Annotated in this window: 207 protein-coding genes and 4 pseudogenes (2 of these 211 cut by a window edge); 97 read left to right on the top strand and 114 right to left on the bottom strand. The window is 66.1% G+C overall.

Going from position 1 to position 230,686, the window contains the following annotated elements; translation table 11 throughout:
• Window positions 1-193 carry the beginning of a transposase gene (locus tag ACQP1G_RS19770; RefSeq protein ID WP_433206371.1) on the bottom strand. 248 nt of this gene lie to the left of the window's left edge, so only the first 193 of its 441 coding nucleotides appear in the window; it begins with the start codon at window positions 191-193; its stop codon lies off the left edge, out of view.
• Window positions 194-218: 25 nt separating this feature from the next.
• Window positions 219-1,079: a hypothetical protein gene (locus tag ACQP1G_RS19765; protein ID WP_433206368.1), complete on the bottom strand. Its 861-nt coding sequence runs from the start codon at window positions 1,077-1,079 to the stop codon at window positions 219-221.
• 903 nt (window positions 1,080-1,982) lie between these two features.
• On the opposite strand from ACQP1G_RS19765, the gene ACQP1G_RS19760 reads away from it, so the two are divergent.
• Window positions 1,983-3,584 carry a hypothetical protein gene (locus ACQP1G_RS19760; RefSeq protein ID WP_433206365.1) on the top strand — a complete coding sequence of 534 codons (1,602 nt, stop codon included), beginning with the start codon at window positions 1,983-1,985 and terminating at the stop codon, window positions 3,582-3,584.
• Window positions 3,550-4,674, top strand: a complete 1,125-nt coding sequence (locus ACQP1G_RS19755) for a hypothetical protein (protein WP_433206362.1) — start codon at window positions 3,550-3,552, stop codon at window positions 4,672-4,674. The genes ACQP1G_RS19760 and ACQP1G_RS19755 overlap by 35 nt, the downstream gene beginning before the upstream one ends.
• A 1,058-nt stretch (window positions 4,675-5,732) precedes the next feature.
• On the opposite strand, the gene ACQP1G_RS19750 is transcribed toward ACQP1G_RS19755, so the two are convergent.
• The 4 genes from ACQP1G_RS19750 to ACQP1G_RS19735 all read right to left on the bottom strand — a co-directional run bounded on the left by ACQP1G_RS19750 (window position 5,733) and on the right by ACQP1G_RS19735 (window position 8,022).
• On the bottom strand, window positions 5,733-6,077 hold the full coding sequence (locus ACQP1G_RS19750; protein WP_433206359.1) for an ESX secretion-associated protein EspG: 345 nt from the start codon (window positions 6,075-6,077) through the stop codon (window positions 5,733-5,735).
• 108 nt (window positions 6,078-6,185) lie between these two features.
• Window positions 6,186-7,178: a TIGR03560 family F420-dependent LLM class oxidoreductase gene (locus ACQP1G_RS19745; RefSeq protein ID WP_433206356.1), complete on the bottom strand. Its 993-nt coding sequence runs from the start codon at window positions 7,176-7,178 to the stop codon at window positions 6,186-6,188.
• Between the two features lie 377 nt (window positions 7,179-7,555).
• Window positions 7,556-7,765, bottom strand: a complete 210-nt coding sequence (locus ACQP1G_RS19740) for a hypothetical protein (protein ID WP_433206353.1) — start codon at window positions 7,763-7,765, stop codon at window positions 7,556-7,558.
• Complete coding sequence (locus ACQP1G_RS19735) at window positions 7,762-8,022, bottom strand: hypothetical protein (protein ID WP_433206350.1); 261 nt, start codon at window positions 8,020-8,022, stop codon at window positions 7,762-7,764. Before ACQP1G_RS19735 ends, ACQP1G_RS19740 begins: the two co-directional genes overlap by 4 nt.
• A 671-nt stretch (window positions 8,023-8,693) precedes the next feature.
• Between ACQP1G_RS19735 and ACQP1G_RS19730 the strand changes: the two genes are divergently transcribed.
• A complete protein-coding gene (locus ACQP1G_RS19730; RefSeq protein WP_433206347.1) occupies window positions 8,694-10,073 on the top strand; it encodes a DEAD/DEAH box helicase in 1,380 nt (459 codons plus the stop codon).
• 619 nt (window positions 10,074-10,692) lie between these two features.
• On the opposite strand, the gene ACQP1G_RS19725 is transcribed toward ACQP1G_RS19730, so the two are convergent.
• From ACQP1G_RS19725 to ACQP1G_RS19715, 3 genes are all read right to left on the bottom strand, one after another.
• Window positions 10,693-10,956: a tetratricopeptide repeat protein gene (locus ACQP1G_RS19725; RefSeq protein WP_433206344.1), complete on the bottom strand. Its 264-nt coding sequence runs from the start codon at window positions 10,954-10,956 to the stop codon at window positions 10,693-10,695.
• Window positions 10,938-11,390 (bottom strand): tetratricopeptide repeat protein, encoded by a 453-nt coding sequence (locus ACQP1G_RS19720; RefSeq protein WP_433206341.1) that lies wholly within the window; start codon window positions 11,388-11,390, stop codon window positions 10,938-10,940. Before ACQP1G_RS19720 ends, ACQP1G_RS19725 begins: the two co-directional genes overlap by 19 nt.
• Before the next feature lie 350 nt (window positions 11,391-11,740).
• Window positions 11,741-12,403 carry an MBL fold metallo-hydrolase gene (locus ACQP1G_RS19715; protein WP_433206338.1) on the bottom strand — a complete coding sequence of 221 codons (663 nt, stop codon included), beginning with the start codon at window positions 12,401-12,403 and terminating at the stop codon, window positions 11,741-11,743.
• 89 nt (window positions 12,404-12,492) lie between these two features.
• Here ACQP1G_RS19715 and ACQP1G_RS19710 point away from each other — a divergent pair, with 89 nt between their 5' ends.
• The 4 genes from ACQP1G_RS19710 to ACQP1G_RS19695 all read left to right on the top strand — a co-directional run bounded on the left by ACQP1G_RS19710 (window position 12,493) and on the right by ACQP1G_RS19695 (window position 14,786).
• Window positions 12,493-12,975: a MarR family winged helix-turn-helix transcriptional regulator gene (locus ACQP1G_RS19710; protein WP_433206335.1), complete on the top strand. Its 483-nt coding sequence runs from the start codon at window positions 12,493-12,495 to the stop codon at window positions 12,973-12,975.
• A 296-nt stretch (window positions 12,976-13,271) separates the two neighbouring features.
• Window positions 13,272-13,697, top strand: a complete 426-nt coding sequence (locus tag ACQP1G_RS19705) for a DUF4870 domain-containing protein (protein ID WP_433206332.1) — start codon at window positions 13,272-13,274, stop codon at window positions 13,695-13,697.
• 399 nt (window positions 13,698-14,096) lie between these two features.
• Entirely contained in the window at window positions 14,097-14,282 is a 186-nt protein-coding gene (locus ACQP1G_RS19700; protein WP_433206329.1) for a hypothetical protein, read from the top strand.
• Between the two features lie 39 nt (window positions 14,283-14,321).
• Complete coding sequence (locus ACQP1G_RS19695) at window positions 14,322-14,786, top strand: tyrosine-type recombinase/integrase (RefSeq protein ID WP_433206326.1); 465 nt, start codon at window positions 14,322-14,324, stop codon at window positions 14,784-14,786.
• Here ACQP1G_RS19695 and ACQP1G_RS19690 read toward each other — a convergent pair.
• Entirely contained in the window at window positions 14,732-16,057 is a 1,326-nt protein-coding gene (locus tag ACQP1G_RS19690; RefSeq protein ID WP_433206323.1) for an acyltransferase family protein, read from the bottom strand. The genes ACQP1G_RS19695 and ACQP1G_RS19690 overlap by 55 nt on opposite strands.
• A 318-nt stretch (window positions 16,058-16,375) precedes the next feature.
• Window positions 16,376-17,854 carry an alpha/beta fold hydrolase gene (locus tag ACQP1G_RS19685; protein ID WP_433206320.1) on the bottom strand — a complete coding sequence of 493 codons (1,479 nt, stop codon included), beginning with the start codon at window positions 17,852-17,854 and terminating at the stop codon, window positions 16,376-16,378.
• 98 nt (window positions 17,855-17,952) lie between these two features.
• On the opposite strand from ACQP1G_RS19685, the gene ACQP1G_RS19680 reads away from it, so the two are divergent.
• Both ACQP1G_RS19680 and ACQP1G_RS19675 read left to right on the top strand, forming a co-directional pair.
• The gene (locus tag ACQP1G_RS19680; protein WP_433208666.1) at window positions 17,953-18,552 is read left to right on the top strand and encodes a TetR family transcriptional regulator; all 600 of its coding nucleotides are present in this window, start codon (window positions 17,953-17,955) and stop codon (window positions 18,550-18,552) included.
• Between the two features lie 38 nt (window positions 18,553-18,590).
• The gene (locus ACQP1G_RS19675) at window positions 18,591-19,238 is read left to right on the top strand and encodes a response regulator (protein WP_433206317.1); all 648 of its coding nucleotides are present in this window, start codon (window positions 18,591-18,593) and stop codon (window positions 19,236-19,238) included.
• 15 nt (window positions 19,239-19,253) lie between these two features.
• On the opposite strand, the gene ACQP1G_RS19670 is transcribed toward ACQP1G_RS19675, so the two are convergent.
• Window positions 19,254-20,399 carry a serine hydrolase domain-containing protein gene (locus tag ACQP1G_RS19670; protein WP_433206314.1) on the bottom strand — a complete coding sequence of 382 codons (1,146 nt, stop codon included), beginning with the start codon at window positions 20,397-20,399 and terminating at the stop codon, window positions 19,254-19,256.
• Between the two features lie 167 nt (window positions 20,400-20,566).
• Here ACQP1G_RS19670 and ACQP1G_RS19665 point away from each other — a divergent pair, with 167 nt between their 5' ends.
• Entirely contained in the window at window positions 20,567-20,851 is a 285-nt protein-coding gene (locus ACQP1G_RS19665) for a hypothetical protein (protein ID WP_433206311.1), read from the top strand.
• Between the two features lie 103 nt (window positions 20,852-20,954).
• Window positions 20,955-21,869: a D-alanyl-D-alanine carboxypeptidase family protein gene (locus ACQP1G_RS19660; protein WP_433206308.1), complete on the top strand. Its 915-nt coding sequence runs from the start codon at window positions 20,955-20,957 to the stop codon at window positions 21,867-21,869.
• Between the two features lie 323 nt (window positions 21,870-22,192).
• On the opposite strand, the gene ACQP1G_RS19655 is transcribed toward ACQP1G_RS19660, so the two are convergent.
• Window positions 22,193-23,245: a YeiH family protein gene (locus ACQP1G_RS19655; RefSeq protein WP_433206305.1), complete on the bottom strand. Its 1,053-nt coding sequence runs from the start codon at window positions 23,243-23,245 to the stop codon at window positions 22,193-22,195.
• Window positions 23,246-23,305: 60 nt separating this feature from the next.
• Between ACQP1G_RS19655 and ACQP1G_RS19650 the strand changes: the two genes are divergently transcribed.
• From ACQP1G_RS19650 to ACQP1G_RS19605, 10 genes and pseudogenes are all read left to right on the top strand, one after another.
• A complete protein-coding gene (locus tag ACQP1G_RS19650; protein ID WP_433206302.1) occupies window positions 23,306-24,235 on the top strand; it encodes a LysR family transcriptional regulator in 930 nt (309 codons plus the stop codon).
• A 122-nt stretch (window positions 24,236-24,357) separates the two neighbouring features.
• Window positions 24,358-25,176 (top strand): GntR family transcriptional regulator, encoded by an 819-nt coding sequence (locus ACQP1G_RS19645; protein WP_433206299.1) that lies wholly within the window; start codon window positions 24,358-24,360, stop codon window positions 25,174-25,176.
• 11 nt (window positions 25,177-25,187) lie between these two features.
• Window positions 25,188-27,853: pseudogene (locus tag ACQP1G_RS19640) on the top strand (fumarate reductase/succinate dehydrogenase flavoprotein subunit).
• Window positions 27,853-28,080 (top strand): 4Fe-4S dicluster domain-containing protein, encoded by a 228-nt coding sequence (locus ACQP1G_RS19635; RefSeq protein WP_433206296.1) that lies wholly within the window; start codon window positions 27,853-27,855, stop codon window positions 28,078-28,080. Before ACQP1G_RS19640 ends, ACQP1G_RS19635 begins: the two are co-directional and overlap by 1 nt.
• Before the next feature lie 23 nt (window positions 28,081-28,103).
• The gene (locus ACQP1G_RS19630; protein WP_433206293.1) at window positions 28,104-29,525 is read left to right on the top strand and encodes an ABC transporter substrate-binding protein; all 1,422 of its coding nucleotides are present in this window, start codon (window positions 28,104-28,106) and stop codon (window positions 29,523-29,525) included.
• 42 nt (window positions 29,526-29,567) lie between these two features.
• Window positions 29,568-30,434 (top strand): ABC transporter permease, encoded by an 867-nt coding sequence (locus ACQP1G_RS19625; protein WP_433206290.1) that lies wholly within the window; start codon window positions 29,568-29,570, stop codon window positions 30,432-30,434.
• Window positions 30,431-31,198: an ABC transporter ATP-binding protein gene (locus ACQP1G_RS19620; protein ID WP_433206287.1), complete on the top strand. Its 768-nt coding sequence runs from the start codon at window positions 30,431-30,433 to the stop codon at window positions 31,196-31,198. The genes ACQP1G_RS19625 and ACQP1G_RS19620 overlap by 4 nt, the downstream gene beginning before the upstream one ends.
• Window positions 31,195-31,530 (top strand): ferredoxin, encoded by a 336-nt coding sequence (gene fdxA, locus ACQP1G_RS19615; protein ID WP_433206284.1) that lies wholly within the window; start codon window positions 31,195-31,197, stop codon window positions 31,528-31,530. Before ACQP1G_RS19620 ends, fdxA begins: the two co-directional genes overlap by 4 nt.
• The gene (locus tag ACQP1G_RS19610) at window positions 31,527-32,891 is read left to right on the top strand and encodes an FAD-dependent oxidoreductase (protein WP_433206281.1); all 1,365 of its coding nucleotides are present in this window, start codon (window positions 31,527-31,529) and stop codon (window positions 32,889-32,891) included. The genes fdxA and ACQP1G_RS19610 overlap by 4 nt, the downstream gene beginning before the upstream one ends.
• A gap of 26 nt (window positions 32,892-32,917) precedes the next feature.
• A complete protein-coding gene (locus ACQP1G_RS19605; RefSeq protein WP_433206278.1) occupies window positions 32,918-34,051 on the top strand; it encodes an Mrp/NBP35 family ATP-binding protein in 1,134 nt (377 codons plus the stop codon).
• Between the two features lie 166 nt (window positions 34,052-34,217).
• Here ACQP1G_RS19605 and ACQP1G_RS19600 read toward each other — a convergent pair whose 3' ends face one another.
• Window positions 34,218-36,431 carry a protein kinase domain-containing protein gene (locus tag ACQP1G_RS19600; RefSeq protein WP_433206275.1) on the bottom strand — a complete coding sequence of 738 codons (2,214 nt, stop codon included), beginning with the start codon at window positions 36,429-36,431 and terminating at the stop codon, window positions 34,218-34,220.
• Window positions 36,432-36,947: 516 nt separating this feature from the next.
• Here ACQP1G_RS19600 and mdlC point away from each other — a divergent pair.
• Window positions 36,948-38,558, top strand: coding sequence for a benzoylformate decarboxylase (gene mdlC / locus ACQP1G_RS19595; RefSeq protein ID WP_433206272.1), 1,611 nt, complete (start codon window positions 36,948-36,950; stop codon window positions 38,556-38,558).
• 29 nt (window positions 38,559-38,587) lie between these two features.
• Here mdlC and ACQP1G_RS19590 read toward each other — a convergent pair whose 3' ends face one another.
• The 4 genes from ACQP1G_RS19590 to ACQP1G_RS19575 all read right to left on the bottom strand — a co-directional run bounded on the left by ACQP1G_RS19590 (window position 38,588) and on the right by ACQP1G_RS19575 (window position 44,143).
• Entirely contained in the window at window positions 38,588-38,827 is a 240-nt protein-coding gene (locus ACQP1G_RS19590) for a hypothetical protein (RefSeq protein WP_433206269.1), read from the bottom strand.
• Between the two features lie 232 nt (window positions 38,828-39,059).
• Window positions 39,060-39,590: a hypothetical protein gene (locus tag ACQP1G_RS19585; protein WP_433206266.1), complete on the bottom strand. Its 531-nt coding sequence runs from the start codon at window positions 39,588-39,590 to the stop codon at window positions 39,060-39,062.
• A gap of 171 nt (window positions 39,591-39,761) precedes the next feature.
• Complete coding sequence (gene cobN / locus ACQP1G_RS19580; RefSeq protein ID WP_433206264.1) at window positions 39,762-43,481, bottom strand: cobaltochelatase subunit CobN; 3,720 nt, start codon at window positions 43,479-43,481, stop codon at window positions 39,762-39,764.
• 221 nt (window positions 43,482-43,702) lie between these two features.
• On the bottom strand, window positions 43,703-44,143 hold the full coding sequence (locus ACQP1G_RS19575; RefSeq protein ID WP_433206262.1) for a nuclear transport factor 2 family protein: 441 nt from the start codon (window positions 44,141-44,143) through the stop codon (window positions 43,703-43,705).
• Between the two features lie 222 nt (window positions 44,144-44,365).
• Here ACQP1G_RS19575 and ACQP1G_RS19570 point away from each other — a divergent pair, with 222 nt between their 5' ends.
• Together ACQP1G_RS19570 and ACQP1G_RS19565 are read left to right on the top strand one after the other, a co-directional pair.
• Window positions 44,366-45,643 carry a precorrin-3B synthase gene (locus ACQP1G_RS19570; protein WP_433206260.1) on the top strand — a complete coding sequence of 426 codons (1,278 nt, stop codon included), beginning with the start codon at window positions 44,366-44,368 and terminating at the stop codon, window positions 45,641-45,643.
• Between the two features lie 187 nt (window positions 45,644-45,830).
• Window positions 45,831-46,382: a hypothetical protein gene (locus ACQP1G_RS19565; RefSeq protein WP_433206257.1), complete on the top strand. Its 552-nt coding sequence runs from the start codon at window positions 45,831-45,833 to the stop codon at window positions 46,380-46,382.
• Between the two features lie 84 nt (window positions 46,383-46,466).
• On the opposite strand, the gene ddaH is transcribed toward ACQP1G_RS19565, so the two are convergent.
• The gene (gene ddaH, locus ACQP1G_RS19560) at window positions 46,467-47,342 is read right to left on the bottom strand and encodes a dimethylargininase (RefSeq protein ID WP_433206254.1); all 876 of its coding nucleotides are present in this window, start codon (window positions 47,340-47,342) and stop codon (window positions 46,467-46,469) included.
• Between the two features lie 138 nt (window positions 47,343-47,480).
• Here ddaH and ACQP1G_RS19555 point away from each other — a divergent pair, with 138 nt between their 5' ends.
• The 4 genes from ACQP1G_RS19555 to ACQP1G_RS19540 all read left to right on the top strand — a co-directional run bounded on the left by ACQP1G_RS19555 (window position 47,481) and on the right by ACQP1G_RS19540 (window position 51,117).
• Complete coding sequence (locus ACQP1G_RS19555) at window positions 47,481-47,918, top strand: Lrp/AsnC family transcriptional regulator (protein ID WP_420773727.1); 438 nt, start codon at window positions 47,481-47,483, stop codon at window positions 47,916-47,918.
• 120 nt (window positions 47,919-48,038) lie between these two features.
• On the top strand, window positions 48,039-48,674 hold the full coding sequence (locus ACQP1G_RS19550; RefSeq protein WP_433206251.1) for a precorrin-8X methylmutase: 636 nt from the start codon (window positions 48,039-48,041) through the stop codon (window positions 48,672-48,674).
• On the top strand, window positions 48,671-50,233 hold the full coding sequence (locus ACQP1G_RS19545; RefSeq protein ID WP_433206248.1) for a precorrin-2 C(20)-methyltransferase: 1,563 nt from the start codon (window positions 48,671-48,673) through the stop codon (window positions 50,231-50,233). Before ACQP1G_RS19550 ends, ACQP1G_RS19545 begins: the two co-directional genes overlap by 4 nt.
• Window positions 50,234-50,586: 353 nt before the next feature.
• Window positions 50,587-51,117: a PadR family transcriptional regulator gene (locus ACQP1G_RS19540; RefSeq protein ID WP_433206245.1), complete on the top strand. Its 531-nt coding sequence runs from the start codon at window positions 50,587-50,589 to the stop codon at window positions 51,115-51,117.
• 14 nt (window positions 51,118-51,131) lie between these two features.
• On the opposite strand, the gene ACQP1G_RS19535 is transcribed toward ACQP1G_RS19540, so the two are convergent.
• The 4 genes from ACQP1G_RS19535 to ACQP1G_RS19520 all read right to left on the bottom strand — a co-directional run bounded on the left by ACQP1G_RS19535 (window position 51,132) and on the right by ACQP1G_RS19520 (window position 54,764).
• Window positions 51,132-51,881 (bottom strand): cobalt-precorrin-6A reductase, encoded by a 750-nt coding sequence (locus tag ACQP1G_RS19535; RefSeq protein WP_433208663.1) that lies wholly within the window; start codon window positions 51,879-51,881, stop codon window positions 51,132-51,134.
• On the bottom strand, window positions 51,878-52,468 hold the full coding sequence (locus ACQP1G_RS19530) for a hypothetical protein (protein ID WP_433206242.1): 591 nt from the start codon (window positions 52,466-52,468) through the stop codon (window positions 51,878-51,880). Before ACQP1G_RS19530 ends, ACQP1G_RS19535 begins: the two co-directional genes overlap by 4 nt.
• A gap of 99 nt (window positions 52,469-52,567) precedes the next feature.
• Window positions 52,568-53,806, bottom strand: a complete 1,239-nt coding sequence (gene cbiE / locus ACQP1G_RS19525; protein ID WP_433206239.1) for a precorrin-6y C5,15-methyltransferase (decarboxylating) subunit CbiE — start codon at window positions 53,804-53,806, stop codon at window positions 52,568-52,570.
• Window positions 53,807-54,008: 202 nt separating this feature from the next.
• Window positions 54,009-54,764, bottom strand: coding sequence for an SDR family NAD(P)-dependent oxidoreductase (locus ACQP1G_RS19520; RefSeq protein ID WP_433206236.1), 756 nt, complete (start codon window positions 54,762-54,764; stop codon window positions 54,009-54,011).
• A gap of 186 nt (window positions 54,765-54,950) precedes the next feature.
• Here ACQP1G_RS19520 and ACQP1G_RS19515 point away from each other — a divergent pair, with 186 nt between their 5' ends.
• Window positions 54,951-55,361, top strand: a complete 411-nt coding sequence (locus ACQP1G_RS19515; RefSeq protein ID WP_433206233.1) for a PPOX class F420-dependent oxidoreductase — start codon at window positions 54,951-54,953, stop codon at window positions 55,359-55,361.
• 105 nt (window positions 55,362-55,466) lie between these two features.
• Here ACQP1G_RS19515 and ACQP1G_RS19510 read toward each other — a convergent pair whose 3' ends face one another.
• Entirely contained in the window at window positions 55,467-56,594 is a 1,128-nt protein-coding gene (locus tag ACQP1G_RS19510) for a M24 family metallopeptidase (RefSeq protein ID WP_433206230.1), read from the bottom strand.
• Window positions 56,595-56,682: 88 nt separating this feature from the next.
• Here ACQP1G_RS19510 and ACQP1G_RS19505 point away from each other — a divergent pair, with 88 nt between their 5' ends.
• Together ACQP1G_RS19505 and ACQP1G_RS19500 are read left to right on the top strand one after the other, a co-directional pair.
• On the top strand, window positions 56,683-57,651 hold the full coding sequence (locus ACQP1G_RS19505) for a 5'-3' exonuclease (protein ID WP_433206228.1): 969 nt from the start codon (window positions 56,683-56,685) through the stop codon (window positions 57,649-57,651).
• Window positions 57,647-57,784 (top strand): annotated as a pseudogene (locus ACQP1G_RS19500) (hypothetical protein); the annotation flags it as partial. The gene ACQP1G_RS19505 and the pseudogene ACQP1G_RS19500, both read left to right, overlap by 5 nt.
• On the opposite strand, the gene ACQP1G_RS19495 reads toward ACQP1G_RS19500, so the two are convergent.
• The 7 genes from ACQP1G_RS19495 to ACQP1G_RS19465 form a co-directional block, all read right to left on the bottom strand.
• A complete protein-coding gene (locus ACQP1G_RS19495) occupies window positions 57,781-58,518 on the bottom strand; it encodes a DUF4333 domain-containing protein (protein ID WP_433206225.1) in 738 nt (245 codons plus the stop codon). The pseudogene ACQP1G_RS19500 and the gene ACQP1G_RS19495 overlap by 4 nt on opposite strands.
• 150 nt (window positions 58,519-58,668) lie before the next feature.
• Window positions 58,669-61,368, bottom strand: coding sequence for a DEAD/DEAH box helicase (locus ACQP1G_RS19490; RefSeq protein ID WP_433206222.1), 2,700 nt, complete (start codon window positions 61,366-61,368; stop codon window positions 58,669-58,671).
• 2 nt (window positions 61,369-61,370) lie between these two features.
• Window positions 61,371-62,324, bottom strand: a complete 954-nt coding sequence (tatC, locus tag ACQP1G_RS19485; RefSeq protein WP_433206219.1) for a twin-arginine translocase subunit TatC — start codon at window positions 62,322-62,324, stop codon at window positions 61,371-61,373.
• Between the two features lie 103 nt (window positions 62,325-62,427).
• The gene (tatA, locus tag ACQP1G_RS19480; RefSeq protein WP_433206216.1) at window positions 62,428-62,700 is read right to left on the bottom strand and encodes a Sec-independent protein translocase subunit TatA; all 273 of its coding nucleotides are present in this window, start codon (window positions 62,698-62,700) and stop codon (window positions 62,428-62,430) included.
• Between the two features lie 146 nt (window positions 62,701-62,846).
• Window positions 62,847-63,908 carry a 2-dehydropantoate 2-reductase gene (locus ACQP1G_RS19475; protein ID WP_433206213.1) on the bottom strand — a complete coding sequence of 354 codons (1,062 nt, stop codon included), beginning with the start codon at window positions 63,906-63,908 and terminating at the stop codon, window positions 62,847-62,849.
• 21 nt (window positions 63,909-63,929) lie between these two features.
• Entirely contained in the window at window positions 63,930-64,868 is a 939-nt protein-coding gene (locus ACQP1G_RS19470; RefSeq protein WP_433208661.1) for a helix-turn-helix transcriptional regulator, read from the bottom strand.
• Window positions 64,869-64,912: 44 nt separating this feature from the next.
• Entirely contained in the window at window positions 64,913-65,908 is a 996-nt protein-coding gene (locus ACQP1G_RS19465) for a helix-turn-helix transcriptional regulator (protein ID WP_433206210.1), read from the bottom strand.
• An 88-nt stretch (window positions 65,909-65,996) separates the two neighbouring features.
• Here ACQP1G_RS19465 and ACQP1G_RS19460 point away from each other — a divergent pair, with 88 nt between their 5' ends.
• Window positions 65,997-66,293 (top strand): thiamine-binding protein, encoded by a 297-nt coding sequence (locus ACQP1G_RS19460; RefSeq protein ID WP_433206207.1) that lies wholly within the window; start codon window positions 65,997-65,999, stop codon window positions 66,291-66,293.
• A gap of 85 nt (window positions 66,294-66,378) precedes the next feature.
• On the opposite strand, the gene pafA is transcribed toward ACQP1G_RS19460, so the two are convergent.
• From pafA to dop, 5 genes are all read right to left on the bottom strand, one after another.
• Window positions 66,379-67,737, bottom strand: a complete 1,359-nt coding sequence (gene pafA / locus ACQP1G_RS19455; protein ID WP_433206204.1) for a Pup--protein ligase — start codon at window positions 67,735-67,737, stop codon at window positions 66,379-66,381.
• Window positions 67,738-68,062: 325 nt separating this feature from the next.
• Window positions 68,063-68,857, bottom strand: coding sequence for a proteasome subunit alpha (gene prcA, locus ACQP1G_RS19450; protein WP_433206201.1), 795 nt, complete (start codon window positions 68,855-68,857; stop codon window positions 68,063-68,065).
• Window positions 68,854-69,720 carry a proteasome subunit beta gene (gene prcB, locus ACQP1G_RS19445; RefSeq protein ID WP_433206198.1) on the bottom strand — a complete coding sequence of 289 codons (867 nt, stop codon included), beginning with the start codon at window positions 69,718-69,720 and terminating at the stop codon, window positions 68,854-68,856. Before prcB ends, prcA begins: the two co-directional genes overlap by 4 nt.
• A complete protein-coding gene (locus tag ACQP1G_RS19440) occupies window positions 69,717-69,911 on the bottom strand; it encodes a ubiquitin-like protein Pup (RefSeq protein WP_014351559.1) in 195 nt (64 codons plus the stop codon). The genes prcB and ACQP1G_RS19440 overlap by 4 nt, the downstream gene beginning before the upstream one ends.
• 564 nt (window positions 69,912-70,475) lie before the next feature.
• Window positions 70,476-71,975 (bottom strand): depupylase/deamidase Dop, encoded by a 1,500-nt coding sequence (dop, locus tag ACQP1G_RS19435; RefSeq protein ID WP_433206195.1) that lies wholly within the window; start codon window positions 71,973-71,975, stop codon window positions 70,476-70,478.
• A gap of 138 nt (window positions 71,976-72,113) precedes the next feature.
• Between dop and ACQP1G_RS19430 the strand changes: the two genes are divergently transcribed.
• From ACQP1G_RS19430 to ACQP1G_RS19420, 3 genes are all read left to right on the top strand, one after another.
• Entirely contained in the window at window positions 72,114-73,352 is a 1,239-nt protein-coding gene (locus tag ACQP1G_RS19430) for a DUF418 domain-containing protein (RefSeq protein WP_433206192.1), read from the top strand.
• A gap of 203 nt (window positions 73,353-73,555) precedes the next feature.
• Window positions 73,556-74,272, top strand: coding sequence for a hypothetical protein (locus ACQP1G_RS19425; RefSeq protein WP_433206189.1), 717 nt, complete (start codon window positions 73,556-73,558; stop codon window positions 74,270-74,272).
• Window positions 74,273-74,291: 19 nt separating this feature from the next.
• Window positions 74,292-74,819, top strand: a complete 528-nt coding sequence (locus tag ACQP1G_RS19420) for an NUDIX hydrolase (protein WP_433206186.1) — start codon at window positions 74,292-74,294, stop codon at window positions 74,817-74,819.
• On the opposite strand, the gene ACQP1G_RS19415 is transcribed toward ACQP1G_RS19420, so the two are convergent.
• Window positions 74,820-75,434 (bottom strand): TetR/AcrR family transcriptional regulator, encoded by a 615-nt coding sequence (locus ACQP1G_RS19415; RefSeq protein ID WP_433206183.1) that lies wholly within the window; start codon window positions 75,432-75,434, stop codon window positions 74,820-74,822.
• 62 nt (window positions 75,435-75,496) lie between these two features.
• Between ACQP1G_RS19415 and ACQP1G_RS19410 the strand changes: the two genes are divergently transcribed.
• Window positions 75,497-76,084 carry an alpha/beta fold hydrolase gene (locus ACQP1G_RS19410; protein ID WP_433206180.1) on the top strand — a complete coding sequence of 196 codons (588 nt, stop codon included), beginning with the start codon at window positions 75,497-75,499 and terminating at the stop codon, window positions 76,082-76,084.
• Complete coding sequence (locus tag ACQP1G_RS19405) at window positions 76,081-76,338, top strand: hypothetical protein (protein ID WP_433206177.1); 258 nt, start codon at window positions 76,081-76,083, stop codon at window positions 76,336-76,338. Before ACQP1G_RS19410 ends, ACQP1G_RS19405 begins: the two co-directional genes overlap by 4 nt.
• 87 nt (window positions 76,339-76,425) lie before the next feature.
• On the opposite strand, the gene ACQP1G_RS19400 is transcribed toward ACQP1G_RS19405, so the two are convergent.
• Window positions 76,426-77,778 carry an NAD(P)/FAD-dependent oxidoreductase gene (locus ACQP1G_RS19400; RefSeq protein WP_433206174.1) on the bottom strand — a complete coding sequence of 451 codons (1,353 nt, stop codon included), beginning with the start codon at window positions 77,776-77,778 and terminating at the stop codon, window positions 76,426-76,428.
• A 139-nt stretch (window positions 77,779-77,917) separates the two neighbouring features.
• The gene (locus tag ACQP1G_RS19395) at window positions 77,918-78,634 is read right to left on the bottom strand and encodes a TetR/AcrR family transcriptional regulator (protein ID WP_433206171.1); all 717 of its coding nucleotides are present in this window, start codon (window positions 78,632-78,634) and stop codon (window positions 77,918-77,920) included.
• A 96-nt stretch (window positions 78,635-78,730) separates the two neighbouring features.
• Here ACQP1G_RS19395 and ACQP1G_RS19390 point away from each other — a divergent pair, with 96 nt between their 5' ends.
• On the top strand, window positions 78,731-79,630 hold the full coding sequence (locus tag ACQP1G_RS19390; RefSeq protein WP_433206168.1) for an AurF N-oxygenase family protein: 900 nt from the start codon (window positions 78,731-78,733) through the stop codon (window positions 79,628-79,630).
• Window positions 79,627-80,658 (top strand): DUF4873 domain-containing protein, encoded by a 1,032-nt coding sequence (locus ACQP1G_RS19385; RefSeq protein ID WP_433206165.1) that lies wholly within the window; start codon window positions 79,627-79,629, stop codon window positions 80,656-80,658. The genes ACQP1G_RS19390 and ACQP1G_RS19385 overlap by 4 nt, the downstream gene beginning before the upstream one ends.
• Here ACQP1G_RS19385 and ACQP1G_RS19380 read toward each other — a convergent pair.
• A complete protein-coding gene (locus ACQP1G_RS19380; RefSeq protein ID WP_433206162.1) occupies window positions 80,651-81,517 on the bottom strand; it encodes an alpha/beta fold hydrolase in 867 nt (288 codons plus the stop codon). The genes ACQP1G_RS19385 and ACQP1G_RS19380 overlap by 8 nt on opposite strands.
• Before the next feature lie 45 nt (window positions 81,518-81,562).
• Between ACQP1G_RS19380 and ACQP1G_RS19375 the strand changes: the two genes are divergently transcribed.
• Window positions 81,563-82,339 carry a helix-turn-helix domain-containing protein gene (locus tag ACQP1G_RS19375; RefSeq protein WP_433206159.1) on the top strand — a complete coding sequence of 259 codons (777 nt, stop codon included), beginning with the start codon at window positions 81,563-81,565 and terminating at the stop codon, window positions 82,337-82,339.
• 104 nt (window positions 82,340-82,443) lie between these two features.
• Here ACQP1G_RS19375 and glnA read toward each other — a convergent pair whose 3' ends face one another.
• Window positions 82,444-83,877 carry a type I glutamate--ammonia ligase gene (gene glnA, locus ACQP1G_RS19370; RefSeq protein WP_433208658.1) on the bottom strand — a complete coding sequence of 478 codons (1,434 nt, stop codon included), beginning with the start codon at window positions 83,875-83,877 and terminating at the stop codon, window positions 82,444-82,446.
• Window positions 83,878-84,460: 583 nt separating this feature from the next.
• Here glnA and ACQP1G_RS19365 point away from each other — a divergent pair.
• From ACQP1G_RS19365 to ACQP1G_RS19350, 4 genes and pseudogenes are all read left to right on the top strand, one after another.
• Window positions 84,461-86,269: an AMP-dependent synthetase/ligase gene (locus ACQP1G_RS19365; protein WP_433206156.1), complete on the top strand. Its 1,809-nt coding sequence runs from the start codon at window positions 84,461-84,463 to the stop codon at window positions 86,267-86,269.
• 20 nt (window positions 86,270-86,289) lie between these two features.
• Entirely contained in the window at window positions 86,290-87,462 is a 1,173-nt protein-coding gene (locus tag ACQP1G_RS19360) for a PucR family transcriptional regulator (protein WP_433206154.1), read from the top strand.
• Window positions 87,463-87,714: 252 nt separating this feature from the next.
• Entirely contained in the window at window positions 87,715-88,536 is an 822-nt protein-coding gene (locus ACQP1G_RS19355) for a helix-turn-helix domain-containing protein (RefSeq protein ID WP_433206151.1), read from the top strand.
• Window positions 88,499-89,002, top strand: a pseudogene (locus ACQP1G_RS19350) (sterol desaturase family protein); the annotation flags it as partial. The gene ACQP1G_RS19355 and the pseudogene ACQP1G_RS19350, both read left to right, overlap by 38 nt.
• Here the strand turns inward: ACQP1G_RS19350 and ACQP1G_RS19345 are convergent.
• The gene (locus ACQP1G_RS19345; RefSeq protein WP_433206148.1) at window positions 88,984-89,436 is read right to left on the bottom strand and encodes a hypothetical protein; all 453 of its coding nucleotides are present in this window, start codon (window positions 89,434-89,436) and stop codon (window positions 88,984-88,986) included. The pseudogene ACQP1G_RS19350 and the gene ACQP1G_RS19345 overlap by 19 nt on opposite strands.
• Window positions 89,437-89,532: 96 nt before the next feature.
• Between ACQP1G_RS19345 and ACQP1G_RS19340 the strand changes: the two genes are divergently transcribed.
• The 3 genes from ACQP1G_RS19340 (at window position 89,533) to ACQP1G_RS19330 (ending at window position 91,775) form a co-directional block, all read left to right on the top strand.
• Window positions 89,533-89,832 carry a DUF6412 domain-containing protein gene (locus tag ACQP1G_RS19340; RefSeq protein WP_433206145.1) on the top strand — a complete coding sequence of 100 codons (300 nt, stop codon included), beginning with the start codon at window positions 89,533-89,535 and terminating at the stop codon, window positions 89,830-89,832.
• Window positions 89,833-89,934: 102 nt separating this feature from the next.
• A complete protein-coding gene (yidC, locus tag ACQP1G_RS19335) occupies window positions 89,935-90,819 on the top strand; it encodes a membrane protein insertase YidC (protein ID WP_433206142.1) in 885 nt (294 codons plus the stop codon).
• Between the two features lie 305 nt (window positions 90,820-91,124).
• Window positions 91,125-91,775 (top strand): slipin family protein, encoded by a 651-nt coding sequence (locus ACQP1G_RS19330; protein ID WP_433206139.1) that lies wholly within the window; start codon window positions 91,125-91,127, stop codon window positions 91,773-91,775.
• 220 nt (window positions 91,776-91,995) lie between these two features.
• Here the strand turns inward: ACQP1G_RS19330 and ACQP1G_RS19325 are convergent, their stop codons facing one another.
• Genes ACQP1G_RS19325 through ACQP1G_RS19305 form a run of 5 tightly spaced genes read right to left on the bottom strand, consistent with a single transcriptional unit; the run spans window position 91,996 to window position 98,836 of the window.
• Entirely contained in the window at window positions 91,996-92,607 is a 612-nt protein-coding gene (locus ACQP1G_RS19325; RefSeq protein ID WP_433206136.1) for a glycerol-3-phosphate responsive antiterminator, read from the bottom strand.
• Window positions 92,608-92,624: 17 nt separating this feature from the next.
• Complete coding sequence (locus ACQP1G_RS19320) at window positions 92,625-94,193, bottom strand: FAD-binding oxidoreductase (RefSeq protein WP_433206133.1); 1,569 nt, start codon at window positions 94,191-94,193, stop codon at window positions 92,625-92,627.
• On the bottom strand, window positions 94,190-95,863 hold the full coding sequence (locus ACQP1G_RS19315) for a glycerol-3-phosphate dehydrogenase/oxidase (RefSeq protein ID WP_433206130.1): 1,674 nt from the start codon (window positions 95,861-95,863) through the stop codon (window positions 94,190-94,192). The genes ACQP1G_RS19320 and ACQP1G_RS19315 overlap by 4 nt, the downstream gene beginning before the upstream one ends.
• Window positions 95,860-97,443, bottom strand: a complete 1,584-nt coding sequence (locus ACQP1G_RS19310) for an FGGY family carbohydrate kinase (RefSeq protein ID WP_433206127.1) — start codon at window positions 97,441-97,443, stop codon at window positions 95,860-95,862. Before ACQP1G_RS19310 ends, ACQP1G_RS19315 begins: the two co-directional genes overlap by 4 nt.
• A 40-nt stretch (window positions 97,444-97,483) precedes the next feature.
• Window positions 97,484-98,836: an MFS transporter gene (locus ACQP1G_RS19305; protein ID WP_433208655.1), complete on the bottom strand. Its 1,353-nt coding sequence runs from the start codon at window positions 98,834-98,836 to the stop codon at window positions 97,484-97,486.
• A gap of 275 nt (window positions 98,837-99,111) precedes the next feature.
• On the opposite strand from ACQP1G_RS19305, the gene ACQP1G_RS19300 reads away from it, so the two are divergent.
• Both ACQP1G_RS19300 and ACQP1G_RS19295 read left to right on the top strand, forming a co-directional pair.
• Window positions 99,112-99,405, top strand: coding sequence for a putative quinol monooxygenase (locus tag ACQP1G_RS19300; RefSeq protein ID WP_433206124.1), 294 nt, complete (start codon window positions 99,112-99,114; stop codon window positions 99,403-99,405).
• Window positions 99,406-99,633: 228 nt separating this feature from the next.
• Window positions 99,634-99,876: a transposase gene (locus ACQP1G_RS19295; RefSeq protein WP_433208652.1), complete on the top strand. Its 243-nt coding sequence runs from the start codon at window positions 99,634-99,636 to the stop codon at window positions 99,874-99,876.
• Here the strand turns inward: ACQP1G_RS19295 and ACQP1G_RS19290 are convergent.
• Together ACQP1G_RS19290 and ACQP1G_RS19285 are read right to left on the bottom strand one after the other, a co-directional pair.
• A pseudogene (locus ACQP1G_RS19290) lies at window positions 99,854-99,949 on the bottom strand (hypothetical protein); the annotation flags it as partial. The gene ACQP1G_RS19295 and the pseudogene ACQP1G_RS19290 overlap by 23 nt on opposite strands.
• Window positions 99,950-100,106: 157 nt before the next feature.
• Complete coding sequence (locus ACQP1G_RS19285; RefSeq protein WP_433206121.1) at window positions 100,107-100,484, bottom strand: nitroreductase family deazaflavin-dependent oxidoreductase; 378 nt, start codon at window positions 100,482-100,484, stop codon at window positions 100,107-100,109.
• A 77-nt stretch (window positions 100,485-100,561) separates the two neighbouring features.
• On the opposite strand from ACQP1G_RS19285, the gene ACQP1G_RS19280 reads away from it, so the two are divergent.
• A complete protein-coding gene (locus ACQP1G_RS19280; RefSeq protein ID WP_433208649.1) occupies window positions 100,562-101,071 on the top strand; it encodes an NUDIX hydrolase in 510 nt (169 codons plus the stop codon).
• 213 nt (window positions 101,072-101,284) lie between these two features.
• On the opposite strand, the gene ACQP1G_RS19275 is transcribed toward ACQP1G_RS19280, so the two are convergent.
• The 3 genes from ACQP1G_RS19275 to ACQP1G_RS19265 form a co-directional block, all read right to left on the bottom strand.
• A complete protein-coding gene (locus ACQP1G_RS19275) occupies window positions 101,285-101,965 on the bottom strand; it encodes a TIGR00266 family protein (protein ID WP_433206118.1) in 681 nt (226 codons plus the stop codon).
• A gap of 69 nt (window positions 101,966-102,034) precedes the next feature.
• Window positions 102,035-102,403: an arsenate reductase family protein gene (locus tag ACQP1G_RS19270; RefSeq protein ID WP_433206115.1), complete on the bottom strand. Its 369-nt coding sequence runs from the start codon at window positions 102,401-102,403 to the stop codon at window positions 102,035-102,037.
• A gap of 283 nt (window positions 102,404-102,686) precedes the next feature.
• On the bottom strand, window positions 102,687-103,778 hold the full coding sequence (locus ACQP1G_RS19265) for a saccharopine dehydrogenase family protein (protein ID WP_433206112.1): 1,092 nt from the start codon (window positions 103,776-103,778) through the stop codon (window positions 102,687-102,689).
• A 141-nt stretch (window positions 103,779-103,919) separates the two neighbouring features.
• On the opposite strand from ACQP1G_RS19265, the gene ACQP1G_RS19260 reads away from it, so the two are divergent.
• A complete protein-coding gene (locus ACQP1G_RS19260; protein WP_433206109.1) occupies window positions 103,920-104,888 on the top strand; it encodes an AraC family transcriptional regulator in 969 nt (322 codons plus the stop codon).
• Between the two features lie 60 nt (window positions 104,889-104,948).
• On the opposite strand, the gene ACQP1G_RS19255 is transcribed toward ACQP1G_RS19260, so the two are convergent.
• The 9 genes from ACQP1G_RS19255 to ACQP1G_RS19215 all read right to left on the bottom strand — a co-directional run bounded on the left by ACQP1G_RS19255 (window position 104,949) and on the right by ACQP1G_RS19215 (window position 115,001).
• On the bottom strand, window positions 104,949-106,484 hold the full coding sequence (locus ACQP1G_RS19255; RefSeq protein ID WP_433206106.1) for a glycosyltransferase family 39 protein: 1,536 nt from the start codon (window positions 106,482-106,484) through the stop codon (window positions 104,949-104,951).
• A 98-nt stretch (window positions 106,485-106,582) separates the two neighbouring features.
• Window positions 106,583-107,890, bottom strand: a complete 1,308-nt coding sequence (locus ACQP1G_RS19250; protein WP_433206103.1) for an aspartate aminotransferase family protein — start codon at window positions 107,888-107,890, stop codon at window positions 106,583-106,585.
• Window positions 107,891-109,033, bottom strand: coding sequence for an ABC transporter substrate-binding protein (locus ACQP1G_RS19245; RefSeq protein ID WP_433206100.1), 1,143 nt, complete (start codon window positions 109,031-109,033; stop codon window positions 107,891-107,893).
• Complete coding sequence (locus tag ACQP1G_RS19240) at window positions 109,030-109,806, bottom strand: ABC transporter permease (RefSeq protein WP_433206097.1); 777 nt, start codon at window positions 109,804-109,806, stop codon at window positions 109,030-109,032. The genes ACQP1G_RS19245 and ACQP1G_RS19240 overlap by 4 nt, the downstream gene beginning before the upstream one ends.
• On the bottom strand, window positions 109,803-110,708 hold the full coding sequence (locus tag ACQP1G_RS19235) for an ABC transporter ATP-binding protein (protein ID WP_433206094.1): 906 nt from the start codon (window positions 110,706-110,708) through the stop codon (window positions 109,803-109,805). The genes ACQP1G_RS19240 and ACQP1G_RS19235 overlap by 4 nt, the downstream gene beginning before the upstream one ends.
• Window positions 110,705-111,592: an ABC transporter permease gene (locus ACQP1G_RS19230; RefSeq protein ID WP_433206091.1), complete on the bottom strand. Its 888-nt coding sequence runs from the start codon at window positions 111,590-111,592 to the stop codon at window positions 110,705-110,707. The genes ACQP1G_RS19235 and ACQP1G_RS19230 overlap by 4 nt, the downstream gene beginning before the upstream one ends.
• A gap of 46 nt (window positions 111,593-111,638) precedes the next feature.
• Window positions 111,639-112,676, bottom strand: coding sequence for a TIGR03842 family LLM class F420-dependent oxidoreductase (locus tag ACQP1G_RS19225; protein WP_433206088.1), 1,038 nt, complete (start codon window positions 112,674-112,676; stop codon window positions 111,639-111,641).
• Window positions 112,677-112,726: 50 nt separating this feature from the next.
• A complete protein-coding gene (gene hydA / locus ACQP1G_RS19220; protein WP_433206085.1) occupies window positions 112,727-114,148 on the bottom strand; it encodes a dihydropyrimidinase in 1,422 nt (473 codons plus the stop codon).
• A gap of 16 nt (window positions 114,149-114,164) precedes the next feature.
• Window positions 114,165-115,001 (bottom strand): nitrilase-related carbon-nitrogen hydrolase, encoded by an 837-nt coding sequence (locus ACQP1G_RS19215; RefSeq protein WP_433206083.1) that lies wholly within the window; start codon window positions 114,999-115,001, stop codon window positions 114,165-114,167.
• Window positions 115,002-115,123: 122 nt separating this feature from the next.
• On the opposite strand from ACQP1G_RS19215, the gene ACQP1G_RS19210 reads away from it, so the two are divergent.
• Entirely contained in the window at window positions 115,124-116,584 is a 1,461-nt protein-coding gene (locus ACQP1G_RS19210) for a PLP-dependent aminotransferase family protein (RefSeq protein WP_433206080.1), read from the top strand.
• On the opposite strand, the gene ACQP1G_RS19205 is transcribed toward ACQP1G_RS19210, so the two are convergent.
• On the bottom strand, window positions 116,581-118,326 hold the full coding sequence (locus ACQP1G_RS19205; RefSeq protein ID WP_433206077.1) for a CocE/NonD family hydrolase: 1,746 nt from the start codon (window positions 118,324-118,326) through the stop codon (window positions 116,581-116,583). The genes ACQP1G_RS19210 and ACQP1G_RS19205 overlap by 4 nt on opposite strands.
• Before the next feature lie 463 nt (window positions 118,327-118,789).
• Between ACQP1G_RS19205 and ACQP1G_RS19200 the strand changes: the two genes are divergently transcribed.
• Complete coding sequence (locus ACQP1G_RS19200) at window positions 118,790-119,518, top strand: peptidylprolyl isomerase (RefSeq protein WP_433206074.1); 729 nt, start codon at window positions 118,790-118,792, stop codon at window positions 119,516-119,518.
• Between the two features lie 220 nt (window positions 119,519-119,738).
• Window positions 119,739-120,611: an LLM class F420-dependent oxidoreductase gene (locus ACQP1G_RS19195; protein WP_433206071.1), complete on the top strand. Its 873-nt coding sequence runs from the start codon at window positions 119,739-119,741 to the stop codon at window positions 120,609-120,611.
• 157 nt (window positions 120,612-120,768) lie between these two features.
• On the opposite strand, the gene ACQP1G_RS19190 is transcribed toward ACQP1G_RS19195, so the two are convergent.
• The 4 genes from ACQP1G_RS19190 to arc all read right to left on the bottom strand — a co-directional run bounded on the left by ACQP1G_RS19190 (window position 120,769) and on the right by arc (window position 125,362).
• Entirely contained in the window at window positions 120,769-121,206 is a 438-nt protein-coding gene (locus ACQP1G_RS19190) for a VOC family protein (protein WP_433206068.1), read from the bottom strand.
• Between the two features lie 114 nt (window positions 121,207-121,320).
• Entirely contained in the window at window positions 121,321-122,841 is a 1,521-nt protein-coding gene (locus ACQP1G_RS19185) for an ArnT family glycosyltransferase (protein ID WP_433206065.1), read from the bottom strand.
• Window positions 122,834-123,469, bottom strand: a complete 636-nt coding sequence (locus tag ACQP1G_RS19180; protein WP_433206062.1) for a TetR/AcrR family transcriptional regulator — start codon at window positions 123,467-123,469, stop codon at window positions 122,834-122,836. The genes ACQP1G_RS19185 and ACQP1G_RS19180 overlap by 8 nt, the downstream gene beginning before the upstream one ends.
• 132 nt (window positions 123,470-123,601) lie before the next feature.
• Window positions 123,602-125,362, bottom strand: a complete 1,761-nt coding sequence (gene arc / locus ACQP1G_RS19175) for a proteasome ATPase (protein ID WP_433206059.1) — start codon at window positions 125,360-125,362, stop codon at window positions 123,602-123,604.
• 206 nt (window positions 125,363-125,568) lie between these two features.
• On the opposite strand from arc, the gene ACQP1G_RS19170 reads away from it, so the two are divergent.
• Window positions 125,569-126,063 carry a hypothetical protein gene (locus ACQP1G_RS19170; protein WP_433206056.1) on the top strand — a complete coding sequence of 165 codons (495 nt, stop codon included), beginning with the start codon at window positions 125,569-125,571 and terminating at the stop codon, window positions 126,061-126,063.
• Here ACQP1G_RS19170 and ACQP1G_RS19165 read toward each other — a convergent pair.
• Window positions 126,060-126,893 carry a tRNA (adenine-N1)-methyltransferase gene (locus ACQP1G_RS19165; protein WP_433206053.1) on the bottom strand — a complete coding sequence of 278 codons (834 nt, stop codon included), beginning with the start codon at window positions 126,891-126,893 and terminating at the stop codon, window positions 126,060-126,062. The genes ACQP1G_RS19170 and ACQP1G_RS19165 overlap by 4 nt on opposite strands.
• Window positions 126,894-126,973: 80 nt before the next feature.
• Here ACQP1G_RS19165 and ACQP1G_RS19160 point away from each other — a divergent pair, with 80 nt between their 5' ends.
• Window positions 126,974-127,873 carry a RecB family exonuclease gene (locus tag ACQP1G_RS19160; RefSeq protein WP_433206050.1) on the top strand — a complete coding sequence of 300 codons (900 nt, stop codon included), beginning with the start codon at window positions 126,974-126,976 and terminating at the stop codon, window positions 127,871-127,873.
• Between the two features lie 12 nt (window positions 127,874-127,885).
• On the opposite strand, the gene ACQP1G_RS19155 is transcribed toward ACQP1G_RS19160, so the two are convergent.
• From ACQP1G_RS19155 to metH, 11 genes are all read right to left on the bottom strand, one after another.
• On the bottom strand, window positions 127,886-128,035 hold the full coding sequence (locus ACQP1G_RS19155) for a hypothetical protein (RefSeq protein ID WP_433206047.1): 150 nt from the start codon (window positions 128,033-128,035) through the stop codon (window positions 127,886-127,888).
• 214 nt (window positions 128,036-128,249) lie between these two features.
• A complete protein-coding gene (locus ACQP1G_RS19150; RefSeq protein ID WP_433206044.1) occupies window positions 128,250-129,467 on the bottom strand; it encodes a YeiH family protein in 1,218 nt (405 codons plus the stop codon).
• Window positions 129,467-129,601: a hypothetical protein gene (locus ACQP1G_RS19145; protein ID WP_433206041.1), complete on the bottom strand. Its 135-nt coding sequence runs from the start codon at window positions 129,599-129,601 to the stop codon at window positions 129,467-129,469. Before ACQP1G_RS19145 ends, ACQP1G_RS19150 begins: the two co-directional genes overlap by 1 nt.
• 146 nt (window positions 129,602-129,747) lie before the next feature.
• Window positions 129,748-130,599: an ATP phosphoribosyltransferase gene (gene hisG / locus ACQP1G_RS19140; protein ID WP_433206038.1), complete on the bottom strand. Its 852-nt coding sequence runs from the start codon at window positions 130,597-130,599 to the stop codon at window positions 129,748-129,750.
• Between the two features lie 45 nt (window positions 130,600-130,644).
• Window positions 130,645-130,926: a phosphoribosyl-ATP diphosphatase gene (locus ACQP1G_RS19135; protein WP_433208646.1), complete on the bottom strand. Its 282-nt coding sequence runs from the start codon at window positions 130,924-130,926 to the stop codon at window positions 130,645-130,647.
• 92 nt (window positions 130,927-131,018) lie between these two features.
• Window positions 131,019-132,830 (bottom strand): choline/carnitine O-acyltransferase, encoded by a 1,812-nt coding sequence (locus ACQP1G_RS19130; protein WP_433206035.1) that lies wholly within the window; start codon window positions 132,828-132,830, stop codon window positions 131,019-131,021.
• Entirely contained in the window at window positions 132,827-133,663 is an 837-nt protein-coding gene (locus ACQP1G_RS19125; protein WP_433206032.1) for a class I SAM-dependent methyltransferase, read from the bottom strand. Before ACQP1G_RS19125 ends, ACQP1G_RS19130 begins: the two co-directional genes overlap by 4 nt.
• Before the next feature lie 10 nt (window positions 133,664-133,673).
• Entirely contained in the window at window positions 133,674-134,537 is an 864-nt protein-coding gene (locus tag ACQP1G_RS19120) for a HalD/BesD family halogenase (RefSeq protein ID WP_433206029.1), read from the bottom strand.
• Between the two features lie 206 nt (window positions 134,538-134,743).
• Window positions 134,744-135,415, bottom strand: a complete 672-nt coding sequence (locus ACQP1G_RS19115; RefSeq protein WP_433206026.1) for an HAD family hydrolase — start codon at window positions 135,413-135,415, stop codon at window positions 134,744-134,746.
• A 20-nt stretch (window positions 135,416-135,435) separates the two neighbouring features.
• A complete protein-coding gene (locus ACQP1G_RS19110) occupies window positions 135,436-137,148 on the bottom strand; it encodes a protein kinase domain-containing protein (RefSeq protein WP_433206023.1) in 1,713 nt (570 codons plus the stop codon).
• A 517-nt stretch (window positions 137,149-137,665) separates the two neighbouring features.
• Entirely contained in the window at window positions 137,666-141,262 is a 3,597-nt protein-coding gene (gene metH, locus ACQP1G_RS19105; RefSeq protein ID WP_433206020.1) for a methionine synthase, read from the bottom strand.
• Between the two features lie 148 nt (window positions 141,263-141,410).
• On the opposite strand from metH, the gene ACQP1G_RS19100 reads away from it, so the two are divergent.
• The 9 genes from ACQP1G_RS19100 (at window position 141,411) to ACQP1G_RS19060 (ending at window position 159,486) form a co-directional block, all read left to right on the top strand.
• Window positions 141,411-142,304 carry a PAC2 family protein gene (locus ACQP1G_RS19100; protein WP_433206017.1) on the top strand — a complete coding sequence of 298 codons (894 nt, stop codon included), beginning with the start codon at window positions 141,411-141,413 and terminating at the stop codon, window positions 142,302-142,304.
• Between the two features lie 99 nt (window positions 142,305-142,403).
• Complete coding sequence (locus ACQP1G_RS19095) at window positions 142,404-145,007, top strand: AMP-binding protein (protein ID WP_433206014.1); 2,604 nt, start codon at window positions 142,404-142,406, stop codon at window positions 145,005-145,007.
• 532 nt (window positions 145,008-145,539) lie between these two features.
• The gene (locus tag ACQP1G_RS19090; RefSeq protein WP_433206011.1) at window positions 145,540-146,679 is read left to right on the top strand and encodes an XRE family transcriptional regulator; all 1,140 of its coding nucleotides are present in this window, start codon (window positions 145,540-145,542) and stop codon (window positions 146,677-146,679) included.
• A gap of 67 nt (window positions 146,680-146,746) precedes the next feature.
• Window positions 146,747-150,688 (top strand): CHAT domain-containing protein, encoded by a 3,942-nt coding sequence (locus ACQP1G_RS19085; RefSeq protein WP_433206008.1) that lies wholly within the window; start codon window positions 146,747-146,749, stop codon window positions 150,686-150,688.
• 33 nt (window positions 150,689-150,721) lie between these two features.
• A complete protein-coding gene (locus tag ACQP1G_RS19080; RefSeq protein ID WP_433206005.1) occupies window positions 150,722-150,877 on the top strand; it encodes a hypothetical protein in 156 nt (51 codons plus the stop codon).
• A 154-nt stretch (window positions 150,878-151,031) separates the two neighbouring features.
• The gene (locus tag ACQP1G_RS19075; protein ID WP_433208643.1) at window positions 151,032-152,519 is read left to right on the top strand and encodes a TIGR02677 family protein; all 1,488 of its coding nucleotides are present in this window, start codon (window positions 151,032-151,034) and stop codon (window positions 152,517-152,519) included.
• A complete protein-coding gene (locus ACQP1G_RS19070; RefSeq protein WP_433208640.1) occupies window positions 152,519-153,934 on the top strand; it encodes a TIGR02678 family protein in 1,416 nt (471 codons plus the stop codon). Before ACQP1G_RS19075 ends, ACQP1G_RS19070 begins: the two co-directional genes overlap by 1 nt.
• A gap of 3 nt (window positions 153,935-153,937) precedes the next feature.
• On the top strand, window positions 153,938-158,149 hold the full coding sequence (locus tag ACQP1G_RS19065; protein WP_433206003.1) for a TIGR02680 family protein: 4,212 nt from the start codon (window positions 153,938-153,940) through the stop codon (window positions 158,147-158,149).
• 17 nt (window positions 158,150-158,166) lie between these two features.
• Window positions 158,167-159,486: an MFS transporter gene (locus ACQP1G_RS19060; protein WP_433206000.1), complete on the top strand. Its 1,320-nt coding sequence runs from the start codon at window positions 158,167-158,169 to the stop codon at window positions 159,484-159,486.
• Window positions 159,487-159,637: 151 nt separating this feature from the next.
• On the opposite strand, the gene ACQP1G_RS19055 is transcribed toward ACQP1G_RS19060, so the two are convergent.
• The 5 genes from ACQP1G_RS19055 to ACQP1G_RS19035 form a co-directional block, all read right to left on the bottom strand.
• The gene (locus ACQP1G_RS19055) at window positions 159,638-160,303 is read right to left on the bottom strand and encodes an SDR family NAD(P)-dependent oxidoreductase (RefSeq protein ID WP_433205997.1); all 666 of its coding nucleotides are present in this window, start codon (window positions 160,301-160,303) and stop codon (window positions 159,638-159,640) included.
• Window positions 160,304-160,385: 82 nt separating this feature from the next.
• Entirely contained in the window at window positions 160,386-160,907 is a 522-nt protein-coding gene (locus tag ACQP1G_RS19050; protein WP_433205994.1) for a MarR family winged helix-turn-helix transcriptional regulator, read from the bottom strand.
• A 172-nt stretch (window positions 160,908-161,079) separates the two neighbouring features.
• Complete coding sequence (locus ACQP1G_RS19045) at window positions 161,080-161,694, bottom strand: M15 family metallopeptidase (RefSeq protein WP_433205991.1); 615 nt, start codon at window positions 161,692-161,694, stop codon at window positions 161,080-161,082.
• A 530-nt stretch (window positions 161,695-162,224) separates the two neighbouring features.
• Entirely contained in the window at window positions 162,225-162,587 is a 363-nt protein-coding gene (locus ACQP1G_RS19040) for a hypothetical protein (RefSeq protein WP_433205988.1), read from the bottom strand.
• 193 nt (window positions 162,588-162,780) lie between these two features.
• Entirely contained in the window at window positions 162,781-164,457 is a 1,677-nt protein-coding gene (locus tag ACQP1G_RS19035; protein ID WP_433205985.1) for a fumarate hydratase, read from the bottom strand.
• Between the two features lie 232 nt (window positions 164,458-164,689).
• Here ACQP1G_RS19035 and ACQP1G_RS19030 point away from each other — a divergent pair, with 232 nt between their 5' ends.
• Window positions 164,690-165,160 carry a MarR family winged helix-turn-helix transcriptional regulator gene (locus ACQP1G_RS19030; RefSeq protein ID WP_433205982.1) on the top strand — a complete coding sequence of 157 codons (471 nt, stop codon included), beginning with the start codon at window positions 164,690-164,692 and terminating at the stop codon, window positions 165,158-165,160.
• A gap of 4 nt (window positions 165,161-165,164) precedes the next feature.
• Here ACQP1G_RS19030 and mftD read toward each other — a convergent pair whose 3' ends face one another.
• On the bottom strand, window positions 165,165-166,358 hold the full coding sequence (gene mftD / locus ACQP1G_RS19025) for a pre-mycofactocin synthase MftD (RefSeq protein ID WP_433205979.1): 1,194 nt from the start codon (window positions 166,356-166,358) through the stop codon (window positions 165,165-165,167).
• Window positions 166,355-167,083: a mycofactocin biosynthesis peptidyl-dipeptidase MftE gene (mftE, locus tag ACQP1G_RS19020; protein WP_433205976.1), complete on the bottom strand. Its 729-nt coding sequence runs from the start codon at window positions 167,081-167,083 to the stop codon at window positions 166,355-166,357. Before mftE ends, mftD begins: the two co-directional genes overlap by 4 nt.
• Before the next feature lie 56 nt (window positions 167,084-167,139).
• Between mftE and mftR the strand changes: the two genes are divergently transcribed.
• The 7 genes from mftR to ACQP1G_RS18985 all read left to right on the top strand — a co-directional run bounded on the left by mftR (window position 167,140) and on the right by ACQP1G_RS18985 (window position 172,990).
• Window positions 167,140-167,757 carry a mycofactocin system transcriptional regulator gene (gene mftR / locus ACQP1G_RS19015; RefSeq protein WP_433205973.1) on the top strand — a complete coding sequence of 206 codons (618 nt, stop codon included), beginning with the start codon at window positions 167,140-167,142 and terminating at the stop codon, window positions 167,755-167,757.
• A 108-nt stretch (window positions 167,758-167,865) separates the two neighbouring features.
• A complete protein-coding gene (locus tag ACQP1G_RS19010; RefSeq protein ID WP_364381271.1) occupies window positions 167,866-168,774 on the top strand; it encodes an STAS domain-containing protein in 909 nt (302 codons plus the stop codon).
• A gap of 12 nt (window positions 168,775-168,786) precedes the next feature.
• Window positions 168,787-169,176, top strand: a complete 390-nt coding sequence (locus ACQP1G_RS19005; RefSeq protein ID WP_330254751.1) for an STAS domain-containing protein — start codon at window positions 168,787-168,789, stop codon at window positions 169,174-169,176.
• Window positions 169,154-169,579, top strand: a complete 426-nt coding sequence (locus tag ACQP1G_RS19000; RefSeq protein ID WP_433205970.1) for an ATP-binding protein — start codon at window positions 169,154-169,156, stop codon at window positions 169,577-169,579. Before ACQP1G_RS19005 ends, ACQP1G_RS19000 begins: the two co-directional genes overlap by 23 nt.
• Entirely contained in the window at window positions 169,572-170,210 is a 639-nt protein-coding gene (locus ACQP1G_RS18995) for a SpoIIE family protein phosphatase (RefSeq protein WP_433205967.1), read from the top strand. Before ACQP1G_RS19000 ends, ACQP1G_RS18995 begins: the two co-directional genes overlap by 8 nt.
• A 13-nt stretch (window positions 170,211-170,223) precedes the next feature.
• Window positions 170,224-172,566, top strand: coding sequence for a SpoIIE family protein phosphatase (locus ACQP1G_RS18990; protein WP_433205964.1), 2,343 nt, complete (start codon window positions 170,224-170,226; stop codon window positions 172,564-172,566).
• 85 nt (window positions 172,567-172,651) lie between these two features.
• Window positions 172,652-172,990 (top strand): STAS domain-containing protein, encoded by a 339-nt coding sequence (locus tag ACQP1G_RS18985; RefSeq protein WP_433208637.1) that lies wholly within the window; start codon window positions 172,652-172,654, stop codon window positions 172,988-172,990.
• A gap of 180 nt (window positions 172,991-173,170) precedes the next feature.
• On the opposite strand, the gene ACQP1G_RS18980 is transcribed toward ACQP1G_RS18985, so the two are convergent.
• Window positions 173,171-174,208: an LLM class F420-dependent oxidoreductase gene (locus ACQP1G_RS18980; RefSeq protein WP_433205961.1), complete on the bottom strand. Its 1,038-nt coding sequence runs from the start codon at window positions 174,206-174,208 to the stop codon at window positions 173,171-173,173.
• Between the two features lie 117 nt (window positions 174,209-174,325).
• Here ACQP1G_RS18980 and ACQP1G_RS18975 point away from each other — a divergent pair, with 117 nt between their 5' ends.
• The 3 genes from ACQP1G_RS18975 to ACQP1G_RS18965 all read left to right on the top strand — a co-directional run bounded on the left by ACQP1G_RS18975 (window position 174,326) and on the right by ACQP1G_RS18965 (window position 178,027).
• Window positions 174,326-174,958: a cyclodeaminase/cyclohydrolase family protein gene (locus ACQP1G_RS18975; RefSeq protein WP_433205958.1), complete on the top strand. Its 633-nt coding sequence runs from the start codon at window positions 174,326-174,328 to the stop codon at window positions 174,956-174,958.
• A gap of 177 nt (window positions 174,959-175,135) precedes the next feature.
• Window positions 175,136-175,888, top strand: a complete 753-nt coding sequence (locus tag ACQP1G_RS18970; protein ID WP_433205955.1) for a L,D-transpeptidase — start codon at window positions 175,136-175,138, stop codon at window positions 175,886-175,888.
• A 1,164-nt stretch (window positions 175,889-177,052) separates the two neighbouring features.
• Window positions 177,053-178,027: a hypothetical protein gene (locus tag ACQP1G_RS18965; RefSeq protein WP_433205952.1), complete on the top strand. Its 975-nt coding sequence runs from the start codon at window positions 177,053-177,055 to the stop codon at window positions 178,025-178,027.
• Here ACQP1G_RS18965 and ACQP1G_RS18960 read toward each other — a convergent pair whose 3' ends face one another.
• Window positions 178,028-178,936 (bottom strand): NADP-dependent oxidoreductase, encoded by a 909-nt coding sequence (locus ACQP1G_RS18960; RefSeq protein WP_433205949.1) that lies wholly within the window; start codon window positions 178,934-178,936, stop codon window positions 178,028-178,030.
• 67 nt (window positions 178,937-179,003) lie between these two features.
• Here ACQP1G_RS18960 and ACQP1G_RS18955 point away from each other — a divergent pair, with 67 nt between their 5' ends.
• A complete protein-coding gene (locus ACQP1G_RS18955; protein ID WP_433205946.1) occupies window positions 179,004-179,420 on the top strand; it encodes a winged helix-turn-helix transcriptional regulator in 417 nt (138 codons plus the stop codon).
• Window positions 179,421-179,476: 56 nt separating this feature from the next.
• Here ACQP1G_RS18955 and ACQP1G_RS18950 read toward each other — a convergent pair whose 3' ends face one another.
• Window positions 179,477-181,285, bottom strand: coding sequence for an ABC transporter ATP-binding protein (locus ACQP1G_RS18950; RefSeq protein ID WP_433205943.1), 1,809 nt, complete (start codon window positions 181,283-181,285; stop codon window positions 179,477-179,479).
• 35 nt (window positions 181,286-181,320) lie between these two features.
• Between ACQP1G_RS18950 and ACQP1G_RS18945 the strand changes: the two genes are divergently transcribed.
• Together ACQP1G_RS18945 and ACQP1G_RS18940 are read left to right on the top strand one after the other, a co-directional pair.
• Entirely contained in the window at window positions 181,321-181,755 is a 435-nt protein-coding gene (locus ACQP1G_RS18945; protein ID WP_433205940.1) for a MarR family winged helix-turn-helix transcriptional regulator, read from the top strand.
• Between the two features lie 223 nt (window positions 181,756-181,978).
• On the top strand, window positions 181,979-183,376 hold the full coding sequence (locus ACQP1G_RS18940; protein ID WP_433205937.1) for an FAD-binding oxidoreductase: 1,398 nt from the start codon (window positions 181,979-181,981) through the stop codon (window positions 183,374-183,376).
• Between the two features lie 260 nt (window positions 183,377-183,636).
• On the opposite strand, the gene ACQP1G_RS18935 is transcribed toward ACQP1G_RS18940, so the two are convergent.
• Window positions 183,637-185,436 carry an exonuclease domain-containing protein gene (locus ACQP1G_RS18935; protein WP_433205934.1) on the bottom strand — a complete coding sequence of 600 codons (1,800 nt, stop codon included), beginning with the start codon at window positions 185,434-185,436 and terminating at the stop codon, window positions 183,637-183,639.
• Between the two features lie 89 nt (window positions 185,437-185,525).
• A complete protein-coding gene (locus ACQP1G_RS18930; RefSeq protein WP_433205931.1) occupies window positions 185,526-186,380 on the bottom strand; it encodes a bifunctional 5,10-methylenetetrahydrofolate dehydrogenase/5,10-methenyltetrahydrofolate cyclohydrolase in 855 nt (284 codons plus the stop codon).
• A gap of 216 nt (window positions 186,381-186,596) precedes the next feature.
• Between ACQP1G_RS18930 and ACQP1G_RS18925 the strand changes: the two genes are divergently transcribed.
• Together ACQP1G_RS18925 and ACQP1G_RS18920 are read left to right on the top strand one after the other, a co-directional pair.
• Window positions 186,597-187,469, top strand: coding sequence for a YdcF family protein (locus ACQP1G_RS18925; RefSeq protein ID WP_433205928.1), 873 nt, complete (start codon window positions 186,597-186,599; stop codon window positions 187,467-187,469).
• Window positions 187,470-187,613: 144 nt separating this feature from the next.
• Complete coding sequence (locus tag ACQP1G_RS18920) at window positions 187,614-188,423, top strand: putative protein N(5)-glutamine methyltransferase (protein ID WP_433205925.1); 810 nt, start codon at window positions 187,614-187,616, stop codon at window positions 188,421-188,423.
• Between the two features lie 174 nt (window positions 188,424-188,597).
• Here the strand turns inward: ACQP1G_RS18920 and ACQP1G_RS18915 are convergent, their stop codons facing one another.
• Together ACQP1G_RS18915 and ACQP1G_RS18910 are read right to left on the bottom strand one after the other, a co-directional pair.
• Window positions 188,598-189,443, bottom strand: coding sequence for an SDR family NAD(P)-dependent oxidoreductase (locus ACQP1G_RS18915; protein WP_433205922.1), 846 nt, complete (start codon window positions 189,441-189,443; stop codon window positions 188,598-188,600).
• Between the two features lie 41 nt (window positions 189,444-189,484).
• Window positions 189,485-191,056 (bottom strand): succinic semialdehyde dehydrogenase, encoded by a 1,572-nt coding sequence (locus ACQP1G_RS18910; protein ID WP_433205919.1) that lies wholly within the window; start codon window positions 191,054-191,056, stop codon window positions 189,485-189,487.
• 162 nt (window positions 191,057-191,218) lie between these two features.
• Between ACQP1G_RS18910 and ACQP1G_RS18905 the strand changes: the two genes are divergently transcribed.
• Window positions 191,219-191,914, top strand: coding sequence for a TetR/AcrR family transcriptional regulator (locus ACQP1G_RS18905; RefSeq protein ID WP_433205916.1), 696 nt, complete (start codon window positions 191,219-191,221; stop codon window positions 191,912-191,914).
• A gap of 5 nt (window positions 191,915-191,919) precedes the next feature.
• Here ACQP1G_RS18905 and ACQP1G_RS18900 read toward each other — a convergent pair whose 3' ends face one another.
• Complete coding sequence (locus ACQP1G_RS18900) at window positions 191,920-192,990, bottom strand: PDR/VanB family oxidoreductase (RefSeq protein ID WP_433205913.1); 1,071 nt, start codon at window positions 192,988-192,990, stop codon at window positions 191,920-191,922.
• A complete protein-coding gene (locus ACQP1G_RS18895; RefSeq protein ID WP_433208634.1) occupies window positions 192,987-193,856 on the bottom strand; it encodes a metal-dependent hydrolase in 870 nt (289 codons plus the stop codon). Before ACQP1G_RS18895 ends, ACQP1G_RS18900 begins: the two co-directional genes overlap by 4 nt.
• A gap of 105 nt (window positions 193,857-193,961) precedes the next feature.
• Here ACQP1G_RS18895 and ACQP1G_RS18890 point away from each other — a divergent pair, with 105 nt between their 5' ends.
• Complete coding sequence (locus tag ACQP1G_RS18890; protein ID WP_433205910.1) at window positions 193,962-194,633, top strand: TetR/AcrR family transcriptional regulator; 672 nt, start codon at window positions 193,962-193,964, stop codon at window positions 194,631-194,633.
• A 7-nt stretch (window positions 194,634-194,640) separates the two neighbouring features.
• Here ACQP1G_RS18890 and ACQP1G_RS18885 read toward each other — a convergent pair whose 3' ends face one another.
• Window positions 194,641-196,134 (bottom strand): flavin-containing monooxygenase, encoded by a 1,494-nt coding sequence (locus ACQP1G_RS18885; protein WP_433205907.1) that lies wholly within the window; start codon window positions 196,132-196,134, stop codon window positions 194,641-194,643.
• A 338-nt stretch (window positions 196,135-196,472) separates the two neighbouring features.
• Here ACQP1G_RS18885 and ACQP1G_RS18880 point away from each other — a divergent pair, with 338 nt between their 5' ends.
• The 9 genes from ACQP1G_RS18880 to ACQP1G_RS18840 all read left to right on the top strand — a co-directional run bounded on the left by ACQP1G_RS18880 (window position 196,473) and on the right by ACQP1G_RS18840 (window position 205,850).
• Window positions 196,473-197,522, top strand: a complete 1,050-nt coding sequence (locus ACQP1G_RS18880; RefSeq protein ID WP_433205904.1) for a 3-oxoacyl-ACP synthase III family protein — start codon at window positions 196,473-196,475, stop codon at window positions 197,520-197,522.
• Between the two features lie 8 nt (window positions 197,523-197,530).
• Window positions 197,531-198,445 carry a hypothetical protein gene (locus tag ACQP1G_RS18875; protein ID WP_433205901.1) on the top strand — a complete coding sequence of 305 codons (915 nt, stop codon included), beginning with the start codon at window positions 197,531-197,533 and terminating at the stop codon, window positions 198,443-198,445.
• Window positions 198,442-200,115 (top strand): fatty acid CoA ligase family protein, encoded by a 1,674-nt coding sequence (locus ACQP1G_RS18870; protein ID WP_433205898.1) that lies wholly within the window; start codon window positions 198,442-198,444, stop codon window positions 200,113-200,115. The genes ACQP1G_RS18875 and ACQP1G_RS18870 overlap by 4 nt, the downstream gene beginning before the upstream one ends.
• On the top strand, window positions 200,112-200,408 hold the full coding sequence (locus tag ACQP1G_RS18865) for a hypothetical protein (protein WP_433205895.1): 297 nt from the start codon (window positions 200,112-200,114) through the stop codon (window positions 200,406-200,408). The genes ACQP1G_RS18870 and ACQP1G_RS18865 overlap by 4 nt, the downstream gene beginning before the upstream one ends.
• Complete coding sequence (locus tag ACQP1G_RS18860; RefSeq protein ID WP_433205892.1) at window positions 200,405-201,451, top strand: NAD-dependent epimerase/dehydratase family protein; 1,047 nt, start codon at window positions 200,405-200,407, stop codon at window positions 201,449-201,451. Before ACQP1G_RS18865 ends, ACQP1G_RS18860 begins: the two co-directional genes overlap by 4 nt.
• 14 nt (window positions 201,452-201,465) lie before the next feature.
• The gene (locus ACQP1G_RS18855) at window positions 201,466-202,656 is read left to right on the top strand and encodes a peptide synthetase (RefSeq protein WP_433205889.1); all 1,191 of its coding nucleotides are present in this window, start codon (window positions 201,466-201,468) and stop codon (window positions 202,654-202,656) included.
• On the top strand, window positions 202,653-204,773 hold the full coding sequence (locus ACQP1G_RS18850; RefSeq protein ID WP_433205886.1) for an MMPL family transporter: 2,121 nt from the start codon (window positions 202,653-202,655) through the stop codon (window positions 204,771-204,773). Before ACQP1G_RS18855 ends, ACQP1G_RS18850 begins: the two co-directional genes overlap by 4 nt.
• A 106-nt stretch (window positions 204,774-204,879) precedes the next feature.
• Complete coding sequence (locus ACQP1G_RS18845; RefSeq protein WP_433205883.1) at window positions 204,880-205,269, top strand: hypothetical protein; 390 nt, start codon at window positions 204,880-204,882, stop codon at window positions 205,267-205,269.
• Window positions 205,266-205,850, top strand: a complete 585-nt coding sequence (locus ACQP1G_RS18840) for a DUF3558 domain-containing protein (RefSeq protein ID WP_433205880.1) — start codon at window positions 205,266-205,268, stop codon at window positions 205,848-205,850. Before ACQP1G_RS18845 ends, ACQP1G_RS18840 begins: the two co-directional genes overlap by 4 nt.
• Before the next feature lie 125 nt (window positions 205,851-205,975).
• On the opposite strand, the gene ACQP1G_RS18835 is transcribed toward ACQP1G_RS18840, so the two are convergent.
• Together ACQP1G_RS18835 and ACQP1G_RS18830 are read right to left on the bottom strand one after the other, a co-directional pair.
• Complete coding sequence (locus tag ACQP1G_RS18835) at window positions 205,976-206,572, bottom strand: DUF2867 domain-containing protein (RefSeq protein ID WP_433205877.1); 597 nt, start codon at window positions 206,570-206,572, stop codon at window positions 205,976-205,978.
• Window positions 206,573-206,605: 33 nt separating this feature from the next.
• Complete coding sequence (locus ACQP1G_RS18830) at window positions 206,606-206,896, bottom strand: antibiotic biosynthesis monooxygenase (protein WP_433205874.1); 291 nt, start codon at window positions 206,894-206,896, stop codon at window positions 206,606-206,608.
• A 140-nt stretch (window positions 206,897-207,036) separates the two neighbouring features.
• On the opposite strand from ACQP1G_RS18830, the gene ACQP1G_RS18825 reads away from it, so the two are divergent.
• Window positions 207,037-207,603 carry a TetR/AcrR family transcriptional regulator gene (locus ACQP1G_RS18825; protein ID WP_433205871.1) on the top strand — a complete coding sequence of 189 codons (567 nt, stop codon included), beginning with the start codon at window positions 207,037-207,039 and terminating at the stop codon, window positions 207,601-207,603.
• 2 nt (window positions 207,604-207,605) lie between these two features.
• On the opposite strand, the gene ACQP1G_RS18820 is transcribed toward ACQP1G_RS18825, so the two are convergent.
• From ACQP1G_RS18820 to recC, 10 genes are all read right to left on the bottom strand, one after another.
• On the bottom strand, window positions 207,606-208,118 hold the full coding sequence (locus ACQP1G_RS18820) for a mycothiol transferase (RefSeq protein ID WP_433205868.1): 513 nt from the start codon (window positions 208,116-208,118) through the stop codon (window positions 207,606-207,608).
• Between the two features lie 54 nt (window positions 208,119-208,172).
• A complete protein-coding gene (locus ACQP1G_RS18815) occupies window positions 208,173-208,451 on the bottom strand; it encodes a methylated-DNA--[protein]-cysteine S-methyltransferase (RefSeq protein ID WP_433205865.1) in 279 nt (92 codons plus the stop codon).
• Entirely contained in the window at window positions 208,448-208,681 is a 234-nt protein-coding gene (locus tag ACQP1G_RS18810; RefSeq protein ID WP_433205862.1) for a hypothetical protein, read from the bottom strand. Before ACQP1G_RS18810 ends, ACQP1G_RS18815 begins: the two co-directional genes overlap by 4 nt.
• Before the next feature lie 62 nt (window positions 208,682-208,743).
• Complete coding sequence (locus tag ACQP1G_RS18805; protein WP_433205859.1) at window positions 208,744-208,998, bottom strand: Ada metal-binding domain-containing protein; 255 nt, start codon at window positions 208,996-208,998, stop codon at window positions 208,744-208,746.
• 1 nt (window position 208,999) lies between these two features.
• Window positions 209,000-209,719 (bottom strand): 2OG-Fe(II) oxygenase, encoded by a 720-nt coding sequence (locus ACQP1G_RS18800; protein WP_433205857.1) that lies wholly within the window; start codon window positions 209,717-209,719, stop codon window positions 209,000-209,002.
• Between the two features lie 11 nt (window positions 209,720-209,730).
• Complete coding sequence (locus ACQP1G_RS18795) at window positions 209,731-210,345, bottom strand: methylated-DNA--[protein]-cysteine S-methyltransferase (protein ID WP_433208631.1); 615 nt, start codon at window positions 210,343-210,345, stop codon at window positions 209,731-209,733.
• Complete coding sequence (locus ACQP1G_RS18790; protein ID WP_433205854.1) at window positions 210,345-210,824, bottom strand: RNA polymerase sigma factor; 480 nt, start codon at window positions 210,822-210,824, stop codon at window positions 210,345-210,347. The genes ACQP1G_RS18795 and ACQP1G_RS18790 overlap by 1 nt, the downstream gene beginning before the upstream one ends.
• Before the next feature lie 67 nt (window positions 210,825-210,891).
• On the bottom strand, window positions 210,892-212,793 hold the full coding sequence (gene recD / locus ACQP1G_RS18785) for an exodeoxyribonuclease V subunit alpha (RefSeq protein WP_433205851.1): 1,902 nt from the start codon (window positions 212,791-212,793) through the stop codon (window positions 210,892-210,894).
• Entirely contained in the window at window positions 212,790-216,137 is a 3,348-nt protein-coding gene (locus tag ACQP1G_RS18780; protein ID WP_433205848.1) for a UvrD-helicase domain-containing protein, read from the bottom strand. Before ACQP1G_RS18780 ends, recD begins: the two co-directional genes overlap by 4 nt.
• A 356-nt stretch (window positions 216,138-216,493) precedes the next feature.
• Entirely contained in the window at window positions 216,494-219,847 is a 3,354-nt protein-coding gene (recC, locus tag ACQP1G_RS18775) for an exodeoxyribonuclease V subunit gamma (RefSeq protein WP_433205845.1), read from the bottom strand.
• Window positions 219,848-220,550: 703 nt separating this feature from the next.
• Between recC and ACQP1G_RS18770 the strand changes: the two genes are divergently transcribed.
• Window positions 220,551-221,267, top strand: coding sequence for a tat pathway signal sequence (locus tag ACQP1G_RS18770; RefSeq protein WP_433205843.1), 717 nt, complete (start codon window positions 220,551-220,553; stop codon window positions 221,265-221,267).
• On the opposite strand, the gene ACQP1G_RS18765 is transcribed toward ACQP1G_RS18770, so the two are convergent.
• Complete coding sequence (locus tag ACQP1G_RS18765) at window positions 221,254-222,714, bottom strand: cytochrome P450 (protein ID WP_433205840.1); 1,461 nt, start codon at window positions 222,712-222,714, stop codon at window positions 221,254-221,256. The genes ACQP1G_RS18770 and ACQP1G_RS18765 overlap by 14 nt on opposite strands.
• A gap of 179 nt (window positions 222,715-222,893) precedes the next feature.
• Here ACQP1G_RS18765 and ACQP1G_RS18760 point away from each other — a divergent pair, with 179 nt between their 5' ends.
• Entirely contained in the window at window positions 222,894-224,333 is a 1,440-nt protein-coding gene (locus tag ACQP1G_RS18760; RefSeq protein WP_433205837.1) for an NAD(P)/FAD-dependent oxidoreductase, read from the top strand.
• Between the two features lie 151 nt (window positions 224,334-224,484).
• Window positions 224,485-225,213: a hypothetical protein gene (locus ACQP1G_RS18755; protein WP_433205834.1), complete on the top strand. Its 729-nt coding sequence runs from the start codon at window positions 224,485-224,487 to the stop codon at window positions 225,211-225,213.
• Window positions 225,214-225,362: 149 nt separating this feature from the next.
• On the opposite strand, the gene ACQP1G_RS18750 is transcribed toward ACQP1G_RS18755, so the two are convergent.
• From ACQP1G_RS18750 to ACQP1G_RS18740, 3 genes are read right to left on the bottom strand one after another with little or no spacing between them, the layout of a single operon-like run.
• Complete coding sequence (locus ACQP1G_RS18750) at window positions 225,363-226,013, bottom strand: urease accessory protein UreD (protein WP_433205831.1); 651 nt, start codon at window positions 226,011-226,013, stop codon at window positions 225,363-225,365.
• Entirely contained in the window at window positions 226,003-226,719 is a 717-nt protein-coding gene (gene ureG / locus ACQP1G_RS18745) for an urease accessory protein UreG (RefSeq protein WP_433205828.1), read from the bottom strand. Before ureG ends, ACQP1G_RS18750 begins: the two co-directional genes overlap by 11 nt.
• A 40-nt stretch (window positions 226,720-226,759) precedes the next feature.
• The gene (locus ACQP1G_RS18740) at window positions 226,760-227,410 is read right to left on the bottom strand and encodes an urease accessory protein UreF (protein WP_433205825.1); all 651 of its coding nucleotides are present in this window, start codon (window positions 227,408-227,410) and stop codon (window positions 226,760-226,762) included.
• A 260-nt stretch (window positions 227,411-227,670) separates the two neighbouring features.
• On the opposite strand from ACQP1G_RS18740, the gene ACQP1G_RS18735 reads away from it, so the two are divergent.
• Window positions 227,671-228,771 (top strand): epoxyqueuosine reductase, encoded by a 1,101-nt coding sequence (locus ACQP1G_RS18735; RefSeq protein ID WP_433205822.1) that lies wholly within the window; start codon window positions 227,671-227,673, stop codon window positions 228,769-228,771.
• 12 nt (window positions 228,772-228,783) lie between these two features.
• Here ACQP1G_RS18735 and ACQP1G_RS18730 read toward each other — a convergent pair whose 3' ends face one another.
• The 3 genes from ACQP1G_RS18730 to ACQP1G_RS18720 form a co-directional block, all read right to left on the bottom strand.
• Window positions 228,784-229,653 (bottom strand): SDR family NAD(P)-dependent oxidoreductase, encoded by an 870-nt coding sequence (locus ACQP1G_RS18730; RefSeq protein ID WP_433205818.1) that lies wholly within the window; start codon window positions 229,651-229,653, stop codon window positions 228,784-228,786.
• A 54-nt stretch (window positions 229,654-229,707) separates the two neighbouring features.
• Window positions 229,708-230,121, bottom strand: a complete 414-nt coding sequence (locus tag ACQP1G_RS18725; RefSeq protein ID WP_433205815.1) for a hypothetical protein — start codon at window positions 230,119-230,121, stop codon at window positions 229,708-229,710.
• Between the two features lie 153 nt (window positions 230,122-230,274).
• Window positions 230,275-230,686, bottom strand: partial view of an MFS transporter gene (locus tag ACQP1G_RS18720; protein WP_433205812.1) — the 3' portion only. Its footprint extends 1,070 nt past the window's final position; the window shows 412 of its 1,482 coding nt (coding positions 1,071-1,482); the start codon falls outside the window, past its right edge — the gene reads right to left on this strand; it ends in the stop codon at window positions 230,275-230,277.

Here is a 230,686-nt window from a genome sequence, read left to right as displayed (position 1 = left end):
GGCTGGAATACGCCGCCGAGCAATTCCTCCAGAGTCGTCCGTGGTGCCCGCCACCGAGGCAAGGCACCACGATACCTTCGAGCACCTCCGGCAACATCGGACCGTCACCAGCGCAACCAGGCGTGACCAGCACCGACAAGCCATCGCCCGCGCCGTCGGTGATCAAATGGATCTTCGTGGTCAGCCCGCGCAATCAGCCGATCGTGTGATCGGCCGGCTCATCGAACAGATTCGGCCAGCTCTGGCCGTCCGCCCGGCAAGCTGCGCGTAGCTGCGACCCGATGCGGACACCCGGAGCGCCACTTCGAGTAACATGCCACATAAGTGATCCACATCACGCCCTCTTGCCTCGTTGCATCACCCCCGGAAAGCCACTCCGTGAAACTGCAATCGTCTGAGAGAGGGGTGCCATGGACACCGGCAAGTTCCGCAAGTCCTCCGGCTGGGAAAGTCCAGTCCCCGAAGATCACCCCCGGAGTGTGGAAGACCAGGCCAGTGAGCTGATCGAAACCTTCCGGCACCGACTTCACGACATGCAAGACGCCATAGTCGAGCTGGAGAACGACGCCCGAGCAATGCCGGAAATCGCTGCGGCGCTGGGTCTTGGTGCACGGATCGATGAAACACCGGTGGCGCTCCCTCGGCTGTCGGACGAGGTTTCGATAGTCGAATCGGATGCTCGGGTCGTTGGCAGGACCGGGGCCTTCGCCACGATCGACCGAGGCGATTGGGTAGCGAGAGCCTTCGAACGGCGGAAGAACGAGTACCGGCCGATCGAGACCTACGGCAGAGTACGTTTGCAGTTCGCCGATGACGCCGGAGCAGAGATTGCCGGAGCTCGATTCCGGCTTGTGGCGCGTGATGCCAAGGGTAACGACGTGACCCTCGCAGAGCGTGCCGCGGACGCTCACGGCTATGCATCGGTCGATCTCGGCCACATCCGTGCCGACGAATTCCGCGATCTCGCCGTCGAAGTCCTGCGCATGCCGGAAGAGGGCAAAGAAGGTCGCGTCGAACCACTGCGTCTCGAGATCGCGCAGAACCAGCTCGGCGCGAACAAGGCACTCGCCCTCCCGCACCGTTTACAGTTTTCGACAAAAGCCATGCGGTTGCCTGATGGCGCAAAAGCCGAGCCCGTCGTGGATCCCGACGCCGACGACCTATCGAATTCGCCGGCAAGCTTCGGTCTGAACGAGGAGCACATCGAAGGAAACTGCTGCCTGCGGCCGAATACTGATCTACCGACGCGCCAGTACTTCTTCGGTCAGATCGTACGAGCGCAGCAACCTACGGCACCAGCAGTCCTCGTGACGAGCTCCTCGCTTTTTCCGAGACAAGGGATTCTGGGGCCGATTCCTTACCAAGACGAGAGTGCGTCGACCTACGCTGTACGCGCAGCACAGCCTGTGCTCGGTTTCGTCAACAAGTACCGAATCGGCTGGTTTCCACGCGGCCGAGCGCTGGGCGAGGTGCTGTACTCGCTCGCACTCGCTCCCTGCGAGCAGGTCAACCTCGCTTTCATCGACTGGACTCGCACTGAGCGAGACAGTCGGGTCGACAGCACCGGTACGGCCGAGCGACTTGCACATGAGCAGCATCACGATCGGGTGATCGAGGAGAGCGTGGATTCCGTCCTCGAAGAAAGCCAGAGCGGGTTGAGCGCCTCTGGAGGCGGCGGACTGTCCATCGATTTCGGTTTGATCTCCTTCGGTGGTGGCGGGGGTGGCACGACGAGTTCGACGGAAGGCCGTCGCAGCCTGCAGGCGGATACCGTTCAGGAGGTTTCGGATCGGATTGTGCAGCGCTCTTCCGCTCTGCGCTCGCGCCGATCCACCGTGGTCACGACCTCGGTCCAACGCGAAAGCGAGCGGATCCAGACCCGAACCGTTCGTAACCACAACCGCAATCACGCGATGACAGTGCAGTATTCGCAAGTCATCTCGAACTACGAGGTACGAACCGAACTGGTCGAAGAACAGCCGGTGCTGCTGGTGCCCTACGGGATCGACAACGCTATCTTCGATACGCTCCCGAAGTTCGCTAAGTTCCATGCCAACCCGTCATCGCCGATCACTCGATTCCTGGACCGACACAAGTCTGTTCTGCAGAGCGTGGTGCCACCGCGATTTCGTGACAACTTCGACGCGCTGCGGCGCCTGCTGCATTGCCCCGAGATCTTCGGCGCGGAAGCGGAGTTCGCGACCGCGTCACGCTGGCGGATCAACATCGACAAGAACGTTCGGCCGGGAATCGACCTCGCGATCACGACCGACGACGGCCAGTTCGTTCCGCTGCGGCCTCTGGGACGACCCGGCAGCGGATTCGTCGAATACACCAGTGATCCGGTGCGACTCGACCGCATCGAGGAACTGCGGGTCAGTTTCGACCCCGAAGAAGCGATCACGTCGGCCGCCCGCCAGTTCGGCTCTTTCGCGAATCTGGTCGAGCAGGCGATTGAGCTCGGAATCCGATACAAGATCGAGCGGATCGACCTGATCGCCCGAACCGATGTCAACCGCTTTCTCCCGCAGCGGCGCAATGTTCAGATCTCCGTGGCGGACACGGTCGACACCGAATTGTCTGTGGACAACCCGAGCGCTGCGTTTCAGCTTGCACCACCCAACATCGATTTCGCTTCCGCTCTGACGCAACAGAAGCGCGACTATTGCGAGCTGACGGAGCTGGTCGCACATATTCAAGAACGGCCTCTGTTCTATCTTCGGTTGATCTGGCTCAATGAAGATCCGGAGCGCAGGGCCATGCGCTTCGACCGGCTGACGTTCAATGGCTTGCCGCTGATCGACCGGATCCTGAACAAACCCGTTGGGGTGCAGGGTAACTATGTCGCCTTTCCGTTGCTGGAGGGACGGCGGCTGATCGAACAGGACACGCCGACGCACTTCGTCTCTAAGCGTCTGGTCTCGCTCCCGACGCGCGGTGTCTTTGCGGAGGTGTTCTTGTCCTGCTGCAATGCGACCGAGAAGCTCGACGTCGAGCGGTTGCGTACACCCGAGACCGACTGCGCCGGACAGGCGCCCGAGATCGCCCCGATCACCGCGGGAAGCCGCCGCGATCGCCCAGATACCCGTCCAGCGGACCTCCCGGCACCGATCGTCAACATCCAGTCACCGACCGGCCTGCCTGACCCGACGGGGCTTTCGGCAGCACTAGACGTGTTGGCGACGCCCAACATCTTCCGAGATCTGAGCCACGGTGCCGAATTGCTGGAGTTCATCGGCAACGCGACCAAGGATGCGTTCTCCTCAACCCGTGAGCACCGCGCGGCGATGGACCGGCTCGCGGGTGATCTCCTGCGCGGCGTCCTCTCGGCGCGCACTGGTGTGCCCCTGGGGTCGGCCGGTGACGGCTCGACCACCGCCGGCTCGGGCACCGCCCCGATCACCTCGCCCGATGACGAGAGCTCGGGTGCTGTGCGTGATACGACACCGACAGGCGCGTCCTCGACTGCCTCTGATGTGCTCGGTCAAGTCGGTAGCGCGGATGTGCGGAACAACATCGCCCAGTCAGATCGCGGCGCAGCTGCAGAACGTGCGTCGTGCGTACGAACAGGGACAGATCAGTGAGGCGCAACTACACGAACGGTCGAACTCACTGCTCGGCGGGGTCACCACCGAATCGCTCGAGGCCACTAGCGGCCCTGTCATCAATCTGGTTGCCCCCGCCACCACCGAAGGTCGCGCCTTCGGGCCGTCGTCAGGTGATACGTCGAATACATTCGACCTGGAGGTGACGGTACGCAATATGCCGTCGGGCGGCCGGGGACGTTTTGTCCGTCAGGACGCGACGCGGACCCAGATCAGTCATCGCGTCGGCACGACGACCACAGTCACGGGGGTCCTGCCGGGTCTGAGCGCCATCGACTACATCGTCGAGGATGCCTCCGGCAAAACCAGGGCGAGCATCAGGATTCCGATCTCGGTGCCACAGTTCGTGGAGATCCGTCAGGACGCCGCTGCCCTGGACGTCGCACTGGCCGCGTTGGTCGTCGCTGATGTGAAGGACGAGGTGTTGCGGATTGCCCGGGCTACGGCCGCCTACCTGCTGCGCACCGCGAATGTCAGGCTCGTGTGGGCGATGCCGCCCTTTGTGGAGAGCCTGCCTGCGTCTTTCGCGGGCGGGCAACCCGCGGCCGGGAATGCCACTACCGTCACCCTCCGCGGGAACCCGCCCGTCCCCGGTCTTCTGGGAAGCACGCCCACAGCGCCGGGCGTCGGCCCCGGTTATCCGAACGAGGCGATCGACATCTACCCCGGCGCGCTCGACGACAACACCGGGATCGACGTCGGCGAGACCGTTCGGCTGACCGTGCAGGCATTGCAGACCGCGAACATGACCGATCCGCGTCTGAAGAACCTGGCCATACAGGTGATCGGACGCTCGATCGGATTCGCGGTGGCGCACGAGGTGCTCCACGCGATCCTCGGTTTCGAGATACCGACCGGCCACAACACTCCCCCGATTCCTCACGACATCATGAACCACGGAATCGATCTCGGAATCACCGACCTGAGCGGAATCGTCGTGACAAACAACATCGAATTCCCCGCAGCGGAAGAATCGTTCGAGGATCTGGGAATCGCCGGGATGGTGCGTGCACAGCCTTCTACTCGGGCCGTTATCGATCGTTTCTTCCCGGTGCCGCCGGTCTTCTGAGCTCCGACTCGATATGCGGTGTCGCCGACATCAGCCACCGACGCATCAATAACGACCAGCTCGCCGCCGTCGGCTGAATCTGGGCCACCGCCGAGACCACGGCGACCGCCACGCCGCAGCGATCCGACACTGTTCAACAAGATGCTGGGCCAGCTCCACCACTGCCCGCAAACCCGCCAAACCTACAATCCCACAAAGGTATTCGGGCAACCAACGACAGCAGCATCAGAACCCACCGCTGCGTGACACTTAGCGGAATCGGAGGTCTGGCGGTAGGACCGGTGCTCGGCCAAGCTCTGATGACCTGACCCCATTATTTCGGTCCACCCGATGTGGACCGAATCCCGGGATCCCGTCACTGGTCCAGGTGCCCGGCTAATCGCTTGCGTCTCGCTGGGCATCGTGCCGGGAGTAGCTGAAGAGGGGTCTGCTCAGCTCGAAGCAGCGGTGCCTTCCCGCACGGAATCACACGCCAACAGGGAAGATGCGCCGGTGACGGTCATCATCGGATAGGAAACATTGGTCAGGTTCGGCGGCTGGTATTCAGCTCTAAAGAATGCTCCAGGTGATCGGTGCATCATCACGTAGTGCAGCGACCCGTCGCAGGACCTCCGACGCAGCGCTTGAGCCGGGTTCGGACTTCCGCGCGTTCGTCGTGATCATCCGCAGCTCCCGCAGGTCCCGTAGCCACTCGTAACCGGCCTAGTCCGCGATGTCGAATCCGTATGCGCGGCTGAACTGCTTGTATTCGTCGGCTGGGGCACCGTAAATAAGACCAGAAACGCCGGGCGAAACTGGACCTGCTGCGAAAACGCTTACTGCTCGTCCACGCTGCCATCGACCAGCACCTCTCAGCGAAATGATCACGTATCCGCGCGAGAACCATTCCCTGGCAGCCGACACCCGATTTCAGTCGCTGCAGTCCTCTCGGTACGTGTTCCAGTGAATCGCGACCTGTTTGCACAGCAACACAGGGCGAGTCTGGCGCGAGCTCACACATAAGTGCGGCTATCAGGGGCGGTGAGCTCGACAAACCCACGACGGAGGTGTGACGCTGGTCAGCGGATTCGAGCGAGATGAGTGATGTGTTGGGCGAGTTCGCTGTCGCCAACAGGGGTGAGGGTCATGTCGTGACCGACGGTGAGCAGGTAGCGGCCGTCGTTGGTGAAGTCGAGCCAGGTGCGGTGTCGTGGTGGCGGTGACATGGGGTCTGCTGGATTCACCGTCACGGTGAGGTAGCCACGGGTGTCGATGGGGCGGCGTAACACTTGCCGAAACCGTTTGGCGCGGCGGCTGTTCTCGGTTTCCTGCCACTGCCCGGGATCCGGGAACAACACATGACCGCGAAGATAGCGGCCCAGCTGTCGATGGCTGTGGGTATCGCCTGGCGCCGCTGTCGTCATCGAGCGCCAACGACGACTCCGCCGTACACGAACACCGCGACGCGGCGATCTGGGCCAGAACCACGGCCGACGAGATCTGGAGCCGCCGGGTGTTCGGGGTTGGAGGGCTCAGGCCAGGGCCGGGACGACCTCGTGCTCGAACAGCTCGATGCCAGAGGTGTCGTACGCTGCCTCAGGGAAGTCGAAGATTGCGTAGCCCAAGCCGAGATCGCGGACCTTAGTGAGGTTTTCGACGATCTGCTCGGGAGTGCCGACAGCGGCGGTTCCGCGATAGAGCTCGTTGACGTAGCCTGCCGCCACGTCCGCGCCGACGAAGGGTATCAATCGTGCTTGCAGCGCTTGCAGGCGCTGTTCGACTTCGGCTTCCGTCGCGCCGATCGCGACGTTGTAGTTCGCCGTCCGCACGATCGAGTCGAAATCTGTTCCGACATCAGCACAATGGGCGCGCAACACGTCAGACTTGTGGGTGAAGCCTTCGGGGTCACCGTTGAAGTTGGCGTACTGGGCGTACTTCGCTGCGATCCGCAACGTCACCTTCTCACCGCCGCCCGCGATCCACAGCGGAATCCCGCCCTCCTGCAATGGGAGTGGCCGCACGATGGCCCCGTTGACCTGGTAATGCGTGCCGTCGAAGGTGGCGGTACCGGTGGTCCATGCCTGCCGGAAGATCTGTACGCCCTCGTCGAGGCGGCCGAGCCGATCTCCTGTGGTAGGGAATCCGTACCCGTACGCGCGCCATTCGTGTTCGTACCAGCCACCCCCGATGCCCATCTCGACCCGACCATTCGAGATCAGATCCACTGTCGCCGCGACCTTGGCCAAATAGGCCGGATTGCGAAAGCTCATGGAGGTACACATCTGCCCCAACCGAATTCGCGAGGTGGACGCGGCGAACGCCGACATCAGCGTCCACGCCTCGTGCGTGGCCTCCTCACTCGGCAACGGAATGGTGTGGAAGTGGTCGCACACCCACAGTGAATCCCAGGCGCTCCCGGCATCGGCGCGTTGGGCGAGATCCCGCATCACTCCCCACTGCGCCGCCGGGTCGATACCCACCAGATCGAGCCGCCAACCTTGCGGGATGAAGATGCCGAAGCGCACAGAGATCTACTTCCTATGGTCGAACCTTGGAGCGACGGAACACATTTCGGTGCCTACCACCCACTGTTCCGTGTCCTAGCCGCAGGAGCAACAGTTCTACAAGAACCCGCCGTCAGTGGCCTCGGCTTGCGCGGTCGCCGCTGGCCACCGGCATGCTCATTTTTGTGGTTCTCGAGGAAGTCGAGGCTGACCTTGCAATAGCCGCGAGTGTCCTTCTTGATCTCGTCGCAGGATTCAACGGGCATCGGTGTACTCCGAGCAGCAAGGCGCTGCAATGGCATCCAGCACCGGAACGCTGGTGTCGATGCAGCCGACGATGAACACGGAATCAACGAAGGCGGCGTCAGTCGATCGGCTCGACATCACGGGATTCGTGTTCACCGTCGTGCCAGCGACGTTCGGGTCACCCACGCGCTACCGATACCGCTCTCGATGCGATAGCGGCACTCATACAGCACGCGCACCACCTGGCCGTGGATATCGCGGCATTGGCGGATCACAGACCATTCCTGGCCGTCGCCGAACGGATCGAGCTCGCTCGACAGGGGCAATCGCGCTGGCGCACTGGTGATCTCGTGCGCGGTCATGGGCGGCTCCGGACCGGCGTGTACACCGGGGGCTGCTGTGTTCTCCTGGACCGTGTCTGCGATGAGCGGATGCGACCCCGTTTGAAGGCAGCGCTGATCAGCCAGTGGACTGTCACGTCATCGAGCGGGCAGACCTGCTCGAGGGTGAACGGCTCTCCGTGTTCGATGAGGGCGTCGAGGTTGTCGGAGATGCGTTGCTCGGCTGGCGACAGGATCAGGCAGTCGCAGCGCAGGATCCGGGTTTGCAGGGTGCTCACAGTGATTCCGAGCTTGCGGGCAATCGCCTCGTGGTTCGGCGCCTTCGGGTGTGAGGGTCAGCTGCTTGGCCCGGCGGTCGGTGGTGGGTTTGCCGCCCGATCAGTCGCAGGGTTTCGAGCTTGTCGATGATGACGATGGCGTTGGACGGTTCGCAGGTTGGCCACCAGCAGCGCCTTGTCCAGTTCCGGACGAGAGGAAAGCTTGCCGGAAGCCTTGTCGAGGAAGATCTACTCACACCCGGCCACGGTGAGCGCGTCGTATCGGGTCTCGGGATGCTGATCGCGGGTGGAGACCCGCCCGGAGCCGATTCTCATGCCCAAGATCTTTTTACGACACCTCCGCCGTGATGCCGCTGCCGGTTCCGTGAACCCTATGGTCGACACTCGGATTTGAACACGAGCCTGGCGGCCCAGCCCTGGCCAGAGGCGAGAAACGTCACCCGATGAGTACGAACCGCCCATCACAGGCTATTGTTGATCAAGTGCGTGACATGTCACGCCAAGCGTCGTAGATCGCATTCGCTTCGCAACCAGCGCTTGCCGCATCCGCTCTTCTTACGGCGATCGATTTTGCCCATTGGCAATCTCGCCATTTCGTGCCCCGGCGCGGACCTGGAAGGTCCACAGACGGCTCGGGCACCGCCTGATGTCCGAAAGGCACCGCAACACCTATGAGTTCTGCTGACATCTCTTTTGCCGCGCTCGGCGTGAGCGCACCGCTGGTGAAGGCGTTGACTCGCGCCGGGATCACCGAACCTTTTCCGATCCAGACCGACACCCTGCCCGATTCGCTGGCCGGACGCGACGTGCTGGGCCGTGGCCGGACCGGCAGCGGCAAGACGCTCGCCTTCGCCATCCCGATGGTCAACCGTCTCGGCGGCGGTCTCGCCGGTAGGCGCGCACCGAGCCGCCCGACCGGCCTGGTGCTGGCGCCGACTCGGGAATTGGCCACCCAGATCACGGCCGCGCTGGAACCCCTCGCCGCGGCCTATCGCATGACCGTCACCACGATTTTCGGTGGGGTCCCGCAGAACCGGCAGGTCCGGGCGCTGCGCGCCGGTGTCGACATTGTCGTCGCCTGCCCCGGCCGGCTCGAGGATCTGATGAACCAACGTCTGATCTCCCTGGATGCCGTCGAGGTCACCGTGATCGACGAGGCCGACCACATGGCCGACCTCGGGTTCCTGCCAGGCGTGACCCGCATTCTCGCGGCCACCCCGAATGACGGTCAGCGCCTGCTGTTCTCGGCCACCCTGGATAACGGCGTCAACAAGCTGGTCGGCCGCTTCCTGCCGGATGCCAAGCTGCATTCCGTCGATGAGGCGAACTCCCCGGTCGCCGCCATGACCCATCACGTTTTCGAAACCGCGAGCGTCGAAGCCAAGCGCGAGGTCGTACACCGGCTCGCCTCCGGCTCGGGTCGGCGAATCCTGTTCATGCGCACCAAACATCAGGCTCGCAAACTGGCCAAGCAGCTGACCCTCGCCGGAATTCCGGCCGTCGATCTGCACGGCAACCTCTCGCAGGGCGCCCGCGACCGCAACCTCGCGGTCTTCGCCGCCGGTGATGCCCTGGTGCTGGTGGCGACCGATGTGGCCGCGCGCGGCGTGCACGTCGACGGTGTCGAGCTGGTCGTGCACGTTGATCCGCCCGCCGAACACAAGGCGTACCTGCACCGTTCGGGCCGTACCGCGCGGGCTGGCAACTCCGGTGACGTGATCACCCTGGTGCTGCCCGGCGAACGACGCGACCTGGCCGACCTCATGCGCAAGGCCAAGATCACTGTGACTCCGCAACGGGTCACCGCCGATTCGCCCGTGGTGGCCGAGCTCGTCGGCACGATTGCCCCATTCGTCGCGCCCTCCTACAGCGAGCGGGCGGCACGTGAAGACGACCGCCGCAGCAGCAGCGGACCGTACCGTAGCAGTGGCGGAGCGCGCAGGGGCAGTGGCGGACCGCGCCAAGGCAGCGGTCGTCGCAACGGCAGCGCGGCGCATGGTCAGTCGCGCGGCAAGCCGCGCGCTCACTCCGCGCGCGGAACGGCCGCATAAGGCTCGTTTTCGGTCGCTCCCCTAGGCAAGCCCATGCCGAGATCGCCGGGTCGCTGAGCATCGCCGGCGAACTGCCAGGCATCGACTGCTGGTGAACGTGGCTGATGACGCCGGTACTGGCAGGCAACCCCTCAAGTGCGAGGCAGTCGCGCCTGATGGGTTGCCGTGCGATTGCGTAGCCGGGAAATCTGCGGGCGTGGCCAAGAGGGACACGCCGGGACATGACACTTGGACCTTTCCGATCCAACCCGGCCACCTACCCCCGCGCCCGGCCCCGCGGCTTCGACCGCGTGAACGGCCACCGATCCTCACACACAGCGAATCCAACTCCGCCGCAACAACATCCCACACCGCCACCAGCACACTACCGAACCGAGTGCCGTTGCAGTACCCCCGAGAGAACGCACGGCAATGCCGTTGAGCGGTCGGTGAGAAGTTTCTGAACTATTGTCCCGCAACGGAACTCGACCTGTGGCCGAACGCGCCCACATGCGGATTCCGGGTATTCGCATGCGCCAACGACGAACACGCCGGACGTGCACGTAGCGCGGAAAGTCTCGACGTGCCGCACCGCCCGTGCAAGCTCGAGATGCCGTCAGTCCTGTGTCGACGAGGACGGTCAGCGCGGTCCTGCTTCGGAGAAGGCGGCAGCCTCGTCGGGTCGGCCCGCCGACCGGTACACGCGAACAAGGTCGTCGCGGGCGCGCTGCGCGAAGGGATCATTGTGCCCGACAAGCTGTTCCCGGTAAGCCAAGAGCTCTTCATACAACGGGATCGCCTGATCCCAACGACCCGCAGCCTCATAGGCGGCAGCGAGATTGCAGCGATCTTCGTAGGTGTCGGCGCCGCTTCTCCCGACGTACGTCAGGTTCCGTTCGAACAACTCGACGGCCTCGGCATATCGGCACGCCCGGTAGCACGCCACGCCAAGTACGCGGCGAGCGCCAACGACGGAATACACCTGGGGTCCGAACATTTCTCGCGATACGCGAGAAGTTGTTCGAAGTGCGGAATGGCTTCGTCCCATCGACTCAGCGACATATAGGTGCCGCCGAGTCGATTGTGTACGACGTTGGTGTCGTGGTGATCGTGACCGAGGACGCGCTCCCGGTACGCCAGAAGCTGCTTCAAAAGCGGAACTTCGTCATCCCCCCGCCCTGCCCGATGATAAGCGTCGGCGAGACGATCGCGCGTCTCGTTGGTGTCCGGGTGGTCGTGGCCGAGGCATTGCTCCTGCAGTAGCAGAAGGTCTTCCATCAGCGAGACTGGATCGGCCTCATCAGAAGTGGCCGCGGTCCCGCTCGCCGTGCCCTTCAAGCGCCGACTCAGAGCGGCCGCTGCCCGTTTGATCGTTCCAACACGCTGTCCCCTCCTGGTCCAACTGGCGAGCGGGAACCCCACCGCTCCAGTCAGAAAATCTATCTCACTCGAAGTCACGAGACCCACGAAGACAACGGGTCGATGCTTCTCCGACGATCGGTGCGGCAGACCCACGGAACTGAGGCGTCGGCAGCCTCACTCATTGGAGGAGAGCGGCACGAGGTCACGAAGCGACACCGATACTGCCATCCGGAACACGCGGAAATGCCGATGTGCGAGTGTTCGCTTGCTTCGAATGTCGGCCGCGTCGGCCACCGAGTTCGCCTTGGGCACAGCAGGTTCGGTTGTCACTCCTCGGCGCGGCGGTCGGTGTCGAGGTCGATCGAAGTGCCCGTGGTCAAGCGTCGGTACGAGGCTCCGATGCCGGGGCCGTTGTCGCCTAGCAGGCCGCCGACCATTGCGGTTCCGATGTCGTTGAGGGCGCCGTCATGGATGGCATATGTCTGTGCGGGGGCAACTTCGCGTACGTAGTCGATCAGTTGTCCGGTGGTGGACCAGGGGCCGTGCACGGGCAGTAGCAGGGTGTCGACCGGGGTATCCGGAACGGTGTACGCGTCTCCGGGATGGAACACGGTGTCGTCGACGAGAAAGCCGATATTGCCTACCCGCGGGATATCGGGGTGGATGACGGCATGCCAGGTGCCGTAGACCTTCACCTCGAAACCGGCCGCGGTGAATGCCTCGCTCGCACCGACGGCGGTCACCCTGTTACCCAGACCAGTCAACCGTGCAGCGACAGCGGTGTTGGTCCAGATCCGCAGGGCACGATTGCGTTCGGCGGCCCGGCGCAATGTCTCCTCAGAGAAATGGTCGAAGTGCTCATGGGTGACCAGAACCGCATCGACATCGGCCAGGGCCTCCGGTTCGGTGAGCCCGCCGGGGTCGACGACCAGGCGGCAGTCGCGCTTGTCGATGCGGACGCAGGCGTGGCCGAACTTGGTGAGTTGCATGGAGGCTCTCCTCGAGCATTAAGTCTATACACCCTAGTTGTACAATCTAATTGTACAACTAGGGTGCATGATCCAGGTAGGGTGAAGCCATGGCAGACGACACGCTCGCCGAGGACCTGCGCCAAGCGATCGGGGAACTGGTTCGCACCGTGCGAACCGCCGACACCATGCCGCCCGGCGAAGCGGCCATTCTCGGCCACCTCGACCGCAGCGGCCCCCAAACCACCGCCGATCTCGCGCACCGGCGCAAGGTGACCCATCAGTCGGCGGCCAAGTCCGTCAAGGAACTCCTCGGCGCCGGCCTGATCCGCACCGAGCCCCATCCCGACGACGGCCGAAAGGTTCTGCTGCACATCACCGGTACCGGCCGCGCTCACCTTCGGCAGCTGCGCGCACAGCGCGCCAGCTCCCTCGACACCGCCATCCACGACACCCTCGACACCGACGAACAGCGACAACTCCGCGACTGTGTTTCCCTGCTGACGCGCCTGACCGCACACATGACAGGAAGTGAAACCGTCGGTGTCCATCAGCGGCCGGCCGGACGGACCCCCCGAAGAAAGGCACGATAAGTAGCCGAATACCGCGCTGATCGGTCCGGCCGGCGCGGGGCAGGCGACCTTCAGGTGGCTGTATCGATTCGAGGCCGACCGAACACACTGCGCCATGACGATGACCGTGCAGCGCCCCTTGCGCGGAGACCGACTCGGCTACTCTGCGGCTTTTTCGGTGCTCGATTGTGTAATGAGCCATCACCCAGTCGTTTCGAGGTCGTTGGCAGTCATCTCCTCGAGAGAACCACGTCCAGGATCCCGGTCGCCGGTTGGCCCGCAACCTGTGGGTTCGTGCTGAAACCTGGGATCGGTAGGTGGCGCGCGCGGCATCTACTTACCCCATGACATCTTCTCAACCTCCCACGAACCAACCGCAGCCCGCCGGCTTGGACAAAAAGACCAGCGCGATCCTGTCCTACGCACTGGGGTGGCTCACCGGAATCATCTTCCTATTTGTGGGAAAGAACGATCCCGACGTGAAATTCCATGCCTCGCAATCGATCGTCTTCTTCGGGGCGGTCTCGGTGATCAATATTGTTCTGAGCATCATCGGCTCGCTCCTCGGAGTCCTGGGGATCATCTTCAGCCTCGCCGGACTCGCAGTCGCGGTCTTCGCAGTCGTCGTCTGGATCATGGCCATGGTCCAGACGAACAACACCGGCGGTGCCCGCGCAGAGCTTCCCATTGTCGGAAAATTCACTGCACCATATGCCGATCGGTTGGCCAACTCGGTCAAGTAGCGGCATATTCGAAGTCCCCGACTAGATTTCGTAATCGCCGATGCTGTCGGCACCCCTACCGGCAGCCAGATGCGACAGTCCGAAGATCAACGGCCCGAGGCTATCTCGGGCCGTTGGCGCGGAACGTCCGATAATGCCGAGTTGCGGATGTCGACTCTGACTCGATGCCGATAGGGCCGCTCGCCGTATCCATGCGGACGCGCCGGACCTACTGAGATGTACCAGGTGCCATCTGTCAGACGATGTACCGCTGACCCAACCGTGCCACTGTTCCCCGCACTTGACCGGGCTGGGGGTGTGACCTTGGCCCGGCGCAAATCCGACCATACTTTGATCGCGAGATCAACGGCCTCATGGTGGTCGGGCACGCCGTGTTCGGCGTGGGTTGTGCTGACCCGGATGGGCACCGAGCTCACCGCGGAGATAGACGGATTTCCCCTTCCGGCGCTGGACGCAGATCGGTCCGAGCCACTCCGATCAGCCTGGGACGCACGACATCCCGAACAACCTCGGTTGCAGTTCGAGGCGCTGGTGTACGGGATCAAAGCTGGACGTCAGATCAACATCCGGTACCAGTTGATCTAGCGGAACAGCCCACGTATATCAGTGCCCGGCGGAAGCACCATGACCGCTGCTGGTGCACTTACTACGGTCTCGGCCTGCTGGCCGGTACTGCACACGGCGCACCGGTGCCACGTTCGGCCCTATCCCAAGGGAGGTCCTCAGGCACGCCGACGGCTCAAACTTTCCAAATGGCTGGTGGTTGTCCTACTCGGTAGGCGCGACCGGGTACCGCACGAGCCCGAGGACCTCATCTTTCCCAGCCTCAGACGAACAATCCACCACCCCAACAACGTCCGCACACAGATCAAACAGGCACACGCACGAGCTGGCCTAACGGAATTGCCGATGAATCCACACACCTACCGCAAGACGGTGGGCACGAAGATCGGTCTAAAGGACCCAGAGAAGGCGGCTTCCCAGCTGGGCCACGCCAGCAGCGAGGTCACCAAGCGCCACTACATCGAGCCGACTTACGAGGGACCTGATGTCCGGCAGGATCTCGACGACTTCGACGACTTCGACTGAAAATATGGAGTGCGCCGGGTCGTGGTGAGAAGTACGGCGGCGAGGACGACGGAGAGCGCGGCGAGACCAGCCATCCCATGTGGCGAAAGGCCGTAGCGCCAGAGCGCGAAGATGCCCGCCGCCGCTAGCACTGAGCCCGCAAGGACCGGAAGTGTTGCGGTGCGGGCGGCGTATCGGGCGCAGAACGCGTCCCACCGACCGGTGATCCGGACGAATCCGAACAGTACGACCGCGGCCGCGACGATCCACAGCGGGCGTGCGACCCACCAGGTGCCGGCATCGCTGGGCAGCAACAGCGGAGCTGCCAACGCCGCTCCTGTCACGATGGCCATTGCCGGTATATGCCAGAGGTAGATGTTCATCAACTGCGTCGCACCGGTGGTAATCACACGGCGGGCGCGTCCGCGCGGCTGCCAGCCGGTCAGCCGCCGGGATACCAGTACGAGCACCGCGAACTGCGTCACCGCGAGAATAGACATCGCCGTCGTCGGCGGTGCGAGATTGGAGACCGGGGCATCGGCCAGCCCGAGCATCGTCGGAAAGTACGGTCCCGGCACTACCATGACGATCAGCACGCCGATACCTGCCGCCGCTATCAGCAGCACACCGCTGTCCCCGATGGGACCCAATGTCCCACGGGCGTAGAGGATTCCGAGCTGATGGCAGAACAGCCAGACGAATATCAGATTCCATTCGGCGAACCGGCCCACCCCGCCGAAGCGCAGCACGTCCACCGCGAATGAGCAGCCCAGCAACACCACCGGCGCCAGCAATGCCGAAACATCGTGTGCGCGAACGGCAAATGGCGCGACCATGGCCGCGATCAGGTACACCGCGAGAAACCACAGCGGGCTGGCGACGACATCGGCGGCCGCCGCGGCGGCCGGTTCGGAGAAGGCGTCGAGGCCGATATCGAGTGCGACAATGAAGGCGATCAGCGCGATCACCGGGGTGGTCAGCCGCCGCACCCGCAACCCGAGGTAGTCCCCGTAGGTTCGGCCTCGGGCACGGTATCGGTCGACGATCAGGGTGTTGGCGAATCCGCCCGCAAGGAAGAACATCGGCATCACCTGCAGCGGCCAGGTCAGTGCCCCGATGGGTCGCCCATGTAGCGCCGGGTCGCCGCGAACGGTGCCATCGACCACTGTGACTCTGATCGATATCCAGTGCACGATAACCACCACCGTGATCGAGCAGACGCGCACAATATCGATGGTCCAATCGCGCTTGATCACGTTGGACCGCATCACCCGGTCGGGCTGGGTCACCATGACTTCGGATTACTCGCCCCGGCTGAACGCGTGGTGAATATGTGGCGTGCAAACCGGCCTCGTATCGTCGACGTAATTCCGTCGGTGAGCGGCATCCGGCTCGGGGACTACCGGATGATGCGTGACATCGGACCCGCTCGCGGTCCGCATTCTCGGCGAGAAGGCAGAAATCTTCGGGTGGACCGTCGATGGTGGCTGTGACTACCCGGGTAGCAACACTTCTCACGACAAAGAGCGCGTTTGCCGACGTTCAGCGCGACCCCCGAGGTTGAAAAGACAGGCCCAGGGCATCGAGGAGAGAGCGGGAAAGCCACGCCCTCAGTTCATTTCGCAAATGAGATCGGTGTCCGGCAGGGTGCCGTCGGCGAGATATGCGTTCACCGCAGTGGTGGTGCACGGGAATTTTCCGAACAAGCCGTGAATTCGCTGGTTCGGCACGGTGATGAGCCGGGATCCGGTCATTGCGCGGTGCAGGGCGACGCCGGATTCGTAGACGGTGCGGGTGTCGCCGGTGGCCTGCATGATCAACGCGGGCACCGCATTTCGTACCTGGGTGGGTGGCTCGATCGGGTCGGCCCAGAATGCGCACGGGGAGATGTTGTTGAGGAGCGGCCCGAATACCGGCTGTGTCGAGCGGGTGGCTTCGAGGTTGTTCCAGTACTCGAGTGGGTCGCGGGATGCGGGGATGTCGTTGCACATGATCACCCACGTCGGGGAGTCGTCCTCCGGCTGGCCGGTGAGTAGACGGCCGAGCGCTTCGTCCAGTTCGGGGCCGGGCTGTACCGTGCCGCCGTCGGCGGCGTCGATGAGTTGGCGTAGTTGTGCGGCCAATTCGCCGTAGCTGCGTGGACGGGCCACCGGCTCGAAGATGAGCGTGGGCAGCGCCTTGTCGTCGACTTCATATGCGCCGATGCGGATCGGTTGGCTGCCGGCCCGGCGGATCAGGTCCGCGACGGCGGCGCGCACCCGGCCGCGATCCGCGCCGAGGTGGTAATCACCGTCCCGCTCAGCGGTCCAGTCGGCCCAGGCATCCAGTGCCGCCTCGTTGGCGGGACCCATGTCCCGCAACATGTTTGCGCCGTATCGCAGCGGATCGACCGCGCTGTCGAGCACCATGCGGTCGCTGCGTTCGGGGAACATCTGGATGAACACCGCGCCGAGATAGGTGCCGTAGGACCCGCCGACATAGTTGATCTTCTCCTCGCCGAGCGCGCCGCGAATCACGTCCATATCCCTCGCGGTGTTGCGGGTGGTGAAGTTCGGCAGCGTATCGCCAGCGGCATTTCGGCAGCGCTGCGCCAGATCGGATTGGGTGGCAACGGATTTCGCGTAGTCGGCAGCATTGGCACCCGACGACCGGAATCCCGCGACCGGCCACTGGCAATTGATCGGTGCCGACCGGCCGACGCCGCGTGGGTCCATCCCGATGAGGTCGTACTCGGCGAGTACGTCCGATGTGTACGCCTCCCGGAGGATCAGCTGCATGTCGAGTCCGGGGCCGCCGGGTCCGCCCGGGTTGGACATGACGACTCCCTGTCGCCGGAACGGATCGGTGGCGCCGAGTCGGGAGACGGTCACGGTGATGGTGCGGCCGCTCGGATCGGCGTAGTTCAACGGCACCGTGACGTCGGCGCATTGCGCGCCTGCCGCATCGAGATCGGCGGCGCCGCAGGGCTGCCAGACCAGGTCTTGCCGGTAGAACCGATCCAACGCGGGTTCGGGGGCCGCTGCCGCCGAACCGGGCTGCGTCAGCATCGAAACGGCAAGGGCGGCGGTCACGGTGGCGCGACGCAACATCTCGATTCCCCTTTGTCCTAGATTCGATAATTTGATTACTGTAATAATCAAATTATCATGACTGTGATGTGGTCGCCGCCGAAGGATTGGAGGAGTCGATGCGCCGAGACGAGTCGCGACAGCGCAATCGGGAGTCGCTCATGGACGCGGCCGTAGCCGAGATAGCCGGGAAGGGGTACCAGGCCGCGCGCTTGGAGGACATCGCCGCCCGGGTGGACATGACGACCGGCGCGATCTACTCGATTTTCGGGAGCAAGCGCGGTTTGCTGCTGGCCGCAATGCAACGCATGCTCGCCGAGCAACTGGAAGACCTGGCGCCGCTGAATGATCCGGCGCATTCACTGGCCGACGTCCTGGATGGACTGGCCGCGCTCGCATACCGGGCGGCCACCGAGGAGATGAGCGGGATAAAGGTCGCGTTCCAGTTGGAGGCGCTGGCGGTCGGGCTCAGGGAGCCGGAACTGATGGAGTCGATCACCCGGGCACACGAGACCACTGATTCCTTGGCGAGCCTGCTGACCGGGCGGCAATTCGGCGAGTCCGGAGCCAGGACGACGCCGAAGCAGGCTGCTCGCCTGCAGCCTGCGGTCGAGGCCATGATGACGGGAATGTCACAGCAGGTGGCCCTCGGGCCTGCCGAGGTGAGGGTGGAATACATCGCCGAAGCGATGCGCGCTCTGATCGCGTTGATCGCCTGATGGTCGTGGTGAACGGCCCGAATAACGGATGCGCCGGTATGCGACTCGCGATCGCCGAGAGCGATGCCCTGTTGCGAGAGGGGCTTGCTGCGCTGTTGACCGCGCGCGGTTTCGAGGTGACCGCGGCGTGTGACAACGCCGACGACTTCCTGGCCGCCGTCTCCGCGGACCGGCCGGACGCGGTGATCATCGATGTCGGGATGCCACCCGCCTGCAGCGACGACGGGTTGCGTGCGGCACTGCGCGCCAGGCAGCGTCATCCCGGCCTGCCGGTGCTGGTGCTGTCGTCCGGAATCGACAAAATCGATGCGTTCGGTGAGCTGCTGGCCGACAGTACCGGCGGCATCGGGTATCTCCGCAAGGAACGCGTGGGTGAGATCGCCGATTTCGTCGACACGTTGCGTCGGGTCGCGGGCGGCGCGATGGTCCTCGATCCGGAGGTGGTCGCCACGCTGCTGAGCCGTCGCCGCGCCCGCGAACCGCTAGCCGGTTTGACCGCTCGGGAACGGGAAGTCCTGGCGCTCATGGCCGATGGCCACAACAATTCCGCCATCGCCGACCGATTGGTCGTCAGCGACGCCGCAGTGCACAAACACATCCGCGCCATCTTCGCCAAGCTCGACCTGACCGTCGAACAGCGTGGACACCGCCGGGTGCAGGCCGTGCTGGCGTACTTGAACGCCTGAAATCGGTTGCCACGGTTACGCCGAGCAGATCGCGGCATCGCGGGCGTCGCCCAGGGCTGCCACGAATTGCGCTGTGGGCGGCTGCAAATTGGTGGTCAGGGTCACCGCGCGACGGTCGGCTGTTACGCCACCCGTCGTTACGAAACCAGGGGCGCTGCCGCCGTGTCCCCACACCTCCAATCCACACGACAACTCATAGCGGAACAAGCCGAGGCCAGCCCCCTGCAGGCCGGGCAGCGGCAAATCACTCGGCACGGTGCGTTTCATTTCCGACAGCAGCTGGGGCGGTAGTAGCCGTCCGTCGAGCAGCGCGAGAAAGAAGCGGTTGAGTTCCGCGCCGGTCGAGACGAGCGCGCCATCGGCTCCCCCGACACCGTAGGCATCCAGTTCCGTTGCCTCCGTGAGCTGTCCGTCGACGAGGTCGTAACCGTGAGCATAGGGTGTCCGCAGCGTTGATTCGCCGGGCTCGGGATAGTACGTCGACGTCAAGTGCAAGGGTTCGATGATTCGCTCGGTGATCTCGGTCTGGACCGTCCGGCCGGTGACCCGCTCGATAAGCATGCCCGCCAGCAGATAGCTGGTATTCGAGTACTCCATTCTCGTACCCGGCTCACCCAGTGCAGCTTTCGTTTGCAGCGTCTCGCGGACGACTTGATCCGCTTCGAGCGGCTGGTGATGGCGGTTGCCGACGCTCTTCGAGAGCTTCGCCGGGTCGATGTAGTTGGGGATTCCGGCGGTGTGCTGCAACAGGTTTCGCACAGTTATCCGATTGCCGGCGTATCCGTTGCCCTGCAACAGGCCGGGTAGGTAGCGTTCAATCGGACCGTCGAGGTCGATCTTGCCCTCGCCGACGAGTTGCAGCACGACCGTGGCGACGAAGGTCTTGGTATTGCTGGCAATGCGGATGCGAGCGTCGTCGGAGAATGGCTGACCGGTCGCGAGATCGCCGACTCCGGCAGCGCGGAAGGAGTTGTGGCCGTTCTCGGTGACGACCATCTGAAGTCCCGGAACACTCTGCTGCAGTATCCGATCGATCGCCTGCGTCAGCTCGGCTGAGTATGCCCGCGGCGCGGGATCATCGGATCGGCCACACGCCGTTGCGCTCGTGAGCAGTGCTGCGACAGCGGCGGTGTGGAATATGAATGACCGGACGGAGTTCACGATTGCCACGGTAGTGCGGCCGAATGCGGCCGCGCGATCGCGCCAGCATCCGAATTCCAGGTATCGCAGGCGATGTCGAGAAGGTGTCACCAGCACTACGTCTGCCGGACCGATGAGTGTCGGCGCCGGAGTGTCTGTATTCCAAACCCACGAAGCGAGGAGTCGACGTGGACGCACCGGCTGTCGACACCGAGGAATTCATGACTCTCGCCCAGCAGTACCGCCCCGAGCTGATCGCACACTGCCATGGCATGCTCTCGCCCGAGGACGCCGTAGGCGATGTATTGGCGGGCCCGGCGCGCCTACGGGCAGTTCGAGGGGCGCTACGGCTGCGGCTGCGGCTGTATCGAATCGCCACCAATGGGCGCGGAGACGCGAGAGCATCGGTTGCCTTGGCTGCCATGAATGAATCCACGGACAGCGTAGGCGCCGTGGAACCGCCATATCCTTGACAGACGTCCTGAATTAGCCAATGGCTTGCTGTCGCCGAAACGGCGAGGTAATTCGGCCAGTGAAATCCCACTGGTTGACGGATTCGCACGGCAGAATGTGGCCATGCGAACATTTGCCCAATTGTTGCGGACTGCCGTCGTGGGGGCGTTGGTCGTGGTAGCCGGTCACGGTGTCGCGGCCGCCCCCGCCGCGAGCGACGCCCATATTCAGTTGCCCTGGCCGACTCCCGAGCCGGCCGCAGTGCAGGCTTCGGGGGCAGCGCTGGCAGACGGAATCACCGGCACGGTGCTGTGGTCGCGCGAGCCGAACACCCCGGTCCCGATAGCCAGCATCGCGAAGGTTATGACCGCACTGGTCGTGATCAACGCCGGCGACCTCGACCGGACCATTACCGTGCCGCAAGAAATCATCGCCTACGGCACCAAGTACGACGGAAGCAACGCAGGCCTGGTCCCCGGCGAGGTGCTCACCGCGCGACAGCTCCTATACGCGATGATGCTGCCGTCCGGCTGCGACGCCGCCTATGCCCTTGCCGAGGCCTACGGGCCCGGCCAAGACGGCTTCATCGCCAAAATGAACGATACCGCGCATCAAATGGGCCTGGCGGGAACATATTTCACTGATCCCAGCGGACTGCCCGCCCCCACTGACTACTCCACCTACTCCACACCGGCGGACCTGGTGGCCCTCGGCCTACGCGCGATGAGCCTGCCAGTGTTCCGCGACATCGCCGGGTCGCAGAGCTATCACCTGCCCGCCGGCCCGGACAACCGCGCTCACCTCTGGCGGACCACGAACAAGATGCTGCACGACTATCCCGGCACTATCGGCATCAAAACCGGATCCACCGACGCTGCGGGAACCTGCCTGCTGTTCGAGACGGTCAGGGCAGGAATACCGCTGATCGGTGTGGTCCTGCACAGCTCACCCGACAGCGGCGTCGCCGCAAAGGACGACGCCGAGCGCATGTTGAACTGGGCCTACGACCCGATCCTGAGCGCGCTGCGGATCGGTTAGCGCCGAACGCGGCCCAGCGAAAGGCTTCCCAACTAGCTAGGCCAGGCCAGTAGCGAGGTCACCGAGCGCCACTACACCGAGCCGACTTACGAAGGACCTGACGTCCGACAGGATCTCGACGACTTCGGCTGAAAACATGGAGTGAACACGGACCAGGCCCGGACTTGGGCCTGGTCCCTTCGTCCTGAACCCGCTTTGCTGCCTCATTCCACCTGGTCAGAGCGACGAGGCAACCGCCGGCCACAGCGGGTTCGGAAGACTTGCTTCCACATTGGCGAAATCCGTCGGATTTCATCCAGCTTCGTTCCGAGCACGACCAACCATCACCGCCAGCCCGTGGCGGTCTGGAGAGCAAGGCTGCTCACGGCCAACGTCACCGCAAGCACCCCGCCGAACAGCAGGGGGCGCGCACCCGTCGTGCGTAGTTGGTGCCAGGTGAGGGCGGCGCCGAGGGCCGCGAGTACCGCCGCGATGAGCCAGGCGCTGAGTTGGGCGAGCGGAGCCGTCCACGAGGCGGGTACCAGGCCGAATCCCGCGACGATCGATGCCACCGCGAACAGTGCGACGAAGAGCGGAAAGCTCTGCCGCAGTGATGCTTCAGTGTCCTGTCGGCGTCGGGTGAGATACAGCCCGAGACACATCGGCACGATCGTCAGACTGCGGACGAGTTTCACGATCACGGCGAAATGCGCTGCGGCCGGGCCGAATATAACCCCAGCGGCGAGCACCGAAGAGGTGTCGTTGATGGCCGTCCCGGCCCATAGCCCGAACGCCTCCTGAGACATCCCGAGCAACCGCCCGAGGGGCGGATAAACCAGCACCGCAACGATATTGAATACGAAGATGGTCCCCAGGGCGTAGCCGACCCGTTCCCGGTCGGGCTTGATGACCGCAGTGGCGGCGGCGATCGCGGATGCACCGCAGATCGTCGTACCGACCGCCACCAGCGTCGCCGAGTCCCGGTCCAAGGCGAGCATTCGGCCGACCACCACCGCGGCCACCGCACCGACGACCAAGGTGCCTACCAGCACGACAGCGGTCCGCCGCCCCACGGTCAGCACCGACCCGATCGGCAGTCCGAGGCCGAGCAGGACGATCGCCGCGCCGAGCACCCGCTGCCGTGTCAGCGCCAATCCGGGCGCGAAAACCCCTGTCTCGGTGACGGTTCCCCGCGCCAGCGCGCCGAGGGCCGCGCCGACGAACAGGGCGATGATCGGCGCGCCCACCATCGGCACGGCGCGGCCGAGCACGGTGGCGACCGTCGCCACCGCGGCAGCGAGCAGGATCCCCGGAAGATTTCGGCGTAGCCACATCATCTTTCTCACGATCACGACCGAGCCGCCGTGCCGGTAGCCGCCGATCCGAACGGAGCTCATAAGCACGGCTGATGCCCCAGGAGCTGCCGGATCCCCCCGACCAGCCCATAATCGTTGCCCATGAGCCTGCCACCCGGCACACCCGACCTGGACGTTCTCGATCTGCTGGTCTCCGTCGCGGAGCTCGGCAGTCTCGGCGCGGCCGCGCGTAGGCACGGCATCACCCAACCCGCCGCGAGCATGCGGATCAGTGCGCTGGAACGTCGCCTGCGGATGCAACTCCTGGCGCGCGGGCCCTCGGGTTCCGAACTGACCGATGCGGGCCGCGCCGTCGTCGCGCATGCGCTGCCGGTGCTGGAGGCAGCGCGGTCGTTCGTGGAGGGCGTGGCCGCGCTGCACCGCACCGATACCTCGCGGCTGCGCGTCGCGGCCTCCAAGACCATCGCCGATCATCGGATCCCCCAGTGGCTCAACGCGTTACGGGCCACCTGTCCTGAGGTGACGGTGGCACTGGAGGTGGCGAACACGCGGCAAGTGGAGGCGCTGGTGCGTGACGCGGAGGCCGATCTCGGCTTCGTGGAGGGACCGCATCCGCCGCGCGGCCTCGGCGGCCGAGCCCTCGGTGTGGACGAACTGGTCGTCGTGGTCGCACCGACGCATCCCTGGGCACGTCGGCGCAAGTCGGTGACGCTGCGCGAGCTCGCCACCACCGCGCTGCTGTGGCGTGAGCCGGGGTCGGGGACAAGGGAAACCGTGTGGGAAATCCTCAGCGCCGAATGTCGGCCCGCCGCGCCCGCTGCCGAACTCGGCTCGGCGGTGGCGATCGTCGCGGCCGCGTGCAGTGGTGTCGCGCCCGCGGTATTGAGCAGACTGATCGCCGCCTCATCGCTGGCGGCGGGCATGCTCGTCGCGGTCCCCGTGGCCGCACCGGTCGTGTTGACGAGGAAGTTCCGTGCGGTCTGGCGGCGACAGCAGCCGCCGTCGGGACCCGCCGAAATTCTGGTCAAACATGCGGCACACCTGGAAGCACATCGATCTGCCAACTGGTGATACTCCGATCAGCGCTGATATCTGTGCAGGTAGAGGCCTCGCATCACGGTCGGCAACTGGCGTAACCAATCGGTAATTGCGCGAAACGTCGCGCGTAACCAATCGTTCGCAGCATTTGCCGCATGACAGGCAGAACGTATTCGGGATATCCGGCCCGGGCAGGCACCCCGGATCCGCGCACCGGCAGGCGTTCGGCTCCGGCCCGTCGCATCCGGGACATCTTGCGGGCTCGCATCCGCAGCGGGGTCTACGGAAATCGACCACTACCGTCGGAGTCGCAGTTGGCGGCCGACTTCGGGACCAGCCGCAATATCGTGCGCGACGCGCTGGCCCTGATCCGCGACGAGGGCTTGGTCGACCGGGTGCCCGGCGCGGGCACTTTCGTGGTCTCGGACAAGGTGGTGCAGGGACTGGACCGGTTGCGCGGTCTGGCCGAAACCTTCGAGACCGGCAGCGATCGCGTCGTCAACCGCGTGTTGCTGGCCGAAGTGATACCCGCGACACCGATCGTCGCCGAGCGGCTCGAGCTGACGGCGGGCACCGAGGTGGTCGCGCTCGAGCGGATCCGATACCTCGACGGCGTACCGCTGTCCCTGGATGCCAGCTACCTCACCGCCGATGTCGGCGCACCGCTGCTGGCGATGGACTTGGCCTGTTGCGACGTATTCGGCCTATTGGAGGCCGAACTCGGGCTGCCACTGGGTGCGGCGGCGGTCGCCATCGAAGCGGTCGCGGCCGATCCCACGGTCGCCGGACTGCTCGAAGTCCGGCCCGGTTCGCCGCTGCTGTTCCTGGAACGGCTCACCTACACCGACTCCGGTCGGCCCATCGATCTCGAGTACGTCCGCTATCGCGGCGACCGGTTCTCACTGTCGGGCCGACTGCACCGCACACCGGTCACACCGAATCGCGGTGCGGCCGTACCGAACGAAAGGGGCTGATCTCTATGTCAATGGATATCCCACCGGCCGCGCGGCGCCGGGAGCTGAGCTGCGATGTGCTCGTCGTCGGCGGCGGCACCGCGGGCACGATGGCAGCCCTGACGGCCGCAAAGCACGGCGCGAATGTACTGCTGCTCGAGAAGGCGCACGTGCGGCATTCCGGCGCGCTGGCCATGGGCATGGACGGGGTCAACAACGCCGTCGTGCCCGGTAAGGCCAGCCCGGAGGATTACGTCGCGGATATCACCATGGCCAATGACGGAATCGTCAACCAGCGCACCGTCTATCAGACCGCGACCCGCGGTTTCGAGATGGTGCAGCGGCTGGAGGGCTATGGGGTCAAGTTCGAGAAGGACGAGCACGGGCAGTACGCCGTGCGCAAGGTGCATCGCTCCGGCAGCTACGTGCTGCCGATGCCGGAGGGGCGCGATGTGAAGAAGGTGCTCTATCGGACCCTGCGGGCGCGTGACGTTCGGGCCAAGGTGACCATCAGTAATCGGGTGATGCCGGTCCGCGTGCTCACCGTCGATGGACGTGCGGTGGGCGCGGCCGGATTCGATACCCGCACCGGCGAATTCGTCACCATCGCAGCGGGCGCGGTCATCTTGGCCACGGGGGCGTGCGGCAGGCTCGGGCTGCCCGCCAGCGGCTACCTGTACGGCACCTACGAGAATCCGACCAATGCCGGTGACGGGTACGCGATGGCGTATCACGCGGGTGCGGAGCTGTCCGGCATCGAATGTTTCCAGATCAACCCGTTGATCAAGGACTACAACGGGCCCGCCTGCGCCTACGTCGCCAATCCGTTCGGCGGGTATCAGGTCAATGCCGATGGCAACCGCTTCGTCGACTGCGACTACTGGTCCGGGCAGATGATGGCCGAGGTCAAGCGGGAACTCGACAGCGCGCGCGGTCCGATCTATTTGAAGCTGAGCCATCTGGCGGATGCGACGATCCGGCAGATCGAGGGCATCCTGCACACCACCGAGCGCCCGACCCGCGGCACCTTCCACGCCGGTCGCGGCACCGATTACCGTACCCGCGATATCGAGATGCACATCTCCGAGATCGGTTTGTGCAGTGGACATTCCGCGTCCGGCGTATGGGTCGACGAGCACGCCGCGACCACCGTGCCCGGCCTGTACGCGGCGGGCGATATGGCGCTGGTCCCGCACAACTACATGATCGGGGCCTTCGTCTACGGCGATATCGCGGGCGAGAGCGCGAGCGAATACGCCAGCGGCGCACCACGCCCCGAACTGCCGTGGGATCAGATCGAGGCCGCGCACGCGCTCATCTACCGGCCGCTGAGCAATCCCGACGGTCCGCCGCAGCAGCAGGTCGAGTACAAACTGCGCCGCTTCGTCAACGATTATCTGCAACCGCCGAAGACGCAGCGCTACCTCACGCTCGGGCTGGAGGCGTTCGAGCGTATGCACGCCGATATCGCGCAGATGGGTGCGCACACACCGCATGAGCTGATGCGCTGCGCGGAGGTGACCTTCATCCGCGACTGCGCCGAGATGGCCGCGCGGGCGTCCCTGCGGCGCACCGAAAGCCGTTGGGGGCTCTACCATCAGCGCTCCGACTGGCCGCAGCGCGACGACGCCGAGTGGTTCTGCCATCTCAACCTCTTCCGCGGCGATACCGGCGTCATGCAGTTCACCACCCGGCCGGTCGAGCCCTATATCGTCCCGGTGCCCGGCTTCGTGCGCCCGGACGGTGTCGCCGATGTGGCCGCACCGGAACTGGTCGGCGCGTGGAGTGCCCGATGAGCGCCCGGCTGCTGCAACTGATGGAGATGGCCGAGCAGTGGCCGGAACTCGACGAGTTGCGACCGTTTCTGGCCGACCCGGATCCGGAGGTCCGGCGCACCGCGCTCTCGGTGCTGAGCGAGACCACCGAGGAGTGGGCCCCGGCCTCGCCGATCATCGCGGCCGCGCTGGCTGATCCGGATGTGACGGTGCGGCACGCCGCCATCGGTTTGCTGACCGAACTGCTCGAAGTGCTGGTGCCGAGCGCGGAATTCGATGCGGCACTGCGCGGATGCGTCGACGCCGAGGAACCTGCGGTCCGCTCGGCGGCGATCGAGGCGCTGTGGCGACATCGCCGCACCGAAGCCGCCGAATTGTCCGGCTGGTTGGCCGATCCCAACGTGGCGGTGCGCTCCACCGTGGTCGGCGGCTTGACCTCGGTCGACGCGCTGGCCGAACTCGACGCCGCCGCGGCCGACGCGGCACCGCTGGTACGTATCGCCATCGCCAAAGGCATAGCGGCAGTGGGGGATCCGCGCGGCGCAGTGAGGCTGATCGGCTTGGCGGGCGACCCCGACCCGCTGGTGCGCGCGGCCGCGCTGGCCGGGTTCGCGCAGACCGGGTGCGGCGACGAGGCGGCGGTTGTAGCTGCCACGGCGCTGGGTGATCCGGCCTGGCAGGTCCGCCAGGGCGCCGCGATCGCACTCGCGGTCGCCGACCCGGATACCGCTGCACCCCATCTCATCTCGGCTGTCACCGATGACAACCTCGATGTCCGCAAGGCGGCCGTGCGCGCGCTGGCCGAGCGGATCGCCACTCGTCCCGAGGTCGCTGCCGCCCTCCGCACAGCCATGGAGGACCCGGACGCCGATGTCCGCGCCTTCGCCCGCATCGGCATTGCCAACTCTGGAAAGGAAACCTGATGGCCCAGGTCAACACTCGCATCGACGTGCCGGTCACGGTCGACGAAACGAAATGTATCGATGGCTGCACACTGTGCGTCGATATGTGCCCGCTGGATTCGCTGGCGATCCACCCGGATACCGGTAAGGCGTACATGCACGTCGACGAATGCTGGTACTGCGGCCCGTGTGCCGCGCGCTGCCCGGTCGGGGCCGTGACCGTCGACATCCCGTATTTGCTGCGCTGACCACCAGGGATGAGGACACCACGATGAGGACACCAACCATCCGGCGGATCGCGCTGCTGCTCGGTGCGGCAACCGCGGCCACTGTGGTCGCGGGCTGCGGCACACCGGACGACGGCAAGACGATCACGGTGAATATCGGCTATCAGTCCAAGACGATCAATACCGTCACCGCGGGCACACTGCTGCGCGATCGGGGCACCTTCGAAGCCGAACTGGCCGAACTCGGAAAGCCGAAAGGCCTGACGTACAAGGTGGAATGGAAGGATTTCGCCTCCGGTCCGCCGCTGACCGCGCAGATGCTGGCGGGTCAGGTGGATATCGGCTCCATGGGCGATGCCCCGATTCTGGTCAACGGGTCCAAGACCCGCGACCACTCGGACGTCCGTTCCGAGCTGATCGCGGTGACCGGCTACAACCTGCGCGGTTCGCTGAACCAGATCGTCGTTCCGGTGGATTCACCCGCCGCCAGTCTGGCCGATCTGCGCGGTCGGGTGGTCTCGACGAGTGTCGGGTCGGCCGCGCACGGCATGCTCGTCACCGGCCTGTCCGGTGCCGGGCTAACCGTGGACGACGTGAAATTGCTCGGCCAGGACCCCGCGGTAGGCGCGTCGGCCCTGCAGGGCGATCAGGTGTCCGCGCTGGCGCAGTTCGTGCCATGGCCGCAGAAACTCGTCTTCGACGGCAAGGCACGCTTGCTGTACGACGGTGGCGCCGCGAACATTCCGACCTTCCACGCGGTGGTCGCGAACAAGAGTTTCGATACGAAGAACCCCGATATCGTCGGCGCCTTCCTCGCTGCGCAGCGCGAAACCACGGACTATCTCAACCAGCATCCCCTGGCCGCGGCCCAGCGCGTCGCCGAGATCACCGGCATCCCAGCGGAAGTCGTCTACCTCTACAACGGCCCCCATGGACTGGTGAACTTCGATCCGACGATCAAGCCGCAGCTGATCGACGCGCTCGGCAAACTACTGCCTTTCCTGAAGGGACTCGGTGCGCTGGCCGATCTGAATCTCGGTGAATTCGTGAACGACCAGTACGTGCGGGCGCTCTACGGCCCCGATTACGACAGACAACAGGCTTCGACCACCTCGCCGAGCCCATTGACCGGGACGGACACCGTCTGCGGCGGCGCCGTCGACAATCCGGCGACCGCGTCGGAGGTGTGGTTCAAGGGCGCGGACGCCACCGAGGTCGCCAAGACCGCGACCTGCCTGCTGCGTCTGATCGCCCGGCACGACGGGCAGGTCCGGGTCGCGTATGTGCCCGACACCGCCACGGGCAGCCGGATCTTCGCGGCCGCCGCCACCTGGGTGAGCGATCCGGCGGCGGGACCCGATGAACGGTTACGCCCCTTCGCGGTCAAGGCCGACGCCCAGACGTACGCGAACAGCCATCCGGGCAGTGCTGTCCTCGACTACCAGGCGGCTCTGCTCGCCCGCTGACCACACAACGCACGCGGACATCTTCGAAAGGCAGGACCCGCGATGACCCTATCCGCGCAAACGATCCCCCTGGCCCCCACGTCGACACGCGATACCGAAGTGCTCGCGCGTTCGACAGCTCGCGGCTTCGCGGTGCCCACCCGACTGCGGACAGCGTTGCTGACCGCGGTGCCCTTGGCCGCGCTCCTACTGCTGTGGTATCTGCTCACCGCCAACCAGGTGGTGTTCTGGTTGCGCTTCGACAAGATCCCGACCCCCGCCGAGGTGTTCGACTCGTTCCGGACACAGGCGGGCACCCACTCCTACTACAGCAACATCACCTCCAGCATGCGCCGGATCCTGATCGGGTTCGGGCTGGCCACCGTGGCCGGGGTGTTGATCGGTATGGCGATCGGACGCTCGCCGCTGGTCAATGCGCTGGTGCGGCCGGTGCTCGAGGTCTTCCGGCCGATCCCGGCGATCGCCCTGGTGCCCCTTGCGATTCTGCTGTTCCCCACCGGGGAGCAAGGCATCGTCTTCATCACCTTCTTCGCGGCGTTCTTCCCCGTCGCGGTCAGCACGATCCACGCCATGCACGCATTGCCCCGTGTCTGGGAGGAGGCGGCCCGCACGCTGGGGGCCGGGCGGTTCGCGATCCTGTTCCGCATCGCACTGCCGGGCGCGCTTCCGGGGATCTTCTCCGGGCTCTCGGTCGCCATGGGCGTCGCCTGGATCTGCGTGATCAGCGCTGAGATGATCTCCGGCCAGTTCGGCATCGGGTATTTCACCTGGCAGTCCTACGGCCTGCTGGATTATCCGGGGGTGGTGGTCGGCATGCTGAGCATCGGCGTGCTCGGATGGGCGACCGCCTGGCTGGTGGAGGTCGTCGGGCGGCGGGTCAACCGCTGGCTGCCGAGGGCAGTGCGATGAGCGCGGGAGCGGCCGTGCGCATGCGGGGATTGCGCATCGCCTACGACGGAATCCTCACCGCGGAAGTGGATCTCGACATCGATCCGGGCGAGATCGTGGTGCTGCTGGGGCCGTCCGGATGCGGTAAGTCCACGATTCTGCGCGCCATGGCCGGACTGCTGACACCGGTGGGCGGCACGGCGGAAGTGGACGGCGGCAGTGGTGAACAGTGCGCGATGGTCTTCCAGGAAGACGCGCTGCTGCCGTGGCGCAGTGCGCGCAGGAACGTGGAGTTCGCGTTGCGGCTACGTGGTGTTGCGCGTGGTCGGCGCCGCGGCGAGGCACTCGAGTTGCTGGATCAGGTGGGGCTCAACGGGTTCGGCGACCATCTGCCCGGCGCGTTGTCCGGCGGTATGCGTCAGCGGGTGCAGCTGGCGCGCACGCTGGCCACCCAACCGCGGGTGTTGCTCATGGACGAACCCTTCGGCGCGTTGGACGCCCAGACCCGCGCCGACATGCAACGGCTGCTGATCTCGGTGTGGCAGCGGCATCGGACGACGGTGCTGTTCGTCACCCACGATGTGGACGAGGCACTGCTGCTCGCCGACCGCATCGTGCTGCTGACCCCGCGTCCGGCCCGGATCCAGCGGGTCATCGACATCGACAACCCGCGTGCGCCCGGTGCGCGCTTCGAACCCGAATTCGCCCGTAGGCGATACGAAATCCTGGCGGCGCTCGGTGAGGACGCCGAATTGGCCGCCGCGACAACAGTGGAGGCATCATGACCTTCGTAATCGGTGCCGCCTGCGTCGATGTGATGGACCGGGCGTGCGTGGAGGAATGCCCGGTGGACTGTATCTACACCGGCGGACGCATGGCCTATATCCATCCGACCGAATGCGTGGATTGCGGTGCGTGCGAACCGGTCTGCCCGGTGGAGGCGATCTACCTCGATGCGGATATTCCGCCCGACCAGCAACAGTTCGTCATGGAGAACGCACGATTCTTCGCCGAACCACTGCCGGGCCACGACGCGGCGCTCGGTTCGCCGGGAAGTGCGGCGAAACTGGGTGAGGTCGGCTCCGATACGGCGTTCGTGGAGGCGTTTCAACCATGACCGGACGTCCGTTGCGGGTGGCGATCGTTGGTGCCGGACCGGCCGGAATCTACACCGCCGACGCCCTGATGAAATCCGACACCGAAGTGAGCATCGACCTGTACGAGCGCTTGCCCGCGCCGTTCGGCCTGATCAGATATGGTGTTGCACCGGACCATCCGCGTATCAAGGGCATCATCACCGCCCTGCACAAGGTGCTCGACAGACCTCAGGTGCGCCTGTTCGGCAATACCGAGTACGGCACGGATATATCGCTCGACGATCTGCGCACGTTCTACGACGCCGTGATCTTCTCCACCGGCGCGAATACCGATCGGGCACTGGATATTCCGGGCATCGAACTGGGTGGGTCCCATGGGGCGGCGGATTTCGTGTCCTGGTACGACGGGCACCCGGATGTGCCGCGTACCTGGCCGCTGGATGCGGAGAAGGTCGCGGTACTCGGCGTCGGCAATGTCGCCTTGGATGTGGCACGGATATTGGCCAAGACCGCTGATGAGTTGTTACCCACCGAGATTCCACCGAATGTCTACCAGGGCCTGACGCAGAACAAGGCCGTCGAGGTGCACGTATTCGGCCGCCGCGGCCCGGCGCAGGCGAAGTTCACTCCGCTGGAACTGCGCGAGTTGGATCACTCGGCGACCATCGAGGTAGTCGTCGACCCCGAGGATATCGACTACGACGAAGGCTCCGAGCAGGCGCGGCGACAGTCCAAACAGGTCGATATGGTGGCGAATACCTTGGAGCAGTGGGCGATTCGCGATATCGGCCATCGTCCGCACAAGTTGCTTCTGCACTTCTTCGAATCGCCCGCGGAGATTCTCGGAGAGAACGGCCGGGTCGTCGGGCTGCGCACCGAACGCACCCAACTCGACGGCAGCGGAAATGTGAAGGGCACCGGCGTATTTCGGGAATGGCCGGTGCGGGCGGTCTACCGTGCCGTCGGCTACCTATCGCAGGATCTTCCGAAACTGCCGTTCGACGAGCGCGCGGGAGTCGTCCCGAACGAGGCTGGTCGGGTCCTGATCGACGAGGACGCCATCGCGGCCGCACGATACCTGCCCGGCGTGTATGTCACCGGTTGGATCAAGCGCGGCCCGATCGGGCTGATCGGCCACACCAAGGGCGACGCCAACGAGACCGTGGCCTGCCTGCTCGACGACACCGCGCACCTCTCGGGCGCGGCCGAACCCGACCCCGGCGCGGTCACCGCGTTCCTGGCGAACAAGGGCATTCCGTTCACCACCTGGCAGGGCTGGTACCGCCTGGACGCCCACGAACGCGCCCTCGGTGCGGACGAGGGGCGCGAGCGCGTGAAGGTCGTCGAACGCGCCAGCATGCTCCGGACCAGTCTGGGATAGCGCCGACTCCTGACGAAAGTGAGTCCATGATGACCACATCCGTACCACCGCCGACCCACGAATTGATCCTGCTGGCATTGAGCCGGGTCGAGGATCCCGAGATCCGTCGCCCGATCACCGAACTCGGTATGGTCGGCCGCGTCGACATCGGCGCCGGTCAGGTCACCGTCGAAATCCTGCTGACCGTGGCCGCATGCCCACTGCGGGAGCGGATATCGCGTGAAGTTCGCGACGCGGTCCTCGATATCGGTCACATTGCCTCGGTGCGTGTGGAATTCGGCGTCATGACCGACGACCAGCGGGCCACGCTGCGCAAGAAGGTGCACGGCGACGAACCCGTCATACCCTTCGCTCAACCGGATTCGCTGACCCGGCTCTACTGTGTCGTCTCGGGTAAGGGTGGCGTCGGAAAATCGAGTGTCACGGTGAATCTGGCCGCCGCCATGGCTGCGCGTGGCTTGCGCGTCGGCATACTCGACGCGGATATCCACGGTCATTCGATACCGGGCATGCTCGGCTTGGACGCTCGGCCCGTTCAGGTGGATCGCATGCTGCTGCCGCCAAGCGCTTACGGTGTGCAGGTCATCTCCATCGGTATGTTCGTCGAGGGCAACAAACCCGTCGTCTGGCGGGGTCCGATGCTGCATCGGGCACTGCAGCAGTTCCTCGTCGATGTCCATTGGGGCGATCTGGATGTCCTGCTGGTCGATCTGCCGCCCGGCACCGGTGATATCGCTATCTCGCTCGCCCAGTTGCTGCCGACCGCGGAACTGCTCGTGGTCACCACACCGCAGCAGACCGCGGCCCGCATCGCCGAACGCGCCGGTGCGGTCGCTGCACAGACGAAACAGCGTGTGGTCGGCATCGTCGAGAACATGTCGTGGTACGAGGCGCCGGACGGATCACGGCAAGAGCTGTTCGGCGCGGGCGGCGGTGCCCGGGTCGGCGCCCGCCTCGCGGCACTGCTCGACGCTGAGTGTCCGCTCCTGGGCCAGATACCCTTCGACCCCGGCGTGGGCGCGACCGGAGACGACGGCACGCCGATCGTGCTCACCGATCCTGAATCGGCGGCCGCGCAAGCCTTCCGCGAGGTGGCCGACGCACTCGCCCAGCGACCACGTGAGCTCGTTGGCCTGCGGCTCGCGGTGACACCCCGCTAGTGGAGCCACGGTGCGGGCATGTCCGGAACACCGGGCGCCGGTAGCCTGTGCGCGAGGTTTCGATCGCATTGATAGAGCGGATCAGCGCCGAGGCGAGGTGACCACCGCGCTCAGCGCAGTCGGCGGGGCGGAATCGGTGACAGGCCTGGGATCTCCCGAATGTTCGCTAGACCACCCGCTCGAGCGCGCGCAGATCTGCATCCAGCTTGCGGAACAACCAATACACGGCGACGAACGCGAGCCCGGAGGCGGCGCACAGCCCCAGAACCGAATCGCGCACCAGGGGAAGCTCCTCGGGCTCGAGGAAGCTGAATCCGGCCAGCACCGCAACCAGCGGCACCGACGCTGTTACCGCAAGATAGATCGTGGTTCTTCGACGCAGCGCACGAAGATCGGCGGAATCGCGCGCCGTTGTGCGGCTGTGGCGCAAATAGATGGGATAGACACAGCGGACGACGTAGAACGTGGAAAGGAAGAACGTGTAGGCGACAGAGATGGTGCCCGACACCAGAACGGTCAACGCCGCATGGACCAGCAGCCGCGCCGGAAGGTCGGTAAACCAGAGGATGAGCATTACCCCCGTCATGGTTGCTAGAACCGCGGCCAGCAAGGTGTTCAGCGCACACAGGTCGCCCCAAAATAGCGTTCGCGACCGCACTCGCTCGAGCATTGCCTCGTCATAGCGTCTGCCCGCGCGCAAGCCGCGCGGAACCGCAATCAAATGACGCGACATGTATGCGTAGATAACGACGGCCAGCGGCAAGGCACAGAGGAGGAAGACGATGACGCCGGTGTCGAGCTGCGTGTTGGTGGCATCGGACAGGCGCTCTCTCAGCAATCTCTGGACATGCACAGCCATGTAGACCGTAGCCAGGCTGACGCCGACCATCGAAGATAGCCACAGGATGGGGGTGGGCCATCGCGAAAGTCGTTCCCGCCAACTGTTCGGCGGCGGATAGACAAGGTCGCGGGCCCTCTCCTCGAGGCACAAGTCGAGCTGCTGGGCCAATTCCGAGCCGCACGAGTAGCGGTCTTCGCGGTTGGGCGACAGACACTTCAGCAGCACTCGGCGCAACGCCATGGGACAATCCGGCGGAAGCTCCGACAGGAAGGTCGACTCAACGGGTCTGCGCCGCAATTCGAGCATGCGGGCCAGCGACGTCTCCGAATCGCCAGCGGACGTTTCGTCCGCGAATGGTCGACGTCCCGTGAGCAATTCCCACATCATGACACCCAGCGCGAAGATGTCGCTTCGAGTGTCGAGGTCGGCGGCGGTCTCCGGCAAGTCCGGATGGCAGGCCTCGAGCTGTTCGGGCGACATGTACGCCAGTGATCCGCCGAAGTACGCCAGGGGACTCGTGCCCTTGAGGTGTTTGCTGGAGCTGACATTGAAGTCGGCCAGCTTCGGGATTCCCTCGGCGCTCAGCAGCACGTTCGCGGGTTTGATGTCCCGATGCAACACCCCTCGTTCGGATGCGTGCTGAAGCGCGTCCGCGAGTCGGCGGCCGAGCCAGGCGATCGTCTCCGGCCAGGTCAGTGCGGCGGTCCGTATCCGAATAGCGGATTCTGTTGGCCGAACCTCGCCCTTATCGGCAAGTACCTTGTCGATCGCATCGAGCAGCAGTTGCCCGCTGCGGTGTTCCGAAGGCGTCGAGCGCTGTAAGCGCAGCACGTCGAGCAGCGTTCCGCCTGGTAGGTACTGCATGTACAGCAGCTTCAGCTCACCGTCGGCGATGAGTCGCTGGTCGTAGATGCGCACGATGTACTCGTGGTCCAATTGCGCGAGCGTCTGCGGCTCAATGCCGTGGTTATGGGAAATCTTGACCGCGACCAGTCGCTGCATCGATTGTTGCCGAGCCAGATAGACCTGGGCGAAGGCGCCGGCACCGATCCTCATCAGGAGGTCGAAATCGTCGATACGGTCGCCGGCATTGATGGCGTCGAGAACAACTTGGGCACTTGGACGAGCGATCATCGTGCTGCGGTAGTCGCTGGTGAGCTGTGCGAGCTCAGGGCTGGCCGCCGTGGCGGTGGCCCCAGCGACCGTGGCAGCCGCATCGGCCGCGTGCGAACTGCGACGCAAGGCGTGGAATTCCTCGTAGACCAGATCGGCTGGCAGCGGACCGTTCTGCAGCTCGACAAATTCCGCACGGTATTCGATCAGTCGTTTGGGAAAGTTATAACGAAGCCAGCGGTATTCGAGGTCGATCTTGATGAGTTCGATCAGTATCGCGCGCCGCTCAGCCGGTTCACGGGGCAGATGCGCCGACAGGTCTGGTGGGGACCCGGACGCCCAAGCCCCGGAAAACTGGCCCACGACGGCGGCAAGCGCTGTGCGGGTTCGTTCAGCTGGATCGACCAGATCGATCGGCTCGTACATCGGCAACTCGGAGATCAGCCTCGGGCGATCACCCGGCGGCTACGTGCGATGCGGCCTATGTCGTAGATGCCCCACATTAGTTCCTTTCCGCCAAACCTCCCTGCTCAAGGGTATCGCCCCGATACGAGCGCATGGGCGGCAAAAGCGGGATCGGCCGTTGCAGACGGGAGCATCGGAGCCGCCATTTTTATTCCGAACGGGTTCACGGTCGCCGAAAGTTCTTGAACGGGAACCGGTTCGGGTTCGCGCTGTCGTCAGCGAAACAGCGTCCGATTCCGGCCGATCGGGTATCGCGACGGCGGGCTGAGAATCTGACTTCGATCCCTCCGCACAAGATCTTGATTCGGGGTAGCATCGCTTTTCGTCATTGCGCTTACACCCGCCGCCGGCAGCCTGTACTGGATTGTGTGGCATACGGCTGGAGAAAAGGCCATCGGCCGGATATTCCGATGCGCACACGATGACAGCTCGCCTGGTTTGCTGGCGCCTGCTGGCGAATGGAGCTGACCGACCACCATGACCACGAAATCGACCGTCCACAGCGTGACCTACGATTTATTGAGGTCGCTGGGCCTGACGACCGTCTTCGGTAATCCGGGATCCACCGAGGAGACCTTCCTCAAGAACTTCCCGGATGACTTCACTTACGTGCTGGGTCTGCAGGAAGCATCCGTCATCGCCATGGCGGACGCCTTCGCCCAGACCACCCGGCGTCCGGCGCTGGTGAACCTGCACTCGTCCGCGGGGCTCGGCAACAGCATCGGCAATCTCGTCGCGGCCTACCGCGGGCACACCCCGCTTATCGTCACGGCCGGCCAGCAACACCGCGAGCTGCTGATCGGCGATCCATACCTGACCAACCTCGAAGCGACGAACCTGCCCAGGCCCTGGGTGAAGTGGTCCTACGAGCCCGCGCGCGCCGAGGCCGTGCCCGAAGCGTTCATGCGTGCCTACGCGATGGCCCTGCAGCCGCCTGCGGGACCGGTGTTCCTGTCCATCCCGCTCGACGACTGGAACCACCCTATGGAAGGGCCTGCCGTGCTGCGTGATGTCAGCAGGACCTACGCGCCCGACCCCGAGCGCCTGCGGCGCTTCGCCGAGCGCATCACCGTGAGTCAGCGGCCGGCCCTGATCCTCGGGCCGGATGTGGACCGCGCGCGCGGATGGCAAGCCGGCATCGCGCTGGCCGAGAAATTGCAGGCCGCGGTCTACAGCCCGCCACTTCCGGACCGCGCCTCGTTCCCCGAGGACCACCCCCTGTACCAGGGTTCGGTCGGCATGTCGGTCAAGGCCGTCGGCGAGCGGCTCGCCGGACACGATCTCGTCGTGGTCATCGGGGCCGAGGTCTTCCGCTACTACCCCTATGTGCCCGGCGACATCCTTCCCGCTGGGACCGAACTGTTGCAGATCACGGACGACCCGGCGATGGCCGCATCGGCCCGTGTCGGTGACAGCCTGCTCGGCGATGCCCGGCTGTCGATCGAACTCCTCACCGAGCTGGTGGGTGACGGCAGCGGCCGCGCGCAGCCGAAGCCCATGCCACGGCCCCGGCGCCTGCCGGAAAACCCGAGCAGCCCGCTGACACCGGCCGAGGTCTACGCGGCGCTCAGCGAGGTCCGTCCGGAGCACGCCGTCTTCGTCAACGAGTCCACCTCGACCATGGCCCAACATGCCGAGTGGCTGCCCACCACCGAGCCCGACTCGATGTTCGCCACCGCCAGTGGTGGTATCGGCTGGGCCGCACCGGCTGCCGTCGGCGTCGCGCTCGGCGACCGGGACCGCGGTGTCACGCGTCCGGTGATCGGCCTGATCGGCGACGGCTCGTTCCAATACTCGGTCCAGGGCCTATGGACCGCGGTACAGCACAACTTGCCGATCGTGTACGTCGTGATGCGCAATCACGAGTACTCGATCCTCAAATCCTTCGCTGAGCTGGAACAGACGCCGGGTGTGCCCGGGCTCGACCTTCCTGGCCTGGACATCGCCTCCGTGGCACGGGGGTTGGGCTGCCACGCCGTCGATGTCACATCCACCGGAGACCTCGAAAAGGAGTTCAGGCTCGCGCTGGAATCCGGCACCACCACGGTCATCGTGGTGACCACCCAACCGGAGAAGGCCATGCTCTGAGGGCCACGCCTGCCGAATGCGGACTCGTGTCAGTGCAGCGGGTGACCGTCGACGGATTCGATCGGGTGCTGCATGAGGTTGCGAGCGATCGCGGAGTAGTCGATCGCGGTCCGGCTGCTGAGCCCGAACGCCTGCGCCGGGTGGAGCGGGTCGGGGTATGAGTCGAGGCCCCGGCTACCGATGTGCGTGCGCGGCTGCCCGCCGCCGTCACCGTCGAACCCGACGGCCCGAATCACTGTGTGATCCAGGTCGGTTCGGACACTCCGCATATGTTGACGCTGTATCTCGGTCTGCTCGATGTCGATTTCGAAGTGCTCGACGCGCCAGAACTCGCCGCACATCTGCGAGCGACCGCCGAACGGTTTCGGAAAGCAGCGGGCGAGAATTGAAGTGCGACGTGTCCTGAATTTCGGTAAGCGGCAACCCCGGTCGGGCTATTTCATCGAAAGCCCGGCCGAGGTCACCCGTTCGAGAGTTATCTGAACAGTTCGATTTCCCCCGTCATTGGTTGGCGCCGGCGATACCGCCGATGATTCCCCCGATGATGCAACCGGGAACGAATCCGGCGATGAAGAACAGGAGCCCGATCAGCGCGCCTACCGCGCAACCGATCAAGACACCCGCGACCGTGGTGCCCGCGTCACCGATGAACTGCAGCGGGGCCGACGCCGGTGCCGCAGCGTTGACCGGTGTCAGCGTCAATGTCGTTGCCGCGGCATCGACTTCGGGAGTGACCTGCACCTGCTGGCCCGCCACCGTCTGGAGCGTGGTCGGTACAGTGGCGACCACCGAGCCGTCGGGCGCCAGCACGGTAATGCCCGCGTCCGGCGTCAGCACGAACTTGCCGGAGGCCAGCGTGATGGTGGCATCGGAACGGTCCGTCGCCACCGCCGCGGTGTATTGGATGCCGTGATCCATCCCGTTCAGCACGGTTTCGGACGGTACTTCGGGTGAGCCATAGGCGGTGGCTGCGGTGATACCTGTCGCAGCGACGGTCAAAACCGTTGTCGCTACCAACTTTTTGATCTTCATCAGTATTTCCTCATCCAGCCGATTCGATTGTTGTTCCCCAGAAACGGACATGGGACATCAATCATCATGCGCTTCCGAAGCACACGGCGTCGACGGAATCAGGAAATCGAATTACGTTGCAAGATCAAATGATTGGAAATACACCCAGGAACTGGGGGATTGCTTTTTCCGCTATTCCAGTTCACCCTCGGTCTCCAGGTAGATCTGACGCAGTCGGTCCAGCGTCGCCTGCTCCGGACGCTCCCACAACTCCCGTTGCGCCGCCTCCAGCAGACGCTCGGCAATGCCGTGCAGCGCCCACGGGTTGGACTGCTCCATGAACTTGCGGTTCACATCATCGAAAACGTAACTCTCGGCGAGCTTTTCGTACATCCAGTCGGCCACGACACTGGTGGTCGCGTCGTAGCCGAACAGATAGTCGACGGTGGCCGCCATTTCGAAGGCGCCCTTATAGCCGTGCCTGCGCATCGCCTCGAGCCAGCGCGGGTTGACCACGCGGGCGCGGAAGACGCGCGAGGTCTCCTCCGACAGCGTGCGGGTGCGCACGGCGTCGGGGCGGGTGCTGTCGCCGATATATGCCTCCGGATTCTTGCCGGTGAGCGCGCGTACGGTGGCGACCATGCCGCCGTGGTACTGGAAGTAGTCGTCGGAGTCGGCGATATCGTGCTCGCGGGTATCGGTGTTCTTGGCGGCCACCGTGATTCGGCGGTAGGCGGTGCGCATATCGTCGGCGGCGGGGGCGCCGTCGAGGTCGCGACCGTAGGCGTAGCCGCCCCATGCGGTGTAGACCTGCGCGAGGTCGTCGTCGGTGCGCCAGCTCTTGGAGTCGATCAATTGCAGCAGGCCAGCGCCGTAGGTACCGGGCTTGGAACCGAAGATGCGGGTGGTGGCGCGACGCGCGTCGCCGTGCTCGGCGAGGTCCTTCTGAGCATGCGCTCGAACGTAATTCGCCTCCACTGGCTCGTCGAGTTCGGCGACCAGCCGGACCGCATCGTCGAGCAGTGCGAGCACGTGCGGGAAGGCGTCTCGGAAGAAGCCGCTGATGCGGACGGTGACGTCGATGCGCGGCCGACCCAACTCCTCGAAGGGGATCACCTCGAGTGTGGTGACGCGGCGGCTCGCCTCATCCCAGACCGGGCGCACACCCAGCAGCGCAAGGACTTCCGCGATGTCGTCTCCCGAGGTGCGCATGGCGGAGGTGCCCCACACCGACAACCCGACCGAGCGCGGGTACTCGCCATGATCGGCCTTGTACCGATCGAGCAGCGAATCCGCCATCGCCTGCCCGGTCTCCCAAGCCAGCCGTGACGGAACCGCCTTCGGGTCGACCGAATAGAAATTCCGACCGGTCGGCAGGACATTGATCAGACCGCGGAGCGGGGATCCACTCGGTCCGGCCGGAATGAATCCGCCGTTGAGCGCATGCAGGATCCGGTCGATCTCGATGTCCGTCTGTCGCAGGCGAGGCACCACTTCGGTGGCCGCGAATCCCAGCACGGTTCGAATTGCGGACGTGTCCGCGAGCGAATCGGTCGCAGCCGCACGCAGCGAGTCGGCGAAGGCGTCGACCAGGCCGTCGACCGCGTCGGCGGACCAGTCGGCAGCCTGCAGTCCGGTGAGCAGCTCACGCGCCTGGCGCTCGACCGCGTCGACCCGTTCGCGAGCTTCGGTACCGGATTCGTTCAGCCCCAGGGCTTCCCGCAGTCCCGGCACATTCCGTTCACCGCCCCAGAGTTGACGAGCCCGCAGCATGGCGAGCACCAGATCGAGTTCGGTCTCCCCCGCTGGCGCCTGCCCGAGCACATGCAGCCCGTCGCGGATCTGCACATCCTTGATCTCGCACAGCCAGCCGTCGACGTGCAGCAGCATGTCATCGAATACGTCCTCGTCGGGACGTTCGGCCAAGCCGAGGTCGTGGTCCATTTTCGCCGCGCGCATGAGGGTCCAGATCTGCTGGCGGATGGCGGGCAGTTTGGCCGGGTCGAGGGTGGAGATATTGGCGTGTTCGTCGAGCAGTTGCTCCAAACGCGAGATATCGCCATAGCTTTCGGCGCGCGCCATGGGCGGGATGAGGTGGTCGACGAGGGTGGCGTGGGCGCGACGCTTGGCCTGGGTGCCCTCGCCCGGATCGTTGACCAGGAACGGGTAGATCAGCGGCAGCTCACCGAGCGCTGCGTCGGTGCCGCAGGAGGCGGACATGCCGAGGGTCTTGCCCGGCAGCCACTCCAGATTGCCGTGCTTGCCCAGATGCACCATCGCGTCAGCGGCGAAACCATCCGACGCCGCGATCCACCGATAGGCGGCGAGGTAGTGGTGGCTGGGCGGCAGATCCGGGTCGTGGTAGATGGCGACCGGATTCTCGCCGAAACCGCGCGGCGGCTGCACCATCAGCACGATATTGCCGAAACGCAGTGCGGCGATGACGATTTCGCCCCTCGGATCGGCAGAGCGATCGACATAGAGTTCGCCGGGCGGCGGACCCCATGCCTCGATGACGGACGTGCGCAGATCCTCGGGCAGCGTATCGAACCAACTGGTGTACTGATCGGCGCCGATGCGGATCGGGTTGCCCTCGAGCTGTTCGGCGGTGAGCCAGTCGGGATCTTGACCGCCCGCGGCGATCAGCGCGTGGATCAGCGCGTCGCCATCGCGTTCAGCGAGGCCGGGCACCTCGCCGTCGGAACCGAAATCGTAACCGGTCGAACGCATCTCGGTGAGCAGTCGGATCGCGCTCGCCGGGGTATCCAGGCCGACCGCGTTGCCGATGCGGGCATGTTTGGTCGGGTAGGCCGACATCATGATCGCGATGCGTCGCCGTTCGGCCGGGATGTGGCGCAGCCGCGCGTGCCGGACCGCGATACCGGCGACCCGCGCCGCACGCTCGGGATCGGGCACGTAGGCGGACAGGCCGTCGGCGTCGAATTCCTTGAAGGAGAACGGAACCGTGATGATGCGGCCGTCGAATTCCGGGACGGCCACCTGGGTGGCGACGTCCAGTGGCGAGAGCCCGTCGTCGTTGGCCTCCCACTGGGCGCGCCCACTGGTGAGGCACAGGCCCTGCAGGATCGGCACATCCAGTTCGGCGAGGGCCGCGACATCCCAGGCTTCATCGTCACCACCGGCCGACGCGCTCGCGGGCTTGGTGCCGCCCGCGGCGAGCACCGTCACGACCAGAGCGTCTGCCGTGCTCAGGGTTTCGAGCAGTTCCGGCTCGGCGGTGCGCAGCGACGCGCAGTACAGCGGCAGCGCCTTCGCGCCCGCGTCCTCGATCGCGGTGCACAACGCGTCGATGTAGGCGGTGTTCCCCGCGAGATGTTGTGCACGGTAATAGATCACGGCCACTGTCGGCGGTTGCTCGGCGTCCGGGCCGGACTCGGGCCGTGATGCGTCGGCTGGCGCGCTCGGACCGCGGTGCGCGTCGGGGTCACCAGCGGCCGGATCGGAATCCGACGCGAGGTTACGTGGTGTGCGCGGCAATTCGCCCCAACTCGGCAGTTGCACCGGCGGCTCGAAGCCGTGGCCGGTGAGCAGCACCGTATCCGAGAGGAAGTTGTGCAACTGCCGCAGGTTTTCCGCGCCACCGGCGGCGAGGTAGTTGTGCGCGTCGGCGGCCACCCCGCCGGGCACCGTCGAACATTCCATCAACTCGGCATCGGGCGCGATCTCACCACCGAGCGCCACCATCGGCACACCGCTGGCACGCACCGCCTCGAGCCCGTCCTCCCAGGCCCGCTTGCCGCCGAGGATCCGCACGATCACCAGATCGGCGCCGTCGAGCAACGCGGGCAGGTCCTCGACCAGCAGTCGAGCCGGATTCCCCCACCGATACTCCGCACCGCTCGCAAGCGCGCTCAACAGATCGGTATCGGACGTCGACAGCAGCAAAATCACAGGTGGCAGCCTTCCTCGGGTGACGCGCCCATCGGTTACGGTGCTCGCCGGAGAGGGTCTGGCTGTTGACAGTGGCGCGACCGCACCGGAGTTCCACCGGTTTCCTCATCGCCCGCCGAGCACCCAGATGCTATCTGGTACCGAATTGTGGTTCGGGCGACGGACCCTTACGACGCCCACTCGGTGGTGTTTCGGCCGGACGACGATCCAGCCGGGGTCGTTCAGGTCAGATCGGCGTTACCGTCGATGACCTTCAGGTGGTAGTGGAATTTGTCGACGCGCCAGCCCGCACCGGTACGCTCCGCGCCGATGCTGTAGCTGCCGACAAAGGTGCGGGTCTTGCCGTTGGCCGCATCGTTTTTCACGTGCACGGCAATGGCGTCGGCGTGGATCTCGGCGTGATCGTCCTGGAGATCGACCAGGTAGTTGCCCGCTTGGTGATGGACACCGTCGAGGTCGTCGAGACCCGTGCGCCAATCGCCGACGATATCGGCTGCGGGACGCACCGCCACCGGCCCACCGAAGCCGCCATCGAAATCGACCTCGACAGTGAACACCTCCGACAGCAGGTCATCCCAGCGCCGCTGATCGGTGTAAACGAACATCCTGGTGAGCACGTCGATAATCGCGAGTCGGTCGGCAACGGTGGAGATTTCACTCATCCGCTCACCCTAGAGCGCCGACCGCGAGGGCCGCAGCGCACGCATCGATACGGGTGGTCCTGCGTGCGGCGAAAAACCCGAGCGCCGTGCCACGGCGGGGGCCGCGCCTCGGATGCGCCCGAACGCTTGCGCGGCCGCGTTGCACTCGGAATCGGCATGGTCCGCCGCGGCCCCGGATGCGTCAACGGTCGTGTGGCGGCGGCGTCGTAGGCTGGTTGGGTCATGACGCGTACGAATCCCGATTCCTGCCCCGGCGTGCTGCGGCTGCACCAGGCGGCCGATGGGCCGTTGGCTCGGATTCGGCTGCCCGGTGGGCGGCTGGAGCCGGGGCAGTTGCAGGTGTTGGCCGCGGCAGCGGCGGAACTCGGCGATGAAAATGTCGAGCTGACCTCGCGGGGCAATGTGCAGCTGCGGCAGGTGCGTGATGCGGCGGCGCTGAGCGAGCGATTGGCGGGCGCCGAGCTACTGCCGAGTCGGACGCATGAGCGGGTGCGCAATATCGTCGCCTCGCCGCTGTCGGGCCGGATCGGTGGTCTGTCGGAGGTGCACGGGCTCGTGCCGGTGCTCGACGCGGGTTTGCGGGCCGCCCCGCGGCTGGCCGATCTGCCCGGCCGGGTGCTGTTCACCCTCGACGACGGTCGTGGCGATATCAGCGGACTCGGCGGCGATATCGGCGTACACGCCACCGGCGCAGACGAATTCGCGATGGTACTCGCCGGTCGCGATACCGGCATCCGAATCTCCGCGGTCGATGCGGTCCAGGTGATGCTCGCGGCCGCGCACGGCTTTCTCGACCTCGGCTCGGGCCAGTGGCGGCTGCACGAAGTCGAGGACGGCGTGCGGCGAGTCATCGACATACTCGGACTGTCGCCCGGGCCCGACCGGCTGGAATTCGGTGCCACCCATGACATTCCGATCGGCTGGCTCGATCAGGACAACGGTCTGGTCAGTCTCGGCGCCGCCGTTCGCCTCGGCTCCCTACCCGCCCGAACCGCCGAATTCATCGCGGCCATCGAACATCCCATCTTCATCACCCCGTGGCGCAGCCTGGTGATCACCGATCTCGAGGAATGGTCCGCCGAACAGGTCGTCCGAGTACTCGCCCCCATGGGCCTCATCTTCGACGCCAACTCCCCTTGGCTCCAGGTCAGCGCCTGCGCGGGCCGACCCGGCTGTGCGAAGTCCAACTCCGATGTCCGCACAGACGCGGCGGCCGCCGTCGAATCGGGCCGCGTACTGCCGCCGGTAGCCGCGACCGAGCCCGCTGGGGACGCCGAAATCGGCGGCCACCTCGACTCGAGATCGACGGATCTCACCCCGGACGTGGAATCGGACCCTCGCGCGGCGAAAGATCTCCCTCGGACCATCGAGATCCACAGCGCCGAGGATGTCACTGTGGCTGGCCGTCAGCACTGGTCCGGCTGCGAACGCCGCTGTGGCCGCCCCCGCGGCGGGGTCACCGATATCGTCGCCACCGAAATCGGCTACCGAATCGACTGACTTCCGCCCTCGAGTCGAATAGACCGAACAGGCCTGGTCGGTGTAGTGCGGATGGATCCTCCCGCGCCCTTTCGCGCAGTGGCATCGCACGCGACGATCACCGCTTCCGACCACCCGGGTCGCTGGCCCTCCCGCCTTGCCCGTGGCACGGTGAGCTCAGCGGCTGACGCACGGAAGGAGTGTTCCGATGACGATTGGGCGGCTCAGTGATGAGGAGATCGACGCGATGTCGGCCGACGATCGGCGGGCGTTGATTCGACGGCTGCAGTTGCCGCCGGAGCGGGTGTTGCCGCGACCGGAGCTCGTGCGGATCCATCGGCGGGTGCGGTTGACCTTGATGGTGGGCGGCTCGATCGCATTGATCCCGTGGATCGTGTACCTCGCGGTGTCACTGCCGCCCAACTATCAGGCCCGCAATTGGACTCTCGCCTGGGTCGGCTTCGACATCCTGCTCGTCATCATGATGGCGGCGACCGCCTACCTCGGCTGGCAGCGCAGGCAACTGCTCGTACTACCCGCATTCGGCACCGGCCTGCTATTGCTCGTGGATGCCTGGTTCGACGTCACGACCGCGAACCCGCGCGACGTCTGGTTCTCCATCGCCATCGCCTGCCTCGGTGAAATCCCCCTCGCCTTCTTGCAGATCACCGGCGCACTCCTGCTGTTCAAATTCGTTACCGTCGCCCACCCACTGGCCGAACCGGGCGTCAGCGCCTGGCGCACCAAACTTCCGTTCTGACCGCGCCTGCACGACACCGATGCCGCCCGGATCCGCGCGAGCGATCGCGCCTCGTTGCACGAAAGCCCTTCGTGCCGAACAGTTTCAGGACGCGACCGCGGTCGGCGCGCTGCGCGGATCCTCGTGGATCTCCAATGTGCAGCACTTCACGCCGCCGCCAGCCTTGAGCAGCTCGGACAGGTCCACGCCCACCGGGTTGTAACCCTGTCCGCGCAACTCCGAGGCCAGATTGTCGGCGCGGCTGCTGATGAACACGTTGAGACCGTCGGACACGCCGTTCAGGCCCAGGACCACCGCATCGGCGTCGGTCGCGCGGATGGCGTCGGGATACAGACCAGCGAGGAGGGCCTGGCTTTCGGCGCTGAACGCGGGTGGGAAATAGGCGACATTCACGTCATCGAGCACCATCAACGCCGTATCCAGGTGGTAGAAGCGCGGATCGACCAGCTCGAGGGAAACAACCGCGAGATCGAAGTAGCGCTCGACCTCACGGTGCGCGGCGATCGAACTCCGGAATCCGGTCGCGGCGAGCATGCGCTCACCGACCAGCAGGAAATCGCCTTCGCCCTCATTGATTTCTTGCGCGCCGACCAGTTCGGTCAGACCCCGCTGCGCGAACCAGCGGTGATACGCCGGACCTTCCGCGGCCCGCTCGGAATGGGTGAACCGCGCCGACATCGCCCGATCCCCCACGATCAGACCACTGTTCGCAGCGAAGACCATATCCGGCAGACCCGGCTCACCCGGCACCACGTCGATGCGGTGACCGAACTGCTCGAATGTCGCGCGCAGCGTCTCCCATTGGGACAGTGCCAGCGCTCGATCCACGGGTTCGCGCGGATTCATCCACGGATTGATCGAGTAGAAGACGTCGAAATGATCGGGACGGCACATCACGAACCGTCGTGGGGATGGCTGCCGCCCGGCGGGCTCGAGGCGGAGCGTGGTTACAGAGGTCAACGTGTCTCCCGGAGGTAGGCGCGGATCATTCCACTGACACGAAGGTAATTCGACTAGTATTGCGCCAGAAACAACGATTCATTGCGCATGATCCAATGAATTCGGCGAATCATTGCGTCAGAGGAGAGCGGGTGTGGCGTGGACGACATCGATCGGCGAATACTCGCCCATCTGCTCAAGTCGGCGCGCGCGTCCTTCCAGGAGATCGGCGCGAAGGTCGGACTCTCGGCGCCCGCGGTGAAGCGCCGGGTCGACAAGATGGTCGCCAGCCGCCAGATCACCGGCTTCACCGCGCTGGTCAATCCGGCCGCGCTCGGCTGGACCACCGAGGCATACGTCGAGGTCTACTACCGCGACAACATCACCCCGGCTGAACTCCGACGCAGCCTCGAGCCGATCCCCCAGGTCGTCGGTGTCTGGACCATCGCGGGCGAGGCCGATGCGCTCGTACACGTCATGGCGACCGATATGGCCGAAATCGAATCGACTGTCGAGCGGATCCGTGAGAACACCCGAGTGGGCCGCACGCGCAGTTCCATTGTCATGTCCCGGATTCTGGAGCGCCCCCGAACCTGAACCAACCTCGCCGACCATCGCGGTCGGTCATTCGGCATTAACGGCATTCGAGCATCCCGGCGGCGCTGCGCCGCCACCCACACCGACCGGGCACTATGCACACCTCCTAATGTGGTCCGCATGTCCGACGTTCGTGCCAGCTACCTCACCGACGGTGCCGAGATCTATCGGCGCTCGTTCGCGACCATCCGCGCGGAGGCGGACCTGAGCGGGTTTCCACCGGAGGTCGCGCAGGTGGTGGTGCGGATGATCCACGGTTGCGGGCAGGTGGATCTGGCCGGGGACGTGGCGTTTTCGACTGATGTGGTGGTGGCGGCGCGGGCCGCGCTGCGGGCCGGGGCTCCCATTCTCTGTGATGCGAACATGGTCGCCTCCGGCGTGACACGCAAGCGGCTGCCCGCCGATAACGATGTGATCTGCACACTCGCCGATCCGCGGGTACCGGAACTGGCTGCGGCGATGGGCAATACGCGGTCGGCCGCGGCGCTGGAGCTGTGGCGCGACCGTCTCGACGGCGCGGTGGTCGCCATCGGGAATGCGCCGACCGCGCTGTTCCATCTGCTCGACATGATCGACGCGGGCGCGCCGCGCCCCGCCGCGATCCTGGGCATTCCGGTCGGGTTCATCGGCGCCGCGGAATCCAAGGACGCGCTGATCGAATTCGGCGGAGTCGAATATCTGACCGTGCGCGGACGGCGCGGTGGCAGTGCCATCACCGCGTCGGCACTCAATGCGATTGCGAGCGAACAGGAATGAGCGACGGCAAGTTGTGGGGCGTCGGGCTCGGCCCCGGCGATCCGGAGTTGGTGACGGTGAAGGCGGCGCGGGTGATCGCCGAGGCCGATGTCATCGCCTTCCACAGCGCGCGCCATGGCCGCAGCATTTCCCGCGGGATCGCCGCGCCGTACATGCGGGCAGGACAGCTCGAGGAGCACCTGGTCTACCCGGTGACCACCGAGACCACCGACCATCCCGGCGGCTATCAGGGCGCCATCGACGACTTCTACGAACAGGCCGCCGAACGCCTCGCCGCCCATCTGGCGGCGGGCCGATCGGTCGCGCTACTCGCCGCGGGCGATCCGCTGTTCTACAGCTCCTATATGCATATGCATCGCCGGTTGGCCGACCGGTTCGAAGCCGAGATCATCCCCGGCATCACGTCTGTGAGCGCGGCCTCGGCCGCCCTCGGCACACCGCTGGTCGAGGGCGAGCAGGTGCTGACCGTGCTGCCGGGCACCATGCCCGCCGACGAGCTCACCCGTCGCCTGCGCGATACCGACGCGGCCGCCATCATGAAGCTCGGCCGCACCTATCCCGGTGTGCGGCGAGCCCTCTCGGATTCCGGCCGCCTCGCCGACGCGTATTACATCGAACGGGCGAGCAGCACGCGCGAACGGGTACTCGCCGCCGCCGATGTCGATGATGCGGACGTGCCGTACTTCTCCATCACCCTCATCCCTGGCCCTCAGCCGACAACCCCACTGCGCCTTGCGAATTCGGCGCAGCATCAGCAGTCCACTCGCGGTACGACGACCGCACCCGTCACGAACGCCGGATCAACGGGCTCCGGCGTCGGCGAGGTCGTGGTCGTCGGGCTCGGCCCCGGCTCGCCGGACTGGACAACGCCCGAGGTCGAACGCGCACTTGCCGAAGCGACCGATCTGGTCGGATATACGACCTACATCAATCGGGTCCCCGCACGTCCCGGGCAGCGCAGACATGCCAGTGACAACCGGGTGGAATCCGAACGCGCCGTCATGGCATTGGATCTCGCGAACCACGGGGCCAAGGTCGTTGTCGTGTCATCGGGTGACCCCGGGGTGTTCGCGATGGCGGCGGCGGTACTCGAGGAATCCGCCGATCCACAGTGGAGCGGCGTGCCGGTGCGGGTGCTGCCGGGACTCACCGCGGCCAATGCCGTCGCCAGTCGGGTCGGCGCGCCGCTCGGTCACGACTACGCGATGATCTCGCTCTCGGATCGGCTCAAGCCATGGGAAGTTGTCGCGCAACGGCTTTCGGCGGTTGCCGCGGCCGATATGGCGATCGCGATCTACAACCCGGCCTCCAGCCAGCGCACCTGGCAGGTCTCCGCGATGCGTGACGTACTGCTCGAGCATCGCAAACCCGATACCCCGGTGGTGCTGGGCCGCGATGTCGGCGGCCCCACCGAATCCGTCCGCGTCGTCACCCTCGCGGATCTGGATCCGGCCGAGGTCGATATGCGCACCCTGCTGATCATCGGCGCGTCCACCACCGCCGTCCTCGAATCCGAACAGGGCAGCCGGGTCTACACCTCGCGCCGCTACCAGCGCTGATTCCGGTCCCGGAGGGAGAGGTCAACATACCGAAAACCGGCTCGGCCGAGCTTCTGAAGGCACAAACAACAGCGGGCCGGACAGATCCGCGACAACCGGAAAGGCAGCACCGCCCATGCGCAAGCTCGACCTCCAGGTCCAGACCACCATCGACGGCTACTTCTCCGGCCCGAACGGCACACCCCGCTCGGGGTAGAGCTTCGTCCACCCCTCGACCTCGAGTCGCCGGAACGTCTCCCGCGCGGGTACGGGACAATCCGAGGTCTGTGGCGATCTCGCCCGCGCTGATCAGCTCACAGCTCGAGTCGTATAACATTCCACTATGGAACGTTGGGGGCGAAAGGAGCAGTCCGTTGGCGAACACCTCGACACAACGCAAATCGCTGAACTCCACGGCGGCGTCGCTGCTCGGATTTCTGCACGACGGTCCGATGTCGGGCTGGGATCTGGTGACCCAGGCCCAGGACCGAATCGGCGACTTCTGGACCATCACCCAGAGCCAGGTGTACCGGGAGTTGGCCGCCATGGACGCGGCCGGACTCGTCGAAAAGGGTGAGACCGGAGCCCGCGAGCGCACGCCGTATCAGATCACCGACGCCGGACGCGAAGCCTTCCTGGAATGGGTCGCCCGCGATCCCGGTGCGGAGACCATTCGGGTACCGCTGCTACTGACCCTGTCGTTCGGCAAGCACGTCGATCCCGATCACCTCGATCGAATCATCGCCGCCAACAAGGAGATTCACCAGCAGCGCCTCGACCGCTACCGCACCGACGATCACACCGACAGATCCCCCTACCAACGTGCCACCCTCGAATTCGGCATCGGCTACGAGCGCACAGTGCTGGCCTGGTTCGACCGACTACCCGAACTCCTCGGCCGTTGAGCGTCGCGGCCCGATTACGAATTGCCGGATGTGGTATCCCGCAACCACTTCCACGCGTCCTGGACCGTCTCCGCGACTATCGCCGCACCGGGCAGCTCGGGTCGGTCCACCACGACAACAGGAAGGCCCGCCGAGCGGGCGGCGGCGAGTTTGGCGGCGGTCTGATCACCGCCACTGTCCTTGGTGACCAGCACATCGATCCGGTGCTGGATGAGCAGGCACAGCTCATCGGCGGGCGAAAAAGGCCCACGCGCAAGGAGTAATTCGTGCTGCGGCGGCAGCGCGCCCGTGGGCGGGTCGATGGCACGGATCAGGAACCACTGGTCCGTCAGGCCCGCGAAGGCGGCGACACCTTGGCGGCCGATCGTCAGGAAGACGCGATCACCCAACTCGCAGACCGCCTGCGCGGCCGCGTCGAGGTCGGGCACCCGGTGCCACCGATCGCCGGGTTGTTCGGACCATCCGGGCCGCCGCATATGCAGTAGCGGCAGGCCCAGATCCGTTGCGGCATCGGCCGCATTCGCGCTGATCGTGCCCGCGAACGGATGTGTCGCATCGATGATGACCGCGATCTCGTTGGCCGCCAACCACTTCCGCAGACCGTCGACGCCACCGAAACCGCCGATCCGCACCGGACCCTCCGGCAGCAGCGGATCGCGAACACGACCGGCGAGCGAGGAAACGATCTCGAATCCTCGCTCGCCGGAGGCGATGTGGGCGAGTTCCCTGGCTTCCCGGGTACCGCCCAGAATCAGAATTTTCAGGGCTGCCCGCTGAAGTAGGCGATGCCCGCGTTGATCAGGTTCGGGCCGCCCGCGATGAGCAGGCCGATGAGCGCGCCCACCGGCAGACCGATGCCGAAGAAGAAGAATCCGATAATGCCGCCGATGACCGCACCGAGTGAAGCGCGCTGGAGTTCGCTGAAGAACCACTCCTGCGAGGAGATGGCCTCGGCGGAGGCCGCGGTCGCGGAAGCGGTCGGCTTGACGTCGGGGGTCAGCGTCAACTTCTGGGCCGAGGCGTCGATGGTGGCCGCGATCGGGATCAGCTGGTCACCGACCTTCGCCTGCAGCGGGATCGAGGTGACGACCGCACCCTCGGTGTTCTTCACCGAGACGTACTTCTGGTCGGCGTCGAGGCTGAACGCGCCGCCGGTGACGGCCGCGACGATCGACTTGTCGACCAACTGCACCGCGTAGTTCACACCGTGATCTTCGCCCTGGACGGCGGGCGCGGCCTGGTTCTGCACGGCGGGAGCGGGTGCCGCCGGAGCGGCGCCGGACGTACCCGCCGCAATACCGGTGGCGGCAACGGCCATCATCGCGGTAGCGGCAAACTTCTTGTACTTCATAAATCTCCCCAATAGGACTCGGATCCGGCGATAACGTCCGGATCTCGGGCACCGACCCTACCGGTGGATCGAGTCCGTTTCACCGACAAAGTGAGGTTTTCAGAACGATCCGCCTTTCACGACGGCCCATTGCGTGACGGGCAGCTGCGGCCGCCAGGTCGTAAACTTGCCGAGGGCCTCGGCCCGGTAGATCTGAAACTTCCGCAGTTCACCGCCGTGCGCGGCGGCCCAGTGCAGCAACAGCGCTTCGGATTCCGCGGTCACCGCATTCGCCACCAGACGGCCACCGTGGCGTAGATGGGACCAGCATGTCTCGAGTACGCCATCCTGGGTGAGACCACCGCCGACGAAAATGGCATCAGGAGGCACGAATTCGGTAGATTTTCCTACCTCGGTGAGCACCTCTTCGCGCACACCGACGTGCGGAACACCCAGGGCGGCGGCATTGTCGGCGATCTGCCGCCGCCTGTGTTCGAGCCGCTCGAAGCTCACCGCCCGGCAGCTCGGATGGGTACGGCACCATTCGATCGCGATACTGCCCGAACCCCCGCCGACATCCCACAGCAGTTCTCCGGGCGCGGGCGCCAGCGCGGCCAGCGTCAATGCCCTGACCTCGGACTTGGTGAGCTGACCGGCACCGCCGAACAGTCCGTCCGGCAGGCCGGGCACGCGGGTCGCTCGCGGGTGTTTCGGATCGGCGACACAGTCGATAGCGACGATATTGAGCCGATCACCCGCCGGAAGCTCCCACTTCGCCGCGCGATCGCACGCGACCCGTTCGCGCGGACCGCCCAGCTGTTCGAGTACGGTCACGGTCGATTCTCCGAAGCCATTGTCCCGCAACAGTTCCGCGATCCGTCCCGGTGTGTGCTCGTCCGCACTCAACACCAGCACCCGCCGCCGATCCGCCAACTCGGGTAATACCGCCTCTACCGGCCGCGCCACCGCGCTGACCACCGGCACCTCCGCCAATGCCCACCCCAGTCGCGCACAGGCCAGCGACGCCGATGACGCCTGCGGAAACACCCGCAGCCGCTGCGCCCCGAACAGCCGCGCCAATGTCACTCCGATGCCGTAGAACATCGGATCCCCGCTGGCCAGCACGCACACCCGCCGCCCAGCATGGCCATCGAACAACGCGGGTAGCGCAGGCACCAAAGGCGAAGGCCATTCCCGCCGAATCGCATCAACGGCCGCCGGAATCAGATCCAGTTGCCGCGCCGATCCGAACACCACCTCGGCACCCGAGACCGCCTCGCGCGCACCCGATCCGAGCCCCGCCCACCCGTCCGCACCGAGCCCGACAACCGCGATCGGCGGCCCAACCCAGCCTCCCATCAGCGCACGCCCTGCCATGAACCCCGGAGCGAGTCCAATCCGGCGACCGCGCCCGACAACATTCGCTCGGGCGAGTCCGACATCAGCGCGCACTTCACTCTGGGCCGCGCTTCGATCGGGTCGCCGAGTTCGCCCGCCATTCGTTGTCCAGGCAGGTGCGTAACCAGCGCTGCTTGTCCACGCGCGGAGGTCTGTGCGCCGTTCACCGGGGCATCCGGCGCCAGATGGGTTGGGGCAGTAAGCGGATCGCGAAGATGACCGGACGCAGGATGCCGGGGACCCAGACGCGGCCCGCGCGACGACGCAGGCCGCGCACGACAGCGTCGGCCACTTGATCGGGGGTGCTCGACAGCGGGGCCGGGTCCATGCCCTCGGTCATTCGGCCGATGACGAAACCGCAGCGGAGCAGCAGCAGGTGAACGCCGCTGCCGTGCAACGCATCCGCGAGACCGCTGGCGAATCCGTCGAGACCCGCCTTCGCCGAACCGTAGACATAATTGGCACGCCGCACCCGCGCACCCGCGAACGAGCTGAAGACGACGATCTGCCCGCTGCCCTGCGCGCGAAGCAGATCGGCGAGGATGGTGAGCACACTGATCTGCGCGACATAGTCGGTATGCACCACCGCAATCGCATGTGCCGGATCACGTTCGGCCCGTGCCTGATCCCCGAGCACCCCGAATGTCACCACCGCCACCCCGATCCCGCCGTGCTCGGCCGCGATCTTCTCCAACAGCGCGGGATGACTCGCCGTATCGTCCGCATCGAACTCGACGGTATGCACCGCCGTCGCCCCGGCCGCCGCAATAGCCGCACTCTCCTGCGCCAACTCCCCACTGCGCCGCGCCGCGAGTATCACCACCCGCCCCGGCGCCAACCGCCGCGCCACCTCGAGCCCGATCTCACTGCGCCCCCCGAGCACCACCACCGGCCCTTCAGCAATCCCACGCAATCCCATACCCCCAGTCTTTCACCCCACCCTCGTACCCCCGCCCGCCACTCCATACCAGCGCCAAGACCGACAGGCTCTCAGTCGCGGCCGCCCCATCCTTCTCGCCACCCCCTCGCAGCCCCGTTGCCTTCTCGGCCCGCCTTCACGGCATCGGTCGTGGGCAGGCGGCTGGGGCACCGCTACTGTCGGGGGATGCCGACCAGCACTGCACAGTTGTCCCCCGCCGCGCTCGAATTCGTAGCCGAGCGGCACCTCGCGACCTTGACCACGCTGCGCGCCAATGGGACACCGCATGTAGTGGCGGTGGGGTTCACCTGGGATCCGGAGGCCGGGATCGCACGAGTCATCACCAATGACGGTTCGGTGAAGGTGCGCAATGTGCGGCGCTCCGGTTACGCGGCGGTGAGCCAGGTGGACGGGATCCGCTGGCTCACTCTGGAAGGCCCGGCCACCGTGCTCGACGACCCGGACAACGTCAGCGAAGCGGTCGACCGCTATGCGGGCCGCTACCGGGTCCCCCGCGAGAACCCGACCCGCGTGGTCATCGCCATTCAAGTCCAGCGCGTACTCTCCAGCAGCACCCTCACCCACACACCAGCCTGAACTGGACTCGGTCACGCACCCCGCTGGCCGACAACCGCCGACCGGCATCAGCAGTAGGCCCCAGCGACAGCACCCGACACATTCGCCGCGCCGGCGGGTCGACTCTCAGAGCACCGTCAACCCATGCGGCCGCTGGTTCATCGACTCGCAGCCGTCTTCGGTGACCACGACGATGTCCTCGATGCGAGCACCCCAGTCGCCGCGGAAGTAGATGCCGGGTTCGATGCTGAAGGCCATACCGGGTTGCAGTGGCAGGGAGTTGCCTTCGATGATGTAGGGCTCCTCGTGCACCGAGAGTCCGATACCGTGCCCGGTGCGATGGACGAAGGCGGGGCCGAAACCGGCCTCGGTCAACAGGTTTCGGGCGGCGGCATCTACCGATTCGGCGGTTACGCCGGGGCGAACGGCGGCGACCGCGGCGGCGTGGGCGCGCTCCAGTTCGGCGAATTGCGCGGCGACAGCGGACTGGGGCTGGCCGAGGACGTAGGTGCGGGTCGAGTCCGAGTAGTAGCCGGGTTCGACCGGGCCGCCGATATCGATCACCACCACATCACCGGATTCGATGCGCCGATCGGATACGCCGTGATGCGGGTCGGCGCCGTGCGGTCCACTGCCGACGATGACGAAGGCCGCCTCGGTGTGCCCCTCCGCTACGATCGCGGCCTCGATATCGGCACCGACCTCGGCCTCGGTGCGCCCGACGCGCAGGAATTCACCCATCCGCGCGTGCACCCGGTCGATGGCCGCACCAGCGCGCCGCAATGCCTCGATCTCGGCCTGATCCTTGATCATTCGCAATTCCCGCAACACCGGGGTGGCGGAAACCGGTAGCCCGCTGACCGATTCGGCCAACGGCAGCAGATGCAGTGCGGGCATGACATCGGTGACCGCGACCCGGGAACCGACGTGCAGCGCCGACTTCACCAGCTGGTACGGATCGACGCCGTCAACCCAATCCAGCACGTGCAGACCGAGGTCGCCCGCGGCCGAACCATCCAGTGCGGCCAACTCGAGCTTCGGGATCACCACCGATGGGGTGGCACCGTCGGCCGGGATCACCAGGCAGGTCAGCCGCTCGAAGGATTCCGCCGCCGAGCCGATCAGATAGCGCAGATCCGGACCCGGCGTGATCAATAAGGCATCCAGATGGGCGGCGCGCATCAACTGCACCGCCCGCTCGAGTCGATCACCATAGACATCCGCCGCGAATCGGGACTCCGTGTGCGAGCTCATAGCGCCGACGTTACCCGCCGCACCGATCACCCCGGACGCGAACGCCGATCGCCTCAGGTTGTCGGATCGGGCAGGTAGCCTCAGCGGCGTGAACTCTTCTTCCGGTGGGCCCCTGCTGCTGCTCGATGGCGCGAGCCTGTGGTTCCGCGCATTCCACGCGATTCCGGAGAAGATCACCGCACCCGACGGCCGGTCGGTGAACGCGCTGCGTGGATTCACCGACATGGTGGCCTCGCTGATCACCAAGCACAAGCCGACCAGGGTGGTCGTGTGCCTGGATCTGGATTGGCGCCCTGCCTTCCGGGTGGCGCTGGTGCCGACCTACAAGACCCACCGCCTCGATACCTCGACCGATGCCGCACCCGGCGCCGAGGAGGTGCCGGACACCCTGACCCCACAGGTCGAGATGATCCTCGATGTCCTCGCCGCGGCCGGTATCGCGACCGGCGGTGCGGCCGGACTGGAGGCCGACGACGTACTCGGCACCCTGGCCACCCGCGAACGCACCGATCCGGTGGTGGTGGTCAGCGGCGACCGTGACCTGCTCCAACTCGTCCGCGATGAACCGGCGCCCGCGGTCCGTGTGCTGTACGCCGGACGCGGCCTGGCCAAGGCCGAACTGTTCGGGCCTGCGGAGGTATCCGCGAAGTACGGTGTGCCACTGGAGAATGCGGGCCCCGCCTACGCTGATATGGCGACCCTGCGCGGCGACTCCTCCGATGGCCTTCCCGGCGTGGCCGGTATCGGGGAGAAGTCCGCCGCGACACTGATCTCCCGATTCGGTTCGCTCGACGCGCTCACCGCCGCCGTCGCCGATCCGGCCGCCGACCTCGCTCAGGGCGTCCGGGCCAAATTGCGGGCCGCCGAGGCCTACCTGAAGGCCGCCGCCCCGGTCACCCGCGTGGTCCGCGACGCCGATGTGGAACTCTCCCGCCCCGATATCCTCCCCAGCACCCCCGCCGACCAGGATCGCCTGCGCGAACTGGCCGCTGCCTACAACGCCGAAAGCCCGGTCACCCGCCTGATCACCGCATTGACCACGGCACACTCGGCTTGACCGCCGCCCGCGCGAAGCCCCCGCCACTGGGGCGGATCCAACGGAGGTTGCGCCAACAAGACCCCGGAAACGCCGAATCGCCGGGCGCCCGCGCCGCAACGCGGGCCGCCCGGTACGCGAAACCCGGAACTAGTTCGGGCGGCCGACCTCGTAGGTCCCGTCGTCCTTGGTGATCTTGACGGTAACCTTCTTCTGCTCGCCGCTGACCTTCAGATTGCAGGTGAAGGTCGCATCGACCTTGACCTGCTGGCCGGACGGGCAGGAGATGTCGGCGACATCCTGGATCCCGTAGGAATCCGAGAGCACCTTCTTGACGCCATCCTGGACGGCCGCCTGGTCCAACTCGTCCTTGCTGGTCAGCACCAGCACCAGCACCACGATCGCGCCGATCACGGCGAGCGCGAGCACACCTAGGCCGATGAACAGGCCCTTGCTCTTGCCGCCACGGCTCGGCTGCGGCGTCTGCTGCTGCCACGGCTGTTGTTGGCCCTGCTGCCAGGGCTGCTGCTGGCCCTGCTGCGCCGACCAGTCCTGCTGCGTCGGCTGCTGACCCCACTGCGGCTGACTCGGCTGACCGGGCTGGGGTTGACCCCACTGCGGCTGACTCGGCTGGCTCTGCGGGTTCGGTTGACCCCACTGCGGCTGACTCGGCTGGCTCTGCGGATTGGGCTGACCCCAAGGCTGCTGCGGCGGCTGCTGTGCGTTCGGATCCCCCCACTGCTGGGTAGGCTGCGCCGCGGGGGTACCACCCCATTGCTGGGTAGGTCCGGCAGCACCGGGTGCCTGCTGTCCGCCCCACTGCTGGGTGGGATCGTTGCGTCCCTCCCCGGGACCAGGGGCGTCGTTCGGTCCGTACGGGCCGCTCATCTGGTTGCCTCCACTCGCATCGTTATACATACGGTAGCCCCCCGCGTGAGACTCGTCGCACAACAGGACCGATCCGGTTCGAGGCGCGATCCTGTCCGACTCCTCCGCCACGGTCGGTACGCGAAAGAAATCAAATCACAATCGAATCGGCTACGCGGCGTCCACGGCTACGACACCCCGTCGGATCGCCCGGACGGCCTTGGCCGCTGTCGCCGCGATCTCGACGTCGTCGGCCGTCCCGTGTATCTGATCGAGCAGATCGATCACCTGTCGGCACCACCGCACGAAATCGCCCGCCGATAACGGCGCATTCTGATCGCCGCTGGCCAGCAACGACTCGGCCAATCCATCGCCGCGCGCCCATTTGTAAACACCGGTCACAAAACCGAGATCCGGTTCGCGGGTGGGCGGCAGCTTGTGCCGCGCCTCATCGGAGCGCAACTCGCTCCACACACCGACGGTCGCACCGACCGCCCGCCGGATCGGCTCGGTCGGCCCGCTGGCGCCGAGATATCCGCCCTCCTGGCGCGATTCGTACACCAGGATGGAGATCACCGCCGCCAATTCCGCCGGTCCGAGCCCACGCCACAGTCCCTGCCGCAGGCATTCGGCGACCAGCAGATCGCTTTCGGCGTAGATCCGCGCCAGTCGACGACCGTCCGAGGTCACCTCGCCCTCGTGCACGAAGCCCCGCTCCTGCAGCAACCCCAGGATCCGATCGAAGGTGCGCGCCAGCGAATTGGTAGTCGCGGCAACCTTCTGGCGCATCGTCTCGGTCTCGCGCAGCAGCCTGTTGTAGCGCTCGCCGACCCGGCTCATCTGCTCGCGATCGGGTCGGGTGTGCGCCGGATGCGAGCGCAGACTGCGCCGCAGAGTCGACAATTCACGGTCATCGCCCGCCTTGGACCGATCGCCGCGCCGCTGCCGACCCGGCGCCGCGATCCCGGTACTACGCAATGCCGACGCCAGGTCCCGCCGGGTGCGCGCGGTCCGGTGATCGACCTTGCGCGGCAAACGCATATGCCCCAATGTCTTCGCGGGCACCGGGAAATCGGCGACCGACACCCGCCCCGCCCACTTGTCCTCGGTGAGTACCAGCGGACGCGGATCCCCAGGCGTGGCATCCGGCTCCAGGATCACCGCGAGACCGGCTCGCCGCCCGGACGGAATCGCCACTACATCGCCACGCCGCAACGACACCAGTGCGTCGACCGCGGCCCCGCGCCGATCCGCGCGACCCTGCTGTTCGATCTGACGCTCGCGCTGCTTGATCCGCTCCCGCAGCGAAATGTAATCCAGAAAGTCGCCGTCCTCGCCGCCGAGCTGATCGCGCAATTTGCGCAACTGCCCCTCATTGCGTTCGATCCCACGCACCAACCCCACCACCGACCGGTCCGCCTGGAACTGCGCGAAGGACCGTTCGAGCAGCGCACGCGACTCGTCGGCGCCCATCCGGTCGATCAGGTTGATCGACATGTTGTAGCCCGGCCGGAAGGAACTGCGCAGCGGATAGGTCCGCGTGGAAGCCAGACCAGCGACCGCACTGGTGTCGACCTCGGGCTGCCAGAGCACCACCGCATGGCCCTCGACATCGATTCCCCGACGCCCGGCCCGGCCCGTGAGCTGGGTGTACTCCCCCGGCGTCAGCTCGGCGTGTGATTCGCCGTTGAACTTGACCAGCCGCTCGAGCACCACCGTCCGCGCGGGCATATTGATGCCCAATGCCAGTGTCTCCGTTGCGAATACGGCTCGCACCAGACCGCGCACGAACAGTTCCTCGACGGTATGGCGGAATGCGGGCAGCATGCCCGCGTGATGCGCGGCCAACCCTCGGTGCAGCGCCTCGCGCCAATCCCAGTAACCGAGTACCTCCAGATCACCCTTGGGTAGATCCCCGGTGTGCTTCTCGATGATCGCGTCGATCTCGTCGATCTCGTCCGGGCGGCTGAGGTCCAGCCGCGAACGCAAGCATTGGGCGAGCGCTCCATCGCATCCGGCCCGGCTGAAGATGAAGGTGATAGCGGGTAGCAGCCCCTCCTCATCCAGCTTGGCCAGCACCTCCGGCCGCGGCAACGGCCGGAAATTGCGGTTGCCGCCGCGACCGCCGCGCGGTCCGCCCCAGCCGTTCATCCGGTCCGCGGCCTCGCGATGGCGGATATAGCGGACGAGATCCTCGTCGACGAGCACCTTCTGATCGCTGGAGTTGGTGTCGAACAGGTCGAACATCCGCCACCCGACCATGACGTGCTGCCACAGCGGCACCGGGCGGGTCTCATCGACCACCACCGCGGTATCGCCGCGCACGGTCTCCATCCAGGCGCCGAACTCCTCGGCATTGCTGACCGTTGCGGACAGGCTGACCAGCCGCACATCCGGCGGCAGATGCAGGATGACCTCCTCCCACACGGCGCCGCGGAACCGGTCGGCGAGGTAGTGCACCTCGTCCATCACCACATACGACAATCCGCGCAGCGCGTCCGAGGAGGCGTAGAGCATATTGCGCAGCACCTCGGTGGTCATCACGACCACCGGCGCGTTCGGATTGATGGACTGGTCACCGGTGAGCAGCCCGACCTGGTCGCGTCCGTACCGCTCGGTCAGATCGGCGAACTTCTGGTTCGACAGCGCCTTGATCGGCGTGGTGTAGAAGCATTTTCCGCCCGCGGCCAATGCGAGATGCACCGCGAATTCGCCGACGACGGTCTTACCCGCGCCGGTCGGGGCACACACCAGCACACTATGCCCACCCTCGAGGGCCACACAGGCGTTGCGCTGGAAGGGATCCAACCCGAAAGTCAGCTCGGCGGAAAACTTGGCCAGCTCGCCCGCCTGCGACCGGTGATATGTCACCGTCAGAGGGTATCGGAGTAGTCCGACACGGGGCGCGCCGATTTCTCCGGTGGATCCATGATCGAGTCGGCCGGATTGACCGGCTCGGGTCCGGCGATCGAGGAGGCCTCCTCATCCGGGAGCGCCGCCAAGGCGTCGGCCTCCCGGCGCGCGCGTCGCCGGTCGTTGATCCGGGAGAACTGGATCGCGACCTCGAACAGCACCGTCAGCGCGAACGCCAACGCGAGCATCGAGAACGGATCCTGCGGGGTCACGATCGCGGCAAAGACGAAGAGCCCGAACACGATTCCGCGCCGCCATTTGGCGAGCTTGTCGTACTTGATCACGCCGACCAGGTTCAATCCGACCACCAGGAGCGGGATCTCGAAGCTGACGCCGAAGATCACCAGCAGGTTGATGATGAAGCTGAAGTACTGCGTACCGCTCAGCGCCGTGATCTGCGCATTGTTGCCGATATTCAGCAGGAAGCTCAACGCGTGGGCGACCACCCAATACGCGAGTACGGCGCCGGTCATGAACAGCGCGCTGCCCGAGGTGACGAACCCGACCGCGTATTTGCGTTCCTTTACATACAGGCCCGGTGTGATGAACGCCCAGATCTGATACAGCCAGACCGGGGCGGCGAGCACGACACCAGCGGTCATGCCGACCTTCAACCGCAGCATGAACTGTTCGAACGGCGCGGTCGCCAGCAAGCGGCAGGCGCCGTCGGCGGTCAGCACGGCCCGCGACGAGGCGGGCAGCGAACAGTACGGTCCGGTCAGCACCGATCCGAGGCTTTCGATGCCGAAAATCGTGTGCGCGTACCAGAAGAAGCCGAACAGCGTGGTGATGACGACCGCGGCGATCGAGATCAGCAGCCGACGGCGCAGCTCCTGCAGATGCTCGACCAACGACATGGTGCCGTCGGGATTCGTCCTGCGCTTACTGCGCCGGGGATCGAACGGGATTCGCATGGTGGTGTGTTGGCCCCTGGGGTCGAAGGTGCCCGCAGCGGTCGGCGGGCAACAGCATTACGCCCGGAGCGAGTTCGTACTCACCCCGGCGGCAACGCTGAACTCAGAGCGACTTCGGCTGTGCCTGGGGCTCTGCCTGCGGCTGCGCGACCGTCGGCTGGACGACCGGCGACTGCGGAAGCTCCGCGGCCGGTTGCTGGGCCGGTGCTGCACTTGCCTGTGCGCTGCTCTCGTTCTGCATCTGGCTGACTTCGCTCTTGAAGATGCGCAGCGAGCGGCCCAGGCTACGGGCGGCATCGGGCATACGCTTCGCGCCGAAGAACATCACGAAGACCGCGGCGATGATCAGCCAGTGCCAGATGCTCAGACTGCCCATAATTAACCTCCAAAGAATGTGGTAGCTCTGATGCTACCGGACTATGACATGGGAGAACTCCGGCGTTGGTGTGCGTTTGCCCTGCGTTCAACCACACCGCTAGGACACGACGTTCACCCCCCGCGGTGTTCAGTGACGCCCCGCCGCTAGCGACTGCTTGCAGGTCGCTCGAAAGGGTCGGCCGCCGCCGTTCGCAGCTGCTCCAGCAGTTCCGGTCCGGTCCAAGTGCGCCGGTCGCCGTGTTCGGCGGCCACGATCAGCTCGATGAGTCGCTGGTTCACCGGTGTCGGCAGTCCGACCATCGCCCCGAGGCTCACGATCTCCCCGCACAACCAGGAGATTTCGGTTTTGCGTCCGAGCGCCAGGTCGTCTGCCATGGACGAGCGGGCCTGCGGATCGACGCCGAGGACCTTTCCGGCGACCCGACGGAAGATCGCATCCGGAACGGTCAGCAGCCGGACCATCGCCTTCGGTGGCAGCGGCGTCAGCCGTGCCGGGCGAATTCGCGCCCTGTTCATCGCGGCTAGCGCCTCGCCCTGGGTCAGCGCAAGGCAGCGGCGGTAGTCGCGGTCGGCCAGTTCCTCCCGCAAAGGTCGGCCCGACAGCGCGTTGATGGGGTTGTTGAGATTGAGCAGTAGCTTGGCCCATTGCACCGGTAGCAGGTCGCGATAGCGGCGCAGCGCGAGCCCGGACCGCGCGAAGACATCGGTGAACGGCGCGAGCGCCGAATCGTCCTGCACCGCTAGTCCGCCGTCGGTGCCGCGGTGGAATCGGCCGTCCGAATCGTGCACGACGTTGAACATCACCATGCCCGCCAGCACCACGCAGGTGGGCAGGATCTCACGGATCACCGCATCGTTGCCGATTCCGTTCTGCAGGCTCAGCACCACCGTGCCGGGACGGATCTTGCCATCGAGATCGTGCACCGCCGTCGCCGTCGCCGCCGACTTCACCGTTACCAGTACCAAGTCCGCGGATCCGACATCCTCGGGAGTGGTCGCCAACCGGACCGCGTCCCCGGCCACCGTGACATCGCCGCCGTCCAGGTCGGTGAGCCGCAGCCCGGACGCGCTGATCTCCTCCAACACCCGCTGCCGACCGACGAAGGTGACATCGGCCCCGGCCGCCGCCAGCTTCCCGCCGACGAACGCACCGATACTCCCGGCGCCAAGGACCAGCACTCGTGCAGGCGCCACTACGTCACTCACGCCGATCCAGCCTCCGTGCGTTCATCTGGTCTCCAGGAAACCGGCCGCCGCATAGGCGGCCAGGGCGGCGTTCGAGCGTTCGCGCACCGCGGCGATCAATTCCGGCGGGCCGAGCACCGTGACGCCGGAACCGAAGCCGAGCAGCAGCCGCGCCATCCAGTCCAGGGTCGCGAACCGCATCGTCGCCTCGATGCTGCCGTCCGGGTGCACCGCCATCCGATGCATCGGGTATTGGTCGAGTACCCAGCCGTAGTCGCCGCGAATACGCAAGCGCGCCAACGGAACCGCGGGATCATCCTGGAACAGGTCGAGCGCGGCGGCCTCTTCGGTCGCATGGCTCGGCGGACGGGCGGGCTCGTCGAGTTCGGTGGCCGCCTCGATCCGGTCGAAACGGAACAGCCGCACGCCCTCGGCCTGTCTGCACCAGGCCTGCAGATAGCTGTTGTTGTCCACAAGGACAATACGAATGGGATCGACGACGCGTTCGGAGACCACATCGCGACTCGCCGAGTAGTAGACCAGTCGCAGCGCGTGCTGGCGGGCCAGCGCGGAACGCACCGTCGCGACGGCCGGGGCCTCGGCCGGCGGCACCTGCTCGCGGGATTCGGCGTCATCGCTGGTCTTACCACCGACAATGGCCGATTCGAGTTTGGCGATCGCCGCATGCGCCGCGGTCGGATCGACCATGCCGGGCATATCCACGATCGAACGCAGCGCGACCAGCAACGCGGTCGCCTCGGTGGAGGTCAGGCGCAGCGGGCGGTCGATGCCCGCCGAGAAGGTGACCTCGATGCTCTCCTCGGAGAACGACAGGTCGATCAGGTCGCCAGGGCCGTAGCCGGGCAGGCCGCACATCCACAGCTGGTTGAGATCGCTCATCAACTGCTTGGTCGTCACACCGAGATCGGCCGCGGCCTCGGCGGCGCTGATGCCCGGATTGGCGATGAAGTACGGGATCATGTTCAACAGCCGCGAGAGCCGAACCGAGAGCCGACTGCGCTCACTCACGCGGTGACCTCCGTATGGTCGAATACCGAACGCAGTCGCTCGACCACATCCGCGCGCAATTCCTCCGGTGCGAGCACCACGGCGTCGGGTCCGAGCCCGGTGATCAAGCGCGCCAACCAATCTCGCGACCGGATCGGGAGTTCGACCACCACACCGGTGCGGCCGCCGATGGACCGGTGTTCCAGCACCGGGCCGAGCCTGCGGATTTCGCGACCGTGGCCGTCGGCCACCCAGACCGTCGCAGTGCCGGTGACCGGGGCGGCGCCGGTCACCGTGCCGACGATCTCCCGCAGGTCGACCCCATCGGGCTTGCTCACCGCATTCGGTGGGCCGTAGGCGGTCACATCGTCGCCGATGCGGGATAGCCGAAAGCTGCGGACCGCATCCCGGTTCCGGTCGTGCCCGACCAGATACCAGCGGCCGTTATGGGTCACCACACCCCAGGGCTCGACATCGCGCATGACATACGGCTCGTTGATCGCACCCCGATGTTCGAAGCGCACCCCCTGACCGGCATCGATGGCGGCGAGCAGCTTGCCGAGCACCGCATCCGATCCGCGGGTGCGGGCCGGAACCGCGGGTACCGACGCCACCGCGGCATCGGTTTCCACGTGAATGCCGGCCGCGCGCAATTTCAGCAGTGCGCCATCGGCCGCGGCCGCTAGCTCCGGCGACTCCCACATCTGCACCGCGACCGCGACCGCCGCCGCTTCCTCGCTGGTCAGATCGATATCGGGCAGCTCATAGGCATCCCGGTTGATCCGGTAGCCCTCCACTGTCGAATATCGGCTGACCTGCCCGACCTCCAGAGGAATGCCCAGGTCACGCAGTTCGTTCTTATCCCGCTCGAACATTCGACTGAACGCCTCGTCGCTGGCCGAATCCTCGTACCCCGCGACGCTGTCCCGAATCCGCTCCGCGGTCAGGAATTGCCGGGTCGACAGCAGCGCGATGACTAGATTCATCAGCCGCTCGACCTTGGATATCGCCACTCGACACAGGGTAATCGGCCCGCCGCCGCGACCGCGCGTCGGCGCGCGATTCCCCCCATTCCTGATTCTGCGCCGCCATCATGGACTCATGATCATCGCGTTCTCCGTGACACCATTGGGTGACGGTGTAGATATCGGCCGAGCCGTCGCCGAGGCGGTCCGCGTGGTGCGAGCCAGCGGCCTCCCGAACCGCACCGACGCCATGTTCACCACCATCGAGGGCGAATGGGACGAAGTTATGGCCGTGGTCAAGTCCGCCACCGACGCCATCCTCGCCGTGGCCCCCCGCTGCAGCCTGGTCCTCAAGGCCGACATCCGCCCCGGCGTCACCGGCGCCCTGACCTCGAAGATCGAAACCATCGAGCGCTACCTCGCAGAGAGCTAGCGACCGCCCACGGTAGTGAAAAGGTGGCTCGGTCCGAGCCTGTCGGCGACCCTTTCGCTACGCTCGACGACTCTTTCCTGAGCGCTTACATCGAGGCGATGAGACGGTCCACCCGTTCGTCGACCGAGCGGAATGGGTCCTTGCACAACACCGTTCGCTGGGCTTGGTCGTTCAGCTTCAGATGGACCCAGTCGACCGTGAAGTCACGACCGGCCTCCTGCGCCGCGGTGATGAAGTCGCCGCGGAGTTTGGCACGGGTCGTTTGGGGCGGGGTCTCCACGGCGGCGTCGACGGCCTCGTCCTCGGTGACGCGCTTGGCCAGGCCTTTGCGCTGCAACAGGTCGAAGACGCCGCGACCGCGCTTGATGTCGTGGTAGGCCAGGTCCAGCTGGGCGATCTTCGGGTCGGACAGTTCCATACCGTAGCGATCCTGGTAGCGCTGGAAGAGTTTGCGCTTGATCACCCAGTCGACCTCGGTATCGACCTTGGCGAAGTCCTGCGCCTCGACCGCGTCCAGGGTGCGGCCCCACAGGTCGACGACCTGGTCGATATTCGGATCCCGGTCGCGGTTGCGCAGGTGCTCGACGGCGCGGGCGTAGTACTCGCGCTGGATCTCGAGTGCGCTGGCCTGCCGTCCACCGGCGAGCCGGACCGGACGACGACCGGTCAGGTCGTGGCTGACCTCGCGGATGGCGCGGATCGGGTTGTCCAGGGCGAAATCGCGGAACGAGACGCCCGCCTCGATCATCTCCAGCACCAGTGCCGCCGTGCCGACCTTCAGCATGGTGGTGGTCTCGGACATATTCGAATCGCCGACGATGACGTGCAGGCGGCGATACTTCTCCGCATCCGCATGCGGCTCGTCGCGGGTGTTGATGATCGGCCGTGAACGGGTGGTCGCCGAGGAGACGCCCTCCCAGATGTGCTCGGCGCGCTGCGAGAGGCAGAACGTGGCCGCCTTCGGCGTCTGCAGCACCTTGCCCGCACCGCAGATCAGCTGGCGGGTGACCAAGAACGGCAGCAGCACGTCGGAAATGCGGGAGAACTCCCCCGCACGCACGACAAGGAAGTTCTCATGACAGCCGTAAGAGTTGCCCGCGGAGTCGGTGTTGTTTTTGAACAGGTAGATGTCGCCGCCGATGCCTTCCTCCGCGAGGCGCTGTTCGGCGTCGATCAGCAACTCCTCCAGCACGCGCTCACCGGCCCGGTCGTGGGTGACCAGCTGCGCCAAGTTGTCGCACTCTGCGGTGGCGTACTCCGGATGCGACCCGACATCGAGGTAGAGCCGAGCACCGTTGCGGAGGAACACGTTAGAGCTACGGCCCCAGGAAACTACCCGGCGGAACAAATACCGGGCCACCTCGTCGGGGCTGAGCCGACGGTGTCCGTGGAAGGTGCACGTCACACCGAATTCGGTCTCGATCCCCATGATTCGTCGCTGCACACTATCGACATTACAGCCATGTCATGTACTTCCGTGGGGCTGCGGACGATGCCGATGCATACGTCTTCACAACGATTTCGCGCTGTATTCGATATGCGGCACCTGCAGCGCCGCGTATTCGCGGCCCCCACTGTCTCGCATCCGAACGGTCGTGACTCGCGCCTACGACGCATGCGCTTCGACCATTGGGACATGCAACGGGGCCGCGAACGTCGCTCATGAGGCGAGCTCCGTAATGGTCGAGGCAGGGGCGGCGATCCACCAGCCGAGACGAGGCCCCCGCGATTCCATTTCGGAACCGGCGGGGGCCTCCTGAGAGCGTCGTTCACTCCGCTTTCGGAGCGTCCTTCCCCTCGGCCTCTGCGGCAGCCGTAGCGGCCGCAGCTTTGCTCCTACTCCCGGACTTACCGCCGGTCAGCAGCTGCTCCAAGGTTGTACCGGCAACCCGCCGGAACGCCCGCCGCGGCCGTGCCTGCTCCAGGGTGGCGACCTCGAGCGAGCCGACTCCGAGAACGCGTTTGTCCTTGTCCGCGGCGCCCTCGGGCAATCCGGCCTGCAGCGCCTTCACCGCCACCGCGACGGCGCTGGCCAAATCGAGGCCGGGTTTGTAGGACGCCTTCAACGCGGTCAGGATCGGCTCGGTCGTGCCGCCCATCACCACGTATTCGCGCTCGTCCACGATCGAACCGTCGAAGGTGATCCGGTAGAGCACCGACTCCGGCGACTGCTCCGGATAGCCCACCTCGGCCACGCAGATCTCGACCTCGTACGGCTTGAGCTGATCGGTGAAGATCGTGCCGAGGGTCTGCGCGTAGGCATTGGCCAGTCCGCGACCGGTGACATCACGCCGGTCGTACTGGTAGCCCTTCAGGTCCGCCTGCAGGATGCCGCCGCGGCGCAGCGCCTCGAACTCGTTGTACTTGCCGACGGCCGCGAACCCGACGCGGTCGTAGAGCTCGCTCACCTTGTGCAGCGTCGCCGACGGATTCTCCGCGACGAACAGCACACCCTTGTCGTAGGTCAGCACGATCACACTGCGACCGCGGGCGATACCCTTGCGCGCGAGTTCGGTCTTATCGCGCATGATCTGTTCGGCCGACGCGTAGTACGGCAGTGTCATGCTGAGGCACTCCCCTCTTCCGCGGCCTCGCGATCGGCGACGATCGCCCGCGTGATCTCCTCCAACCGCGATTCGGTCACCTCATCGGCGCCCTCATCATTGATCACGATCGCCGTCGGGTAGATGCCGCGCACCAGATCCGGTCCGCCCGTGGCGGTGTCGTCGTCGGCCGCGTCGAAAAGCGATTCGACGGCGATCCGCAACGCGCGGTCCTCATCGATTCCCTTGGCGTACAGCTTCTTCAACGATGACTTCGCGAACATCGAACCCGAGCCGACCGCGGTGTAACCGAACCGCTCCTCGCTGCGCCCACCGACCACGTCGTAGGACACGATGCGACCTGCCTTGTCCGGATCGGTGGCGTGCTGGTCGTAGCCGACCAGCACCGGAACCACCGCCAGACCCTGTAGTGCGGCAGGGAGGTTGTCGCGCACCATCTTCGACAGCTTGTTGGCCTTGCCGTCGAAGGTCAGCGAGACGCCCTCGATCTTCTCGTAGTACTCCAGCTCCACCGCGAACAACCGCACCATTTCGATGGCCATACCCGCGGTGCCCGCGATACCGGCCGCCGAGTAGGTGTCGGTGATGTACACCTTCTCGATATCCCTGCTGGCCAACAGGTTTCCCTGGGTGGCCCGCCGGTCACCGGCGATCAGCACACCGCCGCGGTACGAGACCGCCACGATGGTGGTTCCGTGCGGAGCCAGATCCTTCGCGACGGTGCCACCGGAAACTCCGGTGGCACCGTCGATCGCGCCGAATCGGTTGCCTGGCAACAGCTCCGGAGCGTGCATTCGCAGGTGCTCGGTGAATGACGAGAGGGCGTGCCCCGGGTGGAGACGCAAGGGGTCACCTGCTGTCACTGGCCACCCTTCTGCACATACGCGCGAACGAAGTCTTCCGCGTTCTCCTCGAGCACATCATCGATCTCGTCGAGCAGGTCGTCGGTGTCCTCCGCCAATTTCTCGCGGCGCTCCTGACCGGCGGCGTCAACGCCCTCCGGGCCCTCGTCCTCGTCGCCGCCCCCGGCGCGTTTGGTCTGCTCTTGTGCCATGGCAGCCGACCTCCTCTGTCCTCATCATGACCAGGGCTCCATTCTGAGCACGACCCTGATCATGAGCAATGTCCGTGCCCGTATCTCAACACTACCCAGCCACCCTGACAACGTGCTCTGTTATCGGCCGCGCGGGGCGCGGCGTGTTCTGTGTTGTTGGCCGCGCCTTCGGCGCGGCGGGTTCGCGGCCCCCTTGGTCTCGCGTCCGAGCCGTCGAGACTCGCGACTGCGTCGCATGCGCTTCGACGACTCGGACGCGAGACGGGCCGCGAACGGGTCGCTCGTAAGACTCGCTCCGTCGGGGGCACAGAGGTGCGGGAACGATCGGCACCAGATGTACACCCGCACGGTGGCCGAGACTCGCGACTGGGAGTGGTCGCTGATGTGCGGGTCGTTCGGCACTGGGTGTACGCCGGCCCAGTGGTCGAGACTCGCGCCTGCGGCGCATGCACTTCGACGACTCGGACGCGAGACGGGCCGCGAACTCCTCGCTCGTAAGACTCGCTCCGTGGTGCGCGCGTTCGCGATAATCGTTGCTACCTGGGCGTATTCACCCGATCTGAACTAGGTGGTCAGCTGTTCGACCAACTCGGCTGCGGTATTCACACCGTCGAGCAGCTTGCCGACGTGGGCCTTGGTGCCACGGCGTGGTTCCAGGGTGGGGATGCGCACCAAAGAATCGCCGCCCAGGTCGAAGATCACAGAATCCCAGCTGGCCGCTGCGATATCGGCACCGAATCGACGCAGACATTCGCCGCGGAAGTAGGCGCGGGTGTCGGTCGGCGGTTTGGTCATCGCGTCGAGGACCTGCTGCTCGTTGATCAGGCGCTTCATCGAACCGCGCGCCACCAGGCGGTTGTAGAGCCCCTTGTCCAGGCGCACATCGGAGTACTGCAGGTCCATCAGGTGCAGCTTGGGCGCGGCCCAGCTCAGGCCCTCACGCTTGCGCATACCCTCGAGCAGGCGCAGTTTGGCGGGCCAGTCGAGCAGGTTGGCGCATTCCATCGGATCGCGTTCGAGCAGGTCGAGCACCATGGCCCAGTTCTCCAGGACGTCCTTGACGCGCTCGTCGTCGTTACCGCTGCGTGCCACGAACTTCTCCACCCGGTCCAGGTAGATGCGCTGCAACGCGAGTCCGGTGAGTTCGCGGCCGTCGGTGAGCGCCACCGTCGCGCGCAGTGTCGGATCGTGGCTGATCTGGTGTACCGCGGTGACCGGGCGGGCCAGCTGCAGATCCGACAGATCCTCGCCCGCTTCGATCAGGTCGAGCACCAGCGCGGTGGTGCCGACCTTGAGGTAGGTCGACATTTCGGCGAGGTTGGCATCGCCGATGATGACGTGCAGTCGGCGATATTTGTCCGCGTCGGCGTGTGGTTCGTCGCGGGTGTTGATGATGCCGCGCTTGAGGGTGGTCTCCAGGCCGACCTCGACCTCGATGTAGTCGGCACGCTGGGACAGCTGGAATCCGGCGTGATCACCGGACTGGCCGATACCGACCCGGCCGGAGCCGCAGATCACCTGACGCGAGACGAAGAACGGCGTGAGCCCGACGATGATCTGGTTGAACGGGGTGTCGCGGCTCATCAGGTAGTTCTCGTGGGTGCCGTAGGAGGCGCCCTTGCCGTCGACATTGTTCTTGTACAGCTGCAGCCGCGGCGCGCCGGGAACGCTGGAGGCGTGCCGCGCCGCCGCCTCCATGACACGTTCGCCCGCTTTGTCCCAGATGACCGCGTCCAGCGGGTCGGTGACCTCGGGTGCGGAGTACTCCGGGTGGGCATGGTCGACGTAGAGCCGGGCGCCGTTGGTAAGGATCATATTGGCCGCCCCGACCTCGTCGGCGTCGATTACCGGGGCCGGACCGTTCATGCGACTCAGGTCGAATCCGCGCGCATCACGTAGCGGCGACTCCACCTCGTAATCCCAGCGCGTGCGCTTCGCGCGCGGCACACCCTCCGCTGCGGCATAGGCGAGAACCGCTTGGGTGGAGGTAAGGATCGGGTTGGCCGACGGCTCGGTGGGGGTGGAGATGCCGTATTCGACCTCGATACCGATGATGCGCTGCATACCGTCGAGCCTAGGCGACGCGCGGCTCCCGCCTGCCGGGACCGGCGGCATCGGCGATCACGGTGGACCTCAATGTCATACCGTGGGTGGTACTTCCGGAGGATACGTGCAGGCCGGAGCGGCCGGGATATTCGGAACATGACCGATTCGATCGCCGAAATCACGGGGTGCGGCCGCAAGCCGGACCAGCCGATCACCCCCGCACCGACGGCCTCCGCGCGCTTGGCGGCCCTGGACGTGCTGCGCGGTATCGCGATACTCGGCACACTGGGCACCAATATCTGGATTCTCACCAATGCCGAGGGCCTCGTCGGATATCTCGACGAACTGAACAGTTCCGCGACCGGCTGGATATGGGTCGAGCGGGTGCTGCAGCAACTGACACAGGGCAAATTCCTCGGACTGCTCACCATCATGTTCGGCATCGGCCTGGCCATCCAGCAGGGATCCGCGGCACGCGGCGGACGGCGGTGGCCCGGTAGTTACCCATGGCGGGCCGGACTGCTGTTCCTCGACGGTGTGTTGAATTTCGTCTTCGTCGCCGAATTCGATGTGCTCATGGGGTACGCGGTCACCGGGCTGGTCGTGGCCTTCATCCTCGCGACAAGTCAACGCGCGCAACGTCGTTGGCTGATCATCGCGGCGGGCAGCCATATCGCGATGCTCACCCTCATCGGGATCGCGATGACCTTTGCGAACCAACAGGATTCGACGCCACGCGAAGCGCTCGACCCGAACCCCTACGCGGACGGATCGTTCTGGGATCTGGTGCTGTTCCGGCTGCAGCATGCGGGCATGTTCCGTTTCGAGCCGATCTTCGTCTTCCCGATGTCGATCGCGCTGTTCCTCGCCGGTGCGCAGTTGTTCCGGGCCGGAGTGTTCCGGCCGGAGGGCGCACATATTCGCCGACGACTCATGATCATCGGATTCGTGGTTGCCGCGCCGATCGATCTGGCGGTCGGTGTGCTCGGTGGCGGCGATCTGTTGTTGCTGACCAGATACGGTACGGCCCCGTTCGTTGCGTTCGGTCTGCTCGCACTGGTGGCGGAGTTCTACCTGCGCCGCCCGCGCGTCGGATTCGTCGGCAGACGGCTCACCGAGGTCGGCCGCACCGCGTTGAGCTGCTACATCCTGCAGAATCTCGTCGCTTCGATCTTGTGCTATGGGTGGGGTTTCGGACTCGCCGCGCACGTGTCCCGCGACGCCAGGGTTCCGTTCACGGTGGGTGTCTACCTGGCGGTCGCGCTGATCATCATGACCGCCGCGCACCTGTGGTTGCGCCGGTTCGAGCGCGGTCCGGTCGAGTGGATGTGGAATCTCAGCTATCGGGCGCTGGCCCGCGAACACCGAGTCGACGCCGCCACCTGGTCGCGCTGATGTGCATCGCCGCATCCGGAGCGTCCGAAATCCGAGTAGCGGCGGCCGCACACGGCGGTGCGGGAGACGCAAAGAACACGAGTATTCGACTACTCGTGTTCTTTGCGTGCGGGTGCCGGATTCTTACCCGACGTCACCGAACTGGGTCGGCGTATCGATGTCAGTTGTATCGGAGGTGCGTCGTGTCGGAGCCGGCCCGAGCAATGAGTAAGGACCACGCATTCGCGGAGCTCGAACGACTCGCGAGCGAGGACCTGATCCTCTTCGATGGGCCCGGATCACCGGCCATGGTCGGATTCGCCGGATTCGACCCACACACCGGCCGACGGCAACCCGGCAGTCTCGCCGGAGTGATCATGCGTAGCGGCAACGCCCCGGCGACTCCGAAGCACCTGGACCCGCGAAATGCGTTGGCGCTGGTACGATTCTGCCGATTCCTGGCCGCCAACTTCGGCGTCACCGAGCTGCTGGTGGTCGGGATGGACGGCGACGAAACGCATCCGGACCGCACCCCGCGCGTCGACTGCCACGGCCAGGGCCGCGCCGTGGATTTCGCCGGGGTCATCATGCCGGTCGGCGATGTGTCACGCAGGATCACCGTGGCGACGCACTGGGGCACCGTCGAGACCGCGCTGACACCCAGCGGCATCTGGCCGGGCGGCACCCAGGTGCGGTATCGACTCGACGAACCCGATGCGAGTCCGCTCGGCGACCCGGACGGCGACCTGTTCGTCGCCGACTTCTTCCGCAGCGTCTACGATTTCGCGGCCAGCGAATGGCAGGACTACTCCGACAGTCCCGATCCCGCGTGCGCCATCTCCACCATCGGCGATCCGAGTTTCATCCTGCATCCCGACCATCCCGACACCAGGTCGGTCGACCACATCCACTTCCAGATCGGCAAGTCGGGGACCGAGTGAGCGGACTAGCGTCGAGGGTATGACGCTCGCCGACCGATATCCGTTGCTGCACACGCCCACCCGCTGGGAATGGGGTGGTCTGGACGTCCGATTCTCCACCGATCTGCCGCCCGACGAACTCGTCACCAATATCCACGTCATCTGCTTTGTCGGGACCGAGATCGTATTGTGCCGCGACGACCGCGATATCTGGATCGTGCCGGGCGGCACCCGGGAAGCAGGCGAAACGATCGACGACTGCGTGCGCCGCGAGCTCATGGAGGAGGCCGGTGCCCGCCCGATCGGGCCGATGCGCCCGATCGGGGCCCACCACACGACCACCGATCGCCTTGCGCCGCACCATCCTTGGCAGCCGCACCCGCACAAGGCATGGCTCTGGTGTACTGCGGATGTGGTGCTGGATTGCGCGCCGACCAATCCCGACGATGCGGAGAACATTCTCGAGGTCCGCACGTTCGCGCCCGACGAAGCGATGCGTCTGTCCCGAACCGACGGTGACCATATGGCCGAATTGCTCTGCCTCGCAATGGAATTCCATCGCGCGTGACTACCGGGGCGCGCGAAATCCGCTGAACAGTCTGGCGATATCGGTGACCGCATTCTCCGGCCGCAGCGTCGCGTGTTCGACGAGCAGGCGGTACCAGAACGGCCCGAAGATCAGATCGGTCGCGTACTCCACGTCGAGGTCGGCCGCGAGCTCACCACACATCACACCACGATTCAGTATCCGCACCACGACATCTCGTCGAGTCTGCACCCAGTCCCGGAACGGACCGGCGAAGTCCGGGTCCAACTGGGCCTCCGCCATCAACCCGCGTAAAGCCTTGACCCGCAACGGATATTCGACGACTCGGTACAGCGCCTCCAGGAACACGGTCAGGTCCCGCTCGGCCGATCCGGTGTCCGGGTCCGGCATACGCGCAGTGACCACCATGCCTTGCGCATCCATCACCAGCGTCGCCTTCGACTTCCACCAGCGGTAGATCGTGCTCTTGGCAACGCCGGATCGGGCCGCGACACCTTCGATCGTCACCTTGCCGAAGCCCTGCTCCTCGAGCAACTCGGCCGTCGCCCGCAGCACCGCATCGCGCGCGGACCGGCTCCGAATCCGCCCGCCGGTGCGCGGCGCCGCACTGTCGCCCGCATCACTTCCCTCGGCCATGCCGGTCAGTGTATCGTTTTTCAAAACGCTACGGTGCGTTTCGATTTAGGAGTTGAGTGACAATGAGTGCGATCGTGGTGAACCACGGCCTCGAAGCTCGCAGCGACAGCGTGTGGTTCCCCTACTTCGCGGCGGAACTGTCCGCGCAGGGGCATACGATAACGATCCCGAATCTGCCCGAACCCGAAGCGCCCCGGCTGGATTCGTGGCGCAAGGCCTTCGCCGAGGCGGCGGCAGCGGCGGGTCCGGCGAGCGATACCGTACTGGTCGGCCACAGCATCGGCGGCGTCAATGTGCTGCGAATGCTCGAACAACACGATGTCGCAGCGGCCGGGCAATTCGTGGGGGTGCTCCTGGTATCCACCGCCGCGCATGAGGTCGGCTACGACCTGCTGGCCGAATTCTTCGACGAACCGTTCAACTGGGCGCGCATCCGCGGCGCGGCGCGCACGTTCCGGGTGTTGGCGGCCGCCGACGATCCGGTCAATGTCCCCGATCCGGTCGAACATGTCGGACTGCTGGTCCGCGAATTGGGGGCCACCGCGGTGCTGACCGCGACCGGCAGCCACCTGGGCAACTACCCCGATGATCACATCGAACTGCCCGAGGCGGTTCGGCTGGTCGGCGAAATCCTGGCGGCCACTCGATGATTCAGCAGCGGGCCGACGAAAATCACGGACCTGCTACGCATTCCGCGGGTCCGGTCAAATGGAAGCTGTGGCTGCTGACGGTGATCGGTATCTATCCGCTGATCACCATTCTGGTGACGGCTACCGCCCCCTTACTCGAATCGCTGGCACCGCCACTACGGCTGGCGATCATCGTTCCGATCGCCGTCGCGGCCATGGTGTGGGTCGTGATGCCGTTCCTCACCCGTCGCTGCGCGGGGTGGCTGATGCGGTGACAACGGGCTCGAGCACCCCGGGCGGAGTCCGGCCGCGCGGCACCGGCTCTCGGACGTCGTCGCACGAGATGTTGCACGGGGGTTCGGCTACGACCGGCGCGCTCGAATGCGCCCCAGCCCGACCGTCGCGGCGGCAACACGTGGCTCCAACATGCGCACTGGGGATTTGGTCATGTTCAGCACATCCAGGAACGCCGCGGCGGCAACCGGGTCGGTCGCCGCAGCTCGAAACATCATGTTCAAGCCGGAATGGGCGAGCGATTTCACCCCCGGCGAGCCGATCGCGACCGGTGGCATCGTGATGTCGCTGACCTTTGTCAGCCACCACGGGGTGCGCAGCATGCGGCCCACGCGGCGATAGTAACGGCGTGGCAGATCCTTGTCTCCCTTGTGCAGTACCTCATCGAGCAGGTCCGCGGCGATCGCCGCAACGGTCATTCCGCTGCCATAGATGGGGTTGAAACAACACACCGCGTCGCCGATCGACAGTATTCCGCTGGGAACACGATCCAGTAGTTCGTATCGGCGCCATACCGCCGTCTTGAACCGGTAGGTCGCTACCTCGTCGATGGGAGTCGCGCGGCGAAGGACGGCAGCGACATCGTCGGGTGCGAACTCCGCGGCGAAGTCCAGCAGCGCATCGGGGCTCGTCGGCGGGTGATTGTCCTTCCCGACGCCGAACGTCGACAGCACCCACGTGTCCCCCTCCTGCGCCGCGAACCCGAACCCGCGCGGGCGACTGGGCATCGGTCCGACCAAGACGATCCGATCGCCGCCGACGGCGTCCAGCGGCAGGCGGAAATGGCACGTGGCATAGCCGATATCGACGGGAACCGCGTCTTCGCGTGGCCGTGGGTAGCCGAGCGATTCGAGCCAGGCACCGACTCGGGTGCCCCGGCCCATCGCGTCGACCACCAGATCGGCATGGATCGGCTCGGGTTCTCCGTTGGTCTCGCGTCGCATCACCCGCACGCCACCGACGCCGCTATCGGATGCGACCAAGCCGGCAACGACAGCGTCGTCACATACCGTCACATTCGGCAGTGCGGATACGCGGGCGCGCACGTGCGACTCCAGAAAGGTTCGACTGGCGACGACCGAACTTCTACCCAGGGCAGCGCGATGCAGGACGTTTCCGAAGAAGATCGCTCGGAAGTCGTCGAATGCGCTGACGGTCTTTGCCCCATCGGTGATCAGCTCGTTGGTCAGGCCGGGAAACCGCGACTCGGCGATGTCCGCGGCGCGCATCAGCAAACCATGAGAATGTCGCGCTTGTGGGGTTCCCCGGCGTTTGGTTCCGTCGGCGGTCAACCGATCTCGCTCGACGATGGTAACGGCCGCATAATGATCGGCCAGGATCCGTGCCGCGAACAGACCAGCCATCCCGCCACCGAGGACCACCGCATGGTCCCCGGCCCGGCGGCTACCCCTCTGACGCATGGTCGTCCTCCTCGTCAGTGCAACGGCGCCGTCGCCGTCCGCAATCAGTTGATCGCGGGCAGAGCACGGCGACCCTACCGTGATGGTCGTTGTCGTGCACGTCGTAGACATCCGGGGTTCGGGAGCCGACAACGCGTCGCTATTGCACCCGCACGGGTTCGGCCCGGTTCAGCAGATCGCCCACGATCGTGTCCCGTGCGAGCGGAACGCCGAGGCTGCGCGCGTTGCCTTCGAATAGGGCGAGCACCGATTCGGTCAGAATGCCTTCGACCTGATCGGAGGTCAGCGTGGTCGCGGCGTCGGAGCGCCAGTTGTTCACGAAGCCGTCCACGAAACCGATAGTGCCGAAGGCCATCGGACGGGCGCGGTTCGGGTCGATACCGAAGCGCGCCAACGATATCGCGAACAGGTCGGCAAGTCTGCCGCCGATGCGATCACGCGCGCCGGTCAGCGCCTGTGACGAATCCCCTTGCGGTGCGCCATCACCCAGGAATCGGTGCAGATTCGGATGACGCTCCACCCAACCGACATAAGTTCCGACCGCGCCTCGCACCGCATCACGCAACGTGCCGTCGGGTTGCAGAGTCGGCATCAGCGTGGTCAACAGCGAATTCAGGATCTCCCGACGGATCTGCTCGTCGAGATCGGCGCGCCCGCCGAAATGCCGGTACACCACCGGCCGCGGCAACTGCAGTCGATCCGCGATTGCCTGCACCGAGACCTCGACGCCCTGCTCTTCGATCACCGTGATCGCCGCATCGATGACATCGGCACGCCGACGGGCCTTGTGGCCATTCCAGCGAGTTCTGCGGCCGTCTGCCCCCGCGGGTTCGCGCTTTCCGCCGGTCGTGGTCACAGAATCACGATACCCGCAGCACTATTGACTGTGACAGACCGTCTCACTAACCTGACTGTAACAGCTTGTATCAGGTATTCGAGAGTTGGAGCTGACATGGGCAACGAGGCCGCAGTCATCCCGCAGGAATCCTTCGCGCAGCGGCTGCTGACCGGTTCGGTGAAGAAGTCCTATGAGCCTGCCGTCGATATGGACTGGGACGCGCCGCTGGATCCGGACAAACTGTTCCTGCCGCCGGAGATCGTCTCGCTGTACGGCACCGAACTGTGGGAGTCGATGAGCCCCCAGGAGCGCCGGGAACTGTCGCGTCAGGAGCTGGCCAACGTACTGTCCGTCGGCATTTGGTTCGAGAACCTGCTCAACCGCCTGCTGCTGCGGGAACTGCTGCGCGACGATCCGACCACCCGGCGTTCGCATTACACGCTCACCGAAATGGGCGACGAGTGCCGGCATATGGTGATGTTCGGCAAGCTGATCGACCGGATCGAGGCACGCCCGTACTGGCCGCGGCTGCCGGGTCGGCTGGCGATCGGGGCGCTGCCGCTGTTCTTGCGCGGGTCGATGACCTGGGTGGGCGCGCTGGTCGGTGAGGAGATTTTCGACGCGTTGCAGCGACGCACCCTCGACGATCCGCAGCTGCAGCCCTTGGTATCTCGGGCCATGCGCATCCACGTCACCGAGGAGGCGCGCCATATCGGATTCGCGCGCGATGCGCTCGCTCGCCGGGTGCCGACCATATCGCGGGCCGAATTGGCCTACACCCGTTTATGTGTCGCGGTGGCCGCACCGCTGTTCGTCTACCTGATGACCAATCGGCACATGTACGATCGCGCCGGACTGGACGGGCGCGCGGCCCGGCGGATCGCGGCGAACAACCCGTACGCCAAGAAGGCACTCGGCACCGGCGCCGCCAATCTCGGTGCGTTCCTGGACAAGCAGGGGCTGATCGGTCCGATCGGTAAGCGAATCTGGCGCTGGCGGGGGCTCTACTCGTGACCGAACCCGAAATCGCCATTGTCGGTGCTGGTTTCGGCGGTATCGGCATGGCCATCGAATTGCGCAAGGCCGGTTTCGACGACTTCGTGGTGCTGGAGCAGGCCGATGGGCCGGAGATACCGGATCACCTGCGCGGAACCGTGGACAAGTTCGATATTCGCGGGCATATTCGGCCGCACTCGGATGCTGTCGCATTCGACTTCGACGACGAGACCGACCGATGGCATGTGCGCACGACGGACGGGCGGCTTTTCCAGCCACGCGCCGTGGTGCTGGCTCCCGGATCGTTACACGAGCCCAGCGTGCCCGACTTCCCAGGCCCGGATATGTTCCGGGGCGGCAGTTTTCACTTCGACCAGCACATCGTCGGTGCGAACGGGCTCACGCTCCAGCAGGCCTGGCGTGACGGGATGGCAGGGTTCCTCGGTGTCGCCGTGCACGGCTTCCCGAACCTGTTCCTCATCATGGGTCCGAATTCCGGTGGTGGAAAACGGTCCATCGCCTTCATGATCGAGGCGCAGGCTCGCTACATCCGCCGATGCCTCGACCTGATGCGCAGGACCTCGAATACCCGGATCGAGGTCCGCGCCGCGACGCAGCACGAGTTCAATCGCCGTCTGCCGTCGAAACATGCTGGGACCATGTGGAATTCTGGCGCCCGGCGCGCCCTGCGCAGACCTGACCCCGGACACTACGACCTCACCGTCCCAGCGGATCGTGAACCGGCATATGAGTATTCGGGTCCTGCGCTGCTGGACGCCCCTGGCGCGGAGGTTCCGGTAGAAGTCACCCTCAGCGGACACTGCGACCCGATCGACGGCCACTACCACTGGTACGGACGCCTCGCCCCGGGCGACGGCGGCGAACTGCCCGACCCGGGCCGCGCCGAAGTATTTCTCACCCTGCCCGGCGGGCCACCCACCGCGGGCCGCCTCCAAGAGCGCGACCCCTGGGGCAATGTCCGCATCGTCGGGATCGGCACCCCGCCGTACCCCCTCGAAACCGTCGATCCTGTTCCCACTAGGTAGCCGGGCGGAGCAGCCAGGCTCGGAGTGCCTCGGTGACCTCGTCGGGACGTTCTTCCATGATGAAATGGCTGCCCTCGATACGGATGAGGGTGGCGTACGGGATGCGGTCGGCGAGCTCCTCGGCAGTGCGCAAGGGGATGGCCGGGTCGCGGTCGCCCCAGATCACGGTCGTCGGGCAGTCGATCGCGCCGAGTCCGGCGGCCAGTTCCGGCCGGACCTGGACCCGGTAGCCGGACCAGAAGTGGGCATACCAGCGGCGGCCCGCCGAAATGTCCAGGAAGGCGAGGTAGCGCCGCAGTTCGACGGTATCGAAGGACCCGTTGCGCACGTACGGTGCGAGGCCGACGCGGTGCATCCAGCGGATCGGTCTCGCGGTGAGCAGCGGGCGCAGCAGTGCGCTGTGCGCCAGCGCCGTCAGTAGTCCGAACAGCACGTAATACGGCAGCGTGAAGGTGCCCTGCGCCCGCGAATTCAGGATCGCGAACCGGCGCACCCGTTGCGGATGACGCTGCAGAAAACCCAACCCGAGGAAGCCGCCGTAGTCGTGACAGGCGAGGTCGACGCGCTGCAGGCCGAGAGCATCGAGCATGCGGCCGATCCGCTCGACCTCGGTGTCGTAGTCACAACTCAGTGCCTCATCGCGGTCGGAAGCACCCCACCCGAGCCAGTCCGGCGCGATGACCCGACGCGATAACGCGAGTGGCCCGATCTGGTGCCGCCACGCGGCATGGCTCTGCGGCCATCCGTGCAGCAGCACCAGCGGATCACCCTGCCCGATATCGACATAACGCAGCCGCGCACCGTCGACCGTCACCTCCCGCAACTCGAAGGTCGACTCCGCTTCCCTGTCCAGCTTCATCCCTGATCTCCCGTCTGTCCTGCGTCTTTCGGTATCGTCGCGGACATGGCGCGGTCGGCACTTCCAGAAACGTGCGCTCTCGACACGGCGGTCACACCGGCGCGGCTGTGGCTGCGGCTCGGACACGCGATCTATATCGGACCCGGGATGGCCCTCGGCGCGCACTCCACCGCGATCGCCAGTCTCGGGGTCGGCCTGGACGGCCCGTTCCGTGTCCGCGTCGCGGACGCCCCGGATATCACCACCCGCAGCTTCCTCTTTCGCGCCCGCGTCACCCATCACGTCCTGGACACAGACGTCCCCAAACTCTTCTGCTTCTTCGACCCGACCTCGGCCAGCATGGCCCGCTGCCTCGGTGGCATGCGGCGCACCGTCAACGGCTACAGCATCGACCACCGGCACGAGGCCGAACTGATCGAGCTGTGTGCCGATCCGGCACCGGATATCGACCGTCTCCTCGACCTTGCCAGCATCCCGGTCCCCACCATCCGCGATCCCCGCATCACCGCCATCGCATCGGCCATCCGCGCGGACCCGACCCAACAACAGCGCGCTGCCGAAAAGGCAAGCGCCGCAGGACTATCCACCTCCTACTTCCTGCGCACCTTTGCCGATCAGACCGGCACCAGCTTCCGCCGTTACGTACAATGGGCGCGCATGCTGCGCGTTGCCGAGGCCTATACCGCAGGCCACGACCTCACCCGAGCAGCCGTCGATGCCGGCTTCGCCTCCCCTTCGCATTTCAGCGACACCTTCCGCGCCATGTTCGGCCTCACCCCGACCGCCTTCACCACCATCAATGGCGAACTGCATATCGACTGAGGCGGATTCGACTATCCGCATCCACCCGCACCGCATCATCAGCTGGCATATCGACCGATCACCCGGACCAGATGTCGCACACCGTCGCCTGATTCGGCGCGGCCTTATACGTCGAAATAGAGTTCGAATTCGTACGGATGGGGCCGAATGTTGATTTCGGAGATCTCGGTGTCGCGCTTGAGGCGGATCCAGGTTTCGAGAAGATCATCGGTGAAGACGTTGCCTTCGGTCAGATACTCGTTATCGGCTTCCAAGCTATCGATCACGCTGTCGAGGCTGGGCGGGGTTTGGGTGACCTCGATGCTCTCTTCGGGGGTCAGTTCGTACAGATCTTTATCGATCGGCGCCGCGGGTTCGATCTTGCGGCGAATGCCGTCCAGACCGGCCATCATCATGGCGGCGAAGGACAGATAGGGATTGCCAGAGGAGTCCGGGCAGCGGAACTCGAGGCGCTTGGCCTTCGGGTTGGCGCCGGTGACCGGAATACGGACCGCCGCTGAGCGATTGCGCTGGCTGTAGACGAGATTGACCGGGGCCTCGAAGCCGGGAACCAGACGCTTGTACGAGTTCACGGTCGGGTTGGTGAACGCGAGCAACGACGACGCATGGCGCAGCAGTCCGCCGATATAGTGCCGGGCCAGATCGGACAGGCCCGCATAACCCGCTTCGTCGTAGAACAGCGGTGTTCCGTTCAGCCACAGGGATTGGTGCACATGCATACCGGAACCGTTGTCGCCGAACAGCGGTTTGGGCATGAAGGTGACGGTCTTGCCCTCGGCCCATGCGGTGTTCTTGATGATGTATTTGTAGAGCTGCAGATCGTCGGCGGCGGCCAGTAAGGTATTGAATTTGTAGTTGATCTCGGCCTGGCCCGCGGTGCCGACCTCGTGGTGGCCCTTCTCCAATTCGAAGCCCGCGTTCTGCAGGTTGGTGCACATCCGGTCGCGCACGTCGACATCGGCGTCGTACGGGGCCACCGGGAAATAGCCGCCCTTCGCGCGCACCTTGTAGCCGCGGTTGATGGAGCCGTCCGGATTGTATTTGGCACCGGTATTCCAGTCGGCGGAGGCCGAATCCACCTCGTAGAAGGCGCCGTTCATCTTCGTGTCGTAGCGCACGGCATCGAAGATGTAGAACTCTGCTTCCGGGCCGAAATAGGCGGTATCGGCAATGCCGGTGCTCTTCAGATACTCCTCGGCCTTGCGCGCGATATTGCGCGGATCGCGGCTATAGGCCTCGTGCGTGTGCGGATCGTGGACGAAGCAGTTCAGATTCAATGACTTCGCGGCGCGGAACGGATCCAATTGCGCAGTGCGCAGATCCGGCAGCAGCAACATATCCGACTCGTGGATCGACTGGAAGCCGCGCACCGACGAACCGTCGAACGCGATCCCGTTATCGACCAGATCCGCTCCGAACGCGACGGCCGGAATCGAAAAATGTTGCTGCACACCGGGAACGTCACAGAATCGAATATCGACGTATTCGACGTCTTCGGCGCAGATGTACTCCAGCACTCCCTCGGTGGTAGCAGTCAAGGCTGCTCGCTCTTCCAGCACGGCTCGCTCCTCGCTCTCGGGGCGCAGGTTTTCTCCGCGGATGGCGAGGCGACCGTTCCCTGACGACCGGACCCGTTCACGGGGTCACGGCAGGTCCTGCTCGCCGAGTCTCACGATACGACTTCGGCATCGGCGGCGGACCCGAATCCGACCGAGAAACGGACCGAGATGGCGTGTCTGCACCCAACCCGGGCACCCGGACAAAGCTCGATCGCTTCGCCATTCTGCCGACCGAGCGGCACTCTCCCCCGTATCGGTCCCCGACTTCGGCGGCGACCGCCCGGGCAGCGCGGGCCGAAACTGCCTGGCCCCCAACGCCGCAGCAACTCTGGCGACCCCACAACTCCCCCACATATCAGCCTGCGCCTGACGAGGCGATCAAGTCCAGGGCATACCCGCCCCCACAGATCGGAAAGACTTGGTCACATGCACAAAGCGGGGTGTGACAGTCTGCGTGTTTGCCGCTAGCGCCATGGCTTGTCGATGCATTGTGCTGATAGCTGACGCCGAGGTCACCTGCGCGACGGCGTGGCCTCGACCCCATTGAGCAGAAGGTTGGGTCTTGGTTTCATCGACAGGTCCGGCGGGCCTTACCCGTCCGGACACGCTGTGTGCGGCTTTCCAGGCGAATGCCGCGAAGTATCCGGATGTGGTCGCGCTGCGCACCATGGGCGCCGCGGTGACGATCACCTGGGGTGAGTACGCCGAACGGGTCCGCACCATCGCGTGCGGGCTGGCCGCGCTCGGTGTGCGGCCCGCGGACACGGTGGCGTTGATGATGACCAACCGTCCCGAATTCCACCTCTGCGATACGGCCGTCCTGCATGCGGGCGCGACCCCGTTCTCGGTGTACAACACCAATCCCGTCGACTTGCTCGCGTACCAGTTCGGCAATGCAGGCAATAAGATCGTCATCTGCGAACGCCAGTTCGCGCCGCGGATCCTCGAGGCCGTGAAAAAGGCGGCGGCCCAGGGCAATCACGTCGAGCATGTGATCTGCGTCGACGAGGCACCGGCGGGCACGATAGCGCTGTCCACCGTCGAGGCGGCCGAGGTGCCAGACTTCGATTTCGAAACCACTTGGCGCAGTGTGAAACCCGAGGATCTGCTGACCATCGTCTACACCTCCGGCACCACCGGCCCGCCGAAGGGTGTCGAACTCACCCACACCAACTTTATCGAAAACGCCCGCGTCATCGAGACATTCGGTGGTGGCAGCGGCCACGACCGGGTCATCTCGTATCTGCCGGACGCACACGCCGCCAACCGTTGGTTCGCGCACTATCTCACCATGCTGGAGGGCGGCGAGATCACCACCGTCGCCGATCTGAAGCTGGTCGCCGAGGCGCTGGGCGAGGTGCATCCGACCGTCTTCCTCGGCGTACCTCGGATCTGGGTGAAGGTGAAGGGCGCGCTGGAGGAGCATTTCGCCGCGCAACCGAGTGCGGTCAAGCGCTCCCTGGTCCACTGGGCGGTGCGCACCGGCCGCGCTCGCGCCAGGGCCGCCTCGGATGGCCGCGCACTCGGTCTGCCACAGAAACTCCAGTACGCCATAGCCGATCGCTTGGTGCTCGGATCGATTCGCACCGGTCTGGGCCTGGATCAGGTCCGCGCCGCGGTCACCGGTTCGGTGGCCATACCGCCCGACGTGCACGAGTTCTACCTGGCGCTCGGTCTGCCGTTATGTGAGGGGTACGGCATGACCGAATGCACTGCGGGCGCAACGCTCAACGGTCCGGATCGCATCAAGATCGGCACGGTCGGCACGCCGCTGCCCGGGGCCGAGGTGAAACTCGGCGACGACGGCGAGGTGCTCGTCCGCGGCAAGATGGTCATGCGCGGCTACCGCAACGATCCGGAAAGGACCGCGGAAACCGTCGACGCCGACGGCTGGCTGCACACCGGCGATATCGGCTCGATAGACGCCGACGGCTACCTGTCGATCGTCGACCGCAAGAAGGAACTCATCATCAACGCGGCCGGAAAGAATATGTCCCCGGCCAATATCGAGAACACCATCACCGAGAACTGCCCGCTCGCGGGCACCGTGGTGGTGATCGGCGAACAGCGTCCCTACAACACGGCGCTGATCTGCCTCGATCCCGATCTGACCCTGGCATTCGCACAGCGCCACCGGCTCACCGAGACCAGCGTCGCCGAATTGGCGACGAATCCGGAGGTCTTGTCGGCAATCGAGCAAGGTGTGGCCGCCGCCAATGGCAAACTCTCCCGGGTGGAGCAGATCAAGAAGTACGTCGTGCTACCCGAGGTATGGGAGCCGGGCAGCGAGGTCCTGACGGCGACCGGCAAACTCAAACGCACTCCGATCGCCACCCGCTACACGGATACGATCGAGAGCTTGTACTCGTAAGTCCGGGACGGAGAAGTTCAATGATGCCAGCGCGGACCCGAGGCTTCGATGATCTGCACCGACGAGCCGCATCGCTGGTCGACGGGTTCTACGCGACGCTACCGCCGTATCCCCGGATACCGCAGTCGCTGGTGGAGACCGATTTCGCGCGCGGCGCGAAGCTCAATGTCGACCTCTTCTTCGAGTATCTGCGCCGGGGCACCGACCCGTCGGAGGAGGACACCAGAGAGCTCGTCGAGTTGGCCATGGACCGGCTTCGCGATGGCACACCCCTGCCCGAGGTGCTGGAGCGCTATCGGCTCGGCGCGGCTTTCATCTGGAAGCGGCTGCGCGAATCCGCGACCGCCGCCGAGCGGGATCTGCTGCTGGATGCCTCGCTGGCGTTGCTCGAGTACGTCACCCTGGTGACCACTCGCATCGCCACTGCGGCCACCCAGCGCTCACACGATCCGCGCTGGGAACTCCTGGAACGTCGCCGCGGTATCGCCGACGCCCTGCTCGCCGGGCGCGACCCGGTGGAGTGGGCCAACGATCCGGTCATTCCGGTCGCCGATGCCTTCCTCGTCGCGGTGTTCCGCCTGTGCGGCACCCGCGGCGGGCACGCGTCAGCGCTGCGGCACCGGGTCGAGGCGATTCCGGGAGTCTTCCTGCGGTTGGACGCGGGCGGGTGGACCGCGCTGATCCCGCTGCAACCCGGCGACGACGGCACGGCAACGCTCACCGGCCTCACCGCGCGACTACCCGCACAGCAGCCCGACCAGGCACCGCCGTACTGGGTCGGTGTCGGCGCGGCGGCGAGCAGGGTGGCGATTCCGACGATATTCGCCGAGGCACGGGTACTCGCCGAACTGGGCCGATGCCTCACCCGTCGCGAAATCCTGTGCCGCCGAACGAATTTGCAGTTCGAGTACACAGTGGCGGTCAGCGATGCGGCACGACCGGGGCTGGCCTCGGTACTCGCACCCCTGGATACCCAGCCGATGCTGGCGGAGACCCTGGAGGTGTTCGTCGACAGCGGGTTCAACCAGTTGGCGACGGCGCGACAACTCAGCGTGCACCGCAACACCGTGACCTACCGCCTGTCCCGCGTCCACGAACTCACCGGCCTGGACCCGCATCGCGCCGCCGACGCCATGACCCTGTCGGCGGCCCGTCTGGCACGCCGTCTCGAGTCGGCCGACTTCGCCCCCTGACCCGCGCCACAGCTGCACCGCCTACGTTCGACGACGACCGCTTCGCCGGGCGGGCTCCGGCCGCCTTCAGGGTGGTTCACCCGCACCGATGACGGCCTCGCCGGGCGAACCCGATTCCCGGACACCCCCGCCGCCCGTCGCTTGGTCACCGAATTCCTGATCACGTCGCGGTTATCCGGACAGCGGCCGTGTGACCGGGATAGTCTCCGTGAGGGATCCGATTCGGGATTCGCAGTCACCCGGGAGCATCCGATGATGAAGGCTCTGGTTACCAACGGGGCGTCCACTTCCCCCCGATCCGTGCACTATGCCTCCGGGACCCCCGGTGAACTGCGTTGGGAGGGTTCCGCGCTGCTGCGCGCCGGCGTACTCGCCTTCGGCGGCAGTATCGGCCCCACCGCACTGCACGCCCATCACGCAGTACAGGTGCTCGCCGCTTGTACGCCCGTGGTCGTGGTGGACGCCAGCGGTATTCGGCATCGCGGCACCCACGTCATCGTGCCCGCCGACGCACCGCATCGCATCGCATCCGGTGCCGAACGCGGCACCGCGATCTACCTCGACCCCGAATCCGTCGCGGGTGCGGCCGCCGACCGCAGGGCCCACGCCTACGGCTGGGCCGACAGCGCACATTCGCTGCCCATCGATCCGGAGCGGGAAACCTTGGCAGAATTGGTCGCCGAGGTCGTCGACGATCTCGAGCGCGACGATTCGCACAACGTCGAGCGTGGCCGCCACGAGGCGGTCACCGAGGTGCTGCAGCTGCTGCCGTCGCTGGTCGGCGACGGCCCGATCCGCGGCGCGGAGGTCGCGCGCCGCGTCGGCATCTCCGCGACCAGGCTCACCCACCTGTTCACCGAACAGGTCGGAATTCCGTTGCGCCCCTACATACTCTGGCTCCGACTACATGTGGCGATAACCCGCGTCCGCAGCGGCGACGACCTCACCGCCGCCGCCCACGCCGCCGGTTTCGCCGACAGCTCCCATCTGACCCGCACCTGCCGCCGCACCTTCGGTCTACCCCCGTCGGCCCTGAGCCACCGCGTCGAGTGGGATCTCGGCGAGGCATCCTAGTTCGACCGAATCGTTCGAACGCTTCTACGGCCTCAATGGATTGATGCAACATCCACAGCACCAGACGGTGGAGATGGCCGCCGGTGTCGCACCGCTGATCCTCATCGGACTACCCTCGAATGTCGCTGCTGCCCTTGCCCTTTCGGTAGCAATCCAACTACTGCTGCAACACTCCGACGCCGACTACCGCATCGGACCGGCGGAGTACCTGCTGGCACTGAACGAGGGCCATCGCTTCCATCACCTGAAGTTCGCCGGTATCGGCGACGTCGATTTCGGCCTGTTCACGTTGATCTGAGATCACCTGTTGCGCATCTACTCCTACGACCCGGCGCGGCGCTTCGTCACCGATGACCTCGGCATGGCCGCGAAACCCGATTACCCGACCGCCTCCATCGACCAGCTCGTCTACCCTTCACATCGGACGGCTGCTGCGAAATGTAGTCGCTACGTGGTCGATCGATGACGTAGGAACCAGACCGTGGATTCCCGCTTGCACAGCAGCACGATGACGGCGAACGACAGGCACAGGCCCGTGAGACCCGGTAGCGGGCCGACAGCCATCAACCCGAGGCAGAGGAATCCAGAAATGGCCGCGAGCACAACGCCGACCACCTGCACGGTTCGGCCGTCCATGCCGAAGGCGAAGGCGACACCGCCGAGCAGCCAGGCGAACAGATAGCCGAACGCGATCGCGCCACCGAGATCCGGATTCCCGGTGATGGTCGCGACGCCGATGAGCGCGAGGCCGAGTGTGGCCAGGAACCAGGACAGGATTCGGGCCATGCGGACCGATGGGGGCATGACCTCGGGCGTTCCCGCGAAACCGTAGTGGCGGGGGTCGTAGTCGGCATATTCGGAACTCGCCGGGTCGGCAGAGAAAGAGTCGTTCGAATTCACGGCACTGCTCCTTCGATAGATGAGGGCATCATCAATTTCGGTGAGCGCCCGGTCACTATATCGCTGGGACGGCTCCGCCCCCGGTAAGCTCTTGGCATGTTCCCGCGGGTCCACCTGATGGCGTTTGCGCTGTTCGCGCTCGCTCTACCCGCGCTCGCCCTAGCCGCGGCTCCGTCGAATGAACCGGCGGCACTGGCTGTCTTCGGCGTCATCGCCGCATCGCTGACCCTGACACTGGTCGCATTGCGGAACCCGCGCCGCCTGCCGCTGGCGCTGGCCCACTCGGGTCCGCCACCCTCGGCGCAGCGCCGCCGCCGTGGATCCTTCCTGCGCCAGAGCAATCCTGACACCGCGGGACGACCGCGCCCCCGAGCACCGGGGTCGGCCGCCAGGTAGCGACCGCTCGCCGGTCGCCACATACCGCCTGGTCCCCAGGCGATCCGGCCGACCATTCCCATCGACGTGCGCCCCCGCACGTTCGCACAGTCAGGTGCTCTCATGCTCGACTTCATCTACTATCCGGTGTCCGCCATTCTCTGGGTATGGCACACCGCCTTTGCCGCCGTCCTCGGCCCCGCCAGTGGCATCGCCTGGGTGCTCGCGGTGATCTTTCTCGTCATCACTCTGCGGGCCGCACTATTCCTGCCGTTCCTGAAACAGGCGCGCAGCCAGGCGGTCATGCAGCGACTGCAGCCACGGGTCAAAGCCATTCAGCAGAAATACAGAGACGATCCGCGTCGCAAGAACACCGAAATCCAGCAGCTGTTCAAGGACAACGGCGTCAATCCGTTTGCCAGCCTGGTTCCGCCGATCGCTCAGTTATTCGTCTTCCTCGGACTCTTCCACGTACTACGATCATTCGACCGCACCGGCACCTTCGACTACTTACCGATCGGCCGCACCGCGACCATGACGGCCGAACAAAACGCCGCCACCGCGAATTACCTCTTCGGCCCAACAGACGTGCAGTCTTTCCTGCATGCCGAGTTGTTCGGGGCGCCGCTGTCGGCAACACTCGCCGGTGCGGGCGAGCTGCTCTCCACTGTGGCGATCGTGGCGCTACCGCTGATGCTGATCGCCGCTGTCGCAACGCATTTCACCGTCCGCGCCGCGATGGACCGCCAGCCCGGGCCCACGCGAGTTCCCTTCCTGCGCCCCCTCAGCCTGTGGGCCATCCCCGCCGCCGCGATTCTCGGCGGCGCGATGGTCCCGGTGGCGATATTGCTGTACTTCGTCACCAACAATGCGTGGACGCTGGCGCAACAGCAAATCGTCTACCGGCGCCTCGATGCCGAAACAGCTGCCGAGGCAACGCATGTCGCCGCGCGCGCGGTTGCTTCGGCTCCGAAACCCGGCGTGAAACCGAAGCGGCAGCGGCGGTAATAAATCATTCGCGCGCCCCCGTCGCGGTGCCTATGGTTATCGGAGGTCGAGTCAAGGGGCGCACCGGAATCTCCGGCCCGCGTTCCCCGTGTCGGGCTCGGTCTCTTACCTGGCGAAGGGCGTAAGCCTGGATGGGGTTCGATTCCTCTGCGATGCCACCCGGTTCCGGTCGGATACGGCAAGCGGCTCTGCGGGCTCCGCGGCTACGACCGCGGGACGCCCCCGCCGCGGACCCGTGACCGGGCCGGGTGACATTCGAAATAACAAGGCGGCCAACGACACACACCACGGGAGGAGTGAGAATTATGTACACGACGGTCATGGCATGGCAGCGAACGCTGCTGTACCGGGACGGCACACTCGAGCGAGTACTCGAGCCGGGACGCCACCGCTACGACGACAAGCGCTGCACGCTGATCGTCGTGGACATGCGTCCCCGGCTGCTGAGTATCAGCGGCCAGGAACTGCTCACCCTCGACGGACTCTCGCTACGGGTCAGCTACGCGTTGAACTGGCAGGTCACCGATCCGGAGGAATTCACCACCGGCGCGCAGTACCCGGAGCAGGTGCTCTACGCCGCGGCACAGGATGCCGCTCGCCGAGCGGTCGCGGCCCATACACTCGACGAGCTCGTCGCCGAACGCACGCTACTCGTCGGCGATCTCGCCGAAATCGCCACGGCGGTGGCCGGACTCGGTATGCGCGTCGACGGAGTCAATGCCCGTGATCTGATGTTGCCGGGTGAATTGCGCAGGGCGGCACTGGAGACCGTGCTCGCCAAGGAGCACGGCCGGGCCGAACTCGAGCGGGCCCGTGCGGAGGCGGCCGCGCTGCGCTCGCTCGCCAACACCGCGCGTCTGCTGGAGGAGCACCCGGCGCTGCTGCGGCTGCGCACCCTGCAGGTCGCGGCCACGCCGGGCACGCAGGCGGTGCTGGATCCGCGCGAGCGCGCCTGAGAGTGCCCACAGCGACACAGACCCCTTGTCCACTGGGACAAGGGGTCTGTGGTGTTCGGGCCGGAGCCGCGAGTTGCTGTCTCCCACCATCGTTCGTTGCGTCGACGCCGGTCCGGTTCGCAGGGTTGTCATCGTTCTGCTGGCCGGCGTCTCGGACGTCGGGTAGGTGATCGCGGCCTGCGCGCGGGTCGAAGCGGGCAGAGGGTGCGGGCGGGCGAGCTCAGAAGGTGGGCAGGGACGAGCGGCGTAGCTCCCACAAGTCCTCGTCCGAGGTGCAGACGCCGGCCGCACCATGCTGGAGTGCCTCGACCACGTCCGCCTCCCCCTGGACGAACCCGGCCGCGAGATACGGGACCCCGAGGTCCCTGGCCTGCTGCTCGGTGTAGCGCAGCACGATCGCGGGCATGAGCTGGACCAGGTCCGGATTCGACCGGGCGATGGACTGGATACTGCGGTGCAGGTTGGAGCGGTCTGTCACGAACACCTTCTGCATGGCCAGCAGGCCGAGGCCACTCGCCCGCTCGACAATCGCCGCCCGGGTGGAGCAGATTCCGATCGCCCCGATCCCCTTGAGGTAGGTCAGGGCGCCAGGGTCGTGGCCGAGGCCCGGTGTCGAATCCATGTTGACGAATACGATCTTGCCCGCGGCGGTCGTCTGCCGGACCGTCGCCTCCAGGTCGCCGAGCGGGACGGACGCGAGGATGCCGAGCGGGGTCGAGGTCGTGGCAAACCGGTCCGCCATCGTCACGCCGACGAGCGACGCCATGACGGGATACTCCGCCAGTGCGGTTAGCAGGCGCCGATCAACGGGACGTTTCGGACGAGAGCTCACCGGATCCACCTTATGCACTAGCCCTGCGTGGACTTACCGGCGCCGGACCCGAAACGGCTGGGCAGCCCCAGCTTCCCTGGGTTCATGATCCCGGCCGGGTCGAGGGCCTGCTTGACCGCTACCAGCGTGCCGAAGCCGCTGCCCAGCGATGGCTCGACATACGGCGAGCGCAGCAGCCCGATGCCGTGATGGTGGCTGATCGCGGCGCCGTGCCGGATGAGCACCTCGTTGGCGGCGTCCCAGGCGGCCTGGTACCACTCGCGGCGGCGGGGCCGTTCGACCTCGCCGCGTAGCGAGAAGTACAGGCAGGCTCCGTCGGTGTAGGCGTGCGACTGGTGCGCGGACGCGCGCAGCGTTCCGGGGACCGCCTCGATGGCCGCCACCACCTCGTCGTAGACCACGGGCAGGATCGACCACGGCGCGGCGATCTCGCAGGTATCGGCGACGAAACCGGGGCCCTTGGCGAAGCCGTCACCGGACTTGCCGACGAGCATCCGCTCGTCCAGCCAGCGGGCGAGAACCGCCTCACCGTCGAGCGCCACTGACGCCCGTTCGGCGCAGACCTTCTCGACGACGGCCATCGTCGCGTCCACCAGGGCCCGGTCGCCCTCGTCGGCGACGAGCAGCAGGTGAGTGCCGGGCTCGCCGAAGTGGGTGCCGCTCTCGTGCGCGTCGTACAGGCGCAGGACCGCGGGCGTCGCGCCCTGCTGGAGGATCTCCCGGCAGGCGTCCAGTCCTGCGACGAAGGTGCCGAAGCCGTAGGCGAGGCCCACCGCGTAAGAGGGCAGCCGGTGGGTGCGCAGCCGCAGCCGGGTGATCACGCCCAGCGTGCCCTCGGAGCCGATGAACAGCTGGCGCAGGTCCGGGCCGACGGCGGCCCGGGGGTAGGTGCCGAAGCTGGCAGCGGTGCCGTCCGGCAGGACCACCTCGAGCCCGACGACCATGTCCTCGATCTTCCCGTACCGGGTGGACAGCTGGCCGGCGCCGCGGCAGGCCGCCCAGCCGCCGACCGTGGAGATGGCGAAGGCGGACGGCCAATGTCCGGTGGTGGCGCCGTACACCTCCTGCAGTTCCTTCTCGAACAGGTCGCCGAACATACCCGCCTGTACCTCGACGGTCATCGACTCGGCGTCGAAGGAGATGATCTGGTTGAGGCGGCAGACATCCAGCACGACCCCGCCGAATACCGGCAGGGCGGCGCCGAGGACATTGCTGCGGCCGGCCGAGACCGTCAGGGGGATGCCGTGCGCGTGGCAGACCCGGACCACGGCGGCCACCTGCTCCTCGTCGGCCGCCTCGACGATCACCGCATCCGGTGTGGCAGGGGCACCGTCCGTCTCGCCGATGGACGTGCCCGCCCACCAGTCGCGGGTGCGCAGGACCACCTCGTCCCGGTCCGTGTGCACGGCGGCGGCGACCGTGCGTAGTTCGGCGACGACGGCGTCGGGAACCTCGACCACGGCAGTCTGCAAGCTGGCCTTCCCCTGGCCAGGCGGGCAATCAACGGCCCAGCGCGGCGGGGTGGGCGCGCCGACGACGTAGTCCCCCCGATTGAACGGATGCGTGATGGTCTGCCTGCTGATCATGAAAGTCCCTTCATCAGTACAGTCTTCTCGCGGTCGATGCCGGCGATATAGTCGTCGATCTGCCAAGTAACCTCCTCGTCCGGCAGACCCAGCTCCTGCTGGAGCAGCCGGCCGACCTCCGGGGCTGCCTTCACCGACAGGTCACGGGCGAACACCCGCATCCGGGTGCGGCGGGACAACACGTCGTCGACGGTCCGCGCCAACTCGCAGCGAGCCGCGTAGACGACCTCGGCTCGCAGGTAGGCGGAGCCATCGATGATCGGCTCGGCGAGGGAGGGGTCCTCGGTGAACAGCGCAGCGACGAACCTGGCCTCGGTGCCGTACCGCTCTCCCAGATGGGCGCCCAACCCTCCGGTGGCCGAGGTGGCCTCCGCGTCGTAGCCGGCTCCGCCCAGCAGGGGAAGACGCACCGTCCGACAGCGGGCCCTGCGGCCGAGGACCTTCAGCGCCTCGTCGACTACGAGCTCGCCCATGTGGCGGCTGGTGGTGAGCTTGCCGCCGGTGACGGTGACGAGCCCGCGCGCGTCCGTCGAGATCTGGTGGTCGCGGCTCATGTCGAGGGTGGCGCCCTCCTTCTCGCCGACGAGAGGGCGGAGCCCGGCGATCGAGCCGACCACGTCCGAGGGTGTGAGGTCGGCGTCGAACGCGGTGTTGGCCCCGTCGAGGAGGTACTGCATCTCCTCGCCATTGCACAGCACCTCGTCCAGGGAGCCGTCGTAGTCGGTGTCGGTCGTGCCGACCACGACCACGTCCCCCCAGCGGGTGCAGGTCGCGCGACGGGCCCGGCCCGGGACGGGGACGGTCACGGTGCCGTCGACGGGCAACCTGGTCCACGGCACCACGATGTGCACGCCCTTGGCGGGACGGATCCGGGGCCGGTGGCCGGCGTCCGACAGGGCGTCCAGCGTGTCGGACCAGACCCCGGTGGCGTTGATCACGACACCCGCCCGCACGTCGATGTCGCGGCCGTCGACCTCGATGGTCGCGCCCCGCACCCTGCCGCCCTCGCGGAGGAGGCCGCGGCAGGTGGCGCCGTTGAGCACGGTCGCCCCGAAGTGCGCAGCGGTCCGCGCGATGGTCAGGGTCAGGCGCGCGTCGTCGGTACGGCTGTCGTAGTAGAGCAGTCCCCCCTCGAGCCGGTCGGCGCGCAGCCGCGGCGCACGGGCGAGGACCTCGGGCACGCTGAGACGCTGGTGCAGCCTGCCGATGCGCCACCCGCCGGCAAGGTCGTACGTCCAGAGCAGGCCCTCGAAGGCCTTGGCGATGCGCGCGTCGAAGAGGCCGTCCTGAGCGAGCACGGGGAAGACGAACGGCAGTCGCTGCACCAGGTGCGGCGCGTTGCGGCGGAAGCGCTGCCGCTCCAGCAGCGAGCGCCGGACCAGCGGCAGGTTGCCCTGCTCGATGTAGCGCAGGCCACCGTGCACCATCTTGGACGACTTGGAGGAGGTGCCCGATGCGAAGTCGTCCCGTTCCACGAGCGCCACGGTCAGGCCGCGGGTGACGGCGTCCAGTGCGGTGTAGCAGCCGGTCACGCCACCACCGACGACGAGAACGTCTACCGGGCTGGAGGCGAGCCGTTCGATCTGCTCATGGCGGTCGAGGGTCAGTGGCGTTCGGCGGATGGCGCTGCTCGTCTCTGACCTCACCTTGCGTTCGGGAAGCCGGATCACGATGTTGATTCCTCCTGTGAGTCGGGTTCGGGGTCGCGGGAACCGCGCCCCGGCGGCCGGGCGCCGTTGTCGGCGGCGGCCGTGACATGGCGTGTCACCAAATCGCGCCACGCGGCTCGAGCGTCCTGGCGCTCGGCGTCGGACAGTGCGGGTTCGAAGACGGGGCCGGCCGGCAGCCCCGCCACGGCAGCTTCGACGCTCGGCCACAGCCCGACCCGCACACCGCCGAGATAGGCCGTGCCGCGCAGGCTGGCCGTCTCGTGGCCGCGGGCGCGCTGCACCGGCCGGCCGGCCAGGTCGGCCTGGCTGGACATCAGCACGTCGCTGGTGGCGAGCCCGCCGCCGCAGAACAGGTCGGTGACGGGCTGTCCCATCGCCTTCTCCACGCCTTCCAGCAGGTCGCACACCGAGTGCGCGAAGCCTTCGAGGATGCCTCGGGCCAGCTCGGCCCGGGTCGTGGACAGGCTGAGGCCGGTGAGAATTCCAGTGGCCTCCGGCGACCAGTGGGGAGTCCGCAGTCCCGCCAGGGCGGGCAGGAACCTCACCCGGGTCGGGCCGGTGTGCTCGCGGGCGAGTTCTGCCAGCCGGCTCGGCGACTCGAACAGCCCGATCTCCTCGCACAGCCAGCGCATCACAGACCCGGTCGTCGCGGCGTAACCTTCCACGCTGAACACGGATGCGCTCCGGGATCGCCAGCCGACCAGCGTGAGCACGCCGGGCACCTGGCTGCGGTGGGTGGGCGGTCGGTCGCCCGCCACGGAATCGAGGAAGGTGCCCGTTCCGTGGACGCAGGTGGCCTGGCCGGGCCGGTGGGCGCCGAGCGCGATCATGGCCGCGTGCTGGTCGCCCATGACCGACAGGATGGGCAGCGGCACGCCGAGGACCAACGGGTCGGTGACGCCGAAGTCGCCGTCCTCGTCGACGATCCGTGGCAGCACGTCGCGCGGGCAGCCGAGGAACTCCATCCACGGCTTGTGCCAGTCTCCTGTCCGCAGGTCGTAGGCGCCTACCGCCACGGCGTTCGTGGCGGACATGACGTGGCGCGCTCCCCCGGTGAGCTTCCAGACGAGCCAGGTGTCGACCGAGCCGAAGGCCAGCCTGCCCTTGTCATGAGCCCTGCCGACGGCCTCGTTCCGGGTGATCTCCTCCGCCGCCCACAGCAGTGGCGCCCGGGAGCCGACCGGCCGGCCGGTGTGCTCCACGAGGTGCGCGTCCCACTCCGGCTCCCACTCCCGCAGCCGGGACGCATACCGGCGGTCCTGCCACACCACGGCCTGGCTGAGCGGCGATCCGGTCACCGTGTCCCACAGCAGGACGGTGGCGCGCTGGGTGGAGATAGACACACCGGTGACCTCCACACGGTGCGAGGCCGCCCAGTCCAGCGCCGCACGGCAGACCCGGACGGTGTTCACCCAGATCTCCGTCGCGTCCTGTTCGACGCGCAGGTGGTCGGGCGATTTGACCGAGATGGGCAGGTACGCCGGGCCCGCCGTGTCGCCGTCGTCGAGGACGATGGCGGCACGGGTGCCCGTGGTGCCCTCATCGATGCTGAGTACACCGCGGCGGCGCTCCCTGGTCATCTGCGAAGGTCCTTTCGTCGGTCCGGGGCCGTTCAACCGTTCACACCAACACCGGCTGGCGCTGATGGAGGCGGATGGCCTCCTCTTCCAGGTTCACTTCGACGCGGGTCGGGTCCCACTTGATCGCGACGCACACGAGCAGGCCGACCAGCGGCACCACTGACAGGACCATCAGGCTGTTGCCTACCCCGATGCCCGACTGGAGCTGCGGGAACAGGTACAGGCCCGCGACCGATCCGAGGCTGCCGAGCATGCCGGTCACGCCGGTGCCCAGCGTGCGGATGTCGGACCGGTACGACAGCGCCGCGATCGACTTGCCGTTGGGGCCGGGGCCCGCCGAGTGGAAGAAGATGAATATCACCGGCAGCAGCGCAGCGAGGCCGACAGGCAACTGCTTGAAGGTCGCGCCCATGACCAGCAACGCGACGAACACCACGGCGTACCCGGTCATCGAACTGATCCGCAGGCCCAGCCGCCGCCCGGCATAGGCCGACAGGCAGCCGCCGACGATGCCGACCGCGTTGAACGCCATGGCGCCCGCGGTCGCCTTGTCGAACTCCTTGCCGAACAGCTCGAGACTGATCACGGGCAGGTACCAACCCACAGCGAAGTACTGCATGGCCTGGGTGAGGGAGATTGCGGTCGACAGCACGGTCCGGGGGAGGTAGGGCTGGCGGAACAGCACGCCCGCGTCCCGGAACCCGACCTGATGCCCGGCATTCTCGACCTGCCCGGTCTCCAGCGGCCCCTCCTGCGCGGCCAACCCGTACATTCGGCGCAGGTTCGTCACGGACTCCCGCAGCCTGCCCTTGGACGCCAGCCAGGTGGGGCTCTCCACCAGGAAGACCAACTGCAGCACGAACAGGAGCAGCGCGAAGGCGGCCGAGGAGGCGACGGACCAACGCCAAATGTCGGCACCGACGTCGAGCTTGTAGAACACCAGGGTGAGCAGGAGGTTCGTGGTCGTCGCGGTGTACCAGACGCCCTGCCAGAAGTTGAGCCTGCCCTTGAGCGAGGCCGGGGTGTACTCGGCCAGCAGGGCCATCGCCACGGCGAAGTCGATGCCGTACGCGAGGCCCACCAGGCCCCGCCCGGCGAAGACCGTCTGGAAGTCCGAGCCGACCGCGGTCAGCAGCGCGCCGAGCGCGAAAACGACCTTGGTCATCAGCAGCGGCTTGACCCGGCCGATCCGCGCGGCGAGCCAGCCGCCGAATGGGTTGGAGACGATCGCGACAGCTGGGGCCAACGCAGTGAGCACACTGACCTGCGTGGACGACAGGCCCAACTGCTTGACCATCGGTGACAGACCCGCCCCCAGCGCCGCGTTGGAGTACGCATCCAGGAACAGTCCCGCCAGTGCGAGGAACCAGATCCCGTTGGTTCGGCCGCTCATGGCCTTGAGGGTGTCGATGAGGGCAGCAACATCTCCCGCGCTGCGGATGACCGCCGTTCTCGTGTTCGCAGGGCCGTCGTTCATGCCCACCGCCTTTCGGGGGTTGAAACCCTGCCAGCGGTACGAAAACGACTGAAAGCACAGACGGAAGACCACTGACAGGGTGTCTTCGTCTGTGCTGTCGGTTAACGAGACGTTAAGCGGCTACCTCGCGCCATGTCAAGCATCATGCCCAGAGGTGACAAAGTGCGACCTTCCTCATAGAGTCGCCGGCCATGACCTATGTCGTACAAGCCGTGTGGACCGCCCGCGACGGACAGGAGAGCGCAGTCGCCGACATCATTCGGCTCCTCACCCCGCTGTCCCGACAGGAGCCGGGCAACCTTGCGTACCAGGCGCACATCTGCACCGACGACCCGCGACGGTTCATGATCTACGAGGAGTACGTGGACGCCGCGGCCTTCCAGGCGCACCGCACCTCGGATCATTTCCAGGAGCACGTCGTGGGCGACTGCCTTGCCCGCCTGGAGTCCAGGGAAATCACCACCTACACCCCTCTCGCCTCCTGATCCCGCCGTCAGCGACAGGCGAGCACGCGGGATCCGGCTGACGACCAACCGCGGGCATCGACTTCGCCCTGCACGCCGAGACCGCCTATACCGAAGGGGCACACCGATATTCGTCGCGATGCTGCGGCGAGAGCCACTTCGGCCCATCCGCACGGCGACCGGGCCCACTGAGCAGATCGACGACGCCGCGGCCATCGGATCCCCGGCATCGGGCCCGTCGCCGCGATCATGCTGGTCGAGGTCGGGATCGACATGTCTCGGTTCCCCACCGTCGGACACCTGTGTTGCTGGGCGACAGTTCTCTCCGGGCATCACTCATCAGCAGGTAGAACCAAACCCAACGCCGCCACCGGGCACGGCAATCGCCACCTCGCGCGGGTTCTCGGCGAGACCGCGGGTTGTCGCCGGCAACGCCGGGACACAGAACCTCATAAGGTTTGTTGTGCGCCAGCACATCATAACGAGCACTGAGCACCACCCCGGGAAGCGGTTCGAGATGATCCAGGATCACCTGAAAGCTCTTCCGGCAGTGCGGTTCCCGCATGCGCCGTCTGCACCTCGGCGAGACGCTACAGATGCGCCTTCTCCCCCGCATCCAACGACAACGTCCGCGCGAGCGCGCCCGAGGGCACCCACAGCGACACAAACCCCTTGTCCACTGCTGCTGGGACAAGGGGTTTGCGGTGTTCGGGCCGGAGCCGCTACGCGGGACGAGCCTGCAAGTAGTAAGTGGCCGACATCGCCTTCAGCGCCTGCCGGACGACCGGCGGCGCCCACCGCACCGACGGGTCGTTGTGCACCACCGGATCAATGAGCAGGACGACCGTGCGCTTGGTCTCGAGCTCGAAACCGCCTGCGGCCGTGATGTTCTTGACCCAATCTACATCGCGGCCGTAGGTGAGCGCGATGCGGTAGACGCCGTCGCCTTCGAACGCCCACACCGGAGTTCTATAGGGGCGCCCGGATTTTCGTCCTTTGTGGACGACCATGCTCATCGGCGGAACCCGACCGGCCAATCGGCCGAGCATCGGATTGGTGACATGGCGGTTCAATTTCGCCAGTGCTCGCGGAAGCACCATCGGGGGCGGTCCTCTCTCAGGGTGGAGTGCGGTGATCAGGTTACCCTCGACCGGTGTCTGTGCACCCTCACTCGGAGATGATCTCGGTCTATGACGCCGCGGGCCGCGAGATCGGCGCGGCCGACCGGGCCACCGTCTATCGCGACGGGATCTGGCATGCCAGCGCTGGGGTGCTCGTGCGCTCCGGTGACGGGCAACGGATCTATGTGCATCGCCGCACCGAGACCAAGATGGTGTTCGCGGGCATGCACGACTGCCTCGCCGGTGGTGTCGTCGATCCGGGCGAGACCCCGGCGCAGACCGCCGTTCGCGAACTCGCCGAGGAGTTGGGCATCGTCCTGCCCGCCGACGCGCCCCCGCTACCGCTGCGCGCGAGCGCGTCCTGGGACGGCACCTGGCAGGGCACCCCGATGCGTTGTCATCTGTTCGCCTATGAGCTGCGCTACGACGGACCGATCCGCCACCAGCCCGAGGAGATCGCGGACGGCTGGTGGTGGACCGATGCCGAACTGCGCGCGCATCTGGCCGACCCGACGTGGGCATTCGTCCCCGACACCCGCATCCTCACCGATCAACTCCTCGCCTGATACGGCATCGGCCCACCAGGTCGTAGACCTGGTGGGCCGATGAGCCGCGATCCGTCAGGCGGCGCTGCCGCTCATAGCACCCATGACCTGGGTGAAGAGGTTTGCGACGACTTCGAGGAGCTCCATGTACATTCCCTTGCTGGACCCGATATGAAATTTGCATTTTGCACGATCGAGATGTCCAGCAGGTAAGAAGGCCGTGAAGTCCGGCGACTAACCCGAGGACGCCACCGATCCGGCCCAAGCGGCGAAGGCACCCGGATTGCGGGTCTGCAGCAGCACCCGGCCGGGCCCGGTGAAGTCGAAGACGAAGCCCTCGCCCGACTTCAGCGACTGTATCGATCGCCCGGACACCGCGCGTCGGATGGTGAAGTTCATGGCCAGGTCATAGGCGACCACATGCCCGGTGTCGATGGTGATCGGCTCGCCCGGCTGCAGATCGATCACATCGATCGCGCCGAACACACCGACGACCACCTCACCGTCGCCGTGTGCACGCAGTCCGAAACCGCCCTCGCCGCCGAACAGGTTCGCGAAACCACCCCACTTGCCCTCCACCTGCACACCGTGCGAGTTCGCGATCCAGCCGCCGCGGCTGATGAAGAACGGCCGATCTGGCGTGATCTGCAGGTTCAGCATGTCGCCGGGTAGTGCGGGCGCCACATCCACCCAGCCGCCCTGCGGCGGTGCGGTGAAGGTCGAGACGAAGAACGATTCGCCGGCCAGCACCGAGCGCTTCAGCCCGGCGAGGATGCCGCCTTCGGCCTTGGCCTGCAACGAAACTCCCGCCGAATGCGCGACCATGGCGCCGCTCTCGACCCGCATCGGCTCGCCGCCCGCGAGGAAGCACCGAGCGACCGCGGAGGCCGGACTATGACGCAGTTGTACCTTCATATCGCCGACCCTACCGGCTGATTCGCCGCGAAAGGCCCGCCGAATCGACGCGGAAATCGGGGTATCGGATCAGTCCAGCGAACGCAGTGTTTCCTCGTCCCGCGCAACCACCGCGCCACCGTCCGGGGTGAGCACGATCGGGCGCTGGATCAGCTGGGGATGCGTTGCCAACGCCTCGATCCACTTATCTCGATCCGCCGGGGTGCGCCCCCACCCGGACATGCCGAGATCCTTGGCGATCTGCTCACCCGTCCGAGTGATCTCCCATGGTTCGGCCCCGAGCCGCTTCAGCACAGCGCGCAACTCGGCCACGGTCGGCGGATCGTCGAGGTAGCGCCGCACCGTGTACTCGACGCCCGCCTCGTCCAGGTGCGCGGTCGCATTGCGGCTCTTGGTGCACCGCGGGTTGTGCCAGATCTCGGTCTGCCCAGATGTCATGGCTTCCAATTAACCATGAGCGCCGGGTTCCGTCGGCACCGGCCGAACGAACCCGGCGCTGCGGCTCACCCCCGGTCCAGTTCCGCAACGAATGACCGCCCGTCACCGGTCGTGACGGCGAACGTGCGCTGGCTGTCGGGATATCGGCACCCGCGCCATGGCGTGCCCGAGCTCGCCGAGGCAGTGGAGGAAGCGTTCGGTGCACCGGAAGGGTTGATGGCTGGGGCCGAATCGGTGGGTGATCCGATCGCGTGCTGCCGGTGTTATTTCATCTGCCCTGGCGTCATCGGCTGCGGGTGGATCTGTCGGTGCCGTTGTCTGCGGACACTGAGGTCGAGGTCGTCTGGATCGTCCAGCCGAGGCCGTGTTCGGACAACGTCGCAAGGAGGTCGGCGGGATCGAATGCCTGTGCTGGGGTGAGCACTCCGGCGGCAGCATTGCCTGCGGCGAGTCGCCGGGCTGCTTCGACCGCGACGACAGCGGTGGTGCCATAGGTGTCTACGCCGCGGATCACGCCTCGGGTCTGGATGCCGTGGTGGTCGGTCGCGTCGAGAAGGTAGGTGAAATGCTGGACGGCACGGTCGCCGTCGGTCGGGCCTTCGGGAAGACTATCGATCAGCTCTGCGGTGACGGGTGTTGCGAGCCTGGCCTGCAGAGTGGCCTCGACCAGGCTTTCGACATGGTCGACCCGAACATGCCGGGGAATGGTGATGACCTCGCACAGCGGCAGCGCTGCCATCGCCACGGACGCGCCGTCGGGCAGCACGATCGCCTCGTGCCGCGCCGCGACCCCGGTACGCCACAACCCGTCGTGGTAGGTCAGCCCGCCTGCGGTCATCGCGTCGATGGTCGCCAATGCCGAACGCAGCGATCCCCGCGAGGGACCGCCACCACCGGTGATGAGGTGGCTGACCGTGATCTCGGCCAGCGGCCCGGTCTGCTCGGCGACAAGGTGGGCGAGCAGATCCCCCGGCAAGCAGCCGTCATTGGTCGCCGGCACCACCGTGACCCCCGCACGCTCGGCGTCATCGGCGAAGGTGTCGAAAATGCTCTTCACATACGACTGCTCGCCTGCGGTGTCGACATAGTGGACGCGGGCTTCGATCGCTGCAGCCACCACTGCCGCCCCGGATACGGTGAACGGCCCCGCGCAATTGATGACGACATCGCTACCGGTCAAGGCAGCGACCAATGCGGCGTGGTCGTCGGCACCGGCTACCCGGCGGTCGGCATCGGGAATACCGACCTGGACCGCCGCGACATCGAGCCGCTGCTGGTCGCGCCCGACGAGCCGGACCTCCTCATCATGTCGGGACAACTCGGCGAGGATGAGCTTGGCCTGATAGCCGTTGGCGCCATAGACAGCGATGACCATATCGACTCCTGATTCGTACCGGACTGCGCGACTACGCAGCACATAGAACCTAAAACCGATCACATGAGACGTTCAATGCGTTGAAATCTCTCATCAATACGAATTCGTCTGGGCAGCATGAGAAGTTGATAGTGTTGCTGGATGGATCCCCTGTCGGACGTGGTCGCGGCGATGCGCATTGGCGAGCCACATTCGGCACGGGTCACGCATCGTGCACCGTTCGGTTGGCAGTTGCCCGCAGTCGACGCCGCCGGATTCCATGTCGTGCTGGCCGGGACGTGCTGGTTCCTGCCACCCGCCGGCGACCCGATCGTGCTGCGACCAGGTGACATCGTCTTCCTCCCCGGCGGTTGCACCCATGCCCTCGCAGACGACCCGGCCACACCACTACGCCCAGCCACGACGTCGCTGCGCCGGGTGAACCCCGGACAGACCCCATCGGGGGCACCTGCATCCGAAACCCGGCCGGAAACCGTTCTGCTGTGTGGCGCCTACCTGCTCGATCGAAGCCGGTCACACCCGATGCTCGCCGATCTTCCCGAGGTCATTCACCTGCCCGCCCCGACGACGCGCCACACCCCTGCGGGAACAATCGTCGACCTCCTCGACGGTGAACTCATCGGCAATCACCCCGGGCGCGATGCCATGTTGCGCACGCTTCTGGACGCCCTGCTGCTACATATCCTGCGCAACTGGCTCGACGAGCATGCCGACAGCGGCGCCGACGCCGGGTGGTCGGCCGCACTTCGTGACCCAGCCGTCGCGACCGCGCTGTCGGCGATCCACGGCTCGCCCGGACACGGCTGGACCATCGCTGAACTTGCCGATCACGCCGGACTGTCGCGGGCCAGCTTCGCCCGCCGATTCACCACATTGATCGGCCGGCCGCCCATCGCCTACCTCACATGGTGGCGCATGACCCTCGCCGCTGGGCAACTGCGCGACACCGACACCCCGATCTCGATCATCGCCCGACACGCCGGCTATGCATCCGAATTCGCCTTCGCTCATGCGTTCAAGAGCGAATTCGGCTGCCCACCAGGCCGATTCCGAAAGGGTCTTCCTGCTCGCCGCGATCAATGCCGACTTCCGGATCGTGGACGGCGATGAACTGGCGGCGCATCTGCGTCGGATCGTACTGCGCTGGCAATCCGCGCTCGACTGAACCGACTACAGGTGTATCCAGGTCTGCCACACCTCCGACCACGGGTGGCGCAGACCGGTGCAGGTCCACACCGTGACGTTCTGGGTATTGCCCGGATAGCCGATTCGGCTGTCCACCTTGGCGACTGGTGCACAGTTGTCGAAATCCCAGTGTAGGAAGCCGTCGTCGATGCCGACCGCGATAACCGCGGACGCGGTGTCCGTGGGTGTGCCGAAATAACCGAAACCGCGGCTGGGGCTGTAGATCGGGGGCAGGTGGGCGCGGTCGAATTGGTCCAGGGCGCTGGCTTGCCAGTAGGTCTCGGTGACCACGATGGCGTCGGCGCGTTCGGCCGGGGTGAGCGAATCGTAGGCCTTGGTGACGGCGGAACTCAGTTCGGGCCAGCCGAATTCCCCGTAGACGCCGATATTGATGGCGGCCTCAGCGTCGTCGGCGGGCGGTTGGACGTGTGCGGCGTCGCGCCACGGGGTCGACCACAGCAGATAGCCTGTGGCCACGGCGGCGAGCACCGCACCGGCCGCGGCGACCCAGCGGCGCGGGACCGGATCCAGTTGACCCGCGAGTTCGGCGAGACCGACCGCCCCCGCCGCGAGCACCACGCCGTACATTCCGGCCATGTAGTAGATCCGCCCGCCGATCACCATGAAAGTGGCGATGAGTATCAACAGAGTCGCCCCGAGGAACCGATACGGCCGCAGCGAAGCGTGGCGCATCAGCGCCCACACACCGTAGGTCAACAGGACAATGCCGAAGTACCCGGCCAGCAGCAACGCCAGTGGTATGAACATCACCCGCCCGCCGAGAATGCCCTGCTCACCGCTGATCACCTGGCCCATCGACAGCTGTGGCCAATCATGGCGCGCCTGCCAGATCAGCGACGGCACGGTGACCGCCACCACGATCGCCCCACCGAGCCACAGCAATGGCCGCCGCACCAGGTCGCGCGGACCGAAGATCAGCGAAGCCACCGCAACGCTTATCCAGAAGAACGGGATCAACCATTTCACCTGCATATCGACCGCGGTCACCAGGGCCGCGCACAGCAGCAGGCGATCACGGCGGGTCCGGACCCAGCGCACGACCAGCCAGGTGATGATCCCCCAGAGCACGGTGTCGACCGCGTTGGTCGTCAGCAGCTTGCCTTGGAGCAGCAGGAACGGCGAGGTCGCGTAGGCGATCGCGGCGAAGATCTGCGCGCCGCGTCCGCCGCCGAGTTCCCGCGCGATCAGTGCGCACAGCACGACGCCGAGCACGGTCAGCGCCACCACGGGCAGTCGCAGCACCAAGAAATTCCCCGGGGCGATCGTGTCCATCGCACGCGCCAGCATCGGCAGCACCGGCCCCTGATCGGCGTAGCCGAACGAGGGCCGCCGCCCCGCCGCGAGGAAATACAGCTCATCGCCGAAGTAGTCGTACCGACTCGCGGAGAACAGCAGGACCGCGAGCGCCATCGCCGCGACCGCGCCGACGCCCGCCGTCGCCAGCCGGGGACGCGCCTCGGGCGAGGTAGCCACCTTCTGACGATCTTCGATATCGGTCACGCCAGCTCCTGGAGGGAGTTCCGAGGTGTACGCCTCGAATCTAGCGGGAAACGGCCGTCGCGCGGACTACACCGGGGGCGAATCCGCGCCCCCCGGCGTCACGGCACGTATTCGTCGGCGATATCGAGCACCTCGTCGACGATGTCCAATCCGGTGCGCAGCTCATCCGCGGTCGTGGTGAGCGGCGGTGCGATCTGAAAGCGATTACCCGCATTGAACGGCCACAGCCCGCGTTCCTTGGCGGCGGCGGTGACCCGGTTCATCGGTTCGGCAGCCGAACCCGCAGCGCCGAACGGAATCAGCGGTTCCCGGGTATGCGGGTCGCGCACCAGCTCCAGCGCCCAGAAGAATCCGAGACCGCGCGCCTCACCGACACTCGAATGGCGAGATGCCAGATCCGCCAGACCCTTTCCGAGCACATCCGCGCCGACCGAGCGAACATGGTCGAGAATGCCGTCGCATTCGAAGACACCGATCGATGCGACGCCCGCGGCGCAGGCCAAGGGATGACCCGCATAGGTCAGCCCGCCGGGATACACCGTGTTGTCATAACGCTGGGCGATCCGCTCGGCCATCAAGACGCCGCCGAGCGGGACATATCCGGAGTTCACGCCCTTGGCGAAGGTGATGATGTCGGGTGCCACGCCGAAGGCCTGGACCGCGAACCATTCACCGACCCGGCCGAATCCGACCATCACCTCGTCCGCGATATAGACGATGCCGAATTCGTCGCAGAGTGCCCGCACCCCGGCGAGATAACCCGGCGGCGGCACCAGGACACCGTTGGTGCCGACGACCGTCTCCAGGATCAGCCCCGCGATGTGCTGCGGGCCTTCCAGCTCGATGACCTGGCGCAGATGTTTCAGCGCCGCGGCCGTCTCCTCCTCGGGAGTTGTTGTGTCCCACGGCGATCGGTAGGGATACGGCCCGAAGAAGCGAACCACATCGACATTGGTCGGTTCCGCGCCCCAGCGCCGCGGTTCACCGGTCAGGCCGATCGCGACGCCGGTGCCGCCGTGATAGGAGCGATAGGCGGCGAGCATTTTGGTGCGCCCGGTATAGCTGCGCGCCAGTCGTACAGCATGTTCGACGGCCTCCGCGCCACCGGTGGTGAACAGTATCCGGTTCAGCTCGCCGGGTGCTCGTTCGACGATCAGCCGGGCCAGTTCGCTGCGCACCTCGTTGCCGACCGTCGGCGAGATGGTGGTGAGTTTCTGCGCCTGTTCGATGATCGCGGCGACGATATCCGGATGCTGGTGGCCGATATTGACATTCACCAGTTGGGACGAGAAGTCGAGGTAGCGTTTACCGCTCTCCTCCCAGAACCACGAACCCGACGCTCCGACAATCGGGACCGGATTCAGTGTCGCCTGGGCGCTCCAGGGATAGAAGACGTGATCGACCACCTATTTGCCGCCTTCGGTCAGGGTCACCTGCTGCGGCGCGAACCCGGCTCCGGTGACGTCGATGCCACCGGACTTCAGCAGATCCAATGCCTTGGTGACGTATTCGTTGGTGAAGGCGCCCGCGCCGGGATCCTTCTTCAGCACGGTGACGCCCTCCTGGTTCTTGGTCTCCTTCGCGATTTTCACGGTGCGGTCCCATGCGGTCTCATCGATCATGCCGATACCGTTGGGCGAGGGCCAGATCAGCTTGTTGACCTCATTGATCTGCCACTGCTGGTGGGTCGCACCGAGGGTGCTGCCCGCAGCCACCGTGATATCGCGGCACTTGTCGACATTGTCGCGGCAGAACGCCCAGCCCTTCAGCGAGGCCGCGATGAATTTCACGGTCTGGTCCTGGTATTTCGAATCCTTCAGCTTGTCCGAATTCGCCCAGATCGCGTCCTGCAGCATGGCGACGCCCTCATCGTTCCAGTCGATGGTGGCGAAATCGTCTGCGGTGTAGAGCTTTCCGGTCGCCGGATTCTTCGTCTCCAGTAGCTGGGCATACTCGTTGTAGGACATGGCCTGGGCGGCGTTGATATCCTTGGCGAGGAAGGCGTTCATATCGAACTGCTGCTGGACCAGCTTCACATCCTTGGCCGGATCGATGCCTGCCTTCGTCATTCCGGCGAACAGCTCGAATTCATTGCCGTAGCCCCAGTTCCCGACAGTCTTGCCGCGCAGTGCTGCCGGGCCCGCGATATTGTCGGTTTTGAAAGAGACCTGTTTGGTGCCCGAGCGCTGGAAGACCTGGGCCACATCGGTAATGCCCGCACCGGCCTCGCGGGAGGCCAGCGCCTTGGGCACCCAGGCGATCGCGTAATCGGCCTGCCCCTGGGCCAACACCGTCTGCGGCACGATATCCGTACCGCCGTCGAGGATTTCGACGGATAGGCCCTGCTCCTTGTAGAAGCCCTGGTCCACAGCGGCCAGATAACCCGCGAACTGGCCCTGTTTGAACCACTGCAGTTGCAACCGGACCTTTGTCAACCCATCGGCGGTGGTTCCCGAGGTATTGTCGGTGGTGCTGCAGCCGGTCAGCGCGGCCGCCGCCAACGCCACCAGCGCCAGACAAGCACGCAAACGCCTTGTGTTACTTCTCATTTCGATCTCCCAAGGATGTCGCGGAACAGGATGGTCCGGGGTCGGCGAGTCAGTTGTTCGAGGATCAGCACAACGGCGAGGAAGAGCAGGCCGACGATCATGGCGCCCACCACATAGGCCCACGCCCGTGGATAGGCGGTATTCGCTGCGGCCGAGGTGATTCGACTGCCGAGTCCGTTCTGCAGGCCGCCGAAGTATTCGGCGATGATGGCCGCGATCACCGCGCCCGGGGCCGCGATACGCAGTCCGGTGAACAAGTAGGGCAGCGCCGCGGGCAGCCGCACCGTGCGGGTGATCTGCCAACCGCCCGCCGCGTACGAGGTCATCAGATCGGCGTGTACCTGCGGAACCTGGCGCAGACCACGGGCGGTGCTGACGAACATCGGGAAGAACACCACGATGGCGACGACCATGCGGCGCGGGGTGTCGGTGGTGGTCGAGTACATCGAATTCAACAGCGGGGCCAGCGCGACGATCGGCACCGCCGCCGCCGCCGCGGCCAGCGGCGTCAACAGGCCCTCGACCAGCCGGAACCGCACCGCCAGCATGGCCGCGACAATGCCGAGGACGGCGCCGACCAGCAGGCCGATGAGGGCATTGGTACCGGTCGCGGTGGCGGCGTCGACAATGCGGTCGAAGTTCTCGGTGAACTGTTTCGCGATCGCGGTCGGTGCGGGCAGCAGGAACGAGGGCACGCCGGCCACAACGGTCAACACCTGCCACAGCGCCAGACCTCCCACGCCGAACACCACAGGTGGTAGCCAGGTTTTCATCGCATGTCCTGTCCCGCCACGATGATGTCGGTGGCCTCGTGTCCGCCGCGCAGTGCGGTGCGGACGGCGGCGACCGCCTCGAAAAAGGCTTCGCTGGAACGGATATCGTCGCCGCTCACGCCGCCTCGGCCCCAGCCGCCGGTCGGCACGATCTCGCTGATGCGGCCCGGCCGCGGGGACATGACCACCACGCGATCGGACAGGAAGACCGCCTCGGGAATCGAATGCGTCACGAAAACCACTGCCGCACCGGTCTCTCCGGCAATACGCAGCAGTTCGCCCTGCATACGTTCGCGGGTCATCTCGTCCAGTGCGCCGAACGGTTCGTCCATCAGCAGCAGCGAAGGTTTGCGAGCCAATGCCCTGGCGATCGCCACGCGCTGTTGCATGCCGCCGGACAGTTCCGCGGGATAGCGGTGGGCGAAATCGCTGAGACCCGCCATCTCGAGGAGTTCCGCACTGCGAGTACGTCTTTCGGCCTTGGGGACCTTGTGCAGTTCGAGGGGCAGTTCGACATTGGCCTGTACGGTGCGCCAGTCGAGTAGGCCTGCCTGCTGGAAGGCGATGCCGTAGTCCTGGTCGATCCGGGCCTGCCGAGCGGATTTGCCGTGCACGGTCACGCTGCCGCTGGTCGGCTGCTCCAGATCCGCGACGATGCGCAGCAGGGTGGATTTGCCGCAGCCCGATGGACCGATGAGCGAGACGAACTCCCCGGCCAGGACCTTCAGCGAGACATCCACCAGCGCGGTTACCGAACCCGCGTCGAAGATCTTGCCGACCTTCGTGAGGTCGACCGCCGCAACGTCTTCGGCCTTGTCCCCGACCGGAGCCGGATCCGACACCTCGATCTGCTCGTCGCCCGCCTCGGCATCCGTGACGGCCGATTCCGATTTCCCGGTCAACGGGTACCTCCTGACGAGCTGCGCGCCCCGACGGGACGGCTGTAACGACGTAGTGCCACTTCGGCCGAGCCGACGACCGCGGTGACCGCGACACCCAGCAGCGCGGCAGCGAGGACGGCCGCATAGAGCCGGGCCGCATCGCCGGTGGCCTGCTGCGAGAAGACGATGATCTGGCGGCCGATGCCACCCGCCGTTCCGGTCGAGATCTCCGCGACCACCGCACCGATCACCGAGGCCGCCGCGGCCAACCGCAGTGCGGGCAGGAAATGCGGCACCGCGGCAGGAAACCGCAAGTGCACCAACGTCTCCCACCAACTGGCCGAGTAGCTGTGCAGCAACTCCACCGATGCCTTCGACGGCGCCTGCAATCCGCGCAACATGCCGACCGCGATCGGAAAGAACGCCAGATACGACGCGATCACCGCAATGCTCATCCACGGTCGCCACGGTTCACCGGCAATGACGATCTTCCCGCCCCATCCGGCTACCAGGGGCGCCAAGGCGATCAGCGGAACCGTTTGCGAGATAATGATGTAGGGCAGCAGTCCGCGCTCGACGAAGGAGAAGCGCTGCATCACCACGGCCAGCGCGACACCGACGACGGTACCGATCGCCAATGCCAGCAGCGCGAGCCCGAAAGTGAATCCGGCTGTGCGCAAGAGCGTTCCGCCGACCGTACCGGTGCCGTCCTTATCACCCAGCACCGTGATGACCGACCAGACATGCGGAAGCGCACCGTCACTCGTGCGCGGCAGTATCCGCTGATCACCGATGCTGACCCCCCGTTCGGGCACAAAAGCCTTCACAAGCTCCCACACGGCGACGACCAATACGAGGACGCCGACCGTGTACGCGACTTGACGCGCCCGGGCGACCGCACTCATCGATCGCCCTCTGACACGGTCCCCGGCTCCGCCGCCACCGAGGCGATCACTCCGCGCCCGCCGTCGCCGTGACCGGATGCGCCAACCGCGGCAGCACCGACTCCCCGTATGCCTCCAGCGTGGCCGTCTTGGCGTCGTGCTGCAGGTAGACCGCGAACTGATCGACGCCGAGCTTCTCCAGTTCGTGTAGCCGGGCCAGCTGCTCGTCGGGCGTGCCGATCAAGCAGAAGCGGTCCACGATCGCATCCGGCACGAATTCGGCGTGCGTATTGCCCGCCCGGCCGTGCTCGTTGTAGTCATAGCCTCGGCGGCCCGCGATGTAGTCGGTCAGCGCGCTCGGAATATCGCCGTCGGTACCGTATTTCGCGACGATATCAGCGACGTGATTGCCGACCATGCCACCGAACCAACGGCACTGTTCGCGGGCATGCGCCGTCGCGGCGTCGGATCCGTCGGTGACGTAAGCCGGTGCCGCCACACAGATTTTCACCGATCCCGGATCACGACCCGCCTTCTCGGCGGCCGCCCGGACCCGGGCGATCGTCCACGCGGTGATATCCGGATCGGCCAGCTGCAGAATGAATCCGTCCCCGACCTCGCCGGTCAGATCGAGCGCACGCGGCCCATATCCGGCCACCCATACTTCCAGTCGCGAGGCGCTCGCCCACGGGAAGCGCACGACGGTGTCGCCGACCCGGGCGCTGCGGCCATTGCCGAGTTCCCTGATCACCTCTATGGATTCACGCAGTGTCGCCAGGGTGGTCGGCTTGCCGCCGAGGGTGCGGACGGCGGAGTCACCGCGGCCGATACCACAGACGGTGCGGTTGCCGAACATATCGTTGAGCGTCGCGAAGGTCGACGCGGTCACCGTCCAGTCCCTGGTGGCTGGATTGGTGACCATCGGGCCGACGACGACCTTGCGGGTGGCGGCGAGAATTTGGCTGTAGATGACATAGGGTTCCTGCCACAGCAGGTGCGAATCGAAGGTCCACACATGTGAAAAGCCGTGTGTCTCCGCCTGTCTGGCCAGTTCGACCACCCGCGATGCGGGAGGTGTGCATTGCAGCACCACACCGATATCCATGCGGCACTCTCCATTTCGAGTCAAAACGTCGGCCGTTCGAGCCAGATACGTCAGATCAAGTTCTGCGACAATTCGCGGGCGATGAATCGGCCGTGCCCCGCGGTGCCCAGATACGCACCGTCGTCGATGATCACGCGGCCACGGGAGAGCACGGTGTCGACGTGCCCGTCGATCTCGAAGCCCTCCCAGGCCGAGTGGTCCATATTCATGTGGTGGGTCTTGCCGACCCCGATGCTGGTGTGCCCGTTGGGGTCGTAGATCACGATGTCGGCATCGGCACCCGGGCTGATAACACCCTTGCGCGGGTACATCCCGAACATGCGCGCGGGCGTGGTGCAACAGACCTCTACCCAGCGTTCCAGCGAGATCAAGCCGTTGCGCACACCCTGGAACATCAGATCCATCCGGTGTTCGACGCCGCCGATCCCATTGGGAATCTTGCTGAAATCGCCGACGCCGAGCTCTTTCTGGTCCTTCATACAGAACGGACAGTGGTCCGTGCTGACCGATGTAACAGCACCGGTGCGCAGGTAGCGCCACAACTCGTCCTGATGGCCTTCGGCCTTCGACCGCAGCGGCGTCGAACACACCCACTTGGCACCCTCGAAACCCGGTGCGCCCAGCTGCTCTTCGAGCGAGAGGTACAGATACTGCGGACAGGTCTCACCGAAGACGTTCTGCCCGTTACCCCGTGCGGTGACGATCTGTTCCATCGCCTGCTTGGCCGAGACGTGTACGACATACAGCGGGGCACCGGTCAACTGCGCCAACATGATCGCGCGGTGGGTGGCCTCCTCCTCCATCTGCCATGGCCGGGTGAGGCCGTGGTAGTACGGCGAGGTCTCCCCGCGTGCCAGCGCCTGTTCGACCAGCACATCGATGGCAATGCCGTTCTCCGCGTGCATCATCAACAGTGCGCCGAGATCGCCAGCCGATTGCATGGCCCGCAGGATCTGGCCGTCGGTGGAGTAGAAGACACCGGGATAGGCCATGAACAGCTTGAAGCTGGTGACGCCCTCCGCCACCGATTCGCTCATCCCCTTCAGGGATTCGTCGTTCACCTCACCGATGATCTGATGGAACCCGTAGTCGATCGCGCAGTTGCCCGCGGCCTTCTCGTGCCACAGACCGAGCGTGTCCTGCACCCGCTCCCCCGGCTTCTGCACGGCGAAGTCGACGATGGTCGTGGTACCGCCCCACGCGGCCGCGCGGGTGCCGGTCTCGAAGGTGTCCGAGGCCTCGGTACCGCCGAAGGGCAGCTGCATATGGGTGTGCCCGTCCACACCACCGGGGATGACATACTTGCCGGTCGCGTCGATGACCACATCCGCCGACGCGGTGAGATCCGCACCCAATGCGGTAGAACCGGGCTGTACAACGGCGACGATCGTTTCGCCGTCGACGAGCACATCGAGCAATTGCGATCCGGTAGCCGAGACCACCGTGCCGCCGTGAATGAATGTCTTCGTCATATCGATATCACCAGCCTCAGGGAGCCACCAGCGGTCCGTAGGCGTCGGGGCGGCGATCGCGATAGAACGCCCAGCGGTCGCGCACCACCTTGATCAGATCCATATCGAGGTCACGGACCACCAGTTCGGGATCGGTGTCCGAGGCGACGTCTCCGACGAATTTACCTTCCGGATCCACGAAATAGCTGGTTCCGTAGAAATCGTCATCGCCGTACTCCTCGATGCCGATCCGGTTGATAGCGCCGATGAAGTATTCGTTGGCCACCGCCGAGGCCGGTTGCTCCAGCTTCCAGAGGTAACCGGAAAGACCGCGCGAGGTAGCCGAGGGGTTGAAGACGATCTCCGCGCCCGCCAGACCGAGCGCCCGCCAGCCCTCCGGGAAATGCCGGTCGTAACAGATATAGACCCCGACCTTGCCGACCGCGGTATCGAAGACCGGCCAGCCCAGGTTGCCCGGCCGGAAGTAGAACTTCTCCCAGAACCCGTGGACGTGCGGAATGTGGTGTTTGCGGTATTTGCCGAGGTAACTGCCGTCAGCGTCGATCACCGCCGCGGTGTTGTAGAGCAGACCCGGTTGTTCCTGCTCGTACACCGGCAGGATCATCACCATGCCCAATTCCTTGGCCAGGGCGGCGAATCGCTCCGTGGTCGGCCCGGGCACCGATTCCGCGTAGTCGTAGAACTTCGCGTCCTGCAACTGGCAGAAGTACGGGCCGTAGAACAACTCCTGGAAGCAGATCACCTTGGCGCCCTGCGCGGCGGCTTGGCGAGCGTAGTCCTCGTGCGCCTTGATCATGGACTCTTTATCGCCTGTCCAGTTCGTCTGGACGAGCGCGGCTCGAACGATTCCCATGCTTTGTTATACTTCACTGCGAACCAATTCGGTTGTGTTACAAGATTGCGGAAACAGTTTCGTAGCCGTAAACCCTGGGGCCGGTCATCGTTCCGGCGCTGTGCCCGACGCAGAATGACGCTGTGAACTTCGACCCCGCTACCGCGCCGCAGGTGCCTGCAGACAATGTGCGAGACACCGCGCCAGCGCCTGCCGTAGCCGGGTCCCGCCTGTTCAACGCGGATCTCGAAGATCGAACCCCGGCCGGAATCGCGGCCGCGGTGAGCCGCCGGATTCGGTCCGGTGCCATCGAACCCGGGTCGCGGCTGCCGACCGTGCGCGAGGTCGCCCGCGAGTTGCGGGTCTCCCCCGCCACCGTCAACCAGGCTTGGCGGGCGCTGGCCGCCACCGGCGCGATCGTCGCGCGGGGGCGCGCGGGAACCTTCGTCGGCGAACGCACCGCCACCCGACCGACGCCGCCGACGGGCCGCTACCAGCGCCTGCATCCGCCCTCGGAGAGCGCCTTCCGCATCGATCTGTCCCGCGGCACCCCCGATTCGGAACTGCTGCCGGACCTGGTCGCGGCATTGCACGCGATCACCGAGCGCGGTCGCGGCGGCGATCTAGCGGCCGACTACCTCGGCGCGGCCGTACTGCCGGAACTGGCCACCAAGGTGCGCGCCGATTGGCCCTTTCGCGCCGAGCGTCTCGCGGTGCTCGACGGAGCGCTCGACGCCATCGATCGACTGCTCACCACTCACGTCCGCCTCGGCGACGCGGTCGCGGTCGAAGATCCTTGTTTCCCACCATTTCTCGACCTGCTCGCCCGTCTCGGCGCCCGGCCGATTCCGATCCGCATGGACGAATCCGGCTTACTACCCGACGATCTCGACCGCGCCGTCACGAATCACGGTGCCACCGCACTGATTCTGCAGCCACGCGCGCAGAACCCCACGGGCGCCTCGCTCACCGCCACCCGCGCGCGCGAACTCACCGATGTACTAGCGGGCACCGGCACTCTCGTCATCGAGGACGATCACTCCGCCGGAATCGCCTACAGCGCACTGCGTTCTCTCGGATCGCGACTGCCGAGCCAGACGGTGCACATCCGCTCGTACTCCAAATCTCATGGCGCGGATCTGCGTCTCGCGGTGGTCGGCGGTCCCGCCGATCTGCTCGACCCGATGATCGAACGCCGCATGCTCGGCCCCGGCTGGACCAGCCGCCTGCTGCAGCGCCTGCTGCTCACCATGCTCGACGATGACACCGCTGTGCGCACCGTCGCCGCCGCCCGCACCGAATACCGCAGGCGCGCAACCGAACTCCGCCGCGCCCTGGCGCGCAGGGGCATTACCGTCGCCCGTGGCGACGGCATCAATGTATGGCTCCCGGTCACCGATGAGAATGCGGCGATGATCTCCCTGGCCGCCGCGGGCATCAAGGCCGCACCCGGGCGCCCCTTCGAGGTCGAGGACCACCCGCACGGCGACCACCTGCGCATCACCGTCGCCGCGATCGCCGACGGCGAATTGGACTGGCTGACCGGCGAACTCGCCGCTGCGACGACCGCCGCTCCCACCTACCGGCGCGTCCGGCGCGGTTAAGACCCGGGCTCGATATCGAAGCTGGTAGAGCCGCTGTCACCGGCCGGGATGATCGGCAGGACCACCGACGACGGGTGTTCGGCATCCTTATAGATCGTCTGTGTCGCGGGCTGGGTCCGGGCGCTGGCGCCGAAGGGTTCGCCGGTATTCGGGTTCGGTGCGTACTGCGGATAGTCGCTGCTGCTGATGGCCACCCGGATCCGGTCGCCCGCCTCGAGCTGATAGCTGGTCGGCCAGATCTTGATGGTGAACGCGTACGGCTGGCCCGGCACCAAGGCAGTGGGTTCGGACAGCGAATCCCGGAACGCGGCCCGGATGATGCCATTGTTGAGGTTGACGGCCGATCCGTCGGGTGCGACCATTTCCAGCCGCGCGACGAAGTCGGTATCCGGGGCGCTGGAGGATGCCCACAATTTCACGGTGATCGGGCCGGTGACCTCGGTATCCACCGCGAGCGGATCCGTCGTGTAGGTGAGCACATCCGAACGCTGCTCGACCACCGACTGGTCGAACGGCCCCTGTGGGCCCGATCCCACCGAACAGCACGAATGTCCGCCGATACTCGGCGCCGCGGACGCGGGATCGTAGACGTACCGGTCGACCGCCGCAGGTCCGGTCGGCGCCTGCTCGACCAGTTTGCCGACCCGTCCGGCCACACCATTCGCGCCACTATCGGCGAAGTAGTACTCCTGCCACTTCGTTCGTGGCAGCGGCCAACTCGGTGCCGACTTCCAGCGATTGGCCCCCATCAGGAAGTAGTCGACGCGCGGTGTACCCGCTACGCCGTTGTCGTCCCCCTTCAGGAAGTGGTCGAACCACGCGAGCATCAACTCGTTGATCGGGCTGTCGCCGACGGGCCCCAACTTCTCGAGTCGCGGCGCGGTCGCCGAGGTGGGCCGCCCCCAACCGAGGTGGTCCCAAGGGCCGATCACCAGTCGCTGGTTCTGCCGCGCCTGGGGGTCGCCGCCGCGCTCCACCATGCCGGTGAAGTTCTCGACGCCGCCCGCGAGAAAGGCGTCGTACCACCCCTCGATATCGAGCACCGGCACCCGCACATTCGGGTAGCGGTCGCGGATGCTCCACTGCTTCCAGTAGTCGTTGCGTACCGAGTTGCGTATCCAGTCGAAGTACCACGGCGCGACCGCAGGACTACCCGGTTGCAGTGGTGGAAAGTCTTTGTACGGACGATAATTCAGCCATGAGGTGACGTTCTGCAGATCCGTACGCAGTTGGTCCGCGGTGGCCTTGTCGTCACGTTGCTCGGCGGATTCGAGTCCGATGGTGCCCATGGCCCAGGGCTCGACGAAGGCGAGCCGGAACGCGCCGCCCTCGTAGGTCCAGCCGTCGTAGTAGTCGGAGGCGGTATTCGCGGGCACGATCGTGGTCAGGTGCGGTGGCGTCTCGATGGCGGCGAGCCATTGTGTGGCGCCGACATACGATGAACCGTACATCCCCACCTTGCCGTTCGAACCGGGCAGTCGCGCGGCCCATTCCACGGTGTCGTAGCCATCGTGGGTGTCATTGCCGAATTCGGTGAAGGTACCCTCGGATTTCCCGATGCCGCGGATGTCCTGAATGACCACCAGGTAGCAGTGCGAGGCGAACCAGTCTGGTGTTCGATAGCGCGAGGGCTGGATCTGGGCGGCGGATTTACCGTACTGCGTGCGCATCAACACCACCGGCACCGGATCGCTGGTTTGCGGACGGTACACATCGGCGCGCAGGACCGTTCCATCGCGCATTGTCGCCGGGACATCGGTCTGCTTGTCAACCGCACACGACCCCCGGTCGTCGTTGGGCGGCCAAGCCCCCGTATACGACGACGATTTCGTATCCGTACTCGCCGTGCACCCGCCGACCAGTACACCAACACACACCACGGCGGTGAACAGGCGAGTGAGACCAAATGCGTATCCGGACAAGTTGATACACCTCCCGCGGAGGCGGTGTCACCGGAGATTCAGTACGTGCCGAGCCATGAGCCCATCAGATGTGCCTCCGTCGCAGCCATGCTAACCGACAGCTCGAGACACTTCCCCAGATTTTCGGCCTGGCCGGGGTGCTTCGACGGGACGCGGTTGATCGTGGCTGCATTCCTGTTGCCACACAGTCGTTATGCGGTACTCGTTCCGCTCGGCGCGTCGAGATGGAATGATCCGCTGAGCATCACCCGATGCGATACCCAACAGAAGGAGACCTCGACCGGTGAGCAGCGAAGTGCAGGCGCGGCAACTCGACCACCAACAGCCCACCAGGCGCCAGCCTCGCAGAGTCGGGTCCGCCCTGCTACGGGCCCTCGGCGTACTCGCCGTCGGCACCACCGTCGTGGTCTTCGCCGCAGGCGGCGTCTCGGCGAATCCGGGCAGCGCGCCGGTCGCCGGATGCGTAGCCCCGGATATGGTCAAGCCCGAGATCAAGCAGTGGGAGGCCGAGCCCGCGCTCTCGATCAACACCGGCGCGACCTACACCGCGACGCTGGAGTCCACCTGCGGCACGGTGACCATCGCCCTGGATGCCACCCGCGCCCCGCGCACGGTGAACTCGTTCGTATTCCTGGCCGGGCAGAAGTACTTCGACCACACCCAGTGTCACCGCATGACCACCAGCGGCATCTTCATCCTGCAATGCGGTGATCCCAGCGCCACCGGTATGGGCGGCCCCGGCTACCAGTTCCCGAACGAGAACCTCGACGGCGCCACCTACTCCGCTGGCACGGTCGCCATGGCCAACGCCGGACCCGATACCAACGGCAGCCAGTTCTTCCTGGTGTACAAGGACTCGCCGCTCCCGCCGAACTACACCCCCTTCGGCAAGATCACCGGCGGGATGGACGTCCTGGCGAACGTCGCCAACGCGGGTGTCGTACTCGGCTCCGAGGACGGCCGCCCGAACGCCGACGTCATCCTGAATTCGGTCATCACGACCCAGAGCTGATCGCTCGCCCCGGTGGCGGTGTCGTTCCATACGGCACCGCCACTGCTGGTTCAACCGACGGTGACGCCAACGTATGCGGCGGCATCGGCGATGTGCGCCTTCGGCGGTCGCGAGAAGCGAGGAGGGCACGATGGATTTGCGACTCTGGACTTGACTTGGAGTGCGCTCCAGGTCATAGCGTTGGTGGTGCACAAGTCGTCTAGAACCAGGGGATCACTTTATGGAACTCGGTTTTCATCTACCGGTATTCGATATCGACGGTGGTACCACGGCCATCGCCGGTGAGCTGGCCAGGGTGGGCGCCGCGGCGGAGGCGTCCGGTGCGACCTGGCTGTCGTTCATGGACCATTACTTCCAGATCGAGCCGACCGGCCTACCGGCGGAGTCGAACATGCTGGAGGGCTACACCACACTCGGCTACCTGGCCGCGCACACCTCGCGCATTGAACTCGGCCTGCTGGTCACTGGCGTGACATACCGGCATCCCGGTCTGCTCGCCAAGATCGTCACCACACTCGACGTGCTGTCCGGCGGCCGGGCGGCGCTGGGGCTCGGTGCCGCCTGGTTCGAGCGCGAACACCGCGGGCTCGGCGTGGCGTTCCCGCCGATCGCGGAACGGTTCGAACGACTGGAGGAGACGCTGCGGATCTGTCAGCAGATGTGGGACCCGCAGAACAATGGCCCCTTCGACGGCAAGCACTACCAGTTGGCCGAGACGCTGTGCTCGCCGCAGCCGATCAACCGGCCCAAGGTGCTGATCGGCGGTAGCGGCGAACGCAAAACGCTACGGTTGGTCGCGCAGTACGGCGATGCCTGCAACCTGTTCGGCTCCTCCCCCGAGGAGGTCGGCCACAAACTCGACGTCCTGCGACGGCATTGCGACGAGGTCGGGCGCGACTACAACGAAATCCGCATAACCATCATGGCCAACAATCCGCGCCCGACCCCGGACAACCGCGCCGAATTCGTCCGGCAGATGGCCGATTACGCCAAACTCGGCGTCCACACCGTCATCATCATCCCCACCACCGGCTCCCCCGCCGCCTGGATCGACGCCATGGCACCAGCCGTACCCCAACTCGCCGATCTCTGACGCCAATCTCACTACGACACAGGCCTTTTCGACACCACACACGCGCGATCGCCTGCGTGCGGTAGCGAACAGGCTTGTGCCGCAGAGGATGTCGCGCGGAGCACGCGAGGACTGCTGTTCACCCCCAACTCTTGGCCGGGCGGAGGTAGATCGGGCATCAGCCGGGTGTGCTGCCCAGGAAATAGACCGCTTCCCACAGGTGGTCGTCGGGGTCGGCGAAGTAGCCCGCATAGATGCCCCAGGGGCGGGTCAGCGGTGGGCGGACGATGGTGCCGCCTGCTTGTTCGGCCCGGTGCAGGATCAGGTCCACATCTTCTCGACTGTCGAGGAAAAGACCCAGGCTCATCGGGGAACCCACGACGCGTTCGGGCGCGATACCTGCGTCCATCGCCAGGTCGGCGCGTGCGTAGAGGGATAGGATCAGGCCGTTGTCCAGGGTGAACATGGCTACCGAGCCGCCCGGATGCTGGTCGTCGCGGATGAATTCCGTGCCGATGATGCCCGGTGAGGAGAAGCCGAGGCCGTCTCGGTAGAACTGCAGGGACCGTTCGAGGTCGCTGACGGCCACAGTGATCGCGTTGATATTCGCTGCCATACCGGTCCTCTTGATGCTCGAACAGTGCCCGGGGCCATGGCTCCGGGCACTGTTCAGTCAATGCGGGCGATATCCGGAAGTCTTGAACGAATCGGACACGCACGTACCAACGGTTCAGCCGAGGCGAAGCATGCCGGGCCAGACCCGCGACCAGGGCTGGCGTGGGGTGCAGCGCCAGATGGTGACGTTGCGGGTGACGTCCGGGTAGCCCAGGCGCACGTCGACGCGGCCGACCGGGGTCAATTCGCTACAGGCAGTGTGCATTTCGTCCTCGGCGTTGCCGACCCACAGCACCGTCGTTGCGGAATCCGGTGGGGTGCCGAAGTATCCGAAGCCGCGGTTGGGGCTGTAGACGGCGGGTAGGGCGTAACGGGTCCTGTCGACGTCCAAAGCGCTTGCCTGCCAATAGGAATCGGTGATGATGACGGCATCGGACCGTACCGCCTCCGGCAATGCCCGATACGCATCGGCGGTCGCCTCGCGCAGTTCCGGCCAACCGAACTTGCCGTACAGCCCGATTTCGATACCGGCCTCGGCCTGGCTGTCGACCGGATCGATGGCCGACTCGGATTGCCACGGCATCGAGAACACCGCGATCGCCACCGAAACCGCGACGAGTGGCACGGTCACATACATTCGCCACCGTGCGGTGTTCTCGGTCCAGCGAACCGCGCCCGCGGCCATCACGGCCGCATAGCATCCGGCCGCATAGTAGGGGCGACCGTTGGTGGCGATGAATGCCACCGTGAGCAGCAGCGGGACCACCGCGAGGAATCGGTACGGCCGCAACGATTCCGAGCGGAACAGCGCCCAGATCCCCGCGATCAGCAGTACCCCACCGAATAATCCGGCCATGACCAGCGCCAGCGGCAGCCAGGTGTACCGGCCGCCGATCGTCGACTGCTCCGCCGCGACCACCGCACCCAATCGCAGCTGCGGCCAGTCGTGCGCGACCTGCCAGATCAGCGTCGGAACCGTCACCAGCACAACCAGACCCGCGCCCACCCACAGCACAGGCCGCCGCAACAGCTCCCGCGGACCATAGATCGCCACCCCGATGGCGACCGCGACCCAGAAGAACGGAATCAGCCATTTCACCTGCATATCCAGTGCGGTGACCAGCGCCGCCCAGAGCAAAAGGCCGTCCCGGCGCGTACGCACCCACCGGATCAGCAGCCAGCTGATCAATACCCAGAGCGCGGTATCGATCGTATTCGTGGCCAACTGAGTTCCCTGCACCAGCAGGAACGGTGAGGTCGCATACGCGGTCGCGCTCAACACCTGCGCGGTCCGCGACCCGCCGAACTCCCGGGCGATCTGCGCACTGATCAGCACCGCGGCGACCGTCACCAGTGCGGCTGGAATCCGCAGTGCCACCAGCGATCCCGGCGCGATCACATCCATCAGCCTCGCGATCGCGGGCAGCAGCGGTCCCTGATCGGCATATCCGAACGAGAGTCTGCGTCCGGCCGACAGGAAGTACAGTTCGTCACCGAAGAACCCGTAGCGCCCGAGCGATGCGAACAGCATGATCGCCGACACCACGGCGATCGCTCCGACGCCGAGCCATGCGAACGGCGGTGTCGCCTCGGCGCTGTCCCGCTGCGGCACTTCGCTTTCCATCAGATCAGTCATCGCTTCCCCCCTTGCGGGTCGCCACATCGAATAACCGGCACATATGGGCCGAATAGGTTGTCATGTCGAAGTCCTTCTCCCGAATGGCCCTTCCGGCCGCGCCATCGATGGCATCGCGAATCGACTTGGCCATCACCAGCGGATCGAACTCGCCGAATTCACCGCGACGCTGCCCCTCCCGCATGATCTCGACCAGCGGCTGGATGATCTCCTGCTCCCCCTCCGCCGAGGCGAATCGCGGCTTGCCGTCGGCATCGCGCAGATTCAGCACCACATCGGTCAGCGCCGCGACGTACTTCTTATTCGCATCGATGAACCCCAGATTCGACCCGATATAGGCGAGCAACTGATTCCGCGCACCATCCGCGGCCATTACCGCGGGCGCGATGTGCTCGCCGCCGGACACATAAAGCTGGATCACCAGCTGCTCCATCAACTCGTCCTTCCCGGCGAAGTGATAGGAGATGACTCCTTTGGAGATCCCCGCATGTTTGGCGATCCGCGCCAGCGAGGCACGCCCGTACCCCACCTCGGAGATCACCTCCACCGCCGAGGCAATGATTTGCCGCCGCCGCGCCTCCTCGATGAACGATCGTCGCTGACCACCCGTCTCATTTTCTGGCCGCATGGCCAAATTTTAAGCCGAGCGCCTGAACAAGCACATCAGCCCCGAGAATGACCCCCGCCTACCCCGCGAGGATGACCCCAGAAACACCGAAGGGCCGCGCTCCCAATGGAAGCGCGGCCCTTCGGTTCGAAACTACAGGTACTGACCCGTATTCGACTCGGTATCGATGGCGCGGCTGGCGCTGGCGTTCTTGCCGGTGACCAGCGTGCGGATGTAAACGATCCGCTCGCCCTTCTTACCCGAAATGCGAGCCCAGTCATCGGGATTCGTAGTGTTGGGCAGGTCCTCGTTCTCGGAGAACTCGTCCACGATCGAATCGTAGAGATGCTGGATGCGCAGGCCGGGGTTGCCGGTGTCGAGTACCGCCTTGATGGCGTACTTCTTGGAGCGGTCCACGATGTTCTGGATCATGGCGCCGGAGTTGAAGTCCTTGAAGTACAGGACTTCCTTGTCACCATTGGCGTAAGTGACCTCCAGGAAGCGGTTGTCCTCGCTCTCGGCGTACATCCGGTCGACGACCCGTTCGATCATCGCGCGAATGCACAACAACTTGTCGCCGCCGAACTCCTCGAGATCGTCGGCGTGCAGCGGCAGGTGCTCGGTCAGGTACTTCGAGAAGATGTCCTGTGCCGATTCCGCGTCCGGCCGCTCGATCTTGATCTTCACATCGAGACGTCCCGGCCGCAGGATCGCGGGGTCGATCATGTCCTCGCGGTTGGACGCACCGATCACGATGACATTCTCGAGGCCCTCGACACCGTCGATCTCCGAGAGCAGCTGCGGCACGACCGTGGTCTCCACATCGGAGGACACGCCCGATCCGCGGGTGCGGAAGATCGAATCCATCTCGTCGAAGAACACGATCACCGGCGTACCTTCGGAGGCCTTCTCGCGTGCCCGCTGGAAGATGATCCGGATGTGGCGCTCGGTCTCACCCACGAACTTGTTCAACAGCTCGGGGCCCTTGATGTTCAAGAAGAACGACTTGGCCTCCTTGGCATCCTCACCGCGCGCCTCGGCGATCTTCTTCGCCAGCGAGTTGGCAACAGCCTTGGCGATCAACGTCTTACCGCAACCGGGCGGACCGTAGAGCAGCACACCCTTGGGCGGACGCAGCGCGTACTCGCGGAACAGATCCTTGTGCAGGAACGGCAATTCCACCGCATCGCGGATCTGCTCGATCTGGCGACCGAGACCGCCGATATCGCCGTAGTCGACATCGGGCACTTCCTCGAGTACGAGGTCCTCGACCTCGGCCTTGGGGATGCGCTCGAAGGCGAAGCCCGCCTTGGTATCCACCAGCAGCGAATCACCCGGCCGCAGTTTGCGAATCGGCTGATCCGGATCTTCCAGATCGTCGACCTCGGCGAGCTTGGCCAGCGGACCCGCCAGCCACACCACGCGTTCCTCGTCGGCATGTCCGACGACCAGCGCGCGACGACTGTCGTCGAGGATCTCGCGCAACGTGCCGATCTCACCGACGGCGTCGAAGATACCCGCCTCCACGACCGTCAGCGCCTCGTTGAGGCGCACGGTCTGGCCGTACTCGAGGGTCGAGGTGTCGATATTGGGTGAACACGTCAGGCGCATCTTGCGACCCGAAGTGAACACGTCGACCGTCTGATCCTCGTATACACCGATCAGAACGCCGTATCCGCTGGGTGGCTGACCGAGCCGATCGACCTCCTCGCGCAGCGCGACAAGCTGCTGGCGCGCTTCCTTGAGTGTGTCCATCAGCTTGGTGTTGCGAATGGTCAGCGAATCGATGCGGGCTTCCAATTCCCGTGCGCGATCCGGCGAATCGGCCAGTTGCCTTCGGAGTGCAGCCGCTTCGGCGCGTACCGCCTCGAGCTCTCTCCAGGCCGCCGAATCCGAATTCTCGATGGGGCTCATGTGCTGCTCCTCCCAGTCCCGGTCTATCAACGCTACCGGGCGCGAACCGTTCTCGCTTTCCGACATGGTTTCGTCGTGATCACATCTGGGCTGCGATCGGCGGCGGATCCACCATGTTAGCCTGCCCTAACCAGTCCACGGCGACCTGCTTCGCCGACCGAACCGAAAGGTTGCTGACGATGCTCCTTCCCGCCAGGACTCTGCGTATGTCCATGGTTATCGCTGCGGCGGCAATGGCCGCTACCGTCGGTCTCACCGCCTGTGGCTCCGACGATAAGTCCGATACCACGGCCACGGCTACCACTTCGGTCGCCGCGACCACCAGCGCCGCAGGTCACGGCGACCACGGCAGCGCCGCCGCGCCCACCACAGAAACGCTCACCGCGGTCCTGAATACCCTTTCCGACCCGGCCGTACCCACCCCAGAGAAGTCCAAGCTCATCGTCGGCGGTGAGAAGCGCACCGCCAATATCGACCAGATGAACCAGGCGCTCGGCGGCTACGGCAAGCTCACCTATGCGGTCGCCGATATCACCACCAACGGCAATGCCGCGACCGCCCAGGTGACCATCACCTCACCGCACGGCACCGCCCCCGCCATGCCCCTGACCTGGGAATATGTCGACAGCACCTGGAAGCTGTCGGATGCCAGCGGCTGCCTGATGCTCGGCTTCGCGCAGGCACCCTGCGTTCCGGCCTAACCCTTCGACGGGCGACGCTGCGGTTTCGGGGTGACCGTGCCCTCGGCCAGCCGCCGCGCGCTGACCAGGAAGGCGGTGTGGCCCTGCATGCGATGTTCGGGCCGCACCGCAAGACCGACCACATGCCAGCCGCGCACCATGGACTCCCAGGATCGCGGCTCGGTCCAGCACTCCTGCTCGCGCAGCGCCTCGACCACTTTCGACAATTGTGTGACAGTCGCCACATAGACGACGAGCACGCCGCCGGGGACCAGTGCCTTGGATACGGCGGGGAGCGCATCCCAGGGCGCGAGCATGTCGAGGACCACCCGATCGACCGGCGGGCCATCGTAGGCGGCGACGTCCGCGACGGTGATCGACCAGTTGTCCGGGCGCTCGCCGAAGAAGGTCTCGACATTGCGGATGGCGTGCTCGGCGTGGTCCGCGCGGATCTCGTAGGAAACCACCTCGCCCTGCGGGCCGACCGCGCGCAACAGCGAGCACGTCAGCGCACCGGAACCCGCACCTGCCTCCAGTACGCGCGCACCGGGAAACATATCGCCCTCGTGCACGATCTGCGCGGCGTCCTTGGGGTAGATGACCGCCGCACCGCGCGGCATCGACAGCACGTAATCGACCAGCAGCGGGCGCAACGCCAAATACGGTGTGCCATTGGTGGACTGCACGACACTGCCCTCATCGGCGCCGATGAGGTTGTCGTGCTTGATACCGCCGCGATGCGTGTGGAACTCCTTACCCGGTTCCAGCACCACTGTGTAGAGGCGCCCCTTGGCATCGGTCAGCTGTACCCGGTCCCCGATGGTGAATGGCCCGGTCCGTCTGGCCGTCATGTATCTCCGTTCGCTGGTCGTTCGGTGCTGTCTAGCCGTACGGCACCGGCGTGTCGGTGCCGCCGGATAGCCTGCCAGGTATGCATTCGCCGGTATCCACGCCCCCTGCCGACACCGCGCGGGAGGCAGCGCCCGATCGCCGACGCCCGGCGCTGTCCCCTTCTCGGGCAATGGATTTCAAGCAGTGCCCGCTGAAGTACCGGTTCCGTGCGATCGATCGGATTCCGGAGCCGCCGACGCGGATCGCGGTGCGTGGCACGGTGGTGCATGCGGTACTGGAGGATCTGTACGGACTGCCCGCCACGGATCGGCTGCCCGAACGCGCGGCCACGCTCGTCGAGCCCGCGTGGGCACGGGTACTGGCCGATCGGCCGGAGATCGCCGAGTTGGTCGCACAGGACGGTCTGGAGGGGTTTCTCGGCGAGGTGCGCGCCCTCGTCGAGACGTACTACCGCCTCGAGGATCCGACCCGGTTCGATCCGGAGTCGTGCGAGTCGCGGGTGGAGGTCGAACTCGACGACGGCGTGCTGTTGCGCGGGTTCGTCGATCGGATCGATGTCGCGCCGACCGGTGAGCTGCGCGTCGTGGACTACAAGACCGGCCGCGCGCCCGGACTCGCCCAGGAGACCAAGGCGCTGTTCCAGCTGAAGTTCTATGCGCTGGTCGTGCTGCGCACCCGTGGCATCCTGCCCACCCAGCTGCGGCTGATCTACCTGGCCGACGAGCAGATCCTCACCTACGCCCCCGACGAGGACGAACTGCTGCGCTTCGAACGCACCCTCTCGGCGCTGTGGCAGGCCATTCTCGAGGCGGGCCGCACCGGTGACTTCCAACCGAGCACGAGCTGGCTGTGCGGCTATTGCAGCTACAAGAATCTGTGCCCCGAATTCGGCGGCACCCCTCCGGCGTATCCGGGCTGGCCGGATAGCGGTACCGGGGAATCGCCGGACGAAACCTTCGCCGACGCGGTCGCCGACTGACCGGAATCCGCGTCAGCCGATGAACAGGCCCAGATCGAAGCCGTGTGAACCGAGCATCGCGATCACCCCGATCAGGACGATCACCCCGACGGCATCGCCGATCACGATGAGCGTATTGCGAATCCGCCACCACGAGCCGACCGGCCCGACACTCGATTTCACGACGTTCTCCCCTGCGCTTCGTACCCGAACGATACGACCGTCCGAGATGTTCCATTATTTGTTTCGCCTAACACGCCCCCAGTGTTGACGGCGAATCATTAAGTTTTCGTGAGATGGCCCCGAACTGAACCCACACCGGGGTCCCAGAACACGCCGCTGCGATGCTCGCCGTGGCGACCGGCGAGCATCGAAACGACGGGTTACCGCCGCGGATCTACCCGGTGAAGTTGTGGAACAACAACACCGACAGCCCCAATCCGACGGCCAGATTCATCACGACCGCGGCGCCGAAGACCACCACCGGGCGCCAGCCCGCCGCGCGCAGGCCGCGCACGGAGAACTCCAGGCCGATGGAGACGAAGGCGAAGATCAGGAACCAGGTGCGCAGGTCGTTGACGACCGCGATATGCGCCGCACCGGACTTCTTATCCGCGGACTGCAGGTAGAGAGTGCCGATCACGGAGGCGGCGACGAAGCCGATCAACTTCGGGAACCGCTCCCAGAACTGGCGCGCCGAGGGCCTGGTCGCGCCGGAGGTACGTTCGACCCGGAGCGTGAAGTACGCGGTCAGCGCGATCGCGACGATGCCGATCAGTGCGTTCTGCGTCGTCTTGACGATGGTGGCGATCTGCAGCGCCTTCTCCCCCGCGATCGCACCCGAGGCCGCGACGGCCGCGGTGGTGTCGATATTGCCGCCGATCCAGGCACCGGCGACAGCATCCGAGAGGCCGAAAACATCGGCGAGCCAAGGCAATACGAAGATCGATGGCAGCGCGAAGATGATCACCAGGGACGCCGCGTACGCGATCTGCTCACGTTTGGCCTGCACCGCGCCCGCGGCCGCGATGGCGGCGCTGACACCGCAGATCGATACCGCCGAGGCCAGTAGCGCGCGCAGCTTGTCATCGAGGCCGAGTCGGCCGCCCAACCACCAGGTGAACCCGAAGACCACGGTGATCAGCAGCAATGCCTGGACGATCGACGGTCCCGCGGCGGTCACCAGAATCTTCAGGTTGATCGAAGCGCCGAGCAGTACGACGCCGGTCTTGATGAAGAATTCGGTGCGGAAACCGGCCGAAAGACGCTCCCGCAGATCGAGTTTCGTGAGTACGACATTGCCGATCAGACCGATGGCGATGGCGTACACCGGGAATTCGATCGACTTGGCCACTCGCCGCAAGGGAGTGTCGACGGCCCAGCGCGGTACGTGGGTGTCGAAGTAGCGGGCCAGCGCGCCGAGCAGGATGACGACCGCGATCCCCGCCGCGATCTCCCCGACTGTGGGACGCGAAATCGCCTGCAGTGCAGAGGTTTCAGATCGGACCTGGCCCTGCTCGACGGCCTCGGTGCTGGATTCGGCGGCGTCCGTCTCCGATACCGCATCCTCGGGCTCGGCGCGCTCGGCGTCGGCGTCGGTTTCGGTCTCCGACATCACGGCACCAGCCAATCCGGGATAGCGCCGACCAGAACCAGCGCGATCAGGATCAGGCCGACGATGGCCGCCAGCCAGTCCTCATTCCACGCGAATGTGCTGCCCGAACGTTCGGCGGGCGGTGTCTGTGACACGGTGGTACTCCTTGCGTTTCCTCATCGAGGCCGCAACGTACCAATCGACTGCAGGTCAGCACACCGGTTGCAATCGCAGTGAATCGATCACTCGCACAAAACAACTCGGCCCCACCAACTGGCGGGGCCGAGTTGCTCCGAGCGTGTCAGAAGGCGCGGCAGGACCGAATATCGAAGGCCAGGATCGCCTTCGCGCCGAGTTCGGCGAGTTGGTCCATCACCTCATTGCCCTGTTTACGCGGCACCATGGCGCGGATGGCGACCCAGCCCGGATCGGCGAGCGGCGACACCGTCGGCGACTCGAGGCCGGGCGTGATCCCGACCGCCTGCTCCAAGAGTTCCTTCGGGCAGTCGTAGTCCAGCATGATGTACTGCTGACCGAAGACGACGCCCTGGATGCGCGCGATGAGCTGGTTGCGGGCCCGTTCCTTCTGGTCCGAGCCGGTGCGCTCGATGAGTACACCCTCCGAATCGCACAGCGTCTCGCCGAAGGCGACCAGGTTGTGCTGGCGCAGGGTGCGGCCCGAGCCGACCACATCGGCGATGGCATCGGCCACGCCGAGCTGGATGGAGATCTCGACGGCACCGTCGAGGCGGATCACCTCTGCCTCGATGCCCCGCCGCCGCAGGTCGCTGAGCACCAGGTTCGGGTAGGAGGTGGCGATGCGCTTGTCGTAGAGATCTTCGACCTTCCATTCGCGCCCGGCCGGGGCGGCGTAGCGGAAGGTGGAGCGGCCGAAGCCGAGCGCGAGCCGTTCCTGTACCGGCGCACCGGAATCCAGTGCCAGATCGCGGCCGGTGATACCGAGGTCGAGTTCACCGGAGCCGACGTAGATAGCGATGTCCTTGGGCCGCAGGAAGAAGAATTCGACCTGGTTGGCCGGATCCAGGACGGTCAGGTCGCGGGCATCGGTGCGCCTGCGGTAACCGGCCTCGGCCAGGATCGAGGTGGCCGATTCGGAGAGTGCGCCTTTATTGGGGACTGCGACGCGCAGCATGGGATGGGTCCTTTCGGAGAAGAGAAACTACGGATCGACGCGCCGTCACAGATGTCGGTACACGTCGTCCAGCTTCAGCCCGCGGCCCACCATCAGCACCTGGACCCAGTAGAGCAGTTGCGAGATCTCTTCGGCGAGCGCTTCGTCGCCCTCGTGCTCGGCGGCCAGCCAGATCTCCCCGGCCTCCTCGAGCACCTTCTTACCCTGGAAATGCACGCCCGCGTCCAATGCCGCGACGGTCCCCGACCCCTCGGGGCGGGTAAGCGCACGATCTTGCAGCTCGGCGAACAGGGTTTCGAAGTTCTTCACGGTGAGCCATTGTTTCAGACCCGTGTGCGGGGCTGTTGCTCCGGCCCATAACGCGGGACATCCCCGTCGGCCCGGCAGGGGCCGGAGCGACGGGGATGGGGTGCGGCGGATCAGGCTCCGGCGAGCAGGGTCTCCAGGTCGGCGACGGCGGTGCGCAGGTGGTCGGCGAAGGCGTGCATCTCATTGGCGACCGCCTTCGGCGTGGCCAGATAGAGGTTCCACCGGTCCGGGAGCAGTACGTAGGCGATGCCGATGCACTTCGGACTGGTCGATCCGAAGCCGAAGTAGCGGATATTGACCGACGGGGCCGAACTGGTGCTCAGGTAGTCGTCGCGCATGATCGTCCAGCCCGGGCTGGTGTAGAGCGGGATCGGGTCGGTGACGCCGAGTTCGGCACCGCGGCGGCGCTGGATCCACTCCAGTTCCCACAGATGCTGTTCGGGCGCGTCACCGGCCTGGCAGTGTTTGGCACGTTGGACGTGCGCGTTCGCGGCGGTCAGCGCCGCGGCGAGCCGGTCGGCATCGGCGAGGGCCGGATCCTGCATCGCGTCCACGAAGGCCACCATCTCCGGTGTCACCACGCGCATGGCCTCGGTGCGGCCGTTGCGGTACTGCCGGGTGGCGATGGATTCGTAGGTGGCCCCGGTCAGCCCCTTGCTGCGCCGGTGCGCCAGTTGATAACTCAGCTGAGCGAAGGCATCCGGTGAGATACCGAGTTGCTTGGCGCGCGTCGTGCCCAAATCGAAAGATACTGTCGCGGTGGCATTCTCGGCCGCATAGCGGGCGAACGCCGCGCCCGCCCCGGCGATATCGGCGCGCTGGGACGCATCGAGGACGAACTCGATCGCCTCGACTGCTGGCAGTCCTTGCGGCTGCGCCCCGGACCGGGTGGCATGTTCGGCGGCGGGGGTCTGCAGCAGGGTGTCCACGAAGGACAGGATGGTGGTGCCGTCGAGCCCGCAGTGCTCGACATTGATGCCGGCCTGCCCGTCCCCGAAGACGGTGAACGATACCGACTTGTCGAACCAGCGGTTGGCGCTGTCACCGTGCAGCAGTTGGTCGCAGGCCTGCAGTTCGTCGCGCGGGGTGAAGTCCTCCAAGCACAGGCAGAACAGCGCCGTCTCGATGGTGTCCAGCGCCGCCAGGTTGGCCGGATCGGCGCGCAATACCTGTCTACTGGCGGCCCATTCGGCCCGCGCCTTGGTGGTCAGGTGTCCGACGGCGGTGTCGGTGCGGGCCGAACGCGCACCGGCCTTGAGCACCGCGCGCAGCCCGTCGGCGAGATCGTCGAGCGAATACGGCACACCTTCCGGGCCGATCACATCCATCCGGAACATGCTGCCGCGGAAGAACACCACGATATGCCGTGCCTGCGAGGGACCGGGCCATTCGTCGCTGTAGGGCACTCGCACGGAATCCTGGATCTCCCCTGGAATCCGCGTCTCGGAGAACAGGTATTTGTTCTGCCACATCGATAGCTGCTGCCCGCGCTGGGTGACCGGTGCGATCGCCTCGACATCGAGCGCCAACTTGTAATCAACCGCGGCCGCGATGATCCCGGCCGCGCGCTCTACCTGCGAATCACCGGTGGAGCTGGCCAGTGGGGTGTCATCGCGGAAGAGGAAGAAGAAGTTGGCGTTCAGCGCGATGCGATCGCGGCGGCCCAGGTAGCGCGACGGCCAGAACAGATCCAGCCAGCTGCCGACGCCGGGGGTCGCGTCGTATTCGGCCAATGCGGCGTGCAGCTTCCGGCCGGGTCCATCGGCGCGTAGCAGGTCGGCGACCGCGGCCTCGGTGGTCGCGAATTCGTCGGCGGTCAGCAGTGGAGCACACCACTGCAGCAACCGCTCGCCGCTGTCCTCCAGCGTCGGCAGGGGCACCCTGGGCAGGTGGTCGTCGGCGGCGAAGGTGCGTTCGGTCAATGCGGGTCCTCGGGGTCGGCGTATTTCGGGAACGGTCGCGAGATGTACAGGTTGGCGAGCAGCCAGCCTGTGCTTTCCTGGCCGGCGGTATCGATACCGTTGGCGGCCAAGGTATTCAGCACCTGGGTGCGTTCACTGTCGGAGGCGAACTTACGTTGTTCGAACACCCCGGGGGCTTGCTCGGTGTGGTAGCCGAGCGCGGCCAGTTCCGCGGCGATCGGTTCGAAGCTGAACATGCGTAACACGAAGTGTGCCATCCACGGCCGCCGATGCGGGTGCGCCAGCGCGACACGCGCCAGCGTCTTCTCGGTGACATATCCCACGCAGCCGGTCGAGATGACGATATCCGCAGCCGCCAGCGTACGGCGTTGCTCGTCGGTCGGGTCGGCGGCCTCGAGATCGGCGTGCACCGTGTCGTCCAGGAATCCGGCGGCGTGCCCATAGGCCAGCGCGGGGCGGGCGGCATCCATGCCGATGAAGCGGACACCGGGCAGCTGGTCGCGGGCGTCGAGGCGGGCGCGGTCGCGAGCGATCAGCGCGGCCTGGTCGGCGTCCTCGGCCGCACGGTAGTGATCGGCCAGATCGCTCATGTTGGTGTCGAAGCGCAGCAGAGCCGCGTTGACACCGTAGGAGCAACCGATATCGAGCACGGTCGGTGCGGCGACGCGGGCGGAGGCGCGGTACTCCCGGATCTGTTGCTGGAAGAACGGTTTCGCCAGTTCCGGTATGCGGTAGTCCAGTTCGGACATCCGGGCGTAGTAATCGCGTGGATCGGGACGGTCATAGATGTCGTCGAAGGAAGCTTTCCCGGTCGTATGCAACGGCACTGGCATGTCGTCCCTCTCAGTCGAGCAACCGATCGCCACGGACGGCGTCGGCCGCGGCGGCTAGGTGATCGGGCAGCACCCGCCCGAACAGCTGGCGGGTGCGTTCCACGGTGCCGATGACACCGGGCCGATCGGTATAGGCGAAGATCGCCGAATGCCGTGCCACGCCGCCCTCGACCGGTGAAACGCGGTGCAGTGAGTAGCGGCCCTGGAACAACTGCAGGTCGCCGGGGCGCAGCTCGAGGCGCCGGACCAGTCGCGCACCGGAACCGGTGAGCACGTCACGCACATCGTCGAGTTGCTCGGCATGGGGTGAGCGGATATTCGGGCAGTATTCGAAGGTCCCACCGGTCTCGGCGGGCTGGGTCAGCATGCTGACGGTGAATTCGTTGGTGTCGAAATGCCAGGGATGCGACATTCCCGGCGCCACCACGTTGAGACACAATCCGGCCAGCGGATCGGCGAATTCGTGCAGTTCGGCCAGCCCGAAACAGTCCGCGACAAACCGCTGGAACAGTTCGCTGGTGTAGAGCCGGTGGATCAGCGCACCGACCGGAATGCGGTCGCGTGGGACGAACGCATTGCCGCGTTCCAGCACGATGCGCCCCGGATGGTCCTGTGGGAGTTCGGTATCCAGCGGAATGTTGTAGGCGTTGACCCGCTCGACCTTGTAGTGCGCATCCGGGGCCATCGCCTCGCCCTCGGCGCGCAAGGTCTCTATCAGCTCCGGACGAATGAACTCTCGCAGCACCGTGCAGCCGCCATCGGCCAGCTCCGCGCGGGCGCGAGCCACAGCCGCCCGCCAGGCTTCGCTATTCGGATCCGCCAGCGGATACCGTGCCGTATCGACGATCTCGTCCAGGACACCCGTCGCTGCCATGGCGTAATTTTGGTTGGAGAGGCCGCCGACACGCCCGGGATTCGATAAAGTTGCCGGTGACTACGGTCACACCTACCAACAGCGCGCACTTACGTTGCGGCACAGTAACTCTCACTATGCCGAGGACGGGAGTATCGGTCCACGATCAGGCGGGGCCAGCGATCATGAACGGTCACGAACGCGGGTCGGTTGTCCAGGAGTGCGGTTCAACCTCGCACGCGCAGTGCGTCTTCCAGATCGTCGATGGTCAACCCCACCAACGAATTACGAAATACCCGCCCCTGCGCATCCGAAACCGGTATCTCGCACGGGATCACGATGACGGCACAGCCGGCCGCAGTGGCCGCGGCCGCGCCGGTCGGCGAATCCTCGAGTGCCACACAGTCTCGCGGGTGCACACCGAGGAGTTCGGCGGCGCGCACATAGATCTCGGGCGCGGGCTTGCCGTGCGCGACCTCGTCACCACAGACCGATACGTCGAAGAAATCGCGGCCGAGGGTATCCAGCCCGAATTCGGTCAGCGACCGCTTGGTATTGGTGACCAATGCCGTCGCCAGCCCGGCGGTGCGTACCAGCGACAGCGCATCCTTCGCACCGGGACGCCACGGGATCGGGCCCGCCATCAGCTCGGTCACCCGCCGATCGATGAATGCGCCCGCGGCACGAACCGTCTCCGGCGTCGGCTCGATGCCGAGGCCGTCGAAGATCAGCCGCAGTGCGTTCGGCCCCGATGCGCCGATCAGCGAATGCCGCAGTTCGTCGCTCATCTCGTGGCCGTGCGCACGTGCCAGTTCCCGCACGGCGATATCCCACAGCTTCTCCGAATCGAGCAGCGTGCCGTCCATATCCCACAGCACACCGGCAAGCCGAGCCGTCACCCGATCCGTCTCCCTAACCTCTACAAACCCGACGCGGCGATCAACAATCGCCCGTTATCCGACGCGACCTGGATCCACCGGTTCTCCGATGTGGTCGAGCCGTTCTTCAGGCTATAGGTAAGCGAAACGACCGCCCGGTTCTCACCGTTCGCTGTGACGGCGCCCACGCTCACCGAGCGGACGGTGGACCAGAACTGCGAATAGGACCCGAAGCCGCCGGTCTGGGCTTGATAGGAGGGGGTGAGCTGCGACCACGCGCCCTGCGCATTGCCGGGCAGCATCCCGTAATAACCGTAGATGAATTGGGAGATCCGGTCCGCGGTGGCCGGACCGAACGGGGTGGTGGTAATGGACGTCGGCGGCGCGGTGGTCGTCGGCTTGGCCGAAGAGGTCGGCGTCGGCTGGCCGGTTGTGCTCGGCTGGGTGCTCGGCGGTGCCTGCGGCTCGGGCTGCCCCGGTTGAATCGCAATCGGCGACTCCGGCGCGGTCTCCGGACTGTTCGCCGCGGGGGTCGGCGTCGAGGAGCCGACCGCCGTGCCGCCCTGATCGTCGTTCTTCAGCGACGACACGATCACCGCGACCAGCACGAGCACCGCGACCGCTGCGGCCGCCGCGACCGCGATCAGCCTGCCGCGACTCTGTCCCGCGTCACCGCCGCCACCGCCGGGCACGGTGCCGCCGGACCTCGGTGGTGCGGGCGGCGGCGCGAAGGTGACCGCCGGTGCGACGGCGGCCGCCTCCCTGGCATCGGCCGCACGGCCCGCGCCCGGCTTGTTCAGCACCGTCGTCGCGCTCGTGTCCGAGTCGGTCATCGCGGCGCCCGGCGCCGGCATGACCTTGGTCGTGGCTGGCGTCGTCGCCAATGCCGGAGTGCGGCCCGCCGCAACGGCCTCCAGCGCCGCCTTCGCCTCGCGCATATCGGGCCTCGCGTCGATCGAGGCGGCCAGCAATCGCATCAGTACCGGACCGAGTTCCCCGGCATGCCGTGGTGGCGGCACCTGCGCCCGCGCCGCCGCGTGCAGGACGGCGAGTGCGTTATCCCCCTCACCGAATGGCGGGCTGCCCTCGACCGCCGCGTACAGCGTGGAACCGAGTGCGAAAACATCCGAGGCCGGTTCCGGATTCTCGCCGCGCGCCACCTCCGGCGCGAGGTAGGCCGGTGTGCCCGCCAGGAATCCGGTCGCGGTGACCGTCACATCGCCGACGGCACGGGAGATGCCGAAGTCGGTGATCTTCACCGTGCCGTCGTCGCCGACGAGCAGATTCGCCGGTTTCACATCCCGGTGCATGATCCCCGCCGCATGCGCCGCGGCCAGCGCGCCAGCGACCTGGGCGCCGATGCGCGCCACCTCGGTCGGCGCGAGCATGCGCTTGCCCGAGAGCTTCGCGGCCAGACTCGGCGCGTCCATGTATTCCATGACCAGCCAGGGCTGGCCGTCCTCCTCGGCGACATCGAAGACGGTGATCGCATTGGGATGGTGTAGTCGCGCGGCGATGCGGCCCTCGCGCATGGCGCGCAGTTTGGCCTCCAGCGCCTGCGACCGGGACAGACCCGGCCCGAGCAGCAGCTGCTTCACCGCGACCGTGCGGCGCAGCCGAACGTCGGTCGCCCGCCACACGACACCCATGGCACCCGTGCCGATCGGATCCGTCAGCCGATACCGTCCAGCGATCAACCGGTCCGCCGTCATGGTGTTGAGCCCCTCCTGCTTGCCCGCCGAGTCATCTCGCACTCCGCGCGTAAGCGGAAATCTTCGAAAATGCTACGCGCCGAAGTGCATTGCACCCGAATTGCCGCAGGACGCTCGCATCCGCCGACTGCCCCGGATGCAGTACCAACAGTTCCGACTTTGTCATACCCAACCGACATCCATCCACCGCCACGCCCACCCGAAGCCGATACCCCAGGTCAGGCGGGCGCGGCCACTGGAACACACCCGCGCGTCGCGCCCCCTCGTGTCGCCCCGCGACCCCTTTCCGCCGCAATTGCTCTCGCATATCACGAGGTAATCAAGGCCCTGAACGCACCGAACGCGGCACCGGCGAGCGGATTTCGATGCGGTGAGAATCACACCGCATCGTCCGGTCGGATAACGAATTCAGCTCGGAAACAGACCGATCGGTGTCGCCCGACCGCCCCTCGATGCCGGATTCGAGTAACACCTCACGGGCGCGCTCCCATGGCAGATCACTGGTGAGTCGATCTGCGCGGCGACGGTTTCGTCGTCCACCCGGTCCGAGGCCGATTCGTCAGGCGTTGAAGTACTTCGCCTCCGGGTGCAGTAGGACGAAGGCGTCGGTCGACTGTTCCGGGTGCAGCTGCAGTTCTTCGGAGAGCACGACGCCGATTCGGCTGGCCTCCAGCAGGTCCACCAACTTCGCGCGATCCTCCAATTCCGGGCAGGCGCCGTAGCCGAAGGAGTAGCGGGCGCCGCGGTAGCCGAGCTTGAAGTACTCCAGCACGTCCGACGGATCGGAGTCGGCGACCGAATGTCCTTCCAGCATCAGCTCTTCTCGGATGCGGCGATGCCAGTATTCGGCGAGTGCCTCGGTCAGCTGGACGCCGATGCCGTGCACCTCGAGGTAGTCGCGGTAGTTGTCGGCCGCGAAGAGCTCGTTGGCGAAGTCGGCGATCGGCTGGCCCATGGTGACCAGCTGGAACGGCAGCACATCGACCTGACCGGTTTCGCGGGCGCGCTCGCGCGAGCGGATGAAGTCGGCGATGCACAGGAAGCGGTCGCGCTGCTGACGCGGGAAGGTGAACCGATACCGTTGCGGCGCATCCGGATTCGGCTCCGTCAGCACGATCACGTCGTCGCCCTCGGAGACCGCGGGGAAGTATCCGTACACCAGCGCCGCGTGCTGCAGCACGTTCTCGGTGGACAGCCGGTCCAGCCAGTACCGCAACCGCGGCCGCCCTTCGGTCTCCACCAACTCCTCGTAGCTCGGCCCCTCGCCGCCACGCTGGCCGCGCAGACCCCATTGCCCCAGGAACAGCGCACGCTCATCGAGCAGTCCCGAATACTCGTGCAGCGAAATACCTTTCACCACCCGGGTGCCCCAGAACGGCGGTACCGCAACCGGCAGATCGGCGGCCACATCGGAGCGCGCCGGCACCTCGACCGGCACCTCGACCGCCTTGCGCTGTTCGGCGATCCGCTTGGAGCGCTCGTGGCGTGCCTTACGCTCGGCCGCCTTCTCGCGTTCGGCGATCGCGTCCGGACTGTCCGGATCGATCCCGCCGCCGCGCTTACGCGTCATGATGTCGTCCATCAGCCGCAGGCCCTCGAAGGCGTCGCGGGCGTAGTGCACATCGCCGTGATAGACCTCGGTGAGGTCGTTCTCGACATAGGCGCGGGTCAACGCGGCACCGCCCAGCAGCACCGGGAACTGGTCGGCGACGCCCTTGGAGTTGAGCTCCTCCAGGTTCTCCTTCATCACCACGGTCGACTTCACCAGTAGACCGGACATGCCGATCACATCGGCCTTCTTGTCGACGGCGGCGTCGAGGATGGTCGCGATCGGCTGTTTGATCCCGAGGTTGACGACCTCATAGCCGTTGTTCGACAGGATGATGTCGACCAGATTCTTGCCGATATCGTGCACATCGCCCTTGACGGTGGCCAGCACGATGCGGCCCTTACCACTGGCGTCGGTGGCCTCCATATGCGGCTCCAGGTAGGCGACCGCGGCCTTCATCGCCTCGGCCGACTGCAGCACGAACGGCAGCTGCATCTGGCCGGAACCGAACAGTTCGCCGACCGTCTTCATGCCGGCCAGCAGTGTTTCGTTGATGATCTGCAGCGGCGGCACCTCGGTCATGGCGGCATCGAGATCGGCCTCCATACCGGCCTTCTCACCGTCGACGATCCGCCGCTCCAGCCGCTCGAACAGCGGCAGCGCGGCCAACTCCTCCGCGCGCGAGGCCCGCGACGACGAGGTAGACACCCCTTCGAACAGCGACATGAGCTTCTGCAGCGGGTCATAGTCCGCGCCGCGCCGGTCGTAGACCAGATCCAACGCGATCTCGCGCTGCTCCTCCGGGATGCGGGCGATCGGCAGGATCTTGGAAGCGTGCACGATCGCGGAATCCAATCCGGCCTGCACGCATTCGTGCATGAACACCGAGTTCAGCACCTGGCGCGCGGCAGGATTGAGGCCGAAGGAGATATTGGACAGGCCGAGGGTGGTCTGCACGTCCGGATGCTTCTGCTTGAGCAGTCGAATGGCCTCGATGGTCTCGATGCCGTCGCGCCGCGACTCTTCCTGGCCGGTGCCGAGCGTGAAGGTCAGCGTGTCGATGATGATATCGCTCTCCAGGAGACCCCAGTTGCCGGTGATATCGGCGATCAGCCGTTCGGCGATCTCCACCTTCTTCTCGGCGGTACGGGCCTGCCCCTCCTCATCGATGGTCAGCGCGACCACCGCGGCGCCGTGTTCGGCGACCAGCTTCATCGTCTGCTGGAACCGGGATTCGGGTCCGTCGCCGTCCTCGTAATTGACCGAGTTGACTGCGCAGCGACCGCCCAAATGTTCCAAACCGGCCTGCAGGACCGGGGCTTCGGTGGAGTCGAGCATGATCGGCAGCGTGGAAGCGGTGGCCAGCCGAGATGCGAGCGCCGACATATCCTTGGTGCCGTCGCGGCCGACGTAGTCGACACACAGGTCGAGCATATGCGCGCCGTCGCGGGTCTGGTCCTTGGCGATATCGAGGCACTTCTGCCAGTCCTCGGCGAGCATGGCCTCGCGGAATGCCTTGGAGCCATTGGCATTCGTGCGCTCGCCGATCATCAAGATCGAGGCGTCCTGTTCGAACGGCACCGCGGTGTACATGCTCGATACGCTCGGCTCGTGCACCGGTTCGCGGCGGGCGTCCAGCGGCGGCAGCGTCGGCTCCACCTCGCGCACCGCGGCGGTGACCTGGCGAATGTGCTCGGGCGTCGTGCCACAGCACCCGCCGACCAGCGCGAGTCCGAACTCGGAGACGAAGCCGCGCAACGCGATCGCGAGCTCTTCGGGGGTCAGCGGATACTCCGCGCCGTGCGCACCGAGCACCGGAAGACCGGCATTCGGCATCACCGAAACCGGAACCGTCGCATGTCTGGACAGATGGCGCAGATGCTCGCTCATCTCATCCGGCCCGGTGGCGCAGTTCAATCCGATCATGTCGATGCCGAGCGGCTCCAGCGCGGTGAGCGCCGCGCCGATCTCACTGCCGACCAGCATGGTTCCGGTGGTCTCCACGGTGACGTGGGTAATGATCGGAATCCGCCGCCCCAACTTGGCCATCGCACGCTGACTACCGGTGACCGCGGCCTTGACCTGCAGCAGGTCCTGGCAGGTTTCGATCAGAACGGCGTCCGCGCCCGCCTCGAGCATGCCGAGCGCCGCCTCGGTGTAGGCGTCGCGCAGGGCGATATAGGGGGCATGACCCAGCGTCGGCAATTTGGTGCCCGGCCCCATCGAGCCGAGCACGTAACGCGGGGTCCCGTCGGCACTCGGGCCCATCTCGTCGGCGACCTCACGGGCCAGCCGGGTGCCGCGTTCGGACAGATCGCGAATCCGGTCGGCGATGTCGTAGTCGGCGAGGTTCGGCAGATTGCAGCCGAAGGTATTGGTCTCGACCGCGTCGGCACCGGCCTCGAAATAGGCGCGATGGATACTGCGCAGCACGTCCGGACGGGTGTCGTTGAGGATTTCGTTGCAGCCCTCCAGACCACGGAAGTCGTCCAGGGTGAGCTCGGCCGCCTGCAACATCGTGCCCATCGCGCCATCGCCGATGACGACACGCCGACGGAGCGTGTCGAGAAGCGTGGTATCGAACGCGGCGGGGCTGGACGCAGACATGTGATCAAGCGTAGTGGGCCGGTAGGACATGCCGAACCACCGTGCCGGTGTCGGGCACCACACCTGCCCCAGACAGCTGGACTCGCCGGGTGCCGCGCCGACCGCGCAAATTCAACGCCACGTCCGCACACGCCGTAGGCTGACCGGGGTGAACTCCAGTGAATCTCCGGTGTCACCCGAGCCGGAACTGCCGACATTGCGGGATCCTGTGCTGGTCGCCGCCTTCGAAGGCTGGAACGACGCGGGTGATGCGGCAAGTGGCGCCGTCGAGCATCTGGAACTGATCTGGGATGCCGAGCCGCTGGCCGAACTCGACTCCGAGGACTACTACGACTACCAGGTCAACCGGCCGACGGTGCGTCAGGTCGACGGTGTGACCAGGGAAATCCAGTGGCCCTCCACCATGCTCTCGGTCTGCTCGCCGCCCGGCAGCGATCGCGATGTGGTGCTGCTGCGCGGTATCGAACCCAATATGCGCTGGCGCAGCTTCTGCGGGGATCTGCTCGAGTTCATCGAACAGCTCGGTGTGCAGACCGTTGTCATCCTCGGCGCACTGCTCGCCGATACCCCACACACCCGGCCGGTACCGGTCACCGGATCGGCCTATAGCAAGGAAGCCGCCGAGCGGTTCAGCCTGGAGCAGACCCGGTACGAGGGACCGACCGGTATCACCGGTGTGCTGCAGGATCAGTGTGTGAAGGCGGGCGTACCCGCCGTATCGTTCTGGGCGGCCGTACCGCATTATGTCTCGCAGCCGCCGAATCCGAAGGCGACCATCGCGCTGCTGCACCGCGTCGAGGATGTCCTCGATATCGAGGTGCCCCTCGGTGAGCTGCCCAAACAGGCCGAGGATTGGGAGACCGCCGTCAACGAGATGACGGTGGGCGACGACGAGATCAGCGAGTATGTGCGCTCGCTGGAGGAACGCGGCGACGCGGCCGTCGAAATGAACGATGCGATGGCCAAGATCGATGGCGATGCGATCGCAGCCGAATTCGAAAAGTACCTGCGCAGGCGGGGTCCGGGTAGCTTCGGGCTGTAATCGGTTCGGGCCGTTGCGGTTCGACTTCGGACAATTCACCGAAAGTTCGCCAGGGGGCCACGCGTCGGTGTGGATAGGCTTGCCATCTAGACTCCTCGGGTGACTATTCACCGGATCGTCGCGCACCTTCGCACTTTCGACGACCGGATCGCCGTCCTCTGCCCTAGACCTCCATCGGCGGCCGTCACAGCAGCGGAATCGGTGCCGGATGGTTCGGAGCGGATCACCTATGCGCAGCTGGCGGCGCTCGTCGAGGAGTACGCGCGGCAGCTCGGACCGAACCGGCGGCTCGTCGCGCTCGCGGCGCGCAACGATATCGATTCCCTCGTCGCATATCTGGGCGCGCTGAGCGCGGGCTGCGTCGTTCTGCTCACCGCGGAGATCACCGGCGAATTGCTGGCCACCTACGATCCCGATGTCGTGATCAATGACGAGGTCGAGATCCGGCGCGAGGTCTCGGCGCACCGCCTGCATCCGGATCTCGCGCTGCTGCTGAGCACATCGGGCTCGACCGGTTCGCCGAAGCTGGTGCGGCTCTCGGCGGCCAACCTGCTGTCGAATGCGCAGGCCATCGCCGAATATCTGGGCATCGACGCCGATGATCGCGCCGCGACGACTCTTCCGATGTTCTATTGCTATGGATTGTCGGTCGTGCACAGCCATCTACTCCGTGGCGCGAGCCTGCTGCTCACCGACCGGTCGGTCCTCGACGACGAGCTCTGGGACCACCTCCGCGACCATCGGGTGACCTCGTTCGCGGCCGTCCCATACACCATCGATCTACTCGACCGCATCGGCTTCGACCGGATGCGGCTGCCCGATCTGCGCTACCTCACTCAGGCGGGTGGTCGCCTGGCACCCGAGCGGGTCCGCGCCTATGCCCGGCTCGGCAAGCGCGCGGGATGGGACTTCGTAGTGATGTACGGCCAGACCGAGGCCACCGCGCGGATGGCCTATCTGCCACCGGCATTGGCCGGGAAGCATCCGGATTGCATCGGTGTACCGATTCCCGGCGGCCGGTTCACCCTGGAGCCGGTGCCCGACAGCGATCACGAGGAGCTGGTCTATCACGGCCCCAACGTGATGATGGGCTATGCCCGGTGCCCGCGCGATCTCGCGCTCGAAGGCACGGTCGATTCCCTGCGCACCGGCGATCTGGCGCTGCGTACCCCCGAGGGCCTGTATCAGGTGGTGGGCAGGCGCAGCCGGTTCGCGAAGGTCTTCGGACTGCGCATCGACCTGCAGCGGCTCGAATCCGGTTTGGCCGCCGCCGGTTTCACCGCCTGCTGCACCGATAGTGGCGACCAGTTGGTCGTCGCCGCCGAGAATCCCGCCGAATCGCTCGCCGCGACCGCCGCCGAACTCTCCGGTCTGCCCGCCGCGGCCATCCACGCCTGCGCTGTCGCGGAAATACCGCGCCTGTCCAACGGAAAGCCCGACTATCCCGCGATCCGGCAACTGAGCGCACCCGAACCCGAGCCGCCGATACGCGATATCCGCGCGCTCTACGCCATCGCCCTCGGCATCGACCCCGCCTCGATCCGGCCCGACAGTACCTTCGTGGACCTCGGCGGCAACTCACTGACCTACATCACCACCGCAACCCGCCTCGAGCGCGCCCTCGGCCGACTGCCCACGAACTGGCCGGATCTGAGCGTCGCCGAGCTCGAGCGGGTTCCCCACGGCCACACCGCATTCGGCCGCTCGGTGGACACTCCCACCCTGCTGCGCGCCGCCGGGATCGTGCTCATCGCGGGCTCGCATATCGGCATGTTCGTGCTCTGGGGGGCGGCGCATGTGCTCCTCGGCGTCGCCGGATTCAATTTCGCCCGCTTCGCGGTCACCATGACCCCGCGCGCCGAACGGCTGCGCAACGCGCTGCGCACCGTGGCGCTCATCGCGATCCCGACCGCGGCCTGGGTGGCGCTCACGCTGCTGTTCACCGACTATTACAGCTGGCAGAACGTGTTGCTACTCAATAAGATTCTCGGCCCACGCGATAGCGACACCGCCGGGCACCTGTGGTTCATCGAGGTGCTGGTGCTGTTCATGACGGTGGCCGCGCTCTTGGTGCGCGTGCCCTTCATCGATGCTGTCGCGCGCCGTGAACCGTTCTGGTTCGCCATGGGACTGGTGTCGCTCACCATGGTGTTCCGGATCTGGTCGTTCGGGCTCTACCCGGCCAAGGATGTGCCGTTCTCACCGCTGGCCTGTTGGTTCTTCGCCCTTGGTTGGGCGGCCGCGAAGGCTACCGCGATCTGGCAGCGGCTACTGGTGAGCGCGGTGCTGCTGGTCTCGGTGCCCGGCTACTTCGGCGTTCTCGACCGAGAGCGACTCGTCATGGCCGGACTGCTGTTGTTGATCTGGCTGCCCGCGGTGCGGGTGCCCACCCTGGTGGCCGGGGTGGCCGCGCTGCTCGCCGACAGCTCGTTATTCGTCTATCTGCTGCACTGGCAGGTATATCCGCTGTTCGGGCAACACCATGTCGCGGCGCTGCTCGCATCACTCGGGGCCGGTGTGGTCGCGACGTGGACGATGGCGATTCTGCGGCGCAGGTCAGTCCTCGTGAAGAACTTCTTCGCGAAGGGCCTCGTCGCGAAGAGCGCAGCTCTCGATGGTCCACACCTGGGCCGCCGCGTCCTGGGCCAGCTTCGCGATCAGAATATCTCGCGGAATCGTCTGGCCGGCAAAGTGATCGAGTGACGGCACCACGACATGGTGCGCGTCAGCCCGCTTGAGCTCCTGGGTCAGCTCGGCGAATGCCGTGCCGTCACCGGAAGTCGATTCATGGAATGTTGCAGCGAAGCAGAGCCCTTCCTCACGAGCGAGGCTGCTCATCGCATCCTCTAGCTCGGCACTCTGGCCATCGGCCAGATCATCACGCAAGTATCCATAGATCAACGCGTCCACCCGAACCTCCATTGGATTGGGATCTCTCGCTGTTCTCTTCTGTGGATCACCCCCGTCGCCGAGGGGCACTGCGCACGCGCAAGAGCAGATGTTCTTACATATGAGGCTCGGCAAACCCTCCGCGCCCATATCCAGGATGTAGGACGCAAAACTGCGAGTGCAGGTGTCAACCCAGTGACATCTGTATGCCCTATCCGGGCCACCGAGCGTTAACTGATGAGATACTACAGATGTGGCCGCTGGAGACGATCGACCCGTCTGGGCTGTGCGTATGCGCTCCGAACGCGATGCGCGGGGGTGGTCACAGGCCGACGCCGTCCGTGTGATGCGCGCGAAGTCTACGCACAACCTGCCGACGGACAGTACCTTGCTGCGTAACTGGCGACGCTGGGAGTCGGGTGAGTCGCGACCGGATGATTTCTATGCACCTATTATCGCGGCCGCATTCGATACGGTGACAGCCGCGTTCTTCCCGAAAAACCGTCCCAACCGCGACGACGAGTTGCTTTCGGCCACCGGTATGGACACCCTCGAGTTCATCGGCCGACTGCGGATGTCCGATGTCTCCACCGCCACGCTAGATGCCATCCGGATCACCGCCGAGCGACTGTGTTGTGAGTATCCCTACGCCGATCCGCACGATCTGCACACCGAGGGCACCTCCTGGCTGCGCCGCATCACCTCGCTGCTGGACGGCCGACTGACGTTGTCGCAGCATCGGGAAATTCTCGTACTGGCCGGTTGGGTTGCGCTGCTGGTCGGTTGCGTGGACTACGACCTCGGCCGCCACACCACCGCCGAGGCCACCCGCCGCGCGGCCCATTCGCTCGGCCAGGAGGCGGACAACGCCGAGATCACCGGCTGGAGTGCGGAAATGGCCGCATGGTTCGCCTTGACCCAGGGCAACTACCGTGGCGCGATCGAGGCGGTCGCCCCGGCGCTGGCGAGCTGCGGCGAACTCGGCGTCGGTGTCCAGTTGTCCGCACAACGGGCGAAAGCCTGGGCCCGGCTGGGTGATCGGCGCGAGGTCGAGGCGTCGCTCGGTCACGGCCGAGCTATTCTCGGCCGACTCGACCATCCGACCAATCTGGACAATCATTTTGTGGTCGATCCGCAGAAGTTCGACTTCTACGCGATGGACTGCTGCCGGGTCGCGGGCGAGGACGCGCTCGCGGAATCCTATGCGCGCGAGGTGATCCGCAACTCGACCAGGGCCGATGGGACGGTGCGCAATCCGATGCGGGTGTCCGAGGCACATCTGACCCTCGCGGTCGTCGCCGTGCGCGCCCGCGACCTGGAGTTGGCGGTGCACGAGGGGATGCGGGCTCTCGCCGGAAAGCGCAGATCGCTGCCATCGCTGATGTGGATCGCGGGTGAGGCCGCACGCGAAATCATCGAACGGTTTCCCAGCGATCCGCGGGCCCGGGTGTATCTGGACGAGCTGCGTGCACTGTCGCCCGAGTGATCAGTTGCCCGTCGGTGTCGGCTGATTCACGGTAGTTTTGGCTCATCGCTTGCGGTTAGGGAGGGCGATGAATCGAGTTCGCGTCATTGTGCGTCGCGATGCGGACGAATCCTTGCGGACCACGGTGCTGGAAGCGGGTGCGCCGATCGCGGAACGGGTCGCGCCGCTGCCCGATCAGGTGTCGCTCGCCTGGGATGTGGTGGGCGGACAGCCGGAAACAGTGCGCAGGACGGTCCTTCAGATCGGCACTGCCCTGCGTGACGCACTGTTCGAACCGCGGACAACCTGGCACCTCACCCGGCTCGTCGACGGCTCCGAGACCGAGGTGGTATTCGATGTCGACGACGACACGATGCTGTTGCCGTATGAGATGCTCGTGCTCGCCGACGATATCCCGCTGGCCATGCGGCCGAATGTGGCCGTCTCGCGGCGGTATTCCGGTGCTGGGCAGCCCTCCCCCGTACTCGCACCGGGACCGATCAAGATCCTCGCCGCGGTGGCGGCGCCGACCGAAACCCACACGGCGAATGTCGCATTGGATGTCGAGGCGGAGATGCAGGCGATCCTCGACGCCGTATCGCAGGTACCGACCGAGGGTGGCGGCGGTGTGCGCATTCTCGAAGTCGCCTCGCTGCAGCAGATCAGCGCGGCTCTGCGGGCCGAGGAATTCCATGTGCTGCATCTGAGCGCGCACGGATCGGCGACGGTGCTGGAATTGGAGGATGAGGACGGCGATCCGGATGTGGTCGATGCCGCCGATCTCATTGCCGCACTGCGGGCGTCGGGGCGGGCGTTGCCGTTGGTGGTGCTGTCGAGTTGCGGTGGGGTCGATGGCGGACCCGCCGGGTTGGCGCGCACATTGATCAGTGGGGGTGTCGAGCGGGTGCTCGTCATGCAGACGCGGGTATCGGATCAGTACGCCACGCGGTTGGCGAAGTCGTTCTACGCCATGCTGTCGACCGGATCGGTCGCCTCCGCGTTGGGGCAGGCGCGCTATGCTCTCGAGCAGGATCGGCTCGCCGATGGAGCGGTGATTCCACCCGAGTGGTTCGTGCCGACACTGCTCACCGGGGTGGCGGAGCGGCCGCTGTGGCATCCGACCGCGCCGCCGCGGCCGCTGGGTCGGCGCACCCAGGCGCCGAGCGGTGCGACGGTGCGCGAGTTGCCGGTCGGATATCTGATCGGCCGCCGCGGACCGGTACGCGATATCGTGCGGCTGCTCGACGCCCCACGTGGCGGCCCGGGTGCGGTGATCACCGGGATGGGCGGACTCGGGAAGACGGCGGTAGCCGGACGAGTCGCCGCGCGCATGCGCGAGCGCGGCTGGCATATCGCCGAACATGTGGGGCAATGGAATCCGACGGCGCTGTGCGACGCGGTGCGCGCGGCCATCCAGGACGACCCGGCGCTGCGTACCGTGGCCGATGAGATCGCCCACGATGGTGACGGACAGGTGTTCAAGCATATTCATCGGCTGCTGGCGGGAAGCCGATTGCTCTTGCTGTTCGACGATTTCGAACAGAACCTGACCCGGCCGGGCGGCGCGGAATTCCTCGATCCCGGTTTCGCCGAACAGTTTTCGCAGTTGTGCCGCGTCGCGAGGACCGGACGACTCCTGGTCACGTGCCGGTATCCGGTTCCCGGTGGTCTCACCGAGGTCGGCTTGACGCCGTTGAGTCCGGCCGAGTTGCAGCGAATGTTCCTGCGGCTCCCCCAGATCAGCGGTCTCGGTCCGGGTGAGCGTCGGCTCGTCGCGCGGACTATCGGCGGTCATCCACGGCTCATCGAATTCGTCGACGCGCTATTGCGCGGTGGCGACGGCACATTGCGTCCGGTCGGTGCGAAGTTGCGCCACTTGGCCGATGAGCATGCGGTCGATCTCGGTCAGGACCGGTCGCTGGCCGAAAGTCTGGATACCGCGGTGGTGCTCGGCTCCCGCGATATTCTCGTGGACGCGCTGTTCGACCTGCTGGATGCGGCCGAACGCGAACTACTGCTGCAGATTTCGCTATCGCGGACGCCACTGCGTGATCTGGACATCTGTCATGCCCGCTTCGGTCCCGACGCGACGCGCACTCAGCGTCGGGAGGCCATGGCGGCCATCGAAACCCTGATCCGGTTGACGCTGCTGACCACCGACGACGACCGATATCTGGTGCACCCGTGGGTCTCCCAGGCACTCGACACCCGTCAGGGCCCCGATCGTATTCAGCGCCACAGCCGGGCCTATGCGATGCGGTTGGCCCGAATCTCCGCCGGTTTCCGGGATTTCGACGATTACAGCGAGGCATGCGGACATCTGCGCGCCGCGGGCAGGTACGCCGAACTCACCGAACTCGCCATCCCCTTCTGCCGGGAGTTGGATCAACTGCAGGTCTCCGCGCTGCTCGGCGAGATCATGCCGAGCCTGCCGCATGACACCCCCGGATATCTGGAGCTCGGCGACCGCGAGGTGCGGGCGTTGCGCCGAACCGGAAATCTCGGTGCCGCAACCAATCGCCAGACCGTTTTGGTCGAGGTGCTGCGGGCTCGAGTCCAAACCTCCTCGGGCAGTGCGGATGCCCGACGCGCGCTCGTCATCGGCCTGGATACCCTCGGCGAACTCGCCATGCTGGCGGGCGATCTCGGCACGGCCCGCGAGCACTACAGCCGATCCCTGCGCACCGCAAGGCATCTCACCGGTACCGATCCGCACAACGTCGATATGCAGCAGGTCCTCAGCCGCGCTTTGGAAAGCCTGGGCGATATCGCCGTGCGCACCGGTGATCTCACCGCCGCCCTGGCCCACCACACCGAGGCCCTTGCCATCCGACGCACCCTCGCCGATAGCGACCCCGACCGCATCGAACTGCGCCGCGACCTCGCCAACGCCTGCACCCGACTCGGCGACCTGGCGGTTCTGACCGCCGATCTCGATGGCGCACATCACCTCTACACCGAATCCCTCACGCTCCACGACGAGCTCACCGATTCCGGCCCCGACGCAGCCGAATCCCGCCGCGGCCTGGCCATCGCGCACGGCAAACTCGGCGACCTCGCCATGCGCGCTGGCCACGGCGACACCGCCGGCCGCCACTATCTCGAAAAGCTCCTCATCAGCAATGAACTGTCCCTGGCCGATCCCGGCGACACCGAAATAGCCCGCGATGTCGCCATCGCCATGCAGCAGATCGGCGACACCGCCCTGCTCTTCGAAACCCCCGAGGAAGCGGTCAATTTCTTCACCGAGTCCCTGGCGATCCACCGCGAACTCGCCGAGAAGGATCCGGGCAATGCCGAATACCAACGCGATCTGGCCATCGCCCTCAACCGCTCCGGCGATGTCGCACTGCAACTGGGCGAACTCCACACCGCCCGCACCCATTACACCCAATCCCTGGCCATCCACCGCAGATTCGCCGATGCCGACCCCGGCAATGCCCGAAATCAGCGCGACCTCAGCATCTCTCACGACAAACTCGGTGATCTGGCCATGCGCACCGCCGACTATCTGTCCGCCGACCACCACTACACCCAATCCCTCACCCTCGCACAACAACTCGCGACCGACGATCCGACCAATACCGAAAAACAGCGCGACCTGAGCATCTCCCACCATCAACTCGCCAAGGTCGCCGCCGCCACCGGCGCCTACACCCTCGCCTTCCGCCACAACACCGCGGCCCTGACCCTCACCCGCCGTCTCGCCGCGGCCGACCCCGAAAATCTGCAGCTACACCGTGACGTCGGCCTGATCCTGTCCGCCATCGGGGACACCGCAGAACGCGAGGACGACTACGACACTGCCGGCAAGGTCTACCGCGAAGCCCTGGCGATCGCCAAGGACCTCCTCGAAACCGACACCGCCAGCCCCCGCGCCCTGCGTGATATGGAGTTCGCCATGACCAACCTCGATCGTGTCCTCGACACGATCGACCCGAACCGGTCCGCCGGCACCGGCATCGACGCCGTCATCGAACAGGGCAGGGCCCTGCTCCGACGACTCCTACCTCCGCCTTCGCAGCCGTAAATCCGCAGGTAGTGCCTGCCGTCGCGCCATCAATTGCGCACCGTCGCAATACCCGAGAACGCGCAGGTGATCGCGTTGCACGACATCGCGATCGTTGCCGAGGACAGCCGCACCGAGCAGGTCGGTGAGCTCGCATCAGAAGTGCTCGCGCAGGTCGAGATCGGACTGCGGGCTCGATTCGAGCTGTGAGCGCCCCGGGTGGCGAACCGCAGCAAACCGGACACAGCCACGCCGAATGGGGGTCGGACTTAACGGCCGCGACCGACCCGCTACTACCCTGTTCCCGGTGACCGACTCCGTTGACGGCCTGCCGTATGCCGCGCCCGCGCTGTGGGATGAGCGGTTGCGGCTGTTTTCCTTCGCTACTGCCGAGAAGCGGGCGGAGTATTTGTGGGTGCTGCGGGCCTTCGACAGTGCGCGGGCGGCGTATGTCGTGTTGTTGCATGCCGACGATGTGGCGACCTGGATCGAACGCGGTGGTGGCGATACGCCGCAGTTGACCGGCGCGGAGATCGGGCCGCTGTTGGATCAGCTGCACCAATGGGGTGTGGTCGAGCGCAGCTACGACGGGACACGGGCGGCGACGCTCGCGGAATATCGGAATCGGCACTACGTCTATCAGCTCACTCAGGCCGGGTTCAAGGCATATCGGGCGGTCGCGGGCGTGCTGGAGGCGCGACTGGATGAGGCAGCGTTGTCGCGGCTGGTATTGCCGGAGTTGCTGGCGGATCTGAACACCCTCGCCGTAGCGAATAAGGCCGGTGATGCCGTGCGCGTCTACCGGACGCTGCGCCGTCTCGACGCCGCACTCACCGATATGGCGGCGCGGGCAGCGCACTTCTATCTCTCGCTCGGCGATATGGTCCGCACCACCGAGATCACGCCCGAATCGTTCCTGGCGCATAAGGACGCGTTGCTCGCGCATATGCGCGAGTTCAGCATGGATCTGGCTCGTTTCGCGCCGCGCCTGGCCGCGGCGATCGGCGAGATCGAGGAGACCGGAGTCGGCGAACTGATCGAGCGGGCTGCGGGCTGCGACGAACGGGTGCTGCTGAGTGTGGCCGAGCGACAAGCGGATTGGCGGGCACGCTGGCAGGGGCTGCGGACCTGGTTCGTCGCGACGGCCTCCGATATTCCCGGCGAATCGTCCTCGACCGAGGCGGATCGCCTGCGGGAGGCGACCATGAGCGCCATCGCCGCCGTACTGTCGCTCTTGCGGCGAGTCACCGAGACACGCAAGGGCGGGGTGAGTCGCGAATCGGCATTGCGCCACCTCGCGGGCTGGTTCACCGCTGCGCCCACTGCCGACAGCGCACACGCACTCTTCGATGCCGTCTTCGGTCTCGGCAGGCCACGCCATCTGTCGCTGGAACATCCGGACGCGGACCTGATTCCGGCGATCCGGTCCTGGTGGGAGGCACCGCCACTGGAAATCTCGCGCACCCTCGCCGAAACCGGCAGACCGCCGCAGGCCGGTGCGCCCGCTCGAATTCAGCGCAACGATGCCGGAATTCGCCGACTTCGCGAGGCCCAACTCGACGCACAGCGCGCCCGCGCGGAGGCCGCCCGATCCCTCGCCGCCGCCGATGTGCACGATCGCATCCTCGACGAGCGAGAGACCGAAGTACTGCTGCGCCTGCTCGACGCCGCCTCCACCGCTTGGGTTCCGGTCAGCGGCCGGATCGACGGCACCACCGGCTCCGACAGCGGCGTCACCCTCACCGTCTCCGAACATTCGGGCTCGACGGTGGTCCGCACCGCCCGCGGCCTCCTACATCTGAACAACCGCCGGCTCCAAGTCACGCAGACGACCCGCGGGCGGCGCGCATGATCCACGCCCGCCGCGTCAACTCCCTCGCCCTGGACAACTACCAGCGCGCCGCCCGGGTGATCCTGGCCAACCACCTGGTCACCAGGACCTTTCCGGACCGGATCGCGCTGCCGCTGATCCGCCGCTGGGCCACCGAACTGCGCGAGGACCTGGCTGAACTGTTCGGCTACCGGCTCGAGGTCACCGAAACGACGGCCCGGGTCTTCCCGGTCATCGATCGCCTCGACTCCGGCAAACCGGCCCGCGCCGTCACCGACCGCGTCTTCGACCGCCGCCGCTACGCCTATCTGGCCCTGGCATTGGCCGCTCTCGGTCGCGCGGGTGATCAGATCACTTTGTCGGAGTTGGCCGATCAGGTCGCCGCCTATACCGGCCGGGTCGACGGCCTCGAACTGTCCCCTGACCGGGCCGCAGATCGGGATGCCTTCGTCGACGCGGTCGGCTGGCTCGCGCACCGTGGCGCGCTCACCCTCGCAGACGGTGATGCGGGCGGCTGGGCCGCCGATCCGGAGGCGGGCGAGGCACTCTATGACATCGACCGACCGGTGGTCTTCGCGCTGTTCCGCCCGCCACGCGCGCTGCAGCATCTACACAGCGTGCGCGGTCTGCTCACCGAGGACGCCCTGGCACACGGCCCGGCCGCCAATGCGGCGGCCGCCGACGCCGCGCGCCGGGTGCGCCGCAGCCTCGTCGAACGTCCTGTCGTATATGCGGAGGATTTGGCCTACGACGAGCGACCGCTGCTGGCGCAGGACCGGGTCGTCGCGGATGTCGAACTGTTCACCGGGCTCCGCGCCGAACGCCGGGCCGAGGGCGTGGCGCTGATCGATGTCTCCGGCCGCCTCTCCGATGTCCGCTTTCCCGGCACCGGCACGCTGGCGCAGGTGGCGCTGCTGCTGGTCGGTGAGATCGCCGATCGCGTACTCGATATCGATAACCCGGTGCCGGTCCGACCCGGTGCACCCGATCCGGCCGTCGCACTGGCCGAACAGCTCGACGGCGCCATTCCGGAATCGACCGTATTCGTCCCGCTCGCCGATCTCCCGTCGACCGATCCCGAAGTGGTGGAACAGGATTCGAACCCGGATGCGCAGGCGTTGGCCGCGGTGCGCGCGAACTATCCTTTCGTCGACGCGAACTGGGTCAGCGAAACCGTGCAGGCGCTCACCGACCGCTACGGTGTCACCTTCGCCGCACAATGGCAGGCCGATGTACCCGGGCTGACCAGACAGGTGACCGCACTGATGGAACGGCTGCGCCTGGTCCAGGTGGTCGAGGACGGTCTGATCATCCTGCCCGCCCTGGCTCGCTACCGCGGCGCGGTCGTCACCGTCCGCACGAAGCGAGCCGCCGAATTGTTCGTCACCGCCTCCGACACCATCGGGGCCGACAGCGTTGGTACGGAAGGGATCTAAACCATGTCGCTCATCCACGGCGGAGTGCGGTTCGTCCCGACCCGCGCCGGGATCATCAACCTGTGGGACTATCGCGACCAGGAATACTGCTTCGCCGACGGCAGGCTGGTACTGCGCGGCCCCAACGGTTCCGGTAAGACCAAGGCACTCGAGGTGCTGTTCCCGTTCGTACTGGACGGCCGGATCGAACCGCGCAGGCTCAACCCATTCGCCGGTGAAGAGCGCACCATGAAGTCGAACCTGTTGTACCGCAAACAGGAATCCGCGTACTCGTATGTGTGGATGGAATTCGCGCGCGGTAAGTGGGACGATCCGGAGGTCGTCACCATCGGCATCGGCATGCGCGCCACCCGCTCCTCCGATAAGGTCACTCGCTGGTATTTCGTCGCCGATGGACGTGCGGGCGTGGACTTCTCACTCATCGGCCCCGACGACCGGCCGCTCACCCGCAAGCAGCTGGCCGAACAGATCGGCACCGACGCCATCGTCGACCGCCCGGTCGAATACCGCAATGCGATCGACGCGCGCATGTTCGGCCTCGGCACCCAGCGCTACGACCAGCTGATCAATCTCATCCTCACGCTGCGCCGCCCGCAGCTCGCGAAAAACCTCGATCCCCGTGGACTTTCGCAGGCGCTGACCGACGGCCTGCGCCCGCTCGACGAGCAGTTGATCCTGGACGCGGCCCGCTCGTTCAGCGATATGGAAGAGGTCGGGCGCACGCTGGAGGGCCTGGTCCACGCCGATACCGCCACCAGGTCCTTTGTCGGGGTGTACCGGAAATACCTTGCGGTACAGGCGAAGACCGATGTCGATCAGGTGCGCACCCGGCTGGACGCGGTGACGCATGCCAGTACCGCACTGTTCGCCGCCACCGCACTGCGCGAACGTCGCGAGGCCGAACGCACCACCGCCGAGGCGCGCGCCGACGACGCCGACCGCACCTACGAACAGGCCCTCTCCGACCGGGAAACCCTGCAGCGCTCCAGCGCCTACGAGGGCAAACAGCAGCTCGACGATCTCGCCGACGCGGTGCGCCGCCTCGAGACCTCGGCAGGCGTGCACAAGGATAAGGCGCTGAAGGCACGCCAGACCCTCGATCAGCGCGGCCAGGAGGCCGAACGCGCCAAGACGGCCGTACAGCGGGCGGCGGCCGCCTTGGCTCGCGGCGAGGACGAGTTGCGTGCCGCCGCCGAAGAGGCGGGTATCACCTGGGCCGGATCGGCCGACCAGGCTCGCGGTGACCAGCTGACCGCGGCGGTCCGCGCACATGCCGAGGAGCGCGATGCCGATGTGCGCGCTGTGCGCAAGGCTCTCGTTCTGATGGATTCCGCTACAGCCGAACGGACTCGGGCCGAACAGCTCGCCGAACGCGCACGGGCGATGCGTGAATCGGCGGCCGCCGAGGTTTCCGCCGCCGAAGCCGCCGTTGTCCTGGCTCGCACCGAAGCCGCTGGTGCACTGCGCACTTGGTGGGACGCTCACCGAGAGGTATACGCCCCCATTCAGAAAGGCCTGTTCGAGGCGCTCGACGCGGCATTGGCCACCGCGGGTTCCGATGAGGCCGCCGGTGTCGCCGAGGTGCTGGTCGAATGCGCCGAACCGCTCCTCGACGATATTCGCACCCGCCGTCAGGAGGCGCGGGCGACCGCCGGGTTGGCCGGTGAGCGCCTTATCGCACTGAGCACCGAACGCGATGCGGTCGCGGCCCAACGCGATGAGGCCCCGCCGGCTTTCGCCGCCCGCGCCCGCAATGCCGAGGGGCGTCCGGGTGCGCCGCTGTGGCGGCTGGTCCGGTTCGCTGATTCGGTGACGCCACAGCAGGCCGCGGGGATCGAGGCCGCCCTGCATGCCGCCGATCTGCTCGACAGCTGGGTCTGCACGGAATCCGAACGCCTCGAATACAGCTCGGATCAGTTCCTGGTTCCGCTGCCGCTCGAGGCCAGGCCGTCCGGCCGCACGCTCGCCGATGTGCTTGTCGTCGAGGATGATTCGCCCGAGCTGACGGTGCCCGAGCAGGTCGTCGCGGACGTTCTCGCCTCCATCGCCCTGTACGACAAGGACGCCGACCTCGGCACCGAGGTCGCGGTGAGTATCACCGGCGGGTTCCGTCAGGGCGTGCAGGTTGGCCGCCACCACAAGCCCGACGCCGAATTCATCGGCGCCACCGCCCGCGCCGGGCGCCGCGAAATCCGGCTCACCGAACTCGCCGCCGCGATCGAAGCAGCCGAGGCGGCCCAGCGTCGGGCCCAGGCCGACGAAGCCGCCGCCGCTGCCGAACTCGCGCGAATCTCCGCTGCCGCCAAGGCATTACCGCGCCCGTCCGCTGTCACCGCCGCCTTGCGCGCGGTGTCGGAATCGGCGGGCATGATGCGCTCACGCTCCGAGGCGGTCGCACAGGCAGAACACGACCTCGACAAAGCCGTGGCCGAAGCATCAGCCGTCGAGAAGAAGTTGCGCTCCGTCGCACAGGCGCACCGCACCCCGCGCGACGCCCGCGAGATCGACGCCCTCGCCGCCGCGATCCGCCATTTCGAGAACACCGGAACCGGATTGCTGCGGCTGCGCGCCGACCACGAACGGGAGCGCGAACGCGAACGCGAGGGTTCGGACCGCTTCGACGAGGCCCGCGATCTGGCCGAGGCCTTCGCGGAAGAGGCCGAGGCCGCCGACGCGGGCTATCAGGAACAGCTGCGCAAGCTCGAAACGCTGCGTGAGGCGCTCGGCGCGGGCGCCGCCGATATCGATCGCGAACTCGAACAGGCCCGCGCGAAAATCGAGGCGACCAGGGCGGAGCAGAAGGCCGCCCGCAAGGCCGCGAACGCGGCGATCGAGGCGATCGGTGACGCCGAAGCGGCCTACCGGACCGCGCACGAATCGCTGGGCACCGCGCTCACCGAGGTCCTCGCCGATGTGAAAGCCCTTGCACCCTACGCACAACCAGATCTGCTCACCTTGCTCGGCGCTCCCGCCGACAGCCGCTGGCCGAGCAGCGACGCCGCCTGGTCGACCCCCGAACAACTGCTCTACCGCATTTCGGCGGCCGGACCGGAGACCGAACCCCACGTGCTCCCCGACGAGGTCGCCGAACTCTTCGACAACCTCAGCGCCGCGACGTCGTCCGTGCGGGCAGGCGAGGCAGCTCGCAAATCCACCCGCAGCGCGGTCACCTCCGCACTCCAGGAATTCGACGCCGCGCTCGCCGGTTCCGGCCGCGACTACCGGCTGCATTGGGATGCCGCGGACGGCCTCACCGTCGTTCAGGTCCAGGACGACAATGGTTTATCGGCCCTCGCGGATTTCGCCACCCGCATCGACGCCGCCCGCCGCGATCAGGAACTGCTGCTCACCGACGCCGAACGCCGCATTCTCGAGGATGCGCTGCTCGCGGGTCTGGCGCAGCAGATCTACGAACGCACCAGCGACGCACGCGATCTCATCGCCCGCATGGGCGCGGAGATGAAACAGCGCCGCATGTCCTCGGGCAATACGATCGGCGTGCACTGGGTGCTGTCCGACTCGCTCTCGGATGCGGCCCGCGCCATGTGCAAACTGCTCGACCGCGATGCCTCCGCACTCGTCGCCGACGATCTGGCGGCGATCCGCGCCCATTTCGCCGCCGAGATCCGCGCCGCCCGCGCCGCACATCCGGAGCGTTCCTATCCCGAAATCCTCGCCGCGACACTGGATTACCGGACCTGGCGGGTGTTCTCCTTCACCCTCATCTCCGCCGACGGCAGCGAGGACAAGCTGACCGTGGCCAGGCACAGCGCGCTGTCGGGTGGTGAACAGTCGGTATCGCTGCACCTGCCGCTGTTCGCGGCCGCGCACGTCATGCTCGATTCCGCCGACCCGCAGGCCCCGCGCCTGCTCGCGCTGGACGAGGCCTTCGCGGGCGTCGATGACAACGGCCGCAGCGAACTGTTGGGCCTGAGTGTGCAATTCGACCTCGACCTGTTCATGACCGGCTATGACCTGTGGATCACCTATCCGCACGTCCCCGGCTGCGCGCACTACGATCTCGCGCACTCAGCGGCCGAGAACACCGTCAGCGCAACGCTGTTGGTGTGGGACAGCGGCGATCTGCTCGCCGAACACGACGGCACCGACCTCACCGCCGCCCTCGGCTCCCCCAACCGCCGCCGCGTCGCGAACGGCATCGAAGGCGGCCTCGCACTGGACAATATGCCGGGCGCTCCCGCACCCGTTGGCTGAAACCCGAATGGATAGTAGTGTTTTCGAGCTCCACTCCGCCCCACCGCAAGGTCGCCCTCGCCACCCTCATCGGCACCACCCTGGAGTGGTACGACTTCATGCTCTACGGCACGGCATCCGCGCTGATCTTCAGTAAACAGTTCTTCCCCACGCTGAGCCCCGCCGCCGGAACGCTGGCGACATTCAGCACCTTCGCCGTCGGCTTCGGCGCGCGGCCGATCGGAGGGGTGCTGTTCGGCCACTACGGTGACCGGATCGGCCGCAAGACCACCGTCGTGGTCTCGCTGATCCTGATGGGTGTGAGCACCACACTGATCGGTGCGATCCCCACCTATGACAGCATCGGATTCTGGGCTCCCGCACTGCTCGTCGCGCTGCGACTGGTGCAGGGCATCGGACTCGGCGGCGAGGGCGCAGGCGCGGTCGTGCTGTCGATGGAGCACGCACCGCGGGGACGACTCAACCGCTACGCCAGCTTCCCGCAGATGGGCACACCGGCCGGACTGGTGTTGGCGAATGGGATCTTCCTCGGCGCCAGCGCCCTGCTGCCGGAGTCGGCCTTCCTGTCCTGGGGTTGGCGAATTCCGTTCCTGCTCAGCGCGATTCTCGTCCTTGTCGGGCTCTGGGTGCGCCTCGGTATCACCGAATCCGCGGACTACGCCGCCCGCATCCAGCGCGGTGAGATCGCGACCTTCCCCCTGCGCGACGCCCTGCGAGTCGGGCCCGTTCGACTGTTGCTGATCCTGTTCGCCGCGATCGCCACCTCGGCGGTCGTCTACATCTTCATGGCGTTCACCCTGACCTACGGCACCAGAACACTCGGATTCACCCGAGACTTCCTGCTACTCGGCGTCATCATGGCCTCGCTCGTCTGGGCCGCGACCATGCCACTGTGGGGCTCGCTCGCCGACCGCCTCACCACACGCCGGGTATTCCTGGCGGGCACTGCCGCACTGACAGTATGGTGCGCCGCCTACTTCCCCCTGTTGAACACCGGAAACAAGGCGCTGGTCTTGCTCGCACTGCTCGGCATGGGTGTAACGCTGCCGATCAGCCACAGCGTCGGCGGCATCATCGTCGCCGAATTGTTCCCGGCGTCGGTGCGCTATTCGGGTACCTCGCTCATCGTGCAGACGTCGGTGATCCTCGGCGGAGGTCTAGCACCCCTGATCGCGACCGCGCTGTGGACCGCTGGCTCGACCTCCACGGCCGTCAGCTGCTACATCGTCGCTCTCTGTGCGGTGAGCACGATCAGCACAGCCGTCCTGTACTGGGCGCTGCCGAGTCCGGCATCCGACACCCACGACGAGATCGCGGCGCCGATGCCCGTCGGCTGAACCGCCGCAGCCGAAAGTGCTGCTCGGCGACGGGAGACCGCCGCATCGTCGCGCCGGTGCCGCAGTCGAGCATGTTGTTGACGGTGCGCTCAGGAATGCCGTGGTGCTTGTGTTGTCACGGCGTCGGCCGTGCCGGTTCGGTCGGACCGTACTATGCGCCGATGAGGTGGTCTACCTGGCTTCGCTGGATGTGCAGGGTCCAGTAGTGCTGGGCGATCTCGTCTGGCGCGCGGTGCGCAATGTGCTCGGGCGCGTGGTCGGCGATCATGACATTGATGGCCACCGTGGCGGTGTAGACGCCCTGATCGGTGAGGGTGTTGTGCAGGTTGATCGCCCAGTTGCGCAGGCCTGCTTGGGCGATGTTGGTGCTGGCGAGCATGGGATAGGGGGTGATCGCGCCGCCGCCGGTGGTGAACAGCAGCGTGCCCGACCCGGCCGCGAGCATGGCCGGCAGCACGGCCTGCACGGCGGTGACCGCGCCGTAGAGCAATCCATCGATCTGCGGGCGCAGACTGTCCACGCTCACCTCCTGCGGTGCCGTCATGGCCAGGCCCGCGTGTGGGGAGAACTCCAGCACCTCGATGCGCCCGAACCGGCCCGCGGCGGCTGCCAGCGCCGCGGTGAGCTGCGCGGGATCGGCGACATCGGCCGGGAACCCGGCAGCATTCACGCCGAGGTTCGCCAGTTCCGCGACCAGCGTGTCGAGATTGTCCTTGCTACGGGAGATCAGGGCGACCTCGAAGCCGTGGCTGCCGAAGACCTTGGCTATCGACAGTCCGAGACCGGGTCCGGCTCCAACGATGGCGATGGTGGGCATGAGTGCTCCTCACGGGGTTGGTCTACAGAGTGTTCTGCCGGGCTGCCCGGCCGAGGCGAACGACCACTCGGGCCGTCGGTGGTCAGTCGCGTTTCGGTGGGGTGCCGTCGGGCGCCCAGTCGGTGGGGCACGGAGCCCGAAGGGCGTCGAGGATGCGCTGAGAGATGGCACCGAGCTGGCGTTGCTGCGCCTTGGTCAGCGGGTCGAACACCCGGCGGCGGACCTCGCCGACATGGCCGGGTGCGGCCGAGGTGACCTTGTTCAGACCGTCGCCGGTGAGGGTGGCCAGGGTGTAACGGCCGTCGGCGGGGTCGGGGCGACGGTGCACCCAGTCCCGCTTCTCCAGCCTGCTGACGACATTGGACAGTCGCGACAGTGTGCTGCCGGTGTACTGCGCCAGTTCGCTCATCCGCAGGGTGTGCTCGGGCGCCATCGACAACGACGACAGCACCAGGTAATCGAAGTGGCCGATGCCCGAGTCCCGCTGCATCTGGGCCTCCAACGCGGCCGGCAACAGCGTCAGCATGTAGGCGAACGCGTACCACTGCCGCTGCTCGTCCACGTCGAGCCAGCGCGGCCCGGAAGTTCCCACAGGGTCGTCCATGCACACTACGATACTTCAAGCATGAAGTTAAACCCACCTCATGCGACTTTTAGCATGAACTCATCCAGCCGTGTTGTCACTACAATGTTGAAGTTAGAAGGGCTCAGGACTCGAACATTGAACCCGTCGAGGCCATCGGACGCAGGTGTCGACCAGGTCGACGACCGTGGGACTACAGCCCGGACGAACCGCTGAGCCAGGGCGGAATCGGGATGGATGGCAGAACCGGCAGGGCAGGCAAAACCGGCAAGATCGGCTGCGACGGCGCTGGGGGTCGGCCGCCGTCGCTCGCATCCGCGCGCAGTGCCGGGCAGGCCCCGCCCGGCGTGGCGGCGAGCTCGAAGTGCCACCACTCGTTCTGGTAGATCCGGCACAGGCCCCAGCGGTTTCCGTTCGCCTCCAGCCATTGCGCACCGGCCTGCGGCCCGACATCGATCGCCCGTCCCTGTACATGCGTCGACTCGTTGGGCGGCAGCACCCATCGGCGCGCCTCGTCCGGGCTGCCGTAGGTCCGCACCCCGTCGTCCCACAGCGCCTGCTGCTCGGCGGGTGAGCGATATCCGGAATTGATGTACAGCGCGACACCTTCCGCATGCGCCTGGTTCTCCGCCATCGTGTACGCCGCGGCGAGCCCTGGCTCCAGCCCCTCGGTCCCGCTCGCGTTACCGGCCACCGCGCGCTGTTCGACCGGCGCGGCGGTCGCGGTGGGCATGGCCAGCCCGGCCGCGACGATCACCGGAAACAGTGCGGCAGGTACGCCCACCCGGGCACGACGCGTCAGCAACATGCCAGCGATAGTAACGGCCCTGCCACGAACCACCCCGCATCTCCGCCCGGCCGCCCGCGACGGGCGGTTACCCTCCGGCCGCCCCCACCCGACCGCCGATCACCGGCAGCAACACACCGGCGAATGCGCTGACACCGCACTGTCCGAACGGACACCATTCACATAGATCTCCACATATACACAGCACAATAAATCACCAATGTCCGAAACATCCTGTGCCACGCCCGATTTGTCGCAGCGGAAATCCCCCTGTCCACAATCTATTCCAGTGTTGTGGATCACGATCACCAACTTCCGGCTATCCCCGAGAAAACCGAAACCTACCTCGCTGCGGTCGCCGACAGCTCCCGATCGAAGGCCGACAGTGCTTGTGCCCCAGATGTTTTGCTGGCGAGCCGACCACCCCGAAAACAAACGCACCCCTTGTCGGGATCCGCAGAGGTACCCATAAAGGGTGCGATCCCGACAAAGGGTGCAGATTTCGACAAGGAGTGCGTCAGATGGGCCGCAACGCCCTGACAGGGGCGAGCTCAGACGGCCCGCACCCACTCCGAACGGCGAATCGCTTCCGCCGCTTCACGATTGCGATCGATACGCTCGAGAATCTCTGTCCCGTGCGCCCGGGCATAGGCAATCGCGATCTCGATCTTGCGCGACTGCAGATCCGATTGCTGACTCAAGACGGCGATCCGGCGTTCGAGCGGTCCGTCGAGTTCCTGTAGGCGCGCAACGACTTCCCACACATCGGGCCCGCCGGCCAGCGCCGCGCGGCGGTCGGAGATGGGACCTCGAAAGACGATCCCCGGATGGTCGAGCTGATCGAAACCCTCCCGGATAAGACGATTGAGCAATGCGGTCGAACTGGTTCCCTCACGAACGGCGCGTTCGGCCAACCGGCGGCTGGCTGATTCCGAGATACGAAACGACGTGCTCATTGCCCTCCGATCTCCATTCGACACCAGTGCAGCGACGTCCCCCGGTTCAAGGGTGCCTTGCTTCGGCGGCTATGCCACCCCGGCAACCGGGGTGACATTTCCATGTCCGCGCACATGCCCTGATGGCGGTCGAGCGCCAGTCCGGAGGGGCTCAGACGCGTTCTTTGGAGCGCGTCCGCACGCGCAACGCGATCGGCTTCTGCGTTTCCGCGAAGAAATCGTTGCCTTTGTCGTCCACGACGATGAACGCCGGAAAATCTTCGACCTCGATCTTCCAGACGGCCTCCATACCCAGCTCCGGGTATTCCAGAACCTCGACGGACTTGATGCAATCCAGCGCCAGCCGCGCGGCAGGCCCGCCGATGGAACCGAGGTAGAAACCGCCGTGCTCCTTACACGCCTTGGTCACCTGCGCGGAGCGATTGCCCTTGGCCAGCATGACGAACGACCCGCCAGCGGCCTGGAACTGATCGACGTAGGAGTCCATCCGGCCTGCCGTGGTCGGACCGAAGGAACCGGAAGCGTAGCCCTCGGGCGTCTTCGCCGGACCCGCGTAGTACACGGCCATATCGCGCAGGTATTCCGGCATCGGCTCGCCCGCGTCGAGCCGCTCCTTGATCTTGGCGTGCGCGATATCCCGCGCTACCACCAGCGGACCGGTCAACGAAAGCCGGGTCTTCACCGGATATTTCGACAGTTCGGCGCGGATCTCCGACATCGGCCGGTTCAGATCGACCTCGACGACATCGCCGCCGAGGATGGAGTCGGTCTGCTCGGGCAGGTACTGCGCGGGCTCACGCTCGAGCTGCTCCAGGAACACACCTTCCGGCGTGATCTTGGCCAGCGCCTGCCGGTCGGCCGAGCAGGACACCGCGATCGCCACCGGGCAGCTGGCGCCGTGGCGAGGCAGACGCACAACGCGCACGTCGTGGCAGAAGTACTTGCCGCCGAACTGCGCGCCGATACCGAACTCCTGGGTGAGCTTGAAGACTTCCTCTTCCAGCTCGAGATCGCGGAACGCGTGCGCGGCCATGGAACCCTCGGTGGGCAGATTGTCCAGGTAGTGCGCGGAGGCGTATTTGGCGGTCTTCAAAGCGAATTCGGCGCTGGTGCCGCCGATGACGACCGCCAGGTGATAGGGCGGACACGCGGCGGTGCCGAGCGAACGAATCTTCTCGTCCAGGAACTCCAGCATGCGCGTGGGATTCAGCACCGCCTTGGTCTCCTGGTACAGGAACGACTTATTGGCCGAACCGCCCCCCTTGGCCATGAACAGGAACTTGTACGACGGATGCGCGGGATCGCTCTGCGTGGAATACAACTCGATCTGCGCAGGCAGATTGGTGCCGGTGTTCTTCTCGTCCCACATGGTGATCGGCGCCAGCTGTGAATACCGCAGGTTCAGCTTCGTGTAGGCGTCGAACACGCCGCGGCTGATCCACTCGGCGTCGTCCACGCCGGTCAGCACGCCCTCGGACTTCTTGCCCATGACGATCGCGGTGCCGGTGTCCTGGCACATCGGCAGAATGCTGCCCGCGGAAATGTTCACGTTCTTCAGCAGATCCAGCGCGACGAAGCGATCGTTGCCAGAGGACTCCGGATCGTCGATGATCTTGCGCAACTGGGACAGGTGCGCGGGCCGAAGATAGTGGCTGATGTCGTGCATCGCCTCGGCGGTCAGCAGCCGCAGTGCCTCCGGCTCGACCTGCAGAAAGCTACGTCCGTTGTGTTCAAAAGTGCTGACGCCCTCGGTGGTGATCAACCGGTACGGGGTGTCGTCGGCGCCGATCGGCAGCAGATCTGAATAGCGGAAATCCGGCGCGGTCACGGACGCACTCCTTCGGGCGGGCCTGGGATCGGTCTACGCAGGCTGGTCACGAGCGCAATGAGCGTATCGACCAATCCGAGGCCGACCGTTGCTTAGGCAAGCCTCACTCGGTCCATCCCACCAAAAGGTTGCACGTTCAACCCCCGCAGTGCTACCTCTCAGATCTGGCAGTTGTCGCGCGACAAACGCGGCGCGACAATCCATATGACATGTCAGAGTTTGGAGCGCTCTCGTGACCGATCCCCACTGGCTCGATGACGTCGAAATGCGTGCATGGGTGGGATATGTGCGCACCCGGGACCTCATCGCCGCCGCGGTCGGGCGCGACTCATCCCGCGAGTCGAACCTCACCTACGTCGAATACTCGGTGCTCGCCTATCTAGCCGACGCACCGGATCACCGACTCACCTTCGCCGATCTCGCCGCCAAACTCGAATGGTCGCAGAGCAGGCTCTCCCATCAGATCACCCGCATGGAGAAGCGGGCGCTGGTCGCCAGGGAACCGATTCCGGACGACGCCCGCCGCACCGCGGCGCGGCTCACTCCGCGCGGCGCGGAGGTGCTGGCCACGGCCGCGCCCGCACATGTGCACAGCGTGCGCAGACATATGGTCGACGTGCTCGACCGCCAGCAGTTGGCCGCCCTCGCCGATATCTACGACACGCTGCTCACCCATCATCGACGAGCCGCCGCCTCCGAATAACCTGTCAAGCCGACTGCACGGCGTCCGCCGGTACGCCGAGTGCCCGTTCGAATCCGTCCGGCACCACCAGATCGCTGCGATCGAGGTCGCCGACGCTGGTTTTACGCAGTCCCAACAACGCCGAATCGATACCGCCACGCAGGACGTCGAGCACATTCTCCACACCCGCCTGCCCATTCGCGGCCAGACCCCACAGATACGCCCGCCCGATCATCACCGCGCGCGCCCCCAGCGCCACCGCCTTCACCACATCACTGCCGCGCCGGATACCGCCATCGAGCACCACCTCGATCTGTGACCCGACCGCCTCGGCCACCACGGGCAAGGCCCGGATCGCCGCCGGAGTGCCATCGAGATTATTGCCGCCGTGATTGGACACCGAGATCGCCGCGACACCGGCATCGACCGCCCGCCGCGCATCGTCGACCCGCATCACACCCTTGAGCATGACCGGACCGTCCCACTGCGCACAGATCCACGCCACATCCGCCCAATCCGGTGCTGGCGTGCCCATCCACTCGCCGTACGCGCCGAAAAAGCCCGGCGCTGGCCCGTCACCGACGGCCATATTCGGCGCGGTGAGATCCGGAATGTGTCCGGAGCGAGCGTAAGTCGCCAACCAGCGTGGCCGCGCCAGGGTCTGCGGTGCGAACTTCAGCATGGTCTTGAAATCCAGTTTCTCCGGAATCACCGGGCTGCCCCAGTCGCGCCCGTGGGAGAAGGACCAGTCCAGGGTCAGGATCAGACCGACCGCACCCGCTGCCTTGGCGCGCGACATCCGTTGCAAGATGTCATCTTTCGAACCGCACCAGTACAGCTGGAACAACGTCGCCGGGTTCGCCGCGATGACCTGCTCGATGGGCTTGCTCGCGAAAGAACTGAGCCCCATGGCGATGCCGCGGGCCGCCGCCGCACGCGCCACGGCCACCTCACCGTCCGGATGCACTGCCTGCACACCGGTGGGCGAGATCAGCACCGGCATCGAAAGCTGCTGTCCCAGTATGGTTGTCGACTGGTCGCGGTCGCCGATCGGGCCCGCACAGTGCGGCGCGAAGCCGAGTTCGGTGAAGGCCTGCTGGTTCTCGTCGATGGTTTGGCCTCGCTCGGATCCGGCGATCAACGCGCCGTACACCGACTTCGGTAGTCGTTTCTTTGCCCGCCGCTGCGCTTCGGCAACGGTTTCGAACCAGGGGTTCACGAGAAGGGTCCTTTCGGGGAAGCCACCGGCCACCACAGCCGGATCTGTTCGTTCAGATCAGTGGTCAATCGAGTCAGCAGGGCACGCCCCTCATCGGCGCTCGCGCCGTCCGGATCGCCGAGTACGCCGTTGGCGCTCACCGCACGCACTCCTGCGGCGCGCAGCAGCGGCAGGATCTCGGCCAGTGGCCTGGTATCGCCCGCAACGGCGAGTTCGGCCCGCACCGCATCCGGACGCAGTGCCAATTGCATCGAAGTCTCCGCGCGACCCGCATGCGGATCACCCGGATAGCGCGGCATATACACCCGCACGTCCCGGGATTCGGCGCGCAGCAGAGCCGTTGCCGCGCGCAGCGGTTCGAAATTGCCGCCGTGCCCGTTCACGAGCACGATGCGGTCGAAGGTATCGGTGGCCGAACGGCACAACTCCACGATCAGCAACTCCAGGGCCGCCTGCCCGATCGACAAGGTGCCAGCGAAACCCGCGTGCTCACCGCTGGATCCATAAGGGATCGCCGGGGCCACGAGCACATCCGGCCGCAACTCGGCCAGCCGCGCGCACAATGCCACCGCGATATCGGTATCGGTCGACAGTGGCAGATGTGGTCCGTGCTGCTCGGTCGCCCCCACCGGCACAGCCAGGATCGCGCCCGCGGCAGCGCGCTCACCCGCCTCCGGCCAGGTCAGCCGCGCGGCCACATTGTGGTCCGCGACACTTTCCAACATGCCGCGAGATTATCGACAGTCACTGACAAAATCAATAGACGACATAATCGGGAGCTGTGAGCGAGACAAAGGTGCGGGGCCGTCCACGCGGCACGACCAAGCGTGAACTCGAACTGATCGCCATGCGACTGTTCACCGAACAGGGCTTCGACGAAACCACCGTCGACCAGATCGCCACGGCCGCTGGCATCAGCGGGCGCACCTTCTTCCGCTACTTCCCCTCCAAGGCAGAGGTGCTCTGGTACCAGTTCGACGACGAGGTCGCGGCACTGCGCGCGGCCTTCGCCACCGTGCCCGACGAGGTGCCGATGATGACAGCCGTGCGTCGAATTGTGGTGAACGCCAACCGATATCGCGCCGAAGACGTCCCCGAACTGCGCGTTCGCATGCAGTTGGTCGGTAGCATCCCCGCGCTCGCCGCCACCGCGGGCGCACATTACGACGCCTGGGAACGCGCGGTGAGCACCTTCGCCGCGCGACGACTCGGCGAACCCGAGGACGGCCTGCTCCCGCTCGCCGTCGGCCGCACCACGCTGGCCGCCGCGCGAGCCGCCTTCGATGCCTGGCTGACCCGGGCCGACGCCGATCTCACCGTCTATCTGGACGCAGCGCTGGCGGCCCTGGCCCGCGGATTCATACCGCACGACGAGAATCCGGACCTACCATCGAGCTAACGGCAGGTTTCACCGGCGACCAGGATGGGGTATGACTAGGCTCGGTGTCGGCGCGCAGCCGAATGCACGACCATCCCGACCAACCCGTCGAAAGGGGCTGGAATTTCCATGTCCGAGGTGTCCATGAGCCTTTCGGCGGATTCTCTGCCCGTAGGTCCGGTCGACAACCTGCTTCCGCAGCTGGTCGAGCACCTGCGGCAGAATCGCACCGGTCTGCGCGAAGAATGGGCTCGGCGCATCACCGAAGCTCAACTGCTGACCGCGATGACCCCGGAGGAGATCTTCTCCGAGGCGACCTCCATGTACGACAACTACGTCGAGGTGCTGGTAACCGGTAGCGTCGAGGCGCTGCAGGCCTACGCACGCGATCTGTCCGAGCGCATCATTCCGAGAGGAGTCGAGACCGACGAGGTCCTCGGCATCGTGCTGCTCCTGCGCGACGTGCTGGCCCGCTCGCTGTTCGAGAAATACCAGGCCGACTTCGAATTACTCAACGCGGTACTGGACGCCTACGAGCCCGCAGCGAACCGCATCGCGAGCACCGTCGCCATCTCGTTCGTGCAGGAGCGCGAACGCGTCATCCGCCAGCAGCAGGAAGCCATTCGCGAGCTGTCCACCCCGGTGCTCCAGGTCCGTGAGCAGCTGCTCATTCTGCCGATCATCGGTGTGCTCGACTCGCAGCGCGCCCGCCAGCTCACCGAACAGCTACTCCGCGCCATCCGCGCCAACCGCGCGAAGGTGGTCGTCATCGACATCACCGGTGTGCCCGCGATCGACTCGACGGTGGCCAACCACCTGGTGCAGACCGTCGACGCGTCCGGGCTGATGGGCGCCAATGTGATCATCACCGGCCTGTCCTCCGAAATCGCCCTCACCCTGGTGACCATCGGCCTCGACCTGTCCAAGATGAACGCGGTCGGCGACCTCCAGGGCGGTATCGAAGAGGCGGAACGCTTACTCGGCTATGAGGTGACCCGCGTCACGGATCGAATGCTCACCGAACGCGATGGGCGCTGATCGGGCGCGCATATGCCGGTTCCGATCCTCAAACAAGGTACCTATTTAATCGCGTCGGTTCAGTCAGCCTTGACCGACGCGGATACCGAACGCCTCCAGGACGACCTGATGAAACAGGTCAGCAAATACCGGGCACACGGAATCATCGTGGACGTCACCGCGATCGACGTTATGGATTCGTTCGCGGCCAGATCGCTGCGTACCATCGCGCACATGACGCAGCTCCGCGGTGCCGAGACGGTCATCGTCGGACTACAACCCGAAGTCGCGTTCGCCATGGTGCAACTCGGCCTCACCTTCGAGGGCATGCACACTGCCCTCGACTTGGAAGAGGGCTTGGCGTGGCTGAACGCCAAAACCCCGGCCCGCCGCCAGCGAGATGGTCGTGACAGTGGCCGCTGAGAACTTGGTGATCGCGGTCAAGGTGTCGGGTGACATCGTGATCGCACGTCAAGCCGGACGAGAGCTGGCGGCCAAGCTCGGATTTTCTCTGACAGATATGACCATGATCTCGACAGCGATCTCCGAGATCGCCCGCAATATCACCAGCTATGCGGGCAGCGGGGAAATACGTTTGCTGGTCGATGACCGGGAGGGTCGCCAGGCGCTGGTCGTCCAGGCCGAGGACCAAGGACCCGGTATTCGCGATATTGCCCGCGCGCTCGATGACGGATACTCCACCGGCCGCGGTCTCGGACTCGGCCTGCCCGGCGCGCGCCGTCTGATGGACCGTCTCACCGTCGAATCCGCACCCGGACGCGGCACGTTGGTGGAGATGTGGAAGTGGGTACCCGACGGTGCATGAGGACGGGATCATCGGCCGGATCGAATGGGCGGTGGCCGGTCGCGCCTTGCCCGGCCAGCGGGTCTCCGGTGATCGCGGCGTCGTGCTCGACGCGGGCGGTGGTTCGGTGCTCTTCGCCGTCCTCGACGGACTCGGCCACGGTGCGGCAGCCGCCGACGCCGCCGATCGCGCAGCGCAGGTGCTCTCGGAGAACCGCGCCGAACCACTGGATGTCCTGATGGTGCTGTGTCATCGAGCCATGGCCGACACCCGCGGTGCGGCAGTCTCGTTGGCGCTGTTCGGGGCGGCCGATACGGTGCACTGGCTCGGCGTCGGCAATGTCGAATCCCGGATTCTGACCGCGGGACCGGTGGGGCTCACCATGCGCGCGACGGTCCTGATGACCGGTGGCATCGTCGGCTATCGGCTACCCCAGAACCTACAGGCGCAGACCGTTCCAGTGCGCCCCGGCGATCTGCTGCTGATGTCGACCGACGGCATCGTCACCGAATCCGCCGACCGCGGCATCGATCTGTCCAAATCCACCGCCGAGATCACCGCCGAAATCCTGGCCAGGCATGCCAAGGACACCGACGACGCACTGGTGCTCGCGGCACGCCACCGAGGCGATGTACTGGAGGGACCAGCGTGAACGGCGGGACGATATGACCGCGGCACTGGCCGCGTTCCTCGACGCGTACGCGAAAGCGCTACGGCGACACCTCGACTCACCCAGCCAGGCCGGTCTCGCCGGGGGCTACGAACTCGGCCGCCGCGCCCTCGTCGAGGGCATCAGCCTGCTCGACCTCACCGAAAACCATTACCGCGTAGTCCAAGCCACCGAATCGGGCACCGCAAGCGAGGACGACACCGCCAAACGGGCCGAGAACGCACTGGAATTCCTGCTGCAAACCCTCGCCGCCTTGGATATCGCCACTCGCGGATATATCGACGGCACCCGCCGCGCCGAGCAACAGCGTTCGCGCATCGACGATCTGGCGGGTCGCGATGCCTTCCGCACCGCACTGGTGGAATCACTGCAGGACGGCTTCTTCGTCGCCGACGCGCGCGGCACCATCATCGAGGTCAACTCGGCCTTCGGCGCGCTGACCGGATACGGCGCCACCGAACTCCCGTTCCCGCTGCCGCATCCCTGGTCCGCGCCCGACGGTCCGCGATATCCCGATCTCGGTGCCGAGGCACAGCGTTTTGTAATTCCGGTCAAACACCGCGACGGCCGCACCGTCTGGCTCGCGGTGAGCACCAGCGCGATGGTCGAACCGGAGAAGTACGAGCAGATCTTCGTCGGCACCATCCGCGATGTCACCGCCGAACACGATGCGCAGGCCCGCGATCAGGCTGCCTCCCGATTGGCCACCGCCGTCGGTGCGGCGACCAGCGTGGTGGAGGTGCTCGCGGTCGGACTGGACGAGTTGCGGCGCACTGTCGGTGCGGAGATCGCGGTGGTGATGGTCTGGCCCAGCCGCAATACCGGACCCGAGGTGTATGTCTCCGGCGCCGAAGGCATTCCGGAGGGTACGGTGCTCGACGCCCGCGCCCGGGCACTGCTGGACCGGGCCCGGCGCAGACCGGCGCGCAGCCTGTTCGCGATTCCGGAGGGCACCGCGAGCTCCGAGGGCATTGTCGCCCCGCTCGGTGAGACCGGCGATGCGGCGCTGTGGCTGCGCTTCGCCGCGCCGCGCGCCGTCAGCGCCGCGGACTGGACGTTGTTCTCGCTGCTCATCGGCCATCTCAGCCTGGCGGTGCAGCGGGCGCGCAACTTCGACCAGGCGCGCTCGACCTCGTTGACTCTGCAGCGGGCAATGCTCGGACCGATCGAACTGCCGCCGCGGTTCTCGGTGCACTACGAGCCCGCGCTGCCGCCGCTGGAGATCGGCGGCGACTGGTACGACGTGGTTCCGCTGCGCGACGGCACTATTGGGGTCGTGGTCGGCGACTGCGTCGGACGTGGTCTGTCCGCCGCCGTCGTCATGGGCCAATTGCGCACGGCCGCACGGGCTTTGCTGCTGCGCGGAGCTGGTCCGGCACAGCTGCTCGCGGAACTCGATACCGTCGCGGGCCGGATTCCCGGCGCGATGTGCACGACCGTATGCGCCGCCGTACTCGATCCGGTGCGCGGACTGGTCCGCTACAGCAGCGCGGGACATATGCCGCCGATTCTGGCCGACGTCGGCCAGGCCGGCAGACTGCTCGAGGGCGGCCGGGCAGTACCGCTGGCCACCTTCGACACGCCACGCCGCCCCGAGGCCACCACGGCACTGACACCGGGTTCGACGCTGGTGCTGTTCACCGACGGCCTGGTCGAACACCGCGGCGTCGATATCGATGACAGCTTCGCCAAGATCTCGGCGGTGCTGGCGGATACGGCGGGCAAATTACCGCGCGAGGTCGCCGACGCGGTGCTGTCGCGACTGCGCCCCGCCGCGGGCTACGACGACGATGTCGCCATGGTGGTGTACCGGCAACCGCCCGCGCCGCTGCGGTTGGAGATTCCGGCCAACCCGGATCAGCTCTCGGCCATGCGCAAGCGGCTCAAGGTCTGGCTCGCCGCCGCCGCGGTACCGCACGATCTCGCCTCCGACCTCATCGCGGCGGCCAACGAGGCATGTAGCAACAGCATCGAGCACGCCTACCGCAACGGCGGCGGGCGGGCCCCCCGAGCGATGAGCTCGACGGCCGAACTGCTCGGCCGGGCCGCGAGCCCCACCGCCGCGACCACCACCGACCCCGGAGTCGTCGAACTGACCGCGGAATGCGATACCCAACGGGTCGTCATTCTGGTCACCGACACCGGTACCTGGAAACCACGCTCGGCCGACCCAGGTCCGCGCGGGCGCGGCATCGATATGATGCGTGCGCTGACGGAAGAATTGGAGATAGATCACAGCGGATTGGGCACCCGCGTCCGCATGTCGGTAACCTTGCCCGCGATCAAATCCCCAGTAGCGAACCCACTTCGCGGCACGAACCGCCAGGTTTCTGGATGACGAATGCAGCGCGAAGGGCGGGTTCATGGCAGATTGTGATGATGTGACCACCAACTCCGGAGACGCGTATCCCCTCGCGGACACGATGACTACCACGGTCGAGGCACACGATGGCGCGACCGTGCTCACAGTGTCCGGCGAAGTCGATCTGGCGACCGCACCAGCGCTGGAGAACACCATCGAGGCCATCCTCAATGGCAGACCAGCGGTTCTGATCATCGACCTGACCGCGGTCAGCTTCCTCGCCTCGGCGGGGATGGCGACCCTGGTCGCGGCGCATCAGCGGGCCGGAGACGCGACGACGATCGTGATCGTCGCCGACGGTCCGGCCACCAGTCGTCAGCTGAAGATGACGAGTTTGGATCAGGTGTTCGCGCTGCACACCACCCTGGCCGGGGCGCTGGCCGACCTCCGGAAGAGCTGACCGGTTCGCAGCCCAGCCGCTATCCGACCTGCACAACCACCATGGGGCGAGTCTTACGAGCGAAGAGTTCGCGGCTCGTTTCGCGTCCGAGTCGTCGAAGCGCATGCGCCGAAGGCGCGAGTCTCGACGGCTCGGACGCGATAGGGTGCCGCGAACACGCCGTGCCGAAGGCACGGCAAATCAGCACAGTTCGCGCAGTTGCTCGATCAACTCGACCCGCTCGGCCGCGGTCGGGGCCATCGGCAGCACATTCAGCACCGTGACACCCGCCTCGCGGAATGCGGCGACCCGCTCCTTCACGAATCCGGCCGGGCCGACCAGCGAGATATCCCGAACCAGATCGTCCGGGACAACCTTCGCGGCCTCTTCCTTCTTGCCCGCCAGGTACAGCTCCTGGATCCGGTCCGCCTCCGCGCCGTAGCCGTACTTGGTAGCCAGCGTGTGGTAGAAGTTCTTGCCCTTCGCACCCATGCCACCGATGTACAGCGCCAGATGCGGTTTCACGAATTCCAGTAGTGGCGTGACGTTCTCGCCGATGGCCAGCGCGGGACCCGCATACACGTCCAGCTCGCCGAGGATCGGATCGCGTTTGGCCAGACCGGCATCCAGCGATTCGCCCCAGATCTCCTTGGCCTTCTCCGGCAGGTAGAAGATCGGCTGCCAGCCCTCGGCGATCTCCGCGGCCAGCTGCACATTCTTCGGGCCGAGCGCGGCGAGCAGCACCGGAATGCGTTCGCGCACCGGGTGATTGATCAACTTGAGCGGCTTGCCCAGGCCGGTGCCCTTATCGGCGGGCAGCGGGATCTGATAGTACTTGCCCTGGTACTCCAGCCGCTCCCGGCGCCACACCTTGCGGCAGATCTCCACCAGTTCCCTGGTGCGGCCGATGGGCGCGTCGTAGGGTACACCGTGGAAGCCCTCGATCACCTGCGGGCCCGACGCACCGAGGCCGAGCACGTACCGACCATCGGAGACGAAGTCCAGGCCAGCGGCGGTCATCGCGGTCAGGCTGGGCGTACGGGTATAGATCTGCAGAATGCCCGAGGCGAGCTGCAGGCGGGTGGTCTTGGCCGCCAGATACCCGAGCGCGCTCACCGCGTCGAACGAGTAGGCCTCCGGCACGAACACGATGTCGAGTCCGGCCTTTTCGAGGTCGGCCACCTCGGCGGCCGCCTCTTTGAAGCCGCCCGAGTAGTTGATGCTCAATCCGATCCGCATAGCACTCAACATAACCGCAGCTACGCACCGGGCGCGCACCGGCCACCCCGGTGCGGGCGGTAGCGTATTCGCGGTAGTTCTCCACTGTCGTCGCAGGAAAACGAAAGGCCACCCGCCGTGTCGCAGCCCTCCTTCGCTGAGGCCACACTCGCGCAGTACCTGACCGACCTTGCCGCGAAGATGCCCGCACCCGGTGGCGGCGCCGTCGCCGCGCTGCACGCCGCACAGGGCGCCGCGCTGGTAGCGATGGTCGCGCGCTACACCACCCGAACCAAGGACGCCGAGCACCAGCCGGTCGTCGACCGCATCATCGAGGCCGCCGACGCGGCCCGCGAGCGGGCACTCGCCCTGGCCGATGCCGACGCCGCCGCGTTCACCGCCGTCGGCAACGCCTACAAGCTGCCGAAGCAGACCCCGGAGCAGTCCGCCGCGCGGACCGATGCCATAACCGCCGCGTTGATCGAGGCCGCCCGGGTGCCCGCCGCGGTCGTCGACGAGGCCGACGAGGTGCTCTCGCTGGCCGCGGAGTTGCTGCCGATCGGCAATCCGAATGTGGTTACCGATATCGGTGCCGCCGCCGATGCCGCCCGCGCCGCGGCCACCAGCTCGCAGCTCAATATCGAAATCAATGTCGGCTCCCTGAGTGCCGAACAGGGCGATAAGTTCGCGACGGTGCTGATCCGTATCGACGAGATCACCGCCCGCGCGGACGCCCTGCACGCCGACGTATTGCATGTCGTGCGCGGCTGATTCTTAACCGAACGGTCGTACTCGAACCGGGCCGTTTGTCGGACTCGGTGCCGGGTATGCCGCCCCTATAAGGCGAAAGCTGTGGATTCGACGGCCGTTACAGAACCGGTACGTCGAGTTGATCATGAAGTCCTAGAATGGATTTCTGCGTCCCACACCATCGTGAAGGGGTGGACCATGAGGAGCGCACTCAGATATCTCTTCCTCGCGACCGCGGTCGTGGCCTTGGCAGCCTTCGGGTCCGGAGCGGCCATCGCCACCACGATCCTCAGACCCGTGGCCGATGCGGTATCGGCGATTACTCCATCGGCAGGCCAGGAAGTAGGCATCGCGGCTCCGGTGACGATTCGATTCACCGCTCCCGTCGCCAACCGCGAACGGGCCGAACGATCGGTCGATATCCGGGCCACCGCCACACTGCCCGGCACCTTCTCCTGGACCAGCGATCGCGAACTGACTTGGACGCCAACGAGTTTCCTGCCCGCACGGGCTCCGATCACGGTACAGGCCGGTAACGCGCGGACGGAGTTCCGCACCAATGCCGGCGTAGTCGGTGACGCGGATATGTCGGCGCACACCTTTACCGTGAGCATCGGCGGGGCGGTGGCCCGGCAGATGCCCGCATCCATGGGCAAGCCCGGCTGGGAGACGCCGAGCGGCACCTTCCCAGTGCTGGAAAAGTTCCGTTCGGTCGTGTTCGACTCGCGCACCATCGGTATTCCGCTGAGCTCGCCCGAGGGGTACGTCATCAACGGCGAGTACGCCGAACGCCTCACGTGGGGTGGCGTTTTCGTGCACTCCGCGCCGTGGTCGGTGGACTCCCAGGGCTACGCCAATGTCAGCCACGGCTGCATCAACCTGGCCCCCGATGACGCCGCCTGGTATTACGAAACCGTCGGTGTCGGCGACCCGGTGACCGTGCACTGGTGAGCCGCTGACAATCCGTATTTTTCCGCGACACCGGCCCTCAATTTCGCGGACCGCAGCAAACCTGGCAGTATCCTGCCGGGGTTGATACAACTGCGGGACACACGTGACGGTATGACCTGATGAAGGTGGGCCATGGATCGACCGGATATGACCTCGCGGCCGAATACCGGACCGCAACCGAGCATTCCGCCGCAACAACCGCTCGGTGACCCGAGGGCATACCAGGCTCCCAACCGCCCCATCCCGCCCCGCCGAATGCCGATTCCGCAGGTCCCGGCAGAGCAGACGCCGCCGGATCAGCCACAGTTCCACCAAGATCCGAGCCCGCGGCCAGCGGGCCGAGGCCCGAGCGGGCAACCGGCCGATGGGCAGTCGCCGATCCGGCAAGGCTCGATGCGCCCGGCTCCCGCGGACTCTCGCGGCCCGATCCAGCACAACCCCGCCGATCGAACCCCGATGCATACGGGCCCGCTCGGCCGAGTCCCGATCGACCCGGAGCAGACCGGGCCGATCCCCCGTGTTCCGGTCGACCGAGCTCCGACCAACACGGACCCGTTCCGCCGGATTCGGGGCGATCAGTCTCCTGCCGATACCGGTCCGCACCAACAGGTTCCGATCGAGCACGCACCCAACTCCGGACCACTGCAGCGAGTACCACTCGAACAAGCACCCACCAACTCCGGACCACTGCAGCAAGTACCACTCGAACAAGCACCTGCCGACTCCGGACCACTGCGCCAAGTGCCGAACGACCACGCCGCACCACAATCCGGGCCGCTTCGCCGAGTTCCGGACGCCCCGACGCCGATGACAACCGGGCCGTTCCGCCGCATAACCGGCCACCAAGGTCCGGGCCCGCAAACTCCAAATCCGCAGGGCCCCATGCGGACTGCCCCGACTCAGCTGGATCCGATCCAGGAGCCCCCCACCCGCCGAGCCTCGATCCCCCGGATCCCGATGCGCCCGGCGCTCCCGCAGACCAGCACCCCATCCGACCCGAACCAGCACACATCGGCATCGCAGCCCCCGCAGCGCCGCACACCCACTACACAGGCGCACGATCCGATCACACCGGATCTGAACCGGCACCCCGCACAAGATCCGATGCAGCACGCACCCACCGCCCAAAGGCCGGTGCGACACGTTGCGGTGCGACAAAATCCGATGCGGCAGAACCCTATTCGTACCGATGCCAGCAATGGGTTGCCAGCCGAGCAGGATCCGGCCGGGCACGCACCCAACTCACGGGTTCCGAGGCCGCAGCCCTCGATCCAGCGAGATCCCCTGCGCCACAACCCGATCAACGCGGACGCCGCCGATATGAGCCGCAGCCCGAACCGCGACGCATCCTTCTCGCAGACTCCGCAGCGGCACTCGATCGCATTGCCGGATCCGATCCATCACGCGACTGCCTCACAAGATCCGATGCGACAGAACATGACTCGCGCTGGCGCGAGCAATGGAGAACTCGGCCGGCAGGGGCTGGACTATCAGGGAGACTGGTCCGATTGGGTTGATGAGCCTGCGGCGGAGCAGCAGCCGCCCGCGCCGGATTACTTCCGCCACGAGGAGGCACTGGCGGCCATGATCGATCGGTCGGGGCGAAATCGGTCCACCCGGCGGTGGCTGCCCGTGCTGGTCGGCTCGGTGGCCGCGGCAGGGCTACTCGTGGTGGCCTTCGTCCAGCTCGAGCCGAATCCGCAACCGGCGACGGTGGCCTCATCCAGCCCGAGCGATGTCGCGGTCGCCGGACCGGCGCCTGCGCCAGCATGTCCGGCCGAACGGGTCGGCAGTACGATTCAGGGCAATGGGGCGGGCGGTATGGATTCCGGACCGGCCGTCATCTTCGCCTTCCAGTACGCGTATTACGTCACCCGATCCGGTGAGGCGACCCGAGAGTTCGTGGCTCCCAACGCATCCGTCTCCCCCGCCACGACGATCCAGCAGGGCATCGACGGGATTCCGGTCGGCACCACGCACTGCCTCACCGTCACCCCGGGCGCCGCCGTCGGCCAGTACCTGGTGCAGGTGACCGAGCATCGACCGGATTCGACATCGATCACCTACAAACCTCAGGCCGTCACGACTGCCCGCGTCGGCAGCCAGACGCTCATCAGTGGAATCAGCGTAGCCAAATAGTCAGACCGGCGAATTCCACGGCACCAGTACGATTTTTCCGCGAACGCGCCCGGATTCACTCAGGTGGTGCGCTTTGACCACCTCGGCCATCGGCAGCACCTGATCGATCTCGACCCGCAACCGCCCGTCTTCGAACAAGGCGGCCAACTCCCGCAGGTCACTACCGGATGGTGTCACATACAGGCGCTCATACCGCGGGTCATCCTCGGCATCATTGCCTTGCGCATCGATCAGGCGTCCGCCCGTGGCGAGCACCGGCAACGACCGTGACCCGTACTCGCCACCGACGAGATCGAACACCACATCGATATCGCGCACCGCATCCGCGAAATCGATTGTCGTGTAGTCGATCACTTCGTCAGCGCCCAGCTCCCCCAGGAACTCGTGGTTGGCGGCCCGGGCCGTACCGATCACGTGAGCGCCGCGGTTCTTCGCGATCTGCACCGCAAAATGCCCGACACCACCCGACGCCGCATGTACCAGCACGCGTTGCCCGGCAACGACTTCGGCGAGCCCCTGCCAGGCGGTCAGTACCGCGGTCGGCACTGCCGCCGCATGGATGTGGTCGATACTCGCCGGTTTCGGTGCGAGAATATCCGCCTGCGCCACAACATATTCCGCGTAGGCACCGGCACGGCTGAGCACCATGCCGTAAACCTCGTCCCCGACCCGGAACTGTTCGACGCCGGGACCGACCTCGGCCACGATCCCGGACACGTCGAAACCCAGTGTGAACGGCGGATCCCCGAGTTTGCGCACCAGCCCGGACCGCAGCTTCCAGTCCGCCGCATTCATACCGGTCGCCGCGACCCGAACCACCACCTCGCCCGGCCCGGCACTCGGCCGATCGACTTCGACGATTTCCAGGACCTCGGGACCACCGAATGCGTGTTGCGTAATTGCCAGCATGCCAACGATTCTGCGTTTACCTAGTATCCAAAGGAAAGAAGGCACTTCAATGATCCCGAGGTTCCCGATGGATACCATCGTCGACTGGTCCGACTCCGATAACCTGGTCAAGGCCTATTTGGCCAACTGTCCGGCGCGCGAGGTGCTCACCGTGCTCGCGGACAAATGGGTGCTCCTGGTCCTCGGTGTGCTGCGCATGGCGGGCGGTCCGGTGCGCTTCAACGACCTGCGCCGCCGACTCGACGGCATCACCCAGAAGATGCTCACCCGCACGCTCCGCAATCTCGAGCGTGACGGCTTGGTCCGTCGCGCCGTCTACCCCACCGTCCCGCCGCGCGTCGAATACTCGCTGACCGAATTGGGTGCCAGTCTGGGCGAACTGAGCCATGCGATGGGCGTCTGGTCGGTGCGGCACCACAGCGAAATCCTCACCGCCAGAAAAGATTTCGAGATTCGCGCGGCCGCGGAGCCCGAACCCGTCTGAGCCCAACAGCCGCACCCCTCGGTCGCGTCCGGGAGGGGTGCGGATCGGCGGCGGGGTCAGGCGGCCCGGAGCAGGTCACCGCCGGAGGCGAGGGCGGCGTAGCGGCCGTCGGCATCCATGAGTTCGCGGTGGGTGCCGCGTTCGATGATCCGACCGCGGTCGAGGACGACGATCTGATCGGCGTCGCGAATAGTGGAGAGCCGGTGCGCGATGGTGATGGTGGTTCGACCTTCCGACAGTGCGTCGATGGCCGCCTGCACCTCCTGCTCGGTTCGGTTGTCCAACGCACTGGTGGCTTCGTCGAGCACCAGGATCGGCGGGTTGCGCAGGATCACCCGGGCCACCGCCAAACGCTGCTTCTCGCCGCCGGAGAACCGGTATCCGCGCTCACCGACCAGCGTGTCGTAGCCGTCCGGCAGGCTCGCGATGTGATCGTGGATCTGCGCCGCGCGCGCGGCGGCGTGCAACTGCTCGTCTGTCGCATCGGGTTTGGCGAAGCGCAGATTGTCCGCGACCGACGCGTGGAACAGGTAGGTCTCCTGTGACACCACACCGACCGCGGCGGCGAGATCGGCAAAGGACAAGTCCCGCACATCGATTCCGTCGATGTCGACCGATCCCGATGTCACGTCGTAGAGCCGCGCCACCAGATATCCGAGTGTGGTCTTGCCCGAACCCGTCGCACCGACAATGGCCAGACTGGACCCGGCGGGCACGGTGATATCGATGTCCCGCAATACATCCCGGGTGCCCGATCCGTAGCCGAATCCGACGTGATCGAAGCGCACCTCGCCTTCGACTCCCGAATTCGGCACCGGCACCGGCTTTATCGGCTCCTCGATATCGGGCTGCAGATCCAGGTACTCGAAGATCCTGCCGAACAGCGACATCGAACTCTGCACCTCCACACCGGTGTAGAGCAACTGGACCATCGGCCGCAGCAGACTCGTCTGCAATGTCGTGAACGCCACCAGCGTGCCTATCGATACCAGCGGATGTCCCGCCGCGACGGTCGATCCCGCCGCCCAGTAGACGATCGCGGGCATGGCCGCCATGACGATCTGAATTGTGGACTGCCGCCAGCGCCCGGCCATTCCGGACCGGATCTCCAGGTCGACCAGCCCGCGCGACTCCTTCGCGAAGTCGTCGACCAGCGCGGGCGAGCGCCCCATCGTGCGCCCGAGCAGAATGCCGCTCACCGACAGCGACTCCTCCACGATCGCCGACATGCCCGCCAACTGCTGCTGCCGCTGTGCGGTGATCTTCCTGCGCTCGTCACCGACGCGGCGACTGATCCAGACGAAGAACGGCAGCATGACCAGCGATACCGCGGTGAGCCGCCAGTCCAACGCGATCATCGCGATCACCGACGCGATCACCGTGGTGAAGTTCGAGACCAATGAGGTCGCGGTGGAGGTAACCGTCGACTGCATGCCGCCGATATCGTTGGCGATCCGCGATTGCACCTCACCGGTGCGCGTAGTAGTGAAGAACGACAACGGCATTCGCTGCAACTGCGCGTACACCGCGGAACGCAGATCGTGCATGACCTCTTGGCCGACCGCAGTGGAGATATAGGTCTGCAGCACGCCGAAGACGGCGGTCGATGCGGCGACCGCGACCATCCCCGCGGCGAGCGCGGTCAACAGACCGGTGCGGCCGTGCGGGAGGGCGTCGTCGAGGATGCCGCGCAACATGAACGGCGATGCCAGCGCGACCAGGGAAGACAAACCGACGAGCACGGCGACCAGAGCCAGGCGCGCTCGATACGGGCGAAACAGCCGGACGATCCGGCGAAGTTGATGTGGGGGCTGCACAGGCGCCTCCTTCCAGGGAGCTACGTCATCAAACTGAGCATGACTCATAATTGTTCCCAAAACAATGAGCTATGCTCAGCATCATGGACACCGCTCCCGATCACGATCTCCCCGAGCTGTTCCTGCGCACCGCCAAGCGCATCCGCCACAACCAGGCGGCCCGCCTCTCCCCGTTGGGCATCACCCCCGGTCGAGCTCGCGCACTGCGGATAATCGGCCACCACGACGAGCCCCTCCGCATGGCCACATTGGCCGAACATCTCGGCATCGTTCCCCGCTCGGCCACCACCGTCGTCGACGCATTGGAATCCGCCGGGCTGGTCGCCCGCACCCCCGATCCGACCAACCGCCGATCCACTCTGGTGACCCTGACCGATTCCGGCCGAACCACCCTGTCCGATATGGCCGAGGCCCGCCGCCGAGCCGCCGAAGAACTCTTCGCCACGCTCAGCCCCGAGCAGCGCGAAACCCTCCGCGGCCTGCTGGCAGCCCTGGACTCGAACGCTGCGACCAGCTGATCGCGGCGGTCGAGGTCGACCAGCGGGCACCGCGACGTACATCGACACTGATCACCTCAGTAAATACACTGTGATGCACGCCACATGTGAACGTCGAGCATGTGCGCGGTTATTGGTCGCACCGCCAGTGACAGCCGGTGCCGCAGCGAGAGTCGGCGACGCATCATGCGTGACCGGCCCTGTCGAACGAGTGGTCGGGGACCCTGGTGGCTGGAGAATTACCATGACCCAAACCGTGAGCGCCGACCTCATAGCACTGCGAGCCGTGATGCGTGGCCCTGTATTCGGGCCGAACGATGCGGGCTACAACGATGCCCGCGCCGTCTGGAACGGTGATATCGACAGGCGACCCGCGGTGATCGCGCAGTGCCTGTCCGCCGAAGATGTGGCCGCGGCGCTGGCTTTCGCCAGGAATCACGCCCTCGAGGTATCCGTCCGCGGTGGTGGGCACGCCTATAGCGGCACCGCAGTGGGCGACGGCGGGATGATGGTCCACCTCGGCGTGATGAACAGCGTCGTAGTCGATACGCAAACCCGTCGCGCCCGTGTCGGCGGCGGCGCGACGATGGCCGATATGGACACCGCGACCCAGGTGCACGGGCTGGCCGTACCGGGCGGGGTGATCAGTGATACCGGCGTCGGCGGCCTCACCCTCGGTGGCGGCTTCGGTTGGCTGTCTCGCATGCACGGACTGTCCATCGACAACCTCGTCTCGGCACAGGTCGTGCTCGCGGACGGCCGGATCGTGCGCGCGTCCGAAAGCGAGCATCCCGACCTGTTCTGGGCGCTGCGCGGTGGCGGTGGCAACTTCGGAGTCGTCACCGAATTCGAATTCCGCCTGCACCCGATCGGGCCCGAAGTGCACCTCGGACTGTTCTTCTGGGGACTGCAGGACGGCGCCGCTGCGCTGCGGTTGTGCCGCGAGTTCATTCCCGCCCTGCCACACGGGACGGGAGCCTTGGTGATCGTCGGATTGTCCGCACCGCCAGCGCCTTTCGTACCCGAGCAATACCATCTTGTGCCGGGCCACGCCCTCATCGTCGCCGGTTTCGGCGCCGCAGAGGACCATGCGCGCACAGTAGCGCCGATTCGGGAGGCCGTGACGCCGCTGTTCGAATTCGTCACGCCGATCCCCTATGTCGGATTGCAGTCCATGCTCGACGCCTCGGCGCCGTGGGGCATTCACGGTTATGAGAAGGCACTCGATCTCGACGACTTCTCCGACGAGGTGATCGCGATACTGACCGAACAGGCGGGCAACAAGGCATCGCCGATGACGTTCATGCCGATCTTCACGCTCGGTGACGCCTTCTGTGAAGTCGACACGGACGATACGGCGTTCGGCGGCGCGCGCACCCCGCACTATGTATGCAATATCAATGCCGAGGCCCCCGATGCCGACCTGTTGGCAGTCGACCGGGCGTGGGCGCGCACGACGTGGGAAGCATTGCGCCCCTTCTCTTCCAACCAGGGCGGGTATGTGAATTTCATGGTGGACCCGGATCAGGACCGAGTCCGCGCATCCTACGGATCCGCCAAGTACGCAAAACTGGCCGGCATCAAGGCCGAGTACGACCCCGACAACGTCTTCCATCGCAACGCGAACATCAAACCCGCATGACGGCGGATTCCGCACTCGCATAACAGTTTCCGGGCCGAGTCGCGCGTCGGCAGCGGTGCTGAGCGATACCTGATACTTGTCCCACCCCCATCCGCGGCGATTGATCAACCGATCAGCCAACTCGGGTGTGTGAGCGCCCACAGCGCGTCGGCGGCATCACCGGCCCGGGGCGTGGACCGAATCGCTGTGCGAGATGCTTTGCGGTATCGGCCGTTCCGATGGCGCGCTCGCTCTCGATGGTGTGTCCGGCCGCCGAACGTTCAGTCCGCGACATCGACGCCGTAGCCGCGGGCCAGGGTGGCCAGCTCCGTCGGGTAGCCCTGTCCAACGGCGCGCAGTCGCCAGCTCGCACCGCGCAGGTACACCTCGGCCAGCAACAGCGTTCGTTCTTCGGTCGCGGCGTCCAAGGCGGATCGGGCGACGATGCCGCCCTCAATGCCCGGAGATGCCTCGATCTCGATGGCGCCGACATCGCCGAAGGTCACGCCGCTGCCGTCCAATGCTGCGGCCACCACGATCCGACGGCAGTGATCCTGCAGGTCGTCGAGGGCAAGGGTCAGCGATTGCTCGTTCGGTCCGTCTGCGACCAACCGGGCGCCGGCGGATTCGGGCTGGTTGTAGAAGACGAAGTCTTCGTCGCCGACGACCTGTTCGTCACCATCGAGGAGGAAAGCGACGAGGTCCACGTCCCAACTGCCGCTTTGCGCCCACGACGCGCGCAGGTTCCACACGGTGCCGCGCTCGGCGATCGGCAGATCGATCACCTGCCCGCGGGCAAGCATCATCGCCTCGGTCGCCGTCGCGGCCTTCGACGTCGAGACCGGTTCAGTCCGGTCCAACAGCTCCGGACCATGTATCCGCAACCCGAGTTCGGTGGCCTTCGCATATCGACGATCGGTGTGCGCACCGGACAGCGCCAACACATCGGTCACACTCGCGGACATATTCACCGCGACCGACCCGCCGAGCTCCGCGATCCGAGCGCGCACGGCGACCGCCGCATCGTGGGTGCCGCCGAGCACCAAGACACGTAGTCCGGATAGCGGACCGGTCACCCTCGGTGCGGGCTTCGGTACCGGCTTTCTCGGCACCACGGTCTCGGCCACTCCGGCCGCGTCCTTACGCCTTCCTGGCAACACATCTTCCAGCAGCTTCAAGAATCCCGCCTCGCCGACAACCGGTGTACCGCACTCGATGGCCTTGCGCGCCTTCCCTGTTCCGGAATTGGGCGAATTCGTGACCAAAACGCTCGTCCGCCGACTCACCGCCCCGCTCACCTCCAACCCGGCCGCCTCGGCGCGTGCGATCAACGCGACCCTATCGGCCACCGTGTCGCCGGTGATCGCCACCTTCATCCCCTGCACGAGGCGGCCCCCGGTCTCGAGTCGACCGGGATATGTGAACTCGCACGGCACCTTCGGTCCGCTGCGCGACTGCGGCAGACCCCAACTGCTCCGATAGTTCTCCTTCGGCGGGCAAGCCAGCAGTGGCGGTGCGATACCGAGCCCCGCGGCGTCTGCGATCAATGCGCGCAGCACCCCGGCCAGTACTCGGGCATCGTCGAGGGCGTTGTGCGCGTGCGCTTGCTGGACACCGTAGTAGGACGCGAGGGTGCCCAGTTTGTAGTCCGGAGTGGGCGGCGACACCCGGCGAGCCAGGGCTAGTGTGCACAACCGTCGAGCCACCGGAAGTACCGCACCGGCGCGAGTGAATTCGTCGGCCAGGAAGCCGTAGTCGAATTGCGCGTTGTGCGCGACCATGACCCGATCGGTGAGCAGCCCCGAAAGTTGTTCGCGCACATCCTCGAAGGGCGGCCAGCCACGGAGTATGTCTCTGGTCAGCCCGTGAATATGCACCGGTCCCGGATCACACCCTGGATCGACCAGTGTGTGGAACTCGCGGGTGACACTGCCGTCGCCCTCGAGCGTCAACGCCGCAACCGACAGGACCCGATGAGCGCCCGCCCGTAGACCCGATGTCTCTACATCGACGATGGTGAACGACCCGAACCCGGCATCGAACGGTGCGTGATGGCGCCTTGGATTCCCCTGCATGAGCATCGCATCGTCGCCGTACCGGCCGATGTTGCAGTGCTACGGCGCGTCGCCAACACCCGCGTGGCGTCGAAACCCGTTGGGGCGCGAGGCGATCAGGCCCGGCGGGCGTTTTCGGCGGCGACTACTACGTGGCGCATGAGGAGGGCGGTGGTTACCGGGCCTATGCCGCCGGGGACCGGGCTGAGGGCGGAGGCTTTGCCGCGTACAGAGTCCGCGGCTACGTCGCCGACGATTTTGCCGTCGGAGGACTCGTTGGTGCCTACATCGACGACGGTGGCGGCTTCGCGGATGTGGTCGCCGGTGACCAGGCCGATGCGGCCCGCGGCAGCTACGACTATGTCGGCGGCGGAGGTTACGGCGGGGAGGTCGGTGGTGCGCGAATGGCAGATGGTGACGGTGGCGTTTTCGGCGAGCAGGAGTTGAGCCAGCGGCTTGCCGACGATGTTGGAGCGGCCGACGACGGCGACATGGCGGCCGGCGAGTGGGATTTCGTGATGCTTGAGTAGTTCGACGACGGCCTCGGAGGTGGCGGGGACGAAGCCGTCCAGGTTGGAGGCGAGCAGGCCGAGCGACAGCGGGCTGACGCCGTCGACGTCCTTGGCCACGGCGATCGCGGAGCTGACGTCGTCGAGGGTGACACCGGCGGGCAGCGGGGTCTGCAGCATGATGGCGTCGACGCTGGCGTCCGCGCTGCGGGCAGTCAGTTCGTCACGGATCTGCTGAATGCTCGCATCGGCGCCGAGATCGATCGTGTCGCACGCGATTCCGAGGCGTTCGGCGGCCTTGCGCAGCGAGTTCACGTACCAGGCGCTGGCCGGATCGTCATTGGCCACGATCAGCGCCAGGCGCGGCGCGGTTCCGCTCGCGGTGAGCGCGGCGGCGCGCTCCTTGGTGTCGGCGTTGATGGCGGCGGCGAGTTCCTTGCCGGACAGCGAAACGGTATCCACGTTGTCACACCTTATCGGCTGCGCCCCGCGGCCGGTTCGAGCGGTCACCCTCGCGCCGCCCGATTTGCCCGGCTGCGGGAAATAACGCGCGGATTCCGTCCGGCAATTACCAGACTATGGCCTCTACCAGTCGTATCGTGATGTTGCTCGCCCACGGCTAACTGCCAGCTGACCTACCGAAAGCCCCGTTTCACGCGCGGAAAGGTGTCAACTGTAGTGACGATATCGAGGCATTGGAAACTATGGGTCGCGACCACGTTCGCGGCCGCGACCATCACCGGGCTGTCCAGCGCGCCCGCCTTCGCGGCGCCGAATACCGACGCCCTCTACAACTCCGCCCAGCGCGCCTTCACCGACGGCGACGATGCCGCCGGACGCGCCGAACTCCGACAACTCATCGCCGCGGACCCGGCCGACGCCGAGGCCCTGGCACTGCAGGCGATCTGGTCGCATTACGCCGCTGACCTGCCCGCCATGGCCGATTCGATAGCGCGCCTCACCGCCATCGACCCGCAGATGGCCCAGGGCACCAATAATGTGCTCGGCGCGATCGGCGCCGCCATCGGCACCCTGCCGAACCCGCTGCCCGCGCTCGTCGGGCCTCAGACCGGAATCGTGGTACTGGGGTTCGGCTTGCTCCCGGATGGTTCGCTGCGCCCCGAGCTGGTGAACCGGCTGACGGCGGCATGGCTGCAGGCGGTCGCCGCGCCCCTCTCGCCCATCATCGTCACCGGCGGCAATCCGCAGAACGGGATCAGCGAGGCCGAGGCCATGCGGGCCTGGCTGGTCAGTAAGGGTATGCCCGCCTCCCGGGTCAATGTCGAGAGCCGGGCCGGGTCGACGGTGCAGAACGCGCTGTTCAGCACCAAGATGCTGCGTGACGTGGGCGCGGACAGCGCGGTCGTGGTCACCTCACCGAATCACATCCGGCGCGCGGTCGCCGACTTCATCGTCGCGGGTACGCGAGTGGTCGGGGCGACCACCTCGCTCGAGCAGCTGGTATCGCAGTTGCCGCCGCCCGCCAGGCAGGCGCAGCGCGGCATCTATCTCGACGCGACACGCACTTTCCAGCTCGCCACGACCCGCTGAGTTCCGTATCCGCTCGCCCGTATCGACGACGGGCGAGCGGATTCGGGTGCGGCCCGCCCGCACACGTTTCGAAACGGCCTCAGGCCGATCCGCAGCGTGAACCGGTTGGTCCGATCCCACGACACAGGGCAGGATGGCCCAGTGATGTCAGCGGGAAGTACCGATGTGGTCGCGCAACTACGTGCGGCGGGCTGCGTGTTCGCCGAGGATGAGGCGCGGCTGCTCACCACCGCGGCGACGGAAACCGGTGTCGATCTGGCGGATCTGGTCGCGCAACGGGTTTCGGGAACACCATTGGAATACTTGCTCGGCTGGACGGAATTCCACGGACTGCGAGTCGCGGTCGCCCCGGATGTTTTCGTACCGCGCCAGCGCACCGCCTTCCTCGTCGACGAGGCTGCTGATCTCGCCCGCACGCTACCCACCGAGCACCCCGTCGTCGTCGATATGTGCTGTGGTTCAGGCGCATTGGGTCTTGCCCTGGCGACAACCCTTGCGGCCGAAGGCCGCCGAATAGACCTGGCCGCTGCCGATGTCGAACCCGCCGCAGTCGAATGCGCCCGCCGCAACCTCACTCCGATCGGCGCGGCCGTCTACCAGGGCGATCTCTTCGACCCGCTCCCCCGCCAACTGTGCGGCCGCATCGACATCCTGCTCGCCAATACACCCTACGTGCCATCCGAGATGATCGCCCACATGCCGCCCGAAGCACGCGATTACGAACCACGCAGCGCCCTCGACGGCGGATCCGACGGCTTGGACATCTTCCGCCGCGTGGTCGACGCCGCACGCACCTGGCTCGCACCGGGCGGTCACCTGTTGGTCGAGGCCAGCGAAACCCAAGTGCCGCACGCGATCACTGTCCTCACCGAGCATGGCCTCACGGGGCGCATGGCGGAATCGGACGAGCTCTACGCCACCGTCGTCATCGGCACCAAACCCGCTGCAAGATAGGCACATCGGCCTTGCCGTGGAGAGGGGATCGACCCACCGCGCCCCCGGGGCGCGAGCCGCTCGACCCACTCGTCGACATCATGATCCTCGACCCAGGACATCACACGCCCGCTCGGGCGCGTACGGGAAATCCCGACAGCATCAGGCGTCGCGCAGCTCACCACAACGCTGTAATCAGGCGGCCGAACTCGACTTTTTGCGGCCGGTGAATTCTTCCATCGAGTGGTACACGCCAACCGAACTCAGGAACAGATCACGCAACTTGATCGGCAGCAGTCCGGAGATCGCCTTGTTGAGCCGCGACGTCCACGGCAGGATCACCAGCGGATTACCGGCCTTCATTTCCCGCCATGAGGTATCGACGACATCATCCTGCTCCAGAATCGGCGTGAACAGGAAACCTTTTGCGCCATCGAACATTCCGGTATTGATGTAGGTCGGACACACCGTGGTGACCTTCACGTGGTCGTGACCCGCCTGCTCCAACTCGATGCGCACCGAATCCGACCAACCCAGCGCCGCCCACTTCGAGGCCGCATAGACGCTCATGCGCGGATTGGCGACCAGGCCTGCCGACGATGCGATGGTCATAACGCGCGCCTCGCCGCTGCCCCGCACCATGGCGGGCAGGAACTCGAGCGTAATGTACATCGGCGCAAGGGAATTGATCGCCATCGTCTTCTCGATATCGGCGCGATCGGTCGTCTCCCAGAAGTAGCTGTTACCGCGCACGATGCCCGCATTGTTGACCAGGATATCGATATCGCCGACCTCGGCGCGCACCGTCGCCGCGGCCGCGGCGATGGAGTCCTGTGCGGCGACGTCGACCACGTAGTAGTGAATGGCCGCACCGCGACCGGACAACTCGACCGCCGTCTCTTTGAGCGCGGATTCATTGATATCCCACAGCACCACTGTGGCGGCGCCCTCGCGCACCGCACGTTCGGCGAACAGCTTGCCCAAGCCCATCGCGGCACCCGTGACCAGGACCTTCTTATCCGCTACCGTATCCAGTTTCATTCGTCCCAATCCTGATCCATCTCGAAATAGCTTTGGTGCAATTACTTCTGCCGCAATGCCTTCATGACCCCGAAGTACAGCGTCATCGTCTTCGCCCACAGTTCCTCGGACATCCCGGGCAGCGGCGCGATCGGCAGCATCCGCTGCACGGCGATCGTCTGGGTGTCGATGTACTTCAACAACCCCTCGGGACCGTGCCGACGCCCGGTACCAGAAATTCCGAGCCCACCCGAGGGCGCATCCGCGCTCCCCCAGGCCGCGATGAAACCTTCGTTCACATTCACCGAACCCGCATTGATGCGCGCGGCAACCTTGCGACCTCGACCGATATCTTTGGTCCACACACTCGCATTGAGCCCGTAAGCGGTGTCATTGGCTTGCTCGACCGCCTCATCGTCGCTGCCGACGCGGTAGATCGAGACCACCGGCCCGAAGGTCTCCTCGCGATAGACCGTCATCCCGGGCCGTACCCCGGCCAGCACGGTCGGCTCGTAGAAGTACGGACCGAGGTCGGGGCGAGCCTTACCGCCCGCCAAAACCTTCGCCCCCTTGGCCACCGCATCATCGACATGCGCACGGACCGTGTCCAATTGGCGCTGGAATGTCAAAGACCCCATATCACTGGTGAAATCGAGCCCACCGCCCAATTCGATCGCCCGCACGTGTTCGACGAATTCGCTGACGAACTGGTCATAGACCTTGTCGTGCACATAGATTCGCTCCATCGACTCGCACAGCTGACCGGCCGAGGCGAAGCAGGCCCGAATCGCGATCTTTGCCGCCCTGGACACATCCGCATCGGCGAGCACCAACAGCGGATTCTTGCCGCCGAGCTCGAGCGAATAACCGATCAGCCGCTCCCCGGCATGCTGCGCGATGGTCCGGCCGGTCGCGCTGGACCCGGTGTAGTCGACATAGTCGGCCCGCGCGATCACCTCGCCGCCGATCACCGACCCGCGACCGAGCACCGCCTGCCACAGTCCGCGCGGCAGACCGGCGCGCTCGGCGGCATCGATGGCCCACAGCGCGGTCAGCGCCGTCTGATTATCCGGCCGCGCGACCACGGCATTTCCGGCCGCCAACGCAGGCAACGCATCGGAGGCCGCCAGCGCGAGCGGATAGTTCCACGGCGAGATCACCGCGACCACGCCCTTGGGCCGGTGCCGCACATCGACCTGCGTCAGTACCGGCAGCACGCCCCGCGGCTTACGGGTGGCCAGCAACTTCTCCGCGACCGACGCGTAGTACCTGGCATTGACCGCCACATCCCCGACCTCGTCGAACGCGTGCGCTCGTGACTTACCGGTCTCGGTCTGCACGATATCGAGAATCGTGTTCTGTTCGGCGAGCACGATGTCGTGGAACTTGCGCAGCACCGCGACCCGCTCGCGGACCGAGCGCCGGGCCCACTCCCGTTGTGCGGTCCGCGCGGTGGTGAAGGCGGTCTCGATGTCGGCGGTCGAAGACTGCGGCAGATCCGCGATCTTGTGTCCGGTCGCTGGTGCGAACACCGCGACCGCGGGTGCGCCGCCCGCGATCGCGCGGTCGAGCAGGGGTTGCACCAGGGCGCCGGGTAACGCGGTCGGTTCGGCCAGTTGGCGGGCGGTCGTCATTGTCGGCCCTCTCATGGGTCTGGTGGACACGGCAGGAGCGGTGGGCGCACGTCCGACCATTTCCTGAACACTAGTGTTAGATTAATCCTCGGGCCGCACCTCGTGTCAAGCTGTCGGGTGTGGAACACAGACAGGTCAGGCTTCGAGTTGTGAGGCATCACCATGTCCACTGACACATCCCCGGCGAATGGCGCGGCCCGCCGCGGCCGCCCACCGCAGACCCAGGAGCAGGCCGAGGAGGTCCGCGCCAGAATCGTGCTCGCGACCGCCGCGGTATTCACCCGCAACGGCTCGCGCGGGCTCAGCGTCGCTCAGATCATCGAACAGGCCGGACTGGCCCGACCAACCTTCTACCGCTATTTCGGCAATGCCACCGAACCGCTGCACGTCGTGCTCGACGCCTCGAACGACGGACTCGTCAACGGCATCGGCACGGCATTGACCGGCCCCGATGAGCCGGTCGAACTGGGCATCCGGCTCATCGACGCCTACCTGGACTGGGCCCGTGGACACGGCGCGATGCTGCGACCGCTCTTCGCCGAACTGCACGACCCGGCCTCACCGGTATCGGCCTATCGCGAACGGGCACTCGACGATATCCGCGCGCTGGTGCGCGAAACCTTCGCCGAACTCGGCCGCGCGATCCCCTCGCCGCTCGATCTCGATGCGGCGCTGCATGTTTGCGAATACGTGGTCTACCGCATCTCCGCGGGCACTGAGCCGGACGCCGAGCCGGACGCGGAAACCGTTGCCGCCGCACGACTTACCATGATCCGCGTCCTGCTGACCACGCTCGGCACCCGCGCCGACCTCGAATACGCCATGACACTGCCCGGCATCTTCCCGGCGGTGGAGTGAAACTCCTACAGATCCAGTTCGACTTCACCACCACGAGAACGCGATACACAGGTCAGCATCGCGTTGCTCCGCTCGCCGGGCAGCAGCGCCCGGTCCCGGTGCTCGATCTCGCCGGAGAGCACACTCGCCCGGCAGGTCCCGCAGAATCCCTGCTGGCACGAATACGCGACGCTCGGCAGGGCCCGCCGAATCGCGGTCAGCGCGGACTCGTCGGATGCGACAGTCACCTCGGTCCCACTGCGGCGCAACCGAATACGGAACGACGTACTATCGCGCACCGGCACCGCCGAGAACCGCTCGGTATGCAGCGAAGCGGTCGGGTCGTGCAGCGACAGCACCCTGCGTGCGGCCTCCGCCAAAGGCGGTGGCCCACAGACGTACACCGCGGCGCCGGTCGGCGTCTGTTCGAAGATCATGCGCGGATCCGGGACCCCGAATTCATCGTCCGGACGCACCACCACATCGCCGCCGGTGAAGCGGGCCAGCTCGTACAGGAATGGCATCCGCGCACGCGAGCGACCGAAATACATGAGCCGCCACGGTGTTCCGGCCCGCTCGGCCGCGGTGACCATCGGCAGGATCGGTGTGATCCCGATGCCACCGGCCACGAACAGATATTCCGGCGCGGCGATGAACGGGAAGGCGTTGCGCGGGCCACGCACCCGCAGCCGATCGCCGACGCGCAGGCTCTCGTGGATCTCCCGGGAGCCACCATCGCCATCGGCTATGTACCGCACCGCGATTCGGTAGCAGCTGCGATCGTCCGGATCGCTGTTCAACGAGTACTGCCGCTGCCGCCCCGAGGGCAGGAATACATCGATATGGGCACCCGGCGTCCACGCGGGCAGATCCGCGCCGTCCGGATCACACAGCGTCAGGCTGACCACCTCGTCGGCCTCTGCCTCGATCCCGATGATCGCCAGCTCGAAATCGTAGCCGGTGTGGCGCACCGGCTGTGGCCGCGAAAGCAGCGGCGCCGCTTTGCCTTCCGTGAAGACACGCTTGTAGGTGTCCACCGCCGATGCGATCATCCGCAGCCCGGCCCCCGGCCGGAACTGCTCCTCCACGGCAGTCATGCGTTTGCCCGTGCCGCTGGTGACTGCGCGAGATAGCGCAGCGCGTTATCCATCGGACCGAGTTGCGAGGGATGGAATCCCGGCCGCAAGTAGCGCGGAATCTCGGTGAAGAAGGTGGTGAAATTCGGCACCAGGCCGCGCAGTGACGCACTGGCCATCTGCAGCGGCCACCACCTGCCCTTATTCGGCGACGGGTCGCGATGGAACAGATAGGCCCCCGAGATCAGGAACAGCGCGAGCAATCCCGAGCTCGCGATCAGTGCCTGACGCGCCTTACGGGCATAGCCGCCGTCGAGGTGCATGTACGCGTCGTAGACGACGCTGCGATGCTCGACCTCCTCAGCACCGTGCCAGCGGATGAGATCCAGCATCGCCGGATGCATCCCCTTCGCCGCCAGTTTGTCGTTGGTCAGCAGCCATTCGCCGATGACGGCGGTGTAGTGCTCCATCCCAGCGAACAGGGCCAAACGCTCACACAGCCATTCATGTTTGGCCCGGCCGGAGAGTCCGTGGTCGCCCAGCACCCGGTCGATCAACCAGGCGAGGCGATCCACCATCGGAGCGACCTCGAGGCCGAGCCGCTCCAGTTGCCGACGGGCCTTTTCGTGCGAACCGGCATGCATGGTCTCCTGGCCGATGAAACCGCGGACCTCTTCCCGTAATCGCTCATCGTCGATCAGCGGCAGCGCCTCGGCCAGCGCCTGCGCCATGGCCCGCTCCCCTTCGGGTAGCACCAGGTGCATGACATTGATGATGTGGGTGGCCATGACTTCGCCGGGGATGTAGTGCATCGGCACCGAGTCGAAGTCGAAGCTGACGTCCCGCGCGTTGATGGCAAGAGCCTGATCGGCGTACGTAGTGCCCATCTGATGGTCCTCACGTCTGGTCCCGTAGATCGTCAATGTATTGCCGACATCAAATGCTGTCAACATCACATGATGTCAACTTCCCGGCTATGGGAGGATCGAGCTATGAACGACGCCGTTTCCGATGGATCGATACCGGGCATGCGCCGCTGGCGCGGCACACCCCCGGCCGACCGGATCGCCGCGCGCCGCGAACAGCTCATCGAGGCCGCCATCGAGCTGATGGCCACGATCGGAGCGTCCGATATATCCATGCGCGGGGTCTGCCGACAGGCCGGACTGACCGAGCGCTACTTCTACGAGAGCTTCCCGAATCTCGAAAAATTGCTCACAGCGGCGCTGGAGACGGTCGTCCTCGGCGCACAGGAACAACTGCTGGCGGCGCTCGCCACCGCCCCACCCGAACCCCAGAAGCTATTCCGGCACGCCATTTCGGCGTTCACCGATTATTTGCTGGAGGATCGACGGCGCGGCCAGATCATGTTCGTGGAATCGCAGGCCACGCGCGTGCTCGGCGACCGGGGCAATGAACTCATCGAACTGTTCACCGCCCCGATCGCGTTGACGATCGCACTGGCCGACGGACCGCAATCCATGCCGGACGAGTTCGAGAACAGCCTCAACTCGAACGCCATTTTCGGCGCGATGGCCTACATGTATCGCCCGTGGCTCGATGGCACCATCGCGGTCGCACGGGAACGCTTCGACGACCACGCGACCATCGTGCTGCGCAATATTGCCGGCGCACGGTCGTCCACGCCGCAGCAGGCGCACTGACCCCGGGCTACCCCTGCGTCGACACCGGATCCCGATCTCGCGGCCGCTCGAACACCATCGCGCTGTCGGTGATCTTCCCGTGTCGCAGTGTCACCACATCGCGTAGGTAGTTCATCCGCAGGCGCCACGGCGCCTTGGTGCCCTGGATCGGGAATTGGCTCACGGCGCGCTGGACGTACCCCGGGTTGAAGTTCAGGAACAGCGATGCCGCACCGACCGATGGATCGCGTACCGGCGTACAGCGGGCGTACCCGTTGTCGACCATATGGCGTAGTAGTCGAACGACGTACTCGCACACCAGATCCGCCTTCAACGTCCATGAGGCGTTGGTGTAGCCGATGATGTACGCGAAGTTCGGCACGTCGGAAAGCATCATCGCCTTGTAGGCCATGTGCTCCGACAGTGTCAGCGGCTGCCCGTCGACCGCGAGTCCCATGCCACCGAAGGCGAGCAGGTTCAAACCTGTTGCGGTGATGACGATATCGGCGTCGAGGGTCGCGCCGGAGGCGAGGGCCAGCCCCGTCTCGGTGAACGTCTCGACCTTATCGGTTACGAGATCCAACTGCCCCTTGCGGATCGCACGGAAGAAATCTCCGTTGGGCGCTAGGCACAGTCGCTGATCCCATGGGTTGTAGGTCGGGGTGAAGTGCGTGTCGATGTCGTATCCCTCGGGCAGCCAGCGCCGCTGCCAGCCCTTGATCCGCTTGCGCATGGATTCCGGATACCGTTGGCTCAGTTGGTATATCGCGGTGGCCAGCGCGACGTTTTTGGCCCTTGCCACGGCGTAGGCAACACGGGCCGGTAGGAATTTGCGTACCTTGACGGCGAGATCGTCGCGAGCGGGTGCGGAGATGATGTAACTCGGTGAGCGTTGCAGCATCGTCACGTGCGCGCCCTGTTCGGTGAGCGCGGGCCCGAGCGTGACCGCGGTCGCGCCGCTACCGATCAGCACCACCCGCTTACCCGCGACATCGAGATCGCGCGGCCAGTGCTGCGGATGGATGATCGGCCCGGCGAACCGCTCGGTGCCCGCGAATTCCGGGGTGTAGCCCTCGTCGTAGCGGTAGTAACCTGAGCAGCAGAACAGGAATCCGGCAGTGCGCGTGACGGTTTCGCCGGTATCGATCCGTTCGGCCCGTACCGTCCACCTGTTGTCCCGCGACGACCATTCGGCGCCGATCACCCGATGCCGGAACCGGATATGCCGGTCGATCCCGCTTTCGGCGGCGGTGGCGCGCACATAGTCGAGGATGTCGTCACCGTCGGCGATCGCCTTCTCCCCCAGCCACGGCCGGAAGCGGTAGCCGAGGGTGTACATATCGGAGTCCGAGCGAATTCCTGGATAGCGGAACAGATCCCAGGTTCCGCCGATCGCGTCGCGGCTCTCCAGAATCGCATAGGTCCGCCGCGGGAAAGCCCGCTCCAGGTGATACGCCGCACCTATCCCGGACAGTCCGGCACCGACGATGAGCACATCGACGTGCTCGCCAGCGGTCGTCATAGCTCTCATCCTCCGGTATGCGGTGGGTGGCGTGACGCCGATTCGCGTCGACGTCGCCTCCAGCCTATCGGTTGACCTGTTGTCTTCGGAAACAAGACCCTCGAATGAAACTTTGGACAAGCGACCGATACCGACCGGTTCTCCAGTGTGCGGCGCGCAGTGAGGTCACTCACATCGATCGTGCATCACCCCAGCGTAGCCACGAAAGTTAAACTGTCCCAGAAGGATTCGTGCACACTGCCCATATCCATCACTGGTTACCGTCCGGTAGCGTTCCGTCGCACCGACGATCAGAGACGATCCGGAACCGTATTCATCAACGTTTTCCAGGAGCGCAAGTGTCGCATTCTCGGTTCGAATCCATCGGCGCCTATCTCCCCTCGAATATCGTCTCTACCGAGGAGCTGATCTCCAGGCTGGCCGAACCCCCGTCGTTCGATCTCGAACGGATCACGGGAGTACGGGAGCGCCGCGTCCACGACACCCGACCGGACAGTTATGAGGACTCCTTCGCCCTCGCCATCAAGGCGGCGCAGGACTGTCTTTCCAGGTCACAGTATGCCGCGGCGGATATCGACGTGATCATCTCGACCTCGATCACGCGCAGCAGGAACGGCACCCGGATGTACATGGAACCGTCGTTCGCCTCCTCGATCGGCAAACAACTCGGTGCCGACAAAGCCATTACCTTCGATATTTCCAACGCCTGCGCCGGAATGTTGACCGGCACCTACATTCTCGATCGGATGATCCGTTCGGGTGCGGTCCGCAATGGCATGGTGGTGAGCGGTGAGGCCATTACTCCCATTGCCGATACCGCGGTGAACGAGATTTCCGAGAAATATGATCTGCAATTCGCCTCGCTGTCGGTCGGTGATTCGGGTTGTGCGATCGTGCTCGACCGCGCGGTCGACGATGCCGACAAGATCCACTACATCGAATTGATGACCGCCGCAGAGCATTCGCATCTATGTCTGGGCATGCCGAGCGATAGAACCCAGGGCGTCGCGCTCTATACCGACAACCGCAAGATGCACAACGAGGATCGGTTCGTGCTCTGGACCGACACCCAGCGCAACTACCTGGAGGCCCGCGGCACGACCTTCGCCGACGAGAAGTTCGACTACATCATTCACCACCAGTTCGGCGCCGCCGCGCTGCCGTGGCTGTCCGCGATCGGCGAGCGCGAGTTCGGGGTGCCGATGCCGCCGGACCTGCGGGTTATCGAGAAGTACGGAAACACCTCGACCACTTCGCATTTCATCGTCCTGCACGATCAGCTCAGCGATCAGAAGCTGCCGTCGGGGTCGAAGCTGTTGATGATCCCCGCGGCCTCCGGCGTCGTGACCGGCTTCCTGTCCACCACCATCTCCTCCCTGAAGGTCTGAGGTCAACCATGGGCGTGCGCATCAAGTCCACCGGAACCAGCCGGACGAAGGACACCAACAGCATCGTCGAGCACAGTGCCCGCGCGGCGCGCGAAAGTTTGGAGCGGGCGGGTGTGCGTCCCGACCAAGTCGGGGTATTCATCAACGCCGGGGTGTTCCGTGACTCCAATACCGTCGAACCGGCCGTCTCCGCGTTGATCCAGAAGGCGGCGGGCATCGGGCTCGAGTACGGCAAGGACGATCCGCGGACCTTTTCCTTCGATCTCATGAACGGCGCGGTCGGCGTGCTCAACGCGGTCCAGGTGGCCACGTCGATCCTGGAAACCGGCAGCGTCGAGCATGTGCTCATCGTCTCCGGGGACACCCATCCGTCGCTCACCCGCTCGGCAGCCGATGACGAATTCCCTTATGCCACTTCAGGAGCGGCGCTGCTGCTGGAGCAGACCGACGAACCCGTCGGGTTCGGACGGGTGCATATCGACCGGGGCGACGGTACGGCCGCCGTCGAGTCGTTCGTCGACACCGCGACCATGGGTGCGCTCGGACGCGGACTGATGACGGTGGTCCGCGAGCCGGGCTTCGAGGACACACTGTTGGGCGTGGCCGCCGGCGCCGCGCGAGCCGCGCTCGCCGAGGCGGGGCACGCCGACCTGTCGAGCACGGTGCTCATCGCCTCGACCCCGAGCGCCGTGTTCCCGGTCCGGCTCGCGAAAACCCTTGGCATCGCGGCGGATTCGGTGCGGACGGCCGATCTGTCCGAGGGCGATCCGCACACCGCGGCGCTGCCGCTGGCCTATGACCGGGCGGTCACCGAGGATTCGTTCGCGGCGCACAGCCATGTGCTGTTCGTGGCGGCGGGTGCGGGGCCTTCGGCCGCGGCCGTGCTCTACCGACTGCCGGTACTCGTGGGGACGCCCGCGTGACGACGCTGACCTACTGGCAGCCCATCGACCGATTCCGCACGTTCGCGCGCGCGGAACCGGATCGCGCGGCGGTGATCTTCCCGCAGGGACGCAATCCCGACGGCCTGCCCGACTACCGCACGGTCACCTATCGCGAGCTCGACCGGTGGTCCGACACCATTGCCGAGCGGCTGACCGCGTCCCGTGTCGGGACCGGCACGCGCACCATCGTGCTCGTACTGCCCGGCCCGGAGTTGTACGCGGTGATGTTCGGACTGTTGAAGATCGGTGCGGTGCCCGTCGTCATCGATCCGGGCATGGGTGTGCGAAAGATGTTGCGCTGCTTGCGGGCCGCTGAGGCCGAGGCCTTCATCGGGATACCGCAGGCGCATGCGTTGCGAGTGTTGTTCCGGCGCAGCTTCCGCCGCGTCCGCACCGCCGTCACCGTCGGCAGACGCTGGTTCTGGGGCGGTGCGACACTGCGGGATTGGGGTACCACACCCGCCGGGGTTGCGCCGCCGCGCCAACCCGCTGCGGACGGCGATCCGCTGGTGATCGGGTTCACCACCGGCAGTACCGGACCCGCCAAAGCCGTCGAGATGACCCACGGGAACCTCGCGGCCATGATCGAACAGGTCCATGCGGCCCGCGGCCATATCGCGCCGGAGACCTCGCTGATCACGCTGCCGCTCTTGGGCATACTCGATCTGCTGCTCGGCGCGCGGTGTGTGCTGCCGCCGTTGATCCCGAGCCGGGTCGGCTCGACCGATCCCGAAGATATCGTGGATGCGGTCGAGCGGTTCGGGGTGCGCACCATGTTCGCCTCGCCCGCCGTACTGATCCCGCTGCTGCGCCGCCTCGAACAGCAGCCGACCGAGCTGAAGTCGTTGAGCAGCGTCTACTCCGGCGGCGCTCCGGTCCCCGACTGGTGTATCGCCGGGCTGCGCGCGGTGCTACCCGAGGACGCCCGGGTGTACGCGGGCTATGGCGCCACCGAGGCGTTGCCGATGTCGACCATCGAATCACGGGAGTTGTTCGATGGTTTGGTCGAGCGCACCCATCGCGGTGCTGGCACCTGTATCGGCCGGCCCGCGGATCGGGTGCGGGCCAGGATCGTCGCCATTACCGACGATCCGATTCCGACCTGGCAGCGCGTCGATCAGCTCGCTGGCGAACTCGAAAACTCGCGCGGCATCGGCGAGCTCGTCGTCTCCGGGCCGAATGTCAGCACGCGCTACTACTGGCCGGAGCAGGCGAACGCGCAGGGCAAGATTGTCGATGGCATGGTGATCTGGCATCGCACCGGCGATCTGGCGTGGATAGATGAGCAGGGGCGGATCTGGTTCTGCGGGCGCAAGAGTCAGCGGGTGCTGACCCCGCAGGGGCCGATGTTCACCGTTCAGGTCGAGCAGATCTTCAATACCGTTGCGGGCGTCGCGCGGACAGCGCTGGTCGGGGTCGGCGAGCGAGGTGCTCAGCGACCCGTTCTGTGTGTGGAGCTGCGCTCGGAGGGGGATGCCACGACCGTCGAGGCCGCACTGCGGGCCCGTGCGTCCGAGTCGGAGCTGACCCGGACGATCGGCGACTTCCTTGTGCACTCGAAATTCCCGGTGGATATCCGGCACAACGCCAAGATCGGACGCGAGCAGTTGGCGGTATGGGCGACCGAGAAACTCGGAGCGACCCGATGAAATCAACTGTATTGCGGGCGATTCCCGTCTTGGGCTGGCTGTATTTGGCCGGTGGCGTTGCCGCGGCCGCAACGGATCGGGTCCCGGAAAGCCGAGTCCTGCAGGGTATTTGGTGGATCGACGCATTCCTGAGTTTCGTGGTGCACGCAGCGCAGATCCCGGCGGCGTTGCGGGCGGCCGAGGGTTCGGGGCGGTCCAGGGTCGAGACGGCCGTGCTGACCCAGATCTTCGGAATGACCTGGTGGCGGACCCAGCCCGGCCGGGAGCACACGGGAGTGGAGAAGATGCGATGAGCAAGGTGCTGGTAACCGGCGCCTCCGGATTTCTCGGCGGTGCGCTGGTGTGCCGACTGGTCCGTGACGGCGAACACGATGTCGCCATCCTGGTGCGGCGCAGTAGCGATCTGAGCGATCTCGGCGCGGCCGTCGATCAGGTCCAAGTCGTCTACGGTGATCTCGCCGACGGGCTGTCGCTGGCACGGGCCACCAACGGTGTCGATATCGTATTCCACAGTGCCGCCAGAGTTGACGAGCGCGGCACCCGAGATCAGTTCTGGGACGAGAATGTTCGGGCCACCGAGCGACTGCTGAATTCCGCGCGGCGCGGCGGCGCTTCGCGTTTCGTCTTCATCTCCAGTCCCAGTGCGCTGATGGACTACGACGGCGGCGATCAGCTCGATATCGACGAGTCGATACCGTATCCGCGGCGCTACCTGAACCTCTATTCCGAGACCAAGGCGGCTGCCGAGCGCGCCGTACTAGCCGTGAACGCACCCGGATTCATCACCTGTGCGCTGCGGCCGCGGGCGATCTGGGGTGCGGGTGATCGGTCCGGCCCGATCGTGCGACTACTCGGCCGAACGGCCGCGGGCAAACTGCCGGACCTGTCATTCGGACGCGAGGTCTTCGCATCGCTGTGCCACGTCGACAATATCGTCGACGCCTGCGTCAAGGTTATCGGCTCGGATGCGGTAGGCGGCAAGGCATACTTCATCGCCGATGCCGAGCAGACCAATGTGTGGCAGTTCCTCGGCACGGTGGCAACGGATCTCGGCTATCGGCCGCCGACCAGAACGCCGAACCGACGCCTGATCAACGGGTTGGTGCGCGTCATCGAGACCGTCTGGCAAGTCCCGGCCATCGCGACGAGGTGGTCGCCCCCGCTGTCGCGCTATGTCGTGGCGCTGATGACCCGCAGTGCCACCTATGACACCGGCGCGGCGGCCCGCGATTTCGGCTACCGACCGGTCGTCGATCGCGATGCCGGCATCGCGACCTTCAAGGAATGGCTCGAAACACAGGGCGGCATTGTCGAACTCACCAAGGCATTGCGATGACTCCGGAGGCAATCATGAGCACCGATACCGTCTTTCGTCGCCCGATATCGCCCACCGAGCGCCTGTACTTCTCGACGCGCGAGCTGGCTCCCCCGTTCCTGATGCAGCTCGCGATCCACGGCTCGGGCCCCATCGGCGCAGCCGAATTGCAGCGGGCCGTGGATATCGCGTCGGCGGCGAATCCGGGATCCCGGCTGGTGCGCGACGGCAAGGAATGGGTCGACAGCGGTGCTGCGGCCGACGTGCGGATCGTGGACGGCGGCTCGCTGAATTATCCGGCACTGGAAGATGATCCGATCCTCAATAGCCCGATCGGGCCGACCCCGGACCGTACCTGCGAGGTGTTGTTGCTGACCGGCGATCCGGTCACCATCGTGTTCCGCGTCTTCCACGGCGTGATGGACGGCATGGGCGTGCGCATGTGGGCCATGGATGTCTTCCGGGCGTTGCGCGGCGAGGAACCCCTCGGCGCAACCGATCCCACCACGGACGCCGACCTCGTCGCGCGACTCGGTGCGCTTGGTCGACCGCCCCTCGTCCTTCCGTTATTCCCGTCCGCGGCCGGATCCGGCCGCCAGGATCCAGCGGCATCGCCCTGGTTGCTCCGACATCGGTCCATTCCCATGACCGGCAAGGGCACCGTGGCCCGGATCGCCGCCATGCTGGCGACCGCGGCAGGGGCCAGGTCCCGCTTCATGATTCCGGTCGACATGCGGCGGCACGCACCCGGCATACGCTCCACCGCCAACCTTGCACTGCCGCTGTTCCTCGATGTGGAGCCGGGTGCGGATTGGCGGGTCATCAACGCGGACAAGCGCATCGGACTGCAACAGAACCGCGAGCTGAATCAGCTGGACAACGGCGGACTTTCACACCTTCCGCCGTTCGTTGTGCGGGCAGTGCTGCGGGCAACCAATTGGGCCGGGTCGCGGCTGGGCCGAAATATCGTGTCGGCCACCCTCTCGCATACGGGCAGATTCGAACTCGACGAGTTCAGCGGGCCGAATTTCACCGCCACGGCAGTACGGGTGCTGCCGCAGCACACCGGGATCATGCCGCTGCTGTTCGGCATCGCGGAGTGCGGCGGAACCACCGACATCACGGTGTCGTGCCGCAATGGCGAGGGCGTCGAGGCGCGATTGGAGTCGCTGCTGGATCACATCGCCAGCACGCTCGAGCGCGATCTGTCGAACGTGATGCTATGACCACCTCGGCACGCTTCGTCTGCGCATATCCGCGCGCGGTGCTGGCCGTTGTCGTCGGTGCGGTCCTGTTGCTCGGCCTGCTCGGCATGGGCACCGCCGACCGGGTCAGCGTCGGTGGCTACAGCGATCCGCACAGCGAATCGACAATGGTCGACCAACTCGTCCGACAGCACTTCGGGCCGCAGAACCCGGATGTGGTCGCGCTGTATACCGTGCCGGACGGACAGACACTCGACGATATCGGACCGCGCGTGCAGCAGGCACTCGGCCGGATCGATGCGACGCACCTGGCTCGTCCGATCGAGACATACTGGAACAGCGTGCCGCCACGCAAAGGCTTCCTACACTCCTCCGACAACCGGCAGGCCCTCGCCGTGGTGTTCACCGCGGGCGACGATAACGCCCGCATGCACGCGTACCCGGATATCGAAGCGGGACTGCGGGTTCCGGGGATTCAGACGCAGTTGTCCGGTTACAGTGCGCTCGCCGCTGCGATCAACCACCAATCCGAGCATGATCTCGTTGTCGCGGAATCGATTTCGCTGCCGATAACGCTGCTGCTCCTGGTGTTGCTGTTCGGCGGGGCCGTCGCCGCCGCAATGCCGGTGGCCGTTGGACTACTCGCCATACTCGGTTCGATGGGCGCGATCCGGGCACTGACCGAATGCACCGAGGTGAGTACGTTCGCACTGAATATCGCCTCACTGCTCGGACTCGGAATGGCCATCGACTACGGCCTGTTCCTGGTCACGCGATTCCGCGAGGAGGTCGCCGAGGGACGCGATATCGCCGCGGCGATCGAACGGACCTGCGCCACCGCTGGTCGCACCGTCGCGTTCTCCGCGCTGCTGCTGATCTGCGCGTTCGCGGGGACATTCGTCTATCCGCAAGCGGTGTTGCGCTCGTTGGGGTTCGGTGCGATCGCGGCAGTGGCGTTGGCCGCGGCACTATCGCTCACGGTACTGCCCGCGATGTTGGCGCTGTTCGGTGCCCGTATCGGGCAGGCCGGGACAAAAGAACGGACCGAACGCTTTTGGGGCCGCGTGGTCGACGTAGTACTGCATCGACCGGGGATAGTGACCGTGCTGGTCGGTGCCCTGTTACTCGCCCTTGCCACACCGCTTTTCGGGCTGAAACTGGGCGATGTCGACCATCGGGCGCTGCCCGCTGGCAACGCGATGCGCACGACCGTCGAGGAACTCACCGCACAGTTTCCTGCCGCGAGCAGCGGTATCACCGCCGTGCTGCGCGGTATCGACGGAACTGCGCCGACTGTGGCGGCGGTCGAAACCGCCACCCACGAAATCGGAACGGTCGTCGGAGTACGCCAGGTGCTGCAGGTCGGACGCGACGAGGATTTCGTTGTGCTGCACGCGTTTTTGACGGCACCGGATCGTAGTGCGACCGCTGTCGCGGCGGTCGAGGCGATTCGCGGGCTGAATCCCCCTGCGGCGACCGAACTCCAGGTCGGCGGGGATACCGCCGCGACCGTGGACAGTGTCGATTCGATCGTGTCGCGGATGCCGTGGATGGCGCTGGTGATGGTGGCCGCGACCGTGGTGCTGCTGCTGGTGGCATTCCGCTCGATCGTATTGCCGCTCAAGGCCGTCGCGATGGCATTTCTCAGTCTCGCCGCCACCTTCGGCATGCTGACCTGGATCTTCAACGACGGTCACCTCGCCGGGCCGCTCGGCATCAGCCCGGGTCCGCTTGCCGCGGGCATGGTGGTGCTGATCGTGTCGGTGGTCTTCGGATTGTCCACCGACTACGAGGTTTTCCTGCTCTCGCGCATGGTCGAGGCGCACAATGCCGGTGCCGACACGGCTCGGGCGGTACGCATCGGCACACAGCGGACCGCGCGGGTGATCACCGCGGCCGCCACCCTGCTCGTACTCGTGACGGGCGCGTTCACGCTGTCACCGCTGACGCCGATGCGATTCCTCGGTATCGGCATGATCATCGCCCTCATCGTCGACGCGACGCTCGTTCGGATGCTGTTGGTGCCCGCGCTGGTCAAGCTGATGGGGCGAGCGAATTGGTGGCTGCCCGGCGCTGGTCGGCGCCAGCAGGCGGTTGTCACGGTCGTCGAGAAGCAGCGCGCGCCATCGGCTTCGTGAACGTCGGGTAGCACGCCCGGGTTGGCGGATCTGTGTTTCGATGGAACCATCTCGGCGGCACGTGCGTCTCTATGATCAGACGGGACTAGTGGAAGGGGCGACCGCTATGGCTGGTGACAGTGCGTTCGGCGGGTATATCGACGATGCGAAGACCGGGGCGCTGAAGGTGCGGATGGAACCGCAGGCGTTCATTGATATCGATGCGGCTTGTCAGAACCTGATCATCGATCTGTCCTCGGCACAGAACGATGCGCGTGCGCTCGGCGAGCGGTCGACATGGGGCCTCGGTGAGGACAACCTGCGCCTGACCTCGGCCATCGAATTGGTGCAGCTGTTCAGGGAGAAGGCATTCGGCGGCCCGAACAACGCTTACGACACGATCGGCGACTACATCGCGCTCGCCACGGAGATCCAGACGCTCTTCCAGACCATCCGTGACGCCTACGAGCGCACCGACGAAGACTTCGCCCGCCGGATGCGCGAGATCCGCGTATGAGTATCAGCGTCAAGAATTCCCCGGCGGTAGCGGGCCTGCTGACAGCGGCGGCCATCGTTCTCGCGGCGTGCGGCGGAGGGAACTCGCCGACGCCCACCTCGACATCCACCGCACCGGCGACGTCCGGCCCCTCGACTGCCCCGTCGAGCATTCCGAATACCGGTGCCGCATTCGAGCCCTGCACCGCGCTGACGCCCGAGTTCCTGACGGCACACCAGTGGAATGCCCGCACTCCCACACCCAAACAGGACTCGACGGGCGGCTTCCAGTGGAAGGGCTGCTTGTACGTCGCCCAGAGCACGTATACATTCCGCGTCCAGACGACCAATGGAACCCTCACCCAGGTTCGCGAAAAGTTCCCCACCGCAACCGAACTCACCATCGGCGGCCGCAAGGCTTTGCGCTACGAGGCGCGCCCGGACGTCCCCGGCGGCTGTACCGTCAATATCGATATGAAATCCGGCTCCCTCTACATCCTGGTAGACGACCCGCGCGGCCTGCACCCTCGCAAACTCTCCCCCTGCGATAACGTCACCGAAATCGCCGAAGCCATCGTCCCGCTCATCCCGCAGGGCAGCTGACGATCAAACGTGCAACCCTCACTCAGAACGTCCACCCCGCATCGAGATCGACTGCGGCGCAGCTCGATCCAGTTGCCGACCAGTCCGATGCCCGCCCGACGAGCGCCTGGTCCGATCGAATCCGGTTACCCCGCAACCGGATCGCCGCTCCGCGCCTGCCACCCGCGTGCAATGCCACGCATCAGTGCCGGGTACACCAGCAGGTGCCGGAACGGCAGGATCCCCGCCATATAAAGGTTGCCGAGTAGGCCGTTGGGTTTCACCAGCACGGCCATCTGGCCGTGGTAGCCACCGGTTTCGTCCGATACCCAGCCGATGTGCATCACGCCGTGCATGGTTCGGTTGGCGATCTCGGCCGCCCATTCGGCGTCGCTGTGGTAGACCGAGCGGAACGGTGCACCTTCGAAGACCGGTCCGGGTGGCGTGTCGCGCAGGTCCGCGGGCAGCCGATCGCGCAGCGACGGCACCCGCGTGTCGATCCCCGCGTCGGCCTTATCCCAGCCCAGCAGCGCGCCGAGTTTCCAGCGGATCGCGAAGAGTGCGCGGTAGACAGGGGAGAATTCACTCGAATTCTTGCCCGAGGTCATCTGCCGCACCAGTCGCGGAAAGTCGTCCGGACCGCCCGGCGTCGGCAGTGCCCAGACATCCTCGACCCGGAAATCGGGGGCGATCTCGTGGATCCGCCAAGGTCGTGAGGTGTGCGCGGATTTCTGGAGCCGCATTGCTCTGCCTCCATCTCGATGGTCCATCGCGCGCTACCGGGCGGCGAGTTCGAAGATCTGGCGCTGACGGTGTTCGCGATCGTCGAATGCGACGTCGACCTCCGCCGCCGCGACGGCGGCGAACGATGCCGCGAAGGCTTCCGCGGATTCCCACTGCCCCGTCGAAACCACCGCGTCGTCGTCACCGTCGGTGGTGACCCAGGAGCCCACGGACAGGCAGCCGGGCACCGATCGCAGGACCGCCGCGACCTTGTGCACCCGCGCTACGAAGTCGTCGAAGTGCTCGGGCCGCGGGTAGTGGAAGGCGACGAATCCGACCGTCATCACAGTCCCCTCTCGTTGGTGAGGGCACCGTTGCCCTCGCAATTCGCTGATGAGTCAACGGCTTTCAAATATACGTCGCCGTATATATAAATCGTAGCGGGCAGCGCCGCAGTGTCAACACCGTCGGCGATACTGAAGGTATGGTTGCCGTCACTCGCACCCCACGAAGCAGCTGGATCGAGCAGGGCCTGCTGGCGCTGTCGACCGGCGGTCCGGACGCGGTCCGCATCGAGAGCCTCGCGCAGGCGCTCGGTGTCACCAAGGGCGGCTTCTACGGACACTTCGCCGACCGCAATGCACTGCTCGCGGAAATGCTCGACACCTGGGAACGCGAAAGCACCGATGAGGTCCGCGTTGAGGTCGAGCGCGAGGGCGGCGACCCACAGACCAAGATCCGGCGCGCGGGCCTGCTCACCTTCTCCGACGAGCGCCTCCCCATCGACCTCGCCGTGCGCGACTGGGCCCGCCGCGACCCGGCGGTCGCCGAACGGCTACGCCGGGTGGACAACCACCGCATGGAATACGCGCGCGAACTGTTCGGCGCGATCTGCTCGGATCCGGACGAAATCGAGGCCCGCGCCCTGCTCGCCTTCTGCTTGGCGGTCGGCAAACACTTCCTGGCCGCAGACCACAACGGCCGCACCCGCCAGGACGTGATCGTCCACGCCGCCGACCTGCTGCTCGGGCGGACGCCGGACGATCACTGAAACTACCTGCGGCGCAGCAGAACTCCGCGAACGAACGCCGCCTGGCCGGAATGCTGGATATCGTCGTCGACAACGCTGATCAGCCGCACACCCAGGGTGACCGGCGGATCCCAGCGGGTGTCGACGATACGGGGCAGGTCGGCGTCGGCGAGTCCGGCGACGTAGTCGATAGTCTGCGCGTGCACCGCGTCGTAGTAGCTCAACAGCAGCTCGGCCGAAATCCCGTCGAGTTCGGCGACCTCCGCGGCACCGTGACCGTATCCGGTTGCCGCGTCATCGAAGGGCAGGTCGAATCGCTTGGCCCAGCCCGCCGCCGTCCACACCTGTTCGAGTCCCGCAACGTCGGCGATGTGATCATCTTGGACTCGCGTCAGGTGCCAGATCAGCCAGGCGATGGAGTTGGCGTCCGGATCGAACCGAGCCGCCAACTCGTCCTGCCGCAGCCCAGCGACCGCGCCGCGTACGTTTTCCCGGACCCGACCGAATGCATCGACCAACAACTTCGCGCTCGTCATGACCCCATGCAATCACATCACGATCGCGGATATTCCCGCATTCGTCCGGCCGTGTCAGCCCAGCGGCAACAGCAGGTCGGCCGATTCGAGGTCGAGCAGGGCCCGCTTGGCGGGTAGTCCACCCGCATAGCCGGTCAGGGCGCCGTCGGCGCCGAGGACACGGTGGCATGGGAGCAGCATCAGCAGTCGGTTGCGCGCAAGTGCGCCACCGATCTTGCGGGCGTCGGCGGGGGTACGGCCGAGTTGGCGGGTCAGGGCTCCGTAGGTGGTTGTCCAGCCGTATCCGGTGGTCGCCTCGAGTGTCAGCAGAACCTCACGGTCGAATGCGCTCATACCCGTCGAATCCATGGCGACGCTGAACAGTCGGCGCTCACCGGTGAGGTATTCATCGATCTGCTCTGCCGCGACTTCGAGATGTTCACGCGCCGTGCGATTTTCATCGGTGGACTCGGTGGCTGGCGGTCGGTGAACGCGACCCGGGTGACACCGGCCGGATTCGCTTCGATCAGCAGGTTGCCCAGGGTCGAGCCGTGCACCAGGCGTGCGGTGGAGGTGTCGGACATGATGTTGCTCCTCTCTGTCGAGCTTCATCAGGTAGACGCTCCCCCACCCGGGAAACGTGAGATCATATGCCGGAGTTCGCTTTCCAAGCCGAATACGCGGCGGGGAGGCACACAGCGCAGGGGCGATAACCGGCGGCGATGGCGGTTTCTTCGTCGGCGAAGAAGACGCGGTGGGCGCGATAGTGGCCGCGGGCCAAGGCGCGCAGGGCCGAGGGGCAGTCGAGGCGGCCGTAGAGTTTGCCGCGCCGGTGGCCGCCGTATCGGCCCGGAGCGGGGCTCGGATACGGACGGTCGTTGGCGTCGGTCAGGATGTACATCTCATTCGGCGTCGTGCAGGACCAGGCCGAGGGTGTGTCGGTGGCCACTGCGAATTCGGCTGACGCCGTGGCGGATCGGTGCGCGGGACCAGCCGCGGGCCGACGGGGTCGGTCGGTCCCGGGTGGTGAAGATGAGGGCATGGCCCTGTTCCAGGATGGTGACGGTGGGTTTCGATTGGGCGCGGGGGCGTTGTTCCACCAAGAGGAATTCGCCGCCGGTGTGGTCGATGCCCGGGCGGTCCAGTCCGATGACGACCTGCAGCGGAAAGACCAGCTCGCCGTAGAGATCACGGTGCAGGGCGTTCCAGTCACCTTCGGTGTAGCGCAACAGGATCGGTGTCGGTTTCGTCTGTCCTGCGGCGTGGCAGGCGTCGAGCCAGTCGTCGAAGTCCTCGGGCCATGGGGTCGGGTCGCCGAGCCGCTCGGCCCAGGTGCGGGCGACGGCCAGCAGGCGGCGGTAGAAGGCCGCGCGCAGGCGCATGATCGGTTCGGGGACCGGAGCGGCGAAGTAGCGGTAGGTGCCCTGGCCGAATCGGTAGCGGGCCATATCGATTGTCGACCGGAAGCGGGCCGGATCGTCCCACATCGCGGTGAGTTCGGCGCATTCGTCCGGGGTCAGCAGCGGACCGGTCTGAACACAGCCATAGTCGTCGATCTCCTCGAGCAGTTTGCTCCACGGTTGTGCGTCGACTCGTTCTTCCAGTGCGGCAAGGGTTTCCATCGGGTCTCCTTTCACGCCGCTTCGAGCGTGAGCAGGGCGTTCTTGGCGGCGATTCCACCGACGTACTGGCCGATCGAACCGTCGCTGCGCACCACCCGATGGCACGGAATCACCACCGGCAGTGGGTTGTGCGCGCAGGCCGAGCCGACCGCGCGGACGGCGCGCGGATTGCCGACGGCCGCAGCGACATCGGCATAGCTCTCCCGGTGCCCATAGCCGATATCGCCGAGGTGCTCGATCACCTGGCGGCGGAAACCAACGGTCAGCCGCAGGTCCAGCGGTAGGTCGAATTGTGTTCTGGCACCGGCGAAGTACTCGTCGATCTCGCGGGCCACGGTATCCAGGCGAGCGGGGGCAGCGAGGATGCGGGGGCTGATCCGCTCGCCGAGTGTGGCGAGTACGGTGTCGTGGTTCTCGTTGGGGTAGGCGACTCGCACCAGGCCCGCGGGGGTGGCTGCGAGCAACAGGGTGCCCACGGGGGTGTCCAGCGTGCGGTAGGCGACGTCGAGCAGACCGGCGGTCTGCGCATCGGCGGCCAGCCGCCGACGCAGGTGGGACAGAATTTCGGCGGAGTTCGCAGTCAGGCCGTCGAAGAGGCCGTCCGGATCCCGGTCGATAGTGGCCATCATATTCGATCCTTCGGGTAGAGCTTGCGTAAGGTTTTGAGCCCGTCCGCGGCGGCGCGGCGGGCAGCGTCGGTGGAATTCCCCAGTAGCTGGGCGATATCCGCGTGCGGTAGACCGGCCAGGTAGTGATAGGCCACCGCTTGCCGTTGTTTGGGCGGCAGTGCCGCGAGCGCGTCCCACAGATCGGGGTCGTAACCGGCCGGGTCGGCGTTCGGCGCCGCGCGTTCGGGCAGGGTTTCGGCGGGGACGGGCGCGCGGGTCAATGCGCGCCCCACATCGATCGCGCGCCGGTGCGCGATGGTGACCAGCCATGCCTCGACATTCGTGTTCGGGTCGAGGTCGGGATAGGCCCGCAGGGCGGACAGAAAGGTCTCCGACCACGCGTCGGCCGCATCCGTCGGACCGAGTACGGCCCGGCAGACACGCAGCACCATCGGGCCGTATTCGGCCACCACTTCCTCGAACGGAGGCAATCTCACGCTGGGTAGACGCCGGTGCCGTGCGAAACGTGAGATCCCCAGGTCACACCGATATGCGCGCGCGAGATCACTGTGGCTCCGGGATTCGAGACAGGCCGCTGGCACGCAGGACACGGCGATCGATGGCGGCGCGGATCGAGTCGTCGGTGCCGATGATGCGGACGTGGCGGCGCGCGCGGGTGATAGCCGTGTACAGCAATTCCCTGGTGAGCAGGGTGGATTCGGGTTCGGGCAGGACGACGGAGACGGTGTCGTACTGACTGCCCTGACTGCGGTGGATGGTCATGGCGAAGACGGTGACCACGGCCGGAAACTGGGTGGGGTGCACCAGATATGGTTCGCTGCCGCGCTGCAGGGCCGCGCGCAGGGAGCCGTCGGCCATGCGCACGATCACGCCGGTGTCACCGTTGTAGATGCGGGCCTCGTGGTCGTTGGCGGTGACCAGCAGGGGTTGCCCCGGATACCACGGGACCTGGTGCGAGTCCGGTCCCGCGCCACCGGCGGCCGCCCATTCGGCGGCCATGCGGTCCCAGCGTTCGACGCCGAACGGGCCTTGGCGGTGGGCGCACAGCAGGCGATGGGATTCCAGGGCGGTCAGTGCGGCCGCGGCATCGCCGTCGAGGGCGGCCGCGGTCACCTCGCGGGCAGCGCGCACGACATCGACACGGACCGGCGCGGTATCGTCCGGGGTGCAGAGCGACAGTTCGTCGCCGCCGGCGCGCAGTAATGCGAGCGCTGTATCAGCGTCGCCCACGCGGACGGCCACGGCGAGTTCGGCGATCTTGCCACCGAATCGGCGGCCGCGGGTCAATCGGACGATGCCGCCGCGCAGACGCGTGCGCTCCAGTCTGGTGAGGGCCTCCGGATTGCCATCGGCCGTAACCGATTCCGTACCGAGCACCTGTTCGAGGACCGGATTCGGTTCGCCCGCAACGGGTCCTGCGACCAGGTCGGCGAGCACCGCACCCGCATCGACCGAGGCGAGCTGATCCGGGTCACCGACCAGTACCAGGCGAGTGTCCGGACGCAGCGCGGCCAGCAGGCTGCTCATCATGGTCAGCGACACCATGGAGGTTTCGTCGACGACGATCACGTCATAGGGCAGCCGGTTGAATTCGTGATACCGGAACCGTGTCGCTCGGCCGCGCTGCCAGCCGAGCAGCCGGTGCAGGGTGGCGGCGGTGAGCTCGGGCAGTCCGAGGGTTCGGGCCTGCTCGCGCACCGCTTCCTGTAGTCGCGCGGCCGCTTTGCCGGTGGGCGCGGCCATCGCGATGCGCAGCACGGGCAGCTTCGGATGCGCCTGCTGATGCGCGTCGAGCAGGGCCAGGATGCGGGCGATGGTGTGGGTCTTACCGGTACCGGGACCGCCCGCCACCACGGTGGTCCACTGTGTGGCGGCGAGGGCGGCGGCGATGCGCTGGCGGTCCGGGGCCGCACCGACCGGGGCGTCGAAGAGCCGATCGAGCTCGCGGCGCACAATGGCGGGATCCACCTTGGGATGGTGTACGGAACGTTCGGTGAGCACCCGCCGGATCGTCTGCTCCTGCTGGTAGTACCGATCCAGATAGAGCAACGGACCCGCATCCTGGATGCCCTGGGCATCGACCAGACGTAACGGCTGCAAGGGACCGGCCGGTCCACCACAGACCAGTGGACTCACCCGCAGTGCCGCGACAACGGCGTCGATATCGGGCCATGGCAGCGTCGCCGGGTCGACACCCGCACCGGCGTCCCAGGTTTCGTCGGCGTCGACGCCGATCTCGCGCATGCGGTGCAGTTCCAAACACACCGAACCGGAGCGCACCGCCCGCACCGTGAGCGCCGCCGCGAACAGCACCTCGTCCGAGGTTTCCCGGCCCATGCGTCCCAATCGAAGTGCGACGTGTACGTCGGCGGCGGACAGCACTCCGGCCTCGTTGAACACGCGCAGCAGCCCGGTCCCCCGCTGCGCCAACTGAATCGACGTCATCGATCCTCCCCTGCCAGTAGGTCGGACAATGCGACGATCAACGCGGCCGGTGGGTTCCAGTCGAAAACACCACGGCCCGAAGGGGTTTCGGGGCCGAGCATGCCGCGCACGAAGAGATAGCGCGCACCGCCGAGGTGTCGCGCGGGTTCGTAGGTCGGTAGCCGCCACCGCAGGTAGCGATGCAGTGCGACCGCGTAGAGCAGGGCCTGGAGTGGGTAGTGGGAGCGCAGCATTTCGGCGGCCATGCGGTCGTGGGTGTAGTGCTCGACGGTGAGGTCGCCGGTGCCGAGACGGTTGGTTTTGTAGTCGACGATCACGAATCGTGGTTCAACGCCGGATTCTTCGGTGACACGCAGGACTGCGTCGATGCTGCCGGTGAGGTAGCCGCGCAAAGGAGCATCATCCAAGGCCGCGAGTTGGTCGGCGTAGCCGGACAAGGAATCCTCGGCCGGGAGATGGATGCGCAGAAGATCGGCGATGCGGCGCAGCGTGACGGTGTGCGCGCCCGGAACGTCACCGCCCGCCAGCGGAAGTTCGAAGTCGAGTTCGTTGAGCCTGTTCCGGCCGGAAATATCGGCGAGACAACCGAATCCGAGTGGGGTGTGCAGGACCGCGAGCAGGGCCTCGCCGAGGACTACCGGATCGGTGTCGGCCATCAGCTCCTCGGTCGCTTCCCGGCAGCGGGTGTGCACCTCGGTGACGAGATCCGGTGCGTCCGTATCGATTCGCTCGAGCACACCGTGGACGAGGGTCCCGAATTCCGCACCGTAGGGCAATGCGTTCATCAGTGACGGGGCCGCATCCGATATAGCGGGTTCGGCATCGGCCAGTGCCGGTGTGCCCGGCTCATCGGAGGGGCCGCGTTCATCCTCGGGTTCGGCTTGCGGGATCGCCACGTCATGAGCCCCCGCGGTCAATGCCGAGTAGGAGGTGCGGCGCCACTGCAGGTCCATGGTGCGGGCGAACTGTGCCGCGGCGATGGCCCCGGTCGGGAGTTCGGTGCGCACTCGGCGGATCTCGACCGCGTCGGTGCCGTCGATGCCCTGCACCGAAATGGCCTCCGGCGCACCGGCCGCCCAAGCCGAAAGTATGGATACCGCAACGGCATCTGCGGGCACCGATGCTTTACTCGGCACGAGATCGCCGCCGTCCGGGCGGCCGTGGATCATGCGGTGCAGGGGTGCGTTGGCCGTGGTGATCGCCGGTGCCCACCAGGCGACGATCTGGCACATCGCGCGCGTGAGCGCGACGTAGAGCAGGCGCAGTTCCTCACCCGCCTCCTCGGTTTCGCTGCGCAGTTTGCGCTCGCCATAGCCGGAGGCGTCCTGGCCGCCGACGTCGAGGACGCGCGCGCCGTCGTCGGTGTGGAACAGCAGGGTCTGCGGGTACGGGTTCTTCGCGTTGTCCCAGGCGAAAGGCAGGTAGACGATGGGGAATTCGAGGCCCTTGCTGGCGTGTACGGTGGCGATCTGCACGGCCGCGGCATCGCGGTCGAGACGACGGCTGCGGTCGGCAACCGATCCCGAGGCCGGATCGCGCACGCGGTCGCCGAGCCAGCGGGTCAACGCGGTGAGTCCGAGACCTTCGGTCAGCGCGACCTGGTCGAGCAGTTGGGCGATATGCCGTAGATCGGTCAGCTCCCGTTCGCCGTTCTCGATCGACAGCAGCCGCTGCGCCAGATTCGCTTCGGCGGAGATCTTTTCGAACACCGCGGCGAAGCCGGCGCGGGCGAACAGTCGGGCCGCTTCCCGCAGTTGGGCGCTGATGCGGCCGACCAGATCCGCACCACCGCTATCGATTTCGGCAGCGGTGCTGCCGAGCAGGGGTGTACAGGCGGCCAGCCGCACCCGGTCGGAGCGATGCGGCTGTTCCAGGGCTCGCAAGAGCCAGAGCCAGTCCGTCGCGCTGCTGGTGCCGAATACGCTGGTGCCACCGGCAAGTACGGAGGCGACGCCGACGCGGTCCAAAGCCGCACGCACCACATCGATTTGGGATCGCGTCCGCACCAGTACCGCGATATCGCCGGGCCCGATCGGCCTCGATCCGGCCTTCGCTTCGAACAGCACACCGGATTCCAGCAGCCGCACGATATCGGCCGCGAGGTCGTCGGCGACCTTCGCGCGCATGCGCCCGACCGCCGGGAATCCCGACTTGTTCAAGGGGCCGGCCCCGGTGCGCGGCAGACACCGCATTCGCAGCGGGGTCGTCAGTTCCGCCGGGCCGGACAGTCGCGACCACCCGCGCGTTGCCGCGACCGGGTAGACCGTAATTTCCTTGTGCCCCAATGCCGCACCGCCCTGCAGGTGATCCAGTGCGGCGAGCAGCCCCGCGTCGCTGCGCCAGTTGTCGGTGAGTTCCCTGCGGGTATCGGCGTGCGCGACGGCGTCGAGATAGCTGAGCACCTCAGCACCACGGAAGGCGTAGATGGCCTGCTTCGGGTCGCCGACCAGGACCAGGGTCGAATGCCCGTGGAAGGCCAGCCGCAGAATGTCCCATTGCAGCGGATCGGTGTCCTGGAATTCGTCGACCAGGGCGACCCGATAACGGTCGCGGATGCGACGGCAGGCCCGCTGGCCGTGCTCCGGGTCGGCGAGCACATCGTGCAGCAGCACCAGCAGATCGTCGAAGTCGCGCAATCCGGCCAGGCGCTTGCGGCGCTCGGTCTCCGCGCGGACGGCAGCGGCGAACGCGACCCGCTCCCCCGCCGGTCCCGCCCCCGTCGGCACCAGCACCGCATGCCGATCCTGCACCGCCGCCAGCGCCAACGTATGCGCCTCCTTCAGCGAAAACGGCGGTTCGGCACGGGCATACCGGTTCAGGTAGAGGTCATCGGCGACCGTACCGATCAGCTCATCGATCGTCTCGACCAGCCGGGATCCCGGATCGTGCTCCCCCGCCAACCCGAGCTCATCGAGCATCCTTTGGCAGAAACTGTGCGTTGTCGCGATGGTCCCCGCATCGAAATCCGAAAGCGCCGAGAGCAATCGCTGCCTGCGCCGCTGCACCTGCGCTGAATCCGCCTGCGCGACAAGCCGAACCAACTCATCGCCGTGCGCGCGAGCCGCCTCCGGATCGGCCAATGCCGCCGCCACCACGACGAACCGATCCCGGGTCCGCTCCCGCAATTCCTGTGTGGCCGCCCGACTGAACGTGACCAGCAGCAGCTGCGAAATATCGATCCCGAGCTCGGCCACGTACCGCACCGCCAACCCGACGATCGCATGTGTCTTCCCGGTCCCCGCACTCGCCTCGAGCACGGTCGTCCCCGTCGGCAGCGGCCCGCTCGGATCGAATCGGTCGGTAGCCGACGGCGGTGTGGCGAACGCGGTGTCCTCAATGGTCATGCCCACCACCCGCTTCCAGGCACGGCGGATGCGTGTTCACTCCTCATGCCCACCACCCACTTCCACGCCCGCCGACCGCTCCACCGTCCTCCAGCCGCCCGCCACCATCCGGTAGGCGCGCCGACATAGCCGAACCGATGTCGCGTACGACACCGCCGACCATCGGTGGCATGCAGCTCGGCCGATGCGCTGCGAACCGACGCGAAGCGCCTGCGGCGGCACGCCCACCGGTCCTGCACCGGACCATCCACAGTTGACTGCCACACCCCGCGCAGCCACACGTCGCGCCGTTTGCGGCAACGCCGAACCGCCGCAGGCCACCGCTCGGTGCGCGAGCCGCATCGTCGAATCGCCACTCACGGTTGCCCCTGATTCTCGGCGGCGAGCAGCGGCGCCCACATGCGGCGGGCCAAGGAACCGAAGCGGGTGGCTTCGCCGGGTTCACCTGCCGGGGCAGGGCTCGCCATGAGGTGTTCGAGGCGCGGGGCTCGGCCCCAGATGTAGCGGAGGTGGCGGTCGGTGTGGTCGCCGAAGGGGCCGGGGCCATTGGGGCCCCCGTTGAACTCGCGTTCGGCGGCGGTGGCGGCCTCCTCGGTGTTCGAACCTCGGAAGCGGCGTTCGGCATAGACGGCGGTGGCGGAGGGAGCGATCGGGAGCGGTTCGGTCAGACCCGCGTCGCGCAACCGGACCAGCTCGCGCAGGATCGTCAGTGCGGCAGGCGGTTCCGGGGCCGTCAGCTCGGAACGCCATGCGGGTCGACCGAATTGGCCACGGCCGGTGGTGACCGTGCGCCAACTGCGGTCCTCGGTGACGGCTAGGGCGAGCAGCGAAACCCACGCGGCGATGCGATGTTTCGGAGCGAGCCGGGAGAACGTGGTGCGAACCAACGATTCCCCGCGCACCTCGGGCACCGTCCCGGTGAGTCGGCGGCCGTTGCCCAGATCCACCGCGATATCGACCGCACGCGCCGGGGCTTCGTACTCCGGCAGGGCTGCCCGGACCAACTTGTCGACGGTGGATTCCACCTCGTCGAGGACCGCGCCGCCGAATCCGAATGGCGGTAGCGTCCCGCGCCGCCATTCCGCCGCGCGCAGGGTCGATGGGTCCGCACCGGTGAGACGCGCGGTCAGCAGGCGTTCGCCCAATTCCCATTTCGCGAGGCCGTCGAGTTCGATGGGCAGCCGGTCGGCGATGTCCTCATCGTGCTCGGGCACGCGCAGGCCGAGGCGCTGCCAGAGGAATGCGCGCACCGGATGCTCGACAAACGAAATCAGATCGGCCAGTGCGACATCGGTGAGTTCGGGCGCGGGCAGTGGCTCGGGCAGGAATGCGGCCCGCGGCTGCGCGGGCTGTCCGGTCGCCTGGGCTCCGGCCAGTGCGACGGTATCGAAGCTGAACGGACGCTCGGCGTGAAAGTTGCGACGGTCGAAGCCCTGCAACGGATGTCGGGTTACCACCGCGTCCATTCCATCCGCGTCGACATGCGCGCGCAACGCGTCGAGCAATTCGGCGACCGGGATCGCGGGCGGGCGGTGCGCGCCGGTCACCGGGTCGGCACCGGTGTGGAAGATCAGCAGCCGCTCCGTGGCCGCGAGCACCGCGTCCAACAGCAGCTGACGGTCCTCGCTGCGCGCATCCCGTTCGCCGAGTAGCGAATTGCGCGCGAGCACGTCATCGCCGTCGACACCACTGGTGCGCGGGAAGACCTCGTCATCGAGCCCGAGCAGCACCACCACCCGGTGCGGTACCGAACGCATCGGCACCAGGGTGCACACGGTCAGCTCACCGGTACGGAAGTTGGCTCTGGTCGGTTGCGCCGCGAGTCGACTCGACAACAGCACTCCGATATCGGCCAGCCGCAACGGCACATCGTCCGCATGGTCGGTCGCCGCGGCCAACTCGCGGCGGGCCTCGGTGCGCACCCACGCCTGGCTATCGGGTACATCGGTGAGCAGATCGAGGCAGCGGCCGAGGACCTGGGCCCATTCATGGGCCGGACGCGGCCCACGCAGGTCCCGCAGGCACACCGCGAGGCGGTCGATGAATTCCGCGAACCGACCGGCGAGATCGACATCGTTGCTGTCCACATCGTCCAGGGGCAGCGCGAGATCCAGCCAGTCATCGGAGGATTCGTCCGCGGTCACCCCGAGCAGGATCCGGTCCACCGCACTGTTCAGCGTGTTCTGCGCGAAGTCGGCCAGTCCGAACGCTTGGCGCTGCCGCTGGCCGATCCCCCACCGCGCACCGGATTCGGCCGCCCATTCACGCAACCGCTCGATATCGTCGTCATCGAAACCGCAACGGCGCCGGACGGTTTCGGACGCCGCCAGATCCAAGACCTGGGTCACGGTAACTCGCCCATCGGCGAGCTCGAGCAGCACCGCGATCACCGCGAGCATCGGATTGGTCACCCCGCGCCCCCGATCCGCGAGCCGCACTCGCAGCAGATGCGCCGGATGAGCCGAATCACTTACCGACTCAACCGATCCCACCAGCTTCTGCCCGAACGCCGCCCGCACCAGTGGTGCGTACGCCTCGACCTCGGGACACATGATCAGCACATCCCGCGGTTCCAGCGTGTGATCGGCCGCGAACAATCCGAGCAGGCATTCCCGCAACACTTCCACCTGCCGCGCGGGTCCATGGCACGAGTGCACCTGGACCGTCGCGTCGTCGAAGCTCGCGGGCACCGGCGGCCACAGATCGTCGCGTATCCCGGATTGCAGCGCGGTCAGCAGCGTTGCACCCGAATCTCCTTGCCTGCCACCGGGTATCGGGACAACAGCCGCATGGTGCACGTCGATGGCGCCCGCACCGATGAGTCGCTGCTGGAGTTCGCGCACGTCACGCCCGAGCCCCGCCAGCAGCGGATGCCGAACCACCGTCGCGCTGACGTCATCGCCCCGCGCGATCGCGGGCACCAGCCCGCCCAGTTCCGCCCACATCGCCGGACTCGGATGCGCGAGCCACACATGCACCGCGCGCCGTTCGGCCAATGCCGACAACACCGCCAGCTGATCGGTCGGCAACCGCGTCATCCCGAACAACGACACCCGCTCGGGCAGATCGACCAATTCCGGCTCGGCCCGCAAGCGAGCACAGGCCGCATCGAGCCGTTCGGCCGGACTCGGCACCCCGACCTCGGCCCGCAATCTCCGCCACAACTGTGGTTGCCACAACTGATCATCCGGCACCGCCCGCCCCGCACCATCGATATCGGAACCGCCAGCCCACGCCATGATCAATCCGGGCCGCTGCGCGGCATAGCTGTCGAACAACGCCGCAAGATGTGCGGCGGTGCCGTACCGACGGCCGACGCGATGTCCGCCCGGCTCCCCGGCCCCGAGATGCCGCGCGAGCACCGCACTCCACGGTTCGGCCAGCGACGCGTCGATCACCCGCAGCAGTGTCCATACGACCTGCTCGGACGCCCACGGATCGGCCTCGGGCGCCACCCCACTCGCCGCCGCGAGCACTTGGGCGACCAACGCACCGGGAGACGGGAATTCGATGTTCGCGGCAACACCATCCGAACGCCCCGACACGCCGAGCACGGTCGACAGCCGTTGCGTCAACCACCGCTCGACACCCTTCGCGGGCACGGCGACCACCTCGGCCGCGAGCGCGTCCGGCAACGGCTCGGCAAGCAGTCCGGCCAGCGACTCCGCCAACGTATCGGCGCGCTCGGCACGATGGATGTGCAGCGGCATGTGCGCCCTCTCGTTGGTTGGTCCGGTATGTCCGCACTGCGCGTCAAGTCGCCTATCCGCACGCCTCGACACTCCCGCACGTTTATACGCCCAGCGACCAGCACGCAACCTTCCGGCCCCACTCCCGTGGGAGTGAAATAAGCCACACGCGAACGATTTACTTCGTCGTGTCACCTCGGATCGAGGCCCTCGATGTGCAACAGTGCTCAACCGGGGAGGAACGGGATAGCTGCACGAAAGGCTGGTTCGCGTTCGATGATGGCGATGGTGATTCCCCTGGTTCCGAGAGGCGGGTTCACAGTCCGTCGCGTCGGTGACCGATGGGAGCTGGTCAACTCGCGCTCATATGGCCGTACCGTCGTGCTACACACCTGGCCCCGCGACCGACATGCCGAGGCCTTCGCCCATTGTTACCGCCTCAACGGGCGCACCGTCGAGGAACTGCACGCGGCCTTTCATTAGGTGCTCCGGCGAAAGACACTGCAGTGCAAGCACGCAACGGGCCCTATCACAGCGTCGGTCAGAGCTCAAGACGTGCGTCCGGCCCGCCGATGTGCGATCGTGTTGCCTCGTGCGTCACGCCTCCGCCTCTCTCCTCGCCGCTGCGGCGATCTTGGTCCCCACTACCCCCGCGCTGATTCCGTCGGCCTTTGCCGCGCCTCCGGCGCATATGCAAGGCTGTCTGGCCGGTTTCGATTGCGATATGAGCAGCCGAATCGCCGCTGTCGATGCGTATTTGAAGAATCGGCCCGGCGTGACGGGTTACGTCGTCCGTGATCGGGTCAGCGGCGGGGTGTACGCGAACGAGAACGCGGAGAATTCGGTCTGGACCGCCTCGACCATCAAATTGGCGATCGCCGTCGATCTGCTCAACCGCGCCCGGGCCGGCGCGATCGGCCTCGGTCCGGACGACCGCGCCCTGATGGAATCGATGCTCGCCACGTCCAATGACCAGGCCGCCGACATTCTCTGGAACAAGTACGCGGGCATCGATCGGATGGCCTATAACAATGCCTTCCGCGCCAATGGCATGGTCACACTGGTTCCGCAGCCGACGAATACTGCGATGTTCCCGGACTGGTCGTTCCAGAAGTGCACGGCCGCCGATCTGGATCGGCTGATGGACTCCATCTTCGACCATATGCATCCCGACGACCGGAACTATCTGTTCGACCGCATGCGCGCGGTCGACAGCAACCAGCACTGGGGCCTCTGGGGTGCGGGCGCGGCGATGCGGCCCGGCCTCAAGAACGGCTGGTCCGAGGAACAGGGCGGCTGGGTCGTCAATTCGGTCGGCTTCGCAGGTCCGGGCGAGCGCTACACCCTGGCCATCATGAGTTCGCTCGGCGGCGATGGCGGCTACACCGAGGGCGCCGCCACCGACACCAAGGTCGCCGAGTTGCTTTTCAGCGGACGCTGAGTCGATTCGAGCGACCAGCTCGCGGACGCAACAATACGGGCGCACCATCCCGGGGGAACGGAATTGTCGTGAATCCCCACGGCATTCGGTAATCCTCCGGGAGTTCCCACTCATAGTCGCGCACCAGTGCCGCGATGATCGTCTTCACCTCGAGTGTTCCGAAGTGCATACCGATGCACTTGTGCGCGCCCGCCCCGAACGGCACCCAGGCGAGTCGATGCGATTTGTCCTCGCGCCGTGCTTCGCCGAAACGTTCGGGATCGAACACTTCCGGCCGGGTCCACAGCTCCGGCAGGAAGTGGTTGATGTGGTACGCGCAATCGATGGGCGTACCAGCGGGAATGTAATGCCCGAGAATTTCGGTATCGCGCACCGCACGGCGCACCAGTCCGGGTACCGGCGGCATCAACCGCAGGCTCTCCTTGATGACGAGATCCAGGTCGTGCATCCGGTCCAGGTCGGCAATCGTCGGTGCGGCACTGCCGATTTCCGCATCGATGGTCAGCACTTCGGCCCGCACCCGCCGCTGCCATTCGGGATGTTTGCCGAGGTAGTAGGCGACGGCGGTGGCGGTGGTCGTCGTGGTGTCGTGCGCGGCCATGATCAGGAAGATCATGTGGTTCACCACATCCGCATCGCTGAATTCGGCGCCGTCCTCGCTGCGCGCATGACACAGTCCGGAGAAGAAATCCGCCGACTCGGTCCGACGCTTCTGCGGCAGCATTTCGGTGAAGTACTGTTCGAGCACCTTGCGCCCGCGCAACCCGGCGCGCCAGTTGCCGCCGGGCACCGGATGTCGAATGATCGAAAGCCCGGCATGGGTGCAATCGATGAACGCATCGACGAGCTTGCGGCGCTGCACGCCGACATCGACAGCCATAAAGGTCTCGCCCGCGATTTCCAGGGTCAATTCCTTGATCGTCGGATAAAGCCGGACCGTGCCGCCCCGCTCCGGCGCCCACCGAGCGATCCCCGCCCGCGCCAGCGGTGTCAACGTCGCCAGATGCGCCTCCAGCCGCTCTCTGGTGAATGCCTGCTGCATGATCCGGCGATGGAACATGTGCTCGTCGAATTCGAGTAGCAGAAGTCCGCGCCCGAAGAACGGGCCGATGAAGTAGTCCCACCCCTGGCCGAAATCGCGACGCCGCTTGCCGAGCACCTCATCGATCGCCTCCGGTCCACAGACCAGTACCCGGTCCAATCCCAGCGATGAATTCAGTGACACCGGGCCGAATCGGCGATACCGCTGCATCATCTCGGCCGGACCCCAGCGCAGATAATGCAGCCCTCGCCCGAAATACGGGAGTCCGGCATCGCCGCGCACCGCGGTCGTGCTACTGCCGGGTGGCGGTGTGGCCAGTACCTGACTGCGCTCGGGAACCCGGCGCAATAGTCGATCGATGACGTGGTCGTCAGGAATGTCGATCAACGACACATTCTCGGACATGATCTATCGTATTCGACAGCAGAGGGGTATCGCCACGGTAGCGGCCGCTTGCGGGTCGCTGGAAAGATCGGCACATCGGCAACCGGGATCTCGCCGTGACGGCCAGCGGAGCGCCGACTACCGTAAGTCGGGTCAGTAACGTTCGAGGGGCCGCACCCCAGGTTTGAGGAGCACCGACGATGAGCACTCAGTCTGTCGAGGAGAACCATCGCCACCGGGTCGTGGTGATCGGGTCGGGCTTCGGCGGCTTGTTCGGAACCAAGCACCTCAAGCGGGCCGATGTCGACGTCACCCTGATCTCGAAGACCTCGACCCACCTGTTCCAGCCGCTGCTCTACCAGGTGGCCACCGGAATCCTCTCCGTCGGCGAGATCGCCCCCGCGACCCGGCTGGTGCTGCGCAAACAGAAGAACGCGCAGGTGTTGCTCGGCGATGTCATCAATATCGACCTCGCGCAGCAGACGGTCACCTCGCAGCTGCTCAACCAGAACACGGTCACCCACTTCGACAGCCTGATCGTGGCGACCGGCGCGCAGCAGTCCTACTTCGGTAACGACCAGTTCGCCACCTACGCCCCCGGCATGAAGACGATCGATGACGCGCTGGAACTACGCGCGCGCATCCTGGGCGCGTTCGAAGGGGCCGAACTGGCCACCACGCAGGAACTGCGGGACCGGCTGCTCACCTTCGTGGTGATCGGCGCCGGACCCACCGGTGTCGAGCTGGCGGGGCAGATCGCCGAACTCGCCGATCGCACCCTGGAAGGCACCTTCCACAACATCGATCCGCGCGATGCCAGGGTGATCCTGGTCGAGGGCGCCGGCGCGGTGCTCGGCCCGATGGGCCCGAAGCTCGGCGGTAAGGCGAAGCGGCGGCTCGAGAAGATGGGCGTGGAGATCCAGCTCAACGCCATGGTCACCAATGTCGACGCACACGGTGTCACGGTGAAGGACGCCGACGGCACCACCCGTCGCATCGAATCCTCGTGCAAGGTGTGGTCGGCCGGTGTGCAGGCCAGCCCGTTGGGCAAGATGCTCGCCGACCAGTCCGACGGCACCGAGGTCGACCGCGCCGGTCGCGTGATCGTCGAACCCGATCTCACCGTCAAGGGTCATCCGAACGTCTTCGTCGTCGGCGACCTGATGTCGGTGCCGAATGTGCCCGGTCAGGCGCAGGGCGCGATCCAAGGCTCGACCTATGCGGCCAAGCAGATCAAGGCCGGGCTGAAAGGCCAAGCGCCGCAGGATCGTCAGCCGTTCAAATACTTCAACAAGGGCAGCATGGCGACGGTGTCACGGTTCAGCGCCGTCTGCCAGGTCGGCAAGCTGGAGTTCGGCGGGTTCATCGCATGGCTGGCCTGGCTGGCACTGCACCTGTACTACCTGGTCGGCTATCGCAGCCGGATCATCACCGTCATCCAGTGGTTCGTAACCTTCCTCGGCCGCACCCGCGGGCAGATGGCCGCCACCGAGCAGTGGGTGTTCGCCCGACTCGCGGTGGAGGCGGTGCAGGCCGATCAACAAGAGGCCGACGAACTCGCGGCTGCGCTCGGTGCGCCGCCCGCGGAGAACGGGAAGGTCGCGCTCACCGATAAGGCGGCTGGCCGCAAGGCGGGCTGAGCCGCTCGGAACCCGACCCTTCTGTTTGCCAGTCGCAAATCCCACCCATCCGGCTGCCCATCTGGTCCGAATGTGCTTTGACATTTCTCCGGATGAAAGGCGATGTATGGGGACAGGCAAGCACAGAGTTCCTAACCCGCAGCGGCAGAAGATGGGGACAATGGTCGCGGCGGGTGCGGTACCGCTCGTTCTGGCCCTGGTGGGGACCGGCACCGCGAATGCCGAGCCCGCACAGTCGAATACGGTGACCCAGCCCGAGCCGAAGACGCAGTGGCCCGCGGCCGATGCGCCCAATGCGGCGCCCTACGAGGGACTCACCATCCCGGACGACACCATGAGCTCGTTGCAGTGGTCACGGCCCGCACCGGATAAGAGATACCTCGCGCCGGTCGGCGTACTGCACCCACCCACCGCCGTTGCTCCGGTGCCGCCGATCGCGCCACCGCCGGGCAAGTTCCGCTTCGGTGACGTGGTCGTCGACGCACCGGACTGGATCAATCAGGAGCAGGCAATCCAGATCAACGACAGCGCCGCCCTGGCCGAGGCCGATCTGGCGACATTCCTCGATTCGATCGGAATGGAACGCAGCCGTTCGGACCGGATCGCCGGGCAAACCATGGGCACCGCCGCCATGGGTGCGCTGGCGGGGGCGGCCTCGTCGGCCCCGGTCGCGGCAACCTCCGCGCTGGTGGGCGGCGCGCTGGGATTGGTCGTCGGACTTCCGTTCGTGCCGGTCGGCATCGTCGCTGGCCCCGTGCTCGGTGCGACGTTCGGCGCGGCAGTGATCACGGCCCCCGCGGCCGCCATCGGAGCGGCAGCCGGTGCGGCTGTCGGCGCGTTCAACGCGTTGAACGCGCCCTCGCGGGCCGTCGGCGACTGACGGAACGCCGGACAGAGGTGGGAACCTGACGACGCTGTCGGGCTCCCACCTCTTTTCATTCCCCCGCCCGGACCGCCGCTACACCCATCCGGGTCCGAGCACCCCCGCAGCTGTGACCGACAACACAATCCGCGTCGGCGAATCGGAAGCTAGCCGCTGAGGCCGAGCAGCACGCCGGTTCGGGTGGACAGCGTTCCGCCGATGGCCAGCGGGAGGCGGGATGCGACCAAACCGGTCGTATCCGCGGGCCGGTCGTCGGGGTAGACGAGTTCACTGTCCAATGCCCTTGGCGCGGAGAGGTTGTCGTCAGTCGCACCGTCCGCGCCGAGTTCCAGCCGGTGCCGCAACAGCGGCATATCGCCGACGTCGGCGATGAGGTCGCCGCGCCAGCCACCGCCGTCCTCGCCGGTGCGGCCGATTTGCACACGTTCGCGCAACCGTAGCCGCCCCTCGGGGGTCAAGCGCACCTCGGTCACGGCGTGATGGTGTGCGCCGCCAGCGACAATTGTCGGCTCCGGATCGAAATCCAACTCGCCTGCGACGTCGAAACGCCAGTGCGCCAACGACAATGGCGTCGCCGCACTCGGCAGTGCGATGGTGGCCGCGACCGACCGCACGACCAACCGTGCGCCCGCGCCGACCACGATCTCGATATCGAGCTCGTCACCACCGAGCGGGGTCGCGGCAGTACCGATCAGATGGACGGTGTCCGGACCGGTGCGCCGAGCCGCCAGCCCGCCGCGCGCATGGATCTCGGGCAGCGTGCCGACGGCCGCGACAATGCGAACCTCAGTGCGCAACAGCGGATTCGGTGGCCGACCTATCCTGCTCGGCGATCGCGTGCAGCTGCTCGCGTACCCAGGCGAGCACGGCGGTGGCGGCCGGATCCTCGGTCAGCGAGATCATCGCGGTCCGGCGGCCCTCACGGACCTTCGCGGCATCGCGCTCCATCACGTCGAGGTCGGCGCCGACCAGCGGGGCGAGGTCGGTCTTATTGATCACCAGCAGATCCGAGAAGGTCACGCCGGGCCCGCCCTTGCGCGGCACCTTGTCCCCGCCCGCCACGTCGATGACGAAGATCTGCACATCGATCAGGCCGGAGGAGAAGGTGGCGGTGAGGTTATCGCCGCCGGATTCCACCAGGATCAGGTCCAGCGGCGGATTGGCCGCGATCAGATCGTCGATGGCGTCGAGGTTCGCGGTGATGTCGTCGCGGATGGCGGTATGCGGGCAGCCGCCGGTCTGTACGGCGGTGATCCGCTCGTCCGGCAGCACCGCGTGGCGGCGCAGGAAGTCGGCGTCCTCGGTGGTGTAGATGTCATTGGTCAGCACTGCGAGCGAGAGTTCGTCGCGCAGCTGCCTGCACAAGGCGGCCACCAGGGCGGTCTTGCCCGAACCGACCGGTCCGCCGACGCCGATGCGCAGCGCCTCACCGAGCGTGCGCGCACGCTTGGGGCGGTCGTGGGAGTGATCGTGCGGCTCGCCGTCGATCAGATGAGGTGGCATATCGTGCTCCTTTCCGCCTTCATCCTTGCCGATTGCGCACTTAGGACGCGAACAGGGGCATATCGCGCACAAGGTGTCGCTGTGCGAGCACGTCCTGCAGTGGATCCGAGAGCGCCGCGAGTCCGGTCGCGGCTTCGGCCGCGGTTCGATCGCAGAGGTCACCGAGCCGAATCGTGCATGCGGCGACCGCCGCGGGATCCAGCGCCAGCAACCGCTGCGCCGCGGTCGCGGCGCCGGTCATCGTCGTATAGACGACGACAGCCGCAGTCTCCTCCGGAGTCACCCCGCAGATGTGCCCGACCACGCCGAACGCCGTGGACAGATGCGGTCGCACACCCAGAACCGTCCAATTCTCGTCCGGCCAAACCTGTTTCGCCAATCGCGCCAACCCACGCCCCTGCGCCCGCGACGCCGCCCGTGCGGCCGGAGCCGGAGTCCGCGCATCCGCCTCCGCTTCGGCCCGCACCGCATCCAACTTCCCCGCACACACCGCCGCCGCCAACGACGCCACAACCAGCCCCGATGTCCGGATCCGCCGCCGCAAATACGACTCGACCGTCGCGACATCGCGCACGACCCCCGACGCCACCGCCTCCTCCACACCCCCGGAATGCACATGCCCGCCGATCGGCAGCCGCGAATCGGCCAGCGCGAACAACGTCGCCAACCCACTGCTTCCCGATCTGTCCATCCGTCGATCCTATGCGTGACACGGCCGGGCTCCCTCACCCCGACCGGGCCACACATGATCTTCGGATCGGGACAGGGTGTAGATCGGCACGGTGTTATATCGGATTCGATACGTCGGCCTGCTCCACGTCACTCCCGAAGGAAACCGACGCGAATCGAGCGCCCATCCCCCACGACACGCCCGGTGTGCGATGAGTTTCGGTGTTCGGCGGGGTCTATCTTGTTGAGGCCGTGCCGGTCTCGCGCTAACGAGGAGGGCCGATGTCGGCAGAGAATCAGGAACCAATAGGGCAGCGTCGGCTGGCGGAGCACCCGACCGTCAAGCGGATGGCCGAACAGGCGCGCACGACACCGGATCCGGTGCTGAGCGTTTCGCGGCTGCGCGAACTCTGCCTCGAGGCCGGAGCCGACGATGTCGGATTCGTGCCGGTCGACGACCCGCGCGTGGCCGTCGAACTCGAGCATGCCCGCGAAATCTTGCCCTCCGCACGCACATTCGTGGCCTTCTGCGTCCGGATGAACCGAGACAACCTGCGCAGCACCATGCGCAGCCTCGCCAACACCGAGTTCAACCACGCCGACGACGAGACCAACGAGGTGTCACGCCGTATCACCAGAGCATTGCAGGACGCCGGTTACCGTGCCGTCTATCCGGCGCCCGGATATCCGATGGAGGTCGACAAATTTCCCGGTCGCATCTGGGTGATCGCGCACAAAGTGGTGGCCGAGGCCGCCGGGCTGGGCGTTATGGGTATCCACCGCAACGTCATTCACCCGAAGTTCGGCAACTTCATCCTGCTCGGCACGGTGGTCACCGACGCGGTGATCGACGAACCCAGCGCATCGCTCGATTTCAACCCTTGTCTGGAATGCAAGCTCTGCGTCTCCGCATGTCCGGTCGGCGCGATCACCAACGACGGCGGCTTCGATTTCCAGGCCTGCTACACGCACAACTATCGAGAGTTCATGGGCGGCTTCACCGATTGGGCCGAAACCGTGGCCGACAGCGATAATGCCGCCGAGTACCGCGAGCGCGTCAGCACCGGCGAATCGTTCTCGATGTGGCAGAGCCTGTCGTTCAAACCCAACTACAAGGCCGGTTACTGTATGGCCGTCTGCCCGGCGGGCGAGGACGTGATCGGCGCCTACCTCGACGATCGCAAGAGCCACCTCGACGACGTCGTACGGCCACTGCAGAACAAATCCGAACCCGTCTACGTCCTGCCGGGATCCGCCGCGCAAGAGCATGTCACGCGCCGGTTCCCGAACAAGACGCCGAAGGCGGTGACCAATGGGTTCCCGGACGAGGTCAACGATCTGCTGGACCAGATCGGCCCCCGCCCGCGCAAGAAATCGGACTGATGGAGCTGGCGATCAGCGGCGGAATGCACGCTCCATGAAGCGCTGGGCCTGTCCGCGCTTCAGGTCGGTCCAGGCTTGGACCTCACGGGACCACCAGGGCGCGATCTCCCGCGGTTTGGCCGTGACCGCGCGGCAGACCAGATCGGAGGCTTCGTCGACGGTGAGGCCGGGAATCCGACTGAAGTCGGTCGGAGCGCTCATCCGGGTATGCACCAGCGGCATGTAAATGGAGGTGGTGGTGACCTTGTCGGCGGCGATTTCGGCTGCCGCACTGCGTAACCAGACATCGAAGGCAGACTTGGACGCGCCGTAGGCGGCCCACCGTGGGGCGGGCGGCATGCGCACACCCCAGGTAGATATGTTGACGATATGGCCCTGTTTGCGTTCGCGCATACTCGGCAGCAAGGTGAGCAGTAGGCGGACCGGACCGAGATAGTTCACGTCGATGGTGCGCGTGAAGTCGTGGAAACGGTCGTAGGATTCGTCGATCGAGCGGCGAATCGACTTGCCCGCGTTATTGATCAGCACATCGACATGACCGTGTTCGGCCAACACCGCTCGGCCGAGCTTCTCGACGGCGTCCATATCGGTCATATCCGTCGGATATGCCTGTGCGACACCGCCCTCGGCGGTGATCTCGGCCGCCACCTGCTCCAGGTCATCGACCGACCGCGCCACCAGCAGCACCACACCACCGGCCGCGGCCAATTTCCGTGCGCTCGCCTTGCCGATGCCGTGTGAAGCGCCGGTCACCAGCACGATCCGGCCCGCGACCGCCTTGCGCAGGGATTTCTCGCGCGGCCGGGAGGTCGGATACAGCAGCCAGCTCGCCACCCGCTCGGCGAGCGGCCGCCCATTGCTCGAAGCGGGCGTGCCGTTCACGCCTTCGACTGTATGCGCCGATCGCCGCCCGCACCCCCGGTATCGCGCCCGTGATCACCTGTCGAGCGCACCCCGCACCAGCTCCGGCAGATCCTGCCGAGTCAGATAGGCCGCGATCCGCAGCCCATCGTCGGTGCATCGGACCAGGAAGTCACTGTAGAGGTCGAGGGAGCGTTCGCCGAGCGAGAGCGCCCACCGCGCCGAGGTGAGCCAGTAGTGCCCGCCGAATTCGAAGGTCGTCTGCTCGACAAGTCGCGTGTGCGGCGCGGACCCGGAGTCGAATTGGCGTGCACGCGCTCGGGCCGCGGCGATGAACTCCGCCCGGCTCACACAGCGACTCGACGTCGGCGTCGTGACCAGGATGACCGGCTCGAAAAGCCTTGGCAGAGCGGCAAAATCCGACGCCGCGACGATCTCGTCGTAACTGCGAATGAAGTCCTCGATCGAGGAGATGTCATGCGAAAACATGACATCTAATTATATCGCGAACTACACCCGATCCCAGGTAGGCGCGCCGTCGCCGGTATTCGATCACCGTGCAGCAGGACGGCCTGCCGCAGCGCGTGGGCCAGGTGAGCCATGCACCGGCCCGGGCCGAGGGGATACCGCCACAGAGAGCGTTCAGTCGGATACCGGGGTCGAGCGCGGTGCGAACGCGGCAATCGCGCCCATAACCACCAAGAGCACCGCGCCGACCGAGGTCGCCACGTGCATACCGGAGACGAAGGATTCGCGCGCGGAATCGACCAGTGCGGTGTTGCCGTCCGCATGCTGGATGGTCTCGCCGAGGGTGTCCGAATAGTCACCGCCCGACCGGAAGACCAGCGCGGCGATCGAACCCAGCAGCGCGAGGCCGAGCGCATTGCCCAGTTCGAAGCTGGTCTCGGAGATCCCGACCGCGGAACCGGCCCGCTCGGGCGGCACCGAGGACACCGCCACATCCGACACCAGCGTGAACGCCAGGCCGTACCCGATTCCGGCGATCGTGGATCCGGCCAGGTACCAGGCGATTCCGCCGTCCACACCGACACCG

Origin of the sequence: Nocardia sp. CA-107356 (assembly GCF_050946365.1) — a bacterium.
GTDB lineage: Bacteria > Actinomycetota > Actinomycetes > Mycobacteriales > Mycobacteriaceae > Nocardia.
Note: the sequence above shows the minus strand (reverse complement) of the source record. Positions and strands in the feature narration are given on the sequence as shown.

Coding starts and splice junctions, on each gene's coding strand:
- ACQP1G_RS19750 (WP_433206359.1), bottom strand. CDS start 6,077: ATGACGACAGCGGCGCCAGGCGATACCCACAGCCATCGACAGCTGGGC.
- ACQP1G_RS19740 (WP_433206353.1), bottom strand. CDS start 7,765: ATGACCGCGCACGAGATCACCAGTGCGCCAGCGCGATTGCCCCTGTCG.
- ACQP1G_RS19730 (WP_433206347.1), top strand. CDS start 8,694: ATGAGTTCTGCTGACATCTCTTTTGCCGCGCTCGGCGTGAGCGCACCG.
- ACQP1G_RS19715 (WP_433206338.1), bottom strand. CDS start 12,403: ATGCAACTCACCAAGTTCGGCCACGCCTGCGTCCGCATCGACAAGCGC.
- ACQP1G_RS19710 (WP_433206335.1), top strand. CDS start 12,493: ATGGCAGACGACACGCTCGCCGAGGACCTGCGCCAAGCGATCGGGGAA.
- ACQP1G_RS19700 (WP_433206329.1), top strand. CDS start 14,097: ATGGGCACCGAGCTCACCGCGGAGATAGACGGATTTCCCCTTCCGGCG.
- ACQP1G_RS19695 (WP_433206326.1), top strand. CDS start 14,322: ATGACCGCTGCTGGTGCACTTACTACGGTCTCGGCCTGCTGGCCGGTA.
- ACQP1G_RS19690 (WP_433206323.1), bottom strand. CDS start 16,057: ATGGTGACCCAGCCCGACCGGGTGATGCGGTCCAACGTGATCAAGCGC.
- ACQP1G_RS19685 (WP_433206320.1), bottom strand. CDS start 17,854: ATGTTGCGTCGCGCCACCGTGACCGCCGCCCTTGCCGTTTCGATGCTG.
- ACQP1G_RS19680 (WP_433208666.1), top strand. CDS start 17,953: ATGCGCCGAGACGAGTCGCGACAGCGCAATCGGGAGTCGCTCATGGAC.
- ACQP1G_RS19675 (WP_433206317.1), top strand. CDS start 18,591: ATGCGACTCGCGATCGCCGAGAGCGATGCCCTGTTGCGAGAGGGGCTT.
- ACQP1G_RS19660 (WP_433206308.1), top strand. CDS start 20,955: ATGCGAACATTTGCCCAATTGTTGCGGACTGCCGTCGTGGGGGCGTTG.
- ACQP1G_RS19655 (WP_433206305.1), bottom strand. CDS start 23,245: ATGAGCTCCGTTCGGATCGGCGGCTACCGGCACGGCGGCTCGGTCGTG.
- ACQP1G_RS19650 (WP_433206302.1), top strand. CDS start 23,306: ATGAGCCTGCCACCCGGCACACCCGACCTGGACGTTCTCGATCTGCTG.
- ACQP1G_RS19645 (WP_433206299.1), top strand. CDS start 24,358: ATGACAGGCAGAACGTATTCGGGATATCCGGCCCGGGCAGGCACCCCG.
- ACQP1G_RS19635 (WP_433206296.1), top strand. CDS start 27,853: ATGGCCCAGGTCAACACTCGCATCGACGTGCCGGTCACGGTCGACGAA.
- ACQP1G_RS19630 (WP_433206293.1), top strand. CDS start 28,104: ATGAGGACACCAACCATCCGGCGGATCGCGCTGCTGCTCGGTGCGGCA.
- ACQP1G_RS19625 (WP_433206290.1), top strand. CDS start 29,568: ATGACCCTATCCGCGCAAACGATCCCCCTGGCCCCCACGTCGACACGC.
- ACQP1G_RS19620 (WP_433206287.1), top strand. CDS start 30,431: ATGAGCGCGGGAGCGGCCGTGCGCATGCGGGGATTGCGCATCGCCTAC.
- fdxA (WP_433206284.1), top strand. CDS start 31,195: ATGACCTTCGTAATCGGTGCCGCCTGCGTCGATGTGATGGACCGGGCG.
- ACQP1G_RS19610 (WP_433206281.1), top strand. CDS start 31,527: ATGACCGGACGTCCGTTGCGGGTGGCGATCGTTGGTGCCGGACCGGCC.
- ACQP1G_RS19605 (WP_433206278.1), top strand. CDS start 32,918: ATGATGACCACATCCGTACCACCGCCGACCCACGAATTGATCCTGCTG.
- ACQP1G_RS19600 (WP_433206275.1), bottom strand. CDS start 36,431: ATGTACGAGCCGATCGATCTGGTCGATCCAGCTGAACGAACCCGCACA.
- mdlC (WP_433206272.1), top strand. CDS start 36,948: ATGACCACGAAATCGACCGTCCACAGCGTGACCTACGATTTATTGAGG.
- ACQP1G_RS19590 (WP_433206269.1), bottom strand. CDS start 38,827: ATGCGGAGTGTCCGAACCGACCTGGATCACACAGTGATTCGGGCCGTC.
- ACQP1G_RS19585 (WP_433206266.1), bottom strand. CDS start 39,590: ATGAAGATCAAAAAGTTGGTAGCGACAACGGTTTTGACCGTCGCTGCG.
- ACQP1G_RS19575 (WP_433206262.1), bottom strand. CDS start 44,143: ATGAGTGAAATCTCCACCGTTGCCGACCGACTCGCGATTATCGACGTG.
- ACQP1G_RS19570 (WP_433206260.1), top strand. CDS start 44,366: ATGACGCGTACGAATCCCGATTCCTGCCCCGGCGTGCTGCGGCTGCAC.
- ACQP1G_RS19565 (WP_433206257.1), top strand. CDS start 45,831: ATGACGATTGGGCGGCTCAGTGATGAGGAGATCGACGCGATGTCGGCC.
- ACQP1G_RS19550 (WP_433206251.1), top strand. CDS start 48,039: ATGTCCGACGTTCGTGCCAGCTACCTCACCGACGGTGCCGAGATCTAT.
- ACQP1G_RS19545 (WP_433206248.1), top strand. CDS start 48,671: ATGAGCGACGGCAAGTTGTGGGGCGTCGGGCTCGGCCCCGGCGATCCG.
- ACQP1G_RS19530 (WP_433206242.1), bottom strand. CDS start 52,468: ATGAAGTACAAGAAGTTTGCCGCTACCGCGATGATGGCCGTTGCCGCC.
- cbiE (WP_433206239.1), bottom strand. CDS start 53,806: ATGGGAGGCTGGGTTGGGCCGCCGATCGCGGTTGTCGGGCTCGGTGCG.
- ACQP1G_RS19520 (WP_433206236.1), bottom strand. CDS start 54,764: ATGGGATTGCGTGGGATTGCTGAAGGGCCGGTGGTGGTGCTCGGGGGG.
- ACQP1G_RS19515 (WP_433206233.1), top strand. CDS start 54,951: ATGCCGACCAGCACTGCACAGTTGTCCCCCGCCGCGCTCGAATTCGTA.
- ACQP1G_RS19510 (WP_433206230.1), bottom strand. CDS start 56,594: ATGAGCTCGCACACGGAGTCCCGATTCGCGGCGGATGTCTATGGTGAT.
- ACQP1G_RS19495 (WP_433206225.1), bottom strand. CDS start 58,518: ATGAGCGGCCCGTACGGACCGAACGACGCCCCTGGTCCCGGGGAGGGA.
- tatC (WP_433206219.1), bottom strand. CDS start 62,324: ATGCGAATCCCGTTCGATCCCCGGCGCAGTAAGCGCAGGACGAATCCC.
- tatA (WP_433206216.1), bottom strand. CDS start 62,700: ATGGGCAGTCTGAGCATCTGGCACTGGCTGATCATCGCCGCGGTCTTC.
- ACQP1G_RS19470 (WP_433208661.1), bottom strand. CDS start 64,868: ATGATCCCGTACTTCATCGCCAATCCGGGCATCAGCGCCGCCGAGGCC.
- ACQP1G_RS19460 (WP_433206207.1), top strand. CDS start 65,997: ATGATCATCGCGTTCTCCGTGACACCATTGGGTGACGGTGTAGATATC.
- prcA (WP_433206201.1), bottom strand. CDS start 68,857: ATGACACTGCCGTACTACGCGTCGGCCGAACAGATCATGCGCGATAAG.
- ACQP1G_RS19440 (WP_014351559.1), bottom strand. CDS start 69,911: ATGGCACAAGAGCAGACCAAACGCGCCGGGGGCGGCGACGAGGACGAG.
- dop (WP_433206195.1), bottom strand. CDS start 71,975: ATGCAGCGCATCATCGGTATCGAGGTCGAATACGGCATCTCCACCCCC.
- ACQP1G_RS19430 (WP_433206192.1), top strand. CDS start 72,114: ATGACCGATTCGATCGCCGAAATCACGGGGTGCGGCCGCAAGCCGGAC.
- ACQP1G_RS19425 (WP_433206189.1), top strand. CDS start 73,556: ATGAGTAAGGACCACGCATTCGCGGAGCTCGAACGACTCGCGAGCGAG.
- ACQP1G_RS19420 (WP_433206186.1), top strand. CDS start 74,292: ATGACGCTCGCCGACCGATATCCGTTGCTGCACACGCCCACCCGCTGG.
- ACQP1G_RS19415 (WP_433206183.1), bottom strand. CDS start 75,434: ATGGCCGAGGGAAGTGATGCGGGCGACAGTGCGGCGCCGCGCACCGGC.
- ACQP1G_RS19410 (WP_433206180.1), top strand. CDS start 75,497: ATGAGTGCGATCGTGGTGAACCACGGCCTCGAAGCTCGCAGCGACAGC.
- ACQP1G_RS19405 (WP_433206177.1), top strand. CDS start 76,081: ATGATTCAGCAGCGGGCCGACGAAAATCACGGACCTGCTACGCATTCC.
- ACQP1G_RS19400 (WP_433206174.1), bottom strand. CDS start 77,778: ATGCGTCAGAGGGGTAGCCGCCGGGCCGGGGACCATGCGGTGGTCCTC.
- ACQP1G_RS19390 (WP_433206168.1), top strand. CDS start 78,731: ATGGGCAACGAGGCCGCAGTCATCCCGCAGGAATCCTTCGCGCAGCGG.
- ACQP1G_RS19380 (WP_433206162.1), bottom strand. CDS start 81,517: ATGAAGCTGGACAGGGAAGCGGAGTCGACCTTCGAGTTGCGGGAGGTG.
- ACQP1G_RS19375 (WP_433206159.1), top strand. CDS start 81,563: ATGGCGCGGTCGGCACTTCCAGAAACGTGCGCTCTCGACACGGCGGTC.
- ACQP1G_RS19360 (WP_433206154.1), top strand. CDS start 86,290: ATGATGCCAGCGCGGACCCGAGGCTTCGATGATCTGCACCGACGAGCC.
- ACQP1G_RS19355 (WP_433206151.1), top strand. CDS start 87,715: ATGATGAAGGCTCTGGTTACCAACGGGGCGTCCACTTCCCCCCGATCC.
- ACQP1G_RS19340 (WP_433206145.1), top strand. CDS start 89,533: ATGTTCCCGCGGGTCCACCTGATGGCGTTTGCGCTGTTCGCGCTCGCT.
- yidC (WP_433206142.1), top strand. CDS start 89,935: ATGCTCGACTTCATCTACTATCCGGTGTCCGCCATTCTCTGGGTATGG.
- ACQP1G_RS19330 (WP_433206139.1), top strand. CDS start 91,125: ATGTACACGACGGTCATGGCATGGCAGCGAACGCTGCTGTACCGGGAC.
- ACQP1G_RS19320 (WP_433206133.1), bottom strand. CDS start 94,193: ATGATCAGCAGGCAGACCATCACGCATCCGTTCAATCGGGGGGACTAC.
- ACQP1G_RS19310 (WP_433206127.1), bottom strand. CDS start 97,443: ATGACCAGGGAGCGCCGCCGCGGTGTACTCAGCATCGATGAGGGCACC.
- ACQP1G_RS19305 (WP_433208655.1), bottom strand. CDS start 98,836: ATGAGCGGCCGAACCAACGGGATCTGGTTCCTCGCACTGGCGGGACTG.
- ACQP1G_RS19300 (WP_433206124.1), top strand. CDS start 99,112: ATGACCTATGTCGTACAAGCCGTGTGGACCGCCCGCGACGGACAGGAG.
- ACQP1G_RS19295 (WP_433208652.1), top strand. CDS start 99,634: ATGCTGGTCGAGGTCGGGATCGACATGTCTCGGTTCCCCACCGTCGGA.
- ACQP1G_RS19285 (WP_433206121.1), bottom strand. CDS start 100,484: ATGGTGCTTCCGCGAGCACTGGCGAAATTGAACCGCCATGTCACCAAT.
- ACQP1G_RS19280 (WP_433208649.1), top strand. CDS start 100,562: ATGATCTCGGTCTATGACGCCGCGGGCCGCGAGATCGGCGCGGCCGAC.
- ACQP1G_RS19275 (WP_433206118.1), bottom strand. CDS start 101,965: ATGAAGGTACAACTGCGTCATAGTCCGGCCTCCGCGGTCGCTCGGTGC.
- ACQP1G_RS19270 (WP_433206115.1), bottom strand. CDS start 102,403: ATGACATCTGGGCAGACCGAGATCTGGCACAACCCGCGGTGCACCAAG.
- ACQP1G_RS19265 (WP_433206112.1), bottom strand. CDS start 103,778: ATGGTCATCGCTGTCTATGGCGCCAACGGCTATCAGGCCAAGCTCATC.
- ACQP1G_RS19260 (WP_433206109.1), top strand. CDS start 103,920: ATGGATCCCCTGTCGGACGTGGTCGCGGCGATGCGCATTGGCGAGCCA.
- ACQP1G_RS19245 (WP_433206100.1), bottom strand. CDS start 109,033: ATGAGAAGTAACACAAGGCGTTTGCGTGCTTGTCTGGCGCTGGTGGCG.
- ACQP1G_RS19240 (WP_433206097.1), bottom strand. CDS start 109,806: ATGAAAACCTGGCTACCACCTGTGGTGTTCGGCGTGGGAGGTCTGGCG.
- ACQP1G_RS19230 (WP_433206091.1), bottom strand. CDS start 111,592: ATGAGTGCGGTCGCCCGGGCGCGTCAAGTCGCGTACACGGTCGGCGTC.
- ACQP1G_RS19225 (WP_433206088.1), bottom strand. CDS start 112,676: ATGGATATCGGTGTGGTGCTGCAATGCACACCTCCCGCATCGCGGGTG.
- hydA (WP_433206085.1), bottom strand. CDS start 114,148: ATGACGAAGACATTCATTCACGGCGGCACGGTGGTCTCGGCTACCGGA.
- ACQP1G_RS19215 (WP_433206083.1), bottom strand. CDS start 115,001: ATGGGAATCGTTCGAGCCGCGCTCGTCCAGACGAACTGGACAGGCGAT.
- ACQP1G_RS19205 (WP_433206077.1), bottom strand. CDS start 118,326: ATGCGCGATGGAACGGTCCTGCGCGCCGATGTGTACCGTCCGCAAACC.
- ACQP1G_RS19195 (WP_433206071.1), top strand. CDS start 119,739: ATGGAACTCGGTTTTCATCTACCGGTATTCGATATCGACGGTGGTACC.
- ACQP1G_RS19190 (WP_433206068.1), bottom strand. CDS start 121,206: ATGGCAGCGAATATCAACGCGATCACTGTGGCCGTCAGCGACCTCGAA.
- ACQP1G_RS19185 (WP_433206065.1), bottom strand. CDS start 122,841: ATGACTGATCTGATGGAAAGCGAAGTGCCGCAGCGGGACAGCGCCGAG.
- ACQP1G_RS19180 (WP_433206062.1), bottom strand. CDS start 123,469: ATGCGGCCAGAAAATGAGACGGGTGGTCAGCGACGATCGTTCATCGAG.
- arc (WP_433206059.1), bottom strand. CDS start 125,362: ATGAGCCCCATCGAGAATTCGGATTCGGCGGCCTGGAGAGAGCTCGAG.
- ACQP1G_RS19170 (WP_433206056.1), top strand. CDS start 125,569: ATGTCCATGGTTATCGCTGCGGCGGCAATGGCCGCTACCGTCGGTCTC.
- ACQP1G_RS19165 (WP_433206053.1), bottom strand. CDS start 126,893: ATGACGGCCAGACGGACCGGGCCATTCACCATCGGGGACCGGGTACAG.
- ACQP1G_RS19160 (WP_433206050.1), top strand. CDS start 126,974: ATGCATTCGCCGGTATCCACGCCCCCTGCCGACACCGCGCGGGAGGCA.
- ACQP1G_RS19150 (WP_433206044.1), bottom strand. CDS start 129,467: ATGTCGGAGACCGAAACCGACGCCGACGCCGAGCGCGCCGAGCCCGAG.
- hisG (WP_433206038.1), bottom strand. CDS start 130,599: ATGCTGCGCGTCGCAGTCCCCAATAAAGGCGCACTCTCCGAATCGGCC.
- ACQP1G_RS19125 (WP_433206032.1), bottom strand. CDS start 133,663: ATGCCAGTGCCGTTGCATACGACCGGGAAAGCTTCCTTCGACGACATC.
- ACQP1G_RS19120 (WP_433206029.1), bottom strand. CDS start 134,537: ATGGCAGCGACGGGTGTCCTGGACGAGATCGTCGATACGGCACGGTAT.
- metH (WP_433206020.1), bottom strand. CDS start 141,262: ATGTCTGCGTCCAGCCCCGCCGCGTTCGATACCACGCTTCTCGACACG.
- ACQP1G_RS19090 (WP_433206011.1), top strand. CDS start 145,540: ATGCGCGCGAAGTCTACGCACAACCTGCCGACGGACAGTACCTTGCTG.
- ACQP1G_RS19085 (WP_433206008.1), top strand. CDS start 146,747: ATGAATCGAGTTCGCGTCATTGTGCGTCGCGATGCGGACGAATCCTTG.
- ACQP1G_RS19065 (WP_433206003.1), top strand. CDS start 153,938: ATGTCGCTCATCCACGGCGGAGTGCGGTTCGTCCCGACCCGCGCCGGG.
- ACQP1G_RS19055 (WP_433205997.1), bottom strand. CDS start 160,303: ATGCCCACCATCGCCATCGTTGGAGCCGGACCCGGTCTCGGACTGTCG.
- ACQP1G_RS19050 (WP_433205994.1), bottom strand. CDS start 160,907: ATGGACGACCCTGTGGGAACTTCCGGGCCGCGCTGGCTCGACGTGGAC.
- ACQP1G_RS19045 (WP_433205991.1), bottom strand. CDS start 161,694: ATGTTGCTGACGCGTCGTGCCCGGGTGGGCGTACCTGCCGCACTGTTT.
- mftE (WP_433205976.1), bottom strand. CDS start 167,083: ATGTTGGAAAGTGTCGCGGACCACAATGTGGCCGCGCGGCTGACCTGG.
- ACQP1G_RS19010 (WP_364381271.1), top strand. CDS start 167,866: ATGTCCGAGGTGTCCATGAGCCTTTCGGCGGATTCTCTGCCCGTAGGT.
- ACQP1G_RS19005 (WP_330254751.1), top strand. CDS start 168,787: ATGCCGGTTCCGATCCTCAAACAAGGTACCTATTTAATCGCGTCGGTT.
- ACQP1G_RS19000 (WP_433205970.1), top strand. CDS start 169,154: ATGGTCGTGACAGTGGCCGCTGAGAACTTGGTGATCGCGGTCAAGGTG.
- ACQP1G_RS18990 (WP_433205964.1), top strand. CDS start 170,224: ATGACCGCGGCACTGGCCGCGTTCCTCGACGCGTACGCGAAAGCGCTA.
- ACQP1G_RS18985 (WP_433208637.1), top strand. CDS start 172,652: ATGACTACCACGGTCGAGGCACACGATGGCGCGACCGTGCTCACAGTG.
- ACQP1G_RS18980 (WP_433205961.1), bottom strand. CDS start 174,208: ATGCGGATCGGATTGAGCATCAACTACTCGGGCGGCTTCAAAGAGGCG.
- ACQP1G_RS18970 (WP_433205955.1), top strand. CDS start 175,136: ATGAGGAGCGCACTCAGATATCTCTTCCTCGCGACCGCGGTCGTGGCC.
- ACQP1G_RS18965 (WP_433205952.1), top strand. CDS start 177,053: ATGCGGCAGAACCCTATTCGTACCGATGCCAGCAATGGGTTGCCAGCC.
- ACQP1G_RS18960 (WP_433205949.1), bottom strand. CDS start 178,936: ATGCTGGCAATTACGCAACACGCATTCGGTGGTCCCGAGGTCCTGGAA.
- ACQP1G_RS18955 (WP_433205946.1), top strand. CDS start 179,004: ATGGATACCATCGTCGACTGGTCCGACTCCGATAACCTGGTCAAGGCC.
- ACQP1G_RS18950 (WP_433205943.1), bottom strand. CDS start 181,285: ATGAGTCATGCTCAGTTTGATGACGTAGCTCCCTGGAAGGAGGCGCCT.
- ACQP1G_RS18945 (WP_433205940.1), top strand. CDS start 181,321: ATGGACACCGCTCCCGATCACGATCTCCCCGAGCTGTTCCTGCGCACC.
- ACQP1G_RS18940 (WP_433205937.1), top strand. CDS start 181,979: ATGACCCAAACCGTGAGCGCCGACCTCATAGCACTGCGAGCCGTGATG.
- ACQP1G_RS18935 (WP_433205934.1), bottom strand. CDS start 185,436: ATGCTCATGCAGGGGAATCCAAGGCGCCATCACGCACCGTTCGATGCC.
- ACQP1G_RS18920 (WP_433205925.1), top strand. CDS start 187,614: ATGTCAGCGGGAAGTACCGATGTGGTCGCGCAACTACGTGCGGCGGGC.
- ACQP1G_RS18915 (WP_433205922.1), bottom strand. CDS start 189,443: ATGAAACTGGATACGGTAGCGGATAAGAAGGTCCTGGTCACGGGTGCC.
- ACQP1G_RS18910 (WP_433205919.1), bottom strand. CDS start 191,056: ATGACGACCGCCCGCCAACTGGCCGAACCGACCGCGTTACCCGGCGCC.
- ACQP1G_RS18905 (WP_433205916.1), top strand. CDS start 191,219: ATGTCCACTGACACATCCCCGGCGAATGGCGCGGCCCGCCGCGGCCGC.
- ACQP1G_RS18900 (WP_433205913.1), bottom strand. CDS start 192,990: ATGACTGCCGTGGAGGAGCAGTTCCGGCCGGGGGCCGGGCTGCGGATG.
- ACQP1G_RS18895 (WP_433208634.1), bottom strand. CDS start 193,856: ATGGGCACTACGTACGCCGATCAGGCTCTTGCCATCAACGCGCGGGAC.
- ACQP1G_RS18890 (WP_433205910.1), top strand. CDS start 193,962: ATGAACGACGCCGTTTCCGATGGATCGATACCGGGCATGCGCCGCTGG.
- ACQP1G_RS18885 (WP_433205907.1), bottom strand. CDS start 196,134: ATGACGACCGCTGGCGAGCACGTCGATGTGCTCATCGTCGGTGCCGGA.
- ACQP1G_RS18875 (WP_433205901.1), top strand. CDS start 197,531: ATGGGCGTGCGCATCAAGTCCACCGGAACCAGCCGGACGAAGGACACC.
- ACQP1G_RS18865 (WP_433205895.1), top strand. CDS start 200,112: ATGAAATCAACTGTATTGCGGGCGATTCCCGTCTTGGGCTGGCTGTAT.
- ACQP1G_RS18860 (WP_433205892.1), top strand. CDS start 200,405: ATGAGCAAGGTGCTGGTAACCGGCGCCTCCGGATTTCTCGGCGGTGCG.
- ACQP1G_RS18855 (WP_433205889.1), top strand. CDS start 201,466: ATGAGCACCGATACCGTCTTTCGTCGCCCGATATCGCCCACCGAGCGC.
- ACQP1G_RS18850 (WP_433205886.1), top strand. CDS start 202,653: ATGACCACCTCGGCACGCTTCGTCTGCGCATATCCGCGCGCGGTGCTG.
- ACQP1G_RS18845 (WP_433205883.1), top strand. CDS start 204,880: ATGGCTGGTGACAGTGCGTTCGGCGGGTATATCGACGATGCGAAGACC.
- ACQP1G_RS18840 (WP_433205880.1), top strand. CDS start 205,266: ATGAGTATCAGCGTCAAGAATTCCCCGGCGGTAGCGGGCCTGCTGACA.
- ACQP1G_RS18835 (WP_433205877.1), bottom strand. CDS start 206,572: ATGCGGCTCCAGAAATCCGCGCACACCTCACGACCTTGGCGGATCCAC.
- ACQP1G_RS18830 (WP_433205874.1), bottom strand. CDS start 206,896: ATGACGGTCGGATTCGTCGCCTTCCACTACCCGCGGCCCGAGCACTTC.
- ACQP1G_RS18825 (WP_433205871.1), top strand. CDS start 207,037: ATGGTTGCCGTCACTCGCACCCCACGAAGCAGCTGGATCGAGCAGGGC.
- ACQP1G_RS18820 (WP_433205868.1), bottom strand. CDS start 208,118: ATGACGAGCGCGAAGTTGTTGGTCGATGCATTCGGTCGGGTCCGGGAA.
- ACQP1G_RS18815 (WP_433205865.1), bottom strand. CDS start 208,451: ATGAGCGCATTCGACCGTGAGGTTCTGCTGACACTCGAGGCGACCACC.
- ACQP1G_RS18810 (WP_433205862.1), bottom strand. CDS start 208,681: ATGTCCGACACCTCCACCGCACGCCTGGTGCACGGCTCGACCCTGGGC.
- ACQP1G_RS18805 (WP_433205859.1), bottom strand. CDS start 208,998: ATGTACATCCTGACCGACGCCAACGACCGTCCGTATCCGAGCCCCGCT.
- ACQP1G_RS18800 (WP_433205857.1), bottom strand. CDS start 209,719: ATGGAAACCCTTGCCGCACTGGAAGAACGAGTCGACGCACAACCGTGG.
- ACQP1G_RS18795 (WP_433208631.1), bottom strand. CDS start 210,345: ATGGCCACTATCGACCGGGATCCGGACGGCCTCTTCGACGGCCTGACT.
- recD (WP_433205851.1), bottom strand. CDS start 212,793: ATGACGTCGATTCAGTTGGCGCAGCGGGGGACCGGGCTGCTGCGCGTG.
- ACQP1G_RS18780 (WP_433205848.1), bottom strand. CDS start 216,137: ATGACCATTGAGGACACCGCGTTCGCCACACCGCCGTCGGCTACCGAC.
- recC (WP_433205845.1), bottom strand. CDS start 219,847: ATGCCGCTGCACATCCATCGTGCCGAGCGCGCCGATACGTTGGCGGAG.
- ACQP1G_RS18770 (WP_433205843.1), top strand. CDS start 220,551: ATGAGCAGCCGAATCGCCGCTGTCGATGCGTATTTGAAGAATCGGCCC.
- ACQP1G_RS18765 (WP_433205840.1), bottom strand. CDS start 222,714: ATGTCCGAGAATGTGTCGTTGATCGACATTCCTGACGACCACGTCATC.
- ACQP1G_RS18760 (WP_433205837.1), top strand. CDS start 222,894: ATGAGCACTCAGTCTGTCGAGGAGAACCATCGCCACCGGGTCGTGGTG.
- ACQP1G_RS18755 (WP_433205834.1), top strand. CDS start 224,485: ATGGGGACAATGGTCGCGGCGGGTGCGGTACCGCTCGTTCTGGCCCTG.
- ureG (WP_433205828.1), bottom strand. CDS start 226,719: ATGCCACCTCATCTGATCGACGGCGAGCCGCACGATCACTCCCACGAC.
- ACQP1G_RS18740 (WP_433205825.1), bottom strand. CDS start 227,410: ATGGACAGATCGGGAAGCAGTGGGTTGGCGACGTTGTTCGCGCTGGCC.
- ACQP1G_RS18735 (WP_433205822.1), top strand. CDS start 227,671: ATGTCGGCAGAGAATCAGGAACCAATAGGGCAGCGTCGGCTGGCGGAG.
- ACQP1G_RS18725 (WP_433205815.1), bottom strand. CDS start 230,121: ATGTTTTCGCATGACATCTCCTCGATCGAGGACTTCATTCGCAGTTAC.